Origin of the sequence: Eubacterium ramulus (assembly GCF_045002895.1) — a bacterium.
Taxonomy (GTDB): domain Bacteria; phylum Bacillota; class Clostridia; order Lachnospirales; family Lachnospiraceae; genus Eubacterium_I; species Eubacterium_I ramulus.
The window spans coordinates 1,399,403-1,630,088 of sequence record NZ_CP173382.1 but is presented as its reverse complement, the minus strand read 5'-3'; the positions used below and the strand labels follow the sequence as shown (position 1 = coordinate 1,630,088).

Sequence of the window (230,686 nt, the reverse complement as noted above, 5' to 3'; positions counted from 1 at the left end):
AAATGCGATTCATAAATCATTTTAGGAGGCAGAAACCATGAAAAATATTTTTGACATTATGAAAGAGTTCGGAATCGAAGTGCCGGAGGATCATAAAAAAGACTTCGAGAAAGCTGTTCTGGAGAATTATAAGACCATGGCAGATTATGATAAACAGACAGAGAAGCTGACCAAGGCAAATGATACGATCAAAGCGAGTGATACTGCAATGAAAGATTTGCAGACGAAACTGGATGAGTATAAAGATGTGGATGTATCCGCACTGAATCAGAGAATTACTGATCTGGAGACAGAAAAAGGCAATATTGAATCTGATTATCAGAAAAAGCTGGCAGAGCGTGATTTTAACGATCTGATCAAAGAGGGGATTGCAGCGGCACATGGCAAGAATGTGAAAGCAATCACTGCTTTACTGGATACAGAAACACTGATGCAGTCCAAAAACCAGAAAGAGGACATTGCAGCGGCAATCAAAACTTTGACCGAAGCCGAGGACAGCAAGATGCTTTTTGGAGATGCAATTGAAATTGCCGGAAAAGGAAACCCGATTGGAGATATCGGTGGCGGCAAGCTGACACCGGAAGAAAAAGAAGAAGCAGACTGCAGAGCTGCTATGGGACTTCCGCCGGTAGGAGAAGGAGGAAAATAAGTAAATGCCAAACACATTAGTATTACCAAAAAATTATGTAGCCAACTTAGATGAAGTATACAAATTAGCTTCTGTTACTTCTGATCTGACCTGTGATGCAACCATGGTGAGAGCCGGTGCAAATGTGGGAGAGGTAATTTATCCGCAGATCGATGTAACCGGTCTGGGAGATTATGACCGCAATACCGGATATACCACTGGTGCGGTTGATTTGAAGTGGAAAACTTCCAAATGCAATTATGACCGTGGAACAAAGATCTCTGTTGATGTAATGGACGATCAGGAGTCCGAAAAACTTGCCTTTGCACGTGGTGGCGCGGAGCTGATGCGAACAAAAGTTGCACCGGAATCAGATGCTTTTACTTTTGCAACCATTGCTGCAATGGAAGGAATTTCCAAACTGGAAGGTCAGGATTTTACGGATGCAGTACAGTTCCTGGAAGCACTGATTGATGCAAAAAATAAGATGGATGAGGATGAAGTTCCGGAAGAAGGAAGAATCCTGTATGCGACACCGACGCTGATGAACGGTGTTATGGCGCTGGATACTACAAAATCCAGAGAGATTTTAAATTGCTTTGCAATCAAGAGAAAGGTACCGCAGAGCCGCTTCTACACAGCTATTGATCTGTTAAGTGGTAAAACAGGTGAGGAAGCAGGCCACTATAAGAAAAATGCATCTGCAAAGGATATTAACTTTATGATCATCCATAAGCCAGCTGTTATGAAATATGATAAACATGTTGCACATGATATTATTCCAGCAGCTATGAATGCGGATGCAGATGCGGATATCTTAAAATACCGTAAGTATGGACTGGTGGATGTGTACAAGAACAAATGTGCAGGTATCTTTATGTGTACGAAAGCAAAATAGGAGGACAATCATGAGAACAATCGGTGTAGGTGCTGTAAAACCGGAAGCGGACAGCACGGAGGAACTGAAAAAGGAAAATAAAAACTTGAAGACTTCCAATACGAGATTGAAAAATAAGGTCGAGGAATTGGAGACTGAGAATGATGCGCTGCATGAGGAGAACGAATCTCTTCATGCGGAGATTGCAGCGTTAAAAGGCAAAGCCTAGAAAGGTGGGAGATATAAATGTCACAGATTATCGGTTGGGAGTATTATGTCTCCCATTTTCCTAACATCGTTCCAGAATCAAAATTTGATGCGGTAGAACAACAGGCAGAAATAGAATATCGCAAAGTAGTTGGAGAATACATGGATGTTGATCCGGTAGATGAGAAAAATGCAATATTCCAGATCTGCAATTTCCTCTACACAAATCAGGCAGGTTTATCAGGCAAAGCCGTTTCATCCGTAAACAATAATGGGTATTCCGAAAGCTACGCTTTACAGAATAAGGAACAACTCATGGATTCTATGAGGGAAATGATTTATGACTGCATCGGGACAAGATTGGCAGGTGTATTTTAATGAATGACCAGACTATTACGCTATATAATTATCATGCTGTATCAAAAACATGGCACAGGACGGTAATTCACGGTGTTTCTTACCGGTATGGATCGGAACGGACCGTAGCATCTTCCGGAGCGGTTGTGTTTACGCAGCTTTTGACGATTATCATTCCGGCGGAAGCAGATACTAGCGGTAAAACGTATATCGATGCAGTTTCATATTCTGGAATGCGGAAGGAGGCTCTGGGAGATTTCTGGACCATCAATCCAATGAAAAACCATGATGTGATTGTATGCGGAGATGTGAAAAGCGTGATAAGTGATGCATATACGATTACGGATCTGCAGAAAGATTTTCAGAAATCCGGAACAGTGTGCAGTCTTTCAGATAATACAGACGTCCCACTGTTAAAGCATTACAAGGTGGTGTGTAAATAATGGGAAATCCATTTAATGTACACTGCCCCAGAGATTTTGTTTTAAAGATGACTGCCGAGGGTACAGTTTCCAATGTAAAAGTATCTTTTAATCCCGGAACACAGGAGAAAATTAACAAAAGGCTGTATGAAGTCCAGCAGATGATTGATAGTGAAGTGCTGCGGAGATGTGATCCATTGGTACCGTTTGATACTGGGACCTTAAAACAAAGTGGAAGTGAGCACACAGAGCTTGGTAGTGGAAATGTAATCTACCGAACGGTGTACGCGAGGAAACAGTATTATATTCCGATGCAGCATGAGAACAATCGTACCGAATATTGGTTTGAACACATGAAGAATAATGGTGGTAAGGCAGCAATCTTAAAGGCAGCGCAGGAGGCATTAAACAAGTGACAATATCAGAATGTATCATCGAATGGCTTGGCGAGTATCAGAAAATGGAGTTTGCCGAGTGTGCGGTTGACCAGATTGAAGCGGAGGATGGCACTTATGCCATCTTCAAAACTCCGAATAAGAATGTTACGGAATATATGGACGGCAGTCAGCTGGTCACAGAATATTTCCAACTGGTAGCACGGAAGTCAACACAGTTAAATCCAGAGCGTGTCAATAATCAGCAGATGCTGGCTAATCTGGAAAACTGGGTAGAAGAAAGAAACATGGAGGAAGATTATCCGGATCTGTCAAAGGCAGGAAAGCTAATCTGTATGGATATCGACGTATCTGATTCCAATTCCATTGTTTCACAGGAAGATGCGAGTGCAATTTACCAGTTATCGATTGCCATCCAGTATTTGAAAGAAAGAGGAGGATGTGAAGCGAATGAGTGAAGCAGTAAAACAGCTTGTAAAAAAGCATAAGATTGGATTGTTTCTGGATCCGGGAACCGGATATAAGCGGATTAAAAAGTCAGAAACACTGACCATTTCCATGAATCCGGAAGAAAATGAGTATGATTATATTGCAGATGAGAATCCGACCACAGAGGTAGACCGGTACAAGCCATCGATTGACCAGGATCTGACTATGTACAAAGGGGAAGATGATTATGAGATGGTATGGCCGTATTTTTATGAACGAAAGACAGGGCAGGAAGCACATATAAAATGCATGATTGTGTTTATGCATGAACCGGCAAGTGGCGGTGGATATCTTGCCTGGGAGACAGATTCCGTATTGTCCGTACAGGATCTTGCAGCAGTGGATAAGAAACTGAACTTTAAAGTAATCTTTGCCGGAGATATCACAAATGGTGTTGCAACCATGAGCGCAGGTGCGCCGACTTTTAAAGCAAGCACAGAGGAGGTAGCAAGCAATGCAGTATGAACTGGTGTACAACAATCTGGGGTATTCGCTACCAAAGTATACAGCGAAGATCAGTAAGGAGATGGAGGAAATTGACAAGCAGAATGCATCCATGTCAGTATCACAGGATCGAAAGTATAAGACCATGTATGATTTTGTCCGGAAAACAGTAGGATCGGAAGCAGCCATGGAGATTTTTGAAACAGATAACTTTGATGAAGTTGATCTGAATGCGATCACTATTTCTTATCTTGGAATCCGTGCGGGATATGACAGACCGTTACTGCAGGCGAAACGTGCAGCAAACAGTATTGCAATTGATGAGAATGACAAAACCGTTCAGACGATCATGAAAATTCTTGAAAAACCGGAAGAACTCAACAAATTGATCCAGACCGTTGACAAGATGCCGAAGAACAGTCAGTCCATGATGGGACGTTTCGGGGCATGATCGATCTGACAGAGAAGTCTCTGCCAAATACCATTCAGGTACAAGGCAGGGATTTTTCTATACACACAGACTTTCGGATATGGATGCGTTTCTGCATTGAGTTCCAGCGGTGGAAAAATGCCGGATGCAGAGGGGTGATGGATATCGCTTATTTATTTTCTGTGGAACCGCCTGCTTTTTACTGCGTAGAAGATTATACCGGGATATTTGATTTTGCTTTTCCGTCATGCAAGGTCCCTAATGGATCCGGCGACGGTGATCAGACGCTTTATTACGAATATGATGGTGATTACATTTATGCAGCGTTTATGCAAAATTACAGGATTGATCTGATGGAAACCAGATTGCACTGGCATAAGTTTTTGGCATTGCTGAAAGGGCTTTCCGGAACAATGCTCAATGAGATTATGGGATATCGTGCTTATACCGGTGCGAAACAGGAAAAACCGGAACAGCAGTATCGGAAATTGAAGTACGCATGGACTCCGCTCCCGGAAGAGACGGAGGAAGAAAAAGAAGCAGAGGAAGAATTTAATCAGTATTTTGGAAGTTAAAAGAGCCTGAGCCACAGCGCCTGCGCCATAGATGAAAGAGGTGCAGGACATGGCAGATGGAAGTTTGCTTTTTGATACAAAATTAGATGAGACCGGTATAGAGTCTGGATTGTCATCGTTAAAAAAGACAATTGCTGCGCTTGGTATTGGAAAAATGCTCAAAGACGTATCTCAGCAGGTCTGGGAAGTTGGCAGCAGTTTTGAAACATCATTTTCCAAGGCAAGCACGTTGTTTGGTGACGTCAGTGTTGATACAGATAATTTAAAAAGTAAGATTGTGGATATGTCAAAACAGACGGGCATTTCTGCGGAAGAACTGAATGAAACACTGTATCAGGCAATGTCCGCCGGTATTCCTGTTACGGAAGATATGGGGATGGCACTGGCAGCGGTGCAGACAGCGGCAAAACTATCTGTTGGTGGTTTTACATCATCGTCAACAGCAATGAGTGGCTTGACGACTGCTATCAATGCTTATGGATTGAGCGCGGATGATGCCAGCAGGATTGCCGATGAGTTTATCCTGGTTCAGAACAAAGGTGTTACAACGGTGGATGAACTGGCTTCCAATATGGGACGTGCGATTTCAACCGGTTCTGCTTATGGTGTGAATCTGGAAAATCTGAACGCTGCATACATTTCACTGACCAAGGGTGGTATCAGCACAGCGGAATCAACTACATATTTGTCATCGATGATGAATGAACTAGGTGACAGTGGTTCAGATGTCGGAAAAGTCCTCCAGGAAAAGACAGGCATGTCATTTTCACAGCTGATGGATAATGGATACAGTCTGGCAGATGTACTGGATATTCTGATGGCTTCTGTTGATGGTGATTCTTCCGCATTGATGAATTTGTGGGGAAGTGCTGAAGCCGGAAAAGCAGCCAACGCGATACTGACACAGGGAACAGATAACTTCCGGCAGAGTCTGGATGATCTGGGAAACAGCTCCGGAACGACCGAAGATGCCTACAGCACCATGATGGATACTGCCGATGGCAAAATGAAGCAGGTGAAAGAAACAGCGAATGATCTGTTTATCAAGGTTTTTGAAAAAGCAGAGCCTGTGATTGCTGCGGTTTTGGATGGCTTCCAGTGGTTGATTGAAAATGCACAGATCTTGGTGCCGTTTTTGGTAGCTTTGGGTGTTGCGTTTGGTGTGATGCAGGCACAAGCGTTAATCGCGGCAGCAGCGGAAGCAGAAATGACAGTGGCACAGTATTTGCTGAATAGTGCATTTTTGGCATGCCCGGTATGGTGGATTGCTATGGCAATCGCTGCATTGGTGGCAGCGTTTATCTACCTGTGGAATAACTGCGATGAATTCCGACAGTTCTGGATTAATCTCTGGCAGAATATCAAAGATATTTTCTTTACGGTCTGGGATGCGGTCAAGTCTTTCTTTACAGAAAAGATTCCGGAAATGTTCAATAATCTTCTGCAATGGTTTATTGCACTGCCAGATAATATTGCTTACTGGCTTGGATATGCACTTGGAAAAATCATAGTATGGTGTATTACATTGCCGGAAAAAGCGAGGGAAGCAGGAAAGGCTTTTCTGGAAAATGTAATCAACTTTTTTAAGAATTTACCTTCCAATATTGAAACCTGGTTGTTGAACGCGGTGGCGAAAGTCAGCGAATGGAATTCAAAGCTGCGTGAAAAAGGTGCAGAAGCTGCCAAGGGGCTTTTGACAGCTGTTGTAGACGGTTTGAAAAACCTGCCTAGCAAGATGCTTGAAATAGGCGGCAATATCGTAAAAGGCTTATGGCAGGGTATTCAGAATATGATCGGATGGTTCAAAGATAAGATTCACAATTTCTTTTCTGGGATTGTTGATGGTGTAAAAGATACTCTTGATATCCATTCTCCGTCAAAGAAATTTGCCTGGATTGGAAAGATGTGTATAGAGGGATTCGAGGATCCATTTGATGATTATGATCCGTATACACCGTTTAACGATGCAGTCAAAGCGAATATCGGAACAATGCAGGCCAATATGACAGGCAACAGTGGAGGATTTGATTATGGTTGTTTTGCAGATGCGACAGTAGATGCATTTGAACGTGCTGGATTTACATTCAGAGCCAATAACCGGGAATTGGGAAGATTCGTGAGAGGAGTGAGCATGGCATAATGGAAATTTATTATCAGAACAGTGCAGGTAAGCGGCTGTATCTGGATCGTGGAGCATATAAGATGCTCGCAAAATCCTCTTTATGGGATTACGAGTGGAATTATTCCACAAATAATTATAATGGTCGCCCACAGATGAGTATCAGGCGAAAGTCTACGAAAAGAAACATTAGCGTTGTGGTATCTGCAGGTACTGTAACAGAATGTATGCAGAAGCTCAGTGAGTTATCAGATTTTTTCGATATAGATGTTGTTACAGGAACGGCGGGAAGAATTTATGTTGGATCAGGATATTTGAAGTGTTATGTAATCAAAAGTACAAAATCTGGAAAATACGTTCAAACCAGAAAAACAACGGTCACATTTGATGTGCTACCGGATGGTGAAGACTGGATCTATGAATCAAAGTACATTTTCCAGCCGCAGGAAACATCTGGCAGCGGAAATAACATGGACTATCCACATGATTATCCGTTTGATTATTACAATGGGATGTCGAGCCGGATTCTGTTGAATGAAGCCATCTCGGATGCAGATTTTGAAATGGTAGTTTATGGCCCTTGTGAAAATCCGGAGATTCTGATCGGCAGCCACAAGTACCATGTGAACTGCCAGCTGGAGACCGGGGAATATCTTGTCATTAATTCGCTGAGTAAAAAGATATATAAAGTGAAAAATGACGGTGAGCAGGTCAATCAGTACAACCTGCAGGACAGAGACTGGTATGTGTTTCAGAAGGTTGCTTCCGGAAGTCATTCCGTGTCCTGGAGCGGGCTGTTTGGGTTTGACATCACCATGTATGAGAGGAGGTCTGAGCCAAAATGGACTTGATTCACGAAGATTCCAATCACGCAATGCTTGGGGCGATTGATCGATACGAATTGGATCTGGCATTCGGATCAGATGAAAACGATTTTGAGTGCACCATGGCAATTTCCGATCATTGCTGCAGTATCGGTGATTATCTGGCAATGCAGGATGTGGTGGCCGGTCATGTGAAATATACGGAGTACGGTGGCCGGATCGATGGTGTTTGCGTGGATACTGGAAAAGAGACGGTTACCTATTCCGGAAGGACCTGGCAGGGGATACTGTCCAAGAAGATAGTGTGTCCGGATGACGGGCAGGATTATCTGGTGTTATCCGGAGACGCCAATGAGGTGTTGGGATTTCTGATACAGCGCATTGGAGTTGGAGATCTGTTTGAGACACCCAGCGAGGAAGCAGGCATCACAATCACTTCATATCAGATGGATCGTTATATTGATGCATACACGGGAATCCGGAAGATGGTAAAATGCGCCGGCGCAAAACTGGTCATGTATTATCGTGAAGGAAAGGTGCATTTGTCTGCGGTACCTTTGGTGGATTATAGCCAGGATGAAGAGTGGGATTCTGACCAGATGAATTTTCAGATCAGCAGCAATGAACGGCCGGTAAATCATCTGATCTGCCTGGGAAAAGGAGACCTCAGTGAGCGGATGGTCCGGCATCTGTACATGGATGCGCGGGGAAATATATCAGAAACACAGACGTTTTTCGGCGTGGATGAAGTGACAGAGACTTACGATTATTCCAACGTGGAATCAGAGGAAGAGTTGATTACTGGCGGTACACAGCGACTGCAGGAAACTTGGGCGGCAGCAAATACGTTGGAAACAGATTTTGAAAATAATACAGAGTATGATGTCGGTGATATCGTGGGAGCACGGGAGACAATTACTGGAGTTACGATAAAACGAGACATCGTGAAAAAGATACTGAAAGTCAACAGCAGTGGCATCAATGTAGAATGTCAAATTGGAGAATAGGAGCGTGATGAAATGGCAGTGGAAATTATTACAGGGCACACCGGAAAAGAACATGTGACAGCGGAAGCAGCCGGAGCATTACATGCCGGAGTGATCGGAATAGGGAAATACGTCCTGGCCGGCGGTAATCAGTTTGCAGCGGAGATTGTATCAAATAACCTGATTAAGATTAAATCCGGTGAGCTGGTCAACCAGGGACGGCACATGCGTATCCCGGTGAACAGTTATGAGGAAGTGACAATTCAGAATGGGGCACAGGGAATGCACCGGAGCGATTTGATCGTGATGCGTTATAAAAAAGATACCAGTGCACAGGTGGAATCAGCGGAACTTGTGGTGATCAAAGGGAAAGCCAGTTCATCCATTCAGACGAGTGTTCCGAGTTATGTCAATGGAAACATTCTGTCCGGAGCAACGCAGGATGATTTCCCGTTGTACCGGGTATCACTGAGCGGTCTGACGATTACAAGCGTGACGAAGCTGTTTTCTGTGTCGCCGACAATCGAGATGTTGTCGAAACGGATGGACGATATCGGAAAGGTCAGTACGGCAAAGTTATTAACAGAATTTCAATGTGAAACCAACATGATCACTAAAACGGCGGATGGGATGGTTTCACTGTCTGTGTATATGCACACGGGTGCTATCGGAGGCAATGCAGGAACGTGGTGGACTGCCGGCACGATTCCGGAAGGGTACAGGCCGAACAGCACTGTATATGGGACAGGCATGGTATGCGGAGATGGTTGGCTGAATGCGGTACCTACAGCTTTCATGATTTCTAATGGACTGCTGTATTTGTATGGACAGAATTCAGCAGCAACCATGCTGGTGATCAACATGACGTATGTCGCAATGGGAAGTGTGGTAGCATGAGAATAAAGGCGCTGATCCGATGATTGCGATTGATGAGCCGATAGCGTAGGCAGAGGGGGGTGATGAAAAAAGTGAATGATATACTACTGCAGACATACCTTGTAGCCCTCCCAATCATACTAACAGCATTGATGGGTTACATAGTATGGCTGCTGAAAAAGCAGAAAAGGGACAGGGACGCAAATAGCAAGGGAACCATGCTGCTTCTGCGTGTACAGCTGATTGAATATCATGATAAATATATGCGGCTGGGAGAAATTCCATCTTACGCTTATGGGAATTTCAATGAGATGTATGATGCATATCATAAATTAGGTGGGAACGGAATGGTAACAAAAATGAAACAGGAAATTGAAGAATTGCATTTAAAAAAGAAAGGACAGTAAAAATGACAGATGTAGGATTTTTAGCAGATTTCATGATTCCGGTAATTGTAGGAATCTGCCTTTGTGTAGGCTATGTGATCAAAAAATGGATAAAAGATGTGGATAACAAATACATTCCGACAGTGTGTGCGTTACTGGGAGTGTTATTGGCCATCTGGATCAACGGGTGGACCATTTCGCCAGCTATTATTTTGAGTGGATTATTCAGCGGTCTGGCATCAACCGGATTACATCAGTTATTTAAGCAGTATATCGAAAAGAAAGAAGGTAATGAGTAATGGCAGCAATTAGTATTCATGCCGGACATAACCCGGCAGGAAAGACCGCCTGCGGAGCAGTAGGCTTACTGGATGAGTCGAAAGAGAACCGTCTGATCGTGGAAGAAGTGATCAGTATTCTGAGCAGCTACGGCTGGATCGTCTACAACGACACTGTAGACAACGGAAGCAGCCAGAACGATGTCTTAAATAAGATCGTGGCAAAGACCAACGCGCACAGCGTAGCGTTCTCCATTTCCTTCCACTTAAACTCCGGACGGAACGACTATCCGGGAGACGGTCGCATCGGCGGTTTCGAAGTGTGGGTAAATGCGATGAACAAAGGAAAACCGGAGCTGGCAGAGCGGATCCGCACCAACATGCGAGGTTTGGGCTTTACGGACCGTGGCACAAAGATCAGCAAAAAACTCAAAGTGCTGAACAAAACCAACGCGCCGGCACTCCTGTTGGAGATCTGCTTTGTGGATGACCGGGACGATCACAACCTGTATCAGAAAGTTGGCTACAAAGCAATTGCCAAGGCAGTGGCTTATGCGATCATGAACAAACCGATGCAGGAGGTAGAGATGAACAAAGTGACAGGAAGAGTTGCAGATCAGGCTGCAGCTGACGGTAACTGGTATTATTATGAGAATGGTCAGATCGTAAACAAGACCACCGTGGCACCAAATGAAAACGGCTGGTGGTTTGTCCGGGACGGTAAAGTGGACTTTACCTACACCGGAATCGCCCAGAACGAAAACGGCTGGTGGCGCATCGTAAACGGAAAAGTAGATTTCAACTGCAACAGCGTGGAATCCAATGAGTACGGCTGGTGGAAATTATCCGGCGGCAAGGTAGACTTTGGTTTTACAGGTATTGCTGGAAACCAGTATGGTGCATGGTTCGTCCGCAATGGGAAAGTAGATTTCGATTATTCCGGAAACATTACTGCCAGAGTTGAAAAAGGCAGAGTAATAGTGTAATATAATCATATAAAAGTTTCCAAAACCTTCTTATTATAATGTAGTAGTCACTTCCATCTTCTTTGAGCAAATTCTTCTGTTCCAATATCAGTTAACAATCCTGCAACTTCCCGGTAAGGCATTGCATATCGTTGAGACAGATATCGCATAGAAGCGGAGAGCTCTCCGTCCGGACCTCCAAACTGAGAGATGATCACTTTTGCAATCGCCGGATTAGATTTTGTGATACAAACCGGATACTGTAATCTTTTTTCATAGTTCCACATAAATTAGTAGTACCCCCTTTCCCATGGCCATGGTGATACGGTCCACTGCCAATAATTCTGCCTCTGTTCTCCGGTCTGGGTAAGGGGACCAAATTTTGTTTCATATTCAGCTACAAAATGATTGTATTTGTGTTTCATATGCTGAAAATAATCCAGTGCATCCGGATCCTTTGGATGAGTATCCAAAAAGAGGGTAATATCACTGATGGCGAAGCCACACTGATAGATGGCATTCATCAGACGTTGTTTTTCTACATTACATGCAGTTTTCACGATACATGCCTCCCCTCCCGGTAAATGGTTTATCTAATTCGGCAAAAATGGTACCGACCTGAAGCGCCTGCTCCAGATCATACAGATTTCGGAACTGCTGCCAGGGGACGTAAGCCATGGCGATGGTTCGGTTTTCGCCGTTGGGATGTTTAAAATCTGTCATATACTGACGTTCTGTGTTCATAGAAGTACAATTACAGTTCAATAGATGAAACCCTTTCCTGATTTTTATTTATTTTATCATATGAAAAATAGTGGATAGTGTGCAAATGGTAACTGATTGTTTTTTGTTAAGTACCCTGGGTGTTTTCTATTGACCATGGAGGGGGTTAGGCTTTAAACTAATGACAGGGATAGGAGAGACCATAGGAAAGGGTGATTAGTTTATGAGAGGATTACACACACAGGTTTCAGATTTGAGAAAGGATGTTTTTGTTGAGGTTGCGCGTATTGCGTATGAATCTGATAACATAAACGATGACTTGGAGTCAATTCCATATAAGTTATCTCCGGATGAGAATCCACGTTTCAGAGATAGTGTTTACAGAGAGCGTGCAGTAAGTTCCGAACGTACCAGACTGGCACTTGGATTATCTCTTCGACCACAGAATAAACCGGTTCATATTACCAGCGGTCTGGATGAAGCTACTGTGGATGAGATGTATTATGAACCACCTTTGATGCAGGTGATTCCGTCTGCATGTAACGCATGTGAGGATAATGTATATGAAGTAAGTAACCTTTGTCGTGGATGTCTGGCACATTCCTGCATGGAGGTCTGTCCGCGGGATGCGATCACACATGTGGATGGGCAGGCACATATTGACGAGTCAAAATGTATCAAATGTGGAAAATGTAAAAGTGCTTGTCCGTATGATGCGATCGGGAAAAAGGTACGTCCTTGTTCCGTTGCCTGCGGTGTCAAAGCAATTGAATCGGATGAATATGGCAGAGCTGTCATTAATCAGGACAAATGCCTGTCCTGCGGTATGTGTATGGTAAGCTGTCCGTTTGGTGCTATCGCAGATAAGTCCCAGATTTTCCAACTGATCCGTTGTATGAAAAATGGCGGCGAAGTCGTTGCAGAAATCGCACCGGCTTATGCAGGACAGTTTGGCAAAGAAGCGACACCGGATAAGATATATGCGGCATTACTGAAATTAGGATTTTCACAGGTATATGAGGTAGCACTTGGTGCGGATATCGGAGCAGTGACTGAGGCACATGATTATGTGTACCATGTAAAAACAGGAGAGAAACCGTTCCTGCTTACATCTTGCTGTCCTGCATGGTCCATGTTGGCAAAGAAACAGTTTCCGGAGATTATTGACAGTGTATCCAAGGAGTTGACTCCGATGGTTGCAACTGCACGAAGCATTAAGAAAGAACATCCGAATGCAAAAGTTGTGTTTATCGGACCGTGTGCAGCAAAAAAACTGGAAGCAATGAGAAAAACAGTCCGTAGTGACGTGGATTTTGTTATTACATTTGAGGAACTGGATGCCATGTTTGAGGCACGTGGCATTGATCCGAAGACAATTGAGAGTCAGGGACATCTGCATGATGCAACAGCAGCCGGCCGTGGCTATGCGGTAGCCGGTGGTGTATCTAAGGCTATTGAAAACTGCATCCATGAATACTATCCGGATGTGGAGGTACAGATTGAGCATGTAGAAGGTCTGGATGAGTGTAAAAAAGTTCTGATGCTTGCAAAAGCCGGACGAAAGAACGGATACCTGATTGAAGGTATGGGTTGTCCGGGCGGATGTGTAGCCGGAGCAGGTACATTGATCCCGGTACCGGAGGCAAAGAAGGATGTACAGCAGATTGTTAAGGATTCTACGAAAAAACTGCCTCCAAAACAATTACGGGAGATAGAATTAAAATAATTTATGAAGATTGATACAAGTCAGATCAATGCGATCAGGCATAAAGACGGACCTGAACTTGTACTGGCGGGACCGGGGTCAGGAAAGACCCTGGTCATCACCCGCCGTGTGCAGCATCTGATCGACCAATACCATATACCGCCATCTGCCATTTTGGTGATCACGTTTACAAAAGCGGCAGCTACAGAGATGAGACAGCGGTTTGAAAAATTGATGGGCGGCAGGAGAGTACCGGTTTCTTTTGGTACGTTTCATGCGGTCTATTTTATGATTTTAAAACATGCTTATGGTTATACTGCGGATAATATTGTAAAAGAAGAGCAGCGTCTGCAGTTTATGAAAGAATACATTCGTCGTCTGCGCCTGGAGTATGATGACGAAAATGAATTTATTTCCAGTCTATTCTCAGAAATCAGTCTGATAAAAAACACTTCGGTAAATCTGGCACATTACTATTCTTCCTGCTGTGGGCAGGATGTCTTTCGAAATATATTTGAAGCTTATGAAAATTTCCTGCATCAGAACCGTTTCATAGATTTTGATGACATGCTGGTGTATTGTAAAGAACTGTTGGTACAGCGCCCGGATATTCTGGCGGCGTGGCAGCGGAAATATCAGTATATTCTGATCGATGAGTTTCAGGATATTAATCAGATCCAGTATGATATTATTCGTATGTTGGCAGCACCTCAGGACAATCTGTTTATTGTCGGGGACGATGATCAGTCTATTTACCGATTTCGTGGTGCCAGACCGGAGATTATGCTGAATTTCACAAAAGACTATCCGGATGCAGGGAAAGTAATTCTGGATACGAATTATCGTTCCGGGGCAGAAATTGTCCGTCATGCAGGAAATCTGATCTCTTTTAATCAAAAAAGATTTGAAAAGAAAATTGCACCGGCTGCCAAAACAGGTATCCCGGTTGTAAAAAAGGAATTTCAGACGCAGCGGGAGCAGAATCTGTATGTGATACAGGAAATATTGCGTCTGCACCGGGAAGGTATGGAATATAAAGATATGGCAGTGTTGTTTCGAACAAACATGCAGCCACGATTTTTAATGGAGATGATGCTGGATTACAGTATTTCATTTACAGCAAAAGACCGGATTCCGAATATTTATGACCACTGGATCACACGGGATCTCTTTGCATATATAGATATTGCCAGAGGAGACCGCAGACGCAGCACATTTCTGAAAATCATGAACCGTCCGAAACGATATCTTTCCAGGGAAAGTCTGCCCTATGAGGAAGTGGCTTTTGATGTATGGGAAGAGTATTATGAGGAACAGGGCTGGATGGTACAGCGTTTGGAAAAGCTGCAGATGGATCTGAAGGTGATCGCTGGAATGCGGCCATATTCTGCCATCAATTACATTCGAAAAGGCGTAGCATATGAGGATTATCTGCGAGAGTACGCAGAGGTACGTCGGATTCCGTTCGAAGATTTGGCAGATGTACTGGATGAATTACAGGAAAATGCCAGAGGATTTGAAACCTTTGACAGCTGGTTTGAACATATCAAGCAGCTGCGGGAAGAACTGGAGGAACAGGCAAAAAGCTATAAAGTGGCAGAGGGTGTCAACTTGAGTACACTGCATTCATCGAAAGGATTGGAATATGATACCGTATTTCTGGTGGATGTGAATGAAAATGTCATGCCAAACAAGAAAGCAGTGTTGGATGCAGATCTGGAAGAAGAACGCCGGATGTTTTATGTCGGAATGACACGGGCGAAAAACCGATTATATCTGCTCTGGTCCCATCAGATCCGAAACAAAGATATGGATCCGTCACGCTTCCTGATTGAGTGTGAGTCTGCTCAGACAAAACGGTAGAAGTAAGAGATCGTAAAAGAAGGTAGAGTCAGATTTATCTCAGTGAATGAGACAAATCTGACCCTACCTTTTCATAACTTAAAAATTAATCACAGCTTACATCTGATCAAATTCTTCTTCGTCCAGTAACTCATCGAAGCGGTCGCTGACTGCATCGAATTCATCATCATGATCAATGTTTTCGAGAGATGGATTGCCTTCTTCGTCTTCAAAGTAGCGGTAGAAGATGACTTCATCATCATTATCAACCGGAACCAGTGCGATGTAATTCTGATTATCCACATCAAAGATGGTCAGAATCTGACATTCCAGCTGGGAACCATCATCAAGATCTAGCGTAACAAACATTTCCTGTGGATCGAAGATTTCATCTTCATTGTTTACGTTATTCGGATTACTCATTTTAATTGTCCTCTTTTTTTCTATATATTCTTATATAGGACTTTACCCCATAGAATACTACAAGTATAAAAATTTGCAGTACAAAAGTCAATTCTTTTTCCCATTTTTTTGTTGACAAAAGAAAAGAAATCGCATATACTTTGAATATCAAAATATTTGAGGTAAAAACAATTTGAAAGGAAGAATAAAATTATGTTAGAGAAAATGAAAGAAATGATCGCAGATCAGTTATCAGTAGATGAGGATAAAATTACACTGGAGTCCAACTTTAAAGAGGATCTGGATGCAGATTCTTTAGATTTATTTGAACTGGTTATGGCTCTGGAAGAGGAGTATGGTATCGAAATTCCATCTGAGGAACTTGAGAGCCTTACAACAGTTGGCGCAATTATCGATTACCTGAAAGCACATGGTGTAGAGGAATAGATTTAAATGAAAACAAGAATTACAGAACTTTTTGGAATTGAATATCCGATCATTCAGGGCGGTATGGCCTGGGTAGCAGATTATCATCTGGCGGCAGCAGTTTCCAATGCGGGTGGTCTTGGTTTGATCGGTGCGGCAAGTGCGCCGGGCGATGTGGTTCGGACACAGATTCGCGAAGCAAAGAAATTGACAGATAAGCCGTTTGGTGTAAATATTATGCTGCTTAGCCCGTATGCGGAAGAGGTAGCACATATTGTTGTGGAGGAAGGTGTCAAGGTTGTTACAACCGGTGCCGGTAATCCGGGTAAATACATGGAAATGTGGAAAGCTGCCGGAATCAAAGTTGTTCCGGTTGTTGCAAGTGTGGCTCTTGCAAAAATGATGGAGAAAGCCGGTGCGGATGCGGTTGTTGCTGAGGGAACAGAGTCCGGTGGTCATATCGGATCCGCGACAACTATGACACTGGTTCCGCAGGTCGTTGATGCAGTGGAGATTCCGGTAATCGCAGCTGGTGGTATTGCAGACGGAAGAGGATTTGCAGCAGCGATGATGCTTGGTGCAGAAGCCGTACAGATCGGTACCAGATTCTGTGTGGCTGCCGAGTGCATCTGTCATGAGAATTACAAACAGAAGATCATCAAAGCGAAAGACATTGATTCTGAAGTAACTGGCCGCAGCAACGGACATCCAATCCGTTGTTTGAGGAATCAGATGTCCAGAGAGTATCTGCGTCTGGAAAAAGAAGGAGCCGGATTTGAAGAGCTGGAGCGTTTGACGGTCGGATCTCTTCGAAATGCAGTTATCGACGGTGATGTTAAGAATGGAACTGTTATGGCTGGCCAGATTGCAGGCCTGATCAAGAAAGAGCAGAGCTGTAAGGAAATTGTGGAAGAAATTATGGAGCAGGCAGAGAAATTAATGCACTGCTAACAAAAAAGACAATTAGATTCAGGGAAAAACATAAGGATAACAGAAGTTTACCTGAAAAGAGTTGCAATGATAAGCGAAAAGGAGCAAATAAAATGAAAAAAATAGCGTTTATTTTTCCCGGTCAGGGGTCACAGTACGTTGGCATGGGAAAAGATTTTTATGAGACTTTCCCATGTGCAAAAGAAATGATCGATCTGGCAGAAAAAGTAAGCGGTATCCCTATGAAGGAGCTTCTTTTCGAAGAAAATGAAAATATTAATATCACAAAATACACCCAGATTGCAATGCTTGCAGATGAGCTTGCAATCTGGAGTGTGCTGCGTGAAAAAGGAGTAGAATCTGCAGTAAATGCAGGCTTGAGCCTTGGTGAGTATGCAGCATTGGTTGCATCCGGAGTAATGACACCGGAAGATGCATTCCGTGTGGTGACAAAACGTGGAGAATTTATGCAGGAAGCGGTTCCGACAGGCGGAGCCATGACTGCAGTGCTTGGGGCAGACACGGCAGTTATTGAAAATATCTGTAAAGAGACGGAAGGAATTGTATCCATTGCAAATTATAACTGTCCGGGACAGATTGTAATCACCGGTGAGCAGAAAGCCGTGGACACGGCAGCGGCAGCCTTGAAAGAAGCAGGTGCAAAACGGTGTACACCGCTGAATGTCAGCGGTCCGTTCCACTCAGCGATGTTGTTGCCGGCGGGAGAAAAACTTGCGGCAGAATTAGAGCAGGTAGAAATTCATAAAATTGCAGTTCCTTATATTACAAATGTAACTGCTGATTATGTGACAGATTCGTCACAGGTAAAAGAATTACTGAAAAAACAGATTTCCTCATCCGTCCGCTGGCAGCAGAGCGTAGAACGCATGATCGCAGACGGTGTAGAGGCATTTATTGAAATTGGACCAAAAAAATCCCTTTGTGGATTTATGAAACGTATAGATAAAACCGTTCCAGCTTATCACGTTGATAAGGTGACGGATCTGGAGTCCGTATTAGAAGTGATATAACTTTCATTGAAACAGATTTTGCAGGGCTGGAATGCAGGAGGCAGTATGGAGAAATTATTAACAGATAAAGTAGCCATAGTTACCGGTGCAAGTCGAGGAATCGGCAGACAGATTGCCATGACGCTGGCACAGGAAGGGGCTTATGTTATTGTAAATTATAACGGATCAAAGGAAGCGGCAGAGGCAGTGGTTGAGACTATCAAGGCAGCCGGTGGTCAGGCAGAAATCTGGCAGTGCAGCGTGGCAGATTTTGTGGCAGTAGAAGAGATGATCAAATCTATTCACAAAAAATTTGGTCACATTGATGTTCTGGTAAACAATGCCGGAATTACAAAAGACAATCTTCTGATGAAAATGAAAGAAGAAGAATTCGATGCAGTTATTGATACGAATCTGAAGGGAAGTTTCAATACGATGCGTCATATTGCAAGATATATGTTGAAACAGAAAAGCGGAAGCATTGTTAATATTTCTTCTGTATCCGGAATTCTTGGTAATCCGGGACAGATGAACTATTGCGCTTCCAAAGCAGGCGTCATCGGCATGACAAAATCTATGGCAAGAGAGCTTGCAAGTCGTGGCATCCGTGTGAATGCAGTAGCACCTGGATTTATTGAGACAGAAATGCTTGATCAGATGACAGATGCGGCAAAAGAAGCCGGAAAGGCACAGATCCCATTCGGACGTTATGGAAAAACGGAAGAGATTGCAAATACAGTTGCATTTCTGGCATCCGAAAAAGCGTCCTATATCACCGGTCAGGTAATTTGTGTGGACGGTGGCATGGCAATGTAAACATGCAGTGGCATAATCCTTTCAAATATTATTGAGAGTGCAGGCGTTGTGTACAACAGTACACGTTACATGTTTATCAAAGTGTATAGAAAATGTAAAAAAGGAGACACATAGATGAGACGAGTAGTAGTGACCGGAATGGGAACCGTCAATCCCATCGGTTTAAATGTAGATGAATACTGGGAAGGACTAAAAGCCGGAAAAACAGGTTTCGGCGAGATTACTTATTTTGATACCACAGATTTCAAGGTAAAAGTCGCAGCAGAAGTAAAAGGTTTTGTGGCAGCAGACCGTATGGATAAAAAGGCAGCAAGAAGAATGGAGCCGTTTGCACAGTATGCAGTGGCAGCAGCAAAAGAAGCATTTGAGGATGCCGGTTTGGATATGGAAAAAGAAGATCCGTATCGTGTTGGCTGCGCCATTGGTTCCGGTGTCGGAAGTTTACAGTCTATCGAGCGTGAGCATAAGAAACTTCTGGAGAAAGGACCGTCCAGAATTAATCCGTTACTTGTTCCACTGATGATCACAAATATGGCAACCGGAAACGTAACCATTCAGCTTGGCATAAAAGGAAAAAGTATCAATGTGGTAACAGCCTGCGCAACAGGTACTCATTCCATCGGTGAAGCATTCCGCTCCATTCAATACGGAGAAGCAGACGTGATGCTGGCAGGTGGTACGGAAAATGCGATCACTCCGATCGGCGTCGGCGGATTTACAGCGTTGACTGCACTTTCCACATCCAACAATCCGGAGCGTTGTTCAATTCCGTTTGACAAAGACCGTGATGGATTTGTCATCGGTGACGGTGCGGGAGTTGTTGTGCTGGAAGAGTTAGAGCATGCAAAAGCAAGAGGTGCAAAAATCCTTGCAGAGGTTGTTGGTTATGGCGCAACCAGTGATGCATATCATATTACATCGCCGGCAGAGGATGGAGAAGGAGCAAAAAATGCTATGTTATTTGCGCTGAAAGATGCAAATGTAGCTCCGGAAGAAATTACCTACATCAATGCACACGGAACAAGTACACATCATAATGATTTGTTTGAGACAAGAGCCATTAAGGCAGCCTTCGGTGAGCATGCATATGATATCAAAGTAAACTCTACAAAATCCATGATCGGCCATCTGTTAGGAGCGGCCGGTGCAGTTGAGTTTATTGCCTGTGTGCTTCAGATGAATCATGGTTATGTACATCAGACTGTAGGTTTGGAGCAGCCGGATGAAGAGCTGGATCTGGATTATGTACAGGGACACGGCGTCGATATGGATTTTGAATACGCGCTGACAAACTCTCTGGCATTTGGTGGACATAATGCAAGTTTACTGATTAAAAAGTATACAGAGTAAGAAGTAATTGTCCGGCAGCATGATTTGGTAAAAAGTCATACCTTATATCTGCTGGAAAAAAGAAAGGAAAAAAGATGGAAGTTAGCCAGTTAATCGAATTAATGAACGCTGTTTCCGAAGCAGGTCTGACAGATTTCTGTTATGAAGAAAATGGCGTTTCCGTAAAAATAAAAAAACATCCTGAGAAGAAAATCGTGGCTTCGGCGCCGGTCGAGATGATTGCTCCGGCAGCTGTTGCAGCACCGTTACAGGTATGCGCAGATACTTCTGTATCAGCGGATACTGATGTATCAGAGGAGGTTACAGGAAATATTGTAAAAAGTCCATTAGTCGGAACCTTTTATTCTGCAAGTTCTCCGGATGCTGCACCATATGTACAAGTGGGAGATATGGTAAAAAAAGGTCAGGTACTTGGCATCGTGGAAGCAATGAAACTGATGAATGAGATCGAGTCCGAGTTTGATGGAACCGTAAAAGCAATTCTCGTAAAAAATGGTGATCTGGTAGAATTTGATCAGCCAATGTTTGTGATTGAGTAGGAGGTCTGAAATGTCAGTTTTAACAACAAAAGAAATCATGGAGATCATTCCGCATCGGCAGCCATTTCTGCTGATTGATACAATTGAGGAATTAGAACCGGGGAAACGTGCGGTAGGAAAAAAATGTGTCAGCTATAATGAGCCGTATTTTGCAGGACATTTTCCGGCAGAACCGGTGATGCCGGGTGTACTGATCGTAGAAGCACTTGCACAGGTTGGTGCAGTAGCGATTCTTGGTTGTGATGAATTTAGAGGGAAAACCGCTTACTTTGGAGCTATCAATTCCGCAAAGTTCAAACGCAAAGTTGTACCCGGAGATGTTCTGATGTTGGAAACAACCATGATTAAGCAGAAAGGTCCTGTCGGTGTGGCTTCTGCAAAAGCAACCGTAAACGGGAAAGTAGCTGTTATTGCAGAGCTGACATTCGCCATCGGTTAGGAGAGAGAACATGTTTCAGAAAATATTAATTGCAAACAGAGGTGAAATTGCGGTGCGTATCATCCGTGCCTGCAGAGAACTCGGAATCACTTCTGTGGCAGTCTATTCGACAGCAGATAAAGATGCGTTGCATACACAGCTGGCAGATGAAGCCATTTGTATCGGAAAAGCAGCACCGGCAGATAGTTATCTGAATATGGAACGGATTTTGAGCGCAGCAATTGCTTCTAAGGCAGAAGCAATTCATCCGGGCTTTGGTTTTTTGTCAGAAAATGCAAAATTCGCGCAGATGTGTGAACAATGCCACATTGCTTTCATCGGACCATCCGCAGAAGTCATCCGTCGGATGGGAAACAAACAGGAAGCAAGAAATACCATGATCAATGCAAAAGTTCCGGTTGTTCCTGGTACAAAAGAAGCTGTTTATACAGCTGATTATGGACTGAAACTGGCAGAGCAGATTGGTTTTCCGGTTATGATCAAGGCAGCTAGCGGCGGCGGTGGAAAAGGAATGCGTATTTCTCACAGCCGTGAAGATTTTACGGAAAATTTTGAGGTGGCACAGACAGAGTCCGTAAATGGTTTTGCAGATGATACCATGTATATCGAAAAATATATCGAGGATCCACGTCATATTGAGTTCCAGATTCTGGCAGACAAATACGGAAATGTCATTTCTCTTGGCGAGCGCGACTGTTCCATTCAGCGTCGTCACCAGAAGATGGTAGAAGAGTCACCATCCGCAGCACTGGACGATAAACTCCGTGCCCAGATGGGGGAAGTGGCAGTCCGCGCAGCAAAAGCAGCAAACTATGAGAGCGCCGGAACCATTGAATTTTTATTAGATAAAAACAAAAAGTTCTATTTCATGGAAATGAATACACGAATCCAGGTAGAACATCCGGTAACAGAGATGGTAACAGGTCTGGATCTGATCAAAGAGCAGATTTTTATTGCAGCCGGCGAAAAGCTTCAGTGGAAGCAGAAAGATATTCATATCACCGGTCATGCTATTGAATGTCGTCTGAATGCAGAAAATCCGGCAAAGAATTTTATGCCTTGTCCGGGCAAAATCGATTATCTGCATTTACCGGGAGGGAATGGTGTCCGCATTGATTCTGCGATTTATACCGGTTATACGATTCCGCCGAATTATGATTCTATGATTGCAAAGATCATTGTTTACGGAAAAGACAGACAGACAGCCATCGATAAAATGCGCAGTGCACTGGGTGAAGTCAATATTGACGGAATTACCACAAACCTGGATTACCAGTACGATATCATTACACATCCGGTATTTCAGTCCGGAAACATTACAACTAGTTTTATCGAGAACTATTTTGAATAATTGACGCAGAAGATAGTGTATAGAATTGTATGAAAATATCGTCAATTATTCAAAATGCTCCGCGAGGATTGCAGAGATGGACAGAGGAATATATCAGCTTTGCTGATGTCCATCTTGCAGCAAGATTCGCGAGCGAATCTTGAATTAGGAAAGGTGAAGCATAGTGTTAAAGTTTAAGAAAACAAACTATATTACAGTTCCGCGAAAAGAGCAGGATATCCCGGAGGGCATGTGGATCAAATGCGATGCATGCGGGGAATTACTTTACAAAGAAGATGTGGTACACAATCACTATTCCTGCTATAAATGCGGCAAATATTTCCGTCTTTCCACAAAGCGCAGATTGCGCATGGTTGCAGACAAGCAGTCTTTTGAAGAGTGGGATACCGGTCTTGAGACAGCAAATCCACTGGATTATCCGGGGTATCCGGAAAAATTAGACGGATTAAAGGAAAAACTTCATATTGATGAAGCTGTGACAACCGGTGTATGTACCATCAAAGGAGAGAAAACGGTCATTGCAGTATGTGATGCACGCTTTCTTATGGGAAGTATGGGATATGTGGTGGGCGAAAAAATCACCCGTGCCGTGGAAAAAGCAACAGAAATGAAACTCCCGGTTATTATTTTCTGTTGTTCCGGTGGTGCCCGTATGCAGGAAGGAATGGTTTCCCTGATGCAGATGGCAAAAACGTCTGCAGCATTGAAAAAACATTCCGATGCAGGACTGTTATATGTTTCTGTGCTTACTGATCCGACTACCGGTGGAGTGACGGCAAGTTTCGCCATGCTGGGCGATATTATCCTGGCAGAGCCGGGGGCACTGGTAGGCTTTGCCGGTCCCCGCGTCATTGAGCAGACGATTGGACAGAAGTTGCCAGAAGGTTTTCAGCGGGCAGAGTTCCTGGTGGAACACGGTCTCATTGATGGGATTATCCGCCGTGAGGATATGAAAGATACCTTGGCGCGTCTGTTGCATATGCATACACAGAAAGCTTCCGCGGATACTATTGCGACAGTAGATGTGTCTGATATCATGCATGGACAGAAAAAGAAAAAAGGAAAAATGACCGCCTGGGATCGTGTCATGGCAGCAAGAGCTTCCGAACGACTTACGGCATTGGATTACATTCATGAAATCTTCAGTGATTTTGAAGAATTTCACGGAGACCGTCATGTAGATGATGATGGAGCAACGGTAGGTGGAATCGCATATCTGGATGAATGTCCGATTACGGTGATTGGACAGCAGAAAGGACGGACCACAAAAGAAAATATTACGAGAAACTTTGGTATGCCGTCTCCGGAAGGATATCGCAAAGCATTGCGTCTGATGAAACAGGCGGAGAAATTTCATCGTCCGATCATCAACTTTATCGACACACCGGGAGCATTTCCGGGACTGGAAGCCGAGGAACACGGCCAGGGGGAGGCGATTGCCAGAAACCTGTATGAAATGGCAGCTTTGAAAGTACCGGTATTGAGTATTGTCATCGGCGAAGGCGGCAGTGGTGGTGCGTTGGCACTGGCTGTCGGCAACAAAGTCTGGATGATGGAAAATGCGACTTATACCATTCTTTCCCCGGAAGGATTTGCATCGATCCTTTGGAAAGATGGCAAACGTGCACCTGAGGCAGCAGCATTGATGAAAGTAACTGCAAAAGATCTGCTGGAGATGGGAATCGTGGATGATGTCATTGAGGAGCCGATGCCGGCAAGTGAAGCCAATTTGGTGGAACTCAGTAACGATATGAAGAACCGAATCCGTGGTTTTCTCGCGGAAAATCTTGAAAAAGAACCGGAAGTGCTGGCCGAAGAACGATATGCCCGGTTCCGTCAATTTTAAAATCTTGTTTATCTGTGTAAAGAGACAAACTGAAACGAACTCCAACAAGGACATGAAAAATTTTCTGTGTCCGTTGCATCGCTTATCTCCGACCGCTTCCGCGAACTCGGCTGCAAAAACAGCAGCCTCAGACACACTCACGCGGTCGGGCTAAATGCAACAGCCACGACGAAAATTTTACAACGATCCTTTTGTTGGAGTTCGTTTCAGTTTTGTCTCATTTACGTGATGGCACCTCATGCCACGCATGCACACAAGCTGATAACATAATATTCGTTATGTCGCATGCGCAAATTTATATAGAGCAAAGAATGACACGGAAGCTAAAGTCATCTATTAACTATTTTAGATTCTGAGTCAGAGTGAAAAATCTTGTCGAGCGCGAAGCGGCATACTCTAAAAAAGAACTGCTACACTGTTGTACTTTATAACATACCTAATTGTAGATCTGCACATGCAACACAACAAAGACTATGCTATCAACTTATATGCATGTGTGGCACGCAGTGCGTCGTGTAAATGGCTGATTATTTCACTGTGTAAATACAGAAAACGAAGCATCCTGTCAGGGAAAGCGATTAAGCAAACGATCGAGTTTCACGAGTTTTTGCGCGAGTGGGAACGACCTCTTTTTCAGGCGTGGGAACGAGCGCGATGAAAACGACGTGAAACGAGGGTAGTGAGCGTCTAGCGTCCTGACAGGATGCTTCGTTTTCGTATTAAAAATTAAATTTCAGCCAACAACAAGACAAACAAGAATTTATATGCGGCGAATCAGTTCCCACCAACCCATAGCAACTACCGGCGGCATGATTTTACAGAATAGTCGATGTACAAAACAGACCGGTCCCGGAGTGGATACCCATAGTCCGAGTTTGTTATCAAGCAAGGCAAGACGTACCACAGATTTTGTTTTGGAAGCCAGTGGAAAGTGATGTACCGCGTGAGCCGCTTTCGGATTGTCAGTATGTTTTGCAACACTGATAAATTCGGTATCTTTGATCCAGTAGGGGCAGACTGCTGTCACATAAATTTGTTTCCCAATCAGTTCCCAGCGAAGCGCCTGGCTGTAGCGCAGCAGAAAAGCTTTGGATGCGGCATATACATTAAGTCCCTGCATCGGCTGAAAGCCTGCTGTAGAACAGATTTGTAAAATGTGGGAGCCTTTGGTAAAGTGCGGCATACAAATTGCAGTCATATGCACGGCTGCTTTACAGTTCAGATCGATCATATGGGTTAATTCTTCCGGCTGCAATGTGAATGGTCCGCCAATTTTGGCAAATCCGGCAGCGTTGATCAGATATTTGACGGTTGGCATCTCAATCTCCAGTTTATCCTGAAAATCTTTCATTTGTTCCTTATCTGTAATGTCCATTGGCATGGCAGCACCAACGCAGATTCCAGTGGCAGATATTTCCTGTGCCAGAGTAAGCAATGGTTCTTTTCGTCTTGCGAGCAGCCAGATTTCATCAATTTCAGCAGCATAGTTGTGACAGAGCTGTAAAGCAAATTCACGTCCGAGACCACTGGAAGCACCAGTGATAATTGCAATGTTCATATATATTAAATCCTCCGGATTATTTCCAAAATGTGTTTTTTTACTATCAAAAAAGGTAAACTCCCCATTGTCTAAAGCCAGTGGAATTGCGGTAGCCTTATTTTAAGATAGAAATTCTGATAAAACTTCTTTTATATTATAACAAATGTGGATACGGTGCAAGTTATTGCAGTATAAACATGAGAGAAGATACCATGAAAAATCAGGGTTACATACAGATCAAACTATGATAAGATGATGGGGTGAGAATTACAGAAAGTGAAGAGGACGTATTTATGAATAAAAAATATAAATGTATCAACAGTTTTATACTGAAGATGATTGCCATTATAACAATGGTCATTGATCATGTGGGTGCAGTGCTGTTCCCAATGAATATGATGTTCCGTTATATTGGAAGAATATCATTTCCATTGTTTGTCTTTTTGCTTGTGGAAGGAAGTATTCATACCAGAAAAATTCGAAAATACGAATTGAGGATGTTTTTATTTGCTCTCATTTCAGAAATTCCGTTTGATCTGGCTTTTTCGAACGAAATCGTCAATATTCATTCACAGAATGTATTCTGGACACTGGGTATTGGACTGGTGATGCTGGATCTGATTCAGAATGGGGCATCTTATATAAAACAGCATAGAAGTGATCTGATACAGGAAGCCTGGATAGAAGGTCAGCCAATTCCGATAATCTGGCAGTTCATTGTAGTAGCTGTTTGTAGTTGCGTGGCACAGGTATTGCAGACAGATTACGGTGCTGGTGGTATTCTGCTGATTTATCTTGTCTGGATGACACATGAAAATGTACCTGCACAGGCGGTTTCATTTGCTGTTATCGCTATACTGTTTTTTGGTGTGGTCGAGCTTCCGGGTGTGATTGCCTTTTTGCCGATTCTTTTGTATAATGGGAAGAAAGGACCGTCTGCAAAATATATATTTTATGCATTTTATCCGGTGCATCTGTTTCTTTTGCATCTGATACAGGCGAGTACATTTTTTATAGTGAGATAACTACGGGAGGCATGTTTTTGAAATTCTGGAAACATTTAAAGACAATCAATCATCATAAAATGCTGGTCATGAAAGGCTGCTTTCGGGTAGGTCTGTATAAACAGGGGTTGCTGCATGATCTGTCAAAATATATGCCGTCGGAGTTCCTGGTTGGCTGCAAATATTATCAGGGAGATGTCAGTCCAAACAATGCAGAACGAGAGGACAGGGGCTATTCTTCCGCATGGCTTCATCATAAAGGACGCAACAAACATCATATGGAATACTGGATTGATTATGGAATGCCATCGGAACCGGCGATGGTAGGAATGCGTATGCCGGATAACTATGTGGTAGAAATGTTTATTGATCGTATGTCTGCTTCAAAAAATTATCAGAAGGAAAAATATACGGACCGGAGTGCGCTGGAATACTATCTGCGGGGGAAAAATCGGCATATCATGCATCCGGAAGTACGGGAACTGTTGGAAAAACTGTTGTATATGCTGGCGGATGAGGGGGAGGATGCTACCTTTGATTATATTCGCAGAGAAGTATTGCATAATAAGAAGTAAAAAAGACAAATAATGAGTGACGAATGTTGATCATGAACAAGTAGCGAAAGCGGATTGCGAATGTCCATTTTACCACGATATTATATAAGCAAAATGCTGGAAGGTATGTGTAAGTTTTATCTCAGCCGAAATTTTTACGACTGAGACAGAAGCTGTTGCATATCTTCCGGCAGTTTTGCGTTTATGGTTAATGTTTCTCCGGTGATCGGATGCGTAAAAGTCAGGGATGCGCAGTGCAGTGCCTGACGGCTTATGGAGTGATCTTCCGGATGATACAGAAAATCACCGAGAAGCGGATGCCCGGTATGTTTCATATGCACACGGATCTGATGAGTGCGTCCGGTTTCCGGTTTGACTCGAACCAGAGAAATCTGTCCGTTGGTCCACTCTCGGGTAAAATGTGTCACGGCAGAGTCGCCTTTTTCGAAATCCACGCATCGTTCAATGACAGAGTCTGCGGCACGACAGATTGGCGCATTAATAGTGCCGTGTTCTGGAGTAACACCGTCACAAAGTGCCAGATATTCCTTCTGAATCAGTTTTTGCTGCATTGCTTTGGACAGGACAGAAGCGGAAAGCATGTGTTTTGCCAGAAGTGTGACACCGGTGGTATCCCGGTCCAGCCGTGTAATGCAACGGAAGGTATAGGGATTCTGCTGCGTGGCATAATACCACAGCACGCCATTTGCCAGCGTCTGTTCATAATGATTCATAGAAGGATGAATTGGCATATTTGCCGGTTTGTCAATGACCAGAATGTCCTCATCTTCATACAAAATGGAGAGCGGAATTTCATTTGGCACAATATTGCCGGAGCCTTCGTTTTCTTCTATGTGGATGTGAAGCAGATCTCCGGCGTGGAGAGGCTCGTTCACATAACTCCAGATGCCGTTTTTTAAAATGCTTTCCGGTGTTTTTTTCAAGTGTACAATCAAGTTGGAAGAGTAGCCGTGCTCCTTTAAAAATGAAAGGATACTATCAGCTTCCTGGGTGATTTTATAATCTAAATTTCGAATCATAATACACTATAACACATAATAAGACCGTCCTCTACAACCTGGTTCCATACTTCGGCTGCCTGTGCAGCATTCTGTGTCTGATAAGGTATGATCTGTATATTCATAAAAAGTTCCTCCTGATTCAATTTTGTAGGTTTTGAGTGTATATATTGTAAAAATGATATCAATAATAATCGGAATAAGACATCAGATATGATTATATATTGTTATCGGTAACTTGACAATTTTTTTATGAAATAAAATAATTATGTATCGTATATATTCAGATGAAAAATAGTGGTACAATGACACAAGAATAGGTGAGCACGTGAATGGAAATAATACTATATTTTAGCAAGCATAGAACGGAGAATAAGAATGTATTTTAAATATGGGGAAACAGAACTGGAGTATTTGAAACAAAAGGACAAGAAACTGGCGGAAGTGATGGAAGAGATTGGGATGATTGAACGAGAGGTCGATACGGATCTTTTTTCTTCCGTGGTACATCACATTATCGGACAGCAGATTTCTACGAAAGCGCAGGAGACGATATGGCGGCGAATGAAGGATGATCTTGGTGTTATTGACGCGGAGACGATTCTGGAAGCAGGGATTCCGAAGCTTCAGGCGTATGGAATGACGTTTCGGAAGGCGGAATATCTGACAGATTTTGCAGAAAAAATAAAAAATGGAGCATTTGATCTGGATGCTGTGTGGCAGATGTCAGACCAGGAGGCAATTGAAGCATTATCGTCATTGAATGGAATCGGTGTGTGGACAGCGGAAATGATTTTACTGTTCTGTATGCAGCGGTCGGATGTATTCAGTTATGGTGATCTGGCGATTTTGCGGGGACTTCGCATGGTATATCATCACAGAAAAATTGATAAAAAGATGTTTGAAAAGTATCGCAGACGATTTTCACCGTACTGCAGTGTGGCAAGTCTGTATCTGTGGGCTGTGTCAGGAGGTGCTATTCCGGGTATGAAGGATTATGCACCAAAAACAATAAAGAGTAAGACGGCAGAGAAGAAGAAAGTGAAATAAAAATGCCATTCGGAATTATATTAAAGTAAAAAAGAATAACTGTATTGTAAGAGAAAGATGGAAAAGGGTACGAGGTAGAGACATGGAATACATACATCACTATCATTCACCATTGGGTGGCATCACTGTGGCAAGTGACGGCGAAGTATTGACAGGTTTGTGGTTTGACGGACAGAAATATTTTGCTGTGACTTTGGCAAAGGAGCATGAAGAAAAAATGCTGCCGGTATTTGAAGAGACAGACCGTTGGCTGGACATTTATTTTCAGGGAAAAGAGCCGGATTTTCTTCCACCGGTGTCTTTTGCTAGTGGCTCTGAATTCCGGCAGGAAGTGTGGAAAATTCTTCTGTCGATTCCTTATGGAAAAACCATGACTTACGGAGAAATTGCGGCATGTATCGCAAAACAGCGGGGACTTACCCGGATGTCAGCACAGGCAGTGGGTGGTGCGGTTGGTCATAACCCGATTTCGATTATTGTGCCATGTCACAGAGTGGTGGGAACGGATGGAAGTCTGACCGGTTATGCAGGTGGTATTGATAAAAAAATAAAATTATTAGAATATGAACATATGGATGTGGAGCAGTTTTATGTGCCGAAAAAGGGAACCATTTGCAAAAACAAAACCATTGGGTGAAAAAGTGACACCGCGTGTGTTTGCATAAAGAAGCATTCAAGTCGAACGCACGTGAGACTTGGTGCGTGATTCTGGTCAGCGAAAGCTGACATATTCTTCTCAGAATCACTGCACATCCTCGCGGAGCGTTTATCTCAGTCGGAGATTGAACTCCCACTGAGAAAGATTTGTTATTACTCACCACTTGCAGAAGTGGGAGTCTCAACTCAGACTGAGATGAAATATTAAGTAGAGGCAGATACAGGTAATAATGAGAAAAAGAACTGGAACTGTGACAGAAATTGTCGGTGCCGGTTCTTTTTTTCGTATTTTTTTGATAAAATTTGTAATGAATTGTATTCTGATGCGTCTTATTAGTAAAAATAGATTTAGAGGAGGCATATCAGAATGAAAAATAGTTATGAAAAATGAGAGGCAGGCGTGGAAATGGAAGATATTGATACCATATCCAGATATTATAAAATTGTGTTTGGATATGTGTTTTCACTTTGTGGAAACCGCGAACTTACAGAAGATATCGTGCAGGATACGTTTGTAAAGGCAATCCTGCATGAAAAATGCTTTCGAGGCGACTGTAAAATGGAATCCTGGCTCTGCCAGATTGCAAAAAATATATATTACTCTTATCTGAGAAAGAAAAAAGGGCAGGAACCGGCAGAACGCGAATGTGCGGAACATGATTTTGTACATAAACTGGAGGAAAAAGATACGGCGAAAGCTGTGTTAAAGGTTCTGCATGAACTGCCGGAACCGTACAGAGAGGTGTTCTATTTGCATGTGTTTGGTGAAGTTGCTCTTGTGGAAATTGCGGAACTGTTTGGAAAATCACCAAGCTGGGCGGGGGTTACTTATTACAGGGCAAAACAGAAAATCAGTGATAATTTGAACGCAGAATAAGCATTCCCCCGTTTCAAGTGCGTAGAGCACTAAGCGGTGGGTAAGGGGGATGCTTATGTCAGTGGGAGTTAAAAGCTCCCACTGACAGGTCGCAAAGCGACTGCGTTCATGAGCAAGTAGCGAAAGCGGATTGCGAATGTTCGCTTTATGGAGGATGGTTATGAATAACATTAGTTGTGATGTGATACAGGATTTGATGCCGGTTTATATTGAACATATGTGCAGCACAGAGAGTCGGAAGCTGGTAGAAGCGCACATGGCGGAATGTGAGGGCTGCAGGCATGTTTTCCGTGCTTATACAGACGAAACAATTGTAAGAGAAGTGTCTCGCACAGAAGCGCATGCAGAAGGTAAGGAAAACGAATTTCATCAGATTTTGAAAAATGTGGAAAATAAAGTGATAAAACGTGTTGCAGTGATTGCAGTCATCATTGTCTCTTTTGCAGCAGCTATTGGCATTATAAATTTTGTGCCGGTCTTTCCTGCCAGTTACGAAGATGCAATTGTGCATGTTACTGCTTCAGAAGAAAAAGACAGGATCGATATTGACACTGCACAAGTTCGTCTGCATGAGGATGTGGTTGACGATTCCATTGTTTTGACAGGAAGATACAGTCTGGCAGCCAGACGCAGCTATGAAAAAAGTGGCCAGAGATACCGCTATGAAAAATCTCTGGAAAATAGAAAAATCAGCAGGGTGATTTACAGAGGCACAGATGGCACGGAGACGGTTTTATGGGAAAAATAGAGAACAAAGAATATCCGGTGAAATTTGCCGGGAAAGCTGTTTTCAGATAATTTCAGAGCCAATCTTAAAATATATCAGGATATGCTATATTGATGATGGTTTCCTGTCCGTTTGTAGTAAAATCATAGGATAGATGATTGTAGAAGAGGCGCTTATTTATGGTGTGAATATCGTTCTGGGACCGGAAGTAACTATCAAACGAAATCCGTTGTGGCAGAAATTCTAAATTGGTGTATAATAAAGATAATTTAAAGAAGGGGGTTACCAGAGATGAAGTTTTTTATTGACACTGCAAATGTAGAAGATATTAAAAGGGCGAATGATATGGGGGTAATCTGTGGTGTTACAACAAATCCATCACTGATCGCAAAGGAAGGCCGTGATTTTAAAGAAGTCATCAAAGAAATTACATCCATCGTGGACGGACCGATTTCCGGAGAGGTAAAATCTACAACTGTAGATGCAGAAGGAATGATCAGAGAAGGGCGCGAGATTGCAGCAATCCATCCGAATATGGTCGTAAAAATCCCGATGACCGTCGAAGGTCTGAAAGCCGTCAAAGTACTTTCAGCAGAAGGCATCAAGACGAATGTAACATTGATTTTTACCGCAAACCAGGCACTTTTGGCAGCAGAGGCAGGTGCGACCTATGTATCTCCGTTTCTTGGCAGACTGGATGACATCAATCAACCAGGCATCGAATTGGTACGTACGATCGCAGAGATTTTTGCTGTCTATGGTTATGAGACAGAAATTATTGCGGCATCTGTAAGAAATCCGATCCATGTAACTGACTGTGCACTGGCAGGTGCTGATATAGCGACAGTACCGTACAAGGTCATTGAGCAGATGACAAAACATCCACTGACAGATCAGGGAATCGAAAAGTTCCAGGCGGATTATAAAGCAGTATTTGGGGAATGATTTGGAGAAGAAAAAGAAGTGTCAAAGTTCTGACCATTCAGAAATTAATATCCAGATAAAAAACGGGAATCAGAAAACGGGACGTTTCTGGTTCCTGTTTTTTTGGGAGAAATATGCCAAGACTTTCCTGAATGTTGTAAGTGACGAAAAATCACACAGATTTTCAGACACGGGAAGAGCCTGACGGACATAGAATAATAGAAAGGCCGCACACGGAGGTGCCGATTTGAAATCATTTCAATCGCCGCTGAGTACGTTGGAAGAAAAGCAGTATCTGGAGCAGCTGAAAAACGGAAGCGAGCAGGCAAAATCGGTATTGATCGAGCGGAATTTGCGGCTTGTGGCACACATTGCGCGGAAATATCAGGGCACGCAGGAGGACATGGAGGATCTGATCTCCATCGGAACTGTCGGACTGATCAAGGCAGTTTCTACTTATAATTTGGAAAAAGGCAGCCGTCTTGGAACCTATGCTGCCCGTTGTATCGAAAATGAACTGCTGATGTATTTTCGCAGCAAAAAGAAGACTGCCAGGGATGTGTCGCTCTATGAGCCGATCGGAACAGATAAGGAGGGCAACCAGATCAAATTACTGGATATCGTGGAGAGCGGTGAACCGGAACTGTGGGAACGTGTGGTGGAAAAGAAAAACATTCTGCGATTATATGAATTGGTATCGAAGGTGCTGGATGAACGGGAAAATTGGATCATCCGGCGGCGATACGGTCTATATAATACAAAGCCTGTAACGCAGCGGGAAATAGCCAACAGTCTTGGTATTTCTCGCTCCTATGTCAGCCGGATTGAGAAGAAAGCGCTGGAAAAACTGCGGCAGGCGTTTTTATCATAGACAGATTCCTGTAGATATGTTAGAGTAAACTTGTCTTTTAATCTTACTTTTTACTTTTTTTCGGCAGTCGCCGGATTTTTTCCGTATACGAAAAGAGGAAAAATGAATATATGTATAGTGTAATTAAAACAGCAGTAGTCTGTGGCTTTGAATCACTTCCGGTTCAGGTAGAAACGGATGTCAGTGACGGTATGCCTTCTTTTGATATGGTGGGATTTCTGACATCCGAGGTAAAAGAAGCCAGAGAGCGGGTGCGCACGGCACTGAAAAATGCAGGATTTCGTTTGCCGGCAAAAAAGATCACCATCAATCTGACACCGGCAGATGTGAGAAAATCCGGTACGGGATGTGATCTGCCGATGGCAGCATCTGTTCTGGCAGCATTCGGGTTTCTAGATGAGCACATTTTAAGTAGTTATCTGCTGCTTGGAGAAGTTGGACTAAACGGTAGTATTCTACCGACGAAAGGGGTGCTGTCAACGGCAGTGCTGGCACAGAAAGAAGGCATGCAAGGCATTGTGGTGCCATGGGAGAATGCCAGGGAAGCAGCAATCCTGGATACTGTAAAAGTGATTCCGGTGAAAAATTTAAAAGAGTTTGTGCAGATTTGTCAGCAGGAATTGCCGGAAACCTGCTTTTACCGGGAACAGCAGGATTTTTGGAAGACAGAATATGATGTGGATTTTGCAGAATTGCGAGGACAGCCGATGCTGCGTCGTGCCTGTGAAATTGCAGTGGGCGGGATGCATAATTTGTTGATGATGGGACCACCGGGTTCCGGTAAGACCATGGCAGCAAAGAGGATTCCTACGATTCTTCCGGAACTGAGCCGGGAAGAAAAGCTGGAATTATCTCAGATTTATTCTCTTTGCGGGCTGTTGGATCAGGAACGCATCATCCAAAATGAACGTCCCTTTCGCAGTCCACATCATACGGTGACGGCACAGGCACTGGTGGGCGGTGGAAAGCAGCCCCATCCCGGAGAAATCAGTCTGGCGCATCATGGTATTTTGTTTCTGGATGAACTGGCAGAGTTTAAGCCGGGAATTCTGGATGTATTGAGGGAACCGCTGGAGGAGAAGAAAGTACATATTTCCCGGGTGGGAGGCAGTTTTGTGTATCCGGCAGATTTTATGCTTGTGGCATCGACGAATCCGTGTCCCTGTGGATTTTATCCCAATTTAAATCGTTGCAACTGCAGACCGCAGGCAATCAAAAATTATATTGGGCGTATTTCGCAGGCATTTTTAAACCGTATGGATCTGTGTGTGGAAACAGAAGAAGTCCGGTATACCACGATGAAGGATATGCGGGAGGAGGAAAGCAGTGCAGTGATCCGTGCCCGGGTGAAGCAGGTACATGAAATTCAACGAGAGCGGTTCCGGGGAAGACGCTATCGGTTTAACAGCCAGATGAATATGGAAGATCTGGAAAAATATTGTGTACTGGATGCAGAATCTGCGGAGCGGATGCAGGAGAAGTATGAGGAATACCATTTAAGTGCCCGTACCTATGGAAAAATTCTGAAAACCGCCCGTACCATTGCGGATCTGGCAGGAGCTGAGCATATTCAGTGGGGACATCTGGAAGAGGCTTTTGTATTCCGGAATCCAGACAAGAATTACTGGAGGAGGGACTGAAAATGCATGAATTAATGAATACGACAAAGGAAGTTTTCGGAAAAATAGAAAAGAATGGAGAACAGGGACAGGCAGCAAAGAATCAGGCGCAAGAGAACTTGAAATATGATTTCTGGCTGGCGTCTTTGCTGTATATCGACAGCAGGAAACGTATCCGGGTCAGTGAAATGTGTGGCAGTGCACAGGCCGTCTACGAATTAAAAGAAGAGACTTTGAAAAATATGTACCTTTTTACTGATACAGAGCTTCAATATCTGCTGGAAAGCCGGAAGAAGGATTTGAATCGTATCTGGGAGTGTTTTCTGGCAAAAAATATGCGGCTGATTCCCTATAGCAGCAGGGCGTATCCGGACAAGCTGACACACATCGCACAGCCACCATACGCGATTTTCTGCAAAGGTGCTATGCCGGATGCCCGGAAGAGTGTGGGGATTGTGGGCGCACGTATGTGCTCAGAGTACGGAAGGAGCATTGCAACGAAGCTGGGAAAACTGCTGGCAGATAAAGATGTGCAGGTCATCAGTGGCATGGCACTTGGCATTGACAGTGCTTCCCACGCGGGGGCATTGCAGGGAAAGGGCAGTACCTTTGCGGTGCTTGGGTGTGGTTGTGACGTGTGTTATCCGAAAAATGCCCGGAATTTGTATGAAAATATTCAGAGTTCCGGCGGAGGAATCCTGTCAGAATATCCGCCGGGGACGGAACCGATGCCTTACCGGTTTCCGGAGCGAAACCGGATCATCAGTGCCCTGTCAGACTGTCTGGTAGTCGTGGAGGCGAAGAAAAAGAGCGGTTCCCTGATCACCGCAGATGCAGCATTGGAGCAGGGCAAGGATGTCTATGCGGTGCCGGGGCGGTTCGGAGATGCCCTGAGTGAAGGTTGTAACGCATTGATCGGGCAGGGGGCAGGAATCATTTATGATTTGGACATTTTTCTTGAAAATTTGGGATATTTGCCTGAAAAAGAAGCAGAAACGACAAAAATAAAAAATATTTCTCTTGCGAAAACGGAACAGTTGGTGTATTGTTGTCTTGATTTACATCCAAAACATATCAACTATATTATAGAAGAAACAGGTTTGGACCTGCTTACTGTGCTGCGTGATCTTGGTAACTTGAAGCGGTACAGGTTGGTGCAGGAGACCTTTCAAAACTATTTTAGTAAAAGTATATAATTATTAAGAACATAGAGGTTAAAGAGGGATAAATATGGCGAAGTATTTAGTGATCGTGGAGTCTCCGGCAAAGGTTAAGACAATCAAGAAATTTCTTGGAAAAAATTATGAGGTGGCAGCATCCAACGGACATGTGCGGGATCTGCCGAAAAGTCAGCTTGGATTTGATGTGGAAAATGACTTTGAACCGAAATATATTACCATCCGTGGAAAAGGAGATATTCTGGCAAATCTGCGAAAAGAAGTGAAAAAAGCAGAAAAAGTGTATCTCGCAACTGACCCGGACCGTGAGGGTGAGGCAATTTCCTGGCATCTGGCAAGCGCATTGAAATTGGGGGACAAAGATGCGAAACGTATTACATTTAATGAGATTACAAAGAATGCGGTAAAAGCTTCCCTGAAGAATCCCCGCGAGATCGATATGAATCTGGTGGATGCACAGCAGGCGCGTCGTGTACTGGATCGTATGGTTGGCTACAAGATCAGCCCAGTACTTTGGGCAAAGGTAAAACGAGGCTTAAGCGCGGGACGTGTACAGTCTGTAGCATTGCGTATCATCTGTGACCGTGAGGAAGAGATTAATGCGTTTATTCCGGAAGAATACTGGACGATTGATGCGACATTAAATGTAAAAGGTGAGAAAAAACCGCTGGTTGCAAAATTCTATGGTGATGAAAACGGAAAAATCCAGATCCACAATCAGTCGGAGCTGGATGCAATTTTAAAAGAGATTGAGTCTTGTGAGTACAAAGTACTGGAAGTGAAAAAAGGTGAACGCACCAAAAAGCCGCCGCTTCCGTTCCGGACAAGTACCTTGCAGCAGGAAGCGAGTAAGCATCTGAATTTTTCTACTCAGAAAACGATGCGTCTGGCGCAGCAATTGTACGAGGGTGTGGATATCAAAGGCAGCGGAACTGTGGGACTCATTACTTATCTGCGTACCGATTCCACTCGTGTATCTGAGGAGGCTGAGGCAGCAGCGTCTGAGTACATTAGTGCAAATTATGGTGCCGATTATGTGGGGGGCAGCGTAGATACAAAGAAAAACACTGCAAAAATCCAGGATGCCCATGAAGCAATCCGTCCAACGGATCTGAACCGTTCTCCGGCCATAGTCAAGGATTCTCTGAGCAGAGATCTGTTCCGGCTGTATCAGCTGATCTGGAACCGTTTTGCGGCAAGTTGTATGACACCGGCAGTATATGAGACGACATCTGTTACCATCGGTGCTGGAAAATACCGGTTTCATGTGTCCGCGTCCAAAGTAAAATTTGATGGTTTTATGTCTGTGTATAGTCTGGATGAAGAAAAATCCGACCGCGTATTTTTATCCAAATCACTGGATGAGACCTCAGAGCTGACCGAAGAGGAAATTGAGCCGAAGCAGCATTTTACGCAGCCACCGGCACATTTCACGGAAGCATCTCTTGTAAAGACGCTGGAGGAACTTGGTATCGGCCGTCCGAGTACCTATGCACCGACGATCACGACCATCCTTGGCAGAAGATATATCGTAAAAGAAAATAAGAACCTCTATGTATCTGAACTTGGAGAAGTTGTCAATAATATCATGAAGGAGGCTTTCCCGGAAATTGTGGATGAGCGCTTTACAGCAAATATGGAGTCCCTGCTGGATAAAGTAGAGGAGGGAACCGTAGACTGGAAAATGATCATCCGGAACTTCTACCCGGATCTGGATGCGGCAGTCAAGGCAGCAGAGGCAGAACTGGAGAAAGTTAAAATCGAGGATGAGGTGACAGATGTGGTCTGCGAACAGTGTGGACGTCACATGGTCATTAAATACGGACCACATGGCAGATTCCTTGCCTGCCCAGGATTCCCGGAGTGTCGTAATACAAAACCATATTTTGAGAAGATAGGTGTAGCCTGCCCGAAATGTGGAAAAGATATTGTTCTGAAAAAGACGAAAAAAGGCAGAAAATATTACGGATGCGAGAACAATCCGGATTGCGATTTCATGTCCTGGCAGAAACCGTCCAAAGTTCCATGTCCGCAGTGTGGTGGTTACATGGTAGAAAAGGGAAACAAGCTGGTGTGCGCAGATGAGCAATGTGGCTATGTTATGGAAAAACCAGAGACTTCTGAGGAATAGAACGAAGTATAGATGTGCAGTGATTCTGAGAAGAATATGTCAGCTTACGCTGACCAGAATCACGCACCAAGTCTCACGTGCGTTCGACTTGAAGCTGGTCAGAATCACATGCCTGATTTCACGTCCATTCGACTGAAAGAAAAATAAATGTATAAAGTGCATGAAAAAATTGCTTTTTTTAAAATTTCTTGTATAATTTGAAAAAATCTGACAGATTTAAATAAAATTTGTTGAATTTACAGAAAAATAGTGCTAAGATATGGCTGTTAATTATCTTAGTACTATTTTTTGCTGTAAAATCGGCATAACTGATAAAGAATATATGGAGGAAACTATGAGCAGCGTACAGTTATTAGACAAAACAAGAAAAATCGGAAAACTGCTTCATAATAACAATTCGTCTAAGGTTGTTTTTAATGACATTTGTGATGTTATGACAGATATCCTTGCATCCAACGTACTGGTAATCAGTAAAAAAGGAAAAGTTCTGGGAACAGGTCTTCGTCCGGAAGTAGTAGAGATTACAGAACTTCTGGCAGATCAGGTGGGAAATTATATCGATGCATCTTTAAATGAACGGTTACTTGGTATCCTTTCTACAAAAGAAAATGTAAATCTGGAGACACTTGGATTTACGATGGATAGTGGAAACGGCTATGCGGCAACCATAGCACCGATTGATATTGCAGGAGAGCGTCTCGGTACATTATTTGTATATCGTCAGAATGCACAGTTTGATATTGATGATATTATCCTGTGCGAATATGGCACCACAGTCGTAGGTTTGGAGATGATGCGTTCCGTAAATGAAGAGAATGAGGAAGAGACCAGAAAAAAACAGATTGTAAAATCTGCACTGAGCACACTTTCTTACTCAGAACTGGATGCCATCGAGCATATTTTTGATGAACTGGAAGGTCGTGAGGGTATCCTGGTAGCCAGCAAGATCGCTGACCGTGTAGGTATCACACGTTCCGTTATTGTCAATGCACTGCGGAAGTTTGAAAGTGCCGGTGTTATTGAATCACGTTCTTCCGGAATGAAAGGAACCTACATTAAAGTATTAAATGATGCGGTGTTTGAAGAATTAGACAATCTCAAGACAAAAAATGATTAAAAATATCTTGAAGCGTATCTATAAGTATGTTATACTGAATCGGTCTGAGAAAAGCCACAGGATTTTTTGCGTGCTTTTTTGAGATAAATACTATATTAATCACATATGCGGACTAACCGGGATGGTGCCCACAGGGTGAACCGGCGGGTGAGATGCATATGGAAGAAACAAAACCATGGAGGTAAAAAAATGAGCGTTATTTCAATGAAACAGTTACTGGAAGCAGGTGTACATTTCGGACACCAGACAAGAAGATGGAACCCTAAAATGGCTCCGTACATCTACACAGAGAGAAATGGTATCTACATCATCGACTTACAGAAATCCGTAGGTAAAGTTGACGAAGCTTACAATGCAGTAGCAGATATCGTTGCAGAAGGTGGTACAATCCTTTTTGTTGGTACAAAGAAACAGGCACAGGATGCTATCCAGGCAGAAGCTGAGCGTTGTGGAATGTACTATGTAAACGAGAGATGGTTAGGTGGTATGCTCACAAACTTCAAAACAATCCAGAGCCGTATCGCAAGACTGAAAGCAATCGAGAAAATGTCTGAGGATGGAACATTTGATGTTCTGCCGAAAAAAGAAGTTATCAACCTCAAAAAAGAGTGGGATAAACTTGAGAAAAACCTTGGCGGTATCAAAGAGATGGACAGAATCCCGGATGCTATCTTCGTTGTAGATCCGAAAAAAGAGAGAATCTGTGTTCAGGAAGCTCATACACTGGGAATTCCGCTGATCGGTATCGCAGATACAAACTGTGATCCGGAAGAGTTAGATTATGTAATCCCGGGTAACGATGATGCTATCAGAGCCGTAAAACTGATCGTTTCTAAAATGGCAGATGCTGTTATCGAAGCAAAACAGGGTACAGTAGAAACTGATGAGGAAGTTTTCGAAGAGGCTGAAGGAACAGAGGAGTAATCTGTAGATTTGCGGGAAACCGCATCACTATGAATGAAATCGGAGGAATAAAACCATGGCAATTACAGCATCAATGGTAAAAGAATTAAGAGAGATGACCGGTGCAGGTATGATGGACTGCAAGAAGGCTCTTACAGAGACAAATGGTGATATGGATGCAGCTGTTGAGTTCTTAAGAAAGAACGGACAGGCAAAAGCTGAGAAAAAAGCTGGACGTATCGCAGCAGAAGGTCTTGTACGTGTCGCTATGGATGGTGACAACACAGCAGCAATCGTAGAGGTTAACTCTGAGACAGATTTCGTTGCTAAAAATGATACATTCCAGGAGTATGTAGAAGCTGTTGCAGCTCAGGCTGTTGCATCTGATGCAGCTGATATGGATGCATTTATGGCAGAGGCATGGAATGCAGATTCTTCCAAAACTGTAAAAGATGCTCTTGTAGAGAAAATTGCAGTTATCGGTGAGAACCTGAACATTCGTAGATTCCAGAAAGAGACACAGGAGAACGGATGCATCGTTTCTTATATTCACGGTGGCGGACGTATCGGTGTTCTTGTAAAAGCTGAGACAGCAGTTGTAAACGACGCTGTAAAAGAAGCTCTTACAAACGTAGCAATGCAGGTTGCAGCTCTTGCTCCGAAATATGTTTCTTCTGAGGATGTAAGCGAAGAGTACAAAGAGCATGAGAAAGCTATCCTTCTTGCTCAGGCTAAAAACGAGAACCCGGACAAACCGGAAAATATCATTGAGAAAATGATTATCGGACGTCTGAACAAAGAGCTGAAAGAGGTTTGCTTAATGGAGCAGGCTTACGTTAAAGCAGAGGATGGAAAACAGACTGTTGCTAAATACTTACAGCAGGTTTCCAAAGAAGTTGGAGCTGATATCAAAATCACAGGTTTTGTACGTTTCGAGACAGGTGAAGGTCTTGAGAAGAAAAGCGAAGACTTTGCAGCTGAAGTGGCAGCACAGATGAACGCATAATCTTACAGTTCGCATAAGAATTTGAACCGTATTATTATCATGTAAATCAACGAAAAACCTTGAATTTCCTATGAAAATGGGATGATTCAAGGTTTTTTTGCGTGTTGGGGAATAAATTTTGACTTATCGTAAATTATCGCTATTTATGCATGGAATTGGGTAAAAGTTGGGGAGTGAGTTGGGGAATTTCAATTCCCCAACTGGCGTGTGAAACTTCGCCTCATTCTTCTGAAATAAGTAGGCGGAGATTGCCTGTTTTATTTTGTTGGGGAGTAGTGTAATTACCCAATATTTACCCAACTTTTGATGTATGATAGCGTAAGATTCCCCAACTTTTCATAAGCTATCGTGGAAAATAATAAATTGAAATATTAAAAAAGAGAGATTATAATGAGGACACAGATTTTCGATTATTTGCATAAAGAACCATTTAGTAGTAAAAAGGGGAATAGAATTGATTTTATATCATGTAACATTATTTAATAAGCCAACACAGGAAATACTGATTCCACGAATACCAGAAGATACTTCTATAGGGGAAGAAGTTAAAACAAATAGAATATGTTTGGCACCAAGTATTATTCAATGTTTGCGTGCATTGGAGATATATAAGTATTTTCAAGAAGATACGCTAGATGTTAAAGTTTATAAGATAGTCGTTGATGAAAATGATGAACAGTTAACTTCATGGGAACAGTTATAGTTAAATGGTTTGGTTGATGATGCTGCACTTACACATGAATATTGGTATAAAAGTAAGCTTATTCCAGTAGAATATAATGAATATAGAATTAGTGAATGTATAAAAAAGAGGTATATTATTATTCCCTCAAAAGAGAAAATGCGGATAAAAGAAATCATAGAAACAATGGGAGTATGTTTTGATAGACTGGAGAAATATAATGCATTTCAAATTATGAATGAATGGCTTCCACGACAATCAGAAACATTTCAAGAGCAAGTAAAAAAGAAATTAACACATAAAGTTGAAGAATATACAGAAGGGTCTGCTGAAATTTATAAGAAAATATTTGGAAATATTCCGGAACGTTTTCGTGAAGAAAAAGATTTTCGAGAAATTGAATATCTTGAAAAATGTAAAATAGAATATATTACATAGCCGATTGATTCAAATTGAAAGTCAGTCGGCCTTTTTTTATGCTCATTTTTATACATAGCCAGTCTCGTAAAAAGGATTGGCTATTAAATTTTTCGAGGAAGGAGGAAGCCATATGACTAAGTGTAAAGTAAGCCATTCCATTTACAACCAGATTAAACGTGGAGATCTGGAAGGCGTAAAGATTGGAGCAGGTACACATAAGAGACTTGCAAATGTTCCTTTTAAGATTACCAGTAAAACAACCGGAGAGAGCCATATCGTAGTGACAGATAAAAATGGTCAGTTTTCAACCGCTTCCGATTGGGCGTCTCATAAGAAAAATACAAATGCCGGAACATCCAGTGAGGACGGTATCTGGTTCGGAATTTCTGAGCCGGACGATAGCAAAGGTGCATTACTTTATGACACTTATGAGATTGAGGAGTTAGCTTGTGAATCCAACAAAGGTATGAAGCTGATTTCGGCATTTGAAGTTGTTGTCAGCAGAAATAAAGTAACTATCGACCTTGGAACACTGACTGATGAGTATGAAAAAGAGATTACCATTTATACAACTGCAACAGACAAGAAAACAGGAGAAAAAGTAATTGTTGCAGGAAAGAAAGTAACGATTGTGGATACAGTTACTCTGGACGGTCTGGAAGAAGGCAGAAAGTATCAGTTAAAAGGCTGGCAGATGCTGAAAGAGGAAAATGCAGTACTGCTCATTGATGGAAAGCGTGTGGAGAGTGATTACACTTTTGTTGCTGACAGCGAGAAAATGAAAGTAGAAGTTTCTTATACGTTTGATGCATCAGAACTTGGCGGACAGAATCTGGTTACATTTGAAGAATTATATGACTTGAAGAATCCGGAAGAACCTAAAAAAGTTGCAGAGCATAGATTAAAGTTAAAATATTATTTTGATGTATCTGATACCAGAGAAGGGAAATACAAACGTCTGGTGCGTCCAGTTTCTTTGTGGAGTGTGTCAGAAGAACAACAGGAATCTGTAAAAGAAGCCTTGGTAAATGCATTTGGTGTGGCAGATGGAGACAGAAAAGAGTTTGCGATGGTGATTCTGGAAGCATCTCTGAACATTGCAGAAGATAATATTGGAGATTATCTTCAGGATATCCTGCTTGCGACAAAGGACAGTCCGCTGGAAGAAATGGATGAGTTCAATATCCGGTTAAAAATGAAACAACTGCTTGCAAACAGTATTTCCTATATGCTTCTTTTGCGTTGTGGAATTAAACCAGAAATCTATTTGGAGACAAGGGATTTTCAGAATATCCGGGAGTTTCATACCAAAGAGCTGGTCAATCTCTTTGGCGTGGCAGCAAGTGATATGTCAGAAATGGCATTAGGTGAAGTTGCGGACACCATACGAAAATTGCAGATACAGGAACGGAAGCAACGCACATTTGTTGAACGGAAAACAGCAGATTATAATGTGGATAACAAACAGGAAACCACAACAGAAAGGAGACAGGACAATGGCAGCAATCACATACAGCAGACAGGGAGATTATCTCCTGCCGAATCTTATAATTCCAGAGGAAGAGGAAGTTCACCTTGGGAAGTACGCATATCTCCGAAATCAATATCTGATGAAGAATCGGTACGGAATGTATCTGAACCTTCTGACAGCAGGAACCTTGAATCAGCATCTGCTTCAGACAGAGGAAGAAGCACAGATGAGAATGGAAACAGAATGGAAACACTTATCCAGCAGATGGCAGAGAAAGAGGGAGTGACGGAGGAATTGAAAGCCAGAGATCAGATGGAGTGGATCGGGCAAATGAACAATATCCGGCAGAGAGCACAGGAAATCGTGAGGAACGAAATTCTGGAGAATTAAAATGGCATGACAGGAGCAGTGAAGATCATGAAATCGCATTTTTATCAAATGACGAAATCATCAAATCACTGCTCCTTTTTGCACCACACTTAAAAGCAAGAACGTCTGTATCATTATCTGTATGGACATATCCATTGCTATGAATATATGAAAAAGATTGGAGTGATAAAACATGAAAATCAGTGATTTTGATATTTATCACTTACCGCCTTTAATGGGAATGTTCGTAGATTATATTGAAAATGAATGTGAAAGATTGCTGCAGGAATCGCCGCAATTTACTGAGCTACAGAGAGAAGACCATGAGTTACTGGACGAATACCCATTCTTAAATATGATTACCGACAGTAATGGGGTCACGAAAGCGTTGGATTTGAATTATGCAGAGACAGAAGCCTTAGCGAGATTTTGTTTAGTGGAAGACGATATAAACTGTTGGAAACGATTGCAGATGTATTTATTAGGAATAGCATATGCGATGGAGATTATCGAGTTATTGATCAAAAACATGGAGCTTGTATAGGAGAAGAAACTATGTTAATCTGTTATAAACAAACGGAAGAAAAGGAAGATACGGAAAAAGAAAGAGGCGATATTATGGCAGAGAACAATACAAAAGAATTAGATTTTGACCGGAAGCATGAAGAAGATTTACAGCGTCTCCGTGGACTGAGATTGCTGGATGATGATTTCATGCAAAAAGTATTTGAAGATAAAGCGTGTACGGAATTTTTGCTTCAGATTATTTTAAACCGTACAGATTTGAAAGTATTGCGAGTGAACGGACAGCAGGATATTAAGAATCTTCAGGGACGTTCAGTAAGACTGGATATACTGGCGGTTGATGCAGAAAACAGAGTGTATAATATCGAAATACAGAGAAGTGATAAGGGTGCCGGAGTGAAAAGAGCAAGATACAACAGCAGCCTTATCGATGCAAATGTGACAGAGCCGGGTGAAAAATATGAAAATTTGTGTGAATCCTATGTTATTTTTATTACAGAAAATGATATAATGAAAGTGGGATTACCAATCTATCATATTGACAGAACGGTAAAAGAAACAGGCGAATTGTTTGGTGATGAATCGCATATTATATATGTGAACTCACAAATTAAAGACGAATCTGCATTAGGAAAGCTGATGCATGATTTTTCCTGTACCGATGCCAAGGATATGAAATATAAAATTCTGGCAGATCGAGTTCGATATTTTAAAGAAGATGAGAAAGGAGTTGCGACTATGTGTAGAGCGATGGAAGAAATGAGAAATGAAACTGCACGTGAAACAGAACATGCAAAAGCAATTAAAGTTGCAAAAGGTATGTTGCAGTCTGGTAAATTATCATATGAAGAAATAGCTGAAATAGCAGAATTGTCCATAGATGAAGTCAAAGCTCTGGACGAAAAAGTGATTGCTTAGCATGAAAATGCTACATAACCGGGTGGTTTCCTGAATGGGAAATTGCCTGGTTATTTTTATGCCCGGATATGAAAAATATCAATTTAGGGCAGGAAAGGAGAGGAGCTTATGCCATATATACCACCTGAGGTTGTGCAGGAAGTGAAGAGAATGGACTTGCTGACGTATCTGAAAAATTATGAACCTTATGAGTTGGTTCATTTTTCTGGTAACACTTATACCACCAGAACGCATGACAGTTTGAAGATATCTAATGGTAAATGGATGTGGTGGAGCAGAGGAATTGGTGGCAGGTCAGCACTGGATTATCTGATTAAAGTAAAAGATTACAGCTTTTTGGAGGCGGTTGAATTGCTTGCAGGACAGGCAAATATTCAACCGCCTCTTTCTGTATCTGAGCAGCTTCCAGTGGAAAAACATCTGCTGTTACCAAAAGAAAATCGGTATCACACAAATGTGTTCAGTTATCTTACCGGACGGGGAATTGACAATGATATTGTTCGATTCTGTATAGAAACTGGAAGAATTTATGAGAGTGCGTATCATCATAATGCAGTTTTTGTTGGTATGGATCAACAGGGAAAACCACAATATGCAGCACTTCGTGGAATCAATACAGATTTTATCGGAGAAGCAAATGGAAGTAATCAGAATTATTCTTTTTTAATTCTGGCAGAGAAAATGAGTGATAAAGTGCATGTGTTTGAATCGGCTATTGACCTGTTATCTTAAGGTGGCAAGACGAAGTTACAGTATCGGAAGTAGTAATATTTATGGATATGGTGTTCCGGCATATTAGAGAAAATGTTGTTTAGGATGATTGAGGAGATACTTATAAAAATAAGTATTAAAAAAAAGAACCGGTGAGAGAAGGCTAAACTTTACTCATTGGTTCAATTCATTTCGAATTTTTTGGATAACTCTGTCAGTTCTTTCGCCGTTTCCTGGGTGTGATGCAGCAGGGTATCGCGCATTTCTGGCGGACAGCTGGAATAAAGCATTTTCATCTGATTGACACCCTCATCCTCCAGAGAAACATCTGGATTTATAAGTGTATCTAAAGAGATATGCAGGACCTTGGCCAATGCTCTCAAAATCAAATAAGAAGGATTCATTTTCCCCTTTTCGATATTGGCGATTTGCTTTACAGAAACATGGCTCAGATCAGAAAGCTCCTGCTGCGTCAGATCTTTATTCTTTCGGGCTTCCCGCATTTTCTGCCCTAAAGCAGTTAAATCATCAATCGGCATAATCATTCACCTCAATAATATTGTATCGTTCCGGTTTATATGATGGAATGACCTTATTGTGCCTGAAAAACTGTACGATTATGCCGATTTTATAAAGCTGCGATTGGTGATAAACTTGTATTGTTCGAGACAAAGAACTATAATGTACTCTGTGGAGGTGCAGAATGGATTATATGACACTAAAAGAGGCCGCCGAAAAATGGGGCGTGACACCTCGTAGAGTAAATTACTATTGCGCTGCTGGGCGCATATCTGGAGCTGTAAAGATGGCAACTATCTGGCTAATTCCAAAGGATGCGGAAAAGCCGATTGATGGCCGAACAAAACAAGGAAAGGCAGAAAAGCATGAGTAATATATTACTTCTTGAAGATGATCTAAGCCTGATTAACGGGCTTTCTTTTGCTTTCAAAAAGCAGGGATTTGAATTAAATATCGCCAGAACGCTCAAAGAAGCGGAGGAATTGTGGACAGACGGAAAATATGATTTGTTGGTGTTGGACGTATCTCTGCCAGATGGGTCTGGCTTTGAATTTTGCAAAAGAGTTCGACTTACATCAAAAGTGCCAATTATTTTTCTGACGGCTTCGGATGAGGAAACAAGTATTATTATGGGGCTGGATATTGGAGGTGATGACTATATCACAAAACCGTTCAAACTGGGGGTTCTCGTTTCAAGGATTAACGCCTTACTTCGACGTGCAAATTCTTTTCAAGCAGCAGACACAGAATTGCAGTCGAATGGCATCAAGGTTCTTTTGCTGCAAGGACAGGTTTTCAAAAAGGGGGAGCTGTTGGATTTGACTGCCGCGGAATACAAGCTACTGTGCTTGTTTATGAGAAACCCAAGCATGGTGCTGACAAAGGGACAAATTTTAGATAAGCTATGGGATTGCGACGGGAATTATATCGACAGTAGTACCCTTACGGTCTATATGCGTCGGCTTCGTATGAAGATTGAGGATAATCCAAGCGAACCACAAATGCTCCTGACTGTTCGAGGTATGGGATATAAATGGAATATTATCGGGTGAGGTGCAGAATGAAGATATTGGCAAATAAAGAAATCAAAAATCTATTTCTTTCGCTTTCACTGGTTTTGGTGGGTACAGTTCTCTTAGCCGAGGTTTTTCTATGGCTGTCATATCGTCGGCTTTCTCTGTTATTGCTAATCCTTTTTCTATTGGCTGGCGGTGCTGTATGGGCAGTCTGCTTTGTATATTTTAATCGGCAAAATCAGATCATGGAGCAGGCGATATTACAAATCAATGCGTATCTTGATGGTGATCGCAATGCCCGTATTGAATGTGACAATGAGGGCGAATTGTACCGACTGTTTCATTCCATCAATTCTTTAGCAGCAGTGTTAAATGCCCATGCAGATAACGAGTTGCGAGAGAAGGAGTTTTTGAAAAATACAATCTCCGACATTTCACACCAACTGAAAACACCACTGGCGGCTCTGAACATTTATAACGGACTGCTTCAGGACGAGGATATAGAAGTGTCATCTGTGAAAGAATTTGCTAATCTGTCCGAGCAGGAGTTGGATCGTATTGAAGTGCTGGTGCAAAACCTTCTCAAAATCACAAAGTTGGACGCTGGTTCTATTGCATTTGAAAAGGAAATAGAAAATGTAGCGGATATGATGCAGGATTTGGAGCTACACTTTGCATATCGTGCCAAGCAGGAACAGAAAGAGATCGTATTATCTGGTGCAGATGATATTTCTCTTTTCTGTGACCGTGATTGGTTGGGCGAAGCGATTGGCAATATTGTAAAAAATGCACTTGACCATACAGGAAAGGGCGATACCATTTACATCAAATGGACGGCACTACCCTCCGCTGTTCAAATCACAATAAAGGATAACGGGTGCGGAATTCATCCAGAAGATTTACACCATATCTTCAAAAGGTTTTATCGCAGCCGTTTTTCAAAGGATACACAGGGGATCGGGCTTGGCCTGCCGTTGGCAAAAGCGATTATCGAAGCTCATGGGGGCCTAATAGAAGTGGAAAGTGAATTAGGAATTGGAACGAGTTTTATAATGAACTTTCCAATTCCTACAAAATTGTAGGCTGGTTGTAGGGCTACAGTAATATTAGGGTGCTATTCTTTCCATCGTAGACAGGAACGAAAGTTTACCCGTTTACGACAGCAAAATCATTGAGAAAGAGGTGTTTGCACGATGAACTTATTAGAAGTCAAAAATATTTGTAAAACCTATGGCAGCGGAGAAACCACAGTCAAGGCTTTGAAAGATGTTAGTTTTTCTGTTCCCAAAGGAGAATATGTGGCAATCGTTGGAGAATCCGGTTCTGGTAAAAGTACGTTGCTGAATATGATCGGCGCATTGGACACGCCTACATCGGGTAAGGTATTGATTGACGGCAAGGATATTTTTTCTATGAACGACAAGAAGTTGACCGTCTTCCGTCGCAGAAATATCGGATTTATTTTTCAGGCGTTCAACCTTGTGCCAGAGCTTACGGTAGAGCAAAATATTATTTTTCCTGTACTGCTTGACTATCAGAAGCCGGACAAAAAATATCTGGAAGAACTGCTTACTGTTCTTAATCTGAAAGAACGCCGTAACCATTTGCCGAGCCAGTTATCCGGCGGTCAGCAGCAGAGAGTGGCGATTGGCCGCGCATTGATTACCCGTCCTTCTCTGATTCTGGCAGACGAGCCGACAGGAAATTTGGACTCACAAAACAGCAGTGAGGTCATAGCATTGCTCAAAGAAACATCGAAAAAATACGAGCAGACCATCATTATGATTACCCACAACCGCAGTATTGCGCAAACGGCAGACCGGGTATTACAGGTATCGGATGGTACTTTGACTGATTTTGGGAGGTGCCGTGAATGAAAAGCTATCTTAGTCTTATTTCCATCTCCGCTAAAGTTCACCGCCGACAAAATCGTATGACGCTGCTTTGCATTGTATTTGCTGTGTTTATGGTAACAGCAGTATTCAGTATGGCAGAAATGGATTTTCGGATGGAACAGGCCCGATTGGTTGGTAAGCATGGAAGTTTCTCTATTGGAGACTTGCTCGGCAGTTCCATGGGGCAAACCCTTCTTTCTGTTGCGGTTGTTCTGTTCCTGCTGATTTTGATTGCAGGCGTTTTGATGATTTCCAGCAGTATGAACAGTAGCGTTGCCCAGAGAACTAAATTTTTTGGAATGATGCGTTGCATTGGTATGAGTAAGCAGCAGATTATTCGGTTTGTTCGTCTGGAGGCATTGAACTGGTGCAAAACGGCTGTACCCATCGGTCTTATTTTAGGGGTTGTTACAACATGGGGGCTATGTGCGGTACTACGCTTTGTGGTCAGAGAAGAATTTTCTGATATTCCCCTCTTTGGTATCAGTATTTTTGGCATTGTCTGCGGTATCTTTGTTGGACTGATTACTGTACTGATCGCCGCAAATGCTCCGGCGAAACATGCCGCGAAAGTATCTCCTATCACAGCGGTGTCTGGAAATGCAGACCACGGAAAAACAATGCATCATTGCCAGTATACAGGATTCGGAAAGATTGAAGCGCTTCTCGGTATCGACCATGCGGTCTCCGGGAAGAAAAATTTATTTCTGATGACAGGTTCTTTTGCACTTAGTATCATCTTATTTTTGAGTTTTTCCGTTATGATCGATTTTGTGGATTATTTGATACCTCAGTCAGCTGCCACATCAGATATTGATATTGCAAGTGATGACGGTAATGCGATTCCTCGGGAATTGCTTACATCCATCCGTGCAATGGATGGAGTGAGAGAGGTTTACGGGCGGCGTAGCGCGTTTGATGTTCCTGCCAGATTAAATAGCGATACCGGATTTTCCGGTACAACCGACATGATTTCTTATGATGATTTTGATTTACAATGTCTGAAAAAAGACAGTGCTTTGAAAAGGGGGAGTGATCTGTCCAAAGTTTTTGGGGACAGCAATTTTGTTTTGGCAACATCCGATCAGGACAGCACATGGAAAATCGGTGACACTGTTCAGATTGGGGATGAAACCCTTACCATAGCCGGACTGTTAAAAAACGACCCATTTAGTGAGAATGGATTGACAAATGGAAAACTCACATTGATTACCTCTGATGAAACATTTGTCCGTTTGACAGGAGAGGAAGGTTATTCTCTTGTGCTGATACAAACAACGGGAGATGTTACGGACGAAAATGTTCAGGCAATCCAGAATTCCGTAGATCAAACATATAGCTTTCGAGACAAACGCGACGAGCGCACTACGGGAACTTATATGGCTTTTGTTTTCTGTGTTTATGCGTTTTTGGCAATTATTGCACTGGTAACGGTAATGAACATTGTCAATAGCATTTCTATGAGTGTGTCTGCCAGAATGAAGCAATATGGAGCTATGCGGGCAGTAGGAATGGATGAACGGCAAATGACGAAAATGATTGCTTGTGAAGCATTCACCTATGCTGTTTTGGGGTGCGTTGTTGGTTGTTCTATTGGCTTGCCGCTTAGCAAATCGCTGTATGATTTCCTTATTGCAGGGCATTTTCCATCTGCAGTGTGGCAGTTTCCAATTATCTCTTTGGGCGTTATTCTTCTGTTTGTCTCGATTGCGGCAATCGCAGCTGTATATGCTCCGGCAAAACGAATTCGCAATATGTCGATTACTGCAACCATCAATGAATTATAGTTTCATATGTTAATCTGCCGCGCGACGGCAAAAGAAAAAAAGCCGTCGCAGAGCAGACACATTTTGACGCGCCTATGAAACGGCGGCTTTGATTTTCAGAGCCGCCGTTTCTTTGCGTTTACACAAAACTATGACGACTTGCAGGGACACGGTAGCCGATTGGAGGTTATTTTGCCGTGTCTCGTTTGCTTTTTCAAAGCTCACATGATCTACATCAGTTAAAAAAAGCCTTGCCCCTCCTCCGGGCAAGTATAACATTGCATCGGCATTATCGTTCCATGTAATTCAGTATAATAGTGGCAGCTCTTGGTGCGTCAGTTTCCCATTGCGGAAATCTGGCGTTTTTTGTTTCCAATTTTTAGAAAATACTTGGACAATATGTCGATGTCGTGCCCCGCCTACTGATCTGAATTCAAAAAAATTCAGATCGGAGGAAAGGACATGGAAGGCAGACAGCCAAAAAGAAGAAAAGATAAATACAACCCATATGTTTGATTGTAGAAGTACCATGAACATTTAAACAATCAAAAGAAGAAATTGCATTAACCCAGGAAGAACAGGACAATTTCCTGAGTGAGATGGAGGATAGCTGGTATAAAGAAATGTTCTAGTTCATGTGTCTGACAGGTGTCCGAGTTGGAGAACTTGGTGGAATGAAATGGAGCGATATAGATTTTAAAAAGAAAGTAGTTCACGTCAGACGTTCCTTGAGTTGTAGTTATTATAATGGAGAAAAGAGAATGATGCTTGTAACTCCTAAAACGGTAAATTCAATCAGAGAGATTCCGTTTTTAGGAGAAATGGAAGAAATATTAAAATCTCAGAAGAAAAAACAGAATAAGCTAAAAGAGGAACTGGGCAGTCGCTGGAGAAGTACGGATGATTTAAAAGATTTGGTTTTTACAACAGGTATGGGAAGTCCTTGTGTCAGATATGTTGTAGAAAAAGAAATTAAAAAGGCTTTAAAGAGAATGAGCGAAAAAGAAGGAGTTCTGGCAGTACAGGAAAATAGAGAACCCAGAGAAATCAGGGACTTCCACCCACATAGTTTACGGCATACGTTTGCTACAAGATGCTTTGAAAAGAAAATGGAACCGAAGGTTGTCCAGAGGTGATGGGACATTCGAGTATCAGCATCACATTAAACATTTATACACATGTCTTGGATAATATAATGGAAGAAGAAATTAAGAAATTTGGAGTGGCGAAGACACAGACACCGGAAGAATATTATAATGAAGAAATTCGAAGAGCTAGAATTTCGGCTATGAGCCACTGTTGATTATAAAATTATAAATATGTATAGTTTACTAGAAATAGAAAGAAAATATGGTTATAATAAGAGAAAAAATATATTGGAGAAAAGAGGGCGTTATTTGAAAAAGAAAGAATGTGCCTACTGCAAAAAAGAATTTGATTCAAATCGAAAAAGATCAGCAGAACATATTTTTCCACAGGTTTTGTTAGAGCTTTTTCCAGAACAGGATGTTTCGTTTACCCCGGAGAGAACATTTAAAGATAATTTTGGCTTAACAATTGCAGATGTATGTAGTGAATGTAATAATGGCATTTTGTCTGGGTTAGATCAATATGGTGGAAAATTGATAAAAGAACAATTTTTAGAAGAAATAGATTATAATTTGAAAGACTCAGAGATAGAAAAAGAAATAGATTATAGTATTTTTGTCAAGTGGATAATAAAAATTACATATAACTATATGAGAAGTCGAAAAACGGATTGTTCTTTTATAACGAAATATATTGAATGCATATTGGAAGATAAAGAAATGCCTGATGCTTTTAATGTTTTTATGGGTGTACATGTCAATACAACACCATTACCAGAACGATGTTATGAATATAAACCCTTAGAAATAGTTGAGGAGCCTAGACTTATTGGAACAGCATTAGGTTTGTCTATGCTGCATGATTTGCCGTTAGATTATAATAGAGTCATAATTTCTGGTTCCGAGGCTACATTGTGTCTAAGATTTGGAAATGCTATTATATATATAGTATTTTGGAAAAATAATAGTATAAAGGAAATGAGAACAAAGTACGTTGACTTGTTACAAAAGGAATTTAATTTTAAAATGCTTAAGCCTGGGAAAAATAAATATAAATTAAAAAGAGTAACAGCTTCAAGTAATATATCAATGGGATATTGGCATTTATTATCTAGAAGTGCTTTACGACAGGACGATATGTTGGTTGACAGTCTTATACATGGTAGAGATGTTAAAGCAGTTAGAAAAAGTTTTGAATCTATGAGAAGTGAAGAAGATTGGAGAGCGTCACAGTTATTGGTGGAAAGAGATATGTTTCCTGAAAATAGAAGGGTAAAAAAGGAGTATGAGGATTTCTTTAGAAATAGAGATTGAAAAATGATGCTATGAATTGAAGTTGGGGAACGAAAATATTCCCCAACTTTATAAAAAGGATTCCCCAAATGATAAAAAATGAAATTGAAATCAAGCAACAAATGCTCAAAATTATTCCCCAACTTAAAAATTTGGGGAACACCGGAAATCGTCAATAAGCTAGAAAGAGAAATTCCTTGAAAGTGGTGATAAATACATAGCTGTATTATATATAGGTAGCAATACAGGCAGGAGTGTAATTACAAAGTTCGCAAATCAGGCTGGAATGTAATCCAAAAGTCGCAAATCAGATGAACGCATAATCAAAGATTGTGTTAAATTTCTGAAATGATAATAACCCTTTCGAATGGTGGTGACACTGTTTGTAAGGGTTATTTTTATAGAAACTTAAGGAAAAATGACTGGTGGAGATATTAAGCAGAAAGGAAAACAAATGAGAAAAGCAATTGTATATGTATCTGTACATCATGGAAATACAGAAAAATTAGTAAAGGGCATAGCAGAAGCGTGCCAGGTCGATTTGATAGATGCTGTAAACCAGCCAGATGCAGATCTGAGCAGTTATGATATGATCGGGTTTGCATCAGGAATCTATTTTTCAAAATTTCATCAGTTGATATTGGAGTTTGCAGAGAAAAATCTACCGGATGACAAAAAGATATTTCTGCTCGGTACGTATGGTGGAAGTGCGAATTATAAATCCATAGAGCAGATTTTGGACAAGAAGCGTTCTAAAGTGATAGGAAAATTCGGATGCAAGGGTTATGACACATTTGGTCCATTTAAACTGGTGGGTGGAATTGCAAAAGGGCATCCAGATGAAGATGATATAAAAAATGCAGTTGAGTTTGTAACAAGATTATAAATGGTTACACAAAGAGGAATAGGGTATGAAAAAAAACAGCATTTAATGGAAAAAGAAATTATAAAATATGCGAAGGATTTTTTTGCATAAAATGAGAAAGAATATGTATATAAAAATGCGATTTTTATCTGTTCTTTTTGAAAGTTTTGTATTATAATTGTACGGATAAAAGGCGGGGTTGAGTATGAAGCGAAACTATACGACAAGTATAATACAAAGAGGAATTTGTCTTTTTCTGCTTGTACCACTGATCCTTGGAATTTCAATTAGTGAGATGCGTGCATCCACACAGGCATTGTACCGTGCATGGGATCTGAATGTATACAGTATGGAGAACATGGCATGGGAATATGAAGTGCTGGAGAATAAGGAAGAACGGGAAGAAAAAGATAAATTAGAATATTATGTGAGTGAAGTGCAGAGCTTGAATCATACCTATGGATTTGAAGGCAGTGATGATTTTGTACTTCTGCCACAGAGAGAGAAAAGTATCGAACGTGTGCATATGCTTCGCCAGATGGAGAAAGATCTTGCGTTGCTTGATATGCCGGAAACGGAACTGAACCATGTGATTTGTCTGGATGATGAGAGTATGGATATATCTCTGCCACGGGCAGATGAATATCAGGTATGGTATGCGGAAGCAGATATCGGGCAGACAGAAGTAGTTCCGATTTCGGATACGGAAAATGCCACAATGCTGCACACAGGATATATTATAAATAAAAATATGAAAAAAGGTTATCCACTGAGGGAGAATCTGGAATCTTCCGGCGATCATATAAGCATTAACAATGAGAACCTCTATCTGATGTAAGGGAATTGATTGCGAATGAACGCTTTGCGCTGAGCAGTACAAAAAGCTACTGAACTGAAATCAGATAGATGGGATTGGCTAAACAAATTGTGATTGATTAGATTTTAAGTATAGGACTGGAGGTATCATCAATGGATTTGGGCAATTCAATTTCATTGTTATTTTGCATTCCATTTTTAGGAATGCTGCTTAGTATCGCGGTTTTTCCACTGGTAAAACCAGCCTGGTGGGAAAGAAATCAGAAATATGCAGTTATAGGTTGGTCACTGTTGTTTTTGATTCCGTTTGCTATTCGCTATGGCTTTGGCGTAATGAGTGAGCAATTGCTGGAAGTAATTGTAGGTGACTATTTTACATTTATTGTGTTGTTGTTTGGATTATTTTGTGTATCCGGCAATATTACTATTGAAGGAGAGCTGCGTGGATCACCGAAGGTAAACGTAATCTTGCTTCTGATCGGTACACTGTTATCCAGCTGGATTGGTACGACGGGTGCCAGCATGGTTATGATTCGTCCGCTGATCCGTGCAAATAAATGGCGTTCCAGAAAGACGCAGGTCGTTGTGTTCTTTATTTTTTTGGTATCCAATATCGGAGGATGTCTGACACCGGTAGGAGATCCGCCATTGCTGATGGGATTTATGCGTAATGTTCCATTCTTCTGGAGCCTGCGTCTGATTCCAATTATGGTTTTAAATGTTGTGATCCTGCTTGTGATCTTCTATATTCTGGATTCCAGGGCTTACCGTAAGGATCTGGCGGAAGGTATTGTACCGGAAGTAGCAAAAGGTGAGAAAGAGGCAATCCGTGTCGTAGGTGCACATAATATTATTTTCCTGGCAGCAATTGTAGTAGCTGTTATTTTAAGTGGTATACTTCCATCTACAAAAGTATTTGGAGGAGGAATCCACATATTCGGAGAAGTAAAACTTACCTATGCGGCTATCATAGAGGTTGTGATTATTCTGGCAGCAGCCTTTCTTTCTTTCAAGACAACAAATAAAAGTGTAAGAGAGGACAACCATTTTTCCTGGGGTGCTATTCAGGAAGTGGCAGTGCTGTTTATTGGTATTTTTATTACGATGATCCCGGCACTTCTGATTTTGAAAGCAAAAGGTGCAGAGCTTGGTCTGACCGAACCGTGGCAGATGTTCTGGGTAACCGGTGCCATGTCCAGTTTTCTGGATAATACACCGACATATCTGGTATTTCTTACCACTGCAGGAACGCTGGGTGCAACTGCAGGTCTGCAGACGAGTGTTGGTATCGTACCGCAGATTATGCTGGAGGCAATCTCCTGTGGAGCGGTATTTATGGGAGCCAATACATATATCGGTAACGCGCCGAATTTCATGGTAAAATCTATTGCGGAGGAAAACGGTATCCGCATGCCGTCCTTTTTTGGATATATGACTTGGTCGCTGCGGTTCCTGATACCAGTATTTATTATTGATATGTTAATATTTTTCTTGTAAGGATAAATGCCTTGCATATCACAGATTCTGATGAAATTTGTAAAAGGAATCTGTGATATGCAGGGCATATTTACTTACAGAGTAAAAAAGTAGGAATTGATTTTGAAAAAAATATTGACATCAGCGTGGTAACGTGCTACCATGTCAAAAAACAAATGACAGAGAATAAAATCAAAGAACAAAAGGAGTACCTTTATGGCACTGCTTTACAGAGAGTCGGTGATGGTGAGATTCCGGCAGGTAAGTATAAAGGGAATGGATTTGTGAGATGCAAAGCGAACACAGGTGGCTGTAAGTAGCGGATGCCGTGTCCTCACGTTACAGGGGAAAGATATCGAAGAGATTCCGTATCGGATTGAGGTTGTGCAGAGCACAATGAATAAAGGGTGGCACCACGAAACGTATATTCGTCCCTGGCTGTGAGAATTCACGGCCAGGGTTTTTTTGATTTAAAATCAGAAAAGAGAAAAGGTTCGTAATCATTCCTTTGGATATCCACGGAAAGTGTTACCGGATAGAAAGGACTGGAAAAATGAAGCGTACATTGAGAGTTTACAAAAAAACCGTCAGTATTGTAAATGAAACTGCAATTGGCATGTATCAGAATCTTGTGGGAAATAAAGTTGGATTCCTGTTGGAAAGCTATGATAAAAATTATGACCGTTATACGTTTATGGGAGCGGAACCGGAGGAACTGATTTCTTCCGAGGGACAGTCCCTGGTGATTACCAGAGCGGATGGCAGCAGAGAAGTTCGGAAAGGAAATCCGCTGAATCAGCTGAAAGCATATTACAGTGAATTTGAGATAAAAAATGATCATGCGGAGCTGAATTTCTCCGGTGGAATGGTGGGACAGCTTGGTTATGATTTTATCCGATATACAGAAGTCCTTCCGGACGATAATCCGGATGAAATCGGCATTGAGACCATTCAGATGATGTTGATGACAAAGTTCCTGATGATCGATCGTGTGGCAGAGACTATGACAGCCGTGGTGCTGAGATCCGATGATGAAGATGGAAAACGGCAAGCGCTGGAAGAGGCAGAAAACATGATCCGGGAAGCCAGAAAAAGCAGAGGTCAGGCCAGTGCATTTCGGTTTCAGCGGGACGGCAGGATCATACGCCAGTCAGATACGCTGGAAGAATATAGTGCAAAAGTTGAAAAAATCAAACACTATATCCGGGAAGGGCACATTTTTCAGACAGTATTATCCCAGAGATGGACACTGGAGACAAAGCAGAGCGGATTTGATCTGTACCGGGAACTGCGGGAACTGAATCCATCTCCGTATCTGTACTACTTTAATTTTGGATCCTTTGAAGTCATCGGAAGTTCTCCGGAAATGATCGTGAAGCAGCAGGGAAAACGGGTATATACCTGTCCGATTGCCGGAACAAGACCGAGAGGAAAAACAAAAGATGAAGACAAACGTCTGACGGATGAACTGTTAGCAGATGAAAAAGAAAAAGCGGAACATGTCATGTTGGTGGATCTGGCAAGAAATGATATGGGACGGGTCAGCGAGTTTGGAAGCGTCAAAGTGACAGATTTTATGAAAATTCAGTATTACTCTCATGTGATGCACATTGTATCTTTGGTGGAGGGGCGAAAAAAAGGAACGTATCATCCATTTGATCTTGTGGCATCCTTTCTTCCGGCAGGAACATTAAGCGGAGCCCCGAAGATTCGTGCCATGGAGATCATTGATGAACTGGAGACAGTACGCAGAGGCCTGTACGGTGGAGCTACCGGATATGTGGACTTTTCCGGGGACATGGATTTCTGTATCACGATCCGGACAATGATTAAAAAAGGAGAAAACGTATATCTTCAGGCCGGCGCCGGAATTGTCGCAGATTCCGTTCCGGAAAAGGAATATCAGGAGTGTTGTAACAAAGCCATGGCATTGGCAAAAACACTGGTAGCGGAGGAAGCATTATGATTTTACTGATCGATAATTACGATTCATTTACATACAACTTATATCAATATATGGGAATCTTTCGGGAGGATATTGAGGTGGTTCGAAACGATAAGATCACCATTGAGGAAATCTGCAAGATGGCACCGGAGAAGATTGTACTTTCACCGGGACCGAAAAGCCCGAAGGAAGCCGGTATCTGCCTGGATGTGGTGAAGGAGTTTTATGACAAGATTCCAATCCTTGGCATCTGTCTCGGACACCAGACCATCGGTGAGGCACTGGGGGGAACCGTTACTTATGCAAAACAGCTGTATCATGGAAAGCAGTCCCTGATCCATCACACTGGAACCGGAATTTTTGACGGAATCGAGTCTCCAATCCGGGTAGCCAGATATCATTCTCTGGCGGTGTCTGCAGACAATCTTCCGGATTGTCTGGAAGTGCTGGCCACCACAGAGGATGGAGAAATAATGGCTATGCAGCATAAAAAATATCCGGTGATCGGATTACAATTCCATCCGGAGTCCGTGTATACCGAACACGGAAAACGCATGATGGAAAACTTTTTGTCACAGTTTACCTCAGTCGAGAAGAATGAGAAATGAGCTGATCGCATAGTGACAAATGGTGCGAGTGAGTTGTGAAGGTGTGTAGAGGAGTAAAAAAGATGATATTAGATAAAATTGTGGAAGATAAAAAAGTACGGTTGGTGGAACATAAATCCCGCATTTCAATGGCGGAGATGCGCAAGATGGCGGAAAAGTGTGAGGCACATCCGGCAAGTTTTTATGAGGGTCTTGCAAAACCGGGAATCTCCATTATCGGAGAATTCAAAAAGGCTTCACCAAGTCTCGGGAATATCAACAGTCAGATTGATCTGACAAAACGGATCGACGAATATAATGCATCTGTAGACTGTATATCTTGTCTGACAGAAGAGGACCACTTTCTTGGAACTGTGCATTATCTGAAAGAAATCCGGGAAATTTCACCACTTCCGATATTACGGAAGGATTTTATGATCGATGAATATCAGTTTTATGAGGCAAAAGTGATCGGTGCCAATGCAATTCTTCTGATTACCGGAATTTTGGATGATGTGCAGATGAAAGATTTTTATCAGCTGACCACGGAACTGGGACTAGATGCTCTGTTTGAAGCTCATACGGAAGAACAAATGGATAGGGCATTAAATTGCGGAGCGAAGATTGTCGGTGTCAACAACCGGGATCTCAGAGATTTCACAATTAAACTTGATACTACAAAGCGTCTGAGTAAGATGGTTCCGGATGACCGCGTTTTTGTAGCAGAGAGCGGTATCGTATCAGATGAGGATGTGAAATATCTGAAAGAATGCCGTGTGGATGCATTTTTGATCGGACGTGCATTTATGGAAGCCGCTAATCCGCAGGAATTGGCAAAACACTGGAAAGCACTGTAATAGAGTGAAAAAGCGACTGCATTCATGAGCAAGTAGCGAAAGCGGATTGCAAATGTCCGCTTTACAACAGATTGTAAAACAAAAGTTACAGAAAGTGTGAAGAGATGACGAAAGTAAAAATATGCGGTCTGAGCAGACCGGAGGACATCGAAGCAGTCAATGCATACGGTGCTGATTATGCGGGAATTGTTTTTTTTGAAAAAAGCAAACGAAATGTCAGCTATGAAAAAGCAGAGATGCTAATAAAAGAATTGAAGAAAAATCCGAAGATCCGGTCAGTTGCGGTGTGCGTCAGCCCATCCCAAGACGAAGTAGGAAGATTCAATGATATGGGATTTGATTTGATCCAGATTCACGGGACCATCCCGGCGGATTGTCAGTCAGACGGAGGTCTGGCATTGTGGCAGGCAGTGAATATCGCAGGAAGTACAGCGGAAAATGCAGATGAGCTGTTTGTACAGTCATCCAATATCCGGGGGTATGTGGTAGACGGAGCAGAATACGGATCCGGCAAAACTTTCGGATGGGAAGCAGAAGAACAGACATTTGTGTTTCCTGAAAAACTGAAAATACAAAACCGTCAGTTTATTCTGGCAGGCGGTCTGAATATAGAAAATGTGCAAAACGGAATTCGGATGTTGCATCCGGATGTGGTGGATGTCAGCAGTGGCGTGGAACGAAACGGAGTTAAAGATGCAGATTTGATCCGCAAATTTATTTCCGCTGTGAAGCATTGTTGAGACATTGCTTTAATAAGATTTGGAGAGCAGGTAGTGAAAGCGGATTGCGAATGTCCGCTTTACCAAAAAATGCAACGTAACATTTGAGAAAGACAGAAAGGTTAAAACTATGAACAAGAAAAATACATATTACGGAGAATTTGGAGGACAGTATGTGTCTGAGTCATTAATGAATACTTTAGAGGAACTGGATGAGGCATTTGAGGCAGCCATCAGAGATCCGGAGTTTATCAAGCAGTACAATTATTACCTGAAGCAGTATGTAGGACGTGAGACACCGCTGTATTATGCAGAGCGTCTCAGCAAAAAATACGGCACCAAAATATATTTGAAACGGGAAGACTTAAATCATACCGGTGCGCACAAGATCAACAACGTGATCGGTCAGATCCTGCTGGCAAAACGTATGGGTAAGAAAAAAGTCATTGCAGAGACCGGAGCAGGTCAGCACGGTGTGGCAACCGCAACCGGCGCAGCACTGTTTGACATGGAATGCACCGTTTACATGGGAAAAGAAGACATTGAGCGTCAGGCATTAAACGTAATGCGTATGGAGATGCTTGGGGCAAAAGTAGTCAGCGTAGAGTCAGGAAGCAACACCTTAAAAGATGCGACAAACGAGGCAATCCGCACCTGGGCAAAAACAGCAGAGGATACGTTCTATGTTATTGGTTCTGCCGTAGGTCCGTATCCGTATCCGAAGATGGTTAAAGAGTTCCAGCGTGTCATTAGTAAAGAAGCAAAAACGCAGCATTACAAGGCTGAAGGAAAACTTCCGGATGTGGTTATGGCCTGCGTAGGTGGCGGTTCTAATTCCATCGGTATGTTTGCAGAATTTATCGAGGAAAAAGAGGTACAGCTGATTGGTGTGGAAGCAGCAGGACTTGGTGTAGAGACAGGAAAACATGCGGCAGCTATGGCTCTTGGAGAGCCGGGAACCTTGCATGGCATGCGTTCCTATCTGCTGCAGGATGAAGATGGAAACATTCAGCTGGCACATTCCATTTCGGCAGGACTGGATTATCCGGGTGTGGGACCGGAACATGCATATCTGCGTGACAGTGGCAGAGCACAGTATGTATCGATCACGGATAAAGAGGCAATGGACGCACTGATGGAATTATGCGAACTGGAAGGAATCATTCCGGCCATCGAAAGTGCACATGCCATGGCATATGCCTTTAAAAAGGCAAAAGAAATGAGACCGGAGCAGTCCATGATCGTGTGTCTGTCCGGACGCGGCGACAAAGATGTCAATACGATTGCGAACTATCTGGCAGGGAAAGGTTATTTGAACTAAGGATAAAACACATGCTATTTGTTATTACACTGAAATCAGAAGTGAAAGAATCAAGGAAAATAAATTGGAGTAGAAGATCATGAACCGTATAGAGAAAAAATTACAGACATTACAGGAAAAAAAGGTAAAAGCATTTATTACATATATTACTGCAGGACTTCCGGATATGGAGCATTGCGCAAAGCTGATCCGTGCACAGGAGGAAGCAGGTCTGGATATTCTGGAACTTGGTATTCCGTTTTCTGATCCGGCAGCAGACGGACCGGTCATTCAGGATGCGTCCTATCGTTCTATTTTAAAGGGAACCAACTTAAGGAAATGTTTTGAACTGGTGGATGGAGTCCGAAAAGATGGATGTGAACTGCCAATCGTATTTATGATGTATTACAATACCGTGCTTCATTATGGATTAGAAGCGTTTGCGGAGAAATGTGCTAAGGTCGGTGTGGATGGACTGATCATTCCGGATCTTCCATTGGAAGAACAGCAGCCGTTAAAAGATGCACTGGCAAAACAGAATGCAACAATCCTGATTCAGCTGGTAGCACCGGTATCCGGTAAACGTATTCCGGAAATTCTGAAAGATGCAAAAGGATTTGTGTACTGCGTATCATCCATGGGTGTCACCGGTCAGGGTGCAAGCTTCCATAAAGAAGTTATTTCTTATCTGAAATCAGTAAAAGAGCAGGCTCAGATTCCGATCATGATGGGATTTGGTATTCGTACTGCAGCAGATGTAGCACCAATGAAGGATATTATTGATGGTGCCATCGTTGGTTCTCATTTTATTAACTTGATGGAAGAAAATCAGTATGATCTGGATGTGGCAAAAGCATATATTCAGACTTTTAAGACAGAGTTGAAATAAAAAATGCTTGATTTTCATAAGATTTGAGTATGAAATTCGGGTGAGTCTTATGAACAGTTGGTTGTGAAAAAGGAGTAATTAGTATTATGGATATGAAACAGGCAATTCAGAGAGTAGCAGACAGACAGGATCTGACCGGGGAAGAGGCAGGAGAAGTCATGGAACTTCTTCTGACCGGTGCAGCTACACAGGCTCAGATCGGAGCTTTTCTGACCGGATTGCGGATGAAAGGAGAGACGATTGATGAAATCGCTGGTCTGGCTTCTGTGCTGGCAGATAAAGCAGAGCATATTCATCCGCATTCCGATCATTATATTGATCTGGTTGGAACCGGAGGGGATTGCACGTATTCTTTCAATATTTCTACGACATCTGCCATCGTGACGGCAGCAGCCGGTGTTTCTGTGGCAAAACATGGCAATCGTTCCATTTCCAGCAAGAGCGGTGCCGGTGATGTATTGGAGCAGCTTGGTGTAAATATCATGATGGAACCGGAAAAAGTAGAAGCATGCGTGGATGAAGTCGGCATTGGATTTATGTTTGCACAGACCTTTAACAAATCCATGCGGTTTGTGGGACAGGCGCGAAGCGAGATGGGAATCCGTACCGTATTCAATATCCTTGGTCCTCTGGCAAACCCATCCGGAGCAAAGGGTATGGTAGTCGGTGTCTATGATCCGGCACTGACAGAAATCATTGCATCTGTTATGGGGCAGCTTGGTGTCAAACGTGCTCTGGTAGTCAGTGGCAGAGATCATATGGATGAGATTACATTGAGTACAAAGACTGTTGTATCAGAACTAAAAGATGGAATAGTAGAAACCTATGAGATTGTACCGGAAGACTTTGGATTCAAGACCGTAGATCTGGCAGAACTGCAGGGCGGAACGGCCGCAGAAAATGCAGAGATTACCCGTGCAATCCTCTCCGGGGAAGAGCGGGGAGCAAAACGTGAGATCGTACTGCTGAACGCAGGTGCGGCACTTTATATCGGCGGAAAGGCTGAGAGTATTGCAGATGGAATCATTCTTGCAAAAGAAGCGATTGATTCAGGAAAAGCGGCAGAAGTGCTGGAAAATCTGGCCAATTATACGAAATAATATGTTGTAAAATATTCTGATACTATCTGTTATAACAACAAGCGTGTAAATGTGCAATAGCACACTTGCACGCTTTAGAAAAATACACATAGTTTTTTGTTTTTGATAATAAGATAATTGCAAAAAAAAGAACAATTGGTATGACGGCACCAATTGTTCTTTATTAATTCGTATTTATTCGCACTTGTTACGCAATGCTGTTCACTAATTTTGCTAAACGAGCAATTTTTCTGGAAGCATTGTTTTTGTGATAAACACCTTTAGATTCAGCTTTGCTGATAACGGAAGTAGCGGATACTAATGCTGCAGAAGCTGCTTCTTTATCATTTGCTGCAACAGCTGCCTCTACTTTTTTAATAGCTGTTTTCACTGAAGAACGGATAGATTTATTTCTTTCTGTCTTTGTCTGCGCAACTAAGATTCTTTTCTTTGCTGATTTAATGTTAGCCAATCTGTACACCTCCCATGCTGAGAATTCTTAAATGATTGTTACATTAAAGCCGGACACGGACGAACTAATGTAAACATACTCATATATTATAGGGTCAGAAATTGGAATTGTCAAGAGAAAAACCGAAAAAAATGAAAAAATTGGTATAATTGTTTGTACTTTTTACAATACTATGAAAACTTAGAAGAAATCGGGGTGTTTTTATATGTTTGAAGTCAGAACAGACCTTGCAGTAGAGGAAAATGAACGGATCACCAAAGCACAGGAAGAGACGAAAGGAATTTCAGTCACGGAAGAAGATTATGGGGAAGAACAGATCCGCATTACGACGGTGCGGATCACTACAGAGAATGGTGCAAAACAGATGGGAAAACCGAAAGGAACTTATATTACACTGGAAGCAGCTGAGATGATCGAAGATGATGAGGATTATCACCGGGAGATATCAAAGCGTCTGGCAGAGATTCTGAAAGAACTGATCCCGGTTTGTGATAAACAAAAGAATTATAAAGAAAGTACTGAAAATCAGAAAAAAGTAAGCAGAAAGGGATTCGCACAAGCGAAGCATGAGCTGGAGGGTACGTCTATCCTGGTAGCCGGCCTTGGCAATCGTCTTGTGACACCGGATGCGTTGGGACCGCAGGTGGCAGATAATCTGTATATCACACGGCATATTATAAAAGAATTTGGCAGACGGGCCTATGAAAATGAGCAGGTGCAGCCCGTCAGTGCCATTGTGCCCGGCGTTATGGCCCAGACAGGCATGGAAAGCCAGGAGATTATTACAGGAATTATCCGCGAAGTAAAACCGGATTATCTGATCGTGGTAGATGCGCTGGCTGCCCGCAGTGTCCGCCGTCTGGGCCGGACGATCCAGATTACAGATACAGGAATCTATCCGGGTTCCGGTGTGGGAAATCACCGTTACAGTATTACAAAAGAAACCACAGGGATTCCGGTCATCGCTATCGGTATTCCGACCGTAGTAGAAGCGGCGACGATCGTCTATGATTCTATGTCTGCCCTGATTGATGAACTGGCGCATGCGGAAAGCCTGCAGCCGTTGAAGACTTCGTGGAACAGACTGACAGAGGCGGAACACCGGAATCTGGTCCGGGAACTGCTGTCTCCGCAGTTGAACCATATGTTTGTAACACCAAAGGATATTGATGCGGAGATCAAGCGGATGAGCTATACGATATCCGAAGCCATCAATCTGGCGTTTTGCGGGTAATCGGTTATGCTTGAAATATTATACTGTAAAATGGCAGAAGCGGAAGAAATAAAGAACCATAAAATGTAAGCATAATTCAGACACAATTTCATATATAGTATATATGGGAAAAATGTTAAAAGTTACAAGGAAAAGAAAGCGAAAAGAGAGAAGCGTACGTTGGATAGTGCGGGGAACCGGTTTCCTCGTACTGTTTTTCACTGCGCTTATAGCGGTATTTGCGATCCATAACACCAATCTGTGGAATCGGCTGCAATATCAGATCTGTTATCAGATGCTGAAACAGTATGCACCGCTGCTGGCTTCCGGCAGCGCGGTACAGTCGTTATATATAGAAGAAGACGATACAACTATGTATGATATGCAGTCAGAGAGTCAGTTGTCTTATGAGCAGATTCTGGCCAAGAAAGATCCGCAGGAGACACAGGCGGCGGATGCTTCAGAGGAAAATAAAGACATTTTTGTGGACCAGACAGGTTCCGGGAATACGCAGACAGGTGAAAATGGTAATCCGTCAGTTGAGACGGCATCAGCATCAGCGTCGGCTGGGGAAAATCTCGTATCGCTGGAAAAATTGAATGATTTTGATTATCTGATCCAGCATTATTATACAGTGGACAAATCCACTACCATCAACAGTTCACAGCTGGTGGTGCAAAATCTGCTGAATAAGAATTGCACGATCCAGAAAACTACGGAAGATGTACCACAGATTCTAATCTATCATACCCATGGTTCCGAAGGCTATGCGGATTCTGTGGAGGGAGATCCAAACACATCCGTGATCGCGGTCGGAAACCGTCTGACACAGATTTTACAGGATACATACGGTTATCATGTATTACATGATACGGGAATCTATGATACAGACCGGGATCATGCGTATAATGTAGCAGCTCCGGCTATTCAGAAAATATTGCAGGATCATCCTTCGATAGAAGTGGTGATCGATCTGCATCGTGACGGTGTGGCGGATACGACGCGGCTGGCAACAAACATCAATGGTGTGGATATGGCGCAGGTGATGTTTTTCAATGGGCTGAGCAAGACAACGGCTACCGGAGATATTGATTATCTGCGCAATCCTTATATTGAAGACAATCTGGCGATGTCTCTGAAAATGCAGCTGGCGGCGACGGAACTGTATCCGGGATTTACACGCAAAATTTATTTGAAAAGTTATCGGTACAACATGCATCTTTGCCCGAAATCGCTGCTGATCGAGGTCGGGGCACAGACCAATACGCTGCAGGAGGCAGTGAATGCTATGGATCCGCTGGCACAGGTGTTGGATAAGGTGTTGAGCGGAAAGTAGTAGCGTAGCTACGGAGAAGTCCTGAAAGGACGTTTTGAGAATGGCGCGTGTGAATAGTAACGATTTGTAAGATTTAATCGATCAGTTTTTGTATGGAAAACTTGCTATTTTCCGGCTTCAATGTTAATATTGTCAATATATTGGGCTTTTATGCACTTTTGAGAAAAGAGAGACAATGTACTAGGAGGAATTTTAGTGATAGATCAGAGTAAAATCAGAAATTTTTGTATTATTGCACATATTGATCATGGAAAATCAACCCTGGCAGACCGTATTATCGAAATGACAGGTTTGCTGACCAGCCGTGAAATGCAGTCTCAGGTATTAGATAATATGGATCTGGAGCGGGAGCGTGGTATTACCATCAAAGCGCAGACGGTTCGTATTATTTACAAGGCAAAAGATGGAGAGGAGTATATCTTCAATCTCATCGACACACCGGGGCATGTGGATTTTAACTATGAGGTTTCCCGAAGCCTGGCTGCCTGTGATGGTGCAATCCTTGTCGTAGATGCGGCACAGGGCATTGAGGCGCAGACACTGGCCAATGTATATCTGGCACTGGATCATGATCTGGATGTTATGCCGGTGATCAACAAAATCGATCTGCCTAGTGCGGATCCGGAGCGTGTCATTGAAGAAATCGAGGATGTCATCGGACTGGAAGCGCATGATGCACCACAGATTTCCGCAAAAACAGGTCTGAATGTCGATCAGGTACTGGAGCAGATCGTGGAGAAAATCCCGGCTCCGACGGGAGATCCGAAGGCTCCCCTGCAGGCGTTGATTTTCGACTCTCTGTACGATGCGTACAAAGGAGTTATTGTTTTCTGTCGTATCAAAGAAGGTACGGTTCGTGTCGGTACGCCAATCAAAATGATGGCGACAGGTGCCACAGCAGATGTTGTGGAGGTCGGATATTTTGGCGCAGGTCAGTTTATCCCTTGCGAAGAATTATCTGCCGGCATGGTAGGTTATATCACAGCTAGTATCAAAAATGTACAGGATACCCGTGTGGGTGATACGATCACCAACCGTTCCAATCCGTGTGCAGAACCGTTGCCGGGTTATAAGAAAGTAAATCCAATGGTTTACTGTGGTCTGTATCCGTCTGATGGTGCAAAATATCCGGATCTGCGTGATGCGCTGGAAAAACTGCAGTTAAACGATGCAGCACTTCAGTTTGAACCGGAGACATCTGCGGCACTGGGCTTTGGTTTCCGCTGTGGATTTTTAGGTTTGCTGCATCTGGAAATTATTCAGGAACGTCTGGAGCGCGAATATAATCTGGATCTGGTAACGACAGCCCCTGGCGTTATTTATAAAGTTCACAAAACGGATGGAACCGTGATGGATCTGACAAATCCGTCCAATATGCCGGATCCGTCTGAGATTGATTATATGGAAGAACCGATGGTAAGTGCGGAGATCATGGTAACCAGTGAGTACATTGGTGCGATCATGGATTTGTGTCAGGAGCGTCGAGGCATTTATATCAGTATGGAATATATGGAGGAGACACGTGCGCTGATCAAATATGATCTTCCGTTAAATGAAATCATTTATGATTTTTTTGACGCATTGAAATCCCGTTCCAGGGGATATGCGTCCTTCGATTATGAAATGAAGGGATACACCCGTTCTGATCTGGTAAAACTGGACATCCTTATTAATAAAGAAGAAGTGGATGCACTTTCCTTTATCGTATTCTCAGGCAGTGCATATGAGCGTGGCCGTAAGATGTGTGAGAAGTTAAAAGAAGAGATTCCGCGTCATCTGTTTGAGGTTCCGATTCAGGCGGCAGTCGGTGGAAAAGTCATTGCGCGTGAGACTGTTCGTGCGATGCGCAAAGACGTACTGGCGAAATGTTACGGTGGTGATATTTCCCGAAAGAGAAAACTTCTGGAGAAACAGAAAGAAGGTAAAAAACGTATGCGTCAGGTCGGAAATGTAGAGATCCCGCAGAAAGCGTTTATGAGTGTTCTGAAACTGGATGATAAATAGAAAACGGGTTATGCTGCTAACATACGCATTGGCATATAAATGCGAAAACAATGCAAAGCAGCGTGATTAACAGGGGAAATATATGAAAGAATTAGAATTATATCTTCATATTCCTTTTTGTGAACGAAAATGTGCATATTGTGATTTCTTATCTGCACCGGCTGATCTGCCGGTGCGGATTTCTTATATAAAGAAGTTACAGGAAGAGATTGTATATTGCGGGGCACAATATGGGGAATATCAGGTGAGCAGTATCTTTTTTGGCGGCGGAACACCGACAATCCTGGAAGGATACCAACTCGCAGCTATACTGGAAACGGTAAAAGAGCATTTTAATATAACGACAGATGCAGAAATTACAGTGGAGTGCAATCCAGGCACATTGACAGCAGGGAAAGCGGAAAAACTGGTGCAGGCGGGATTTAACCGGCTCAGTATGGGACTGCAGTCCGCGGATGACAGAGAATTGCATCTTCTGGGACGAATCCACAATTTTGCACAGTTCCTGGAAAGTTATGATCTGGCGAGAAAAGCCGGTTTTCGGAATATCAATGTAGATCTGATGTCAGCATTGCCGGGACAAACGCTGAAAAGCTGGCAGGATACATTGCAGAAAGTGACAGCACTGCGCCCGGAGCATATTTCTGCGTACAGTCTGATCATCGAGGAAGGCACACCATTTTACGAGCGTTTTGCGGAAGATGAACGGATTCGGGAGGAAGGTGGTCATCCGAGACTGCTTCCGGAGGAAGACGTAGAACGGCAGATGTATGAACTGACGGAAACTTTTTTACACACAAAAGGGTATGAGCGGTATGAGATATCCAATTATGCAAAGCCAGGATACGAATGCCGGCATAACTGCGGCTACTGGACCAGGAAAGATTATCTGGGACTGGGACTGGGAGCATCTTCTCTGGTGGAGCATCAGAGGTTTCAGAATACATCGGAACTGAAGACGTATCTTGAGCAGGAGTATTCACCACAATGTGAAGGTCAGCATGAACGTATAGCAGAAACAATCCAGTTACAGGAAGAAACTGGATTAACCCAGACAGGGCATCATATTCACATAGAAACTTTAGACAAAAAATCTGAGATGGAAGAATTTATGTTTCTGGGCCTTCGTCTGATGGCAGGAATTTCCCGACAGCAGTTTGAAAAAAAATTTCAGGTCACACTGAACAGTGTCTATGGCGAGGTACTTCGAAAATTAAAGGGAGAACAGCTAATCGAAGAGGTAGCAGGTTATGTGCGCCTGACGGAGCATGGTATAGATGTCAGCAACTATGTGCTGGCGGAGTTTTTACTGTAATTTTTTATGATCATCAGCAGAATCGTATCGAATAGAAAAAATAAGAAGTAAGATAGAATGTGCACCCGGGGGCTTTCTAAGTGAGTTGTTCTGCTTATAAAACGTAGAAAAAATAAAAATATGAAAAAAATAAAAATAGATGTTGACAAAGAAAAACGATAGTGCTACATTAGGTAATGAAGATATTAGCACTCCAAACAGTCGAGTGCTAACAAAGAAAAAGCATCAATTACAGGAGCATGAAATACATGAGCGAAGGATTGGACGAAAGAAAAACGAAAATTTTACATGCAATCATTCAGACTTATCTGGAAACGGGTGAGCCGGTTGGCTCCAGAACGATCGCAAAAGCGTCTGATCTGAACCTCAGTTCCGCAACGATCCGTAATGAGATGTCAGATCTGGAGGAACTTGGATACATCGTTCAGCCGCATACTTCGGCAGGACGTATTCCATCGGATAAAGGGTACCGCTTTTATGTGGATCATCTGATGGAGGAGAAAGATCATGAGATTTCCGACATGAAGGAATTTGTGATTGAGAAGACAGAACGCATGGAATTTGTTTTAAAACAGATCGCAAAGATGCTGGCAGTAAATACCAATTATGCAACTGTCGTATCCGCACCTCAGACCCACCACGGAAAAGTCAAATTTATTCAGCTTTCCGCGGTAGATGATTCCCAGGTTCTGGCAACAATCATGTTGGATGGCAACATCGTAAAGAACAAGATCATTCATACAAGTGAGACACCGAATCAGGAGACAATGTTGAAGTTAAACATTTTGCTGAACGGAAGTTTAAATGGTCTTGCCCTTGAGGAGATCAACCTTGGAACCATCTCCAGATTGAAGGAGCAGGCAGGTATTCACAGTGCCATGGTAAGCGATGTGCTGGATGCAGTTGCTCAGGCCATTCAGGAAGATGAAGACCTTGAGATTTACACCAGCGGAGCAACAAATATTTTCAAATATCCGGAATTGAGTGATTCGGAACGGGCAAGCGAACTGATCAGTGCTTTTGAAGAAAAGCAGGAATTCAAGGATCTGTTCACTGCTGACAAAGAAAACGGAAATCCGGGAACCGGCATTCAGGTATACATCGGAAATGAAAGCCCGATGCAGGGAATGAAAGACTGCAGTGTGGTGACAGCCACCTACGATCTTGGAAAAGGAATCCGGGGAACCGTCGGAATCGTCGGACCGAAACGTATGGATTACGAAAAAGTGGTTGACAACCTGCGAACCTTAAAGGTTCAGCTGGATGATATATTTAAAAAGACAGATGAGTAGTCATTAAAAATGATGAAAGCGGAAAGGTGGGATTTCGATGGCAGAGAATAAAAACATCAGTCCGGAAGAGATGGAAGAAGAAATCTTAGAAAATGAAGAAATAAATGATACAGCAGAGGAAGAAACCGTAGAAGAAGCCGAGGAGGCTGTAGCAGAAGAACCGGAAACTGAGAAAGAAAAAGGGTCTTTTTTCAAAAAGAAAGAGAAGAAAGACAAAAAAGATGAGAAAATCGAAGAACTTACAGACAGAGTCAGAAGACAGATGGCTGAGTTTGATAACTTCCGGAAACGGACAGAAAAAGAGAAGACACAGATGTTTGAGACCGGTGCAAAAAGTATCGTAGAAAAAATACTTCCGGTTGTTGATAATTTCGAACGTGGTCTTGCAGCTGTCACAGAGGAAGAAAAAGGAACTCCTTTCGTGGAAGGTATGGAAAAAATCTACAAGCAGATGATGACTGTGCTGGAGGAAGCAGGAGTAAAACCGATTGAGGCAGTTGGACAGGAATTTGATCCGAATCTGCACAATGCAGTTATGCATGTCGAGGATGAGGAATTCGGTGAGAACATCATCGCAGAAGAATTCCAGAAAGGCTACACATACCGTGATTCCGTGGTTCGCCACAGCATGGTAAAAGTAGCTAATTGATATTGCCATTAACGATTATTCGTTAAATATAAAAACAAGCTAATTCAGGAAACAATATATAGGAGGACACGATTATGAGCAAGATTATTGGTATTGACTTAGGAACAACAAACAGCTGCGTAGCAGTTATGGAAGGTGGTAAACCGGTAGTTGTAGCAAATACAGAAGGAGCAAGAACAACACCGTCAGTGGTAGCTTTTACAAAAACAGGTGAGAGACTGGTAGGTGAGCCGGCAAAACGTCAGGCTGTTACAAACGCAGAGAAAACAATCTCTTCTATCAAGAGAGAGATGGGTACAGATTACAAGAAAGAGATCGACGGAAAGAAATATTCTCCGCAGGAGATTTCCGCAATGATCCTTCAGAAATTAAAAGCAGATGCTGAGAACTACTTAGGCGAGAAAGTATCTGAAGCTGTTATCACAGTTCCGGCATATTTCAACGATGCTCAGCGTCAGGCGACAAAAGATGCTGGTAAGATTGCAGGACTTGATGTAAAACGTATTATCAATGAGCCGACAGCAGCAGCTTTAGCATATGGTCTGGACAATGAAAAAGAGCAGAAAATCATGGTTTATGACCTTGGTGGTGGTACATTCGATGTATCTATCATTGAGATCGGTGATGGTGTCATTGAAGTATTATCTACATCAGGTGATAACAGACTTGGTGGTGATGACTTCGACCAGAAAATCACAGATTATATGATCGCAGAGTTCAAAAAACAGGAAGGTGTAGATCTTTCTACAGATAAAATGGCTCTTCAGAGATTAAAAGAAGCCGCTGAGAAAGCGAAAAAAGAGCTTTCTTCTGCAACAACAACAAACATCAACCTTCCGTTCATCACAGCTACTGCTGAGGGACCGAAACATTTCGATATGAACCTTACCAGAGCAAAATTTGATGAGTTAACACGTGACCTGGTTGACAGAACAGCAGTTCCAGTACAGAACGCGTTAAAAGATGCAGGTATCACAGCTTCTGAACTTGGTCAGGTACTGTTAGTAGGTGGTTCTACACGTATCCCGGCTGTACAGGATAAAGTAAAACAGCTGACTGGCAAAGAGCCAAGTAAATCACTGAACCCAGATGAGTGCGTAGCAATCGGTGCTTCTATCCAGGGTGGTAAACTTGCAGGCGATGCTGGTGCCGGTGAAGTATTACTGCTTGATGTAACTCCACTTTCCTTATCCATCGAGACAATGGGTGGTGTAGCTACAAGACTGATCGAGAGAAATACAACAATCCCGACAAGAAAGAGCCAGATTTTCTCCACAGCAGCAGATAACCAGACAGCTGTAGATATTAACGTAGTACAGGGTGAACGTCAGTTCGCTAGAGATAATAAATCTCTTGGGCAGTTCCGTCTGGATGGAATCCCGCCAGCACGTCGTGGTGTTCCGCAGATTGAGGTTACGTTCGATATCGATGCAAACGGTATTGTAAATGTATCTGCAAAAGACCTTGGAACAGGCAAAGAGCAGCATATCACAATCACAGCAGGATCCAATATGTCTGATGATGAGATCGATAAAGCTGTAAAAGAAGCTGCAGAGTTTGAGGCTCAGGATAAGAAGAGAAAAGACGCGATCGATACAAGAAACGATGCTGATTCCTTCGTATTCCAGACAGAGAAAGCACTTGAGGAAGTTGGTGCAGGTGTATCTGATGCTGAGAAAGCTCCGGTACAGGCAGATCTGGATGCATTAAAAGCACTCCTTGAGGCTCATCCGGAAGCTGACAAGATGACAGACGCAGAGTTAGATGAGATGAAAGCTGCAAAAGAGAAACTGATGGCAAGTGCGCAGCAGGTATTTGCAAAAATGTATGAGCAGGCACAGGCCGCACAGAGTGCAGCAGGTGCAGGTCCGGACATGAACGCAGGTGCTGGTCAGCAGACAGCAGGCGGTGCGGATGATGATGTGGTAGATGCTGATTATAAAGAAGTTTAATCAGGACTGAAATATACAGATCATCGCAGCAAATGTTATTACTCACCTTGCAGAAGTGGGAGTCTTCTCGACTGAGATAAATAACGCACCAGAGGGCAGAATGCCTTCTGGTGCATTGTTGGATTAATCTCAGCCGATGTTTGACTGTGGATTGAGACAAAAAGATACGAAAAATTAACATAAGGGATGGAGTTCAGATATGGCAGAACAGAAAAGGGATTATTACGAGGTGCTCGGCGTAGATCGCAGCGCGGACGATGCCACAATTAAAAAGGCATATCGTCAGCTGGCCAAAAAATATCATCCGGATGCAAACCCGGGAGACAAAGAGGCAGAGGCAAAATTCAAAGAGGCTTCGGAGGCATATGCAGTACTGAGTGACTCAGAAAAAAGACGACAGTATGATCAGTTTGGTCATGCTGCATTTGATGGTGGAGCCGGCGGTGCAGGTGCAGGCGGATTCGATTTTTCCGGCATGGATTTTGGCGATATGTTTGGTGATATTTTTGGTGACTTCTTCGGCGGCGGTTCCAGAAGAGGTGCGTCTAACGGTCCAATGAAAGGTGCCAACTTGAGAACCAGTGTCCGTATTACTTTTGAGGAAGCAGTGTTTGGCTGTGAAAAAGAAATTGATATGGTGCTGAAGGATGAATGTACTACCTGTGGCGGAACCGGAGCAAAACCTGGAACTTCTCCGGAGACCTGTACAAAATGCGGTGGAAAAGGTAAAGTTGTATTTTCCCAGCAATCTCTGTTCGGCATGGTTCAGAACGTTCAGACCTGTCCGGAATGTAACGGATCCGGCAAAATTATCAAAGATAGATGTACTTCATGCCGCGGAACCGGTTATACTTCCAGCAGAAAGAAGATCAAAGTGTCTATTCCTGCCGGAATCGATAACGGACAGAGTGTCCGCATCCGTGAAAAAGGTGAGCCGGGTGTCAATGGAGGACCGCGTGGCGATCTGCTGGTAGAGGTTATTGTATCTTCACATCCGATCTTCCAGCGTCAGGATATGAATATCTTTTCTACTGCACCGATTTCTTTTGCTCAGGCAGTGTTAGGAGGAGAAACAAGAATCAGCACCGTAGATGGTGATGTGATTTATGAAGTGAAACCAGGTACTCAGACAGATACAAGAATCCGTCTGAAAGGCAAAGGTGTTCCGTCTCTGCGCAACAAAAATATTCGTGGCGATCAGTATGTTACTCTGGTGGTACAGGTTCCGACATCGTTGAGTGCAGAGGCGAAAGAAGCATTGCGTGCATTTGATGCAGTATCCGGTGATTCTCTGCATACAGGTGCGGGAGAAGGCATAAAACAGGAGAAACATCACAAAAAGAGAGGCTTCTTCAAAAAAGAAGATTAATATAGTATAGGATTACGGATGTATAATAAAATAGATTTAAAAAATAAATTAGAATCGATTCATCGAAAAAGTTATCCGGCATATAAGTCACTGAGGGGAAGTTATACCTTCGGTGACTTTGTGCTGTCTATTGACCATGTGCAGGGAGATCCTTTTGCGGCACCATCTTCGCTGCATGTAGAACTTCCATTGAAAAAAGCAGGATTTCCGGAAAAATACCTGGAAAAAAGACATACAAAAACAGCACTGGAAGATTTGATTTTACGTAGTTTTTCGAAAGCACTGGATCAGTACAGTTTTAAGGCAAAAGGATCCGGAAAAAGTGGTTTGATCTCCACGAGCAGACCGGGACCGGAGGTTATGCGCCGAACAGCAGTGGAATTTAACAATATAGCATTGCTTGCACGATTTGAAGTCGGGTTTCCGGCAAACGGACGTACTATTAACGCACAGGAACTGGAGAAGATTTTGCTGGAATTTCTGCCGCAGATTGTGAAAACATGTCTGTTTTACCGGTCCTGGGAAAAATCAAAAATTCAGGCTTGCTATGAACTGGCAGAAAATCAGCAGAGAATCCGTGAAGTATTAGAAGAACGAAAACTGGTGGCTTTCTGCGCAAACGGAAGTATATTGCCGAGAAAGAGCGGTGTGTCAAGTCAACCGCTGAAAGATGCCATAGAATTTCAGTCTCCGGAAAGCATGGAGATTTCGATTGATCTACCCTTTGGCAACAGTATCCGCGGCATGGGAATACCGGAAGGCGTGACCTTGATCATCGGTGGTGGTTATCATGGCAAATCCACATTGCTGCAGGCATTGGAACAGGGGGTATATAATCATGTAAAGGGTGATGGAAGAGAATATGTGATTACCAGAGCAGATGCATTGAAGTTGCGGGCAGAAGACGGCCGTGCAGTGTCACATCTGGATTTGTCCCTGTTTATCCATGATCTTCCGAATGGAAAAGACACGCATTGTTTTTCTACAGAGGATGCCAGTGGAAGTACCTCTCAGGCCGCTGGTGTCCTGGAAGGAATGGAAGCTGAAACAAGCTGCTTCTTGATTGATGAGGATACCTCTGCAACAAATTTCCTTGTGCGGGATGCCTTTATGCAGCGCGTAGTCAGCGGAGATCAGGAGCCGATCACACCGTTTATTGCCAGAGTACGTGATCTGTATGAAAAAGTAGGAATTTCTACAATCCTGGTGGCAGGCAGCAGCGGAGCTTTTTTTCATGTGGCTGATACAATTATTCAGATGGATGCCTATCGGCCGAAGGATGTAAAAATGAGCGTAGAGGCATTATTGCCGGAATACCCACCGGCAGATTTATGCAGCAATGCAGAGCCTTTTACTCTTCCAACTGAAAAACGTATGTTTGTGATGGAACGGAAGATAAAGCGGCATGGTCGTGGAGAGCGGGAGGAACGTATCAAGATAAAAGTGATGGGAACGGACGGTTTTTCCATTGAACATAATATAGTGGATCTGCGCTGTGTGGAGCAGTTGATTGATACGGAACAGACAGCAGCTCTGGCCGCAATTTTAAAACATATCGTAAAAAGAGGCAGTATTTGCATGGAAATGCAGGAGCTGGTTGCTGAAATCAACACGTTGCTTAAAAAGAAGGGGATGGCAGCTTTCGTGGAAGGAACCCTTTCCTGTGGTTATGCCTATCCGAGAAAAGAAGAAATCTATCTGATGCTGAATCGTTTTCGCAGAGGATAAACAAAAAAACTCTTGTCGAATGATAGACTTATAGGTTACAATAAAAATATGTATGCATTGATGAGTCCTGTTGCCATGAGATTTTAAATGAGAATCCCTGGATTTCAGGACTAATCGGCATGTTCGGAACTATTGACAAATTGTATGGAGGAATATGTACGATGAAATGGGATAAATATACAATTGAAACTACCACAGAAGCGGAAGATTATATCAGCTGTACGCTGGCAGATCTTGGCATTGAAGGCATCGAGATCGAGGATAATGTACCGTTATCTGAATCCGATACTTCAAAGATGTTTATTGATATTTTACCGGAGCTTCCGCCGGATCAGGGCATTGGTTATGTCAGCTTTTATCTGGAAGCCGGTGAGGATCACAGCGGAAAATTAAAAGAAGTGGCAGAAGCGCTGGAAGAAATGCGCAGCTATGTAAATATCGGAAGCGGCAAGATCACAAGCAGTGAGACAGAGGATATCGACTGGATGAACAACTGGAAAGAATTTTTTCATTCCTTTACGATTGACGATATTCTGATCAAACCGACATGGGAAGAACTGGATCAGGCAGATCAGGACAAAATTTTGATTGAGATTGATCCTGGTATCTCCTTTGGAACCGGAAAGCATGAGACGACACAGCTTTGCATCCATCAGCTTCGTAAATATATGAAAGATGGCGATGAAGTACTGGATGTCGGATGTGGAAGCGGTATTCTTTCTATCGTGAGCCTGAAGCTTGGTGCAGGTCATCTGACCGGTACGGATATTGACGAGGATTGTATTACTTCTACTTATGAAAATTTTGAGGTAAATCATCTGAGCAGAGAACAGGGTGACTTTTATGTTGGGAACCTGATTGACGATACCGGACTTCAGGAAAAAGTCGGTACAGAGAAATATGATGTGGTTGTTGCTAATATTCTGGCAGATGTTATCATTCCGATGGCACCGGTGATTCCGGCACGACTGAAAAAAGACGGTGTATTCATTACTTCCGGAATCATTGATTTTAAAGAGAACGAAGTAAGAGAAGCGATTGAAAAAGCCGGCATGACAGTTCTGGAAGTGACACATCAGGGTGAATGGGTCAGCATCACGGCGAGGAAATAAACATGTATCAGTTTTTTGTGGATGATTGCCAGATTGGCAAAGAATATGTGACCATCACCGGAAGTGATGTCAATCATATCAAAAATGTGTTGCGGATGCGTCCGGGCGAAAAAATCCGGGTCAGCAGCAGTTCCAGAGACATGTTCTGTGAGATTGCGGAATTGACAGATGATTTTGTGCAGGCGGATATTCTGGATGAGGAAGCACCGGATACGGAGCTTCCGTCACGGATCTATCTGTTTCAGGGGCTGCCTAAAGGTGACCGTATGGAGTATATTATTCAGAAAGCAGTGGAACTTGGCGTGTATGAGATCATTCCGGTAGCGATGAAATACTGTGTGGTTAAACTGGATGCAAAAAAAGCCGGAAATAAGGTGAAACGCTGGCAGGCGATCAGCGAAAGTGCGGCTAAACAGTCCAAGCGCAGCAGAATTCCGGAAGTGCATGCGGTAATGAACTTCAAAGATGCAGTGGAGTATGCAAAACTGCAGGATATGATCCTGGTGCCCTATGAGAATGAGCGTGGTATGGAAGCAACCAGGGAAGCACTGAAAAAAGTAAAACCGGGACAGTCCATCAGCGTGTTTATCGGGCCGGAAGGCGGATTTTCTGAAGAAGAGATTGATGCGTTACGGCAGGATGCAGAGGTACTTTCCCTTGGAAAAAGAATTCTGCGTACAGATACGGCGGCAATCTGTGCCATGTCCATGCTGATGTTGGAACTGGAAGAAAAAACGGAGGGAGAATGCTGACAATGGAAGCATATCTGGATAATTCAGCCACCACAAGGTGTTCGGAGGCTGCAAAAAATAAAATGGTGGAAGCGTTGACGGTGGATTTTGGAAATCCGTCTTCTATGCATATGAAAGGTGTGGAAGCGGAAAAATATGTCAAAGAAGCAGCCACTGCCATCGCAAAGACACTGCGTTGCCAGGAAAAGGAAATTGTGTTTACTTCCGGAGGCACAGAGTCAAATAATCTGGCTATCATCGGAACGGCACTGGCAAACCAGCGTGCAGGCAGACATATTATTACTACCAGTGTAGAACATGCGTCCGTCAAAAACACGATGCGTTTTCTGGAGGAAGAGGGATTTGAAATCACCTATCTCCCGGTGGATGCAAACGGTGAAATCTCTCTGGAAGATTTAAAACAGGAGCTGCGGGAAGATACAATTCTTGTTTCCATGATGATGGTAAACAATGAGATTGGTGCTTTAGAACCGATAGAGAATGCGGGGGAAATCATTAAAAATCATAATCCAGCCACAGTATTTCATGTGGATGCGATCCAGGCATACGGAAAGTTCCAGATCATTCCGAAACGGATGCATATCGATCTGCTTTCTGTCAGCGGACACAAGATTCATGGACCGAAAGGCATTGGATTTTTATACATGAAAGAAAAAACAAAAATTCGTCCGATTTCTTTTGGTGGCGATCAGCAGAGAGGTATGCGTTCCGGAACGATTAATGTACCGGGAATAGCAGGACTTGGCGTGGCTGCCACAGAGGCTTATGCGCATTTGGCAGAAAATGTAGAGCATATGTATGAACTGAAAGCATATTTTGCAGATAAACTGCAGCAGATTGGCGATGTGACCATTAATGGGAAAGCAGGGCATGACAGTGCTCCTCAGATTATCAGTGCAAGTTTTTTAGGTGTTCGTTCGGAAGTATTGCTGCATTCCCTGGAAGACCGCAACATTTATGTGTCAGCGGGAAGTGCATGCTCTTCCAATCATCCATCACAGTCCGGCACATTGCTGAATATTGGATTAGATCATGCGCATCAGGAATCTACGCTGCGTTTCAGCTTCTGCCCGGAAACTACGAGAGAAGAACTGGATTATACTTACGGCGTGCTGGAAGAACTGCTTCCGATGCTGCGTCGTTATACAAGACATTAAAATGATTTGCTGAAAATTATGATGTTTCAGCAGATAAGCAAAAGAACATACTTATAGAATCAAAATAATTTAGAACAAATGAGAGAGGAGAAACAAATTATATGTTGTTTCAGTCATTTTTGATCAAATACGGCGAGATCGGTATCAAAGGAAAGAACCGTTATGTATTTGAAGAAGCATTAATGAAACAGATCGGTCATGCTCTGCAGCCAGTGGAGGGCAGTTTTTCCGTATCCAGAGAGCAGGGAAGAATTTATGTAGATGCTGACGGTGATTACGATTATGATGAGGCTGTGCTTGCCCTGACAAGAGTATTCGGTATCGTAGGCATCTGTCCGTTAGTCAGAGTGGAGGAAAACGGTTTTGACCAGCTGGCAAAAGATGTATTAAAATATCTGGATGATGTATATCCGGATAAAAACAAAACATTTAAAGTGGTTTCCAGAAGAGCCAGAAAAAACTTTCCAAAAAATTCCCAGGAGATCAATGCAGATCTTGGTGAGATTATTCTGGATACCTATCCGGAGATGAAAGTCGATGTACATCACCCGGATATCATGCTGAATGTAGAAATTCGTTCCCAGGTAAATATTTACTCCATGATTATTCCGGGACCGGGTGGTATGCCGGTTGGAACAGCAGGAAAGGCAATGTTGCTTTTGTCCGGTGGTATCGACAGCCCGGTGGCAGGCTATATGATCGCGAAACGTGGTGTTACCATTGAAGCAACTTATTTCCATGCACCGCCTTATACCAGTGAGCGTGCAAAACAGAAAGTAATTGATCTGGCAAGAATCGTGTCCCGTTACAGCGGCCCGATCAAATTAAATATTGTAAATTTTACGGATATTCAGCTTTATATTTATGATAAATGCCCGCATGATCAGCTGACCATTATTATGCGTCGTTATATGATGAAGATCGCTGAGCACTTCGCAAATGAGTCCGGTTGTCTCGGTCTGATCACCGGTGAGAGTATCGGTCAGGTGGCAAGCCAGACAATGCAGTCACTGGCAGCAACCAATGCGGTATGCAATATGCCGGTATATCGTCCACTGATCGGTTTTGATAAGAATGATATCATTGCAATTTCAGAAAAAATTGATACATACGAGACATCTATTCAGCCATTTGAGGACTGCTGCACGATTTTTGTTGCAAAACATCCGGTGACAAAACCAAATCTGAAAATTATCGAGCGCTCAGAACAGCATCTGAATGAGAAAATTGATGAACTGATGCAGACAGCCATCGAGACAACGGAGACGATCACTGTTTGTGAAGAGTAAAAAAAGACCCGGGAAAAATCACAGGATTTTTCCCGGTATCTGGTTTTGAAAATAAGTATGTTTCATTTATTTGTATGAGATTATACAAGATAAGGTTTTAATGCTTCCATGATCTCGCTCATATCTGTGTCACCTGCATGGATTGCAAGATCAATCGGTTTAGAGAGATCAAGACTGAAGATACCCATGATTGATTTTGCATCAATGACATATCTTCCGGAGATCAGATCAAAGTCAAAATTGAACTGTGTGATCGCATTGACAAAGCTTTTTACCTTATCGATGGAATTTAAAGAAATCTGTACTGTTTTCATTTACCAGCCCTCCTGAAATAATATAGTTTATTCTATTCAATAGTAACTTTAAATAATAAAAAAGTCAATACAGTATAGGAGTTGAAACAATGAAAAAAGCAGCATTACACAGCCTTGGATGCAAAGTAAATTCATACGAGACAGAGGCAATGCAGCAGATGCTGGAACAGGCAGGATATGAAATTGTACCGTTCCATGACAGGGCGGATGTGTATATTATCAATACCTGTTCTGTGACGAATATCGCGGATCGCAAATCCCGACAGATGATCCATAAGGCGAAAAAAATGAATCCGGGTGCGATCGTGGTGGCAGCAGGCTGTTATGTCCAGACATCTACGGAGCAGGCAAAAGCGGATGCAGCCATTGATATTATTATCGGAAATAATAAAAAGCAGGATCTTCTTAATATGCTGGCGGCTTATGAAGCTGACCATGGCGCAGAACAGGAAGGTGTGCTGGATATTAATCATACAAAGCAGGAATATGAAGAATTGACGGTCATCCATCCGTCCGAGCATACCCGTGCATTTCTGAAAGTACAGGACGGATGCAACCAGTTCTGTAGTTATTGCATTATTCCATATGCCAGAGGCCGGGTGAGAAGCCGTAAATTGGAAGATGTAGAGCGGGAAGCCTGCAGATTGGCAGAAAATGGTTTTCAGGAACTGGTGCTGACCGGTATCCATTTGAGTTCTTATGGCATTGACTGTGACAGCAGCCTGTTGGAACTGATCCGGACACTGCATGGAATTGACGGTATCGAACGGATTCGTCTGGGTTCCCTGGAGCCGGGAATAATTACGGAAAGCTTTGTACAGGCTCTGGTAAAACTCCCAAAGGTATGTCCGCATTTTCATTTGTCATTGCAGAGCGGAAGTGCTACTGTATTAAGACGGATGAACCGTCGGTATACACCGGAAGAATATCTGGAAAAATGCGAATTGCTGCGTGAGTATTATGAGCATCCGGCTATTACCACGGATGTCATCGTAGGATTCCCCGGAGAGACATCGGAAGAGTTTACAGAGACCTGTGCATTTGTGAAAAAAGTGGATTTTTATGAAGTACATGTGTTTAAGTATTCCAAACGAAACGGAACCGTGGCAGCCTCCATGCCGGATCAGATTCCGGAATCCCTGAAGGCTGAGCGCAGCAGTATTCTGATGGAACTTGCAGAAAGACAGAAAAGGGAATTCATTCAGTATTATGAAGGAAAAGAAGTATCCGTATTGTTTGAAGAACCGGTGGAAGTAGACGGTGTGCGTTATTTTGAGGGTCTGACACCGGAATATGTCAAAGTATGGGTACCAACAGAGGAAAACCTGACGAACCGGATAATGAAGGTTGAATTTTTCCCTTATTTATATTAGAATGAAAGACGAGAGATTTTAACGACAGAGGTACAGTTATGCAGGATTTAAGCAGTACACAATATTTTAAAGTAGAAAAAGCACCGGAATTAAAAATTGGTGATGTTCTGGAAATCGTATACAAAGCGATGGCAGAGAAAGGATACAATCCGATCAATCAGATCGTGGGATACATTATGTCCGGAGATCCGACATATATTACAAGTTATATGAATGCCCGCAGTCTGATCATGAAAGTGGAACGTGATGAACTCGTGGAAGAAGTTATGAAAGATTACGTTTCCAAACATGGATGGGATTAGGAAAAACATATGAGAATCATGGGACTTGATTTTGGTTCAAAAACGGTTGGGGTGGCAATCAGTGACCCTTTGTTTTTGACTGCCCAGGGAATCGAAATCGTGCGGCGTAAGTCACAGGGGAAACTGCGTCAGACGCTGGCACGGATTGAGGAACTGAAAGAGGAATATGAAGTAGGAAAGATCGTGCTCGGATTTCCGAAAAATATGAACAATACAGAGGGAGAACGATGTGAGAAGACGCTGGAGTTCAAGGAAATGCTGGAAAAGCGGACCGGACTCGAGGTAGTGCTCTGGGATGAACGACTGACCACCGTAGAAGCAGACCGTACTATGATGCAGGTCGGAATCCGCAGAGAAAACAGAAAAGAGTATGTGGATGAACTGGCTGCCATTTTTATCTTACAGGGGTATCTGGATTATCAGGGCAGACAGCACACGGAAGGGTAGAAGTGCGATGGAGAAAATTATTTTTACAGATCCGGAAAATCAGGAAGATCTTGAATTGTACCTTTTAGAACAGACATGTATCAATGGAACGACTTATCTGCTTGCGGCTGAGGAAGAAGAGGAGGATTCTGTTGCATATATTTTGAAGGAAGTACAGACGGAAAACGAAGATGTCATCTATGCAATGGTGGAGGACGATGTGGAATTAAATGCCATCTCCAAAGTTTTTGCAGAGATGCTGGACGATGTAGATATTGAAATGTAAAAAGAACGGAAATAAAACAGGAGGTGCGATTTTTGGCAAATACAAAAAAATCAAAATTAAAGATCATTCCCCTTGGCGGTCTGGAAGCCATCGGAATGAACATTACTGCCTTTGAATACGAAGACAGTATTATTGTGGTGGATTGCGGTCTGGCATTCCCGGAAGACGATATGTATGGTATTGATCTGTGCATACCGGATATTACTTATTTAAAAGACAATATTGATCGTGTAAAAGGATTTTTTATCACACACGGTCATGAGGATCATATCGGAGCACTTCCTTATGTGTTGCGTGAGATCAATGTGCCGATTTATGCGACAAAGCTGACCATTGGCATCATTGATCACAAACTTGGCGAGCATAATATGCTAAATAAAGTAAAGCGCAAAGTAGTTAAATACGGACAGCATATCAATCTTGGATGCTTCCGTGTGGAATTTATCAAGACAAATCACAGTATTCAGGACGCTGCCGCACTGGCAATTTACTCTCCGGCTGGAACCGTTGTGCATACCGGTGATTTTAAAGTGGATTATACACCGGTTTACGGAGATGCCATTGATCTGCAGCGTTTTGGTGAGATCGGTAAAAAAGGAGTTCTGGCACTGATGTGCGACAGTACCAATGCGGAACGTCCTGGCTTTACTATGACAGAGCGGAAAGTTGGCAAGACATTTGAGAGTATTTTCAGCGATCATACACATCAGCGAATTATTGTGGCAACCTTTGCTTCTAATGTAGACCGTGTACAGCAGATTATCAATACAGCCTACAAATTTGGCCGTAAAGTAGTGGTAGAAGGCCGCAGCATGGTCAATATTATTTCCATTGCATCGGAACTGGGTTATCTGAATATCCCGGATAATACACTGATTGAAGTGGATCAGTTGAAAAACTATCCGGATGAAAAGACAGTCCTGATCACTACCGGAAGTCAGGGAGAACCACTGGCTGCGTTGTCCCGTATGGCAAATGGCATTCATCGCAAAGTAAAAATCCAGCCAAACGATCTGATTGTATTCAGTTCCAATCCAATTCCGGGAAATGAGAAAGCAGTTTCCAAGATTATCAATGATCTGTATCGTCAGAGCGCAGATGTTATTTTCCAGGATACTCATGTATCCGGACATGCATGTCAGGAAGAAATCAAGCTGATCTACTCTCTGTTGCATCCAAAATATGCAATCCCGGTACATGGAGAGTTTAAACATCGGAAAGCGCAGGCAGGCGTTGCAGCAGAACTTGGTATGGATAAAGAGCATATTCTGATGATTTCCTCCGGCGATGTTCTGGAAATTGATGAGAACGGTGCAGAAGTTGTTGGAAAGGTACCGGCTGGTTCCGTATTTGTCGACGGTCTTGGTGTTGGTGATGTCGGAAATATTGTTATGCGTGACCGTCAGCATCTGGCTGAGGATGGTATCATTATCGTGGTACTGACATTACAGGCAGGTTCCGGACAGCTTCTGGCAGGACCGGATATTGTATCTCGGGGATTTGTTTATGTGCGCGGATCAGAAAGTTTGATGGATGAAGCACAGAAGCTGCTCAACGAGCATGTGACAGGTCTGACAGACCGTGGCATTACAGATTGGGGCAAAATCAAGACAGAAATCAAAGATTCGCTGGGCGAGTTTGTGTGGAAAAAGACAAAGCGCCGCCCGATGATCATTCCGATTATTATGGAAGTGTAAGAGAATGGAACTAAAGACAAGTATTGAGGAACTGAAGCAATCTTTGCTGGAGAGTGAAGCATTTCTGCGGTATCAGAAGGTTCGTGCGGAAGTACACAATTATCCGGAAAAAGAGTACAGACTTCATGAGTTCAGAAGAAAAAATTATTTTCTGCAGAACAGCAGAGAGCAGCTTGATCTGTTTACAGAGGAAGACCGGCTGGAACAGGAGTATGCGGATGTTTACAAGGATCCACTTCTGGGAGAGTATCTGGCAGCGGAAGTGGCAGTCTGCCGCATTATCCAGCAAGTGAATAAGGAATTGATCGGTTGTCTGGATTTTGAAGCAATTCTGTATGAAGAATAGAAACAGATGGTACAGGATGAATTATGATTGTTGATGAAAGATTTGTGACGTATATCAACTCACTGGATACGGAAAATACATCGTTTCTGGAAGAGTTGGAGAAAACAGCAAAAGAAGCTTATGTACCGATTATCCGAAGGGAAATGCAGAGCCTGCTGAAATTACTGCTGGCAATGAAACGCCCGATCCGGATACTGGAGGTGGGCACGGCCGTTGGTTTTTCTGCCCTTTTGATGGCGGAGTATAATCCGGTGGCCTGTGAGATCACCACGATAGAAAATTATGAGAAGCGTATTCCCATTGCGAAAGAGAATTTTGCAAAAGCAGGTCGGGATCAGATGATCACACTGCTGGAGGGGGATGCCGCAGAAGTATTAAAGACACTGCAGGAACCGTATGATTTTATTTTTATGGATGCAGCGAAAGGGCAGTACATTCATTTCTTTGATGATGTCTTGCGTTTACTGGCAGAGGGTGGTATCCTTGTGTCAGATAATGTATTGCAGGATGGTGACATCATAGAGTCCCATTATGCAGTAACCAGAAGAAACCGCACGATTCACAAACGAATGCGGGAGTATCTTTATGAACTGACCCATAATGAGCAGCTGACCACAGCAGTATTGCCAGTGGGAGATGGTGTGACGGTCAGCGTAAAGAAAGAACAATTAGAAAAAGAATAAGGAGCGTTTGATGAAACATCCAGAATTACTGATTCCGGCCAGCAGCCTGGAAGTATTAAAGACAGCGGTTATGTTTGGTGCAGATGCTGTATACATTGGTGGTGAGGCTTTTGGTCTCAGAGCCAAAGCAAAGAATTTTTCCATGGAGGAAATCCGGGAAGGAATCGCATTTGCACATGCTCATGATGTAAAAGTATATATTACAGCAAATATTCTTGCTCACAATGGTGATCTGAGCGGGGTAAGAGCTTATTTTGAAGAATTGAAAGAAATCAGACCGGATGCACTTATTATTTCGGATCCGGGTGTATTTATGATCGCCAGAGAAGTTTGTCCGGAGATTGATATTCACATCAGTACCCAGGCAAATAATACAAATTACGGAACTTACCAGTTCTGGCATCAGCTTGGCGCACGTCGTGTGGTAACTGCCAGAGAACTGTCTATGGCAGAGCTAAAGGAAATCAGGGAGAAAGCACCGGCAGATCTGGAGATGGAGACTTTTATCCATGGCGCAATGTGTATTTCCTATTCCGGTCGTTGCCTGTTATCCAATTATTTCACTGGCCGTGATGCCAATCGTGGGGCATGTACCCATCCATGCAGATGGAAATATGCGATCGTGGAAGAGACCCGTCCGGGTGAATATATGCCGGTTTATGAAAATGAGCGTGGTACTTATATTTTTAACTCCAAGGATCTGTGCATGATCGAGCATATTCCTGAGCTCATTGACAGCGGAATTGACAGTTTCAAGATTGAAGGTCGTATGAAGACCGCTTTATATGTGGCTACCGTAGCCCGTACTTATCGGAAAGCAATTGATGATTATCTGGAGTCTCCGGAACTTTACCGGGAAAATATGGACTGGTATCTGGATCAGATTTCTAATTGCACATACCGTCAGTTTACAACCGGATTTTTCTTCGGAAAACCGGATGAAAGTGCTCAGATTTATGATAATAACACATATGTGAAAGAATACACATATCTGGGCATTATAGGGGAATGCACTGCAGACGGATTATACCGTATCGAACAGCGCAATAAATTTTCTGTAGGGGAACAGATTGAAATCATGAAGCCGGATGGCAGAAACATTCCGGTAGTCGTTCGCAGGATCGTGGACGAAGAAGGGCAGGAGATGCAATCTGCGCCGCATCCGAAGCAGGTTTTATATATTGAACTTGCTGCGGCAGAAAATGGTGCTCTTTCCGGGGCAGATGTTTCGGAGCAGGACAACCATGCAGCAGAACTTTATGACATATTGCGTAGGAAAGAGGAGGAATAGTCATGGCAAAAGATCGTTATGTGGCATATGTCGGTACTTACACACATGGAAGCAGTGTGGGAATTCATATTTTTGATGTGGATGCCGAAAAAGGAAAAATGGTAGAACGTAAGGTGGTTCCAATCAACAATCCATCGGATGTGATCGTATCTACCAGCGGAAAATTTCTTTATTCTATTGCAGATGAAGGTGTACAGTCCTTCCGTATTTTACCGGACGGAGATTTGGAACCGATCAATTCTGTGTGGACAGGCGGCATGCGAGGATGTTACCTGGAAGTAGATGAACAGGATCGTTACCTGTTTGTGGCAGGCTATCATGACGGACGAATCACCATGATGAACTTAAATGAAGATGGTTCCATCGGCGAAATTGCAGATGGCATCTTCCATAAAGGGATCGGTGTAAATATTACGGATCGCAGTTCCATGCCACATGTAACCTGCGTGAAGGTGACACCGGATCAGCAGAGTGTCTGCGCTGTAGACAGTGGATTGGATCAGGTAAAAATTTATCGGATTGACAGAGAACGCAATAAAATGGAATTGGAAGATATTCTGCGTTGTGAACTGGACAGCGGACCTAAGATGCTTCGTTTCGACCGCCAGCACAAATTTGCGTATGTGTTGTGCGAGATGGATAATGTTATTGAAGTATATGAAGTTGGTGCACGGAATGATGATGTTGATCCTTTTAAAATGATTCAGCGTATCAGTACGATTGAACCAGATGAAAAACAGCGTGCGGCTGCTTCCGGTATTGAATTTTCACCGGATGGTAATCATCTGTTTGTGACGAATGCCGGTATTAATACCGTTATCATCTATGATGTAGATAAAGAAACCGGAGTGCTTACGCCATTATTCCATTGTAAGACCAGCGGAGATTATCCGAAGGCTGTGGCAGTTATGCCGGATAATAAGCACTTTATTGTACTTAGTCATGAGACGGATGAGATTTTTATTTACAATATGAACTATGAGGATTGTTACTTCCTGCAGGACAGCAGACCGATTAAGATCGAACAGCCGAACTGTATTTTTATCCATAAACTGTAATTGATCAGAGTCAGGAAAAATCTGAACACAGAGGTACTAATTACAGAAATATTGAATGAATATAAAAATGACTGTCAATGGAACCTGGAACGGGTTTCATATGACAGCCATTTTTTTATTCATAGATTTTCTTTAAATGATCGAGTTTTGCTGTAGTATTGCGGAGCATCAGGTCAAGAATGGTGATAGCTGCCATAGCTTCTACCACAACGACTGCTCTTGGTACAACGACCGGATCGTGGCGCCCACGGATGTTAATGTCTACGGCTTCGCCATCAGCATTTACGGTATGTTGTAACTGCGCAATGGATGGAGTAGGTTTGACAGCGGCACGGAAAACAATAGGGGATCCATCACTGATGCCGCCTAAGATACCGCCGGCATGATTCGTCGCTTTCGTCAGCGGAGCGTTTTCCTGAGGAACAAAGGAATCATTATTTTCAGATCCACGTGCAGTGGCAGCGGCAAATCCATCTCCGATTTCAAAGCCTTTGACAGCACCGATGGAAAAGATTGCTTTCGCCAGACTGGCATCCAGTTTGTCAAAAACCGGATCACCGATGCCGGCAGGAACCCCTGTGATCACACATTCAATAATACCACCGGAGGAATCTTGTTGTGCAATGCAGCAATCCAGAAAAGTCTGAGCCTCTTTTGCAGCATGAGCATCTGGCATAGCAACCGGATTCTGACTGATCTGTGTGGCATCAAAATGGCAGGGATCAATGGTTACCGGTCCGATAGATTTGGTATAAGTAAGGATAGAAATACCCATTTCCTTTAAAAGTTTTGCTGCGATGGCACCTGCAGCGACACGACCAATGGTTTCACGGGCAGAGGAACGTCCACCGCCGCGGTAATCCCGGAAGCCGTATTTGGCATCAAAACAGTAATCTGCATGTCCCGGACGGTAACAGCGGGCAATATCACTGTAGTCTTTGGAATGTTGATTTTCATTTCGTACGATCATGGAAATCGGTGTTCCTGTGGTATGTCCTTCAAAGACACCAGAAAGAATTTCAACCCGGTCTGCTTCGGTCCGTGGGGTTGTATATTTGGACTGCCCTGGTTTTCTGCGGTTTAAGTAAATCTGGATATCCTCTTCAGACAGTGGGAGACCACTGGGGCAGCCGTCCACAACGACACCGACGCCTTTGCCATGGGATTCTCCCCAGGTTGTGATCTGAAAAATAGTTCCTGTATTTGAACCAGCCATAATGTTTCCTCCCTCGATAACTCTATGTAGTACGGTTTGCCCGTTTGATAACCGGGCAGACGTTATGCGTGAACTGTAAAAGTGTTTTTGACACTTATCTTATTATATGATAAAGTTATAAACAGTGCAATGAAAAAGGAAAGGAACATTTTATGTATAAATTATTGAAAAAAGATGGACGCGCGAAGCGTGCCGAAGTGACAACGGTGCATGGAACCATCCAGACACCGGTATTTATGAATGTCGGAACCGCAGCAGCAATCAAAGGTGCGGTATCCACAGATGATCTGCAGCAGATCAAGACACAGGTAGAGTTATCCAATACATACCATCTGCATGTACGTCCGGGTGACAAATTGATCAAAGAACTGGGTGGTTTGCATAAGTTTATGGTATGGGACAAGCCGATCCTGACAGATTCCGGTGGTTTCCAGGTTTTTTCTCTGGCAGGATTACGGAAAATCAAAGAAGAGGGTGTGCAGTTTCATTCTCATGTAGACGGACGTAAAATCTTTATGGGACCGGAAGAAAGTATGCAGATTCAGTCCAATCTCGGTTCTACTATTGCTATGGCATTTGATGAATGTCCGCCTGCCCTGGCTGATAGAAATTATGTGCAGCCATCCGTAGACCGTACGACACGCTGGTTGGAACGCTGCAAGAAAGAAATGCAGCGGTTGAACAGTCTGGAGGATACGATCAATAAGAATCAGATGCTCTTTGGTATTAATCAAGGTGCGATTTTTGATGATATCCGTATCGACCATGCAAAACGTATCAGCGAGATGGATCTGGATGGTTATGCTGTGGGCGGGCTGGCTGTTGGTGAAAGTCATGAGGAAATGTATCACATTCTGGATGTGACCGTTCCACATCTTCCGGAGGACAAACCAACCTATCTGATGGGAGTAGGAACACCGGCGAATATTCTGGAAGCGGTAGACCGGGGTGTGGATTTCTTCGATTGCGTTTATCCAAGCCGGAATGGTCGTCATGGACATGTTTATACCAATTTTGGCAAATTGAATTTGTTCAACCAGAAGTTTGAACGGGATATGCGTCCGATTGAAGTGGGATGTCAGTGTCCGGCCTGCCGTACGTACAGTAGAGCTTACATCCGTCATCTGTTGAAGGCAAAAGAAATGCTCGGTATGCGTCTGTGCGTACTGCACAATCTGTATTTCTATAATACGATGATGGAAGAAATCCGTGATGCCATCGATATGGGCAATTATCAGAATTATAAGGCTGAGAAACTGTATCGCATGGAGCATGGAGAGTAAATAAGTTTCCTCATGCGAGCATGATCATTAACTGAATCTATGTGATGAGTGAACTGAAAAAATAAAAAATATGCAAAATGGCTTGAACAAAAGTTGTATTTTGTGTAAAATACTAAATAGTATCGAAAAATAGGAGGAATTCACATGAACGTATTATCATCCGGAGCAGGAATGGGTATGATGGGAACAATTATCTGGATTGCAGTTTTGCTTGTATTCATATTTGTTTTTATGCTGAGACCACAGAAAAAGGAACAGGCAAGAAGAAATGAAATGATGGCTAAAATGGCAGTTGGCGATACTGTTCTTACTAGCAGCGGTTTCTATGGTACACTGATCGATATCACTGACGATACTGTTATCGTAGAGTTCGGCAACAATAAAAACTGCCGTATTCCAATGCAGCGCGCTGCAATCGCACAGATTGAAAAAGCTGATGACGCAGTAGAAGAGTAAACTGAAAAGAGTAAAGATCAGACAAAGGAGGGCGGGGCATGGATATCAATTGATATCACTGCCCTTCTTTTGTATATTGTTTGTGAGAGGAGAAAGAAAATGAAATACCAGGTTGGAGTTATTGCCGGAGACGGTATTGGACCTGAGGTTGTAGCCGAGGCACAGAAAGTATTAAACTGTGTGGCTGACAAATTCGGACATGAATTTGAGTATGAAAACATTTTAATGGGAGGATGTTCCATTGACGCGACCGGTGAGCCGCTGACTGACCATGCCATTGAGCAGGCATTGCATTCTGATGCGGTTTTAATGGGTTCTATTGGTGGAAACACAAGCACTTCCCCATGGTACAAACTTCCGCCGGAGAAACGTCCGGAAGCAGGCTTACTGAAATTACGTAAGTCATTGAATTTATTTGCAAACTTAAGACCGGCATATCTTTATGAAGAATTAAAAGAGGCATGTCCGTTGCGCGATGATATCATCGGCACAGGTTTTGATATGATGATCATGCGTGAGCTGACCGGAGGACTCTATTTCGGAGCCCGCAAGACCAGTGAGGTAGATGGTGTAGTGACAGCGGTAGATACCCTTACATATACTGAGAATGAGATTCGCAGAATCGCCATCAAAGGTTTTGATATTGCCATGAAACGCCGTAAAAAAGTAACAAGTGTTGACAAGGCAAATGTACTGGATTCTTCCAGACTTTGGAGAAAAATCGTAGAAGAAGTAGCGAAAGATTATCCGGAAGTTACTTATGAACATATGTTAGTAGACAACTGTGCAATGCAGCTGGTAAAAGATCCGAAACAGTTTGATGTTATTCTGACAGAGAACATGTTCGGGGACATCCTTTCCGACGAGGCAAGTATGGTAACCGGTTCTATCGGTATGCTTTCCAGCGCAAGCCTGAATGATACAAAATTCGGTCTGTATGAGCCGAGCGGCGGATCCGCCCCGGATATCGCAGGACAGGGCATTGCAAATCCGATTGCGACTATTTTATCCGCAGCAATGATGCTTCGTTATTCTTTTGATCTGGATAAAGAAGCAGATGCAGTGGAAAATGCGGTAAAACAGGTATTAAAAGACGGATATCGTACGATTGATATCATGCCGCAGGAAGAGGATAAGAAATCTGCCGTAGAACAGGTTGGTACAAGTCAGATGGGCGACTTGATCTGCGAGAGAATATAAAAAGGAGTATGTAAAAAAATGAGAAGTGACAATGTTACAAAAGGGATGCAGCAGGCACCTCACAGATCTTTATTCAATGCACTTGGTTATACCAAGGAAGAGTTAGACAGACCATTAGTAGGTATTGTAAGCTCCTACAATGAGATTGTACCAGGTCATATGAATCTGGATAAAATCGTAGAAGCTGTAAAAATGGGTGTCGCAATGGCGGGTGGTACACCGATTGTCTTCCCGGCTATTGCAGTATGTGATGGTATCGCCATGGGTCATACAGGAATGAAATATTCTCTGGTAACCCGTGATCTGATCGCAGATTCCACAGAGTGTATGGCAATGGCACATCAGTTTGATGCACTGGTTATGGTTCCGAACTGCGATAAAAACGTGCCGGGACTTCTGATGGCAGCAGCCAGACTGAATATCCCAACCGTATTCGTAAGTGGCGGTCCGATGCTGGCCGGTCATATTCATGGTAAAAAAAGAAGTCTTTCTTCCATGTTTGAGGCAGTCGGTTCTTACGCAGCAGGTACTATGACAGAAGACGAAGTAAGAGAGTATGAAGAAAAAGTATGCCCGACCTGTGGTTCTTGTTCCGGTATGTACACAGCAAACTCTATGAACTGCCTGACCGAAGCAATCGGTATGGGACTTCCGGGAAACGGAACTATCCCGGCAGTATATTCTGAGAGAATTAAACTTGCAAAACATGCAGGTATGGCAGTTATGGAACTGTTAAAGAGAAATATCCGTCCGCGTGATATTATGACAAAAGCAGCATTTATGAATGCATTAACTATGGATATGGCACTTGGATGTTCCACGAACTCCATGCTTCATCTCCCGGCAATTGCACATGAGGCCGGTGTAGATATTGATCTTGATATTGCAAATGCACTGAGTGAGAAGACACCAAATCTCTGCCACCTTGCACCGGCAGGTCCAACTTACATGGAGGACTTAAACGAGGCAGGCGGTGTGTCCGCAGTTATGTCTGAGTTAAACAAAATCGGTCTGCTGGATACAAGCTGTATGACAGTCACAGGAAAGACAATCGCTGAAAATATTCAGGGTGTTGTAAATAAGAATCCGGAAGTTATCCGTCCGGTTGAAAATCCGTACAGTAAGACAGGCGGAATTGCTGTACTGAAAGGTAACCTTGCACCGGATTCCGCAGTTGTAAAACGTTCCGCAGTTGTACCGGAAATGATGGTACATGAAGGACCGGCACGCGTATTTGATTGTGAGGAAGATGCAATTGCAGCAATCAAAGGCGGAAAGATCGTGGAAGGCGACGTGGTTGTTATCCGTTATGAGGGACCGAAAGGTGGTCCGGGTATGCGTGAGATGCTGAATCCGACATCTGCGATCGCAGGTATGGGTCTTGGTTCTTCCGTAGCTCTGATCACAGACGGACGTTTCTCCGGAGCATCCAGAGGAGCTTCTATCGGACATGTATCACCGGAAGCAGCAGTCGGCGGTCCGATTGCGTTCGTAGAGGAAGGCGATATTATCAAGATCAACATTCCGGAGAATACGTTGAATGTAGATATTACTGACGAAGAAATGGAAGCAAGAAAAGCAAAATGGCAGCCGCGTGAGCCAAAGATCACAACAGGATATCTGGCACGTTACGCTTCCATGGTTACATCTGGAAATACAGGTGCTATTCTGAAGACAAGTAAATAAGATCAGAAGTTAAGATTAGATAGAAAAGAGGAACAAAAGCATATGCAGTTGACAGGATCACAGGTTGTTATCGAATGCTTAAAAGAGCAGGGCGTGGATACCGTGTTCGGTTATCCGGGCGGAGCAATTTTAAACGTTTACGATGAACTATACAAACATAGCGATGAAATTCACCATGTGCTTACGTCCCATGAACAGGGAGCTTCCCATGCTGCGGATGGATATGCCCGTTCCACCGGTAAAGTCGGTGTGTGTCTGGCTACTTCCGGACCGGGTGCAACAAATCTGGTAACCGGTATCGCAACCGCATACATGGATTCTGTTCCAATGGTGGCTATTACCTGTAATGTAGGTGTGCCATTGCTTGGAAAGGACAGTTTTCAGGAGATTGATATCGCAGGTATCACGACACCGATCACAAAGCATAATTTTATTGTAAAAGATATTAACAAACTTGCTGATGTGATCCGCCGTGCATTTCGGATTGCCCAGACCGGGCGTCCGGGACCTGTGCTGGTAGATATTCCTAAGGATGTTACTGCAGCCACAACGGAATTTGAATTTCAGCAGATTCCACCGGTTGCACGCAAGATTGATAAAATGACTGAAGCTGATCTGGAGCAGGCAGCAGCCATGATCCGTGATGCGAAAAAACCGTATATCTTTGTAGGAGGCGGTACAGTTATATCCGGAGCAAGTGAAGAACTTGCAAAATTTGCAGAGAGAGTGGATGCACCGGTATGTGATTCCCTGATGGGAAAAGGTGCATTTGACGGAACCAATGACCGATACAGTGGAATGCTCGGAATGCATGGTACAAAAGCTTCCAACTATGGCGTGAGCGAATGCGATCTGCTGATCGCCGTTGGTGTCCGTTTCAGTGACCGTGTCATTGGTGATGCAAAACGATTTGCGAGCAATGCGAAGATTCTGCAGTTTGATGTGGATCCGGCGGAGATCAACAAAAATATCCAGACGGATGCCAGTGTGATCGGAGATATCAAGGAAATCCTGAAACGTGTGAACCATCTGTTAGAACAGCAGGAGCACACAGAATGGATGCAGCAGATTAGTGAATTTAAGGAAAAATATCCGTTAACCTACAAAAAAGAAGGATTATCCGGACCGTTTGTTATGGAGGAAATTTATCGCCAGACAAAGGGTGATGCTATCATTGTTACAGAAGTGGGACAGCACCAGATGTGGGCGGCGCAGTATTATAAGTATTCAAAACCGCGTACATTACTGACCTCCGGCGGCCTTGGTACCATGGGATATGGTCTTGGTGCAGCAATCGGCGCACAGGTTGCAAATCCGGAAAAGCAGGTCATCAATATTGCCGGAGACGGATGTTTTCGTATGAATATGAATGAGATTGCGACAGCAGTCCGTCAGCAGCTGCCACTGATCCAGATCGTGATCAATAATCAGGTGCTTGGCATGGTACATCAGTGGCAGGGATTATTTTATGAGAAACGTTATTCCAATACGATCTTAAATGATGGTGTGGATTTCGTAAAACTTGCTGAGGCTATGGGAGCCACAGGCATGCGTGCAACGTCACAGGAAGCGTTTGCTGAAGAACTGGCAAAAGCACTGGAAATGAAGACACCGGTACTTATCGATTGTATCATTGACAGTGATGATAATGTCTGGCCAATGGTAGCACCCGGTGCACCGATCAGCGAAGCATTTGATGAGTCTGATCTGAGGAACAGATAATCATCTCAGTCTGAGTTGAGACTCCCACTTCTGCAAGTGGTGAGTAATAACAAATCTTTCTCAGTGGGAGTTCAATCTCCGACTGAGATAAACGCTCCGCGAGGATGTGCAGTGATTCTGAGAAGAATATGTCAGCTTTCGCTGACCAGAATCACGCACCAAGTCTCACGTGCGTTCGACTTGAACTGGTTTAACAGTTCAGAATCATTGTGCGTTAAAAAGTGCATTTGTCTCAGCCGGAGATGTGTAATTTTCTCTGACTGAGATGATAAGACGCATCCGGGTGGCACTGTACAGGGAGAGTAATCTCTTTGCCACCTGGTATGTGTATAAAAAATCCTGCTGAGGCAGGAAAAATCCAGGAGGTTTTAAAATGAGCAGAGTTTACAATTTCTCAGCTGGACCGGCAGTATTACCGGTAGAAGTGCTGAAAGAGGCACAGGAGGAGATGCTTGATTACCGTGGATGCGGTATGTCTGTTATGGAAATGAGTCATCGTTCCTCCATGTTTCAGGAAATCATTGATGAAGCTGAAGCAGATTTAAGGGATTTATTACATATCCCGGATAACTACAAAGTATTATTTTTGCAGGGTGGTGGCGCATTACAGTTTTCCGCAGTTCCGATGAACCTGATGAAAAACGGTGTAGCTGATTATATCGTGACAGGTCAGTGGGCAAAGAAAGCGTATGAAGAAGGAAAGAAATACGGAAAAGCGGTAAAGATTGCTTCTTCCGAAGATGAGACATTTACTTATATTCCGGATTGCTCCGATCTTCCGATTGATGATGATGCAGATTATGTATACATTTGCCAGAATAATACGATTTATGGAACAGTATATCATGAATTGCCAAATACCAAAGGAAAAATCCTGGTAGCAGATGTATCTTCCTGCTTCCTGTCTGAGCCGATGGACGTAGAAAAATATGGTGTGATCTGGGGCGGCGTACAGAAAAATATCGGACCTGCCGGTGTACAGATCGTTATCATCCGCGAAGATCTGATCCGCGATGATCTGCCGGAGTATGTCCCGACTCTGATGAAATACAAAACACAGGCTGACAAGGGTTCCATGTACAATACACCGCCATGCTATGGCATCTACATCTGTGGTAAAGTATTCAAATGGATCAAAAATCTTGGTGGTCTGGAAGCAATGAAGAAACGCAACGAGGAGAAAGCAGCAATTTTGTATGATTTCCTTGATAACAGTAAACTGTTCAAAGGTACCGTTCGCAAAGAAGATCGTTCTCTGATGAATGTTCCGTTTGTAACAGGTGACAAAGAACTGGATGCAAAATTTGTTGCAGAAGCAAAAGCGGCAGGCCTGGAGAACTTAAAAGGACACAGAACGGTTGGCGGTATGCGTGCTTCCATCTACAATGCTATGCCAAAAGAGGGCGTTATTGCATTGGTTGAGTTTATGAAGAAATTCGAAGCTGAGAACACAAAGTAAAAAAAGTGTGTAGCCGAAAGGCAATAGCTGACTGGGAAGGCGAGATGTCTCAGTCAAAAAAATGAGTTGAAAAAGTTGAAGAAAAGAGGAAACAAAAATGGTTCAGTTTCATTGTTTAAATCCGATCGCAGCCTGCGGTCTGGAATTATTCCCGGATACTTATAAGAAAACAGATGATTTCAATGCGGCAGAAGTTGCATTGGTGCGCAGTGCAGCTATGCATGATATGGAACTTCCCAAATCACTGCTGGCCGTAGCCCGTGCAGGTGCAGGTGTCAACAATATCCCGCTGGATAAATGCGCAGAGCAGGGAATCGTCGTATTCAATACACCAGGTGCAAACGCAAACGGTGTAAAAGAGCTGGTGATTGCCGGTATGCTTCTTGCAAGCCGTGATATCACAGGCGGTATCGACTGGGTAAAAGAGAACAAAGAAGATGCAGGAATTGCAAAAGCTGCTGAGAAAGCAAAAAAAGCATTTGCAGGAACTGAAATCAAAGGGAAAAAACTTGGTGTCATCGGACTTGGAGCCATCGGTGTGCAGGTTGCCAATGCGGCGGTAGCACTGGGCATGGATGTGCTTGGTTATGATCCGTATTTGTCTGTCAATGCAGCATGGAATGTTTCTACAAAAGTAAAACATGTGCTGGCAGTAGAAGATATTTATAAAGAGTGTGATTTCATCACGATTCATGTACCACTTCTGGATTCTACAAAAGGAATGATCAGTAAAGAAGCAATCGCAATGATGAAAGAGAATGTAATTGTTCTGAATTTCGCGCGTGATACGTTAGTAGATGAAGCTGCTATGGTGGAGGCTTTAAAAGCCGGAAAAGTACGCAAATATGTCGTAGATTTCCCGAATCCGACTACAGCAGGCATGGAGAATTGCATTGTAATCCCACATCTTGGCGCATCTACTGCAGAATCTGAGGACAACTGTGCAGTAATGGCTGTACAGGAAGTGATTGATTATATTGAGAATGGAAATATTACACATTCTGTAAATTATCCGGATTGTAACATGGGTGTATGCACAGGTGCTGCGAGAATAGCAATTCTGCATAAAAACATCAAGAATATGATTGGTCAGTATTCATCTGTATTAGGTGAAGCAGGTGTCAATATTGCTGACATGACAAACAAGAGCCGCAATGACTATGCTTATTCACTTCTGGATCTGGATGCTCCGGCAACTGCAGATGTTGTTGAAAAACTGGCTGCAATTGACGGTGTATTAAAAGTAAGAGTGATCAAATAAAAGGATCATTGAGTCAGCGTGGGAACAGGGAGTACAGCTCTGTTTCCACGCTATTGTTATTTCAAAGGAGACATTAAAAATGGCAGAGATCAGACCATTTGCATGTGTGCGCCCATGCAGAGAGAAAGCAGCAAAAATTGCTGCATTACCATATGATGTATATAATCGCAAAGAAGCAAAAGAGGAAGTATTGCGTGAGCCGGAATCTTTTCTGAAAATCGACCGTGCTGAGACACAGTTTGATGATTCTGTGGATATTTATGCACCGGAGGTCTATCAGAAAGCCCACGATATGTTATGGGATATGATAGCAAAGGGGGATTTTATCAGAGATAAAAAATCTTGTTACTATATCTATGAGCTGACCATGAACGGGCGGACTCAGACTGGTATTACCGCATGCGCATCCATTGATGATTATGAGAATAATGTGATCAAAAAGCATGAGAATACCCGTGCAGAAAAGGAGCTGGATCGTATTCGTCACGTGGATATCTGTGATGCACAGACCGGCCCTATCTTTCTTGCATACCGTGATAATGCAGCAATCACAGCCATTGTAAATAAAATAAAAACACAGGATGTGGAATATGATTTTACTTCTCCGGATGGCATTCGTCACAGAGTATGGGTAATCGGGGAAGCAGGGGATATTGCAGCAATCCGAAAGGCATTTGCGGATATTGACCAGCTTTATATCGCAGATGGTCATCATCGGGCTGCTTCTGCCGTAAAAGTAGGAGAAAAAAGAAGAAATGAGCATCCGGGGTATACCGGGGAAGAAGAATTCAATTTCTTCCTGTCTGTATTATTCCCGGAGAGTGAATTAAAGATCCTTGATTACAATCGTGTAGTGAAAGACTTAAACGGCATGACAGAGGACGCATTTTTACAGAAAATAAAGGAGATTTTTGAAGTTTCCGAGTTGATTGCAAAAGACAAGCATCCACAAGAGAAAGGAACATTTTCCATGTATTTGAAGGAGCGGTGGTATACCTGTAAAGTCCGCCCGGAAGATCAGAGTGAAGATCCGGTGAAGGGGCTGGACGTTTCTTTATTACAGAATCTGATGTTGACACCGGTACTTGGTATTACAGATCCTAAGACAGATCCGCGGATTGATTTTGTCGGTGGTATCCGTGGAACAAAAGAGCTGGAAAAACGCTGCCATGAAGATGCAAAAGCAGCATTTGCCATGTATCCGACCTCCATTGGGGAACTGTTTGCAGTGGCAGATGCAGGACTTTTGATGCCGCCAAAATCAACCTGGTTTGAACCAAAATTAAGAAGCGGATTATTTATCCATCTTCTGAATGAGTAAAATATAGAAAGAACTGGAGCAAATGTATGCTTAGATTTATATTAGCACAGAATCTGACGGATGAAGTAACGGATGTGGTAACGGACAATGTGACCTTCTGGTCCTGGGACACGATTGTGAAGTACTTTGAGGATTCCTTTCCGACAGTGCTGGACTTTCTGGTGAAACTGGTCATCGCGATTATCGTTCTGTTAGTGGGACGAAAAGTAATTAAACTGGTACGGAAATTTATCCGCAAATTTTTAAATAAAACCAACTGGGATGAAGGGGTCAAACAGTTTCTGGATAATATGTGTAATGTGGGATTGCATTTTGTACTGATCATGCTGGTACTTGGTAAATTCGGTATAACTGCAAGTTCAGTGATCGCAGTCATTGGTTCTGTCGGATTGTCTGTCGGCCTGGCGTTGCAGGGAACTCTTTCCAATTTTGCCGGTGGTGTTCTGATCCTGATTTTAAAACCGTTTAAAGTGGGGGATTATATCTGTGAGGATACTCACGGAAACGAAGGAACTGTTTCGGAAATTCAGCTATGTTATACAAAGCTGCTTACGGTTGATAACAAGACGGTTGTCCTGCCAAATGGCAGTCTGTCCAATTCCAGTCTGACAAACCTGACACAGCAGAATAAACGACGTATCGATATTACCGTCGGCATTTCTTACGATGCGGATATCCGACTTGCAAAACAAGTGATTTCGGATGTGTTGGAGCAGGAAAAAAACTGTATGACAAACGAAGAACCATATCATGTTTTTGTAGACAGTCTCGGTGACAGCGCTGTTGTTATCGGGATCCGCGTCTGGGTAAAGACAGAGGATTACTGGGAAACCAGATGGCGTATCACGGAAAACGTAAAATATGCCCTGGATGAACATCAGATTGAAATTCCATTTCCGCAGGTTTCGGTTTCTGTAAAATCATAAAAGAAGCGGTTATTTCAATATAAAATGAATAAACTTCAAGATAAAATGGAAGAAAATTGTTGTGGAAAATGTGGTTGAAATATGGTATTGTTAATGACAATGTGTTTATCAATGACATAATAAAAACTTTCGTTATTGGTAAGTGGAGATATCTTTTGACAAAGTAAAATTGTATAGAGGATATTTCAAAAAATACGTATCTGAAAGGGAAAGTGGGAGATGAATAAACAAAAGAAAAAACTGCCATTGGCAATGCAGATTTTTATTGCATTGATCCTGGCAATCGTTGTAGGTTTGCTAATGCAAAGTCAGGCAGCCTTTACGGAAAATTATATCAAACCATTTGGTACGATTTTCCTGAATTTATTGAAATTTATTGTAGTTCCGATTGTATTATTTTCTATTATGTGTGGAATCATATCTATGAAGGATATTAAAAAAGTAGGTACGATTGGATTAAAAACAGTGCTCTACTACATGTGCACCACAGCATTTGCAATTACGATCGGTTTGATTGGTGGAAATGTTTTTCAGCGTTTCTTTCCGGTGATCGCAACCACAGATCTGGCTTATGAGATGCCGGAAAAAACATCTGTCATGGATACGATTGTAAATATTTTTCCATCTAACTTTATCAGTCCGATGGTGGAATCTAATATGTTGCAGGTTATTGTCATTGCCCTGTTGCTTGGATTTTCCATTATTAAACTTGGTGAGAAAAATATTGGGATTGTTAAAGCATGCAATAACATCAATGAAATTTTCATGAAATGTATGGAGATGATTCTGAAATTGTCTCCAATCGGTGTATTCTGTCTGCTTTGTCCGGTAGTTGCAAGTAATGGTGCAGCAATCATTGGTTCTTTGGCTATGGTATTGCTTGCAGCGTACATTTGTTATATCTTACATGCAGTTGTAGTATACTCTGTTGCAGTGAAAACTATGGGAGGCATAAGTCCGGCAAAATTCTTCAAAGAAATGCTTCCGGCGATCATGTTCGCTTTTTCTAGTGCATCTTCGGTAGGAACACTCCCAATCAACATGGAGTGTGTGGAGAAACTTGGTGCAAAAAAAGAAGTATCTTCCTTTGTACTTCCATTGGGAGCTACCATTAATATGGATGGAACTGCAATCTATCAGGGCGTATGTGCAATTTTCATTGCATCCTGTTACGGTATTCATCTGACATTACCGCAGATGATGACCATTATTCTGACGGCAACATTGGCATCCATTGGTACCGCAGGCGTTCCGGGTTCCGGGATGGTCATGTTGGCAATGGTGCTGACTTCCGTAGGACTTCCGGTAGACGGCATTGCACTGGTAGCTGGTGTGGATCGTATTTTTGATATGGGGCGTACTACTGTCAATATTACCGGAGATGCAAGCTGCTGTATTATTGTTTCCAATCAGGAATCTAAGAAAGAACAGCGCAGAGCAAAAAAAGTACAGCCATAAGTTCAAGTCGAACGCACGTGAGACTTGGTGCGTGATTCTGGTCAGCGAAAGCTGACATATTCTTTTCAGAATCACTGCACATCCACGCGGAGCGTTTATCTCAGTCGGAGATTGTACTCCCACTGAGAAAGACTTGTTTTTACTCACCACTTGCAGAAGTGGGAGTCTTCTCGACTGAGATAAAACTGAAGAAAACAGGGTTATTTTGCAGAAATTTAGAAAGAAATATTCAACATTACAGAAAAAGAGCATATGATTCGTTTATTGTGAATAAATAAATGACAGATTTTTCGTATTTTCTTGACAAAAATATTGAAGTGTGATACGTTTAAGTTGTCAATTTTGCACAGATTGTGCGCATGTTTTAGGAGGAAGTATTTTATGCAACAGGGAACTGTAAAATGGTTTAATGCAAAAAAGGGTTATGGATTTATTTCAGATGCAGAAGGAAATGATATTTTCGTTCATTTCTCCGCACTGAACATGGATGGATTCAAAGAGCTGAAAGATGGGGAAGCTGTTGAATTTGAAGTGATCGAAGGTGATAAAGGGCCACAGGCTGCAAACGTTACACGCCTTGGTTAATTTATTTAGATAAATGAATATGACCCCAAGGGGCTGTCCATTAGGACAGCCCTTTTTGAATGAGAAGACAGCAGACAAAATGTGATATGTCTGCTGTCTCTTTACTTTTGGAGGAAAGTGTGTAAGAATAAGAGATACTGGAAAAACTACAGCAAAGTATATTATAGAAAAGACAGTCTGTCAGAAGACAGAAGAAAATGGAGGAAACGATATTTGAAACCAGAATTGAGTCAGTTAAACGCTTATGAAATCAGAGAGGAGAAAAGACTGGATGACATTCATTCAGACGGCATATTGCTGGTGCACAAAAAGAGTGGTGCACGTATCTGTGTTATGTCGAATGAAGATGTCAATAAAGTATTTTATATCGCATTCCGCACACCGCCAAAGGACAGCACCGGTGTACCGCATATCATTGAGCATACCGTATTATGCGGCAGTAAAAAATTCCCGGTGAAGGATCCTTTTATTGAGTTGGTAAAAGGCTCTCTCAATACATTTTTAAATGCAATGACTTATCCGGATAAAACCATTTATCCGGTGGCAAGCTGCAATGACAAAGATTTTCAGAATCTGATGGATGTTTATCTGGACAGTGTATTTTCACCGAACATTTATAAGGAACAGAACATCTTCCGTCAGGAGGGCTGGCATTATGAATTGAACAGTCCGGAAGACGAGCTGACGCTGAACGGTGTTGTATACAATGAGATGAAAGGCGCCTTTTCTTCTGCAGATGGTGTGCTGGATCGTGAGATTTTACGCTCCTTATTCCCGGATACTCCATACAGCAATGAGTCCGGCGGAGATCCGCAGGTGATTCCGGAGCTGACTTACGAGGCGTATCTGGATTTCCATCGTCAGTATTATCATCCATCCAATTCCTGGATCTATCTGTATGGTGATATGGATGTGGTGGAAAAACTGAAGTGGCTGGATCAGGAATATTTAAGCAATTATGACAGAATCAATGTGGATTCTGCGATTCCGGAGCAGGCACCTTTTACAGAACCGGTGGAACATGAGATTCCATATTCTATCTCCAGTACAGACAGTACAGAAAACAATACGTATCTGTCCTGCAACTGGGCGGTTGGAAACAATCTGAACAGAGAGCAGTATATTGCGTTTGATATTCTGGATTATGCTCTGCTCAGTACCCAGGGGGCACCGATCAAACAGGCTCTGCTGGATGCGGGGATCGGTACGGATATCTATGGTGGTTATGACAGCAGCAGCTATCAGCCGGTTTTTTCGATTGTTGCAAAACATGCCAATGCTTCCGATCAGAAGCGTTTCGTCCAGATCATCCGTAAGGTGCTGCAGGAGCAGGTGGAAAACGGAATTAACAAAAAGACATTGCTGGCTGCTATTAACGGTTCGGAGTTTAAGTTCCGTGAGGCAGATTTTGGACGTTTTCCAAAAGGACTGATGTTTGGCCTGCAGATCATGGACAGCTGGCTGTATGATGAGAATGCACCATTCCTTCATATAGAAGAACTGGGTGTTTACGATTATCTGCGAAAACAACTGGAAACGGATTATTTTGAACAGTTGATCCAGAAATATTTTCTGGATAATACACATAATGCACTTGTCCGTGTTGTTCCGGAGATTGGTCTGACCGGTAAACGGGAACAGGCATTAAAAGAAAAACTGCAGGCATATAAAGCGTCTCTGAGCAAAGAGGAGATTGACAAACTTGTAGAAGAGACGAAGGCACTGGAAATATATGAGGAAGAGCCATCTACCAAGGAACAGCTGGAGACCATTCCGCTGCTTTCACGTGAGGACATGAAGCAGACAAGTGAACCTTATAAGAATGCGGAAGAAACGATCAATGGTATTCCGTATCTGTGGCATGAGTATCAGACGAATGGTATTGTATATCTGGATCTGCTGTTTGATGCACATCATATTTCTGAGGAACTGATTCCGTATCTTGGCATTTTGAAAATACTGATGGGTAAATTAAATACATCGGATTACAGCTATACAGATTTTACGGATGAAGTCAATCTGTATACCGGAGGTATTTCCAATGAAGTAAATGTCACAGGAGATGTGCAGCGGGCAGACTGCTATCAGGTAAAATATGAAGTCCGTCTGAAGACACTGAAATCCAATCTCAGCCGTGGCGTGGAATTGATCCGAAGTATGATGCTTTCTACACAGTTCACAGATGAAAAACGTATTTATGAGGTGCTGGCACAGGTTAAATCCAGACTTCGCAATGAACTCAGTGACAGCGGTAATGTGGTTTCTGCGACAAGGGCATTATCTTATTATTCAAAGCGGGCAAAATATGCAGACAGCATTCAGGGTATCGGATTTTATGAAAGCCTTGACCGGATTGTGACAGACTATGAGACAGAAAAACAGAAACTGATGGAAAAAATGCAGGAAGTATGCAGTCTGATCTTTCAACCACAAAATCTTCTGGTCAGTGTCACCAGTGATGCAGCCGGATACGCAGCACTCAGGGAGTTGTCTGTACAGCTTACCGAAGGATTGTATGCGGATACAGCAAAGGAACATGTGGAAATCTCCCTGCCGGAACAGAAGAATGAAGGATTTCTGGACGCTTCCCAGATTCAGTATGTGTCTCTGGCGGGTAATTTTGCAAAGGGAGGAGCTTCCTACAACGGTTCTATGCGTGTGTTTAGAGTGATCATGAATTATGAGTATCTGTGGCAGAATATCCGTGTCAAGGGCGGTGCTTATGGATGCAGCACAAATATAGGCAGAAACGGGGACGTATGCTTTTTGTCTTACCGTGATCCGAATCTGGGACGTACTTTGGATGTGTATCGTGGTGTGCCGGAGTATTTGAAAAATTTTGAGATAGATGAGCGTGGTATGACCCGCCTTGTCATTGGTGCTTTCAGTGAACTGGACGCTCCGCTGACACCGTTAAGCCAGGGCAGAAGATCGCTGCTTTCTTATCTGACCGGTGTAACTTACGAGATGATCCAGGAAGAGCGGCAGCAGGCATTGCACACACGTCCGCAGGATATCAAAGATCTTGCAGATGTTATGCAGACAGCATTGGATCACAGCTATATCTGTGCCATCGGAAATGAAGGAAAATTGCAGGAAGAATCAGACCTGTTTGATGTATTAGAAACGTTGTAAAAGGAGATAACATATGAATGCAAATTTTAAATCAGGTTTTGTGACACTGATTGGCAGACCGAATGTAGGTAAATCCACATTGATGAATCAGCTGATCGGTCAGAAAATCGCCATTACATCTAAAAAACCACAGACCACAAGAAATCGGATCCAGACTGTGTATACAGACACAGACCGGGGGCAGATCGTATTTCTGGATACACCGGGTATTCACAAAGCAAAAAACAAACTGGGTGAATATATGGTGACTGTTGCGGAGCGTACGTTACAGGATGTGGATGTGATTGTATGGCTGGTAGAACCGAGCACTTTTATTGGCGCCGGTGAGCAGCATATTGCAGAGCAGCTGCGCAAATCCAATCTGCCTGTGATCCTGGTCATCAACAAGACGGATACAGTAAAAAAAGAAGAAGTATTGCTGTTTATCGATGCATACCGCAAACTTCTGGATTTTGCTGAGATTATTCCGGCATCTGCGCTGCATGGGGATAATACAGATACGATCATTGATATGATTTTTAAATATCTGCCGTATGGTCCGATGTTTTACGATGAAGATACTGTGACTGATCAGCCGGAGCGTCAGATCGTGGCAGAGATCATCCGTGAGAAAGCGTTGCATGCACTGGACGAGGAAATCCCACACGGTATTGCGGTAACGATCGAGTCCATGAAACAGAGAAAGAACGGAATTACGGATATTGAGGCTACCATTATCTGTGAGCGGGATTCTCATAAGGGAATCATCATCGGAAAAGGTGGAGCGATGCTGAAAAAGATTGGAAGTAATGCCCGTTTTGAAATTGAAAAACTGCTGGAAGGCAAAGTCAACCTGCGTCTCTGGGTAAAAGTGCGCAAAGGCTGGCGTGACAGCGATATCCAGATGAAAAATTTTGGATATAACATCAACGAATAATCCGTAACAGACTGCATACTCTAACAGTATCTGGAGAAGAGATAAGGGGGAGTATGCAATGGAAGATAAAAAATGGCTGAGTTTTGAAAAAAGCGGACGGGTTTCTGATTATCTGACTTACTGTCGCAGCAGTATTGGAAAATATGCAGACTATGAGACCGACAGCCAGGGAAGAAGTGGAATGATTTATGGGGCAGACTTGCATTCTGACAGGAATGATCCTGAATACGATGCCGGTGGGAGAATATGATAAGAGAATTACAATATTAACCCGGGAACGCGGAAAAATCACTGCTTTTGCCCGGGGAGCCAGAAGACCGAAAAGTTCCTTGCAGGCGGCAACGAACCTGTTTTGCTTTGGTACGTTTGAGGCTTATGAGGGACGCAGTTCCTATACGGTGGTGAAGGCGGAGATCAGTAATTACTTCCGGGAACTTGCCATGGATCTGGATAAGACGTATTATGGTTGTTACTTTCTGGAACTGGCAGACTATTTCTGCCAGGAAAACAACGACTGTATCAATCAGCTGAAACTGGTATATCAGACATTGCGGGCACTCAATGTACCGTCTTTGTCACCGAAACTGGTGCGGGTGATCTATGAACTGAAGACACTGGTGTATTTTGGTGTCTATCCGAATGTGTTTGCATGTACTTCCTGTGGCAGCCGGGAACAGCTTTGGTGCTTTGATGAAAAAAGTAACGGTGTCATGTGCAGGGAATGTCAGCCGGGTCCCGTGAAATATCCGCTGGATGAAGCAGCGTTATATACGATGCAGTACATAGTGACAGCACCGGTGGAAAAGCTGTACACCTTTACTGTTACGGAGGAAGTTCTTGGACAGGTAACAAAGCTGATTCAGTATTATATGAGACAGTATGTGGAAAAAGAATTGAAGACCCCTGTTTTTTTATCTTAGGAATACTTGCAATCAGAGGCGTAAACCGTTATAATTTAGAAATTGATGTAAAGTAGTATGAATCTGCAGTGATTCTTGAACTGTGGACAGAATGAATGTTCTGCTTTACAGAGAGTACAGAATAGCATAGAAACAGGGCATTCTTGAACCTGAAGCTGGAGGATAAGAGATGAAAAAAAGAATGGCGGCGCTTGGCTGTTGCATCGGTATGAGTGTGCTGCTTGGAGCATGCGGAGCTAAACTGGATGTGCAGGAGAATACGATCGCATTACAGAAAAGCGGCAAAGTTCTGGAAGCAGCCGTAGAATCTTTTGATCAGTCCTATTATGACGAGGAAGAGCTCAATACTTACGTGCAGAAAGCTGTGGAGGCATATACACAGGAACATGGAAAGAAATCTGTTTCTGTGACAGATTCAAAAGTAGAAGAGAAAAAGGCATATCTTACTCTGCAATATGAAGATGCAGAGACATTCAGTGATTTTTCAGGTATTGAGTGCTTTTCCGGAAGTATTGTGGAAGCACAGGCTGCCGGCTATGATTTTGATCTGGATTTTTATCCGGTGACAGAAGGCAAGGCAGACAAGAAATCCGTGAAAGGATCCACGTTGCTGAAAGAGGATGATCTGAAGGTGCTGATCGTAAAAGCAAATTCAGATCTGATCGTTCCGGGAAAAATTGTATATGTATCCGCAGATGGAACTGAAGTGACATCAGAGAAACAGGTAAATGTCACACAGAAGAAGCAGGATACAGACGAAGCGGTACTGGTTTATGTACTATATCAATAGGAATTGAAGGATACTTCAAAATAAATGGAAGAAAGAGGACATATAATGGAAAAGACAATGGAGAAAATTGTGGCACTGGCAAAATCCAGAGGATTTGTATATCCGGGATCTGAGATTTACGGTGGACTTGCAAATACATGGGATTATGGTAATCTTGGTGTAGAACTGAAGAACAATGTAAAAAAAGCATGGTGGCAGAAATTTATCCAGGAGAGTCCGTACAACGTAGGTGTTGATTGTGCAATCCTGATGAATCCGCAGACATGGGTGGCATCCGGACATCTTGGCGGGTTTTCTGATCCGCTGATGGATTGTAAAGAGTGCCATGAGCGTTTTCGTGCAGATAAGATCATTGAGGATTTTGCTGAGGAAAACCACATTGAATTAAAGGGTTCCGTAGATGGATGGACACAGGAAGAGATGAAAAACTTTATCACAGATAACAATGTACCGTGTCCGACCTGTGGCAAACATAATTTTACAGATATCCGTCAGTTCAACCTGATGTTCAAGACATTTCAGGGTGTCACAGAGGATGCAAAAAATACCGTATATCTTCGTCCGGAGACAGCACAGGGCATTTTCGTAAACTTCAAAAACGTACAGCGTACATCCAGAAAGAAAATCCCGTTTGGTATCGGACAAATCGGTAAATCTTTCCGTAATGAGATCACACCGGGTAACTTTACATTCCGTACCAGAGAGTTCGAACAGATGGAACTTGAGTTCTTCTGCGAGCCGGATACCGATCTGGAGTGGTTTGATTATTGGAGAAACTTCTGTATCAACTGGCTGAAATCTCTTGGAATGAAAGAAGAAGAGATGCGTGTCCGCGATCATGATCAGGAGGAGTTATCCTTCTACAGTAAAGCAACTAGTGATATTGAGTTTTTATTCCCGTTTGGATGGGGTGAGCTCTGGGGTATTGCAGACCGTACCGATTATGATCTAACTCAGCATCAAAATACATCCGGTCAGGATCTGACGTACTTTGATGACCAGAAAAATACAAAATATATCCCATACGTTATTGAACCGTCTCTCGGTGCAGACCGCGTGGTGCTTGCATTCCTGTGTGGTGCATATGATGAAGAAAACATCGGAACAGAGGAGAAACCGGATGTAAGAACCGTTCTTCATTTTCATCCGGCACTGGCTCCGGTTAAGATTGGTGTCCTTCCGTTATCCAAGAAATTAAATGACGGCGCTGAGAAAGTATTTGAGCAGCTTTGCAAAAAATACAACTGTGAGTTTGATGACAGAGGAAACATTGGTAAACGTTACCGTCGCCAGGATGAGATCGGTACACCGTTCTGTGTTACATACGATTTTGATTCCGAAGAAGATCATGCAGTTACTGTTCGTGACCGTGATACGATGGAACAGGTTCGCATTCCGATTGCTGAACTGGATGCTTATTTCGCAGACAAGTTTACATTCTAACGTGCGTTCATGAGCAAGTAGCGAAAGCGGATTGCGAATGTCCGCTTTACTATGATATTGCAGCCCTTATGAATGGTGGTCAACCGTTCCTAAGGGCTGTTCCTATTAAAAAAGAAATATGTGCTATTGATAGTTTTAAACGCGTAAGGCTGTGATAGCATACTTACTTGAGAAATTGTGCAGAGTGTCAGAAAAAAGTTTTAAAGTGTAAAGAAAAAATACTTGACAGGAAAAAATAAGTGTGATAATCTAGCAAAGGTGATTGACATGGAGAAAATTGGACGTCAGGTCTTTTTGTATGATTTTTATGGAGAATTGCTCACAGAGCATCAGAAACGTGTATATGAAGATGTTGTACTCAATGATATGTCATTGAGTGAGATTGCTGAGGAACTCGGGATCAGCCGTCAGGGTGTACATGATCTGGTAAAGCGATGTGATAAGATCCTTGCCGGATATGAAGAAAAACTTCATCTGGTAGAACGCTTCTGGAAGACAAAAGAAGATGTTTCAAAGATTCGTGATCTGTCACTTCATTATAACAAGGACTGTATTGCACAGACAATGGAGGAAATCAATCAGATTTCCGGACGGATTTTGGAGGAATTATAAGTATGGCATTTGACAGCTTATCCGAAAAACTGCAAAATGTATTTAAAAACCTGCGCAGCAAGGGCCGGCTGACAGAGGCAGATGTGAAAGCTGCCCTGAAAGAAGTTAAGATGGCGTTGCTGGAAGCAGATGTAAACTTTAAAGTAGTGAAGCAGTTTGTAAAATCTGTACAGGAACGTGCGATTGGTGCAGACGTAATGAATGGTCTGAATCCGGGACAGATGGTCATTAAGATCGTAAACGAAGAGATGATCAAAATGATGGGTTCCGAGACAACAGAGTTAAAACTTCGTCCGGGACAGGCAACGACGATCATTATGATGGTTGGTCTGCAGGGTGCCGGTAAAACGACAACAACTGCAAAACTTGCAGGGAAATTCAAACTCAAAGGAAAGAAACCACTTCTGGTTGCCTGCGACGTTTATCGTCCGGCTGCGATCCAGCAGTTACAGGTTAACGGTGAAAAACAGGGTGTGGAAGTATTTACCATGGGCGATGGGCATAAACCGGTCAATATTGCAAAAGCAGCGGTAGAGCATGCAGCAAAAAACGGTAATAATGTTGTCATTCTCGATACGGCTGGTCGTCTTCATGTAGATGAAGATATGATGGATGAGCTGATTGAGATTAAAGAAAATGTGGATGTAGCGCAGACGGTTCTGGTAGTAGATGCCATGACTGGTCAGGATGCAGTCAATGTAGCAAGCACCTTTGATGAGAAAATCGGAATTGATGGAGTGATCCTCACGAAATTAGATGGTGATACCAGAGGTGGTGCCGCACTTTCTATCCGTGCGGTAACCGGAAAACCGATTCTGTATGCTGGTATGGGAGAAAAGCTTTCTGACCTGGAGCAGTTTTATCCGGAGCGAATGGCTTCCCGAATCCTTGGAATGGGTGATGTACTTACTCTGATCGAAAAGGCGCAGGCAGAGATGGATGATGAGAAAGCTGCAGAGATGGAAAAACGTTTCCGAAAAGCAGAGTTCACATTCAATGACTATCTGGATTCTATGAGTCAGATGAAGAAGATGGGCGGTTTTGCGAATGTCCTGAGTATGATGCCGGGAATTGGCGGCGCACAGATGAAGCAGATTGAAGATGCGATGGATGAGAAGAAGATGGCGCGTATTGAAGCAATCATCTGTTCCATGACTCCGGCGGAGCGTGGGGATCCAAATCTGATCAATCCAAGCAGAAAACGTCGAATTGCGGCAGGTGCCGGTGTGGATATCAGCGAAGTAAACCGTCTGGTAAAGCAATTTGAGCAGGCTCGCAAGATGATGAAACAGATGCCCGGTATGATGGGCAAAGGTAAACGTGGCGGTAAATTTGGAAATTTCAAGTTTCCTTTTTAACCATATAGCGCGTATGCGCAGTGAAGTAGAAAATTGAGGAGGTGAAATGACATGGCAGTTAAAATCAGATTAAGAAGAATGGGACAGAAAAAAGCTCCTTTTTATAGAATCGTAGTAGCAGATTCCAGAAGCCCGAGAGATGGTAGATTCATCGATGAGATTGGATATTATGATCCGACAAAAGAGCCGTCTGAGATCCGCGTAGACGAAGAAGCAGCTAAAAAATGGTTAGCAAACGGAGCACAGCCTACACAGACAGTTGAGAAAATTTTAAAAACAGCTGGTATCGAGAAATAATAGATTAGTGAGGGAAACGTGATGAAAGAATTAGTAGAAGTAATTGCAAAATCACTAGTCGACAATCCTGAAGAAGTTACTGTGACAGAGACAGAGAAAGACCGGGCAACCGTTCTGGAGCTGCATGTTGCACAGGCCGACATGGGAAAAGTGATCGGTAAGCAGGGCAGAATTGCGAAAGCAATCCGTTCTGTTGTGAAAGCTGCTGCATCTCGCGAGGACAAAAAAGTTATCGTAGAGATCGTACAGTAAAAGGCGATAAGGGACATGGTGTTAAACTATGTCCCTTTTTTGAAAGGGAGAATATGGAAGAATTTTTACAGGTAGGTGTGATTTCAAGCACACATGGAATTGCCGGGGAGGTCAAAGTATTTCCTACCACGGATGATGTGAAGCGTTTTAAGAAATTAAAAGAGGTTATTTTAGATACCGGTAAAGAACGAATGACACTTCATATCTGCCAGGTGAAATTTTTTAAACAGATGGTGATTCTGAAGTTCAAAGAGTTTCAGAATATTAATGAAGTGGAACGGTTTCGTGGGAAAAGCTTGTATGTGACACGGGAAAATGCTGTGAAACTGCAGAAAGATGAATATTTTATCGCAGATATGATCGGTATGCGTGTGGTTTCCACGGAAGGAGAAGAACTGGGAACATTGACCGATGTGCTTCAGACCGGAGCCAATGATGTCTATGTAGTAGAGCAGAATGGTGCATCACAGCTTCTGCTTCCTGCAATCAAGGATTGCATTCGGGATATTAACATGGAACAGATGGTGATGACAGTATATCTGATGCCTGGATTGAGGGATTAGTCGATGAGATTTCATATTTTAACATTGTTTCCTGAGATGGTGATGCAGGGACTGAATACGAGTATTATCGGAAATGCTGTAGAGCAGAATCTGATTGAAATAAATGTGATCAATATCCGGGATTTTACCAAGGATCGTCATAAAAAGGTTGACGATTATCCTTATGGCGGAGGAGCTGGAATGGTTATGCAGGCACAGCCCATTTACGATGCATGGAAGAGTATCGTGGCGGAGGTGGGCTATGAACCGCGCTGTGTGTATCTGACGCCGCAGGGACAGGTGTTTGCACAGGAGATGGCAAAGGAATATGCAAGAGAAGAAGATCTGATCTTTTTGTGCGGGCATTATGAAGGCGTGGATGAACGTGTGTTGGAGGAAATCGTGACAGATTATGTGTCCATTGGTGATTATGTGCTGACCGGCGGGGAACTTCCTGCCATGGTTATGGTGGACGCAATTTCCAGAATGGTTCCGGGTGTGCTGACCAATGAGGAATCCGGATCTACGGAATCATTAGAAGGCGGTCTGTTGGAATATCCGCAGTATAGCCGTCCGGCGAACTGGAACGGAAAGGAAGTGCCGCAGGTACTGCTTTCCGGAGATCATAAAAAGATTGAAAGCTGGCGACATGAGCAGTCTGTGCAGCGGACGCTGCGCAACCGACCGGAATTGCTGGAGGAAGCAGAACTCTCGCGGGCAGATGTAAAGCAGATTCTAAAGCAACTGAAAAAATAGAGTGTGTACATCCGCTTTACTTACTTTTTTTACTATCCACGAATGAATTGTCAAAAATACAATGTAAAAGCAGTATTTTATGTTGATTTTTATAAATAAGTATGGTAAACTATCATACGTTGTGAATTAAAAAAGAGATGGTCCTCTGCTACATTATGTATTAAGAACATCCAAATAACAGGAGGTCACAAAAATGAACGCAAATGAAATTATCAAAAGCATCGAAGCTGAGCAGCTGAAAGCTGAAGTACCGGAGTTTTCCGTAGGAGATACTGTTCGTGTATCTGCAAAAATCAAAGAGGGTAACCGCGAAAGAATTCAGGTTTTCGAGGGTACTGTATTAAAGAAACAGGGCGGAAGCAACCGTGAGACATTTACAGTTCGTAAATTCTCCAACGGTGTAGGCGTAGAGAAGACATGGCCATTACACTCTCCGAACGTAGAGAAAGTTGAAATCGTTCGTTACGGTAAAGTAAGACGTGCAAAACTTTACTACCTGAGAGACCGTGTAGGTAAGAAAGCTAAAGTTAAAGAGTTAGTAAAATAATTCGCTTTTGAATGCTGAATGATGATAATCCCCTGAGTTGATGTGTATGCATCTTCAGGGGATTTTTTCGTTTGATAGGAAATTATGTTGAATTTTCTATCAAACAAATCTCTTTTCTGGTACAATAGGGATGCATGTTATGAAAGGGAGGAAAATGATGATGTTATTTCGAACCAGCGGTCTGAATTTCCGGAGAAAGCGCAGAAAAATGAAGTTGTCTACGGCGAAGAGTGCAGCTGCATGGGCAGTGGAGATTCTGATCGTGTTACTGGTGGCATTTGTGCTGGTGTATTGTGCGGGAATGAGAGTGACTATGGTGGGAAATTCTATGGAGTCTACCGTATCAGATGGCAGTCAGATACTGGTAAACCGGTTTATTTATAATGTTAAGAGTCCAAAGTCCGGCGATGTGATCGTTTTTTTGCCAAATGGCAATGAAAAGAGTCACTATTATGTAAAACGTGTGATCGGTGTTCCGGGAGATAAGGTGCAGATTAAAAGTGGTCTGCTGTATGTCAATGGGGAACTATATGATACGGAAGATACAGATACCATCAAAAATGCAGGTGTGGCAGAAGAAGAGATCACAGTTGGTGAGGATGAATATTTTGTCCTGGGTGACAACCGAAACAGCAGTGAAGATAGCCGTTATGCAAATATAGGAAATATTAAAAAAGAATATATCAAGGGAAAAGCATGGTTTGTGGTTCGTCCGTTTAAGAAAATGGGAAGGATCCGGTAAGAGAAAGAAGGAAAAAGATATGAATTTTCAATGGTACCCGGGGCATATGACAAAAGCAAAACGTCAGATGCAGGAAGATATAAAACTGATCGATCTGGTCATTGAGCTGGTAGATGCGAGAATCCCTCTCAGTAGTCGGAATCCGGATATTGATGAGCTTGGGAAAAATAAAGCACGACTGATTCTGCTGAATAAATCAGATTTGTCTGATGAGCGGAAAAACGAGACCTGGGCTTCTTATTTTAAAGAAAAAGGATTTTATGTGGTAAAGCTGGATGCTCGCCGACGAAATAGTATGAAAGAAATACAGAATGTGATTCTGGAAGCATGTAAAGAAAAAATCGAGCGTGACCGTCGCAGAGGTATTAAAAACCGTCCGGTGCGCGCTATGGTTGTGGGAATTCCGAACGTAGGAAAGTCTACTTTTATCAATACTTTTGCTGGAAAAGCATGCGCGAAAACTGGAAATAAACCGGGTGTGACAAAAGGAAAACAGTGGATCCGCCTCAATAAGGATGTGGAACTGTTGGATACACCGGGTATCCTCTGGCCGAAGTTTGACGATCAGATGGTAGGGCTTCGTCTGGCTCTGATCGGCTCCATCAAAGATGAAATCCTGAATATTGATGAACTTTCACTGGAATTGATTTCTTATCTGAAAGAAAACTATGCTGGGACACTGGCGGCTCGTTATGAAGTGGAGGAAACTGTGGAACGTCCGGTGGAACTTCTGGAGGCAATTGCACAGAAACGCGGCTGTGTGCAACGTGGAAATGAGATTGATTACAGCAAAGCTGCTGCGCTTGTTGTTGATGATTTTCGCTCCGGACGTCTCGGTCGGATCACCCTGGAATTACCGGAGGCAGAATAATGGAAGTGCGGAAAATCGGTGAAATCAAAGAAGAATTAAAAGCAACGGCGGATACAGAATTGTCGGAATTTATCCGAAGATATGCCGCAGATGAGCGTGCCGGAGTCAGAACGATGCTGGCCCAGGCACAGAAGCGGCAGGAAAAGTATGAAAAAGAAATATTGCGTATAGAAGCATTGAAGGTTTATGAGCGCAAATACGCAGATTATGCATTAATCTGTGGAATCGATGAGGTAGGACGAGGACCTCTGGCTGGCCCAGTGGTGGCCGGTGCGGTAATCCTGCCAAAAGACTGCAATATTTTATATATCAACGATTCTAAAAAACTCAGTGAGAAAAAGAGAGAAGAACTGTACGATGTAATCATGGAACGGGCAGTTGCCACTGGTATTGGAATGGCATCTCCGGCCCGGATCGATGAGATCAATATTCTGCAGGCAACTTATGAAGCAATGCGGGAAGCTATCAGCAAACTGGATCCGCAGCCGGATCTGCTATTAAATGATGCTGTAACAATTCCACAGGTGGAGATCCATCAGGTGCCGATCATCAAAGGGGATGCTAAGAGTATTTCCATCGGTGCTGCCAGCATCATTGCGAAGGTGACCAGAGACCGGCTGATGGTGGAATATGATAAAGTGATGCCGGAATATGGTTTTGCATCTAATAAGGGATATGGCTCTGCGGCTCATATTGATGCACTGAAAAAATACGGTGCGACACCGATTCACAGGCGGAGTTTTATACATAATTTTATTACAGTATAGATCAGAGGGATGTGAAAAAGATTTGCATCCTATGCGATTTAGTACACAAACAAATAAAATCTTGTTATTTGCCGGAGAGAGTAGAAAGACAAAAATGAATACAAGAAAAATCGGAACAGTACAGGAACAGCGGGTGGCTGGATGGCTGAAACAGCATGGATATGATATTGTGGAACATAATTTTAGTTGCCGCTTTGGAGAAATTGATCTGATTGCCAGAAAAGATGGTTATCTGATTTTTGTAGAAGTAAAATACCGCAGCAACCTGGGGTATGGCTCTCCCTGTGAGGCAGTAGATCATCGGAAACAGAAACGAATATCCAATGCGGCAGCATTTTATCTGAGACGCTACGGGTATCCGATGGATCATCCCTGTCGTTTTGATGTGGCGCAGGTTTCGGCGGATGCTGTAGAACTGATGGAAAATGCATTTGCCTATTGCGGGAATTTTTCGATGTGACAAATGCTGCCTTTATAAGTAAGCAGCGAAAGTGGATTGCGAATGTCCGCTTTGTGAAAAAACTGTGCCTATGTGATATGGAAACGAAAGAAGGTGAACAGATGGAACATACAATAACAGAACGGACAGCCGATAATAAGAATGAAAAACAAAACGATGATGAATGCTGCATTATATCTGCAATCAAGCGAAAAAAAGAAGGGGCACAGTCCCTTCGACTAGAGATGCATCCGCTGAACAATGGGGCACAGGTACCGTTGTTTCATTTTCCGTTGCTGGATCAGACCGGAGTAGTTCGTCATTGCTTTACTACGCGGTATGGTGGTGTCAGCGAAGGAATTTTTTCGTCATTGAATCTCAGCTTCAGCCGTGGGGATGTAACAGAATCTGTGAAAGAAAATTATCGCAGGGTGGCAGAAACACTGGGGACGGACAACGGTCATCTTGTGTGTTCAGATCAGACTCATACAACAAATGTGCGGCTGGTGACCAAAGAAGATGCGGGCAAGGGCGTGATCTGTCCAAGGGATTATACGGATGTAGACGGCCTGATCACAAATGTTTCAGGGCTGACACTTGTTACTTTCTATGCAGACTGTGTACCATTATATTTTGTGGATCCGGTACACCATGCCATTGGACTGAGTCATTCCGGCTGGCGTGGTACAGTTGCACGTATGGGAAAATGTACACTGGAAGCTATGCATAATGCATTTGGCACAGAGGCATCCGATGTGTATTGCGCCATTGGACCATCAATCTGCCAGGATTGTTATGAGATCAGCGAGGACGTGGCTGTGCAGTTTATGCAGGCGTTTCCCGGGCATACGTCAGAAATTCTGATTGATAAAGGAAATGGAAAGTATCAGCTGGATTTGTGGAAAGCGAATGAAATTGTGCTGCTGGATGCTGGTGTGAAGAAAGATCATCTGGAAGTGACGGATGTGTGCACCTGCTGTAATCCGGAATTGTTGTTTTCTCACAGAGCCAGTCATGGAAAACGGGGGAATCTGGGGGCATTTCTGTGCCTGAACCCATAAAAAAAAGAGAGAGGGATAATATGATGCAGTTAAAAGACAGAATAGCAAATGGAATGCTTTTTTATGAGCACGGACATAAGGATCCGGTAGATATTGAACAGGAACAGGAGTTGGACGCACTGCGCAGACATTGTAAAGAAGTAATGTTTGATTACAACCATACCCGTCCGGAAGACCGGAAGAAACGGCAGGAACTGTTGAAAGGATTGCTGGGAAAATGTGGGGACAGTGTGTTTATTGAAGATGGTGTCCATATGTCTTATGGCTGCCATCTCTACCTGGAAGGCGGTTTTTATGCAAATTTCAATCTGAGTGTGATAGATGACGGAGATATTTTCATCGGAGATAAAACCATGATCGGACCGAATGTAACACTTTGTACTACCGGACATCCGGTGGAACCGGAGTATCGTGGAATGGGGGCACATTATTCTCTGCCAATTCACATTGGTAGAAATGTCTGGATCGGAAGTAATGCGGTGATTCTTCCGGGAGTTACCATTGGAGATAATAGTGTCATTGGTGCCGGCAGTATCGTGACGAAAGATATTCCGGCAAATGTGGTTGCAGTAGGTAATCCATGTCGTGTGTCCAGAGAGATTGGGGAGAGAGACCGGGAATACTATTTCCGTGATCTGAAAATTGATTTTCCATATACCTCAGACAGAATCACATCGGAAGAGTAGTATATTGATACAACACAAGAATAGGACAGGGTTGTAAAATTTTATAAAACGAATGGAAAAATCCAAGTTATGCAACCAATAGAATAGCCATCGGTTTTATATCGGTGGCTGTTCTATTGATGAAATTGATATTTTTGAAAAAAGAACGATTCTGAGAGTTCATATTACAAATAGGGAGATTAGATCAATGGAGAGGACAGAAAAGAAATGTTTTTTTAGAAAGTTCATCGGAGATAAAAAGTTTTATCTGATGGTTCTTTCGATTGCAATTCCAATTATGATCCAGAATGGCATCACAAATTTTGTAAGTCTGTTGGATAATATTATGATCGGACGAATCGGTACAGAACCGATGTCTGGCGCTGCGATTGTGAATCAGCTGATTTTTGTATACAATCTGTGTATTTTCGGTGGTGTATCCGGAGCCGGGATTTTCACAGCACAATATTTTGGAAAAGGAGATCAGGAGGGCGTACGCAACACGATGCGGTATAAGCTGTGGATGGTGATCATTATCACCGCAGCAACGATTGTGCTGCTCCTGACACAGGGAGATGCGTTGATTCACATGTATCTGAAAGGAGAAGGCACTGTAGCACAGGTGGCAGATACGTTGCGTTATGGACGGGAATATCTGGACATTATTGTGTGGGGACTTCCGGCCTTTATGATGGTACAGGTATATGCCAGTACACTGAGGGAGTGTGGAGAGACTATGCTGCCGATGAAAGCAGGTGTTGCTGCAGTAGTTGTAAATCTGTTTTTCAACTTTATGCTTATTTACGGAATGCTGTTTTTCCCGAAAATGGGTGTAAGAGGTGCAGCGCTTGCTACGGTGATCTCACGATATGTGGAAGTTCTGATCGTCATGGGATGGACACACAGACATCATGCGAAACATGTCTTTGCGGAAGGACTGTACCGCACCATGAGGGTTCCGGCTGCTATGACAAGGAGAATCCTGATCCAGGGTACGCCGCTGCTTTTGAATGAGACTTTCTGGGCCGCAGGCATGGCAATGCTGACCCAGTGTTATTCTATACGTGGATTGAATGTAGTAGCAGGTCTGAATATTTCAAATACGGTAAACAATGTATTTAATATTGTATTCATTGCTCTGGGAGATTCGGTGGCCATTGTAGTTGGACAGCTGCTTGGTGCCGGTAAGATGAAAGAAGCGAGAGATACAGATAATAAGATGATTGCATTTTCTGTGTTCTGCTGTACGATTGTGGCTTTGGCGATGCTCGTGCTGGCACCGTTATTCCCAAACCTGTACAATACGAATGCGGAGGCCAGAGAACTGGCAAAATATTTTATTATAATCACAGCTATTTTTATGCCACAGAATGCATTTTTGCATGCCTCGTATTTTACACTGCGTTCCGGTGGCAGAACGATCATTACATTTTTGTTTGACAGTGTATTTATTTGGGTAGTGAGTGTATCTGTGGCGTTTACGCTCAGTCGTTTTACCGCACTTCCGGTACTTGCAATCTATGCACTTGTGCAGGCAGCAGATTTTATCAAATGCATTATTGGATTTATACTTGTTAAAAAAGGTGTATGGCTGCGCAATATTGTAACTTCGTAGGTTACGGCACATGTATTTGCTCATGCAGACATTCCAGTCGGTGTGATCGGAATCCCGCTACTGTGGGAAGACAGGAAGGCAGCACCAAAAAATAACGGAAGGCAGAATGTCGGTCCTGTTACTGTATAATAGGTAAGATATATAATGCAGGATGATCGAATATAAGCGGAAAATGAGCGGATAGTCACAAACTTGTGGGGTGGTGAAAAAAAGGTAATTATTTTGTTACAAATTTCACAAAAAAGGTTGAAATCTATAAAAAATGTGGTAAAATATAGACGAAGTTTCGGAGAAAACAAGGAACTTCATGTGAAAAATTGCTAAAATAACAGATGACGCAATATCTGTTTGCAAAACACAATGTATATTTTAGGAGGAATTAGAAATGGCAAAATGGGTGTACTTATTTAGCGAAGGTAATGCCAGCATGCGCGAGCTTCTTGGAGGTAAAGGTGCAAACCTTGCTGAGATGACAGGTCTTGGACTTCCAGTACCACAGGGCTTCACTATTACAACAGAGGCTTGTACACAGTACTATGAGGATGGCCGTGAGATTAATGATGAGATTCAGGGACAGATCAACGAGTACATTGGTAAAATGGAAGAGATTACTGGTAAAAAATTCGGTGACAAGGAGAATCCATTGCTCGTATCAGTTCGTTCTGGTGCAAGAGCTTCTATGCCAGGTATGATGGATACAATCTTAAATCTTGGTCTGAATGAGACCGTAGTAGAGGTATTAGCTGAGAAATCCAATAACCCACGTTGGGCATGGGATTGCTATCGTAGATTTATCCAGATGTATTCCGACGTAGTTATGGAAGTTGGTAAAAAATATTTCGAGCAGCTCATTGATGCGATGAAAGAGAAAAAAGGCGTTACTTTTGATGTAGATCTTACTGCAGAAGATTTAAAAGAACTTGCCGGACAGTTCAAAGCTGAGTATAAAGCAAAAATCGGACAGGACTTCCCGGATGATCCGAAAGAGCAGTTAATGGGAGCTGTAAAAGCAGTATTCCGTTCCTGGGATAACCCACGTGCAAACGTATACCGTCGTGACAACGATATTCCGTACAGCTGGGGTACAGCCGTAAACGTACAGGCTATGGCTTTCGGTAACATGGGTGATGATTGCGGTACAGGTGTTGCATTTACACGTGATCCGGCTACCGGCGAGAAGAAACTGATGGGTGAGTTCCTGATCAATGCTCAGGGTGAGGACGTAGTTGCTGGTGTTCGTACACCGATGCCGATCGCTAAGATGGAAGAGGAATTCCCGGAGGCATATGCTCAGTTCGTACAGGTTTGCAAAACTCTGGAAGATCATTATAGAGATATGCAGGATATGGAGTTTACGGTTGAAAATAGAAAACTTTACATGTTACAGACACGTAATGGTAAGAGAACAGCTCAGGCTGCATTAAAGATTGCTTGTGATCTGGTAGATGAGGGAATGAGAACAGAGAAAGAAGCGGTAGCTATGATCGAGCCGCGTAATCTTGACGCTCTGCTTCACCCGACATTCGATACAGCTGCATTAAAAGCTGCTACACCGATTGCAAAAGCTCTTGGTGCTGCTCCGGGTGCTGCTTGCGGTAAAATCGTATTCACAGCTGACGATGCTGTTGAATGGGCTGCAAGAGGAGAGAAAGTTGTTCTGGTTCGTCTTGAGACCTCACCGGAAGATATCACAGGTATGAAAGCTTCCCAGGGTATCCTGACAGTTCGTGGTGGTATGACATCTCATGCAGCAGTAGTTGCCCGTGGTATGGGTGCTTGCTGTGTATCCGGATGCGGCGACATCATTATGGATGAAGAAAATAAGAAATTTACACTTGCAGGAAAAGAGTATCATGAAGGTGATGTAATCTCCTTTGATGGTTCTACTGGCTGCATTTACGACGGAGCAATCCCGACAGTAGAAGCTACCATCGCTGGTGAGTTTGGAAGAATCATGGCATGGGCTGACAAATACAGAACATTAAAAGTTCGTACAAATGCTGATACACCGGCAGATGCTAAGAAAGCGCGTGAACTTGGTGCAGAAGGTATCGGACTTTGCCGTACAGAGCATATGTTCTTTGAAGGTGACAGAATTGATGCATTCCGTGAGATGATCTGTGCAGATACAGTAGAAGAGAGAGAAGCTGCTCTTGAGAAAATCTTACCGTATCAGCAGGGTGACTTCGAACAGTTATACGAGGCAATGGAAGGTGAAGCAGTTACGATCCGTTTCCTTGATCCGCCACTTCATGAGTTCGTTCCGACAGAAGAAGAGGACATCAAGAAACTGGCTGATGCTCAGGGTAAATCTGTAGATCAGATCAAAGCTATCATCGAAGGTCTGAAAGAGTTCAACCCGATGATGGGACATCGTGGATGCCGTCTTGCTGTAACATATCCGGAAATCGCTAAAATGCAGACAAAAGCAGTGATCCGTGCAGCAATCAATGTATCCAAAGCTCATCCGGAATGGAATATGGTACCGGAAATCATGATTCCGTTAGTAGGCGATATCAAAGAGTTAAAATATGTTAAGAAATTTGTTGTAGAGACAGCTGACGCTGAGATTGCAGCAGCAGGTGCTGATCTGAAGTATGAAGTTGGAACTATGATCGAGATTCCGCGTGCAGCATTAACAGCTGATGAGATTGCAACAGAGGCTGAGTTCTTCTGCTTCGGTACAAACGACTTAACACAGATGACATTTGGTTTCTCCCGTGATGATGCAGGTAAATTCCTTGATGCTTACTATGACGCTAAGATCTTTGAAAATGACCCATTTGCAAAATTGGATCAGGATGGCGTTGGTAAACTGATGGAGATGGCATTGAAACTTGGTAAACCGGTTCGCCCGACATTACATTGTGGTATCTGTGGAGAGCACGGTGGAGATCCTTCTTCCGTAGAGTTCTGCCATAAGATCGGACTTGATTATGTATCCTGTTCACCATTCCGTGTGCCGATCGCTCGTCTTGCAGCAGCACAGGCAGCTATCAGCTCAGAACAGTGATTGAAAACCCCATTTTTCTAGGGTCTTACAACGTATCAAAGAGTTATATGAGGCAAGTTATTGGATTTTACAGACCAGATTTTAGGTTTGAGGCTGCGAATGACATTACTCTTGTGCTAAAATTAGCGTAGGGAATAGATTTTTCTATTCCCTACCTTTTTTTATTTGATAGGAAAGTTCGATTTTTGCCGATCTCTTGAACGAAAATAGCCCGCACTGAGGTGGGCATGCAGATAAAACGACACAGATTTAGAAAGATTGTCAATGGTAAGTGTCTCTATAGTGTAGCTCCCATCTTCATAGTATTGTATATGTTGCTTTGAATCTTGAGCAAATGCTGGTATACATGTCGTCACTATTAACAAACATGCAGTAAAAATGCATAGAAATCGTTTTTTATCTTTTTTCATCAGTAAAAACCCTCGTTTACGATTAGATTAAGGTACCTCTGTAGGAGGTGTTTCAATACTGTAGCCATCGATAGAATGGTCTTTGACATACATAATAAACAATGATATTATTAATTCATCAAATAAAAGGAGGGGAGTCCAATGGTGACTGAAGAAGAGGTGACAGAAAAAACATAATATTTAAACAAATGGGAGGAATTTACAATGAGATTTAAAAAATTGAAGATGAGTATGGCAATGGCAGCTATGTCAATGATGATGTTACTTCCGGCAGCTCCGGTATTTGCTTCAACATCTGATACCTGGTCAGTTAACTATTATAAAGGAGCGCCAACAACTACTGCTAATCCGATAGATTATGCATATGTGGAGTATTATTACAAATATAAAGCGATGGCATATGACCTGACAGGTTCATCGGATAGGACGGTGACCATTTCAAATGCAAATATGACGACACAGTATATTAAACCATCGGCAACAACAAGAACATGGACCATAAAGAAGGGATCATCTACTGTAGTGACGTTTAAAGTCGTAGCAAGTGGTAGCGAATCTTGCTATTCAACCGGAATGATTAAACAGGATAAGTAAGTAATCTTTGGGTGATGCACTCTATCAGTGAGTGCATCATTCAAATTGGAGGTAAAATGCCATGAAAAAGAAAATAACAATCTTCAATTTTATAATAAGTGCAATTTTGGTTTTTACAGTAACAGCATGTGGACAGAAATCAGAAGAAAATAAAAATACATCAGTAAGTACAAATGGCAGTGATATGCTTTTTTCTACAGATGCATATGAAAAAAAACTTTTGCCTGATAGAAGTTCAATCAAGGAGTGTGCCGACACATATGAGCAGGACATTAATGAAATTCTGGCACAGGACAAAGGAAAGTTTGATTTTTCAAATTGTGATTTTGCAGATTTCCCGGATGTAACTTCTTTAAAAGTCATGCTTGAGGAAAAGCATGGAATTACGGTTGAAGAGGCAGAAAAGACTCTTTCTGATTGGGTAACAAGTATTGGAAAACAAACTGTGGTCGATATGAAATCAGATGTTTATTATATACCGGATAATATAAACGAAACAGGTGAATTGTCATTATTCTATGAAGACAAAAAAAAGTTAGAAAATGGCGAGGGATGTCTTATTGATATTCCTGAATGTTATATCAATCTTTTGGGAGACGGAATATATTCTGCCAGTGATGGGAAAATCAGAGAATATATGGGGTATGAGGATGCAGCCTCATATGATGCATTTGGAGATCATGCGGAAGATACGGTAGAAAGTGGAAAAGTTTCTGAATTAGCACAGAAGGAGTATACGTTAATATCCGGAAATCTGTCTGTTGAACAGGGCGCTGAGTTAGTAAAGGATTATTTTTCGGCTGGAACACCATTCCCTTGTGAAAATGGAGTCACCGTAGATGTTCCGGAAGTCAGAATTTTCCGCTTGGGAGATGTTTATGGGTATGATTACACTGTTCGGCGCAAATACGAAAACGTGCCTTTTGCATATATGGATACAGGACATTATCGCTTTTATGCAGATTATCTTTCAGATGCAGACATTAAACATGCATATGTTGTGGATGATACGGGGATTACGGCTTTTTGCGGATATAATGAGGCCAGAAAGCTGACGGAACTTATCTCTGATGACAGCATGATCAGTTTTAAACAAATGCTTGAATTTTTACGGAGTGGTCTTGCATCACGTTTGAATATTAATGTTGAACGTGCAGGGTTAGTTTATTTTCCGGTTAAGTTACAGGGATCGGCAGAAAAAGAGGAAGTGATCGTGTTACCTTGTTGGGAAGTATTCGGTGTGAACGAGATCAAAAATGAAAAGATTTGGATTTATGTGGATGTATTTACTGGAGAGATTTATTACTATACAACAGAAATAAATGAAAGTTCTGATGAAAATTAAATGGGTTTTATCAAGAAGTTGTTAAGATATAAGTTGCAAAAGGATTTTGGGGGAATATATGTGCCAGATGTTAAAAGCAGAATTAAAAAAATTAAGCTTTATACCATATCTGATATTGAGCATCAGTGGAATAGTGTTACTTTGTCTCAGCGCAACTGGAGAGACAGATATGAGTGGAAAACAGATATCGATTTTTTCTTTGATATTTCAGGCACAACAGGCTAATACAGATATATCAAAATCTGCATTAGCACTCTGGCAGGCAGGGATCGGAGGCTGGCTGGTTGTGTTTGCACCGATGCTGCTTTCCATGGGATATATTTTACTACTCTCTGAAGAACGTCGAAACGGACAGATTCGTTTTCATATCTTACGTTCAGGAAATTGGAAGTACTGCATTTCCAAGGTGTGTAGTGGGGCATTGGCTGGTGGAATTGTATTTCTGATCGGATATGCATTGTTTGGATTACTTTTGGTGATGAGATTTCCGTCTGTTCGGACATTTCCTATAGAAGAACAGGAAATATTTTTGCTGGGAAGCAGTATCGGGATTGTCATTATGAAAAAGCTGATCGGAGCTTTTTTGTATGGCATGTTCGGAAGCGTGTTTGGAGTTGGTGTGGCGATTGTGTTCCGGGACAAGTACATGTTAGTCTGTCTGCCTTTTATGATCAATTATATTTATAAGCAGATTTTATCAAAACTGGCAACAGATGCGATGGCTGCGGAGGCCTGGACAAGACTGAACCGGATTGATGCATTCCGCCCGGAGAGTATTATGAATCTTTCACTGGGATGGAACTGGTTCCTGTCAGTCATTTTGATGTCAGCAATCTATGTGGTGTTAGCAGTTATTTTTTACCACAGTGTGAAAAGGGGGGATTGGGGTGCCTGAAAGAAATATGAAAACCGTCCTTCATATTGCCGGAACAGAATTCAAGCGATGGCTTAGAAGCAGCCGTATTATCATACTCGGTGTCATGCTGATCTTCGTGCATATGCAGATTATCGTAACCCTGCAGGACTGTGCTTCGCGGACAGGACTTCCGGTATCAGTGCCGGAAGCTTTTGTTGCACTGGGAAATTCCGGAAGCATTGTCCTGATCCTGCCGGCATTGTTTCTGGTTTTGATGTCGGATTTCCCGCAAAAAAGCGGCATTGATTTTTTGTATCAGATCAGATGTTCAAAAAGAGTATGGATCATGGGACAGATCATGTTTGCGCTGGAAGCGGTCGTATTCCTTGTGGTGTTTCTCATTTTGGCGTCCTGTTTGATGATGAGTGGAAGCGGCGTGTGGAAGATGGAATTCAGTAACGCGGTGACACATTATTCCAGCATCTTTCCGGAACGGACAGGCGATTATATTTTACAGTTGCTTCCGGAAAATCTGTATCAGCAGATGACGTTTCGGACAGCATTTGTGCACACGGTGGTTCTGTTGTCACTGTACTTTTTCTTACTGTCCATGATTTTATTGTTTACATCATTGTGTAATCGAAAATTTACTGGTGTATTACTGGATGGCGTACTGATCGTGCTTGGAACCGTCACATGTTCCGCAGACTCATGGTTGATGTGGCTGTTTCCTATGGCACATGCGATTCCATGGGTACATTACGAGAAATACCTGAGTCAGCAGATATTTCCAATCTGGGGCTCTTATGTGTGCCTGATTGGAAGCTGTGTCGGATTGATGATTTTATGTATGGCTTTGAGCAGAAACTATCAGGCAGGAAGGGGATAAGTATGATTGAGATAAAGGATGTATCATTAAATTTGAATAAACGGCAGATTTTGGATCATGTTTCCCTGAAATTGCAGGAGGGGAAAATCTATGGTCTGGTGGGAAACAATGGAAGTGGAAAGACCATGCTGATGAAATGTGTCTGTGGATTTATTCACCCGACATCAGGAATAGTATTGGCAGACGGAAAAGTAATTGGAAAAGATGTAGATTATCTCCCGGACGCAGGGGTTATTATAGAAACACCGGGATTCATCTCTTATTACAGTGGATTACAAAATTTGAAAGTACTGGCCGGGATTAAAAACAAAATCGGAAATTTACAGATACGGGATGCTATGAAGCGTGTGGGATTAGACCCGGATCTCAAACTTTCCGTTAAAAAGTACAGTCTTGGAATGCGGCAGCGTCTTGGACTGGCACAGGCAATGATGGAATCTCCGTCTGTGCTGATCCTGGATGAACCAATGAACGGTCTGGATAAAAACGGGGTAGAAGAAATCAGGCAGTTATTACTGTCCATGAAAAATGATCATAAAACTATCGTGATTGCAAGCCATAATGCAGAAGACATTCAGGTTTTGTGTGACGAAGTATATGAAATGGAGAATGGAAAGCTTTGTAATATGAATACTGTATAATTTATAGGAATTCCTGGTTAAAAACAAAAAATAACATAATCAGATGAAAACACACAAAGCTACATTTTATTTGTCGTAACATTTTAAGGAGTTTGTGAGCGCATAAGTTAAAGCTAAAGTGAAGATATTTCTTTTCAAAAATAAAGAGTTATATTCATAATAAGATATAGAAAGTAGAGAGGCGGTAGATGAAGTAATGAAAAAGAAAATTATGAGAATATTTTGTTGTATAATGGCAACATTATTTTTAAGTATACCAGGTATGGCGTATGCAACGGAAGCAGGGAATACTCCCATTGATGTTGTACAAAACTATGATGTTCAGATTTTATCGACAGATGTGAAACATAATCGTAGTTTGGCAAAAGTGACAACGCATACTGCGAATGGAGAGATTATCAATAATGGAGTACGATTAAGAAAATCACCAAGTACATCTGCGACAATTCTTGAACTCATGTATGATGGAGAATTAATCTGGATTGACTGGTCGGCATATGGAAGTGCTGGATTAAATTGGCATCGTGTACAGCGAATAAAAACAGGAACCTATGGATGGGTGAGCAAATCTTATGTATATCATTGGGATTAAGAAAAACGATTATATATTGCAGAGGGTTGTGCTCTCTGCATTTTTTAAATAAAAAAGATGCAGATAACATGCATATTCGACTTAATGTGAATTTCAGAAAACCATTTGCAGATTTCAACTGTCTTATATATGTAACTGAAAAATGATAGGGAATTGGTGGAAAAACTTATATGAGTGTAATGAACAAGGAAGAATTATCAGAACTGATCTTGCAAAATCAAAAAGAGATGTATGTACTGGCTTATTCGATACTGCAAAATCAGTCGGATGCTCAGGACGCAGTCAGCGAATGTATCGTGCGGGCATTTGAAAATCGGACAAGTCTCAGAAAACGTGCAAGTGCAAGATCCTGGCTGATAAAGATTCTGATCAATGTATCCCGTTCAGCAATCACAAAACGACAGAAAGTTGTGCTTTTTGCTGATCCGGAACAATACGAGCAGGCTTCAGAAGAACCGGAAGATTATTTATGGTCAGCAATTCTGGAACTGCAGGAAAATGTGCGGGTTGTCATGGTTCTCTATTATTATGACGGTTTTTCGGTAAGGGAGATCAGAGCAATGTTGGATATTCCAGAAGGAACGACAAAGACCAGGCTCTCAGCGGGGAGAAAACAACTGACGAAATGGTTAGAGAACGGAAAGGAGCGGTGACATGTTATCAGATGAGCAAATGGATCGAGAAATCCGGGAACATGTAGAGAAGCATCCAGTGATTCTGCCGGAAGATTACCAGACAATGGTACAGAATCAGATTAAAAAATGTTGTGAAGGTGAAATGTCTATGAGTCAGAACAAACAGCGAAAAAAGAAAATGATTGCAGCAGCCTGCATGATATTATGTATTGGGGTCTGCGGTGCCGGTGGCGTGCGTGCTGGAATGAACTATGCAAAACAGCGTGTGGAGAAGACTTCTGAGAAGGAGCAGGAAGCCCTGTGGATGGATGCCGCCAAAGCAGATGCAGATACATTTTCCAGAGAATTATCCAAAAAGGAACAGCAGAGAATGAATGAACTGGCAGAAAGGTATCAGACAGAAGGATTATTCCCGGATGGAAGTATTTTGCAGATTTCGGATCAATCAGAGATTGTACCTGATCAAATCTGTTTCCTGGCTCAGGCCAGTACTTTTTATCTGCCGGAGAAAGCATTGAGCGATGAGCAGATGCTGGAACTGATTGATTTTTATGCAAAGCGTGATTATAGTGTAACAGCACAGGGACAAAAAGAAGCTGATATAACTGATTCAGCAGATGATGTGACAGAAATCTCTCAGGAGGAAGTAGTAGAAAAAGCATCTGCCTTGTTAGAACGGTTATATGGAGTTAATGCGGATACATTGACAATCAAGACAGAGCATGACCAGGCATCAGATGGAAACGGCGAGACATTTACAACGGATCATATCATTTATCGGGATGAGGCTGCAGGAATTTCTTATCTGGTATCAGTAAATCTGCAGAATGGAGAAATAAGAACCGTTTCAGTGCAAAAAGATACGGGATCAAATTATTCCAAAGAGATAGCAGAAAATGCAACTCAGTATCAGGAACTTTTTCCGGAAGCAGAAAAGATGGCGTATGCCTATATGGAAGAAAATGCTGTGTGGGTTGAAAAACAGATCGAATATATGCGAGATGAAAAACAGATGCTTGGAACAGGAATCGTAAACTATATTTTTGTAACAGATACGGATGCGTGTGTTATCAGCTATAGCTGTGCACAGCAATATTTTTATCAGGTACGGGAATTTTCAAAGGATGAATTGGACAGCTACCTGTCAGACGAAAAAGAGCAGGGAGCAATGAGAAACCTGGAACAGGTAATAACAGAAGTAAAGTAATGAAAAATACGACCAAAAATGGCAGAAGTTCAAAATACTTCTGCCATTTTTGGTATGTCGAATAAGAAATAAGAATGAGACACAGTCTGTGGTGAAAAATCCGGATATGAAAAATCAGGAAGGCGATGCCGTGGAGAATCATAGAGAGCAAACGGGCAATCCACAACGTGTCGCGGTACCGATGGCCGTTTTGCTGGCCTGTGTGGGGATAGTACTGTTCGTTAGAAAACGAAGTTTCCGATGAATGGAAAATGGCGTATATCTATAGACGTAATCGCAGGTTTACTGGCGCTGGCACCAATTTCTTCTACTGTTTATGCAGCAACTTCGGCAGTCACTACAAATAGATGTTAAAATTGCGGATCAATCCGATTATTGTGCAGGATTTGAAAAGTGACTGCTGCACAGGCAGCGATCGCTGATGAGAAATAGGATGTATAGTTGATTCATTTAATGAATTGAATTATAATAGGCATATCACTTTGTGTGGTATGCCTATTTTCATGAAAGGAATAAAAAATACAGTGGCAAAGAATCAGAAAACCTATGGAATAGTTGTAGACTATTTTAAGAAAAAAATTTTAACAGGAGATTTGAAACCCGGAGAGAAACTACCGCCGGAGCGGGAGATTGCGGAGGAGCTGGGTGTCAGCCGAAACTCTGTCCGGGAAGCTATCCGCTTTATGGATATGACAGGTGTGATTTCCTCACAGCAGGGATCCGGTAATTATATTACCTGTGATTTTCAGAGTAGTCTGGAAGAAACAATGGGGATGATGTTTGCCATGGATCAGATTGATTATATACAGATCAGCCAGATTCGTTATTCACTGGAGCGACTGGCATTTACGCTGGCACTGGATCATGCATCGGAAGAAGAAATTAAATTGATGGAGGATTGTGTGAATAAACTGGATAAAAGCACAGATGCCAGTGTAAATAATGAGTTGGATAAGAAAATTCATTATACACTGGCGAGAGCGTCAGGAAATATTCTGATTCTGGACATTCTGGAAGCCTGCTCCGGTGTGATTGATGAGTTTGTCAAAGATCTGCGTCGGGAGATCATTCAAGAAGAATCCAGTAAAGAAGCGTTAAATGACTGTCATCATCGAATTGTCAGGGCTTTACGGGCGCATGACAGGGAAGCAGGAATTTTGGCACTGAAAGAGCATTTTTCCATGATTGACAAGATTTTGCTTGATTGGAAAAATAAATAATTGCGACTGCATTCATCAGCAAGTAGCGCAAGAGGATTGCGAATGTCCGCTTTACAACGAGAGAGAACGGTATGATAATGTATGATGATACATTGTATACTGTTCTCTTTTGTATTAAAATCTGTACAGTAGAAAAAAAGTGTGCTATACTTTATAAGTCTGTCCTGACACAGGCAGAATACAAATGAGTTGAGAGGTTGAAAGAATGTTAGAAATTATTAAATCAGTGAACGCTGTGGTGAATAACTTCATCTGGGGCGTTCCTGCTATGATCTGCATTATCGGGGTCGGTCTGCTTCTGAGTGTACGGACAAAATTCCTGCAGATTCGTAAATTCCCATATGCAATGAAGTCGACCATTGGAAAAATTTTTGATAAGAAAGATGCTTCAGATGGGGCTATGACACCGTTTCAGGCGGTCTGTACGGCATTAGCCGGCACAGTTGGAACCGGAAATATTGCCGGTGTAGCCGGAGCAATTGCCATAGGTGGTCCCGGTGCGGTATTCTGGATGTGGATTTCTGCGCTGCTTGGTATGTGTACGAAGTTTTCTGAGGTAACCCTTGCGGTGCATTTTCGTGAGAAAAATGCCGTGGGAGATTGGGTTGGTGGACCGATGTATTATATTCAGAACGGTCTGAAAAAACACTGGCACTGGCTGGCTGTCCTTTTTGCACTGTTTGGAGTACTGACCGTATTTGGAACCGGAAATGCCACACAGGTAAATACCATTACCACTGCCATTAATTCTGCATTACTCAATTTTAATATCATTCCGGAATCTGCTACGAAAATTACAAATCTGATCATTGGTATTATTGTTGCTGTGATGGTTGCAATGATTCTGTTAGGCGGTGTCAAACGTATTGGTCGTGTCACCGAGCGCCTGATTCCATTCATGGCATTATTATACATTGTACTTGCGTTCGGTGTTATTATCTTAAATATCGATCGTGTACCGGGTGTGTTTTATTCTATTGTTGATGGGGCGTTCCACCCGGCTTCTGTGACCGGCGGTATTGTAGGAAGCTTTTTCCTGAGTATGAAAAAAGGTGTAGCACGTGGTATTTTCTCAAATGAGGCTGGTCTTGGTACCGGTTCCATTGCGCATGCATGTGCGGATACCGGAGAACCGGTAAAACAGGGTATGTTTGGTATTTTTGAGGTATTTACAGATACGATTCTGATCTGTACCCTGACGGCTATGGTTATCCTGTGCAGCGGTGTTTCCGTCGGATATGGCGCAGATGCAGGTGCGGAACTGACAATTTCCGGATTCACGGCAACATATGGCAATTGGATATCTGTTTTTACAGCAATTGCACTTTGTTGTTTTGCGTTTTCCACAATTATCGGATGGGGATTGTATGGCGCTCGTTGTATGGAGTATCTGTCCTCTGAAAAATGGGTGAAACCGTTCATGGTGGTTTATGCACTGGTAGCGATCGTAGGTGCAACCATGGATCTTGGCATGCTTTGGAGCATCGCAGAGACATTCAACGGTCTGATGGCAATCCCGAACCTCATCGCGTTGTTCCTGTTGTCAGGTACGGTGGTGAAACTTGTGAAAGATTATTTTGCAAGACATCACAAATAAATGTGTCATATTTTGCTGTATGATAAGATTTGTCTATCATTTTATCAGTAAAAGTTTTAAATTGTCTGAAAAATAGGCAAATATAAAGAAAAAAGCTTGAAATTCCATCGTTGTTTTGTTACACTGTATCTCAGTGACGATGTATTGAAAAAAAATACAATCCAAACATTTGAGAGTGACAGGAAAGGAGAAACAGTGATGGGATTTTTAACAGGAAAAACTGCAATTATTACCGGAGGAGGACGTGCAGTATTAAGTGATGGAAGCTGCGGTTCCATCGGATATGGTATCGCAACAGCGTATGCAAAAGAAGGGGCAAATCTGGTACTGACCGGACGTAATGTCAAGAAACTGGAAGATGCAAAAGAAGAACTCGAGCGTTTGTACGGGATCAAGGTACTTCCGGTTCAGGCAGATGTATCTGCCGGTGCTGACAATGAAGCCATCGTTCAGAACGTTGTAAAGCAGGCCATTGATACGTTTGGAAGAATTGATGTGTTGATCAACAATGCACAGGCTTCAGCATCCGGAGTTCCGTTGGAAGAGCATACCACCGATCAGTTTAATCTGGCACTTTACTCTGGATTATACGCAGTATTCTATTATATGAAAGCATGCTATCCATATCTGAAAGAGACAAAAGGATCTGTCGTTAACTTTGCATCCGGTGCAGGATTATTCGGAAATTATGGTCAGTGTGCTTATGCAGCGGCAAAAGAAGGAATCCGTGGCCTTTCCAGAGTGGCAGCAACAGAGTGGGGCAAAGACGGTATCAATGTCAATATCGTATGCCCGCTGGCATGGACAGCACAGCTGGAGAATTTTGAGAAAGCTTATCCGGAAGCGTTCAAAGCAAATGTAAAAATGCCGCCGGCAGGACATTATGGTGATGTAGAGAAAGAAATCGGACGTGTCTGCGTACAGCTTGCTTCTCCGGACTTTAAGTACATGAACGGTGAAACACTGACACTGGAAGGTGGCATGGGTCAGAGACCTTAAGGAACAAAGTACGATGTGGAGAGTTCCTTATATATAGAAATCTGGGTGATGAAATAGTTAGAAGTTGACGGTTACTCTCATCCTGCTATTCGTATATTGCAGATCTGTTATTTTCTTGACAGAGTATACTTACCGTGCTATATTTTAGAACGGCAAAGGTGCCAGAGTATTTTGGTTTAAGATACTCTTGGCACCTTTTTTGTGAGAAAAATAGAGAAAAAGAGCAGGAGGGTGTTATGGAAAACAACCAGACAAATGAAAAACGGCAGGACTTCGAACTTCAGGCTGTACCTGACAGCGCGAGAAAAGGGTTTTTACCAATGTTTATGATCATGATGGGATTTACCTTTTTTTCTGCCAGCATGAGTGCGGGCGGTCAGCTTGGTGTCGGACTGAACATGACAAAATTTATATGTGCATTGCTTATCGGTAATGCAATTCTTGGCGTATATACCGGAATTCTTGGATATATTGGATGCAAGACGGGACTTACCCTGGATCTGATGGCGAGACATGCTTTCGGAAAGAAAGGATCCTGGCTTTGTTCTGCAATTATTACTTTTACACAGATGGGATGGTTTGGTGTAGGTATTGCAATGTTTTCTATTCCGGTAGCTGAGTTGACAGGTGTTCCGGTGGTGGTTCTTGTTATTCTGGCTGGTGGTCTTATGACAGCCTCTGCTTATTTTGGTATTAAGTCGCTGGAAATTATAAGCTGGATCGCAGTTCCGGCAGTCGGTATCCTGGGCTGCATTTCCGTAGGACTTGGAGTATCTTCAATGGGTGGAATTGATAGTTTGTTTGCTGCTGAACCACAGAATCCGATCACACTGGCAACAGCCATTACACTGGTTGTAGGTTCATTCATCAGTGGAGGTACAACAACTCCGAATTATACACGTTTTGCAAAAACTAAGAAAATTGCTGTTATCGCAACTGTGATTGCATTTTTTGTAGGAAACTCTCTGATGTTCGTTTTTGGAGCAGTGGGTGGTTCTGTAACCGGACAGGCAGATATCTTTTATATTATGATCGCACAGGGATTAGCACTTCCGGCGATTATCGTACTTGGATTAAATATCTGGACCACAGCAGATAACGGATTATATTCCTGCGGGCTTGGGCTTTCCAATATCACAGGATACTCCAAAAAGAAAATGGTACTTGTCAGCGGCATGATTGGAATCGTAGCTTCTGTCTGGTTATATTATAACTTTACTTCCTGGCTGACGTTCATGGGATATGCGATTCCGCCAGTCGGTGGTGTGGTGATCACAGATTATTTCATGCATCAGAATCGTTATCAGGATAATGATACAACAAATATGAAAACTGCAAAATGGTATGCAGTTCTTGCAGTTGTTGCAGGTGCCGTGATCGGCCTGAAAGTGCCGGTTGGTATTGGTTCTGTCAATTCTATTATTGCGGCATGTGTGATTTACTTTATCGGAGATAAGATCTGTGATAAAGGCGATAGAAGGATATAATTATGAACAGGGGAAATGTATTTGGAATTAATGGGAAAATTGAGACGGAATGCCTGACCGTAGTTGGTGCACAGTATGCACCTATTGGCGCTATGGGTATGGAAGAAGTAGATCGAAATACTGATGTACTGCTTTCCTTTATGGATCGGGCATCCGGCGGTTTCCCGGGATTTGATCTGTTTGTGGCACCGGAGGCGTGCGTTCAGGGATTTCCGCAGTTTGGATGGGAAAAAGCTCTGCTTACTATGGACAGCCCGCAGATTAAAAAGTTTCAGGAAAAATGTGCGGAACTGGAAGTGTACGGTGTGTTTGATTTTCTGCTTCGCGTGGATGAACAGAACAATTTTACCAATACGGCTATTGTGATCAATGACAAAGGTGAGATCATTCACCGTTATGATAAGATGAATCCGTGGATTCCTTTCGAGGGTTCTATACCGGGACGCAGCTGTACGGTATGCGACGGACCGAAAGGTGCAAAACTTGGTATCATCATCTGTGCAGATGGCGATTATCCGGAAATGTGGCGCGAAGCAGCGGTGCAGGGGGCAAATGTAATTATCCGTCCGACTCACTATATGGATCCGTGGCAGAATGCCTGGGAGATCACCAATAAATCCGGAGCGTATTTTAATCAGGTATATGTAGTTGCTGTCAACTGCTCCGGAACAGCAGAAAATGAGAATTTTTCCTGTTTTGGCCGCAGTATGATTCTGGGACCGGACGGAAATGTGATCTGCGAGGGTGCAAATGGAGCACCATCCATGATCAAAGCAGATTTGTATCCGGGGATTATCGATGCCATGCGCAGTCAGGCAGTTCATTCTGCACCGATGTATTCTTATGTACATCGTGGTGCTTCCAGCCATCCATATGCGGGCAGAGGACTGGATACTTCGGATTATACAGCTTATAAGCGAGGTGGCGATGATGGCACAGTTTAAAGGAATGTTACATTTACTGCACAAACGGATGGCGAATGTCGCTTATCCTATTAGTAAACAGGAGATATTGGAACAGATTGGTGATGAAATTGTCAAAGTGGATATGGAGCACTATTTAAGTGTACGGGAGATCATCGCACCGATCCGGCAGGAAACGTTTTCCTGTGCGGCAGAATTTTACTGCGCGCTGCTTGGCGCGTAGCAATTAGGGCGGAAGGGGGTGTGCCCCCATCCTTTTATGCAGACGAAAGAATGAGAGACTCTTTGAAAACGGTCAGAAACAAGTATCGGTTTCAAAGAGTCTCTTTTTGGTATGCTATGATTACTTACAATAAGTGCTAGATAAAAATAATTATTGACACCTAACGAATGTTGCTTTATACTAAAGTAGGATAGAGAAAGGGAATCTAGTATGCAGGCAACAGAGTTGGAAAAGACAGAAAACTATTATCGGACACAGATGCAGAAAGACAGAATCGTGGAGCGATTAAAAGAAAACGGATGTCGTATCACAAAGCAGAGAATGGTTTTAATGGATGTTATTCTGAGTGGCAATTGCAGCAGCTGCAAAGAAATTTATTATAAAGCATCAAAAATTGATCCTAAAATCGGAACAGCTACCGTGTATCGAATGGTGAATCTGTTGGAAGAAATTGGTGCAATCAGCCGTGTGAATTTATATGAAGTAACATATGTGACGGAAAAACGTCCGGAAGAACATGTGATTGAACTGGATGACAGTTCAGTACGTGTGTTGTCAGAAACGGAGTGGACCAGAGTCATTGAGCGGGGCCTGCGGGCATGTGGATATATTGACCGGCAGAACGTGAGAACTGTAAAACCGGGAATTGCGTAAAAAAAACTTGCATCTTTGAGAAGAGTGTGCTATCTTTATATAAGAATATGTTGTAAGTAGTAAGAGTGGGCGTGAGTCCACTCTTCGTTGTTGTTATGGTGAAACCTGAGAAAGAAGGTGACAAAATGTCAAAAAGAGAAGAATATGAAGCACGCACAGAAGCATTATTACTTCCTATTATGGAAGAAATGCATTTTGAACTGGTGGATGTGGAGTATGTAAAGGAAGGCAGTACCTGGTACCTGCGTGCTTATATTGATAAAGAAGGCGGTATTACCGTTAATGATTGTGAAGCAGTTGCCCGCAGAATGAACGATCTGCTGGATGAGGAAGACTTTATTTCAGATTCTTATGTGTTTGAAGTGAGCTCGCCGGGACTGGGCAGACCACTGAAAAAAGAAAAAGATTATGTCCGTAGTATGGGAAAGGAACTGGAGATTCGTACCTACCGTGCAATTAATCGTCAGAAAGAGTTTTACGGAGTTCTGACTGGATATACAGACGATACCGTTACAATTTGTACGGAAGAAGATGAAGAACTGACATTTCAGAAAAATGAAATTGCACTGATCAGACTGGCATTTGATTTTTAGGCATTCGAAGAACAGGAGGAAAAGAAAAAATGGCTAAAACCAGCAAAAACAGCAAAAACTCTGACAGCAGAGAATTACTGGAAGCATTAACAATTTTAGAGAAAGAAAAAAATATCAGCAAAGAGACACTTCTGGAGGCAATCGAGAATTCGTTACTGACCGCATGTAAAAATCATTTCGGAAAAGCAGACAATATCAAAGTTACGATTGATCCTGAGACCTGCGAATATCATGTATGGGCAGAGAAAACTGTAGTACAGGAAGTAACAGATCCGCTGACAGAGATCAGCTTTGCTGAAGCAATGATGATGAACGGTACACACGGACTTGGCGATGTGATCCATGAGGAAATCCATTCCAAAGATTTTGGACGTATTGCTACGCAGAATGCTAAGAATGTTATTTTACAGAAAATCCGTGAAGAAGAGCGGAAAGTGATCTATGATCAGTATTACGGAAAATCAAAAGATATCGTAACAGGTATCGTTCAGCGTTATATCGGCAATAATGTAAGCATTAACCTTGGCAAAGTGGATGCTGTTTTAAGTGAAAACGAGATGATCCCGGGAGAGACATTTGAGCCGACAGATCGTATTAAAGTATATGTCATGGATGTGAAATCAACTTCCAAAGGACCGAAAGTACTTGTGTCCAGAACACATCCGGAACTGGTGAAACGTCTGTTTGAGGCAGAAGTTGCAGAAGTTCGTGACGGAATTGTGGAGATCAAGAGCATTGCTCGTGAGGCTGGAAGTCGTACCAAGATGGCGGTATGGTCCAATGATCCGGATGTAGATCCGGTAGGAGCATGTGTCGGCATGAACGGTGCGCGTGTCAACGCAATCGTAGAAGAGTTAAATGGTGAAAAAATCGATATCATCAACTGGAACGAAAATCCGGCTATGCTGATCGAGAACGCTTTAAGTCCGGCAAAAGTAATTTCTGTTATCGCAGATGCTGAAGAAAATAAAGCAAAAGTTGTTGTTCCGGATTATCAGCTTTCCCTGGCTATCGGTAAAGAGGGACAGAATGCGCGCCTTGCGGCCCGTCTGACCGGATTCAAAATCGACATTAAGAGCGAGACACAGGCAAGAGAAGCCGGTGACTTCATGGATTATGAAGAAGATTATGAGGATGATGCGCTTACAGAAGATGAACTGAATCTGGATGAGGATTTTGAGGATACAGCTTATGACGAACCTGCAGAAGATGAATCTTATGAATATGAAGAAGATGAATTTGCAGGAGAAGAGGATAGTGAGAATGACTAAAAAAAATCCGATGCGCATGTGTGTGGGGTGTCATGAAATGCGGGAAAAAGAGATCTGATCCGTGTTTTAAAAATGCAGGATAATACATTCTGTATCGATCCGGCTGGCCGGAAAAACGGCCGCGGTGCATATTTGTGCAAAAATCCGGACTGTCTGGAACTGGCAGTGAAAAATCACGGATTGGAACGATCATTCAAAATGAGTATACCAAAAGAAATAGTCGCAGAATTGGCAGAGGAGATGAAAACGATTGCAGAATAACAGAATTTTATCCAGTCTGGGCCTTGCGCAGAAAGCCGGCTGTATTGCCAGCGGTGAGTATGCGGTAGAGAAAGCAGTAAAAGGGGGGCTGGCGAGCCTGGTGATCGTGGCAGAGGATGCTTCTGATAATACAAAGAAAAAAATGAAAAATATGACAGCTTTTTATGAGACACCTCTGTATGTTTACGGAAGCAAAGATGATCTCGGTCATTGTATTGGCAAGGAATACCGTTCTATGGTAGCAGTTCTGCAGCCGGGATTTGCAAAGTCTGTCATGAAGCAGCTTGACAATAGACCAACAACTGAATAGGGAGGATCTGGAATGGCAAAAATTAGAGTTCACGAAATTGCAAAAGAATATGATGTGACTGCGAAGGAGGTTATTAATTTCCTTCATGGACATAATATAGAAGTAACAAATTTAAGTTCACTGGAAGACAATGCAGTGTCACTGATCAGAGGAAAATACGGTAAACAGGACAGCACGGATGATAAGAAAGAGCGCCCGAAAAAGAAAGCAAGTATTTCAGCTGTATACAATCCGCAGAACAGCAAGATGGGTAATCGCCGTCCCAATAATGGAAACCGTAATGAACGCAACGGTGATCGTCCACAGCGAAATAATGGCGACAGACCACGTAATAATAATGGTGATCGTCCACAGCGAAATAACGGAGACAGACCACGTTACGACGGAGACCGTCCGCAGAGAAATAATGGCGACAGATCGCGTTACGATGGTGATCGTCCACAGCGAAACAACGGAGACAGATCACGTTACGACGGAGACCGCCAGCAGAGAAATAATGGCGACAGACCGCAGAGAAGATTTGGCGACAGACCGCAGAGACAGGAAAATGGTGATAGAAATGGCCGTTATGAAAGAAAAGACAACAATAATCAAAAAGGTTTCCAGGGTAATCGCGGCGGCGGTAATAGTTTTGGAGGTAATCGAAACAATCGACAGGACGGTCAGAATCGTTCAAGAGAGACGAGAGGACGCTTAGATCAGGAAATTTCACGTATGAACCGTGACAGCGCAAAGGCTCCGATCGAGGAGTTGCGCGGAAAAGAAAATACACACGCAAATAAAAAGAAGAATAAACAGGATTATGAAAGAAAGAATAGGAAGCAGGAGCAGTATGTAAATCTGGAGAAAAAAACCGGACATAAAAAGCGGAATGCACAGCCGCAGCCGCAGGCAGAGAAAAAGGCCGATGAGGTTCGCAGCATTGCACTTCCGGAAGTGATGACGGTACGTGAACTGGCAGAACGTATCGATGTGCCGGCTTCCAAAGTTGTAGAAAAATTATTTATGCAGGGCATTCTTGCAACCGTAAATCAGGAGATTGATTACGAAAAAGCAGAAGAAATCGCACTGGAGTTCAACTGTATCGCTGAGAAGGAGGAGAAAGTGGACGTCATCGCAGAACTTCTGAAAGAGGAAGAAGAGGATGAAAACACACTGATTTCCAGACCGCCGGTTGTATGTGTAATGGGACACGTTGACCATGGTAAAACTTCTCTGCTGGATGCTATCCGCGAGACACATGTAACGGATCGTGAGGCTGGTGGTATTACACAGCACATCGGTGCATCTGTTGTAAAAATCAACGGACAGAAGATTACATTTCTGGACACGCCGGGTCATGAAGCATTTACTGCTATGCGTATGCGTGGTGCAAATGCTACAGATATCGCAATTTTGGTAGTTGCGGCAGATGACGGTATCATGCCTCAGACGGTAGAAGCCATCAGCCATGCAAAAGCAGCCGGTATCGAGATTATCGTAGCGATCAACAAGATCGATAAAGAGAGTGCAAATATTGATTATGTAAAACAGGGTCTTGCTGAGCAGGGACTGATTCCGGAAGACTGGGGCGGAAGCACGATCTGTGTACCGGTATCTGCACGTACTGGTGAAGGAATCACAGAGCTTCTTGAAATGGTATTACTGACAGCAGATATCCTGGAACTGAAAGCAAATCCGAAGAGAAATGCGCGTGGTTTGGTGATCGAGGCACAGCTGGACAAAGGACGTGGTGTTGTTGCAACCGTCCTTGTTCAGAAAGGTACTCTGAAAGTCGGCGAGCCGATTGCAGCAGGAAGCAGCTATGGTAAAGTCCGTGCGATGATCGATGATAAGGGAAGAAGAGTCAAAGAGGCTGGTCCTTCCACTCCGGTTGAAATTCTTGGTCTGAATAATGTTCCGAATGCAGGTGAAGTATTCGTGGCATGTGATTCCGAGAAAGATGCAAGAAGTTTTGCAGAGACTTTTGTATCTCAGAACAGAGAGAAAATGCTGGAAGAAACCAGATCCAGAATGTCACTGGACGATCTGTTTTCACAGATCCAGACTGGTAATTTAAAAGAACTTGAACTGATTGTAAAAGCAGATGTTCAGGGTTCTGTAGAAGCTGTAAAACAGAGTCTGACAAAACTTTCCAACGAGGAAGTTGTTGTAAAAGTAATCCATGGAGGTGTTGGTGCAATCAATGAGTCCGATGTTTCCCTGGCTTCGGCATCTAATGCGATCATCATTGGATTTAATGTAAAACCGGATATGACCGCAAAAGCGACTGCAGAGCAGGAAAAAGTAGATATCCGTCTGTACTCTGTAATTTACAAAGCTATCGAAGATATTGAGGCTGCCATGAAAGGTATGCTGGATCCAATCTTTGAAGAAAAAGTCATCGGTCACGCAGAAGTACGTCAGATCTTCAAAGCTTCCGGTGTCGGCAACATCGCAGGTTCCTATGTACTGGATGGTGTATTTGAGCGTAATTGCAAGGTTCGTATTACAAGAGAAGGAAAACAGATCTTTGAGGGCGATCTTGCATCCCTGAAACGTTTCAAAGATGATGTCAAAGAAGTAAAAGCTGGTTACGAGTGCGGCCTGGTATTTGATGGATTTAATGATATTGCAGAGTTTGATATCGTAGAAGCATATAAGATGGTAGAAGTACCGAGATAGGCTGGAGATGATAAAATATGAGAAAAAACAGTATTAAAAATACCCGGTTAAACGAAGAAGTGATGCGTGAATTATCAACCATTATCCGCAATGAGATCAAAGACCCGCGGATTCATCCGCTGACCACTGTGTCAGCGGTGCAGGTTGCACCGGATCTCAAAACCTGTAAAGTATACATTAGTGTTCTTGGTGACAAAAAGGAAAAAGAAGATACGATTGCAGGATTGAAAAATGCGGCCGGCTATGCACGCCGTTGCCTGGCACAGTCTCTGAATCTGAGAAATACTCCGGAATTGAGATTCATTCTGGATGAATCCATTGAGTATGGAATTGAAATGTCCAAAAAGATTGATGCACTGACAGGCGGTAAAGAGGAAGAATAAGAGGATGACCATGATTTCATTAGATTCATATCTGGATGGGATTACTACCGTTGCCATATCCGGTCATATCCGGCCGGATGGTGACTGTGTAGGATCCTGTCTGGCTGTATACAATTATATTTGTGATAATTATCCGACTATTATGGCTGATCTGTATCTGGAACCGATTCCGGAAAAATTTCTGTTTTTGAAAAATGCAGACAAAATTCGTCACATGAAGTCGACGGATGGAAAAAAAGAGTATGATCTGTTCATTGCACTGGACTGTGGTGATGTAGACCGCCTTGGTTTGTCCGGGCAGTATTTTGAAGTGGCAAAAAGTACGTTTTGTGTGGATCATCATATCAGTAACCAGTCATTTGCTGATTTTAATTACATTTTTCCAAATGCAAGTTCTACCTCAGAACTGGTATATCAGCTGATGGATGAGAGCAGGATCACAAAGGAAATCGCTGAGTGTATTTATCTTGGCATCGTACATGATACCGGAGTGTTTCAGTATTCCTGCACTTCTTCCAAAACAATGGAGATTGCGGGTCAATTGATGGACAAAGGAATCGATTATTCCAGAATCGTAGATGATACATTTTATATTCGCACTTTTGCGCAGCAGCAGATTCTTGGAAAAGCGCTGATGGATGCAGAACTTCATTTTAATGGAACCTGTATTTCCAGTGTGGTCAAACGGAAACAGTTAGAGAAATTCCATGTAGAACCAAAGGATCTTGATGGAATTGTCAGCACTCTTCGTTCTACGGCAGGCGTAGAAGCGGCGGTGTTTGTATATCCGAATGAAAACGATACATATAAGGTAAGTCTGCGTTCTGCTTCTTATATGGATGTGGCACAGATTGCAATGGAGTTTGGCGGTGGCGGTCACAGTCGGGCTGCCGGGGTATCCATGGAAGGAAAACCGGATGAAATACTCAAAAAAGTGCTGGCAAAGATGAAAAAGCAGCTGAAAGATAAAGATACAGAGGAAGATGGATGTATAACGGAATCATAAATGTATACAAAGAAAAGGGATATACATCTTTTGATGTGGTGGCACGGATGCGGGGCATCTGTGGACAAAAGAAGATCGGACATACCGGAACACTGGACCCGGATGCGGAAGGTGTTTTGCCGGTATGTCTTGGAAAAGCCACAAAAGTATGTGATATGCTGACTGATTCGGATAAGGTCTATCGGGCGGTGATGCAACTTGGCATAGAAACTGATACCCAGGATCTGACAGGAACCGTTCTGTCAGCCTGTGAAGTCCCTGTGCTGACAGAGACCGAAATCCGGGATGTGATTCGGACTTTTCAGGGCGAAATCATGCAGGTGCCGCCGATGTATTCTGCATTGAAAGTAAATGGAAAGAAACTGTGTGATCTGGCCAGAGCAGGTGTGACAGTGGAACGAAAAGCACGTCCGGTAACTATTTATGAGATTCGTATTGAACGTGTGGAATTGCCGGAGATTGAACTGACAGTATCCTGTTCGAAAGGAACTTATATCCGTACACTGTGTCATGATATCGGACAGAAGTTTGGCTGCGGTGCGGCAATGAAAAGTCTGCTCCGTTTACAGGCTGCAGGGTTTGTATTGGATGAGGCACATACGTTGGATGAAATTCAGTCATACAAGGCTGCTGGTTCCCTGGCAGAAGTGATTACGCCGGTAGAACAGGTGTTTTTCGTATATCCAGTGCTGACAGCAAAGCCGGCGTTTGATGTGATGTTGAAAAACGGAAATAAAATGGCACCGGAGCAGTTTGCTGAGTATATTGTACCGCAGAACGGCATGCTTGTGCGTGTCCGTATGTCGGACGGAAGATTTGCAGCAGTGTATGAATATCAGGAAACACTTGGTCTGTACCGTCCTTCAAAAATGTTTTTAGAGGATTGACAATCAGTGATGAAATATATAAAAGATACTTTGGATTTTAAAATAGAAGAACCTTCAGTGATTACCCTCGGAAAATTTGATGGTCTGCATACAGGACACCGTTATCTGATGGATGCCATGCAGAAGGGAAAAGAACAGGGGCTCAAATGTGTGATTTTTACATTTGATATTCCGCCGAAAGCAATTCACAAAGACGCATATAGTGTATTGTCTACCAATGAGGAAAAAGCACATATTTTTGCGGAAGCTGGAGTGGATTATCTGGTTGAGTGTCCGTTTACGGACGAGTTCCGACAGCTTTCACCATATGCATTTTTGCAGATGCTGAAAGAGAAAATCAATGTAAAGATGATTGTTGCCGGAACGGATTTCCATTTTGGTTATCAGCGCTCCGGTACTTACCGGGAATTACAGCAATATGCGGATGACCTGGGATATGAGGCAGTGATCGTCAAAAAGAAGCAGTATAAGGGGGAGGATATCAGCAGTACCCGTATCCGTGCCAGAATCGCAGAGGGTGATATGGAGGAGGCAAACTATCTGCTAGGGTATTCCTATTTCCTCACAGGTCCGGTCCTGCATGGCAACGAGATTGGACGGACCATCGGGATCCCAACTGCCAACCAGCGGCCGGAAACATTTAAACTGCTTCCGCCAAAAGGGGTATATGCAGTGAAAGTGCTGGCAGAAGGAAAGCAGTATGACGGTATCAGTAACGTAGGTTGTAAACCGACCATTGAAGGAATAAATCCTATGGGGGTTGAAACGTTTTTATTTGATTATTCCGGAGATTTATATGGCAAGGATATCCGCGTATCCTTTCTGAAATTTATTCGTCCGGAGCAGAAGTTTGGTTCACTTGCAGAACTGAAAGCACAGATGGATCGGGATATTTTGGTTTGTAAGAAATATTTGAACGCAGAATAAGCATTCCCCAGCTTCAAGTGCGTAGAGCGTTAAGCGTTGGGTAAGGGGGGATGCTTAATCAGTGGGAGTTAAAAGCTCCCACTGACGGAGCGCAAAGCGACTGCGTTCATGAGCAAGTAGCGAAAGCGGATTGCGAATGTCTGTTTTACCGCAGACGCAGAAAATGTTTTTCAGAAAATGGTTTACAAGTCAGATTGAATATGATATATTGATTAGGCGTGAGTAAACAGCCCGTACTCAGTACCCGGACACTCCGACCGGTACTTGGTAGACACGCATTACTGGGCGATTATAAAAAATGAAGGAGGAAATCAAGATGATTTCAAAAGAAAAAAAAGCAGCGATTATGGCAGAGTATGGTAGAACACCAAACGATACAGGATCACCGGAAGTACAGATCGCAATCTTAACAGCAAGAATCCAGGAGCTCACAGAGCATCTGAAAGAGAACCCGAAGGATCATCATTCCAGAAGAGGTCTTCTGAAAATGGTTGGTCAGAGACGTGGTATGCTTGCTTACCTTCAGAAAAAAGATCTGGAAGGTTATCGTGCACTGATCGCAAAATTAGGCATCAGAAAATAATAACAGGATAGCTGTCAGAATAGAGCGGTATTTCCGCTCTATTTTGGATTGGCGGGAGGGTTTATCCGAGACCGCTGATGTGTACAAAAGGAGATTTTTACAGTTCACACGCGCATTTCAAAATCATTCGCAAAACGTCCTTTCTTGGCTTCTTCGTAGCCTTGTTACTGTTTTTGCTCATGAAATAGCTCTCTTTGTACAGATCAGTAGTTTCGGGTCTCCTGCCACAGTGAAGAAGGAGAGAAGATAATGAAGAAAACCTATTCAATGGAACTGGCCGGAAGAACATTAAGTGTTGATGTCGGCCGTGTGGCTGCACAGGCAAATGGAGCAGCACTTATGCATTATGGTGATACAGTTGTATTATCTACAGCAACTGCATCTGAGAAACCACGTGAGGGAATTGATTTCTTCCCGTTGAGCGTAGAGTTCGAAGAGAAAATGTACTCCGTAGGAAAAATCCCGGGAGGATTCAATAAACGTGAGGGAAAAGCATCTGAAAATGCTGTTCTGACAGCACGAGTAATCGATCGTCCGATGCGTCCGTTATTCCCGAAAGACTATAGAAATGATGTTACTTTAAATAACATGGTAATGAGTGTTGATCCGGAGTGCCGTCCGGAGCTGCTTGCTATGTTAGGTTCAGCTATTGCAACCAGTATTTCTGATATTCCGTTCTGCGGACCATGTGCAACCACGCAGATTGGTATGGTAAACGGCGAATTCGTTGTTAATCCGTCTCAGGCAGACTGGGATAACGGCGACCTTCAGCTGACAGTTGCTTCTACCTCTGAGAAAGTAATCATGATCGAGGCTGGCGCAAACGAGATCAAAGAAGAAAAAATGATTGAAGCAATTTATAAGGCACATGAGATTAATCAGACAATCATTGCGTTCATCAATAATATGGTTGCTGAGATCGGAAAAGAGAAACATGCATATACAAGCTGTGCTGTTCCGGAAGAAATGTTCGCGGCAATGCGCGAGATTGTCACACCGGCAGAGATGGAAGAGGCTGTATTTACAGATGTAAAACAGGTTCGAGAGGAAAATATCCGTGCCATTACAGAAAAACTGGAAGAGGCATTTGCAGAGAATGAAGAGTGGCTTGCGGTTCTCGGTGAAGCTGTATATCAGTATCAGAAAAAAACTGTTCGTAAGATGATCTTAAAAGATCAAAAACGTCCGGATGGTCGTGCAATCACACAGATTCGTCCTCTGGCAGCAGAAGTAGACCTGATTCCGAGAGTTCATGGTTCTGCAATGTTTACCCGTGGTCAGACACAGATCTGTACCATCACCACTCTGGCTCCGTTATCTGAAGTTCAGAAAGTAGACGGACTGGATGAGAATATTACAAGCAAACGTTATATGCATCATTATAATTTCCCATCTTACTCTGTTGGTGAAACAAAACCGTCCAGAGGACCGGGACGTCGTGAGATCGGACATGGAGCACTGGCTGAGAAAGCATTGGTACCGGTACTTCCGAGTGAAGAAGAGTTCCCGTATGCGATCCGTACAGTATCTGAGACTTTTGAATCCAATGGATCTACTTCTCAGGCAAGTATTTGTGCATCTACAATGTCTCTGATGGCAGCAGGTGTACCGATCAAGAAACCGGTTGCAGGAATTTCCTGTGGTCTGGTAACAGGTGAGACAGATGATGATTACATTGTTCTGACAGATATTCAGGGTCTGGAAGACTTTTTTGGCGATATGGACTTTAAGGTAGCCGGAACACATGATGGCATCACAGCAATCCAGATGGATATCAAGATCCACGGACTGACAAGACCGATTGTAGAGGAAGCTATCGCAAGAACACGTGAAGCAAGACTTTACATTCTGGATGAAGTTATGTTACCTGCTATTGCTGAGCCGAGAGCACAGGTTGGCAAATATGCACCGAAGATCATCTCTATGCAGATTGATCCGCAGAAGATTGGTGATGTCGTTGGTCAGAGAGGAAAGACCATTAATGCCATCATTGAGCAGACAGGTGTTAAGATTGATATTACAGATGAGGGTTCTGTATCTATCTGCGGTACCGATGCAGATATGATGGATCGTGCTGCAGAACTGATCCGCATCATTGTGACAGATTTCGAGGCAGGACAGATTCTTTCCGGTAAAGTCGTAAGCATCAAAGAGTTTGGTGCATTTATCGAGTTTGCTCCGGGTAAAGAGGGAATGGTTCATATTTCCAAGATTTCAAAAGAGCGTATCAATCGTGTAGAAGATGTTCTGACACTTGGTGACAAGGTAACCGTTGTATGCCTTGGAAAAGACAAGATGGGCAGAATGAGCTTCAGTATGAAAGATGTAAAATAAATTATAGTGAAAAGAAAACCGATGGGCAATCTGCTCATCGGTTTTCTGATTGATACGATCACGATGAATTTCCTATCAAACAAAAGCACTTCGTACAACCGATGCACACTCGCACGAGAAGGGATTCTTGTTAATAAAACGAACGCAATGCATGTTGATGGAATATATTACTATATGGAAAAAATATTAGCATACATTCATGCTTCGGCAGCATATCGGCAGGGCATTTTCGGACAGGGAATCCTGGTGGCTGTGCTGGATACAGGTATTTATCCACATTCGGATCTGCAAGGGAGAATTCTGGGATTCCGGGATTATATCAGGCAGAGGCAGCAACCTTATGACGATAATGGTCATGGAACACATATCAGCGGAATTATAGGAGCGGGTGGAAAAGGAGCCGTTCACGGTGTGGCCCCGGGCTGTTATCTGCAGGGATATAAAGTACTGGATAAGAATGGGAATGGAAAAATTCTGGATATTTGTCAGGCGGTTGAAGATATTATGAAATACAATCAGAACCATGCACAGAAGATCCGGGTTATCAATATATCTGTCGGTATGCGGGAACGGGTGCGGCCAGAATTGCAGCAACGTCTTTTACGAAGTGTGGAGCAGGCGTGGGATCAGGGGATTGTTGTTCTGGCAGCAGCCGGAAATAATGGTCCCGGAGAGAATACTGTGACCAGCCCCGGGGTATCAAAAAAAATTATTACAGTTGGCAGTCTGGATACTATAAATGAGAGAAAGCGGGAACCAAGTCTTTATTCCGGACGCGGTCCTACGGAATCCTGTGTAGTGAAACCGGAGATTCTGATGCCCGGAACTGATATTATCAGCTGTGGTACGAGACCGGGCACCTATATCAGAAAAAGTGGTACTTCTATGGCGGTACCTGTGGTATCAGGGATGATTGCACTGTTGCTGTGTAAATATCCGGCCATGATGCCAAATGAAGTGAAACTGCAGTTGTATCGCAGTGCAGATCACTCCGGTATTGACGAAAGCTTCAAGTGTTGGGGAACGGTGGATTTACAGAGGCTGTTATCAGTATATCAGATGTGAGATGACTCTCACCTCTGCAGGTGGTGAGCATCAAGAATGCCAGGGACATTTTTAAATGAAATTCAGTCTGGTTCTGACAGGAAAAAGCGGTGCAGAAGCTGCTGGCAGGTATCCTTCAGCGTGATCAGTGGAATGGACTCGGATGCCAGCAGATTCACAGAACCAACCGTGTTGTCATTTAATGTATACACGGCTTTGCCAATGATATCACCTTTTTTGATCGGGGCTTCCACGGAATCCGGAAGCTCTATTTTTTTTGCCAGTTCTCCTGCGGCATTTGTAGTATCCAGATGATAGAAAGCGGATTCATATTTCAGAGACAGCTGAGAATGTCGGCCTCTGGAAACGGGGAGCTTTGGCAAAGAATCCAGGTTTTCATCAGTATATACCTGACAGTTTGCAAATCCCCATTCAAACAGCGTTTCTATGTCAGCCATCCGTTCTTTGCTGCTGGGGGCGTTCAGCACGACTGCGATGAAATCCATCCCGTCTTTGCTGGCGGTAGCGGACAGGCAGAAACCGGCTGTCGAGGTAAAACCGGTTTTCAGACCGGTTGCATAAGGGTATTGTTTGATCAGATGATTTGTATTATTGAGGGTAAATGATGTGTCTCCCCGGGCGGTGTGGTGCGTGATGTCTTCCATCCAGATGGATGTATAGTCAAAAATTTCGGGATAATTTACCGTTAGTTCCCGGGACATCAATGCAATATCATAAGCCGTGGAGTAGTGCCCTTCCGTGTCCAGTCCACAGCAGTTGGCAAAGTGTGTATGCAGCATGCCAAGTGAAGCTGCTGTTTCGTTCATTTGCTGGACAAAGGCTTCTTCGCTTCCGGCAAGCTGCTCAGCCATGGCGACACAGGCATCGTTGGCACTGGCAACAACGATACATTTGATCAGTGTTTCTACTGTCTGTGTTTCCCCTTCTTCGAGGTAAACCTGAGAACCGCCCATACTGGCAGCGTGTGCAGAAACCGGAATGAGGTCTTCAAGTTGAATGGTCTGATTATGCAGTGCCTGAAAAATCAGCAGAAGTGTCATGATTTTTGTAACACTGGCAATCGGGCGTTCTTTTGCAGCATTTTGTTCAAATAAAACCGTTCCGGTAGCGGCATCCATCAACAGTGCACTCGAGGCAGTCAGTGTGAGAACCGGTGCAGCTGTATGTTCCGTAGTGATGTCAGAAGCGGTTTCGGCATCTGCATCAGAGGTTGTATTCATAAAAATGTTGTTTTCAGAGTGTGCGTTCACAGTGTATACAAGAGTTGAAAAACAAAGAGACAGGGATAATAATAATCCAAGAAAGAATCTCATAAGCAACCTGCTGGAATGATTTATTTTAAGTGTATGAGGGGAAAGTGAAATCTATGCACATTTTGTACGGACTGATAATATCTGTAATAGAATTGCAATAACAGGAAGAAGAGACAGAAAAGAATGATAGAAAATGTGAACAAAACCTTGAAATTTTATGCGGATTCAGTACAATAGTGTAAGATTGGAGAAAATTTGGCCTATGGAATTAAAGGTAAAACTGGAAGTATTCGAAGGTCCCCTGGATCTTCTGCTTCATTTGTTGGATAAAAATAAAGTAAGTATTTATGATATTCCGATTGTCGAGATTACAAATCAGTATCTTGAATATATTCGGGAGATGCAGCGACAGGATCTGAATATCATGAGCGAATTTTTGGTAATGGCGGCGACACTGCTGGAAATCAAATCAAAATGGCTTCTTCCGAAAGAGGAAACAGAAGACGAGGATGAAGTGGATCCACGTGCGGAACTGATGGAACAACTGCTGCAGTACAAGCTGTTCAAATACATGTCTCAGGAACTGAAAGACAGGCAGATTGATGCGGGACGGCGGTTGTATAAAAATCAATCTATTCCGGAGGAAGTGCGTTCTTATGAAGAACCGTTGGATCTGGAAGAACTGACCCGCGGTTGGGATCTGAAAAAACTGCATGCTATTTTTGAATCAGTAATGCGAAAACAAGTAGATAAGATGGATCCGATCCGATCCCGTTTTGGGAAAATTGAACGGGAAGAGGTTTCTTTAGATGAGAAGATGATTTATCTGGAAACATACTGTCAGGAGCATCCGCATTTTTCTTTCCGGGAACTATTGGAAAGACAGGGCAGTAAGGTGGAGATCATTGTGACGTTTCTGGCGATGCTGGAGTTTATGAAAACCGGAAGGATCCGGATCGTGCAGGAGCAGTTGTTTGATGAAATATATATTACTGTCTGCGGGCAGGCAATATCAGATGTGGGACGATTGCCGTCTGAACCGGCCGGCAGCATGCTTAAAGAAAAGATACGGGAGTAATTAAAAAATGAAAATAGAAGAATATGAAGCTGCCGCAGAGGCCATTCTGTTTGCGATGGGTGACTCTGTGGAAATAAAAAAACTGGCATTTGCACTCCAGGTAAATGAGCGGGAGGCAGAGATGATCCTGCGTAATCTGGCAGACCGGTATCAGGCAGACAACTGTGGTCTGCAGATCCTGGAACTGGACGGTGCTTATCAGATTTGTACAAAGCCGTCTCAGTATGAATATCTGATCCGGATTGCAAAACAGCCGAGAAAGCAGGTACTGACCGATGTATTGCTGGAAACATTGTCCATTGTGGCATACAAGCAGCCGGTAACCAGGGTGGAAATTGAAAAGATCAGAGGTGTGTCCTGTGAGCATGCCATCAATAAATTACTGGAATATGGGCTGATCCAGGAAGCTGGCCGTCTGGATGCACCGGGACGGCCGATTCTGTTCGGAACCACAGAAGAGTTTCTTCGTTGCTTTGACGTGCAGTCCGTAGAAGAACTACCGGATATGAACCCGGAAAAAGTGGAGGAGTTAAAGCAGGAAGCAGAAGAAGAAGTACAGCTCCAACTGAAACTGTGACAATATAAAATGCGAAAAAAAGTTCACAAAAATATACGATGATTTTGCATGAACTCGTTGAAGAATCTTGTTAATGAATTAACTACTGTCAAGAATAACCAATTATAAAAACAAAAAAATGTGAATTATGCACAATAAATAAAAAGAGTGAACGGGTTGAACTGACTAACAGGAAACCCGGTCACTCTTTTGTCAGTATTGAAAAAAATACAATAATATATTAATATCTGACACATAAGTATCGCAAAACATACGCAGATATGTGAAAAGTATACAAATACTTGCTTTACAGTGGTAAAGGATTTAGGAGGACAGGATATGAGCAGATTATCAGTAGCATCAGCTGACAAGGTAAATTCTACGACAGAACAGCTTATGAAAGAATTTACACAGCGAATTGTGGCAAATCCACCGGGAGTCTGTCCGGTTGATATGCAGCTGGCATTCTTAAAAGTGTGTCATGCACAGACATGTGGAAAATGTGTTCCATGCCGCGTTGGTCTGGGACAATTAGAGAGACTTCTTGAGAAGGTTCTGGACAATGAAGCGACAATGGAAACACTTGAACTGATTGAAGAGACCGCAGAAAATATCAAAAATTCTGCTGACTGTGCGATCGGGTTTGAATCCGCACGCATGGTGCTGGCAGGTCTGGAAGGTTTCAGAGAAGACTATATTTCACATATTACAGACCACAGATGTCTTGGATCATTCGAACAGCCGATCCCGTGTGTCACACTTTGTCCGGCGCATGTGGATATTCCGGGATATATTGCACTGGCAGGTGAGGGACGCTGTGAGGATGCAGTTCGCCTGATCCGTAAAGACAATCCGTTCCCGACGGCATGTGCCCTGATCTGTGAGCATCCATGTGAGGCGCGTTGCCGCAGAAATATTATTGATGACTCCATCAATATCCGCGGTATGAAGCGTTATATTGTAGATAACGCACCATCTGATAAAGTACCGGTTCCGGCATGTGCACCATCCACAGGCAAGAAGGTTGCAATCATCGGTGGTGGACCAAGTGGTCTGACAAGTGCATACTTCCTGCAGCTGATGGGACATCAGTGTACAGTATTTGAGGAGAAGAAGCAGCTTGGTGGAATGCTGCGTTATGGTATTCCGAATTATCGTTTCCCGCGGGAGCGTTTGCAGGAGGATATCAATGCGATTCTTTCTACCGGTGTGGATGTGAAATTAAATACAACGATCGGAACAGAAGAATTGAAACAGATTCAGCAGGAGTACGATGCAATCTACGTGGCTATCGGTGCACATACAGATAAAAAGCTCGGACTTGAAGGGGAAGACAGCAAAAACGTGATTTCTGCTGTTGATATGTTGCGTGAGATTGGTGACGGAGCATACCCGGATTACACCGGAAAACGTGTCGTTGTCGTAGGTGGCGGAAACGTAGCTATGGATTGCGCGAGAACAGCTATGCGTGCAAACGCGGAGACAGTAAGCATCGTTTACCGCAGACGTCAGGAAGATATGACAGCACTTCCGGCAGAAGTGGAAGGTGCGATCGCAGAGGGAATCGAACTTGTTACTTTGAAAGCTCCGCTTCGTGTAGAGGCAGATGCAGAGGGAAATGCATGTGCACTTTGGGTACAGCCTCAGATTATCGGACCGGTAAAAGGTGGCAGACCTTCCCCGCGTAAGGCCAATAAACCGGAAGAGCGTATGGAATGCGATATTGTGCTGGTTGCTATCGGACAAGATATTGTATCTGGGCCGTTTGCTGATTTTGGAATGGCTGTCAATCGTGGACGTATTGCGGCAGATAAAGGTGGAGCTGCAAATATGGTAGGAGTTTATGCCGGTGGTGATTGTGTATCCGGACCGGCGACCGTGATCAAGGCGATCGCAGCAGGAAAAGCAGCTGCAGCAAATATCGACGAGTATCTTGGTTATCATCATCCGATCAGCTGTGATGTAGAGATTCCGGAGCCGATGTTGAATGATAAAGTACCGTGCGGACGTGTAAACCTTCAGGAAGTGGAAGCATGGGCGAGAAAGACAAATTTTGAAGGAATAGAACTTCCGATGAGCTGTGAAGAAGCAGTACAGGAAGCAAGCCGCTGCTTACGATGTGATCGTCATGGCTGTGGTACACTGAGAGGAGGCAGAGAGTTCGAATGGTAAATTTAACGATCAATAATAAAAAAATTCAGGTACCGGAAGGTACTACGATTCTGGCAGCTGCCGCTCAGGCCGGAATCAAGATTCCGACATTGTGTTATTTGAAAGAAATCAATGAGATCGGAGCATGCCGTGTCTGCGTAGTAGAAGTTGAAGGAAAGGAGACACTTGTGGCTTCCTGCAACACAGCAGTAGAGGAAGGCATGGTTGTATATACTAACAGCTACAAAGCGCAGCATGCCCGCCGTATGAATGTACAGTTGATTCTGTCTGAGCATGATGCACACTGTGCTTCCTGTCTCAGAAGTGGAAACTGTACGTTACAGAGTGTGGCAAATGATCTGAATATCGGCGATGTTCCTTTTGGTGAAAAATATGAGCAGAATGAATGGCCGCAGGATTTTCCGCTTATTCGCGATGCAAGCAAATGTATCAAGTGCATGCGCTGTGTACAAATCTGTGACAAGGTACAGGAGCTGAAGATCTGGGATGTGATCAATACAGGAAAACGTACCAGTGTAGGTGTATCCGGAAGAAAACAGATCACAGAGTCTGACTGTGCAGTCTGCGGTCAGTGTATCACACATTGCCCGGTGGGAGCTTTGCATGAGCGTGACGATATTGACAAATTAATGGATGCCGTACATGATCCGGAAAAGATCGTAGTTGTTCAGATTGCGCCTGCAGTTCGTTCAGCCTGGGGGGAAGGAATTGGACTTTCGCGTGAGATGGCCACAGAAAAGAGAATGGCAGCAGCGGTACGTGCCCTTGGCGTTGACTATGTATTTGATACCAATTTCTCGGCAGATCTGACTATTATGGAAGAGGGAAATGAATTCCTGGAGCGTATGACGCATGCGGATGAGTATTCCTGGCCGATGTTTACTTCCTGCTGTCCGGGATGGGTGCGTTTTGTGAAATCCCAGTATCCGGATATGGTGAAAAATTTGTCAACGGCAAAATCTCCGCAGCAGATGTTCGGTGCAGTGGCAAAATCCTACTACGCACAGATATTGGATGTGGATCCTTCCAGAATTTTCAGCGTTTCCATTATGCCTTGTGTGGCAAAGAAACATGAGTGCGCAATTCCGGTTATGAACGATGCAGGAGCCGGACAGGATGTAGATATTTCTCTGACAACCAGAGAATTGGATCGTGTATTAAAAGCAGAACTGATTTCACCGGCTTTCCTGGAAGAAGAAGAATTTGACCAGCCGCTGGGTGTTGGTTCCGGCGCCGGTGTGATCTTCGGTACAACCGGTGGTGTCATGGAGGCAGCGTTAAGAACCGCTTACTATGTATTAAATGGCAAGAATCCGGATCCGGATCTGTTCAAAGTAGTACGTGGTATGGAGGGAATCAAAGAAGCAGAGGTTGAAATCGCAGGCATTAAGATCAAAGCGGCGATTGTCAGTGGACTTGGCAATACAAGAAAACTGATGGAGCGCATCCAATCCGGTGAAGCCGAATATCATTTTGTGGAAGTGATGGTATGTCCGGGCGGATGTGTCGGCGGTGGTGGACAGCCAATCACGGATGGCGTGGAACTGGCCGATGTACGTGGAAGAAATCTGTACAAGCTGGATAAGAAGAATCCGCTTCGTTTCTCCCATGAAAATCCATCCGTAATAAAAGCTTACGAAGATTTCTTTGAGAAACCGTTGTCCCACAAATCCCATGAACTGTTACATACTGATCATGAAGCATGGAAAATGCCGAATCAGAGATAATATAATTTTTCTGCCAGCAGCTATAACAGGCTGCTGGCAGTTTTTATTCATGAGCGGGTATCCGAAACATACAATAGAAGTAATAAAAAATGGATAAATGTTTATGAAGCGATATTTGAAACTATGTTTTTGCGTCGCATATTTACTTGCCGGCTTCTGCCAAAATGTGTTTGGACAGCAGCCGCTTGATGCTGCCTATATGAGCGGATCGGAAGTAACGTGTGTGCCGGAAACGCAGATGCAGATGGATACCGTGGATCAATTTTCAGATTTTCATTGTGAGGAACTGGATCTGTATGCCAAAAGTGCTGTTTTGACAGATGCAGATACTGGTCGGATCCTGTATGGAAAAGAGGCAAATTCTCCTATGGCAAATGCCAGCACTACAAAGATCATGACCTGTCTGCTGGCAATAGAAAGCGGAAAAACAGGAGATTCGGTGACTTTTTCAGAATATGCCTGCAGTATGCCGAAGGTACGGCTTGGCTGTTCTGTGGGAACACAGTTTCTGTTGGAAGATCTGCTCTATTCTCTGATGTTAGAATCTCATAACGATACTGCCGTGGCTATTGCTGAATATGTGGCAGGAAGCGTGCAGCATTTTGCAGTGCAGATGAATGAGCGTGCAGCAGAATTAAGCTGTCTGGATACACACTTTGTGACACCGAACGGGTTGGATAAATCAGACGAGGGCGGTGCGCATCAGACAACGGCCTATGATCTCAGCCGGATCATGGCAGCCTGCATTCAGAATGATAAGTTTTTGAAAATTACGCAGACTGTTTCAAAAACAATCAGCAGTATTGATGGTACCTTCCAGGCAACATTAAATAATCACAATGCGCTACTTTCTATGATGGAAGGTGTGATATCCGGAAAAACCGGTTTTACAGCGAAGGCAGGATATTGCTATGTGGGAGCATATCGAAAAGAGGATCGTACATATACCTTTGCACTGCTGGCCTGTGGCTGGCCGAACAACAAAGGCTATAAGTGGGAGGATGCAAGAAAATTGATTGCATATGGGAATGAACACTATGTACGGCAGTTGTACAGTGCGGACGGCGAGAAAAGGCAGATTCCGATCCGGAACGGGGTGAAAATAGAAGAGGAAGATACAGGAAGAAAGAAATATAAATATACATATCCGGAGCATTTTGTGGTGGAAACAGAAACTGTGCGACAGGAACTGTTATTGTCAGATACCGATGTCATTACGGAAACATGGAATCTGCCCAAAATCGTGGAAGCTCCGGTGAAAGCTGGAAATGTGATCGGAGAACATCGTATTTTACTGAATGGCTGTCAGATTGTGATACAGCCAGTGTATGTAGTGGAAACGGTGGAGAAATTTACTTATCGTTGGTGTCTGAAACATATTTTCTTTCTGTTGTTTCTTGGGAAAATATAAGGTATACTATACACGGTATTGCCCGTGCGGATTTATTCATAACCAGACGGGAAATCATATCTGTTATGATGTTGTGTGTAACAGATAAAAAATGGAGAAGAAACATGAATAATTCAAATGAACTGATTAACAGGATCAATGAAAAGTATAGCAGTATGAGTAAGGGACAGAAGCTGTTGTCCACGTATATTACCGATAATTATGGCAAGGCGGTTTTCCTGACAGCAGAAAAGCTGGGAAAAGTCGTAGGAGTCAGTGAATCCACGGTTGTGCGGTTTGCGACACATCTCGGGTATCGTGGATATCCTGAATTTCAGAAAGCATTGGAAGAACTGGTGCGTAATAAACTGAATTCTATCCAGCGAATGGAAGTGACCTATGGGCGGATCAGCCAGTCAAAGATTTTGGATACAGTGCTGCAGTCTGATGCAGAAAAAATCAAGAGTACGCTGGAACAGATTGACCAGAATGCCTTTGAATCAGCGCTGGATATTATTTTAAATGCAAAACATATTTACATTGTGGGAATCCGAAGCTGTGCCCCACTGGCAAGTTTTATGTCGTTCTATTTCAATCTGATGTTTGATAATGTACATCTGCTTCATACCAGCAGTTCCAGTGAACTGTTTGAACAGATGGTGCGCATCAGTGAGGAGGATGTGATTATCGGGATCAGTTTTCCGCGGTATTCGATGCGTACGTTAAAAGCCATGGAATTTGCCAATAACCGGAGCGCAAAAGTGATCACACTGACCGATAGTGTGCATTCCCCGATGAACCTGTATTCTTCCTGCAATCTGATCGCAAAAAGCGATATGGCATCTATTGTGGATTCCCTGGTGGCTCCGCTGAGTGTGATCAACGCACTGATCGTCGCCCTGTGCATGAGAAAGCAGAGTGAGGTGGCTGAGACACTGGAAGCGTTGGAAGATATCTGGAATGAATATCAGGTATATGAGAGTGATGAAATCAATTATATCGATGATCATATGAAAATGCGGTATGGAAAAGTAGATAACGTAGACCGGGAAGATTCCGGAATAGAGAAATAAAAACGATAGAATATCAGAATGATATTGTGTGATGTAAGAAAACTAACGAGTAGAAGCGGAGAAAATGGATGAGCAAAGTGGCAGTAATCGGCGGCGGTGCCGGAGGAATGATGGCAGCGTGTATCGCAGCAGGAAACGGGCATCGTGTAACGTTGTTTGAACAGAATGAAAAACTGGGTAAAAAGATTTATATTACCGGTAAAGGACGGTGTAACCTGACCAATGCCTGTGATACCGAAGATCTGTTTGCAGCGATCATGAAAAATGCAAAATTCCTTTACAGTGCAATTTATACTTTTGATAATCATGCACTGATGGACTATTTTGCAGGACTTGGACTGAAGATGAAAATTGAACGTGGAAATCGTGTGTTTCCACAGTCGGATCATGCTTCCGACGTAATCCGTGTACTGACGGATGAACTGCACAGAAAAAAAGTGCGTATCTGTCTGAATACCAAAGTGCAGGAAATCGTAAGTGACGGTACAAAAGTGACCGGTGTGCGATGGGATTGTCACGATACACATCAAAAAAATCAGATCGAAGCATTTGATGCGGTGGTGGCTGCCTGTGGAGGTGTGTCTTATCCGACGACAGGGTCTGATGGAAGTGGATTTGAACTGTGTAAAAAACTTGGACATACGGTGACGGAGCTGCGGCCTTCCCTGATCGGAATGACCACAGCAGAGGAATATATTCCACAGCTGCAGGGATTGTCTTTAAAAAATGTAACTTTTTATGTAAAGTCCGGAAAAAAGACATTGTATTCTGAATTCGGTGAAATGCTCTTTACCCATCAGGGTGTCAGCGGTCCTCTGATACTGACAGCCAGCAGTTGTATTCCGGATAAATATATGAAACAGGAATTGCATTTTGAGATCGATCTCAAACCGGCATTAGAGGAAGAACAGTTGGACAAGCGTCTGCAGCGTGATTTTGCAGAAAATGTGAACCGACAATTTAAAAATGCCCTGCACGGGCTGGTTCCAGCAAAATTGATACCGGTGCTGATCGAACTGTCCGGCATTGATCCGGAGAAAAAAGTACATTCCGTTACCAGGGAGGAACGGCATCGGCTTCTGATGCTGCTCAAACATTTTCCCGGAACGATCACGGGACTTGGCAGGATAGAAGAAGCCATTGTTACCAGAGGCGGCATTAAAGTCAAAGAAGTAAATCCGTCCACAATGGAGTCAAAACTGGTACAGGGGCTGTATCTGTGCGGTGAAATGCTTGATGTGGATGCGGTGACCGGTGGGTTTAATCTGCAGATTGCCTGGTCTACCGGATATCTGGCAGGTATGAGTATTGAGTAGTATGAGAAAGATTTGTTATCTCAGTCGAGAAGACTGAGAGGAATCTTTAAAGAATATTCATAGATAAATGGAAAATTAATAAATGATAGATGAGAGAGGTTGGAAACAGATGAGTTTTAATATTGCAATTGATGGACCGGCAGGTGCCGGAAAAAGCACGATAGCAAAAAAACTGGCAAAAAAAATATCCTTTGTTTATGTGGATACCGGTGCTATGTATCGTGCCATGGGATACTACTTTTTGCAGCATGGTATTCGGGCGGAGGAAGAAAAAAAAATCAGGGAAGCCTGTGAAAATATTTCTGTTACATTGGCTTATGAAGGCGGCGTGCAGAAAGTGCTGTTAAACGGAGAAGATATCTCAGATCAGATCCGTCAGGAAGAAGTGGGGAATATGGCATCTGCTACAAGTGGTTATGGATTTGTCCGTGCAAAACTTTTAAGTCTTCAGCAGGATATGGCAGCACAGTACGATGTTATTATGGATGGACGTGATATTGGAACCTGTGTGCTTCCGAATGCACAGCTGAAGATCTTTCTAACAGCCAGTGTACAGGTGCGGGCAAAACGCAGGTATGATGAATTAGTGGAAAAAGGTGAGTGCTGTGATCTGGCGGAAATCGAAAAAGATATCAGCGAACGTGATTACCGGGATATGCATCGGGAGATCGCACCGTTAAAAGCGGCAGAAGATGCTGTAATGCTGGATTCCTCTGAGCTGAATATTGATGAAGTGGTGGAGGCTATTTATGAGTATGCGAAAAAGGCAGGGCTTGAGGCATGAAAGTAGAACTTGCAAAAATGGCGGGATTCTGTTTCGGGGTAAATCGTGCGGTGGATACGGTATATCAGGAAGCAGTAGAACATTCGCCTGTGTATACATATGGCCCGATCATTCATAATGAAGAAGTGATCGCGGATCTGAAACGGAAGGGAGTTCAGGTCATTCATTCGCTGGAGGAAGCAAAAGAGCAGGCGGAAGGCACTGTGATCATACGTTCCCATGGTGTGACAAAAGCGGAACAGGAAACATTGGTCGCAGACGGACTGCGTGTGATAGATGCTACCTGCCCATTTGTAAAAAAAATCCACCGGCTGGTGCAGGAATATTCGGATAAAGGTTACCTGGTCATTATTATCGGAAGCGTTGATCATCCGGAGGTGCAGGGCATAGTTGGCTGGTCGCATGCAGATCGTACAGTTGTCATTAATTGTGAATCAGATGTGGAAAAGCTGGATCTGAACGCATGGAAAAAGGTCTGTATTGTCGCACAAACAACATTTAATTACAATAAATTTCAAGAACTTGTTGAAATTATTCAAAAAAAAGGGTATTATAGTGTGAGTACGGTGGACAAGGACAGTGAAATCATCGTACATAATACCATATGTAGTGCCACAAAAGAACGTCAGGAAGCTGCAAAAGAGCTTTCTGCGAAAGTGGATGCCATGTTGGTGATCGGTGGGTTAAGCAGTTCCAATACACGGAAACTGTATGAGATCTGCTCTGAAAATTGTAGAAATACTTACTTTATACAAACGAAAGAAGATCTAGAGAATTCTGACTTTTCGCGTTTCGACTACGTAGGTATTACAGCTGGGGCTTCTACCCCAAATAATATTATTGAGGAGGTTCAAAAATATGTCAGAAATGAGTTTTGAACAAATGTTGGAAGAATCTTTAAAAACAATCAGAAATGGAGAGGTAGTCGAAGGCACTGTTATAGATGTGAAACCGGATGAAATTATCCTGAATATTGGCTATAAATCAGACGGAATTATTACCAGAAATGAATACACAAACGACTCTAATGTAGACCTTACTACTGTAGTTTCTGTTGGTGACACAATGGAAGCAAAAGTTCTGAAAGTTAACGATGGTGAGGGACAGGTTCTCCTTACATATAAACGTCTTGCAGCAGAAAAAGGCAGCGAGCGTCTGAAAGAGGCATTTGAGAACGAAGAAGTATTAACAGGTACTGTAAGCCAGGTGTTAGACGGTGGTTTAAGTGTTGTTCTGGATGAAACAAGAATCTTTATTCCTGCAAGCCTTGTATCTGATACTTATGAGAGAGACCTTAGCAAATACAAAGATCAGGAAATCCAGTTTGTATTAACTGAGTTCAATCCGAGAAGAAGACGTATCATCGGCGATAGAAAACAGCTTCTGGTTGCTGAAAAAGAGCGTAAACAGAAAGAGTTATTAGAGAAAATCAACGTAGGTGATGTAATTGTAGGAACTGTTAAGAATATCACAGACTTCGGTGCTTTCATCGATCTTGGCGGTGCTGACGGATTACTTCATATTTCTGAGATGTCCTGGGGTCGTGTTGACAATCCTAAGAAAATCTATAAAGTTGGCGATACTGTAAAAGTATTCATCAAAGATATCAAAGATACTAAAATTGCACTCAGCGTTAAATTCCCAGAGGAGAATCCTTGGAACAACGCAGCTGAGAAATATGCGGTTGGTACAGTTGTAACTGGTAAAGTTGCTCGTATGACTGACTTTGGTGCATTTGTTGAGCTTGCGCCGGGTGTTGATGCATTACTTCACGTTTCCCAGATCTCCAGAGATCATGTTGAGAAACCTGCTGATGTATTAAGCATCGGACAGGAAATCGAAGCTAAAATCGTTGATTTTGATGAAGCAGACAGAAAAATCAGCCTGAGCATCAAAGCACTCGCACAAGATACAGAGGCAGAGACTGCTGAGGAAGAGTAGGATTCTAACCAAATTAAGAATGTTATAAAAAAGGAGAATGCAAAAGCATTCTCCTTTTCTGCTTGATTAGTAAATTACAATGAATTTCCTGTCAAGCAAAAGAGCTTTATGCAAGTAGATACTCAGTGCAGGAGATGTTTCAGATAAGATGAGAGAAAGGATTGCAGCTGCTTTAATTGTGTATCCGGAAAATGTAACGATTCGTTCGGAACGGCTGTTACTTTTGAAAACTCAAAATAAGTGGCAGTATCAGAATAATCTTTGCGCAGATAGCTACATTTATCGGGAACAGAATGTGTGAGATAATGACAGGTTTTTTCCAGATAACAGTTTTGCTTTGTCGCTTTTTCCCGATGATCGGGATCTACACAGGAACCAAGACTTTTATGGATGATGGTCTGTTCTTCCGGTAGGTAATAGTAGTTTTTGTAGTCTGCAAAATAGTGCCGCAGGCTTCCATGATGAACCGGAAAGGAGATCAATGCCTCCTTGCCCTGGAGCATAAGGGATGCTTCAGGCAGAACAACAGTGACTTTCTGAGGAAACACATAAGATACGGACAGCGTGATGTCACAGTAGTATATTTGATCTGTGGATGAGAGGACTACAGTTTCAATCTGGAAATTTCCGCTCAGAAAATCAGAGTAGCAAAGCATCGTGAGCAGATCATACATTCCACGGACATCTTCGCCATTGTGCAGAAGGAGATTGTGGAGCAATTCTTCTGTAGGATTTTCATTATATAGAAGATACTGGGTGATCAGTTCCTTGCCGGTATAAGAATCTTCCCGAAAACAACCGAGAAAGGTTTCAATGGATTTCTGTTTGTAATCCGGTAATTGGATCAGGTTCTTCAGATGACAGGCTTCCCGGTACAGATCCACCGACTGAGTATCGGAAAATGGTTGCTTGATATGATTTATTTCGTACCGTTTTTTGAGAAAAGGAAGGTCAAAGGAATTGCCATTGAAGGTAATGATCCTTTTGTGAGTTTGCAAGAGTGTTGTCAGTGCAGCCAGAAGTTCTGCTTCCTGTTCCGGTTTTTCAGCAAAAAAAAGCTGAACCGTGATGCTGTCACTCTTGTCCGGAGACAGATAAGAACAGCCAATACAGTAAATAAAATGCCGCGCAGCGGACAGACCGGTAGTTTCAATATCCAGTAGAAGCGTGTCTGCGGTCAGAAAAGTCCGGATGGAATCAGCAAGCTCTGCGCATGAAAAAATTGTCTGTTTTGTAATCATATTATCATCGTTCTCCTGTAGTTTTGTATTTATTCCAATTCATTATAGCTTGTCTGGTATTTTTTTCAATACAAAAGAAAAATTGCATGGATTTTAATACTTTTTTTTGGAAGTGTGTTATAATACTTTTCGATATTATGCAGAATTAATAATTTTTCTGTGGAAACTATTTTAGAGAAAGTGGGGCACAGGTTATGGGCTTATGTACTTTTAAGGGCGGTGTCCATCCATATGATGGAAAGGACTTGTCGAAAGATAAACCGATTCAGGAATATTTACCCAAAGGTGATCTGGTTTATCCGTTATCACAGCACATTGGTGCACCGGCAAAGCCAGTGGTTGCAGTAGGTGATGCTGTATTGAAGGGACAGATGATCGCTGAAGCAGGCGGTTTCGTATCTGCACCGATTTATGCAACAGTTTCCGGCACGGTTAAGGCAATCGAGCCACGTCGTGTTGCAGTCGGGGACATGGTGAACTCTATCGTGGTTGAAAATGACGGGGAGTTTAAATCTCTGGAGTTTACACCGGTAGACGATGTAGCGTCTCTGAGCAAAGAAGAGATCATCAAGAAGATTCAGAATGCCGGTATCGTAGGTATGGGTGGTGCGGGATTCCCGACACATGTAAAACTCTCACCGAAGGAACCGGAAAAAATCGACTACATTATTGCAAACTGTGCAGAGTGTGAACCGTATCTGACATCTGATTATAGAAGAATGGTCGAGGAGCCGGAGAAATTAATCGAGGGAATGAGAATCATTCTTTCACTGTTTGACAATGCAAAGGGTATTTTCGGTATCGAGGATAACAAACCGGATTGTATTGCAAAACTGACAGAGTTGACAAAAAATGAACCGAGAATGGAAGTGAAAGCATTAAAGACAAAATATCCGCAGGGTTCTGAACGTCAGCTGATTTTCGCAACAACAGGCAGAGCGATTAACTCTACCATGCTTCCGGCTGATGCTGGCTGTATCGTAGATAATGTTGATACCATTGTTGCTATTTATCATGCAGTTAAGCTTGGCAGACCGCTAATGCATCGTATTGTTACTATTACAGGTGATGCGATCACTGATCCTAAGAACTTCTATGTCTGTATTGGAACAAATTATGCAGAATTAGTAGAAGCAGCAGGCGGATTTAAGACTCAGCCGAAGAAAGTAATCTCCGGCGGTCCTATGATGGGATTTGCAATGTTCGGACTTGATGTTCCGACAACCAAGACAACATCAGCACTGTTATGTCTGACAGATGATGCGGTTGAGGATGCAAGCCAGAATGCAACAGCATGCATTAACTGTGGTCGTTGTGTAGAAGCATGTCCATCCAGAATTGTTCCTTCCAGACTTGCTGATTATGCAGAAAAACATCTGGAAGAGCCATTTGAACAGTGGCACGGCATGGAGTGTGTGGAATGTGGAAGCTGCAGCTTTACATGTCCTGCAAAGAGAAATCTTGCACAGTCGATTAAATCCATGAGAAAAACAATTCTTGCAAACAGACGGAAAAAATAAAAAACGTTAGAAAGAGGTGGATTATTGTGAGTGAGTTATACAATGTTACATCATCACCACATATAAGAGCCAAAGACAGTACACAGAGAATCATGCTTTATGTAATCATTGCATTACTTCCGGCTACTGTATTTGGTATTATCAATTTCGGACCGCGTGCATTGGCAGTTGTTGTTGTTTCTATCGCAAGCTGCCTGGTATCCGAATACTTATATAACAAAATTGCACATAAGAAACAGACCATAGGTGATTTAAGCTGTGTCGTTACCGGTTTACTTCTCGGTCTGAACCTGTCCCACACCGTTCCGTTCTTCATTCCGATCATCGGTGGTGCATTTGCCATTGTTGTTGTAAAAATGATTTTTGGCGGACTTGGACAGAACTTCATGAACCCGGCACTTGGTGCTCGATGCTTCCTGCTTCTTGCATTTACAGGTCCTATGACAAGCTTCACATTTGATGGTGTGTCCGGAGCTACTCCGCTGGCAGTGATCAAAGACGGAGCACTTTATAGCGATACAATGGCTATGTTTACCGGCCGTATCGCAGGTACTATCGGTGAGACATCCGTAATTGCGCTTCTGATCGGTGCAATTTTCCTGATCCTGCTGGGTGTGATCGATCTGAGAATTCCTGGTACATACATTATCACTTTCGTGATCTTTATTGTACTGTTTGGCGGACATCTCGGAAGTGGTGATCTTGGACAGTTCGTAGTTCAGGAAGTATGCGGCGGTGGACTGATCCTCGGTGCATTCTTTATGGCAACAGATTATGTTACTTCTCCGATCACTCCGAAAGGAAAAATTATTTATGGTATTATCTGCGGATGCCTCCTTGGTATTTTCCGTATGTTCGGTGCATCAGCAGAGGGATGTTCTTACTCCATTATCTTTGCAAACATGTTGGTACCGTTAATCGAGAGATTTACAATCCCGAAACCATTTGGTAAAGGAGGGGAAAAATAATGAATGGAAAAATCATTAAAGATGCCCTGATCCTTTTTCTGATCACAGTTATCGCGGGTCTTGGCCTGGGTGCTGTATATGGCATTACAAAAGCCCCAATTGAAAAAGCAAATTATAACATTCAGCAGAATGCATACCGTACGGTATTCCCGGATGCAGATGCATTCAACGATATGGACGGATTTGATTCTGAAAAAGCAACAGAAGCAGCTGTAGCTGCAGGATACGCAGATGACACGATTGAAAACTGTGTTGTCGCTGTAGATGCAAGTGGTGCAGAACTTGGTTATGTTATTTCCGTAACAGACCCGAATAGTTATGGTGGAGATGTTACCTTATCCATCGGTGTTACAAACGATGGCACATTAAACGGATATTCCATCACAACAATCAATGATACTGCCGGACTTGGTATGAAAGCAAAAGAAGATTCTTTCTCTTCTCAGTTTGCAGGCAAACAGGTAGAATCATTTGAAGTTACAAAGACAGGTGCAACATCTGATAACCAGATCGATGCAATCAGTGGTGCTACAATCACATCAAGCGCTGTTACAAGTGCTGTAAATGCTGGACTGGCTTATTACAGATCACTTGCACAATAACAGGAGGGGAACTTTTAAATGAATAAGTGTATAGAACGTATTGTAAACGGTATCGTGAAAGAGAACCCTACCTTCGTTATGTTGATCGGTATGTGCCCGACCCTGGCTGTTACAACATCAGCTATTAACGGTATAGGTATGGGACTTTCCACGACACTCGTACTTGTATTTTCAAACCTTTTAATTTCACTGCTCCGTAAGATTATTCCGGACAGTGCACGTGTACCGGCATTCATCGTTGTCGTTGCATCTCTGGTAACTATTGTTCAGTTTTTACTGCAGGGTTATGTACCATCCCTGTATGCATCACTGGGTATCTATATCCCTCTGATCGTAGTAAACTGTATCATTCTTGGTCGTGCCGAGAGTTATGCTTCAAAGAACCCGGTTCTTCCGTCTATCTTTGATGGTATCGGTATGGGACTTGGATTTACTGTTGGTCTGACATGTATCGGTGCAGTTCGTGAGATCCTTGGATCCGGACAGATTTTTGGTTTCCAGCTTCTTCCGTTAGCTGATGCAGCTGCAGGCAAAGCAGGATTTACACCAATCACAATTTTTGTACTTGCTCCTGGTGCATTCTTTGTATTAGCTATGCTGATCGCAATCCAGAATGCATTCCGTGAAGCAAAACGTAAAAAAGGTATTGCAGTGAAAGAAAGAACCGGATGCTTCGATGGTGACTGTGCAGCTTGTGCAAGCAGTTGCTGTGAAGGAAAGGTATTCACTGCAGGAACAGATGAGAAAGAATAAGGAGGAAAGGTTCAGATGAAAGAGGTATTACTTATCGCAATCGGCTCTGCCATTGTAAATAACGTTGTCCTGAGCCAGTTCCTTGGCTTATGTCCGTTTTTCGGTGTATCCAAAAAGGTAAATACTGCAGCCGGAATGGGTGCCGCAGTTATTTTCGTTATTACAATTGCATCCTTTATCACAAGTGTGCTGGATAAATTTATCCTGCAGCAGTTTGATATTACCTATTTAAGAACAATTGTATTTATTTTAGTTATTGCTGCATTGGTTCAGTTCGTAGAGATGTTTATGAAGAAATCAATGCCGCCATTGTACAACGCACTTGGTATTTTCTTACCACTGATCACAACAAACTGTGCCGTTCTTGGTGTTGCCCTGAACAATGTACAGTATGGTTATGGTATTGGCGTAAGTACAATCAATGGTTTCGCAACAGCAGTTGGATTTACCATTTCAATTGTCATTATGGCAGGTATTCGTGAGAAGATCGAGTACAATGATATCCCGACACCTTTCAAGGGTTCCGCAATCGTGCTGGTAACAGCAGGTCTGATGTCAATTGCATTTATGGGATTTTCCGGCGTCATTTAGGAGGGTATACAGATGAGCGTTTCAGCAATTATTATTGCCGCTGTTGTAGTCGGCGGTACAGGTATTGTCATTGGTATTATCCTTGGGATTGCCGGTGAGAAATTCAAAGTAGAAGTAGACCCGAAAGAGGAAGAAGTATTAGCAGCTCTTCCGGGAAATAACTGTGGTGGTTGTGGTTTTGCCGGATGTTCCGGTCTTGCTGCAGCGATTGCAAAAGGCGAAGCAGAAGTTGGTTCCTGTCCAGTTGGTGGTGCTGCAGTAGCAGCAAAAATCGGTGCGATCATGGGTCAGGAAGTTGGTGAATCTGTTCGTGAAGTTGCATTTGTAAAATGTGCAGGAACATGTGAGAATGCAAATGCAGATTATGAATACTATGGAGTAGAGGATTGCTCCATGATGGCTTTCGTACCGAATGGCGGACCGAAAAAATGTAATTTTGGATGTCTTGGATTTGGTGAGTGTGTGAAAGCTTGTCCGTTTGATGCAATTCATATCAAAAATGGCGTTGCAGTTGTTGATAAAGAGCAATGTAAAGCCTGCGGTAAATGTATCAAAGCCTGCCCGAAGAACCTGATCGAACTTGTGCCGTATGATGCAAAACATATCGTACAGTGTAGTTCCCAGGATAAGGGTAAACAGGTTATGACTGCTTGTAAAGTTGGTTGTATCGGATGTAAAATGTGTGAGAGAGTCTGTGAGTCAGGCGCTGTTACGGTAGAGAATAATATCGCACACATTGATCAGTCAAAATGTACCGGATGTGGCGCATGTGCTGAGAAATGTCCGAAGAAGATTATTACAGGCAAAAAGGTTACTGCTTAAGAATTTGTTCAAGTCGAACGCACGTGAGACTTGGTGCGTGATTCTGGCCAGCGAAAGCTGACATATTGTTCTCAGAATCACTGCACATCTACACTACAAATGCTGCCCTGAGTATTCAGGGCAGCATTTTTTGAGTGCGCTATATGAGTATTGACAGAAATTACATTACCGATGTATCATAGAACATAAGAGTGTCAACGATGGAAAAGCATTCTATAAAGGAAATTTGTATTACATATGAATGGCACAGTGCGTGAGAAATTACATCATCATAAGAGGAGCAGATACAAATGAATGTAAATGATTATTTTAAATATAAAAAGCGAGTCGTAGTCAAAATCGGTTCTTCGTCCTTACAGCATCCACAGACTGGAAGTATGAACCTGATGAAAATTGAAAAGCTGGTGCGGGAACTTTGTGATCTGAGAAATCAGGGGATGGATGTCTGCCTGGTAAGTTCCGGTGCTATCGCAGTGGGGCGTCAGGCCATCGGACTACAGAACCGCCCGGAAGATATTTCTACAAAACAGGCGTGTGCAGCTGTTGGACAGGCCCGGCTAATGATGACATATCAGCGGATGTTTGCGGAGTACAATCAGACAGCCGGACAGATTCTTATGACAAAGGATACAATGTTAGAGGAAGAATCCTGTCAGAATGCGCAAAATACGTTTGAAGAAATGTTTCGACTGGGGATTATTCCGGTTGTCAATGAAAATGATACCGTATCCACTTATGAGATGCATTTTGGTGACAATGATACACTCTCTGCTATCGTAGCATCTCTTACAGGCGCAGACTTACTGATTTTGCTATCTGATATTGACGGTCTTTATACGGATGACCCACGAAAGAATCCGGAGGCAACATTGGTAGAGTGTGTGGAAAAAATGGATGCACATTATGATGCTATGGCAAAGCAGTCCACAGGAAGTGATGTGGGAACCGGTGGGATGGCGACAAAACTGTCAGCTGCCCGCATTGCAACCGCATCCGGCACAGACATGATCATTGCAAATGGCAAAGATGTGGGAATTATCCATCAGATTATCAGTGGTACGTTTCGTGGAACCTTATTCCGTGCACAGAACGATGAGACATTTGATATTCATGCATATCTGCAGAATCGGTAGAGTTTCGAGTACAGAGTAAGCATAAATATCCTGAAAGTGATAGAAATGATACGATTAAGAAGGAGGAATAACAGATGAGTATGACAGATGAAAAAGTAAAACGAATCAATGAATTATATCATAAAGCAAAAGCAGAAGGTCTGACAGAGACAGAGAAAAAAGAACAGGCATTATTGCGAGAAGAATATATCGCTTCTTTTCGCAAAAATCTGCGCAGCCAGCTCAATCAGATTGATATTCAGAACACAGATGGTTCTGTAGAAAATCTGGGTGAGAAATATGGAAAAAAAGTAATTATTGAGTAACGTATCCGAAATGAAGTGTAGATGCGCAGTGATTCAGAGACGAATATGTCAGCTTACGCTGACCGGAATCACGCGTCAAATCTTACATGCGTTCATGAGTAAGTAGCGAAAGCGGATTGTGAATGTCCGCTTTCGCAATAAGGAAAGCTGTAAAAGAGAAATGGTGAGATGATATCACCGGTCTGTTTTACAGCTTTTCTTGTTTAAAACTTCCTGCCTTTTGTTTTTTATCAATGCTTTTTGCAATGCCGGAATGCAGACCGTCAGCAGTCAGATCCGGGTTTGAATTGCTGCCAGAAGATCCTCCGGAGTGGTACCGGTGGTCTGCAGGGTATAAATCGGCTCATGGATTGCGTTCAGATCATGGGCATCGGAGCTGCACAGGTGATTGCAATGCTGCAGATAGGGGAATTGTTGCTGAAGCAATGGCCAGTCCGCATCATTTTTTATTTCTGCACAGGAAAAGCGACTGTCTTCCGGAATAAAACCAAGATTTCCGAGAAGACTGGTACTTGGTTTGTTAATGTGAGCAGGAACCATAATGCCGTCAAACTGCTGTACCAGATCATATACGGAAGAGAAAGGAATATCCGTGGCTGAGATTAGCAGACGATTTTCCTGCCCCAGTATCTGATCTTCTTCATCGCAGATGCGTTGTTCGCCAAACAAAGCCGGTTTGTTTGGAATGTGTGGCAGATGTGATGATACATAGGAATCAAAATTCATGGCTGCATTCAGCTGTGGAAAATAGCACAGTACATGAACTTCTTCTGCAGTGGTCAGTTCCATTCCAGGCAGAAAAAGAATTCCGTACGCATTCGCTGCTTTCTGGATTGCAGGACAGTTTTTGCATGAATTGTGATCTGTCAGTGCAATCAGATCCAGACCAATGATTTTTGCCATGCCTGCAATGGTGGCAGGAGTCATTTCATTGTCTCCGCAGGGGGACAGACAGGAGTGGAGATGCAGATCATAAGTCAGGGTTTTCATGCAGTTTTTTATAAACCTCCAGGGCAGTAGTGAAGATTGGTTTTGCTGTTCGGAGTACATTCATATTTTCGCTGACCGCTTTCAGCTTCATGTTTTCATCAATGGAAACATTGTGACAGAGAATTACGCAGGCACATTCCGTTAGAGAGGCCACTGCCAGGGTGTTCATGTTGCTCATAACAGTGCACCAGGCAGAAGTAGCCGGTGCATTTCCCATGGCAATACTGAGCAGATCGCAACAATACGGTTCAGAGATTACAGCCTCCGGATCACCAAGATGTACGATTTCATAATTGTCCGTAAGGGTCAGTTCTTTTACAGTCATAATTCTTTTTCCTCCTTTTTCCCGGTGTGCTTTTTCCATTGTTCCCGCATCAAATAGATACAGTCTTCCTTGCGGGCGGAATCTACGCCTTTTACAATATCTTCGGCCAGGGCTTTGCAGGTCGGAGAACCGCAGGAACCACAATCCAGTCCGGGAAGTTCCTTTAGGATTTCCTGGCTTTCCAGAATTTTTTCCATACTTTCAAAAATATTTGCTCCCAGAGTGTACACAGGTTCATAAGCTACCGGTTCGGTCCAGCCAAAAATTTCAGGTGGTTCTTCCTGAAAATCCGCACAGTGCATCCGAAGTACCGGTTCGTATTTGGAAGATTGTTTTACTTTTGCTTTGGCAATATAGGGATTTTCTACGGTCAGAACGCCACCAACACAACCGGCGCTGCAGGCATTCAGCTCTACAAATTGCAGTCCCGGTAAGATTTTTTCATCTTCCAGATCTTCCAGTACACGGATTACATTTTCGATGCCATCGGCAGCCAGGTAATGATCGGAGATAATGCCATAGGCTTCGCCGCCACTGATGGCCCAGCCTTTTCCAATACGGCCGGAGAGTGTATAGGAAACCTTATTGTCCAACTGTTTCTGTGCTTCTTTCATATGAGAGAGCAGCAGCGGATAGATATCTTTAATGGCTAGTACCGCATCGACATTACTTTCGCGCATGCCCAGTGGATCATGGATAAATGTGATTTTGGAAGGGCAGGGAGACAAAAAAATGATGCCAATGTCGGATGAATCCAGACCGGTTTTGGCTGCGGCTCGTTTCCGGGCAATAATAGCTGCAGCTTCCATCGGTGGCAGAATTGGCAGCAAATGTGGAATTAATCCCGGAAAACGTACACGGATCAGACGTTCGACTGTCGGGCAGGCAGTGCTGATCAATGGGTAAAGTTCCGGATGTTCGCTGATATACTTTCGGGAAAGTTCGGAGATGATCTCTGCACCGGCACTTACTTCAAACACATCATCAAAGCCGGCCAGAACCAGTGCTGTCAGGATGATATTTGTGTCCTTGACATTATTGAACTGGCTGTACAGGGAAGGTGCCGGAAGTGCCACCGTATATTTATAATCTTTTAAAACCGGAATAAAATCCCGTTTTGTATGCTTGGCGTGATGTGGACAATGCCGGATACATTCGCCGCAGTCAATGCAAAATTCATTGATGATATGTGCTTTTCCGTCTCTGACGCGGATGGCCTGTGTAGGACATCGTTTCAGGCAAGTGATACATCCGGTACATTTGTCACTGTCCAGATAAACTGAGTGAAAAAATTTATTCATGATCAGATCGTCCTTATATAGATAGTCATGGTGACGGTAGTCCCGACACCAATGGAAGTGTCGATATGCATTTCATCGGAAGAACGCTTCATGTTTGGAAGTCCCATACCGGCTCCGAAACCAAGATTCAGGACCTCTTCACCGGCGGTGGAATATCCCTCCTGCATAGCAAGCGGCACATCAGGGATTCCGGGACCGTGATCCGTCAGCACCATGACAACTTTATCCGGAAAGATATCTACGTCGATGATACCACCGTTTGCATGGATTACCATATTGATTTCTCCTTCATACATGGCAATGGCACAGCGGCGGATGATATCTGCATCCAGGTTCATTAGTTTTAGTGTCTGCTTTAAAGCACTGCTTGCTTCACCGGCCAGGGTGAAATCATCACCATCCACGGTGTATTGATAATGTATACTAGGCATCGTTTCGGCTTCCTCCCCGTAGTCCTGCATGATATAAAATGCCGCAGGCATCAAACATAGTGTGTTCCGTGGTCAGAACAGTTATGCCGAGATTTTCAGCCATCTGCAGCATCTCCGGCTGAGGTTGTTTGCCCCGTACAAAGACCAGACAGACAATATCAAGCATCTCAGCGGTGCGGATGACCTGCAGGTTATTCAGACCGGTCAGTAATAATGCATCTTTTTTGATAAATGCCAGAACATCACTCATCATGTCAGATCCACAGACACTTTCAATGGTGTGCTCAAGGTCCGGCGTGTCAGACAGAGAAGTGGCTTCCAGCAGCGAAATGATTTGTGCGATCGTCATAGCAGCCTCCAAAATTTCTGATTTTGTACTTTTTTAAATGCACAATATTTTTGAATTAGTATAGCATGTAATTTGTTATATTTCAACAAAAAAGACTTGTTATTTTTATAACATACTTGCACATGTATTGCAGTTTGAACAATTATGTGATAAAAAGTATATAAATTATACAAACCTAACCAGAAAAAATTGTTGATTATTGTGAAAACAGATGGTAGTATAAAAGACAGATGTATTAAAAAAAGTACATTGGATATTAGGAGGGATAATTTTGGAAAAAACAAAATCTGTTCCGTTTAACGGAACACAGGAACAGGAAGCGATGCTGCATGCAGTCATCGACGAACTGCGCGAAGATAAAGGCTGTTTGATGCCGATCATGCAGAAGGCGCAGGAAATCTACGGCTATCTTCCATATGAAGTTCAGAAAATGATCTCAGATGAACTGGATGTGCCAATGGAAAAAATCTACGGAGTAGCAACCTTTTACTCCCAGTTCAATTTATATCCGAAAGGACAGTACAAAATTTCTGTATGTCTCGGAACAGCCTGCTATGTAAAGGGCTCAGGTGATATCTATAACAAGCTTATGGACATTCTCGGAATTGCCGGTGGTCAGTGTACTGCTGATGGAAAATTCTCTCTGGATGCCTGTCGTTGTATCGGTGCCTGTGGTCTTGCGCCGGTTATGATGATCAATGATGATGTGTATGGTCGTCTGACTCCGGATGAGCTGGATGGTATTCTGGCAAAATACATGTAATGTTACCGGAAATATCATTAAATATTCTGGATATCTCACAAAATTCCATATCCGCAAAAGCGACACAAATTAAAATCATGGTTTGGGTAAATACGTTTAAACAGCAGATAAAGGTTCAGATCAAGGACAACGGAACAGGAATGGATGCAGAGACAGTGAAGCGGGTGACAGATCCTTTTTATACTACAAGGACTACCCGGAAAGTCGGACTCGGAATTCCGTTTTTTAAACAGGAAGCAGAATGTACCGGCGGCTCATTTTCCATATCATCCGTGTTGGGTCAAGGGACGGATATTCAGGCGATATTTTGTACCGATCATATTGACTGTATGCCGCTTGGAAATCTTAATGAGACCGTTTATTCACTGATCGTGATGCATCCGGATATTGAATTTTATTATGGCTACCAGGTGAATGAGGCAGAGTTTCATCTGGATACGAAGGAAATGCGGGAAATGCTTGGGGATATCCCTTTGGATACACCGGAAATTTCTTCCTTCATCAGAGATTATCTGGAAGAAAATGAATCGGATATTAATAGAATGCAGAATTACCCCGGGTAATTCGAAGGAGGGATCATATGAAATCATTAGAAGAATTGAAAGCCATTCGGGATAAAATGAAAGGGCAGATCGGAATGCGTTCTGAACATGCAGATAATACACGTGTTGTTGTCGGCATGGCTACCTGTGGAATCGCAAGCGGTGCGCGTCCGGTTTTAAATCTGCTCGTAAAAGAAGTAGAAGATAGAAAATTGGAGCATGTGACAGTCACCCAGACCGGTTGTATCGGATTATGTCAGTATGAGCCGATCGTAGAAGTATATGAACCGGGCAAAGAAAAAGTAACGTATGTGAAAGTAAACGAAGAAAAAGCAAAAGAAATTTTGGAACAGCATCTTGTAAGAGGTCAGGTGTTGGATAAATATTTACTTCACGTAGATGAGAATATGTAATGGGGGTGTGACTAAATGTATCGTTCACATGTATTAGTCTGTGGAGGAACCGGATGTACTTCTTCCGGAAGTCAGCAGATTATTCAGACTTTAAAAGAGGAATTAAAGAAAAATAGATTACAAAATGAAGTAGCGGTTGTTAAAACAGGATGCCATGGTCTGTGTGCAGAAGGACCGGTTATGATTGTTTATCCGGAGGCAGTGTTTTATTCCAAAGTACGTCCGGAGGATGTTGAGGAGATTGTTTCCGAGCATTTATTAAAAGGTCGTATCGTGGAACGTCTCGTATACCATGAGGCTCAGGCGCCGGAAGGAATCAAATCCTTAAATGAGACAACTTTCTATAAAAAACAGCACAGAATCGCATTGAGAAACTGTGGTGTCATCAATCCGGAAAGCATTGATGAATATATTGGAACCGGCGGCTATGAAGCACTTGGAAAAGTTCTGACAGAGATGACTCCGGATGAAGTTATCCAGACAATTTTAGACAGTGGTTTAAGAGGACGTGGTGGTGCAGGATTCCCGACTGGTCTGAAATGGAGATTTGCTTCCGGAAACCGTGGAAATGTGCAGAAATATGTCTGTTGTAATGCCGATGAGGGAGATCCGGGTGCATTTATGGATCGTTCTGTTCTGGAAGGTGATCCACATGTTGTACTTGAGGCTATGGCTATTGCGGGCTATGCTATCGGTGCAGATCAGGGTTACATTTATGTGCGTGCAGAGTATCCGATCGCGGTAGAACGTCTGCAGATTGCGATTAACCAGGCAAGAGAATACGGACTGCTTGGCAAAAATATTTTTGAGAGTGGATTTGATTTTGACATCGAACTTCGTCTCGGTGCGGGTGCGTTTGTCTGTGGCGAGGAGACCGCACTGATGACATCCATCGAAGGAAACCGTGGCGAGCCGCGTCCGAGACCGCCATTTCCGGCTGTTAAAGGATTGTTTGCGAGTCCGACCATTTTAAATAACGTTGAGACATGGGCTAATATCCCGCAGATTATCATCAACGGACCAAAGTGGTTTGCTTCCATGGGTACAGAAAAATCCAAAGGAACAAAAGTATTTGCACTTGGTGGAAAAATCAATAATACCGGACTGGTAGAAATCCCGATGGGAACGACATTGCGTACTGTTATTGAAGATATCGGCGGTGGTATTCCAAATGGCAAGAAATTTAAAGCAGCTCAGACCGGTGGACCATCCGGCGGATGTATCCCTGCAGAGCATTTTGATATTCCAATCGACTACGATAACCTGATCAGCATTGGTTCAATGATGGGATCCGGCGGTCTGATCGTTATGGATGAAGATACCTGTATGGTAGATATTGCAAAATTCTTCCTGCAGTTTACCGTAGATGAATCATGTGGTAAATGTACGCCATGTCGTGTCGGAACGAAACGTCTGCTGGAGTTATTAGAGAAGATTACAGACGGACGAGGAACCTTAGAGGACATCGATAAGATGGAAGAGCTGTGCTACTACATCAAAGACAATGCACTCTGTGGTCTGGGACAGACTGCACCGAACCCGGTTCTCTCTACCCTTCGTTACTTCCGTGACGAATATATTGAGCATGTCGTAAACAAGAGATGTCCGGCTGGTGTATGTAAGAAACTCATTACATATAAGATTGATCCTGTGAAATGTAAAGGTTGTACATTATGTGCACGTAACTGTCCGGTAGATGCTATCGAAGGTCAGGTAAAAGTGGCACACAGCATTGACACAAGTAAATGTGTGAAATGTGGAACCTGTATCGATAAGTGTCGTTTTGGCGCTATTTATAAAGAGTAACGGAGGAATCAATCATGGAAAATATTACAATTAAAATAAACGGAAGAGAGGTATCCGCACCGCAGGGTTCCACGATTCTTGAGGCGGCTCGCCTTGCACAGATTGAAATCCCGACGTTATGTTACCTCAAAGAAATCAATGAGATCGGCGCCTGCCGTATGTGTGTGGTGGAAGTAAAAGGGGCTCGCAGTCTGGTGACAGCCTGTGTATATCCAATCAACGAAGGAATGGAAGTTTGGACAAATACACCGAAGGTTATTGCGTCCAGAAGAAAGACATTACAGCTTCTTTTATCCAATCACGATCGTAAGTGTCTGTCCTGTGTCCGCAGTGGTAACTGTGAACTTCAGACATTATGCCGTGAGTACAAAGTAGATGATGAGGCTTACTATGATGGTGAGCGTAATAAATATGAATTGGATACCAGTGCAGCCCATATGGTGAGAGATAATAACAAATGTATTTTGTGCAGACGGTGCAGTGCAGTTTGCGAAAAAGTACAGGGTGTGGGTGTCATCGGCGCAAATGAGCGTGGATTCAAGACTTATATCGGAACTGCATTCGATATGGATCTTGGTGATACAAGCTGCGTATCCTGTGGACAATGCATCGCAGTATGTCCGACAGGTGCACTATATGAGAAAGATAATACGGAAGAAGTATTTGCAGCCATTGCTGATCCGGAGAAATATGTGATAGTTCAGTGCGCACCGGCAGTCCGCGCAGGACTCGGGGAAGCATTTGGCATGCCGATCGGTACTGATGTAGAAGGTAAACTGGCAGCAGCACTGCGCAGACTTGGCTTTGATAAAGTATTTGATACCACATTCTCTGCCGATCTTACCATTATGGAAGAAGCGCATGAATTCCTGGATCGTGTACAGAATGGTGGCGTATTACCGCTGATCACTTCCTGTTCTCCGGGTTGGATCAAATACTGTGAGCACTATTTCCCGGAAATGACAGAGAATTTATCTTCCTGTAAATCTCCGCAGCAGATGTTTGGTGCCATTGCCAAATCCTATTATGCAGAGAAAATGGGAATCCCGAAAGAAAAAATGGTGGTTGTCAGCGTTATGCCTTGTACTGCAAAGAAATTTGAAATCGGTAGAGAGGATGAGAACGGTGCAGGTGTTCCGGATGTAGATATCGCTATCACAACAAGAGAGCTTGGCCGCATGATCGAACGTGCAAGTATCCGTTTTACAGATCTTCCGGACGAAGAATTCGATATGCCGTTGGGTCTTGGAAGCGGAGCAGCAGTCATTTTTGGCGCAACCGGTGGTGTTATGGAAGCAGCTCTTCGTACTGCAGTAGAAAAACTGACCGGCGAAGAACTTGCAAAACTTGATTTTACGGATGTACGTGGTATCGAGGGAATCAAAGAGGCTGTTTACAATGTAGCAGGTATGGATGTGAAAGTTGCGGTTGTTTCCGGATTGAAAAATGCAAAAGAATTGTTGAAGAAAGTAAAATCCGGTGAGGCAGAGTATCATTTTATTGAAATTATGGGCTGTCCTGGCGGATGTGTCAATGGTGGCGGTCAGCCGCAGCAGCCGGGATATGTACGCAATACCGTGGATATTCGTGCAAAGCGTGCGGAAGTACTTTATAACCTGGATAAAAAGAACAAAATCCGTAAATCACATGAGAATCCGGCAATCATTGAATTATATGATACGTATCTGGGTGAACCGGGCAGCCATAAAGCACATGAGCTGTTACATACCACTTATGTAAAACGTACCGTAAATAAATAGATTTAATAATGATTTATATCTCTTTTATGAGAGGATACGAATGTTTATAAAAGGAGTCGTTGCATTTGCAGCGGCTCTTTTTTTACTATGAAAAAAGAAATGACAGAAGTACATTGAGAAAGGATACAATAATTATAAGAAAAAATTAAAAGATAAAATGTCATATTTGTGCTAAAATGATTCGAGAAGTATTGAAGGAGAGTTTTTTATGAATTTATTTTCAGCTGCATTTATTATATTTATAATTGCTTTGTTAGTACTGTATTATACTATATTTCGAAAGAAACAGTGGGTCTGCCTGCTTCTGTTCAGCATTGCATTTTATGCTTATTCGGGTATTTCCAATTTGATTTTTATGGCAGTTACCGGAGTGAGTGTTTTTATGGGTGGCATATGGCTGATGCGATTTTCTGACCAGTATCATAAAATCCGAAAAGACAAAAGCATTGACAGAGCCAGAAGAAAGGAAATAAAAGCTGCATTTGATAAGAAACGGAGAATGATTCTCTGGACAATCATTGTTATTAATTTTGGAATGTTGGCAGTATTGAAATATCTGCATCCTTTTTTTGAAGGTTTTCTAATACCGTTGGGCATTTCTTTTTATATGTTTATTTCCATAGGATATCTGGTAGACATTTATTTTGAAAAATATGAAGCGGAAAAGAATCCTTTTCGTTTTTTGCTGTTTGTTTCATTTTTTCCGCAACTGATTCAGGGACCGATCAATCGGTATGATCAGATGAAAGAGCAGTTGTATGGCAGACACACGCTGGATTGGTATCGTTGCAAAAGAGCGTTGATCTTAATTCTGTTTGGATTATTAAAAAAATATACAATTGCAAATCTGCTGGTTCATGAAATTGCAAATATTTTGGATGCACCTACGGAAAAAACACCGGGTTCTGCAATCGTGTTTGCAATCTTATTGTATTCTGCACAGCAATATGCGGATTTTTCCGGTGGCATCGATATCGTTATGGGTGTTGCTGAATTGTTTGGAATTAAAATGATGCCAAACTTCAGGCAGCCGTATTTTTCCGTTTCATTGGGAGATTTCTGGCGGAGATGGCATATTTCTCTCGGTGCATGGATGAGAGATTATGTATTCTATCCGTTTGCACTTACGTCACCTATGCAAAAATTTGGAAAATGGGCGAAAAAGCATCTGAATGTTCATTTTGGGCGTGTACTTCCGGCATCTATTGCAAATATTCTGGTATTTTTCCTTGTTGGTATCTGGCATGGTTCCCAATGGCATTTTATTTTCTGGGGACTTTATAATGGTATAGTAATTGCTGTTTCGGATATCTGTGCACCGTTGTTTGCAAAAATAACAGAAAGATTGCACATTAATGTGAAAAGTAAGGCGTTTTATCTGTTCCGGATAATCCGTACTTTTATAATTGTAAATATTGGATGGTACTTTGACCGGATTTATGACATCAGAGACTGTTTTCTGTGTATGAAAAACACAATTTTCAATTTTCAGATGAGCCAATTGGATGAATTTCTGGGACCGATACTGAAAATAATGCCAACGAAAGCGTATGTCATCGTGACTGTGGCATTGTGTATTGTCTTTGCTGACAGTGTTATAAAAGAAAGAGGAAAGGATGCCATCACGTTATTGGATAATCGACCGTTGGTATTGCGCTGGCTGCTTTATTTTGGAATGATTTTCATGATTTTAGAATCGTTTAATTTTGCAGTTGACGCAGGAGGTTTTATGTATGCGAATTATTAAGGGTATAAAAGTGATATTATTTGTCATTCTGTTCATATTGATGAATTTGTTGCTGAGTTATTTTCTTGTGAAAGCAAATGGCCCAAGTGAAGTTATGTGGAAGGATTTCCGTAAAACAGAAAAAATAGATACGGTATATTTAGGTTCTTCGTTTTCACAGATGACATTTAATCCATATATTATAGATGAAAATACCGGATGGAATTCTTTTAATATGGGAACGCCGGGGCAGCCATTGGATCAGACCAAAGAAGCATTAACGGCAGCCATTCAGGAAAAACATATAAAAAGAGCGGTACTGATCTTCGGAATCCCATCTCTGGAGCTGACGCAGAATGCAAATGCAAGAGCTACTTTCGCAAGAGCAAGAAACTATGGGTGCTCATTGTTGGAAAAACTGAGACTGGATTGGAATTATGTAACAAACAGTGAAAATTTCAATACAGAAGCTTCATTGACATATTTTTTCCCGTGGGTCTATAATGGAGTTGATTTTGAACCGAAAAAGATTGCAGAAAATCTGAAAATCAGGAAAGAAAGCAAAGATGCGAATGCCAGTTCAAAAAAAGTGGCTGGATATATGGAATATATCGGAAAGGGATATGCGTATTCCAGTGGTGTTTTAGATTACAATACTGCTGCTGAAAATAATACGAAAAAGGCTTATTCAGGAAAAATTTCTGATAAGGCTTATAAGGAATTAGAGGCTATGTGCAAACTCTGTCAGGAAAATGGAGTAGATCTTATGGTTGTGAATACGCCAAAAGCACCGTATGATATTGCGGCATATGGCGCAGACGATTATTTTGCGATCAACCATAAAATCACTGGTATATGCAGTAAGTACGGTGCTGATTATTATGATTTTAATCTGGTAAAACCGGATCTGTTTTCCATTTGTCCGGAGTATCTGTCAAATTTTGAACATTTAAATAAAACCGGTTCTGAGGTTTTTTGTAATGCTTTTTCAAAATTTGTATTAAGCCGTGAGGCGGGAGAGGATATGTCTCAATATTTTTACAGTGAGGATGCTTATATGGAATCTGTCAAAGATATTGTAGCATCCTATCTTCCGGGATATGATAATAGATAGAAAAAAGAGGAAACAAAATGACGAATGTATTAGAATGGCTGGAACATATGGAAGGACAGGCTGGAGAAAAAATTGCAGTTGCAGATCCGAAAGAAAAATATTCCTTTACGCAGTTAAAAACGTATGCACAAAAAAGTGGAACATATCTGCGAAAATGGATGACAGGAACATTTCCGGTAGCAATCTATATGGAAAAAAGCTGTGCCACATTAAGTATTATGCTTGGAGCGGTATATGCAGGATGTCCGTACTGTCTGTTAGATCTGCGTCAGCCGGATGTGAGACTGCGGCAGATTCTGAAGGTGCTGCAGCCGGAAGTGATTGTTACAAAGGAAGAAAATCTGGAAAAAATCAGAAATTGCGTAGATGAAATGGGCGGTGATGTCCGGAACACAACAATTTTGTTAGCAGAAAATTGTCTGAATGAAATGGAAATTGATCAGAAACTTTTGAAACAGATAAGAAAAAAGCATACGGATCGGAATCCTTTGTATATTAATTTTACAAGCGGAAGTACAGGTTTACCAAAGGGAGTCGCGGTCAGTCACAGAGCGGTGATTGATTTTATCCGGATTTATGCGGATACGTTTGATATTACCAAGGAAGATATTATAGGAAATCAGGCACCGTTTGATTTTGATGTTTCTGTAAAGGATATTTATACCGGTCTTTTGACCGGTGCCAAAGTACAGATCATTCCGAGAGAATATTTCAGTGATCCTACTACGTTGATGGATTATATGGCTGACAGTAAGATGACAGTACTTACCTGGGCGGTCAGCGCGATGTGTTTTGTATCTGTTATGAATGGATTTGATTATCGGACACCGGACACTGTCCGAAAGGTTCTTTTCAGTGGAGAAGTGCTTCCGGTAAAACATTACAGAGTATGGAAAAAGTATTTGCCGCAGGCGATGTTTGTAAATCTGTACGGACCAACTGAAGTTACATGCAACTGCACGTATTATGTGCTGGATCCGGCAGATAAATATGAACTTACAGATGTGATACCTATTGGAAAATCTTTTCCGAATGAACGGGTCTTTCTTTTGGATGAGGCAGATCAGGAAGTAACGGAAGCAGGAATGAACGGGGAAATCTGTGTCAGCAGTTCAGAACTGGCTTTGGGGTATTATAATGCACCGGATAAAACGGCGCAGGTATTTGTACAGAACCCATTGAATCACCTGTATGATGAACGGATTTACAGAACCGGTGATCTGGCAAAATATGATGCAGAGGGAAATCTTGTATACATTTCCAGAAAAGATTTTCAAATCAAACATCTGGGGCACAGAATCGAACTTGGTGAAATTGAAGTGGCAGCCAATGCAGTAAATGGGATCAGCAGATCCTGCTGCATTTATGAAGCTGAAAAAGAGCGCTTGTTGCTTTTTTATACTGGAGAATGCGAAAAACGGCAGCTCATAAAACTATTACGTGGTGCATTGCCGCCTTATATGATTCCCAATATGGCTTTGCGGCTTGCGGAAATGCCAATGACCAAGAATGGAAAGATTGACAGAAATAAATTAATGAAGTTGTACGAGGAGAGTTTACATGCAAGACATTTTAAAAAGTAATACGCCGGCATTTGTGTTTGATACGGCAGCTCTGAAGAAGCGGGTTGCACAAATCAAAGAGATTGTCGGGGAAACAGTATCACTTTGTTATTCGATGAAAGCAAATCCGTTTTTTGTACCGGCCATGATAACGTGTGTGGATAAATTAGAGGTCTGCAGCCCGGGAGAACTTACAATCTGTAAAAAGCTTGGGGTAGATGCATCCAGAATTATTTATTCCGGTGTCAACAAAGAAATCCCAGACATCAAAGAAGCCTATGAATATGGAGTTGGTACATTCACAGCGGAATCTGTCCGTCAGGCAGATCTGATCCAACAGGTCGTTGAAACAGCAGCTGCTGGTGAGAAGGCAGAAGTAATTCTTCGACTGAATTCCGGTTCCCAGTTCGGAATGTCCAAAGAGGATTTGCTTACGATTCTGCAGTGCAGAGAAAGCAAATACACAAGTTTGAATTTTACAGGAATACATTATTTTGTCGGTACACAACGAAAACGGGCCAAAAGAAAGATAAAAGAACTTCAGATGCTGCTGGAATTATTTGAAGAGATTCAAAATAAATATGGTCTGAAATTAAAAAAACTGGAATATGGACCGGGTTTTGCGGTTCCGTATTTTGAGGATGATGATTTTGAAGATACTTTGTATCCTGTGAAAGAGTTGAAAGATACCTTAAAACAGGTGGCACAACAAGTAGATCTGACGATTGAGATGGGGCGGTTTTTCACAGCCGAATGTGGAACATATTATACAAATGTTGCAGATTTGAAAACCGTGGGAAATGCACATTATTGCATTCTGGATGGTGGAATGAACCATCTGACTTATTTAGGGCAGATGATGGGGATGAAGACTCCAATCATAAAACATCATAAGAACACACCAAAACAGGATGAAAGGCCGGAAAAGAAAACATGGTGTCTTTGCGGAAGTCTGTGTACAACATCAGATATTCTCTGCAGAGAGGTGGAATTGAATCATTTGGAAATCGGTGATACACTAATTTTTGAAAATGTAGGTGCATATTCAGTGACAGAAGGAATTTATCTGTTTTTAAGCCGGACATTGCCTAGGGTTTATCTGAAAGATGAAAATGGGTACCTTACGCTGGTGAGAGATGCAATGGAAACAAGTGATATAAATATCTAGGATGTACTCCCGAAATCTTTCTAAATAAAGTATTAAAAAGATTCTGAGAATAAATGAAGTAGAAAAAGGAGATTTTGCAACATGGAAGAATTATTGGAACTGTTAAATGACATTAAAGAAGATGTGGATTTTGAAAATGAGAAGGCACTGGTAGATGATCACATTTTAGATTCGTTTGATATTCTGCAAATTATCAGTGATATCAGTGATGAGTTTGATATCGTGATTCCGGCAGCTTATGTAAAACCGGAAAATTTCAACAGTGCTGAGGCACTCTGGAAAATGATTCAGGAATTGCAGGATTAATACTTTGCGAAACGGCTGGAAATAGTGAAAAAGGAATGTGCGATCAAAGATGGTACGTTCCTTTTTTCTTATAAAAAATAGCTTTTCTGAGACTTCATTTCACTGGTGATTAATGGTAAAATAAATCCATGGAGGGGGAATCAGAATATGAATGTAATTAATTTTCAGGATGCAAACTGTGCGCATTGTTATAAATGTCTGAGAAATTGTGATGTCAAAGCAATCCGTATCAAACAAGGACAGGCGCAGATTGTTACAGATATGTGTATTTACTGTGGACACTGTATGGAAATCTGTCCTCAGGAGGCGAAGACCTTTGACAGCGACCTGGCGTATGTGAAAAGCCTGTTGTATAAAAAAGAGCGTGTGGTAGTTTCGCTGGATCCATCTTACCGTGGGCTTCTGGATTACGAAGACTCCGGTCAGATCGTGGATGCACTGTTGAAGCTCGGATTTTCCCAGGTGCGTGAGACGGCAGAGGGGGCTGCGATTATTACACGGGAATATGTGCGTCTTATGAAGGAAGGAAAGATGGACAATATCATTGTCACAAGCTGTCCGGCGATTGTCTATCTGGTAGAGAAGCATTATCCAATGTTGATTCCTTATCTGGCACCGGTGGTTTCACCAATGATCGCTCACGGGCGCTGGATCAAAGACCGTATGGGACAGCATACGAAGGTGGTATTTATTGGTCCATGCGTGGCAAAAAAAATGGAGGCCGAGGCAGATAGCAGAACCCGTGGCTGTGTGGATGCAGTAATTGAGTTTAATGAATTGCAAAAATGGCTGGAGGAAGAAGGGATTGACTTAAAACATTGTGAGTCCCGTCCTTTTGCAAATCAGGATCCTATGGTAAACCAGCTTTATCCTATTACAAACGGTATTATCCGGGCAGTGGATGTCTGTGGTGCACCGGGAACATATAAAAAACTGACGGTCAGCAGTATTAAGAGCTGTCGAGAATTTCTGCACAGTATGAAACGAGGTTATATCGATCACTGTTTTGTAGAACTGAACCTGTGCGCCGGTGGGTGTGTCAACGGCCCGGGCGTGGATAAACGCCGTGGTTTTCGTTTTAAAGCAACTATGAGTATTGAAAACAATGCCCTGCTTGCGGCACCACCTGCCTATATTACACTGCCAAAAGAGGAATTGGAGCGTACTTATGTGCCGCGCCAGGTAGTAGATAAAATGCCGACAGAAGCGGAGATCAAAGAAATATTGAAGACGATCGGAAAGAGTAACAGTACCACGGAATTTAACTGTGGAGCCTGTGGCTATATGACCTGCCGGGAAAAAGCGATTGCAATCTATCAGGGAAAAGCAGAAGCAGCCATGTGTCTGATCCGTTCCTATGAAAACGCACGTTCCCAGGCAAACGTTGTTATGGAAACCACACCGAATCTGATCTTTATCTTTGACAAGGAGATGCGGATCAGAGAATTTAACCGTCGGGCGGAAGACGTATTTCATACATCCCGTCAGGATGCGTTGAGAATGTATCTGTTTGAACTGATCGATACAAAAGATTTCGAGGAAGTATACCATACTCATGAAAATAAACTGCGGGTAAAACAAAAATGGGAACAATACAATATGACAGTGCTGGAGACCATCGTATATATTCCGAGTTCTGACCGGGTACTGGCCATTATCGAGGATGTGTCTGCAGAGGAAAAACAGGCGGAACGCATGCTGGAACAGAAACTGAATACCGTAAAACTGGCGCAGGCTGTGGTAGAAAAGCAGATGACAACAGCACAGGAAATCGCAGGCTTGTTGGGCGAGACTACGGCAGAGACGAAGGCGATTCTGACGAAGCTGAGGGATACATTGCTGGAAAGCTAAAGGGGGCGTGGAAACATATGAAACAGTTCGCAATTGACATGGCATATAAAAGCCTGAACCACTGCGGAGAAGAGCTGTGTGGGGATAAAGTTGAAATCGTGGACAAGGAAGATTCCCGGATCCTGATTCTGGCAGACGGCATGGGAAGCGGGATCCGTGCAAATATCCTGGCGACACTGACGTCCAAGATTATTGCTACCATGATGTACAACGATATGACCATTGACGAGGTTGTAGCTACCATTGCCAAGACGCTGCCGCTGTCTTCCATAAATGGAGTGGCGTATTCAACCTTCAGTATTATTCAGGTTTATCACACCGGAGAAATTTATGTAGCGGAATATGATAATCCGGAATGCATTCTGATTCGTCAGGGAAAATTGAAAGCGCTGCCTTTTTCTTATCGCAAAATTGAAGGAAAAAAGATCCGGGAATGTCGCTTTCAGACGGTCCCGGGGGATGCTCTGGCAATTATGAGTGACGGCTGTCTGTATTGCGGTACCGGAGATATCATGAACTATCGCTGGGACTGGAATGCACTGGCAAACTGCTGTGAAACCTGTGCGGATAAGACTCGTACAGCAGCTCAGATGGCAGATATGATGAACAAGGCCTGCGCGGATCTGTATGGCGGCATGTGCAGTGATGATACGACGATTGCTGTAGCACGGATCATGGAAGAAGAAATCGTGAACATTCTGACCGGTCCGCCACAGAACAAAGCAGACGATGCCCGGATGGTGCAGGACTTTATGAAACAGGAAGGTATTAAGATTGTTTCCGGTGGCATTACCAGCCAGATCGTGGCACGGGAGCTTGGCACCCGTCTCATTACATCTGTCGGCGTGTTGGATCCGGAGATTCCGCCCACGGCAAAGATTGAGGGTATTGACCTGGTGACAGAAGGTGTCCTTACATTAAATAAAGCGATTGATCTGCTGGAACAGTATCAGCAGGATGAGGTATCAGAAGAATTTTTTGAGGAACTGAGTCGTGATAATGGTGCCACCCGACTGGCCTGCTATCTGATGGAAAACTGTACCACAGTAAACTTATTCATTGGAAAAGCAATCAATAAGGATTATACAACGAAAGAACTGCCCTTTGAAATCTCTGTGCGGCAAAACCTGATGAAACGGATGCAGGCAGTGCTGACAGCTATGCATCGGACCGTACATGTGTATTACTATTGAAAAAAGAAAGTAAGATGTGGTATACTTATTCAGTTCACGACTACGGAACAAATGTTCCTGGTTGAATAATAAAAAATAGATAAGGATAAACATATGCAGATAGAACATTTTATTAATCAGATTGATCTGACACTGGATCCACCGGCAGAGGAACCACTGCGTCAGTATTATTTTATAGCAAAAGCTCGGACTTTGGTGGCTCAAATGGAGAAAGAAGCAGGCAGAAAGATGACGTTCTGCGTGAATACCTTTGGTTGTCAGATGAACGCCCGTGATTCTGAAAAATTATGTGGTATTTTAAATGCCATCGGGTATCAGGAATCTGAATCTGAGGATGCGGATTTTGTTATTTATAATACCTGTACTGTTCGTGAGAATGCGAACAATAAAGTATACGGACGGCTTGGTTATCTGCATGGATATAAGAAAAAAAATCCACACATGATGATCGCACTGTGTGGCTGTATGATGCAGGAGGAGAAAGTTGTTGCAAAAATCAAACAGAGTTATCGTTTCGTAGATTTGATCTTTGGTACACACAATATTTTCAAGTTTGCGGAATTGCTGGTACAGTCCATTGAAAATAATAAGATGGTTGTGGATGTGTGGAAAAATACCGATCAGATTGTAGAACAGCTGCCAAATGAGCGTAAATTTCGTTTTAAGAGTGGTGTCAACATCATGTTTGGCTGCAACAATTTCTGCAGCTACTGCATCGTGCCGTATGTAAGAGGCCGGGAGCGAAGCAGAGAGCCGCGGGAGATCATCCGTGAAATTGAGAACTTTGTGGCGGATGGTGTTGTGGAAGTTATGCTGCTTGGACAGAATGTCAATTCTTATGGAAAGAATCTGGATCAACCAATTACTTTTGCACAGCTTTTGGAGCAGATTGAACAGATTGAGGGACTGGAACGGATCCGGTTTATGACTTCGCATCCGAAAGATCTCTCGGATGAACTGATCGCTGTTATGGCAAAATCAAAGAAAATCTGCAGACATCTGCACTTGCCGTTACAGTCCGGCAGCAGCCGTCTGTTAAAAATCATGAATCGTCATTATGATAAGGAACAGTATCTGACGCTGGTGGAGAAAATCCGTGCTGCAATGCCGGATATTGCGCTGACCACAGATATCATTGTGGGATTCCCGGGTGAGACAGAAGAAGATTTTGAGGAAACCATGGATGTAGTACGAAAAGTACGTTACGATAGTGCATTTACTTTTATTTACTCCAAACGTACCGGTACTCCGGCGGCAAAAATGGAAGATCAGGTGCCGGAAGATGTGGTAAAAGTAAGGTTTGACCGTCTGTTAAAAGAAGTACAGGAGATTGCGGCAGAAAAATCTGCGGTATTGACCGGTCAGATACAGGATGTACTGGTGGAGAGCGTCAACCACCAGGATGACAGTCTGTTAACCGGACGTCTCGGCAACAACAGTGTCGTTCATTTTCCTGGAAGCAGGGAGCTGATCGGCCAGATTATTCCGGTCCGTCTGGATGAATGTAAAGGTTTCTATTATATTGGAAGCAGGGCATAACCATGGACAAAAAAGTCGGTAAAAAAGAAATTTTATTATTGCTTATTATCTTTGCAGCAGCAGTGATTGGGTACTTTGTGTTTCAGAAACTGCAGAGTACACCCGGCGCACAGGTAAAAGTGACGGTGGATGGAACGGTGTATGGTACTTATGACCTGTATACGACAGGGGAGAAAGCAAAGAAGATTCAAATTAAAAATGCGGAAGGTACTGTGACAAATACACTTGTAATTGAAAACGGAAAAGCAGATATGATTTCGGCAGATTGTCCGGATAAGTTATGCGTAAATCAGCATGCGATTTCATCGAATGGGGAAACTATTGTATGCCTGCCAAACAAAGTGGTAGTGGAAGTGGAAGACGGGGAAGAAGCCCAGTTTGACACCCAGACAAAATAACAGAACGAATAAAATTAATATAGAGGCATTTCAGCAATCTGTGTAATCAAGATTTGGGTGTTTTGACACCCTGATCAGAAATAAAAAGACAGATTAAAAAAGAAAGCGCCTCTAAGATGGAGTTTTTTGATGTATTCATATATAAAAGGAACTTTGGAAGAAATCAGCGAAGACCAGATCGTTGTGGAAAATCATGGAATCGGGTATAATATCCGGATTTCAGCCAGAATGTTGGACGTACTTCCAACCAGAGGGGAAGAGATTAAAATCTATACTTATCTGTATGTAAAGGAAGATGCCTTTTCTCTGTTCGGATTTCCAAGCAGAGATGAACTGGAGATGTTTAAATTGCTGATCAATGTCAGCGGCATTGGCCCTAAGGGCGGTCTTGCAGTGCTGTCAGTGCTGTCAGCTAATGACTTGAGATATGCGATTGTAGCAGAGGATGTTAAGACGATATCTAAAGCACCTGGTGTTGGAAGCAAGACGGCAAAACGGCTAATCATCGAGCTGAAGGATAAGATTGATCTGGAGGAAGTTATTGAAAATGGATTTGAACAAGTGGAAGCATCCAATCCTGTATCCGGCAGCAATAACCGTATCCGAAAAGAAGCCGCAGATGCATTGGTTGCCCTGGGATACAGTGCTACAGAAGCCTCAAAAGTGCTTTCCGGCATTGAAATTACAGAAGACAGTGATGTGGAACGTGTGCTGAAGGCAGCACTGAAAAATATGGCATTTTTATAGATCGTATTTCAGTTTGATATGAAAAACGTATTTCTGCCTGAAGCAGGGATTCTGTTAAAAACGACTAGAGTGATTGAAACGAGGAAATTCATGGAAAAACGAGTGATTTCGACGCAGGTTCAGGAAGAAGATATGCAGACAGAATTCAGTCTGCGCCCAATGTCTCTGGAAGAATACGTCGGACAGGAAAAAATAAAAAGCACGTTGCGTGTATATATAGAGGCGGCATGTCAACGACAGGAACCGTTGGATCATGTGCTGTTTTACGGTCCGCCGGGACTTGGTAAAACAACGCTTTCCGGGATTATTGCCAATGAGATGGGTGTACATATGAAAATCACCTCAGGACCGGCGATCGCAAAGCCCGGAGAGATGGCTTCTATTTTAAGTAACCTGCAGGAAAATGATATATTATTTGTGGATGAGATCCACCGGTTAAACCGCCAGGTAGAAGAGGTATTGTACCCGGCGATGGAAGATTATGCCATTGATATTATGATCGGAAAGGGGGCTTCTGCCCGTTCCATCCGGTTGGATCTTCCAAAATTCACGCTGGTGGGAGCAACTACCAGGGCAGGACTTTTATCTGCACCGTTGCGGGATCGCTTTGGAGTGATCCAGCATCTGGAATTTTATACTCCGGAGGAATTGCAGACCATTATTGTACAGTCTGCAAAAAAACTTGAGGTGGAGATAGAGCCGGAAGGTGCTGCGGAACTGGCAAAACGATCCCGTGGTACCCCACGTCTGGCAAACCGTCTGCTGAAACGCGTCCGTGATTTTGCACAGGTAAAATATGATGGTGTGATTACGAAGGAAGTAGCTTCTTTTGCATTAGATCTTCTGGAAGTGGATCGCTGTGGATTGGATAAAAATGACCGGCTCATTCTGATGACGATCATTCAGAAGTTTGGGGGCGGTCCTGTGGGACTGGAGACGTTGGCAGCAGCTGTAGGCGAAGATTCCGGAACGATTGAGGATGTGTACGAACCGTATCTGGTGAAAAATGGATTTTTGAACCGGACACCGAAGGGGAGGGTGGCGACCGCTCTTGCCATCGAACACTTTAAACAGTAAAATGCGGAATCGAAGCAAAAAGAAGGGAATGGAAATGACAAAGAAATCAATGGTGCAGGTTGTGATTGGCGGAAAAGTGCTGACTATGGGAGGATATGACGATGAAACCCATATTCAGCGAATTGCATCCTGTGTGAACCGGGTAATGCGGCAGATGGAAGATGCGGACGAATATCGTTGCCTTCCGGCTGATCTGAAACCAATCTTTATTCATATCAATATTGCAGATGAGTTGGTGACGGCACAGGAACTGATTGACCAGCTGGAACAGGAGCTGCAGGAAAAGGAAAAAGAACTGGCGGAGCTGAAACAGGAACTGGCAGAGACAGAAGTAAGACTTGAAAAACTGGAAGGACATAAAAAGTGATGAAACATGAATTGTTATCACCGGCGGGTTCTCTGGATATCTGCAAGGCGGTTATAAATGCAGGGGCAGATGCAGTGTATCTCGGAGGCGATAAGTTTGGTGCACGGGCATTTGCAAAGAATTTTACACAGAGTGATATCCGGGAGGCTTTGGATTTTGCACATTTACGTGGAAAAAAAATCTTTCTTACCGTAAATACATTGTTAAAAAACAAAGAAATTGAGACGGAACTATTTACTTATCTGAAACCGTTGTACGAATATGGTCTGGATGCTGTGATCGTGCAGGATTATGGTGTATTTCAGTTTATTTACAGAAATTTTCCCGGTCTGGCATTACATGCAAGTACCCAGATGTCTGTGGCAAATGTAGCCGGCGCGAAATTCTTGATGGATCATGGCGCAGAGCGGATCGTTACAGCCAGAGAACTTTCCAGTGCGGAAATCCGGCGTATTTATGATGAAACGGGTGTGGAGATTGAAAGCTTTATTCACGGGGCATTGTGCTATTGTTATTCCGGACAGTGTCTGATGAGCAGTATGCTGGGTGGACGCAGCGGTAATCGTGGACGATGTGCACAACCCTGTCGTCTTGCGTATCAGGTGACGGATGACAGAGGAAATGTACTTCATAAAAAAGAAAAATATCCGTTGAGCCCAAAAGACCTGTGTACGATTGAACTGTTACCGGAGCTGTGTGAATCCGGTATTTATTCTTTCAAAATTGAAGGAAGAATGAAAAAACTGGAGTACGCAGCCGGAGTGACTTCTATTTATCGAAAATATCTGGATTTGTATGAAGAATCACCGGAGGATTATAAAGTAGAAGCAGCTGATATGGAGCGTCTGCTCTGTCTTGGAAACCGGAATGGATTTACAAAAGGTTATTATGAAATGCGAAACGGACGTTCCATGATGACATTGACGGATTCTTCTCACAGCAGCAATGATGCAAAAACAGCTTATGAAGCGGCAGAGGAACGAAAACTGCCGATTGTTATGCGTGCTGTCGTGCATGCGGAAAAACCAATGGAATTGTCTGCTGCTGTCTGTGAGCAGGAGACAATGCAGGGGAACGGAGCACCGGTGAAAACAGAAAGCCTGATGTGGGGCATGGCGACTGGCGCCTGCCCGGGACAGGCACAGAATCGTCCGTTATCCAGAGAAGAACTGGAAAAGCGCCTACGCAAGACCGGAGATACACCATTTGTGGTGACAGACATAGATATTGATCTGGAAGACGGGCTGTTTGTTCCGGTGGGACAGTTAAATGAGCTGCGTCGCAGCGCATTGGAACAACTGCAGGAGCAGATGTTGTCTGTAAGTCGCAGACCGTCTGTAGGTGAACAGAAGCAAAATCCATATCAAACAGAAGAACCAGCTTCTTTGAAAAAAAGTCGTCAGCCATTTTTGAATGTATGGATTTCAACAGAAAAACAGCTTCCAATGTTGCTGAAGCATCCGTATGTGGCAATGGTCACGTTAGATGGATGTGGAAATGTTGCAAAACTTGCAGAACAGATTCATCAGGCGGGAAAGCAGACAGCCTATGCATTACCTCATGTGCTGCGGGAAACTTCTGAACAGCTTCTGGAAAAAGGCATGGATTGGAAACAGTTTGACCGGATCTGGGTGCGTAGCTATGATGGCATTGGATTTGCAAAAGATACACTGGGTATTCCGGTGGAAAAATTGGCATTGGATGCCGGACTGTATGTTTTTTCCAGGGAAGCGTCAGCAGATTTTCTGGCAGAAGGATTCGTCGGATATACGGCTTCCATGGAATTAAACCACAAGGAACTGACACATATGGAGAACAGCCAGGCAGAGCTGATGCTGTATGGTTATGCACCGCTGATGGTTTCTGCCCAGTGTGTTTATAAAAATTATGCATCCTGTATAAAAGAAAGGAAGAATGGCAGTAAATCGCAGCCGGAGCATCTGTATCTGAACGATCGTTATCAGAAACAATTCGAAGTGTCAAGAAACTGTACACATTGCTACAATGTGATCTATAACAGCCAACCGACCAGCCTGCTCCACCAGGCGCGGGAAATTCGCGGTTTAGTTTTCGGCTCTTACCGGATTGTGTTCCGGAATGAAACTGAGCAGGAGCTACAATATATATTACAGCAATATACGGATGCGTTCGTAAACGGAAAAGAAATTCTTCCGCCAAAGGAAGGAACTTTTACAAACGGACACTTCCGTCGTGGTGTTGATTAGAAAAAAAGGAGAAGATATGATACATTTGATCACAGAATTATCCAAATATGTGATGATCATTCTTTTTGCAATCTATACCTGGTACAGTTATGTGGTATTGGCAGTCAGAAATGAGGAACGGCAGAAACGGATGTACAAGACGCAGACGACCTGTATGTTTCTCATTCATCTGGATGCTTTTATGGTATTGTTTGCGGTGACGAAGGAACTGAAAGTATTGATTTTTTATGGCGCGCAGGTGCTGTTTGTGCTGTTTTTGTTCCTAATCTACCGGATTGTCTATAAAAAAGCGGCACGGCTTGTTATAAATCACATGTGCATGCTGATGCTGATCGGATTTATTATTCTGACAAGACTGAATTTTGACAATGCGGTGCGGCAGTTTGAAATTGCCGTTGCAGCAGCAGTGGTATCGGCATTTGTTCCGATGCTGGTGCGGAAATTAAAGTTTTTGCGCAAATTTACGTGGTTTTACTGCGCCGTAGGTGTTGTAGCTTTAGGGATTGTGCTTGTGATGGGAAAAATGAGCGGCGGTGCACATCTGTCTTTTACTGTGGCAGGTGTGACATTGCAGCCGTCGGAATTTGTAAAGATTATTTTTGTATTCTTTGTGGCCTGCATGCTGTATGAGGCGACGGATTTTCGCCAGGTATGCATCACGACCATTGCAGCAGCAGTTCATGTGGGAATCCTTGTATTGTCCACAGATCTTGGTGCGGCATTGATTTTTTTCCTGACTTATGTGGTCATGTTGTATGTGGCAACGAGGAAGCCATCGTATTTTTTCGGCGGTCTTGGTGTGGGATGTCTGGCGGCACTGGTCGGTTCGAAACTGTTTTCTCATGTGCGGGTTCGTATTGAAGCATGGAAAGACCCATTTGCGTCGATTCATGGTGGCGGATGGCAGGTAGCACAGGCGCTGTTTGCCATTGGAACGGGTGGATGGTTCGGCCTTGGGCTGTATCAGGGGATGCCGGATAAGATTCCGCTTGGGGCATCTGATTTTGTGTTTGCATCCATTTCCGAGGAGATGGGTGGCGCTTTTGCCGTGTGCATTGTGCTGGTATGTTTCAGTTGTTTCCTCATGTTTTTAAATATCGCCATGCAGATCAAAGATCAGTTTTATAAGCTGATCGCACTGGGGCTTGGCTGCGTGTATGGTGTGCAGGTCTTTCTGAATGTGGGTGGTGTTATCAAATTTATTCCGTCCACAGGACTAACACTTCCGTTGGTCAGCTACGGCGGAAGTTCCATTTTGTGTACTATTGTCATGTTTGCCATTATTCAGGGACTGTATATTATGCGGCAGGACGAAGAAGGAGAATTGAATGAGCAGAAAAATCGAGGACGAAAACAGAAAAAGAACGACTGGACGAAGAAAAATAGCAGCCGGAAGCCGAAGAACAAATCAGGTCAGACAGGGTATAGAGGTCATGAATCTGGATCAGAAAGAAACGGAACGCCCTCGCAGTTCAATGAGGAGATCGAAGAAATCTGGTAGAAATCTGGAATTTTTGATCATTACCTATTTATTTTTGGCAATTTTTATCGGAATGATCAGCTATTTTATTTATTTTCAAATGGTGAAAAGCGAAAGTGTGATCAATAGTTCCTATAATTCCCGTCTGGATCTGTATGCGGAGCATGTAATCCGTGGAGATATTACTACTGCGGATGGAACAGTACTTGCAAAGACAACGGTCAATGATGATGGAAGCGAGACCCGGGAATATCCTTACGGCAGGATGTTTGCCCATGTGGTGGGATATACAAACAACGGAAAAGGAGGACTGGAGTCCCAGTATAATTTTAATCTGCTGCGTTCTCATTCTTTTTTCCTGACACAGATTATCAATGATCTGAAAAACAAGAAGAATATCGGAGATACGCTGGTCACAACGCTGGATTATGATGTCCAGGAGACTGCGTACAAGGCATTGGGAGACCGGGACGGAGCGGTGGTTGTCATGGAAGTAAAGACAGGCAAGATTCTGGCACTGGTGTCAAAACCGGACTTTGATCCGAATACGCTGGCGGAACGGTGGGATGATATTGTGTCAGATGAAAACAGCAGTGTGCTGTTAAACCGTGTAACATCCGGATTATATCCGCCGGGATCAACCTTTAAGATTTTTACTACACTGGAATATGTGCATGAAAATTCAAACTATCAGGATTATAGTTTTGACTGTGAAGGTGAACTGAATGTGGATGGCAATGAGATCCATTGTTATCATAAAGCGGTTCATGGAAAGGAAACGCTGAAGGATTCCTTCGCGAATTCCTGTAATACTTCTTTTTCAAATATCGGTTTGTCGTTGGATATTTCCGGTTTTCGTAATCTCTGTGAGGATATGCTGTTTAATAAGAAACTGCCGGGCAGTCTGGCTGGCAGCAAGAGCAGCTTTACACTGACAGCAGATGCGGACAAAGGCAAGATCATGCAGACTGCGATCGGTCAGGGTGATACGTTGGTGTCTCCGCTTCATATGGTCTTTGTGGCAGGAGCTATCGCCAATCAGGGTATTGCCATGGAACCGTATGTGGTGGATCATGTGGAAAATGACGGTGGTGTACATGTCAAGAATTATAAAGGGAAAGAATACGGGGAACTTCTGTCTGCTTCCGATGCGGCACTGTTGCAGGATTATATGCGCGGCGTGGTGGAAAACGGAACCGGAAAAAAATTGAACGGTCAGAGTTATACTGCTTATGGAAAAACCGGTTCGGCCGAGTATAACAGTGCTGGAGATAGTCACGGATGGTTCGTCGGATATGGAAGCAAGGAAGGGTACAAAGACATTGCGATCGCAGTGGTTGTAGAAGATGGCGGTTCCGGAAGCCAGTCAGCCGTGCCTGTGACAAAACAGATATTTGACGTATATTTTAACAAATAAAGCAATGGGAAGGTATTGCAAGTTAACCTCAAATAGCGTATACTTAAAAACAGATTTGAGACCGCATCGGGAGGGCTTGCAATGATAGAAGCAACCAGTTGTGGCGGTGTGGTTATATTCCGTGGAAAGATTCTGTTATTGTATAAGAATTATCGTAACAAATATGAAGGATGGGTTTTGCCGAAAGGAACGGTAGAAGCCGGCGAGGAGTATAAGGATACTGCTGCAAGAGAAGTCAGAGAGGAGACTGGCGTAGATGCCTCCATTATCAAATATGTGGGAAAGAGCCAGTATACATTTACTGTTCCTGAGGATACAGTGGAAAAACAGGTGCATTGGTATCTGATGATGGCAGACAGTTATTATAGTAAACCGCAGCGCGAAGAATATTTTGTGGATTCCGGATACTATAAATATCATGAAGCTTATCATCTGCTGAAATTTGCAAATGAGAAACAGATTCTGGAAAAAGCTTATAATGAGTACCTTGATTTGAAACGGAGCAATCTGTGGGGAACAAAAAAGTATTTTTAGAATCCGGGAAAAACAGAATTAGCAAAACAATCTTTTCCAGATGGTTTTGTTAATTCTGTTTGCATATAAGCAAAAATATCAGTCTAAAATAACATTGAGGAAACATTTGGATGTATTGGTATAACTATTTGTATGCAGATAAGAAAGTGCATCATATCAGTCGCTTGAAATATAAGATTGAAAAAGGGATGCCGCATAAAGGTGTGTATCTCATTCATTTACCGGAATGCGGGAGCACGCTGCTGGAAGTGATTCCAAGTGTCCTGCTGCAGCAGAGTCACTATCCTAAGGAGTCGCTGTGTATTGTGGGAATCGGCAGCAGCAGGGGAGCCGCATTGGAACTGATCCGGAAGATCATTGATGAAGTTTACCGGGAACAGGGAAATTTTGACATTCCATCGTATCTGCAGATTGGTCGAGGATCTATGCCGGAGAGCGGGGTGACGCAACCATGATGATTTTTATGTTAATATTAAAGATAATCGGCATCGTGCTCTGCGTTATAATCGGAATCCTGGCTATCATCCTGTTTGTGCCGGTTTGTTATAAGGTAGATGCGGATATTGATGAGATGGATTATACGGTCCGTGCCCGTTGGTTAGGCTGGCTGATCCGGTTTGAATTCCGCTGGAAAGAAAAAGCACATGCTGTGCTGAAAATCTTGTGGTTTGTGATTGATTTGACCGATCCTGAGGCGGTGGCTGTCAGAAAAGCAAATAAGGAAGTAAAAGCCCGGAAAAAGCAGGAAAAGAAGCAAAAGAAGGAAATGCGCAAAAGCAGGAAAGAGCAGCGTAAGAAGCGGAAAAAAGAAGTACAGCAGGTATCAGAACAGGAAAAACGTGCAAAGCAGCGGGAAGAGTTTCGAAGACAGCAGGAAGCAGAAGAGCTTTCTGATGCAATAGAAAATGCACAGGATTCAAAAGGGAAAACAGCGGAAGCAGAACCTGAGATGGCGGGAACAGATGTAAATGCTGAAAAATATACATCTGAAGTGAATGAAAAAAATGCTTCAGAAGAACCAGATATTCTTAAATCAAAGTCAAAAGCCGGGAATGGTGCAGAAGAAAAAAAGTCTGTATTGAACAAATTGAAATCTGTTCAGGAAAAGACCGGTTCCGCGAAAGAAAAAATAAATAATGGCATAGCAGTTTTTCGCTTTTTGCGGGAACAGGAACTGATTCCGGCTGTCTGGACAAAGTTAAAAACATTTTTGCTGCATATCCGGCCCAGAGTATTGCAGGGGCATCTTCAGTTTGGCTTATCTGATCCGGCAAATACCGGACAGGTACTGGGTGGAATTGCGATGATACCGTTTTTGTATCAGACAGAGCTGCAGATCAAACCGGATTTTGAAGCAGACGAAAATTATATAAAAGGACAGTTATACACACGAGGGCATATATGCTGTATTCATCTGGTGGTATTGCTTATCAGATTGTTACTGGACAAGAAGCTCCGTGGTGTGATCCACATGATAAGAGAGAACAAATAACAGGAGGTATTGGAAAATGGCAGAGAATAAAAATACATTTCAGACAACCGTAGAATCTCTGATGAAAGGAATGGACAGCTTTGTTTCTTCCAAAACAGTCGTCGGTGAGCCGATCCAGGTCGGAGAAACCATCATTCTTCCGTTGGTGGATGTGTCTTTTGGTATGGGTGCCGGTGCATTCTGCGGAGAAAAAAAGAAAAACAGCGGTGGTGGTATCGGGGGCAAGATGTCTCCGAGCTCCGTTCTGGTGATCCAGAATGGAAGTACCCGTCTGGTCAGTGTGAAAAATCAGGATGGTATTTCAAAGCTTCTGGATATGATTCCGGATTTTGTAGATAAATTTATGAAAAAAATGGATGAAAAGAAGAATCCGGAAGAGGCCGCTGCCAGAAAAGAGGCAAAAAAGGAAGCTGCAGAAGAAATGAAAGATATGCTGGATATGGAGGAAGACTAAATCCGGACAGAATTTTTGAAGAGATATAAGTAATCTGGAAGAAAATAATTTGTTGAATCATAAAATCCCCCGCAGTATCGTAGGATAGAGCAGGGGATTTTTTATGTGTAACAGAACATCAAAACAACTGGCTGGATTTATCCTGTTTTGGATTGGTATCGGTATGATTGTGATGCTGTTTATGCCAAATGATTTTGTTGGGATATTGATTTCCGGCGGATTCCTGTTGCTGGGATACACGTTGTATCAGATGTAAGATACATCTCACAGCAGGGACATTTTCTATCAAACAAGAAAGTGTGCTATCATACACTCTCGCAGACAAAATCATCAACAGCACATCTTTCTTGTCCGCGCCGAGGACGCTTGCGAAGCAATCATTTCTTCTCGTGCGAGTGCGCATTGTTTGCACGAAGTGCTTTTATTTGATAGGAAATTCAACGTAATTTCCTATCAAATAAAAATAGCTGGCAGATATCTGCCAGCCATCTCAATGTTTTTCTTATGCTCTTTCAACTTTGTTGGATCTCAGACAAGAAGCACAAACGTATAATGATTTTGGAGTACCATTAACATTACATTTAACTTTCTTGATGTTTGATTTCCACATTCTATTAGATCTTCTATGAGAATGACTCACATTGTTTCCGAAATGAGCGCCTTTTCCACAAACACTGCACTTTGCCATGATTGCACCTCCTTGTGTTTACTAAGCTCGTATGTTCTGCGAACTCACAACAAATGTATTCTATCAGATGAATCAAAATAATGCAACAATTATTTTGAAAAAAATCAAAAAAATTCCGAAAACTTGATATATTTTTGATTTCACTATTCCTTTTTTGTGAAAAAATGGGTATAATAAGTCATATATGAAAATATGGGCAGGAATGCGTGTATGAAAGAAGGAGTATCGCCTTTATATACAGTATGAAGCATATGCCTGAAAATAAAAAGTGTGGAGGAGCAAGTATGAGAGGTCAGTTTGAAAATTCTCTTGGAACGGTTAGTATAGATTCGGAAGTGGTCGCAACCTATGCCGGTTCTGTGGCCGTAGAATGTTTTGGTATCGTAGGAATGGCAGCTGTCAATATGAAAGATGGTCTTGTAAAATTATTAAAAAAGGATTATCTTCATCATGGTATCTCAGTAAAAATCGAAGAGAATAACCGGATCACATTAGATTTCCATGTGATCGTATCATACGGTGTAAGTATTTCCACCGTATCAGATAATCTGATTTCCACTGTAAAATATAAAGTGGAAGAATTCACCGGCATGAAGATTGAGAAGATCAATATCTTTGTAGAAGGTGTCAGAGTCATTGATTAAGGAGGAATTGAGTGTGGATATACAGACAATAGATGCAGCACTTCTGTCAAAAATGTTTTTAGCGGGAGCGAAGAATCTGGAAGCAAAGAAAGAGTGGATCAACGAGCTGAACGTGTTTCCGGTTCCGGATGGTGATACTGGTACAAACATGAGTATGACAATTATTTCTGCAGCAAAAGAAGTTGCTGCTGTGGAGAAACCGGTGATGAAAGATCTTGCAAAAGCAATTTCTTCCGGATCACTGCGCGGGGCAAGAGGAAACTCAGGTGTTATTCTTTCCCAGCTGCTCCGTGGGTTTACAAAGACGATCAAGCATTATGATCAGATTGATAAGATTGTTCTTTGTGAGTCTTTCCAAAAAGCATGTGAAACTGCATACAAGGCAGTTATGAAACCAAAGGAAGGAACAATTCTTACGGTTGCCAAAGGCGCTGCTGAGAAGGCACTGGAACTTTCCTGTGACGACAGCTATAACATGGAGCAGTATATTGCTGCTATCATTGCTGAAGCAGAGCGTGTACTCGCATTGACGCCGGAGATGCTTCCGGTATTAAAACAGGCCGGTGTAGTGGATTCTGGTGGACAGGGACTGGTAGAAGTTCTGAAAGGTGCGCAGGATGCATTCCTTGGAAAAGAGATTGATTATACAATTGAAGCTGCTCCTGCATCTTCCGGTGTTGTAAAAATTTCTGCACAGACAGAGGCTGAGATTAAATTCGGTTACTGCACGGAATTTATCATTGTATTAAATAAAACGCTGACAGAAGCGCAAGAGGACGAGTACCGTGCGTTCTTGCAGTCTATGGGTGATTCTATCGTACTGGTAGCTGATGAGGAAATTGTCAAAACTCATGTACATACCAACGATCCGGGACTGGTATTACAGAAAGCACTGACTTTTGGATCTTTAAGCCGCATTAAGATTGACAATATGCGTGAAGAGCATCAGGAAAAACTGATCAAAGACGCAGAGAAACTCGCAAAAGAACAGGAAAAAGAAGCGGAAGGAAAAGCAAAAGCAGCTGTAGGTCCGAAGAAGGATATGGGATTTATTGCTGTTTCCATCGGAGAAGGAGTCAACGAAGTATTTAACGGACTTGGTGTGGATTATCTGATCGAAGGTGGACAGACTATGAATCCGAGTACCGAGGATATGTTAAATGCGATCGAACATGTCAATGCAGATCATATCTTTATTTTCCCGAATAATAAAAATATTATTCTGGCAGCAAATCAGGCAGCAATGCTGTTGGAGGACAAAGATATCATTGTTATTCCGACCAAAACGATTCCTCAGGGTATTTCTGCCATGATCAACTTTATTCCAGAGCAATCTCCTGAGGAGAACCGGGAAAATATGCTGGAAGCGATTGCAGCAGTAAAAACCGGACAGGTTACTTATGCAGTGCGTGATACTGTGATTGACGACAAGGAAATCAAAGAGGGCGACTACATGGGAATCGGTGATTCCTCTATTCTTTCTGTAGGTGCAGATCGTGAAGATGTTACAAAAGATATGGTAGCGCAGATGATTGATGAGGAATCTTCCTTTATCTGTATTTATTATGGAGAAGAAGTGCTTCCGGAAGCAGTCAATGCATTACAGAAATATTTTGAAGAAACCTATCCGGAATGTGAAGTAGAAGTACAGTTTGGCGGTCAGCCGATTTATTACTATGTCATTTCTGTAGAGTAAGGAGACAGTATGAACTTAAACTCCCCTATTCGTGAAATAAAAGGGATCGGGGTAAAAACAGAACAGTTATTTCAACAGTTAGGAGTATACACCGTCGGTGATATACTCCTATATTTTCCCCGTGATTATGAAAAATATCCAGCCTTGTGTGAAGTAGAACAGTTATTAGAAGACAGAAAAAATGCCCTTTATATCTGCGTGAAAAAGTCTCCCACCGTAAATACCCATTCCCGCCAGCAGGTGGCACTGCTGGATGTAAAAGGAGAAACGAAGGCACTGCGTCTGATCTGGTTTCGCAGTCCTTATATCCGTTCCCTGATCCGCCCCGGAGGCTGGTATGTTTTTTATGGAAAAGTAAGCCGGAAAGAGGGGCGGCTTGTAATGGAACAACCACAGATCTTTAGCCTGGGGCAATATGAGGCATTACAAAAGACGTTGCAGCCTCATTACAGTCTGACAAAGGGTATTACTAATAATCTGATCGTAAAGACAATGCATGCAGCCATGGCGGAGATTCCGTTGGAGATGGAGTATCTGCCTGAGGACATCCGTGTCCGTAATCATTTGAGTGAATATAATTTTGCTTTAAAAAATATGCATTTTCCGGAAAGTGAGGAGAACTGTATCATTGCAAGAAACCGTTTTGTGTTTGATGAGTTTTTCTTTTTCCTGCTCAGCATGCAGTTGTCAAAGGAGAATACACAGAAACTAAAAAATGAATTTACTTTTGCAGAAGATTCTTTTGTGGAAGATTTGATGAATCATCTTCCTTATGAACTGACAAGTGCACAGAAGCGGGCAGTGGCACAGATTCGTTCTGATCTGCGGGAAGCCTGCATTATGCAGCGGCTGGTACAGGGAGATGTTGGGTCTGGTAAGACAATTGTGGCTTTCCTGGCAATGCTGGAAGTGGCACATAATGGTTATCAGGCGGCACTCATGGCACCTACGGAGGTGCTGGCGCAGCAGCATTATGAAAAACTGACACATTTTTTGGAAACCAATGGCATCGAAATCCCGGTAGTTTTGCTGACCGGATCCATGGGAGTAAAAAAACGTCGGGCAGCCTATGCAATACTGGAATCGGATCAGCCGGCTCTGGTAGTGGGAACTCATGCACTTATTCAGGAAAAGGTACAATATCGTAATCTGGCGCTGGTCATTACCGATGAACAGCATCGTTTTGGCGTAAAGCAGCGGGAAACCTTTTCGTTGAAAGGTTCGCATCCGCATATCCTGGTTATGAGTGCAACACCAATTCCGAGAACATTGGCTATCATATTATACGGAGATCTGGATATTTCAGTAATTGATGAAGTGCCGGCGAAGCGTCTGCCCATCAAAAATTGTGTGGTAAATACAACGTACCGTAAGACGGCGTACAAATTTATGGAAAAAGAAATCCGTGCAGGACATCAGGTGTACATCATCTGTCCACTGGTGGAAGAAAGTGAACTGGCAGAAGGTGAAAATGTTCTGGATTATGCACTTCAGCTTCAGCAGATTTTTCCGTCGGATATTCAGGTTGGTATACTTCATGGAAAAATGAAACCGGATGAGAAAAATGCTGTGATGCAGGCATTTCAGACTGATCAGATCCAGATTCTTGTATCAACGACAGTCGTGGAAGTCGGTGTAGATGTACCGAATGCCACAGTTATGATGATTGAAAACGCCGAACGTTTCGGACTTGCACAGCTGCATCAGCTGCGTGGCCGTGTTGGTCGTGGCGATGCACAGTCTTATTGCATTCTGATGCAGGGAAAAGAAGAACAGACAAAGAACAAACGTCTGGAGATTTTAAATAAGTCTAATGACGGATTTTATATAGCAGGAGAAGATCTGAAACTGCGCGGCCCCGGAGATTTTTTCGGAATCCGTCAGAGTGGGGATTATCAATTCCGGCTTGCAGATGTCTTTCAGGATGCGGATGTGCTGAGTAAGGCGTCCTATGAAGTATCTGTTTTGATGAAAGAAGATCCACATCTGGAGAAGGAAGAACATAAACGGTTGCTCATTCGTCTGCGACAGTATGCCGGGGAGCAGTTCTCCTTGCTGAATTTGTAAACAGCCAAAGTTCAAGAATGCCTGGGTATTCCTGCTGCTAGATACGAGTCATTAATGTGTCTTCCGGTTGATATATTCTGTTTTGTATTTGGAATAGATGATCTTCTGACTGCTGTACAGTCCGTAATATCCGGAAAGCATATAGCTTAAGGCAATGGCAATAAGAAAATACGGCATTCCATCAAAACCAAACAGTTCGAAACAGATCATGAGAGAGGTGATCGGACTGTTAGTGACTCCGCAGAACACGGCTCCCATGCCGACGGCAGCACACAGTGGGATAGAACATCCGAAAGCGGAGGCAAAAAAAGTTCCGAATGTGGAGCCGATGAAAAGGGTTGGTACGATTTCACCGCCTTTATATCCGGCTCCCAGGGTTGCCGCAGTAAAAACCATTTTTAACAGGAAAGCCAGTGGAAAGACAGTTTTTCCTTCCATACATCCGGTGATGATATTCATGCCGGTTCCATTATATGTCTGATTCCCCACCAGCATGGTCAGACCAATTACAATGAGACCACCTGCCAGTGCACGTACATACGGATTTTTAAAAAAGCGTTTGTACAAGCGTTCCGCATTGTGAAGTGTCGTGCAGAACAGGATGCTGACCAAGGCACACAATACAGCAAAAATCCCGATGATCAAGGCGTTTTTTGCTGTGAAAGCCGGGATGGATGCGATTGGGAAGATTTCCGGTGTAATACCGCAGGCAGATGCGATGCCATGAGCCGTCAGGGATGCGATCACACAGGGAACCAGTGCGGAATAGTGCATGATACCGACACTGACTACTTCCATAGAAAAAACCGCCGCTGCCAGTGGTGTGCCAAACAGTGCGGAGAATGCAGCACTCATCCCACACATGATCATGATATGTTGGTCTTTTTCGTCAAAATGAAATAGTTTTCCAAGTGAATTTCCAATGCTGCCTCCTAGCTGCAGGGCAGCGCCTTCGCGTCCGGCAGAACCACCGAAGAGATGGGTCAGCAGAGTGGCGATGAAAATTAGTGGTGCCATGCGCAGGGGGATGTTTTCATTGGAATGAATGGCTGATAATACCAGATTCGTTCCGGTATCTTTTTCATCGTGCAGCAGATGGTAGAGCCAGACAATCAGAACACCGGCCAGCGGCAGAAAAAGGATCAGCCACGGATGATCCAGCCGCATGGCAGTGACGGTCTGCATACCATAGTAAAAGGCTGTACCTACAAATCCCAGTACAATCCCAGTTAAAACGGCAAAAATGATTGCCCGCAGTGATGTCACCAGATGGGAACCACCTCTTTTTAGTACATTTTTATATGATTCAAACATATCTTTTTCTCCCCGTAATAGAAAAAACTCCTGTCGTACAGCGGACTGCGAACGTCCACTTAACTACTTAACTATAGAAAGCATATTTTCTTATTTTCCTGACATTGCAAGAAAATTCAAAATGATTTATACTTTACTATTATAGAGAAAACGGGAAAAAAAGCAAACAAAAAAACAAAATCCCGGGAAGCAGGTTATATAAATGAAGAGAAAATTGCAGGAAATCATACAGGAAAAATTTAATTATGAAGAAACATGTCTGCTGCTGCCAGATATGGATCTGAGATTTTCAGCGGTTGAAAACGAAGTGTTTGAGGGAACGTTTCTGTTTCACAGCAGCAGTGCACAGGAAGTGCGCGGAATAGTAACCTGCGAAAATCCCCATGTGATATGTGAGACAAGGGAATTTCACGGAACCGAAATCCAGATTCGGTTTCAGTATCATGCGGATGCTATGTTTGAGGGGATGTCTGATCAGGGAGTTTTTGTGATCACAAGTAATGTGGGGGAGTATTTGCTGCCATTCAGGGCCGATATCACCAGACATTATCTGTCATCTTCTATCGGAACAATTAAGACGTTAAATGATTTTACAAATCTGTGCAAGCTGAACTGGGAGGAGGCACTGCTTGTTTTCAAGTCCCCTTATTTTGTGAATGTATTGCAGCATGACAATGGTTATCTGCAACTGCTGTATCGTGGACTGACTCAGCACGGCAGAGGAACTCATGAGATGGAAGAGTTTCTGGTAGGATGCGGCAAAAAGAAACGAAACAGTATCCGTATTGCACGACCGGAGCGGATTTATAAGGCAAGTCATAAGATACAGACCGATTTTCTGGATATTGAGAAACAGGAGTGGGGAGCCATTAATCTGGAAGCTTCCTGTGATGCATCATTTATCCGATTAGAAAAACATCAGATCGGAATGTATGATTTTATCGGAAAACATGCGGAACTTGCTTATCAGATTATTCCCGGTAAGCTCCATGCAGGAAAAAACTATGGCCAGATCACACTGAAAACGGCCTTTCAGACAGAGGCGGTGCATATTGAGGTTACTTTGCCTGTACAGCATCCGGAAAAATCTGCTGAGTGGAAAAGTACAAGACTACGTGCGCAGATGGAACAGAATTATCTGGAGTTCTGCCGGGAAAAATTAACGGCAGCAGAATGGAAAACGGAGATGGAACTGTTATTTACAGAAGCTGAACACATTCATCCGGATAATGAGTGGACGTTGCTGTATCGAATCTATGTCCGCTTACTTTGTGGGGAAAAGGAAGAAGCAGACCGGCTTTCTCGCAATATGGCAAGAACGATCACGAGCCAGCGTACGCCGCTGAGTGCATTTTATCTGTATCTGACAACCATAGGGGAGACGCCATCCTATATCCGGAATGTGACGAAGCGGATCCGTGAGATTTATCTGAAATATCCCAATCATCCGGTGCTAATATGGATTTTACTTCGGACAGATGAAGCATTGGTGCGTAATCCGGAGCGGAAATATCAGTGGTTGCGTAAATATATGATTTCCGGAAGCAGCAGTCCGGTATTTTATGAAGAGACAGCAAAGCTTCTGTGTAATCACCCGGAACTGCTGCGGCAGTTTGATATTTTTGAACGTCGTGTACTTGTATGGATGATGAAACAGGGGCGGCTTACAAGTGGACTTGTACAGCGCATTTTTGCAATGGCACCCGGTCAGAAGCAGTTTGAACCGCTTTTTTTCCAGCTTTTATGCCGGGGATATCGGATGGCTCCGGAAGAGCAAGCGGTAAGAACCATCTGCGGATATTTGATTAAATGCAACCAGTATGGAGATGTGTATTTTTCATGGTTTCAGAAAGGAATTGCACAACATCTGAAAATTGCCGGATTGTATGAGGCATACATTCTTTCCTGGAACAAGGCAAACGGTATGCTGCCCAATGAGGTTTTACATTATTTTTCCAGAAACAGCTCCCTTCCGGTAAAACGGAAAGCCATGCTGTATGCACACATGGTGAAAAACAGGAATCGGCTTGGAAAAAGCTGGGATGCTTATCTGGTTTTGATCCGTAATTTTGCAAAACAGGAACTGATGGCAGGAGAAATGAACGAAGATCTGGCAGTGATCTATGAAGAAGTGCGGCGTCACTGCACAAAAGCGGAATGGGACAGCTGGAAGAAACAAGCGGAGTGTTGCTATCGTATCCGTGTCATGAACGATGCGATGCCAAATCTTCATGTTTTGCAGGCAGGAAAGAAAGATATCCAGCGGGTGCCTGTGTTTGATCAGGGGACTTATATTTACCTGGAGAAAAAGCCTTTTGTAGTTCTGTATGAGAGTGTCGGCGGAAGGTTATATACGGCGCGTGATCAGTTCCATTTGAAAAAAATGCTGTCCGGCACACACATTTATCAGAAAGATGAGGAACCGGAGCAGAAATTATCTTCAGAACCGGTAACAGACAGTCAATCCTTAAAAGAACAGCTGGAGCTGTTTGCCGCACCGTTGTCTGTGATGGCAAAGCGGATTCGGAAGGCCAGAGATCTTGGAATGGACGTGCAGCCTTATGAAGAAAAACTTATGTTGTATATGCTGTTTACCGGAACTTTTCTTCCGGAGCATGAAACAGTTTATCAGAATCTGGCAGAATGTGAGACGGAAGAACTGCTTTTACGTGCATATGAGACATGGTTTTCCTGGCAGTATATGATAGGAAAAGAACCGCTGCCGCAGGCAGTCAGTGTACATCTGTGTCAGATATTTACAAAAGAACCGGTTCGGCAGAAATTTTGCAGAGCAGCGTTTTTGAAATTTTGTGTATGCAGTGGTCAGAATCAGACAAAGGAAGCGTGGGAGATTGCAGAAAGGATTCTGAAAGGTTTTGTATTGGAACAGAAATCTTTTGCATTCTATGCAATGCTGCCGGAAAAACTGCAGCGGAAGTATCTGCTCTTTGGATGTGATACGGTGACCTGTGTGGCGGTTCCCGGAAAATATCTGCGTATTTACAGAAAGAAACAGGGACAGTCGGATAAAACCGGGGATATGAAAGAAGTACTCCCGGGAATTTACAGCTATACCTGTCGGGAAATCCGTTCCTGTCCGGAGCAGTATGTGATCCGGGCAAAAGATGGCAGCTGTGTAGTACAGGGAACACTTGCAGCATCAGAGACGGAACGCTGGAGAGATACCAGGTACGGAAAACTGGTACATCTGTCGGCAGCAGGGAATACACAGGATGCTTATCAATATGCAGAATTAACAGATTTGACAGATGTACTGTTTCAGGCAATAGAGGAGTAAATGACTGGTGGAACAGAAGAAAATATTATATATGGGAATTGATCTTACCGATGAACAGGCTATGGTAAGCCTGTTTGGCAGGGGAATGGAAGAACCGGAAACCATAATGACCGGAGCTTCAAAAGAGCGGTATGGCATTCCGGTGGCCATGTATCTGGCAGATTCCGGACATATTTTTTATGGGGAAGAAGCATTGCGGCGAAAGGAGAATCCTCAGGGTGATTTTTTTGATCATCTGTATCAGCGGGCACTGGATGAAACAGAGAGTGAATCGAAGTTTTATCAGGGACTGCTTCGTCAGTTTGTCCAGCGGCTCATTCAATTAAAAGACAGGTATCGTTTTGACGCACAGGAGTTGTGTGTATGTATTACAGTTCCGGAGATTACAAAACAGGTGGTGACAGTTTTTCAGTGGATGTGCAAGGAGCTGGGACTTTTCGGAGAACAGTTTTTTCTGATGGATCATGGAGAAAGTTTTTTTGGACACACCTATCATCAGGAAGCACTTTTATGGCAGCATGATGTGGCATTGTTTGACTTTTCATCAGAGCACGTTACCTTTTATCTGCTGCACCGGAGGCATGGCGCGAAGATTCAGATAGTGACCGCAGAGAAAAAAATGTGGAATGTTCCGGCATATGTGCATCAGGATGCAAGTGTGAAAGATGAATTTTTCGCTAACATCATCCGGGAGGCATTTGCCAGTCATATGATTTCTGCGGTGTATTTCGTGGGAGATGGATTTGACGGGGATTGGCTGAAAGAATCCTTGCGGGTGCTTGGCGGCAACAAACGAGTATTTTTAGGCAAAAATCTCTTTACAAAAGGGGCTTGTTATGCAGGGTACCGATATACAGATGCTTCTTTCTGGGGATTTTTCTATAACTGCGATTACAAAATGCAGGGAGAGATTCGAATGCAGGTGCAGTGCGGAGAAGAAAATATAGAAATCCGCCTGGTGGAAGCCGGGAAAAACTGGTTTGCGTCGATGCCGGAATATGTGTTGCTGTATGATGGAACACCGGAACTGTCTGTGACAATCGGTGAAATCGGACAGATCCATGCACAGACCCGTGTATTTCCGTTAACGGATCTGCCGGACCGGCCGGAAAAAACATTGCGTTTTCGAATCCGGGCACTGGCTGAAAATGGACGCAAGGTTGTATTACACCTGGAGGATGACGGATTTGGTGAACTGTTTGAAAGCTCCGGAAAAGTCTGGGAGTTTCCAGTCACATTTGAGCCGGAGGAAAAACGATCCTTGTACGACCGAAAATACAGAAAAAATAGTTGAGACAGGAAGGGTAGACAATGGGTGCATTGAAGTTATGTACATATAAGAAAGCAGAATATCCGCTGTATCTGGAGATGTTATCTTTACATGTATACACGATGGAAGAATTGTGTTATGCCATGGAATCCAGTCTTTTCCTGCTGGATGAAAGTTGGATGGGAACAGAATTTTTTCAGTGGATTGCAGAGGGAGTTGGGAATGCAGAACTGGCGGGACAGTTGAGACGACTGTATCAGCGGCATCGGGATGTGTATGAATGTGCCGCATTTCTGTTTTCAGCATCTGGGTTCTATTCCCGGCAGGAACAAAAAGAACTGGAACGGATCATTGAAAAAATGAAGGGAAAGAACTCCATGGAACGCAGAAAGATGAAAGCGGATTACTATCTCGCAAAAAAGAGATACCGCTATGCCGCTTGTGGGTATCTGGAACTACTTCAGCCGGAGTTCCTGCAACAGATGACAGAAGAACTGCAGGGGCATATTATGCATAATCTCGGTGTGGTTTATGCCAGATTGTTTTTGTTCCCGGAGGCCGCCAGGATGTTTTCGATGGCATATCAGAAATCGCACACGGAATCTTCACGACTGTGTTATCTGTATGCCATGAATTATATTACAGAGGATGATTCTGCGGACACAAGAGTGCCGGAACTTCAGTTCAAAACGATGAAAGAAGCATATGCCCATTTTTCCGATGTATCGGATCAGGAGGAATATTATACTGAGCGAAAAAAAGTGGCAACGGCTTCCCATGCTTTTAACTGGAAGGGACGGGAAGCGGAAATTCGTCATCGATGGATTTCGGAATATGAGCAGATGTATTCCTGATGAATTATTTATCTCAGTCTGAGTTGAGACTCCCACTTCTGCAAGTGGTGAGTAATAACAAGTGTTGTGAATGTTATGAAAAAACGTCAAAAAGGTGGTTTAAAAATTCCTTTACGAAAACCACTTGCAGTGGTATAATGTCGAGCGGATGGTATTCCGAAAGGAAACGATACCTTGTATTTATTATTTTGAAACGGAGCTTGTATTGCCGGATGCAAACGAGACTCACTGTCCCGCCATGAAGAATGGAGGGATGCTTATGAATATTGGATTTATTGGCGCAGGAAAAGTCGGATTTTCCTTGGGAAAATATCTAACCGAGCGCAACGTCAGGGTGACCGGATATTATAGTCGTAATCCGGATTCATCCAGAGAAGCAGCAGATTTTACGAATACCAGACAGTATATGAATTTGCGACATCTGGTAGAGGACAGTGATGTCCTTTTTGTGGCAATCCCGGATTCGGCGATTGCTCCAATGTGGGAACAGTTAAAAATGCTTCCGATTCAGAATAAGATTATAAGTCATTTCAGCGGCTCCTTAAGTTCCGCTGTCTTTTCGGATATTGAGCGTTATCACGCTTATGGATATTCTATCCATCCGCTTTTCGCCATTAATGATAAGTATGAATCTTACAAAGTGATCTCCCAGGCTTTTTTTACCATTGAGGGTGATCCGAAATATCTGAACTGGTTTCAGAAACTTTTTGAAGGTTTTGGAAATCCGGTGGAGATTATTTCTGGGCAAGACAAAGTGCGATATCATGCGGCGGCAGCCATGGTCAGCAATCTGTATGTGGGATTGGCAAATTTGTGCGAGGAAATGTTGCGGAATTGCGGATTTTCCGCTGCAAATGCGCATCGTGCATTGTCACCGCTGATGATGGGAAATACGGAAAACATTGTTCAATACAGACCGGTTGGAGCCTTGACAGGCCCAATTGAGCGAAATGACCTGTCAACGGTTATGGATCATCTGGACAGTTTATCCGGCGAGGCACGGAAAATCTATCAGGATCTTTCTGTGGAAGTGCTGAAAGTTGCCAGAGAGAAACATCCGGAGCGGGATTATTCTGAGATGGAAAGGATTATTAGATCATGAAAACGACAGTTTCTACCTTGAAAAAACAAAAAGAGAATAAAGAAAAAATTACAATGCTTACCTGTTATGATTATTCCATGGCAAAACTCATGGATGAAGCAGGGATTGAGATATTGCTGATTGGTGATTCCCTTGGAAATACTATGCTTGGGTATGACACTACTTTACCGGTTACCATGGAAGATATGATTGCTCATACAGCAGCAGTCAGCAGAGGTGCAAAAAATGCTTTTGTGCTGGCAGATATGCCATTTATGTCCTATCAGACTTCTGTCTATGATGCAGTTGTAAATGCGGGACGCCTGATGAAAGAGGGTCATGCACATGGCGTAAAACTGGAAGGTGGAGCCAGAGTGTGTCCACAGATTGAAGCAATTGTGGCAGCAGACATCCCGGTGTGTGCACATATCGGACTGACCCCTCAGTCCATCAATGCCTTTGGCGGATTCAAGGTACAGGGCAAGAGCGAGGAAGCAGCCCGTCAGCTGGTGGAGGATGCCAAAAAAGTTGAGGCAGCAGGTGCCTCTATGCTTGTTATGGAGTGTGTTCCGGCCAAGCTTGCGGAGATTATTACAAACACGATTTCGATTCCGACAATCGGAATCGGAGCAGGTGCAGGCTGTGATGGACAGGTACTGGTAAACCAGGATATGCTTGGTATGTTTCATGATTTTACTCCGAAATTTGTAAAACAATTTGCAAATGTAGGTGAGATCATGATGCAGGCATTTAAAGATTATTCCGCGGAAGTAAAAGCCGGTACATTTCCGGCACAGGAACATACCTATGCGATTTCAGACGAAGTCATTGATAAATTATATTAAAAATGATTGCTGATCGTGTCAGTTAACTTTACAAGTTATTATTAAGATTAAAAATATGAACGGGGTGCAAAGCGACTGCGTTCATGAGCAAGTAGCGAAAGCGGATTGCGAATGTCCGCTTTACATTTAAAACAGGTAACAGAGGAGAATAAAACATGCAGGTTGTATCAACAGTAAAAGAAGTAAGAGATATTGTGGCAGAATGGCGAAAAGAAGGAAAAACCGTCGGATTTGTTCCGACTATGGGTTACCTTCATGAGGGACACGGCAGTCTGATCAGCAAAGCCGTAGAACAGAATGACAAAGCAGTTGTCAGTATTTTTGTCAATCCAATGCAGTTCGGACCGACAGAGGATCTGGAGAGCTATCCGAGAGATCTGGAAAAAGACAGCAAATTCTGTGAGAGCCTCGGCGCAGATCTGATCTTCCATCCGGAACCGGAAGAGATGTATCATGAAGGATTCAGTTCCTTTGTGGATATGACAGTTCTGACGGAGGAACTCTGCGGACTGAGCCGTCCGGTTCATTTTCGTGGTGTTTGTACCGTAGTCAGCAAATTATTCAACATCGTTCAGCCGGATCGTGCATATTTTGGTCAGAAAGATGCACAGCAGCTGGCAGTCATCAAACATATGGTGGATGATTTGAATATGAACGTGGAAGTTATTGGATGCCCGATCATTCGTGAAGAAGACGGACTGGCAAAGAGCTCCAGAAACACATATCTGTCCGCAGAGGAGAGAAAAGCAGCTCTGATTCTGAGCAAAACCATTTTTATGGGACAGAAAATGGTTGAAGAAGGCGAGACAGATGCAGTAAAATTAGTAGAAGCAATGAAAAAGAACATTGAGACAGAACCGCTGGCAAAAATTGACTATATCAAAGCGGTAGATGGTCTGACCATGCAGCAGGTAACAGAACTGAAGAGTCCGGTACTGGTAGCAATGGCAGTGTATATTGGAAAAACACGTCTGATTGATAACTTTGTATGTTAATGAGCAGTGCAAAAATTCATAGGATTTCAATTTGGCTGTTGTACAGACAAGATTGAAAGACTGAATTTTTATTCGGCGAATGCCGATCAATGAGAAAAATCAGAGATTTTTCGAATGTGCACTGCGAAAAAAAGTAAAAGAGAGAGGAAAAAGTTTTATGACCCTTCAGATGTTAAAAGGAAAAATTCATCGTGCAACTGTGATACAGGCGGCACTTGATTATGTAGGAAGTATCACCATTGACGAAGATCTTCTGGATGCTGCCGGCATTCTCGAATATGAGAAAGTTCAGATTGTAGATGTCAATAATGGCGCACGTTTTGAGACATACACCATTGCCGGAGAGCGTGGAAGCGGAATGATCTGTCTGAACGGAGCAGCAGCCCGCTGTGCCTCCGTCAAAGATAAAGTCATCATTATGTCTTATGCGGATATGACGCCGGAAGAAGCAAAGGTACACAGACCATCGGTTGTCTTTGTAGATGAAATCAATCGGATTGACCGTGTGACCAATTATGAAAAACATGGTCAGTTATTTGATAAAGCAAGACTGGATGAGGAGTAGAAAGATATCATGTTAAAAGGAAAAACCGTTGTACTTGGTGTGACAGGAAGTATTGCAGCTTATAAAATTGCATCACTGGCAAGTATGTTGATTAAACAGCATGCAGATGTGCATGTGATCATGACGCAGAATGCGACAAATTTTATTCATCCGACAGCATTTGAGACATTGACAAGACATAAATGCCTGGTGGATACGTTTGACCGGGATTTTCAGTTTAATGTAAAGCATGTAAGTCTGGCACAGCAGGCGGATGTGATGATGATTGCACCGGCTTCTGCAAATGTGATCGGAAAGCTGGCACATGGTATCGCGGATGATATGCTGACGACCACAGCGATGGCATGTAAGGCACCGATGCTGATCGTTCCGACGATGAATACAAACATGTATGAAAATCCGATTCTGCAGGATAATTTAAAGGTGCTGGCTTCTTATGGTAAGAAAATTATTGAACCAGCCAGCGGTATGCTTGCATGCAGAGATGTGGGAAAAGGAAAAATGCCGGAACCGGAAGTGCTGTTTCAACATATTCTGCGCGTGATCGCCTTTGAAAAAGATCTGGCGGGCAAAAAAGTGCTGGTGACTGCCGGACCGACGCAGGAAGCGATTGATCCGGTGCGTTATATCACCAATCATTCTACCGGGAAAATGGGTTATGCCATTGCAGAAAATGCCATGCTGCGTGGTGCGGATGTGACTTTGGTAACAGGTCCGTGTGCCGTGGAGCCGCCGATGTTTGTTAAGGTAAAACCAGTGATTTCCGCACAGGATATGTATGAGGCAGTGACAGAGGAATATGATCAAACGGATATTGTAATTATGACTGCTGCAGTGGCGGATTACCGTCCGGCACAGGTCAGCACGGAAAAAGTCAAGAAACAGGATAGTGATCTTTCTATTCCGCTGGTACGGACAAAAGATATACTGGCAACGCTTGGTGCATCCAAGACACATCAGTTTTTGTGTGGTTTTTCCATGGAGACACAGAATATGCTGGAAAACTCCAGAGCAAAGATTGCAAAGAAAAATCTGGATATGATCGTGGCCAACAATTTGAAGGTAGCAGGTGCCGGATTTGGCACGGATACCAATGTGATAACACTCATTGCAAAGGATTTTGAGAAAGAACTTCCGTTGATGAGCAAGAAAGAGGCTGCAGGCTGTATTCTGAATGCGATTCTGGAAAGAATGTAGGTGTTAAGAACGCGACCGGAAAATACATTTTTGATATTTTTTATCATTGATGTATTTTCCGGATTTTTATGCTTGACATATACCCTTAGGGGGTATAGTATGGGCAGGAACAAAGGCATATCGATTATTTGAAAGGAAGTGGATTGATTTTATGGAGCAAATGAAAAGTACTCCGGAGCAGGAAGCGGTTTGCTGCTGTCATAAGAAAAAAGAGCGGGATGAGAAAGAGTATAAAGACCTTATGAATCGGCTCAGCCGGATTGAAGGACAGGTACGCGGCGTGAAAGGAATGCTTGAGCGGGATGCATACTGTGTGGACATCCTGACGCAGGTTGCAGCTATTAATGCCGCACTGAATAGTTTTAACAAAGTACTTCTGGCAAATCACATCAAAAGCTGTGTGGTGGAGAATGTGCGAAACGGAGATGACAGTATCATTGACGAGCTTGTTGTAACGATACAGAAGCTGATGCGATAATGTATGCGGATAAATCAGTAGCGATTAAATTATTAGAAGCGCAGACAGGAAAAAGCATATAACCAGAAGGGATGATGAGGTGGATTTTTATGAATAAATTTTCAGTAACAGGCATGAGTTGTGCAGCCTGCAGCGCTCATGTGGAGAAGGCAGTGTTGGAGGTGCCGGGTGTGACATCTGTTGCGGTAAGTCTGCTGACAAATTCTATGAATGTGGAAGGAACAGCAGCACCGTCAGATGTGATTCAGGCTGTTATCACGGCAGGATATGGCGCATCTTTACAGGGGGGTGAACGGAATAATGTTACACCGGGATTTGATGAGGAAGGACTGAAAGATCATGAGACACCGAAATTGAGAAAACGTCTGATTGCATCTGTTGTGATCCTGATCCCGCTGATGTATGTATCTATGGGACATATGATGTGGAACTGGCCATTGCCGTCCTTTCTGGCAGGCAATCATGTGGCAATGGGATTATATCAGATGCTTCTGACTATTCTGGTCATGGTCATCAATCAAAAATTTTTTATCAGTGGCTTTACAAGTTTGCTGCATAAAGCTCCGAATATGGATACGCTGGTAGCACTGGGATCCGGCGCATCTTTTGCGTACAGTACGTATGCATTGTTTGCTATGACCGGTGCTCAGGTGCGTATGGACATGGATGCTGTGATGCACTACATGGATGAGTTCTATTTCGAGTCTGCGGCCATGATCCTGACTTTAATCACAGTGGGAAAAATGCTGGAAGCATATTCTAAGGGAAAAACGACCAATGCACTAAAGAGCCTGATGGAACTGGCTCCGAAAAAGGCAACCATTTTCCGGGATGGCGAAGAGGTATTGGTTCCGGTGGAGCAGGTACAGATCGGCGATATCTTTGTAGTACGCCCGGGTGAGGGGGTTCCGGTGGATGGTGTGATTCTGGAAGGAAACAGTGCTTTAAACGAATCCACCCTGACCGGTGAGAGTATTCCGGTGGACAAGGCAGAGGGAGACAGTGTATCTGCGGGTACGTTAAATCAATCCGGATTTTTAAAATGCCGGGCAACCAGAATCGGAAATGACACAACATTATCCCAGATTATTCAGATGGTCAGCGATGCGGCAGCCACCAAGGCACCGATTGCAAAAGTGGCAGATAAAGTATCCGGTGTGTTTGTACCTGCAGTGATTACCATTGCAGCAGTGACCATTATTGCATGGCTTCTGGCAGGAGCAGACTTTGGTTTTGCTTTGGCGCGCGGTATTTCCGTACTGGTTATCAGCTGTCCGTGTGCATTAGGTCTTGCCACACCGGTTGCTATCATGGTTGGTAATGGTGTCGGGGCGAAAAACGGTGTATTGTTCAAGACAGCAGTATCGCTGGAAGAAACAGGAAAAGTAGATATTGTGGTTCTGGATAAGACAGGAACTATTACCCGTGGTGAGCCAAAGGTGACAGATATAATACCAGGTGAGGGTATTGCGAAAGATGCTCTGGTGCGGACTGCATTGGCGCTTGAGTTAAAGAGCGAACATCCGCTGGCGAAAGCCATTGTAGTTTATGGAGAGGAACAGAAGATTGCAATGACAGCTGCAGATGAATTTCAGGTGATGCCGGGAAATGGTCTGTCAGGACTCGTATCCGGCGTGCGCGTATTTGGAGGGAGTCTGAACTTTATTTCTGAAAAGTCGACTGTATCCAAGAATATGCAACATCAGGCAGAAGAACTTGCAAAACAGGGAAAAACACCGCTGTTTTTTGCGACAGAACAGAAATTGCTTGGCATCATTGCGGTAGCGGATGTGATCAGGGAAGACAGTCCGCAGGCGATTTCACAGCTTCAGAATATGGGAATTCAAGTCGTTATGCTGACCGGAGATAATGAATGTACGGCACAGACCATCGGTGCACAGGCAGGAGTAGATCAGGTCATCGCGGGTGTTCTTCCAGAAGGAAAGGATCGTGTGATCCGTGAACTACAGCAGCGTGGAAAAGTTGCTATGGTTGGTGACGGAATCAACGATGCTCCGGCACTGACCCGTGCAGACATGGGAATTGCGATAGGTGCAGGTGCGGATGTGGCACTGGATGCGGCAGATGTGGTTCTGGTAAAGAGCAGCCTGTCTGATGTACCTGCAGCAATCCGATTAAGTCGTGCAGTACTTCGAAATATTCACGAAAATCTGTTCTGGGCATTTATTTATAACGTAATAGGTATTCCGATTGCCGCCGGAGTGTGGTATCATTGGTTTGGGTTGAAATTAAATCCGATGTTCGGTGCGGCAGCCATGAGCCTGTCCAGTTTCTGCGTAGTGACAAATGCACTGCGTCTGAACTTTGTAAAAGTATACAGTACCAGAAGAGACAGCAAGAAAAATAAGAAAAAAAATCAGCAAGAGTCAGAATTACAGATTGTCGTAAATACAGATGTAATGTCTGAAAAACAGAAGGAGAATAGCATGGAAAAAATAATCGAAATTAAAGGTATGATGTGTGGACATTGTGAGGCACATGTAAAGAAAGCATTAGAGGCACTTGATGGTGTGACATCCGCAGAGGCAAGCCATGAAAAAGGAATTGCGGTGGTACAATTATCTGCATCAGTAGATGATACTGTACTGAAAAAAACGGTAGAAGAAGAAGGATATGAGGTAACCGGTATCCGTTAAGGCAGGAAAATTATGGCAAAGATAAAGCATTTGATATTTGATATGGGAAACGTACTGATGCGTTACGACCCGGAAATTCCACTGAAGAAATTTGTAAAGACAGAGAAGGCACGGAATTTGATCCGAAGAGAATTGTTTGAGGGACCGGAGTGGGTAGAAGCAGACCGCGGGATGATCTCGGAAGAAGAAATGTATGAGAGCGTAGCAAGACGGATTCCGGAAAAATATCATGAAGAACTGAAAAAATGTGTGTATGAGTGGATAATTTGCATGAAGCCGTTGGAGAAATCTGTAAAACTGTGTGAAGATGCCAGAAAATGGGGCTATCAGACGTATGTACTTTCCAATGCCGCACAGAGTTTTTATGAGTATTTCCCGAAATTTTACAGGATGGAAGATTTTGATGGTGTGGTGGTATCCTCAGATGTACACCTGATCAAACCGGATGTGCGGATTTATGCTTATTTGCTGGAAAAGTACCACCTGAATCCGGAAGAATGTCTGTTTCTGGATGATCGGGAAGATAATGTGGAAGCGGCCCGGAAAGCGGGAATGCAGAGCATGCTGTTCACGGAAGATTATGAGAGTTTGCGGGCATTTCTGAAGCAGAATGCAGGAATTGAAGCGTATCAGCAGAAAAAAACTATTCGAAAAACGGTAGCGAAGACATTGCGGACGCTCCTGCTTCCGCTTTTTGTGGCTGCTGCCGTCCTGACTTCTGCCTGCACAATAGCACCGGAGCCGCGGACAACGCAGGCACAGGAATCCGGGCAGGCGGTTGTTGGTACGGATGCAACGCAAAGCAGCAGTGCGTCATTGGACAGTGTTCCGGCGTATTCCGGACAGCCGTATGTGACATTGAATAACAATGTGCCGGATTTTACAGATGCAGACATGCAGACAACTTCTTACGAAGAGTATTCTGATTTGGACAATCTGGGCAGATGTGGTGCGGCAAATGCCATCGTTGGCATTGATCTGATGCCGACAGAACCACGCGGAGCCATTGGTCAGGTGCGTCCAAGTGGCTGGCATACAGTAAAGTATGAAGGAATCGACGGAAATTATCTGTATAACCGCTGCCATTTGATTGGATATCAGCTCAGCGGGGAGAATGCGAATGAGAAAAATCTGATTACTGGAACACGCTATTTGAATGTGACCGGTATGCTGCCTTTTGAAGATGAGGTGGCAGATTATGTAAAGCAGAACAATGCACATGTGCGTTATCGTGTGACGCCGATTTATGAGGGTGATAATCTCGTGGCTTCCGGTGTGCAGATGGAAGCAAAATCTGTGGAAGATGATGGTGCCGGAATCTGCTATAATGTGTATGTCTATAATATACAGCCGGGAATTACCATTGATTATGCAACTGGAGACAGTCAGAAATCCGCAGATATGCAGACTGCGTTATCTTCTGATACAGACAGCCGGCAGTCACAGGAGAAAACCTATGTACTGAATACAAATACTATGAAGTATCATACACCGGACTGTTCCAGTGTGTCTGACATGAAGATAAATAACCGGAAGGATTACATCGGAACTGCGGCTGAACTGCAGCAGCAGGGGTATGAGCCATGTGGCAGATGTCATCCGGAATAGATTCAAGTCGAACGCATGTGAGACTTGGTGCGTGATTCTGCTCAGCGAAAACTGACATATTTTTCTCAGAGTCATTGCACTCTATACTTTGTGAAATGAGAACAGGAAGGGAGAAATCGTCCCTTCCTGCTTTGTTTTTCAACGAGTGTTACGATACTCTCTGGGGGTACATCCCACAATGGATTTAAACGTTTTTGTGAAATAACTGGGGCTGGAAAAACCGCAGCTGTTGCTAATATCAATGATACTTTGTTCCCCGGAATCCAGCATATGACAGGCTTTTTCAATCCGGTAATGGATCAGGTATTGAATGGGAGACTGTTGGATGATGTTGTGGAAGGAACGCTGTACTTCCCGTTCACAGATATTGGCAGTCTCAGACAGTTGTTTTAAGGAGATGGATTCCATATAGTTGTTCTGGATATAACGGATCATTTTTTTCAGGTGCTGCATCTCCTGGGAGCTATCCTGCCGATTGTCAGATTCCAGTTCCGTACGGTTTTTGGCGAGAACCAGGAACAGTCGGGACAGTTTTTCACGGATTTCATATTCATAACCAAAGGGTTTTTCACGGGCAATGGTGGTGGCATCTGCAATCAGTTCCAAAAGTTCTTTTTCCCATGGGATGGATGTACGCAGGTGAATGTAAGGCAGAGAATGTCCGGAAGTAGCGATAGGAGCCATGTATTTCTGCCAGAATACTGTGTACTTAGAACCATAGATCAGACGTCCGTGAAAAACGAGATCTTCTTTATAAAAATCACTGGTGGCCTTGGTGGTTTCCTGGGAATGCAGCGTTCCGGTGTTGATAAATATACCATCTCCTGCATGAAGTACCAGATGATCCGTTCCAACAGACAGCGGACAAGAGCCGCTTCGTACAATGGAAACTTCATATTCTTCGTGCCAGTGCCAGCGGATATCGTGAGTTTTTGCATCGGTGAAGTAAGCAGCGCACGGAAATGCTGTGTCACCGTGGGCACGATTTTCCAAAAAATCGTCTTGAACCGAGATTGTTATAGTATTTTTCATAATTAACTCCATAAAAATATTAAAATGTCGTGTTTGTTATATTATATGTCCGTTCTGTTATGGATGCAAGGTTTGTTTTGATATAGTATATAGCTTGCTTTTGAAAATGTTGATTTGAGGGAGGAGTATAAGATGACAAAAGACATGACTTCAGGTTCTACCCTGCGGCATATTATAAATTTTGCAGTTCCGCTGTGTATGGGAATGCTGTTTCAGCAGCTGTATAGTATGGTCGATACGATGATTGTAGGAAAAGTGCTGGGTGTGCAGCCTCTGGCCGGAGTCGGAGCGACCGGTTCGTTAAATTTTATGATCATCTGGTTTTGCATCGGCATCTGTAATGGATTCTCCATTCCGATCGCACAGGCGTTTGGTGCAAATAAGGAAGTGGAACTGAGGCGTTATGTGGCAAACAGTACCTGGCTGTGTATTTTTTTCAGCATTGTGATTACTTTTTTTGTAGCCATTTTTACACGAAATATGCTGGTATTACTGAAAACACCGGAGGATATTTTTGAGTATGCTTATATTTACATACTGATTATTTTCCTTGGAATTCCGTGTACGTTCCTGTACAATTTTCTGGCGGGGGTTGCACGGGCACTGGGAGATTCCAAAACACCGCTGTTTTTTTTGCTCTTGTCTTCCGTGATAAATATTATATTGGATTTTGTTTTGATGATCCCGATTCCGCTTGGGGTAGCAGGTGCTGCGATTGCGACAGTGATTTCACAGGGCGTTTCCGGTTTGATCTGCCTGTTTTACATGAAAAACAAGTTTGCAATTTTACATGGATCGCGTGATGAATGGAGAATCCGTGGAAGTTATATGAAACAACTTTGCAGTATCGGCGTTCCAATGGGATTACAATATTCTATTACAGCCATTGGTTCTCTGGTTATTACAGCAGCTGTAAATGCACTGGGGTCCACAGCAGTTGCAGGGGTGACTGCAGCGCAGAAGATTAGTAATCTGATCACCTGCCCGATTGAATCTCTCGGACAGACTATGGCACCGTATGTGGGACAGAATATTGGTGCAGGTAAGAAAGAGCGCGTTAGTGATGGGTTGAAAAAGGCATCTGTCTGTGGATTTATATGGTCTGTGATCTGTATTCCAATCGTGCTGTTCTTTGGAAAGCCGATGACTCTTCTGTTTTTAAGTGAACCAAATGCGAAAGTAGTAGAATATTCATTTTTATTCTTATTGGTAAGTACGTTAGGTTTTTGTTTACTGACACTTGTTAATACCGTGCGTTTTTCTATTCAGGGTATGGGATTTTCCAGTTTTGCCATGACAGCAGGTGTGCTGGAGATGGCGGCCAGAACCATTGCAGGTATTGTGCTGGCGCCGATGTTTGGATATATCGGAATTTGTCTGTCAAACGTACTGGCATGGATCTTTGCAGATGCTTTTCTGCTGCCGGCGTTCCGACATTGTATAAAGAAATAGTGGTACATTTGAAATAAGGCTACCGCAATCCCACTGGCTTTAGACAGTGGGTTAAGGTAGCTAAAAATCAGAAATTATTATATACTCATGGCATGGGAAGATGGAAATCTAAAAACAGACACAAATACCTATTACAATATCACATTATTTTTGTCTGTAAATATAGGAAGAAATTACTGGTTTTGAGACAGATATCAGATGATATAAAGCAGTATTCATATGAGATATGTCAAAGGCACAGCGTTATTATCAGATATATGGAAACGGATAAAGACCATATTCATTACATGATAGAGACAGGACCAACAATGTCTATTAGTAAGATTGTAAACCTGATGAAGAGCTATACAACATACCATATATGGAAAAGATATCCCCAATATTTACGAAAACAATTTTGGAAAGCACATACCTTTTGGACAGATGGATATCTTGCATGTAGTGTAGGAAATGTATCGGAAGAAATGCTGAAAAGATATATAGAAAATCAAGGTTGAGAAAGAGAGTGGCAGTGGATGTTAAAGGCATATAAATACAGAATATATCCTAATAATGAGCAGAAAATACAGATCGCAAAAACACTTGGCTGTTGCCGTTTTGTATATAATCAGACACTGGCATACCGGAAAGAAGTATATGAGAAAGAGAAAAAATCAGTTAGTAAAATTGACTGTAACAATTACTGCAACAGACAATTAAAGAAAGAATATGAATGGCTGAAAGAAGTGGATAAATTTGCTCTGACAAATGCGATTTACAACATGGATGCTGCATATCAGAAATTTTTTAAGGAACATGCAGGTTATCCGAAGTTTAAGAGTAAACACGATAATCATAAGTCATATACAACAAATAATCGGAAAGGGAAATGGGTTATACAAAAACGTTCGGATAAGTAGGAATACTATCCGACGAGAAGCAATTATGGGGAAAAGCGAAACTATGAAAAAACAGATCAAAGATATTCTGGGTATGGTATGGAAATATAACCGAATCTTGGGAGGCATAAAATTGCTAAATGCCGTTCTGTTAGCTGTGCTTGTGTCAATCAATACGATTCTATTTCAGAAGATCATAGATGATATATTGATTTTGTTGCGACATAAACGGATTACAACTGGAATATATGTGGATTTTGGTCTGTTTGTTGCTGCATTGTTTTTTGGTGTGCTTTTGACAAGTTTTGATAATTACATAGAAATTCGGTTTGATATGAGGATGACAGATGGTCTGGAACGGGATATCATACAGAAATATAAAAATCTGGACTATAGTTGTTATGAAAAAAGTGCAACTTACGATATCATTTCAAGGATTTCAAAAAATCCGGGAGAAAAGATAAAGATAATTTATTGGAAGACAGTTGAAATCGTAAAAATAGTAGTTTCATTAGCTGGTTTACTATTAGTTTTCCGGCAGGCATCGAATCTGCTGATTGTTATATTTGTAGTGTTTTTGATTCCAATGCTATATGAAAATTATAAAGCAGGAAGTTTATGGTTTGAACTGTACGAACGTCAGACAATGGATGAACGAAAAGTTGCTTATTATGAGCGACTCCTTACAAGCAAAATAAGTCTCATAGAATTAATTATTTATCAGGCAACTGATTATATTAAATCTCTATGGGAAAAACAAAGTAATAAAATGTTGAAAGAAAAAGATGCAACATTAAAGAAGGTTGAAAAAGCTTTGTTAAAAAAGAGCCTGTTTGCTGCTTTGTGGTATATAGGTTGCACAGGAATATTGATTCACAGTGTAATGACAGGGCATATTTCTGTAGGATTGTTTATTGCATTGTTCAATACAACATTAAGCATTGTTGATACCATCACCAATCTGCTGGAAACATTTGGTGATTTTTCAAAAGAGATCAAAGAGGTATCTTACATAAGTTCCTTTTTTGAATTAAAAAATACGGAACCAAGAATGGGACATATTGAAGTTCCGATTCATTTTATTCGGTTTGAAGATGTCTGCTTTTCCTATCCAAATTCAGAGAAAGAAGTTTTGCATGATGCGAATTTTGAAATTGATCTGTCGCAAAGTACCGCAATCGTAGGTGAAAACGGTTCTGGAAAAACAACGATTATTAAATTGTTATGTGGATTTTATCGACCGACAAAAGGACGTATCATGATAGACGATCATGATTTAAACGAATTGAGCAGTCAGGAAATTGGCAAATTAATAAAAGTTGTATTTCAAGATTTTTATCAGTATGAATTGACAATTCGGGAGAATATAGCATTTGGAAATTTATGTGAACTGAAACATGATGATAAATTAGAGGAAGCGCTGGAATTGGTGAATCTAAAGGCTGTTAAAAATATAGGTTTGGACAAGCCTTTGGGTAAACTGGAAAAAGGCGGTATTGATCTGTCAAAAGGTCAGTGGCAAAGATTAGCAGTCAGCAGACTTTTTCTGACAGATACAACATATACGATTCTGGATGAGCCAACTGCTTCTATGGATCCTGTTTCAGAATATAAAATGTATCAGTTGTTCTATTCGCTCATGAAGTCCAGAGGAAGTTTGATGATTTCGCATCGTCTGATCAGTGCTAAGATGGCAGATCATATTCTGGTATTGAAACATGGAAATATTATAGAACAGGGAAATCATGATGATCTGATGAAAAGTCAGGGAGAATATTATACATTATTTTGTAAACAGGCAGAGTGGTATACAGCATAATGTAGAGTAGATGATTCTGAGAAAAACATAGCAAATTACGATGAACAAAACCACGTGTCAGATTTCATGTGTGTTCAATTTGAAAGTGCGCATATATTGGGGATAGAAAAATGATAAAATTGTTATTTCGCTCATTAAAAGATATACGCAGGATTGCACCGCAGTTACTCATTATGCAGGTTGTCTGTATGATGCTTCAGTCGGTTCTGGTAGCCGTCAATACATGGCTGGTAGCCGTATTTTTAAATCATGTGTATTCGAAAGATTTAAAAATAAGCGTGATATATTTAGGTATCATATGGGGCATATTTGTTGTGTCAGAGGTGGCAAACAGTGTATTTTATGCCTGTATGGTAAAAATTGATTCCAAGGTTGGAATGAAACTTGCTATAGAACTGGGGGAAAAAGGTGGACGTTTATCCTTGATTCAGTATGAGGATGTAGAAATTAATAATCGACTGAAACGGGCGCAGAACTGCATTGAACATGGGAGATTTTCCGATTTAAGCTTGTCAATATTCAATATTCTGGCAGAGATTTTGAAAGTAGGAAGTACGTTATTTATATTAGTCAGATTCAGTCCACTTCTGGCGTTGGTATCATTGCTGAGTGTGATTCCGTACTTTATCGTTCGATTGATTCGCGGAAAGGAATTTTATGAATTAAAAAAGTATCAGTCAGCAGGTGAACGAAGACGAAACTATCTGTATCATTTATTTGGAGATAAAAGAGTGGTAAAGGAACTTCGTATCTTTGGAATTGAATCTTATATTGAAGAAAAATTATACCAAACCAGAGATGAAATGAATCAGGAATTATGGGATTTTAAGAAACGGGATATTTGCAGCTTTTCATTATGTGAGATTTTATGCAAATGCGGTTATATGCTCAGTATCATCATTGCAATTTTGCTTTTGTTGAATCATAAGTTAGATTTCGGTATGCTGGCTGCTTCTCTTATGGCATTCTCATCTTTTCAGTTGGCAGCAAAGTATTTTCTGATCAGTCTTGGGCGGCTTCCGGAATGTGCGGCATTTGTAAGAGATTATTATGACTTTATTGATATTGATGAAGATGTGCGTGGAAGAGAAAAATTTGATTCCAATTTTGATAAGATAAATGTTAAAAATATAAGTTTTTCTTATCCGAACACAGATTACCTGGCAATTTCCAATATCTCACTTGATATAAAAAAGAATGAATCTATTGCTATAGTAGGAAATAATGGAAGCGGTAAAACGACGCTGGTAAAACTACTGACTGGTTTATATAAAACACAAAAGGGCGAGATATTATATGGCGTACAAAATATCAACAATTTTGAATCGGTAGGATTTTATCGAAATGTCTCTATTGTAAGTCAGGATTTTGTGAAATATGAAATGAC

Annotated in this window: 229 protein-coding genes, 2 pseudogenes and 1 other annotated feature (1 of these 232 only partly in view); of the genes and pseudogenes, 211 read left to right on the top strand and 20 right to left on the bottom strand. The window is 42.9% G+C overall.

Annotated elements, in window-relative coordinates; translation table 11 throughout:
• Positions 1-37 precede the first annotated feature (37 nt).
• The 17 genes from ACIRUQ_RS07760 to ACIRUQ_RS07680 all read left to right on the top strand — a co-directional run bounded on the left by ACIRUQ_RS07760 (position 38) and on the right by ACIRUQ_RS07680 (position 11,279).
• On the top strand, positions 38-649 hold the full coding sequence (locus ACIRUQ_RS07760) for a phage scaffolding protein (protein WP_055289210.1): 612 nt from the start codon (positions 38-40) through the stop codon (positions 647-649).
• A gap of 4 nt (positions 650-653) precedes the next feature.
• Complete coding sequence (locus tag ACIRUQ_RS07755; RefSeq protein ID WP_055289208.1) at positions 654-1,526, top strand: hypothetical protein; 873 nt, start codon at positions 654-656, stop codon at positions 1,524-1,526.
• Positions 1,527-1,536: 10 nt separating this feature from the next.
• The gene (locus tag ACIRUQ_RS07750; protein ID WP_055289206.1) at positions 1,537-1,734 is read left to right on the top strand and encodes a hypothetical protein; all 198 of its coding nucleotides are present in this window, start codon (positions 1,537-1,539) and stop codon (positions 1,732-1,734) included.
• Positions 1,735-1,751: 17 nt separating this feature from the next.
• Entirely contained in the window at positions 1,752-2,090 is a 339-nt protein-coding gene (locus ACIRUQ_RS07745; RefSeq protein ID WP_055289204.1) for a hypothetical protein, read from the top strand.
• Entirely contained in the window at positions 2,090-2,512 is a 423-nt protein-coding gene (locus tag ACIRUQ_RS07740) for a hypothetical protein (RefSeq protein ID WP_055289202.1), read from the top strand. Before ACIRUQ_RS07745 ends, ACIRUQ_RS07740 begins: the two co-directional genes overlap by 1 nt.
• A complete protein-coding gene (locus tag ACIRUQ_RS07735; protein WP_055289200.1) occupies positions 2,512-2,907 on the top strand; it encodes a minor capsid protein in 396 nt (131 codons plus the stop codon). The genes ACIRUQ_RS07740 and ACIRUQ_RS07735 overlap by 1 nt, the downstream gene beginning before the upstream one ends.
• Positions 2,904-3,344 (top strand): hypothetical protein, encoded by a 441-nt coding sequence (locus ACIRUQ_RS07730; protein ID WP_055289198.1) that lies wholly within the window; start codon positions 2,904-2,906, stop codon positions 3,342-3,344. Before ACIRUQ_RS07735 ends, ACIRUQ_RS07730 begins: the two co-directional genes overlap by 4 nt.
• Positions 3,337-3,840: a hypothetical protein gene (locus tag ACIRUQ_RS07725; protein ID WP_055289196.1), complete on the top strand. Its 504-nt coding sequence runs from the start codon at positions 3,337-3,339 to the stop codon at positions 3,838-3,840. Before ACIRUQ_RS07730 ends, ACIRUQ_RS07725 begins: the two co-directional genes overlap by 8 nt.
• Positions 3,830-4,270 (top strand): hypothetical protein, encoded by a 441-nt coding sequence (locus ACIRUQ_RS07720; protein WP_055289193.1) that lies wholly within the window; start codon positions 3,830-3,832, stop codon positions 4,268-4,270. Before ACIRUQ_RS07725 ends, ACIRUQ_RS07720 begins: the two co-directional genes overlap by 11 nt.
• Entirely contained in the window at positions 4,267-4,824 is a 558-nt protein-coding gene (locus ACIRUQ_RS07715; RefSeq protein ID WP_055289191.1) for a Gp15 family bacteriophage protein, read from the top strand. Before ACIRUQ_RS07720 ends, ACIRUQ_RS07715 begins: the two co-directional genes overlap by 4 nt.
• Positions 4,825-4,873: 49 nt before the next feature.
• Positions 4,874-6,964 (top strand): phage tail tape measure protein, encoded by a 2,091-nt coding sequence (locus ACIRUQ_RS07710; RefSeq protein ID WP_055289189.1) that lies wholly within the window; start codon positions 4,874-4,876, stop codon positions 6,962-6,964.
• Positions 6,964-7,794, top strand: a complete 831-nt coding sequence (locus ACIRUQ_RS07705) for a hypothetical protein (protein WP_055289187.1) — start codon at positions 6,964-6,966, stop codon at positions 7,792-7,794. Before ACIRUQ_RS07710 ends, ACIRUQ_RS07705 begins: the two co-directional genes overlap by 1 nt.
• A complete protein-coding gene (locus ACIRUQ_RS07700; protein WP_055289185.1) occupies positions 7,785-8,774 on the top strand; it encodes a Gp37-like protein in 990 nt (329 codons plus the stop codon). The genes ACIRUQ_RS07705 and ACIRUQ_RS07700 overlap by 10 nt, the downstream gene beginning before the upstream one ends.
• A 12-nt stretch (positions 8,775-8,786) precedes the next feature.
• A complete protein-coding gene (locus tag ACIRUQ_RS07695) occupies positions 8,787-9,650 on the top strand; it encodes a hypothetical protein (protein WP_022035360.1) in 864 nt (287 codons plus the stop codon).
• 62 nt (positions 9,651-9,712) lie between these two features.
• On the top strand, positions 9,713-10,036 hold the full coding sequence (locus ACIRUQ_RS07690) for a hypothetical protein (RefSeq protein WP_022035361.1): 324 nt from the start codon (positions 9,713-9,715) through the stop codon (positions 10,034-10,036).
• A 2-nt stretch (positions 10,037-10,038) separates the two neighbouring features.
• The gene (locus tag ACIRUQ_RS07685; protein ID WP_022035362.1) at positions 10,039-10,314 is read left to right on the top strand and encodes a phage holin family protein; all 276 of its coding nucleotides are present in this window, start codon (positions 10,039-10,041) and stop codon (positions 10,312-10,314) included.
• Positions 10,314-11,279, top strand: coding sequence for an N-acetylmuramoyl-L-alanine amidase (locus tag ACIRUQ_RS07680; protein WP_055289183.1), 966 nt, complete (start codon positions 10,314-10,316; stop codon positions 11,277-11,279). The genes ACIRUQ_RS07685 and ACIRUQ_RS07680 overlap by 1 nt, the downstream gene beginning before the upstream one ends.
• A 65-nt stretch (positions 11,280-11,344) precedes the next feature.
• Here ACIRUQ_RS07680 and ACIRUQ_RS07675 read toward each other — a convergent pair.
• The 3 genes and pseudogenes from ACIRUQ_RS07675 to ACIRUQ_RS07665 all read right to left on the bottom strand — a co-directional run.
• Positions 11,345-11,545, bottom strand: a pseudogene (locus tag ACIRUQ_RS07675) (manganese catalase family protein); the annotation flags it as partial.
• A 3-nt stretch (positions 11,546-11,548) separates the two neighbouring features.
• Positions 11,549-11,818 carry a spore coat protein CotJB gene (locus ACIRUQ_RS07670; protein WP_022035364.1) on the bottom strand — a complete coding sequence of 90 codons (270 nt, stop codon included), beginning with the start codon at positions 11,816-11,818 and terminating at the stop codon, positions 11,549-11,551.
• Complete coding sequence (locus ACIRUQ_RS07665; RefSeq protein ID WP_082432661.1) at positions 11,802-12,002, bottom strand: spore coat associated protein CotJA; 201 nt, start codon at positions 12,000-12,002, stop codon at positions 11,802-11,804. Before ACIRUQ_RS07665 ends, ACIRUQ_RS07670 begins: the two co-directional genes overlap by 17 nt.
• A 202-nt stretch (positions 12,003-12,204) precedes the next feature.
• Here ACIRUQ_RS07665 and ACIRUQ_RS07660 point away from each other — a divergent pair, with 202 nt between their 5' ends.
• Positions 12,205-13,707 carry a 4Fe-4S dicluster domain-containing protein gene (locus tag ACIRUQ_RS07660; RefSeq protein WP_055289181.1) on the top strand — a complete coding sequence of 501 codons (1,503 nt, stop codon included), beginning with the start codon at positions 12,205-12,207 and terminating at the stop codon, positions 13,705-13,707.
• Between the two features lie 3 nt (positions 13,708-13,710).
• On the top strand, positions 13,711-15,549 hold the full coding sequence (locus ACIRUQ_RS07655; protein ID WP_055289179.1) for an ATP-dependent helicase: 1,839 nt from the start codon (positions 13,711-13,713) through the stop codon (positions 15,547-15,549).
• Between the two features lie 96 nt (positions 15,550-15,645).
• Here ACIRUQ_RS07655 and ACIRUQ_RS07650 read toward each other — a convergent pair whose 3' ends face one another.
• Positions 15,646-15,951: a DUF1292 domain-containing protein gene (locus ACIRUQ_RS07650; RefSeq protein ID WP_021740198.1), complete on the bottom strand. Its 306-nt coding sequence runs from the start codon at positions 15,949-15,951 to the stop codon at positions 15,646-15,648.
• A gap of 192 nt (positions 15,952-16,143) precedes the next feature.
• Between ACIRUQ_RS07650 and acpP the strand changes: the two genes are divergently transcribed.
• From acpP to ACIRUQ_RS07605, 9 genes are all read left to right on the top strand, one after another.
• Positions 16,144-16,377, top strand: a complete 234-nt coding sequence (gene acpP / locus ACIRUQ_RS07645) for an acyl carrier protein (protein WP_055289177.1) — start codon at positions 16,144-16,146, stop codon at positions 16,375-16,377.
• 6 nt (positions 16,378-16,383) lie between these two features.
• The gene (gene fabK, locus ACIRUQ_RS07640) at positions 16,384-17,307 is read left to right on the top strand and encodes an enoyl-[acyl-carrier-protein] reductase FabK (protein ID WP_021740195.1); all 924 of its coding nucleotides are present in this window, start codon (positions 16,384-16,386) and stop codon (positions 17,305-17,307) included.
• Between the two features lie 92 nt (positions 17,308-17,399).
• A complete protein-coding gene (gene fabD, locus ACIRUQ_RS07635; protein ID WP_055289173.1) occupies positions 17,400-18,317 on the top strand; it encodes an ACP S-malonyltransferase in 918 nt (305 codons plus the stop codon).
• A 45-nt stretch (positions 18,318-18,362) separates the two neighbouring features.
• The gene (gene fabG, locus ACIRUQ_RS07630) at positions 18,363-19,112 is read left to right on the top strand and encodes a 3-oxoacyl-[acyl-carrier-protein] reductase (RefSeq protein WP_055289170.1); all 750 of its coding nucleotides are present in this window, start codon (positions 18,363-18,365) and stop codon (positions 19,110-19,112) included.
• Between the two features lie 114 nt (positions 19,113-19,226).
• Positions 19,227-20,462 (top strand): beta-ketoacyl-ACP synthase II, encoded by a 1,236-nt coding sequence (fabF, locus tag ACIRUQ_RS07625; RefSeq protein WP_022035369.1) that lies wholly within the window; start codon positions 19,227-19,229, stop codon positions 20,460-20,462.
• Positions 20,463-20,536: 74 nt separating this feature from the next.
• Positions 20,537-21,001 (top strand): acetyl-CoA carboxylase biotin carboxyl carrier protein, encoded by a 465-nt coding sequence (gene accB, locus ACIRUQ_RS07620; protein WP_022035370.1) that lies wholly within the window; start codon positions 20,537-20,539, stop codon positions 20,999-21,001.
• Between the two features lie 10 nt (positions 21,002-21,011).
• Positions 21,012-21,440 (top strand): 3-hydroxyacyl-ACP dehydratase FabZ, encoded by a 429-nt coding sequence (fabZ, locus tag ACIRUQ_RS07615; RefSeq protein ID WP_021740190.1) that lies wholly within the window; start codon positions 21,012-21,014, stop codon positions 21,438-21,440.
• Between the two features lie 10 nt (positions 21,441-21,450).
• Positions 21,451-22,791: an acetyl-CoA carboxylase biotin carboxylase subunit gene (locus tag ACIRUQ_RS07610; protein WP_021740189.1), complete on the top strand. Its 1,341-nt coding sequence runs from the start codon at positions 21,451-21,453 to the stop codon at positions 22,789-22,791.
• A 229-nt stretch (positions 22,792-23,020) separates the two neighbouring features.
• On the top strand, positions 23,021-24,637 hold the full coding sequence (locus ACIRUQ_RS07605; RefSeq protein WP_404856552.1) for an acetyl-CoA carboxylase carboxyltransferase subunit alpha: 1,617 nt from the start codon (positions 23,021-23,023) through the stop codon (positions 24,635-24,637).
• 760 nt (positions 24,638-25,397) lie between these two features.
• On the opposite strand, the gene ACIRUQ_RS07600 is transcribed toward ACIRUQ_RS07605, so the two are convergent.
• Complete coding sequence (locus ACIRUQ_RS07600; RefSeq protein ID WP_055289165.1) at positions 25,398-26,195, bottom strand: SDR family oxidoreductase; 798 nt, start codon at positions 26,193-26,195, stop codon at positions 25,398-25,400.
• 275 nt (positions 26,196-26,470) lie between these two features.
• Here ACIRUQ_RS07600 and ACIRUQ_RS07595 point away from each other — a divergent pair, with 275 nt between their 5' ends.
• Positions 26,471-27,202, top strand: a complete 732-nt coding sequence (locus ACIRUQ_RS07595; protein WP_022035431.1) for a TraX family protein — start codon at positions 26,471-26,473, stop codon at positions 27,200-27,202.
• Positions 27,203-27,219: 17 nt separating this feature from the next.
• Positions 27,220-27,756 carry a DUF5662 family protein gene (locus ACIRUQ_RS07590; RefSeq protein ID WP_022035430.1) on the top strand — a complete coding sequence of 179 codons (537 nt, stop codon included), beginning with the start codon at positions 27,220-27,222 and terminating at the stop codon, positions 27,754-27,756.
• A 134-nt stretch (positions 27,757-27,890) separates the two neighbouring features.
• On the opposite strand, the gene ACIRUQ_RS07585 is transcribed toward ACIRUQ_RS07590, so the two are convergent.
• A complete protein-coding gene (locus tag ACIRUQ_RS07585) occupies positions 27,891-28,775 on the bottom strand; it encodes an RluA family pseudouridine synthase (RefSeq protein ID WP_022035429.1) in 885 nt (294 codons plus the stop codon).
• A gap of 357 nt (positions 28,776-29,132) precedes the next feature.
• Between ACIRUQ_RS07585 and ACIRUQ_RS07580 the strand changes: the two genes are divergently transcribed.
• The 20 genes and pseudogenes from ACIRUQ_RS07580 to ACIRUQ_RS07485 all read left to right on the top strand — a co-directional run bounded on the left by ACIRUQ_RS07580 (position 29,133) and on the right by ACIRUQ_RS07485 (position 46,931).
• Positions 29,133-29,804 carry a DNA-3-methyladenine glycosylase gene (locus ACIRUQ_RS07580; protein WP_022035427.1) on the top strand — a complete coding sequence of 224 codons (672 nt, stop codon included), beginning with the start codon at positions 29,133-29,135 and terminating at the stop codon, positions 29,802-29,804.
• A gap of 82 nt (positions 29,805-29,886) precedes the next feature.
• The gene (locus tag ACIRUQ_RS07575) at positions 29,887-30,441 is read left to right on the top strand and encodes a methylated-DNA--[protein]-cysteine S-methyltransferase (RefSeq protein WP_022035426.1); all 555 of its coding nucleotides are present in this window, start codon (positions 29,887-29,889) and stop codon (positions 30,439-30,441) included.
• A gap of 426 nt (positions 30,442-30,867) precedes the next feature.
• Positions 30,868-31,338, top strand: coding sequence for an RNA polymerase sigma factor (locus tag ACIRUQ_RS07570; RefSeq protein WP_021740078.1), 471 nt, complete (start codon positions 30,868-30,870; stop codon positions 31,336-31,338).
• A 160-nt stretch (positions 31,339-31,498) separates the two neighbouring features.
• On the top strand, positions 31,499-32,086 hold the full coding sequence (locus ACIRUQ_RS07565; protein WP_404856545.1) for a zf-HC2 domain-containing protein: 588 nt from the start codon (positions 31,499-31,501) through the stop codon (positions 32,084-32,086).
• Positions 32,087-32,356: 270 nt separating this feature from the next.
• A complete protein-coding gene (gene fsa / locus ACIRUQ_RS07560) occupies positions 32,357-33,010 on the top strand; it encodes a fructose-6-phosphate aldolase (RefSeq protein ID WP_055289160.1) in 654 nt (217 codons plus the stop codon).
• A gap of 226 nt (positions 33,011-33,236) precedes the next feature.
• Positions 33,237-33,860: an RNA polymerase sporulation sigma factor SigK gene (gene sigK, locus ACIRUQ_RS07555; RefSeq protein WP_022035405.1), complete on the top strand. Its 624-nt coding sequence runs from the start codon at positions 33,237-33,239 to the stop codon at positions 33,858-33,860.
• Positions 33,861-33,970: 110 nt separating this feature from the next.
• A complete protein-coding gene (locus ACIRUQ_RS07550; RefSeq protein WP_055289156.1) occupies positions 33,971-35,500 on the top strand; it encodes a YifB family Mg chelatase-like AAA ATPase in 1,530 nt (509 codons plus the stop codon).
• Between the two features lie 2 nt (positions 35,501-35,502).
• Entirely contained in the window at positions 35,503-36,675 is a 1,173-nt protein-coding gene (gene dprA, locus ACIRUQ_RS07545) for a DNA-processing protein DprA (protein ID WP_082432660.1), read from the top strand.
• Positions 36,676-36,709: 34 nt separating this feature from the next.
• Positions 36,710-38,788 (top strand): type I DNA topoisomerase, encoded by a 2,079-nt coding sequence (gene topA, locus ACIRUQ_RS07540; protein ID WP_055289153.1) that lies wholly within the window; start codon positions 36,710-36,712, stop codon positions 38,786-38,788.
• 334 nt (positions 38,789-39,122) lie between these two features.
• Entirely contained in the window at positions 39,123-39,905 is a 783-nt protein-coding gene (gene codY / locus ACIRUQ_RS07535; protein WP_044964334.1) for a GTP-sensing pleiotropic transcriptional regulator CodY, read from the top strand.
• Positions 39,906-40,094: 189 nt separating this feature from the next.
• The gene (rpsB, locus tag ACIRUQ_RS07530; RefSeq protein WP_022035400.1) at positions 40,095-40,829 is read left to right on the top strand and encodes a 30S ribosomal protein S2; all 735 of its coding nucleotides are present in this window, start codon (positions 40,095-40,097) and stop codon (positions 40,827-40,829) included.
• A gap of 55 nt (positions 40,830-40,884) precedes the next feature.
• Positions 40,885-41,814: a translation elongation factor Ts gene (tsf, locus tag ACIRUQ_RS07525; protein ID WP_021740088.1), complete on the top strand. Its 930-nt coding sequence runs from the start codon at positions 40,885-40,887 to the stop codon at positions 41,812-41,814.
• A 454-nt stretch (positions 41,815-42,268) separates the two neighbouring features.
• On the top strand, positions 42,269-42,517 hold the full coding sequence (locus ACIRUQ_RS07520) for a hypothetical protein (protein ID WP_055289150.1): 249 nt from the start codon (positions 42,269-42,271) through the stop codon (positions 42,515-42,517).
• A 9-nt stretch (positions 42,518-42,526) separates the two neighbouring features.
• Entirely contained in the window at positions 42,527-42,934 is a 408-nt protein-coding gene (locus ACIRUQ_RS07515; RefSeq protein WP_154314574.1) for a hypothetical protein, read from the top strand.
• Between the two features lie 130 nt (positions 42,935-43,064).
• Positions 43,065-43,817, top strand: a pseudogene (locus tag ACIRUQ_RS07510) (VaFE repeat-containing surface-anchored protein); the annotation flags it as partial.
• Positions 43,818-44,367: 550 nt separating this feature from the next.
• Positions 44,368-44,673 carry a TnpV protein gene (locus tag ACIRUQ_RS07505; protein WP_341437170.1) on the top strand — a complete coding sequence of 102 codons (306 nt, stop codon included), beginning with the start codon at positions 44,368-44,370 and terminating at the stop codon, positions 44,671-44,673.
• Positions 44,631-44,777, top strand: coding sequence for a TnpV protein (locus tag ACIRUQ_RS07500; protein ID WP_336302443.1), 147 nt, complete (start codon positions 44,631-44,633; stop codon positions 44,775-44,777). Before ACIRUQ_RS07505 ends, ACIRUQ_RS07500 begins: the two co-directional genes overlap by 43 nt.
• Positions 44,778-44,949: 172 nt before the next feature.
• Complete coding sequence (locus tag ACIRUQ_RS07495; RefSeq protein ID WP_055289144.1) at positions 44,950-45,300, top strand: hypothetical protein; 351 nt, start codon at positions 44,950-44,952, stop codon at positions 45,298-45,300.
• A gap of 74 nt (positions 45,301-45,374) precedes the next feature.
• Entirely contained in the window at positions 45,375-46,199 is an 825-nt protein-coding gene (locus ACIRUQ_RS07490) for a PD-(D/E)XK nuclease family transposase (protein ID WP_055289241.1), read from the top strand.
• A gap of 108 nt (positions 46,200-46,307) precedes the next feature.
• On the top strand, positions 46,308-46,931 hold the full coding sequence (locus ACIRUQ_RS07485) for a DUF3991 domain-containing protein (protein ID WP_082432659.1): 624 nt from the start codon (positions 46,308-46,310) through the stop codon (positions 46,929-46,931).
• 161 nt (positions 46,932-47,092) lie between these two features.
• On the opposite strand, the gene ACIRUQ_RS07480 is transcribed toward ACIRUQ_RS07485, so the two are convergent.
• Positions 47,093-47,449, bottom strand: coding sequence for a helix-turn-helix domain-containing protein (locus ACIRUQ_RS07480; protein ID WP_055289142.1), 357 nt, complete (start codon positions 47,447-47,449; stop codon positions 47,093-47,095).
• A 164-nt stretch (positions 47,450-47,613) separates the two neighbouring features.
• On the opposite strand from ACIRUQ_RS07480, the gene ACIRUQ_RS07475 reads away from it, so the two are divergent.
• The 17 genes from ACIRUQ_RS07475 to trpD all read left to right on the top strand — a co-directional run bounded on the left by ACIRUQ_RS07475 (position 47,614) and on the right by trpD (position 65,041).
• Positions 47,614-47,802, top strand: coding sequence for a helix-turn-helix domain-containing protein (locus ACIRUQ_RS07475; RefSeq protein WP_055289139.1), 189 nt, complete (start codon positions 47,614-47,616; stop codon positions 47,800-47,802).
• Positions 47,795-48,481, top strand: coding sequence for a response regulator transcription factor (locus tag ACIRUQ_RS07470; protein WP_055289137.1), 687 nt, complete (start codon positions 47,795-47,797; stop codon positions 48,479-48,481). Before ACIRUQ_RS07475 ends, ACIRUQ_RS07470 begins: the two co-directional genes overlap by 8 nt.
• Before the next feature lie 8 nt (positions 48,482-48,489).
• On the top strand, positions 48,490-49,527 hold the full coding sequence (locus tag ACIRUQ_RS07465) for a sensor histidine kinase KdpD (protein ID WP_055289135.1): 1,038 nt from the start codon (positions 48,490-48,492) through the stop codon (positions 49,525-49,527).
• 111 nt (positions 49,528-49,638) lie between these two features.
• Positions 49,639-50,322 carry an ABC transporter ATP-binding protein gene (locus tag ACIRUQ_RS07460; RefSeq protein ID WP_014080200.1) on the top strand — a complete coding sequence of 228 codons (684 nt, stop codon included), beginning with the start codon at positions 49,639-49,641 and terminating at the stop codon, positions 50,320-50,322.
• Positions 50,319-52,127, top strand: a complete 1,809-nt coding sequence (locus tag ACIRUQ_RS07455) for an ABC transporter permease (RefSeq protein WP_055289133.1) — start codon at positions 50,319-50,321, stop codon at positions 52,125-52,127. The genes ACIRUQ_RS07460 and ACIRUQ_RS07455 overlap by 4 nt, the downstream gene beginning before the upstream one ends.
• Before the next feature lie 653 nt (positions 52,128-52,780).
• Positions 52,781-53,242: a tyrosine-type recombinase/integrase gene (locus ACIRUQ_RS07450; RefSeq protein ID WP_172679869.1), complete on the top strand. Its 462-nt coding sequence runs from the start codon at positions 52,781-52,783 to the stop codon at positions 53,240-53,242.
• A 261-nt stretch (positions 53,243-53,503) separates the two neighbouring features.
• On the top strand, positions 53,504-54,508 hold the full coding sequence (locus tag ACIRUQ_RS07445; protein WP_055289129.1) for a hypothetical protein: 1,005 nt from the start codon (positions 53,504-53,506) through the stop codon (positions 54,506-54,508).
• Between the two features lie 433 nt (positions 54,509-54,941).
• Positions 54,942-55,373 carry a flavodoxin family protein gene (locus ACIRUQ_RS07440; RefSeq protein ID WP_055289239.1) on the top strand — a complete coding sequence of 144 codons (432 nt, stop codon included), beginning with the start codon at positions 54,942-54,944 and terminating at the stop codon, positions 55,371-55,373.
• A 184-nt stretch (positions 55,374-55,557) separates the two neighbouring features.
• Positions 55,558-56,190, top strand: coding sequence for a hypothetical protein (locus ACIRUQ_RS07435; RefSeq protein ID WP_055289127.1), 633 nt, complete (start codon positions 55,558-55,560; stop codon positions 56,188-56,190).
• 131 nt (positions 56,191-56,321) lie between these two features.
• Complete coding sequence (locus ACIRUQ_RS07430) at positions 56,322-57,665, top strand: sodium:proton antiporter (protein WP_172679868.1); 1,344 nt, start codon at positions 56,322-56,324, stop codon at positions 57,663-57,665.
• Positions 57,666-57,830: 165 nt separating this feature from the next.
• Positions 57,831-58,083 (top strand) — a binding site (T-box leader).
• A 114-nt stretch (positions 58,084-58,197) separates the two neighbouring features.
• A complete protein-coding gene (gene trpE / locus ACIRUQ_RS07425) occupies positions 58,198-59,610 on the top strand; it encodes an anthranilate synthase component I (protein ID WP_055289125.1) in 1,413 nt (470 codons plus the stop codon).
• Positions 59,607-60,197 (top strand): aminodeoxychorismate/anthranilate synthase component II, encoded by a 591-nt coding sequence (locus tag ACIRUQ_RS07420; RefSeq protein WP_021740095.1) that lies wholly within the window; start codon positions 59,607-59,609, stop codon positions 60,195-60,197. The genes trpE and ACIRUQ_RS07420 overlap by 4 nt, the downstream gene beginning before the upstream one ends.
• A 62-nt stretch (positions 60,198-60,259) precedes the next feature.
• Positions 60,260-61,033 (top strand): indole-3-glycerol phosphate synthase TrpC, encoded by a 774-nt coding sequence (gene trpC, locus ACIRUQ_RS07415; RefSeq protein WP_055289122.1) that lies wholly within the window; start codon positions 60,260-60,262, stop codon positions 61,031-61,033.
• A 104-nt stretch (positions 61,034-61,137) separates the two neighbouring features.
• Positions 61,138-61,773, top strand: a complete 636-nt coding sequence (locus tag ACIRUQ_RS07410) for a phosphoribosylanthranilate isomerase (RefSeq protein ID WP_055289119.1) — start codon at positions 61,138-61,140, stop codon at positions 61,771-61,773.
• 109 nt (positions 61,774-61,882) lie between these two features.
• Positions 61,883-63,073 (top strand): tryptophan synthase subunit beta, encoded by a 1,191-nt coding sequence (gene trpB / locus ACIRUQ_RS07405; RefSeq protein WP_055289117.1) that lies wholly within the window; start codon positions 61,883-61,885, stop codon positions 63,071-63,073.
• Positions 63,074-63,152: 79 nt separating this feature from the next.
• Positions 63,153-63,941, top strand: coding sequence for a tryptophan synthase subunit alpha (gene trpA, locus ACIRUQ_RS07400; RefSeq protein ID WP_055289115.1), 789 nt, complete (start codon positions 63,153-63,155; stop codon positions 63,939-63,941).
• 92 nt (positions 63,942-64,033) lie between these two features.
• Complete coding sequence (trpD, locus tag ACIRUQ_RS07395) at positions 64,034-65,041, top strand: anthranilate phosphoribosyltransferase (RefSeq protein WP_055289235.1); 1,008 nt, start codon at positions 64,034-64,036, stop codon at positions 65,039-65,041.
• A 187-nt stretch (positions 65,042-65,228) separates the two neighbouring features.
• Here the strand turns inward: trpD and rpsT are convergent, their stop codons facing one another.
• The gene (gene rpsT, locus ACIRUQ_RS07390; RefSeq protein WP_022036345.1) at positions 65,229-65,492 is read right to left on the bottom strand and encodes a 30S ribosomal protein S20; all 264 of its coding nucleotides are present in this window, start codon (positions 65,490-65,492) and stop codon (positions 65,229-65,231) included.
• A 205-nt stretch (positions 65,493-65,697) separates the two neighbouring features.
• Between rpsT and gpr the strand changes: the two genes are divergently transcribed.
• The 13 genes from gpr (at position 65,698) to thiI (ending at position 82,660) form a co-directional block, all read left to right on the top strand.
• Positions 65,698-66,726: a GPR endopeptidase gene (gene gpr, locus ACIRUQ_RS07385; protein ID WP_055289114.1), complete on the top strand. Its 1,029-nt coding sequence runs from the start codon at positions 65,698-65,700 to the stop codon at positions 66,724-66,726.
• 103 nt (positions 66,727-66,829) lie between these two features.
• Complete coding sequence (gene spoIIP, locus ACIRUQ_RS07380; protein WP_070103933.1) at positions 66,830-68,041, top strand: stage II sporulation protein P; 1,212 nt, start codon at positions 66,830-66,832, stop codon at positions 68,039-68,041.
• A 195-nt stretch (positions 68,042-68,236) separates the two neighbouring features.
• Positions 68,237-70,045, top strand: coding sequence for a translation elongation factor 4 (gene lepA, locus ACIRUQ_RS07375; protein WP_021740104.1), 1,809 nt, complete (start codon positions 68,237-68,239; stop codon positions 70,043-70,045).
• A gap of 82 nt (positions 70,046-70,127) precedes the next feature.
• Positions 70,128-71,360, top strand: coding sequence for a radical SAM family heme chaperone HemW (hemW, locus tag ACIRUQ_RS07370; RefSeq protein WP_055289110.1), 1,233 nt, complete (start codon positions 70,128-70,130; stop codon positions 71,358-71,360).
• Between the two features lie 248 nt (positions 71,361-71,608).
• Positions 71,609-72,652, top strand: a complete 1,044-nt coding sequence (gene hrcA, locus ACIRUQ_RS07365; protein WP_022036341.1) for a heat-inducible transcriptional repressor HrcA — start codon at positions 71,609-71,611, stop codon at positions 72,650-72,652.
• A gap of 37 nt (positions 72,653-72,689) precedes the next feature.
• Positions 72,690-73,301: a nucleotide exchange factor GrpE gene (grpE, locus tag ACIRUQ_RS07360; RefSeq protein ID WP_021740107.1), complete on the top strand. Its 612-nt coding sequence runs from the start codon at positions 72,690-72,692 to the stop codon at positions 73,299-73,301.
• A gap of 74 nt (positions 73,302-73,375) precedes the next feature.
• The gene (dnaK, locus tag ACIRUQ_RS07355; protein WP_055289108.1) at positions 73,376-75,253 is read left to right on the top strand and encodes a molecular chaperone DnaK; all 1,878 of its coding nucleotides are present in this window, start codon (positions 73,376-73,378) and stop codon (positions 75,251-75,253) included.
• 199 nt (positions 75,254-75,452) lie between these two features.
• Positions 75,453-76,622 (top strand): molecular chaperone DnaJ, encoded by a 1,170-nt coding sequence (dnaJ, locus tag ACIRUQ_RS07350; protein ID WP_021740109.1) that lies wholly within the window; start codon positions 75,453-75,455, stop codon positions 76,620-76,622.
• Positions 76,623-76,640: 18 nt separating this feature from the next.
• Positions 76,641-78,350 (top strand): ABC-ATPase domain-containing protein, encoded by a 1,710-nt coding sequence (locus ACIRUQ_RS07345; protein ID WP_055289106.1) that lies wholly within the window; start codon positions 76,641-76,643, stop codon positions 78,348-78,350.
• A gap of 161 nt (positions 78,351-78,511) precedes the next feature.
• Complete coding sequence (gene prmA, locus ACIRUQ_RS07340; RefSeq protein ID WP_055289105.1) at positions 78,512-79,462, top strand: 50S ribosomal protein L11 methyltransferase; 951 nt, start codon at positions 78,512-78,514, stop codon at positions 79,460-79,462.
• Between the two features lie 2 nt (positions 79,463-79,464).
• Positions 79,465-80,214, top strand: coding sequence for a 16S rRNA (uracil(1498)-N(3))-methyltransferase (locus tag ACIRUQ_RS07335; protein ID WP_055289103.1), 750 nt, complete (start codon positions 79,465-79,467; stop codon positions 80,212-80,214).
• Positions 80,208-81,371 carry a cysteine desulfurase family protein gene (locus ACIRUQ_RS07330; protein WP_404856544.1) on the top strand — a complete coding sequence of 388 codons (1,164 nt, stop codon included), beginning with the start codon at positions 80,208-80,210 and terminating at the stop codon, positions 81,369-81,371. The genes ACIRUQ_RS07335 and ACIRUQ_RS07330 overlap by 7 nt, the downstream gene beginning before the upstream one ends.
• 101 nt (positions 81,372-81,472) lie before the next feature.
• The gene (thiI, locus tag ACIRUQ_RS07325) at positions 81,473-82,660 is read left to right on the top strand and encodes a tRNA uracil 4-sulfurtransferase ThiI (protein ID WP_021740114.1); all 1,188 of its coding nucleotides are present in this window, start codon (positions 81,473-81,475) and stop codon (positions 82,658-82,660) included.
• Positions 82,661-82,740: 80 nt separating this feature from the next.
• Here thiI and ACIRUQ_RS07320 read toward each other — a convergent pair whose 3' ends face one another.
• Positions 82,741-82,974, bottom strand: coding sequence for an HPr family phosphocarrier protein (locus ACIRUQ_RS07320; protein ID WP_021740115.1), 234 nt, complete (start codon positions 82,972-82,974; stop codon positions 82,741-82,743).
• A gap of 89 nt (positions 82,975-83,063) precedes the next feature.
• Here ACIRUQ_RS07320 and mtaB point away from each other — a divergent pair, with 89 nt between their 5' ends.
• The 9 genes from mtaB (at position 83,064) to ACIRUQ_RS07275 (ending at position 90,436) form a co-directional block, all read left to right on the top strand.
• Positions 83,064-84,347, top strand: coding sequence for a tRNA (N(6)-L-threonylcarbamoyladenosine(37)-C(2))-methylthiotransferase MtaB (gene mtaB, locus ACIRUQ_RS07315; RefSeq protein ID WP_055289101.1), 1,284 nt, complete (start codon positions 83,064-83,066; stop codon positions 84,345-84,347).
• A 38-nt stretch (positions 84,348-84,385) separates the two neighbouring features.
• On the top strand, positions 84,386-84,649 hold the full coding sequence (locus ACIRUQ_RS07310; protein WP_021740117.1) for an IreB family regulatory phosphoprotein: 264 nt from the start codon (positions 84,386-84,388) through the stop codon (positions 84,647-84,649).
• Between the two features lie 9 nt (positions 84,650-84,658).
• Positions 84,659-85,096 (top strand): Holliday junction resolvase RuvX, encoded by a 438-nt coding sequence (gene ruvX, locus ACIRUQ_RS07305; protein ID WP_021740118.1) that lies wholly within the window; start codon positions 84,659-84,661, stop codon positions 85,094-85,096.
• A 7-nt stretch (positions 85,097-85,103) separates the two neighbouring features.
• Complete coding sequence (locus ACIRUQ_RS07300; RefSeq protein WP_055289099.1) at positions 85,104-85,361, top strand: DUF1292 domain-containing protein; 258 nt, start codon at positions 85,104-85,106, stop codon at positions 85,359-85,361.
• Between the two features lie 95 nt (positions 85,362-85,456).
• On the top strand, positions 85,457-87,058 hold the full coding sequence (locus ACIRUQ_RS07295; protein ID WP_129899184.1) for a ribonuclease J: 1,602 nt from the start codon (positions 85,457-85,459) through the stop codon (positions 87,056-87,058).
• A 4-nt stretch (positions 87,059-87,062) separates the two neighbouring features.
• Positions 87,063-87,404, top strand: a complete 342-nt coding sequence (locus ACIRUQ_RS07290) for a YlbF family regulator (RefSeq protein ID WP_055289097.1) — start codon at positions 87,063-87,065, stop codon at positions 87,402-87,404.
• A 23-nt stretch (positions 87,405-87,427) separates the two neighbouring features.
• Positions 87,428-88,087: an O-methyltransferase gene (locus ACIRUQ_RS07285; protein WP_021740121.1), complete on the top strand. Its 660-nt coding sequence runs from the start codon at positions 87,428-87,430 to the stop codon at positions 88,085-88,087.
• Between the two features lie 10 nt (positions 88,088-88,097).
• Entirely contained in the window at positions 88,098-89,378 is a 1,281-nt protein-coding gene (locus ACIRUQ_RS07280) for a U32 family peptidase (RefSeq protein ID WP_021740122.1), read from the top strand.
• Positions 89,379-89,380: 2 nt separating this feature from the next.
• On the top strand, positions 89,381-90,436 hold the full coding sequence (locus ACIRUQ_RS07275) for a beta-propeller fold lactonase family protein (protein ID WP_022036333.1): 1,056 nt from the start codon (positions 89,381-89,383) through the stop codon (positions 90,434-90,436).
• A gap of 115 nt (positions 90,437-90,551) precedes the next feature.
• Here the strand turns inward: ACIRUQ_RS07275 and aroC are convergent, their stop codons facing one another.
• Complete coding sequence (aroC, locus tag ACIRUQ_RS07270; RefSeq protein WP_021740124.1) at positions 90,552-91,652, bottom strand: chorismate synthase; 1,101 nt, start codon at positions 91,650-91,652, stop codon at positions 90,552-90,554.
• A gap of 152 nt (positions 91,653-91,804) precedes the next feature.
• Here aroC and tgt point away from each other — a divergent pair, with 152 nt between their 5' ends.
• The 60 genes from tgt (at position 91,805) to ACIRUQ_RS06970 (ending at position 152,306) form a co-directional block, all read left to right on the top strand.
• On the top strand, positions 91,805-92,935 hold the full coding sequence (tgt, locus tag ACIRUQ_RS07265; protein WP_022036332.1) for a tRNA guanosine(34) transglycosylase Tgt: 1,131 nt from the start codon (positions 91,805-91,807) through the stop codon (positions 92,933-92,935).
• A 144-nt stretch (positions 92,936-93,079) separates the two neighbouring features.
• On the top strand, positions 93,080-93,391 hold the full coding sequence (gene yajC, locus ACIRUQ_RS07260) for a preprotein translocase subunit YajC (protein WP_021740126.1): 312 nt from the start codon (positions 93,080-93,082) through the stop codon (positions 93,389-93,391).
• A gap of 99 nt (positions 93,392-93,490) precedes the next feature.
• A complete protein-coding gene (gene leuB / locus ACIRUQ_RS07255) occupies positions 93,491-94,591 on the top strand; it encodes a 3-isopropylmalate dehydrogenase (protein ID WP_055289095.1) in 1,101 nt (366 codons plus the stop codon).
• 18 nt (positions 94,592-94,609) lie between these two features.
• Positions 94,610-96,277 carry a dihydroxy-acid dehydratase gene (gene ilvD, locus ACIRUQ_RS07250; protein ID WP_055289093.1) on the top strand — a complete coding sequence of 556 codons (1,668 nt, stop codon included), beginning with the start codon at positions 94,610-94,612 and terminating at the stop codon, positions 96,275-96,277.
• Positions 96,278-96,319: 42 nt separating this feature from the next.
• A complete protein-coding gene (ilvB, locus tag ACIRUQ_RS07245; RefSeq protein WP_055289091.1) occupies positions 96,320-97,999 on the top strand; it encodes a biosynthetic-type acetolactate synthase large subunit in 1,680 nt (559 codons plus the stop codon).
• A gap of 373 nt (positions 98,000-98,372) precedes the next feature.
• Entirely contained in the window at positions 98,373-99,458 is a 1,086-nt protein-coding gene (gene serC / locus ACIRUQ_RS07240) for a 3-phosphoserine/phosphohydroxythreonine transaminase (RefSeq protein WP_021740130.1), read from the top strand.
• 97 nt (positions 99,459-99,555) lie between these two features.
• Positions 99,556-100,719: a phosphoglycerate dehydrogenase gene (locus ACIRUQ_RS07235; RefSeq protein WP_055289090.1), complete on the top strand. Its 1,164-nt coding sequence runs from the start codon at positions 99,556-99,558 to the stop codon at positions 100,717-100,719.
• A 79-nt stretch (positions 100,720-100,798) separates the two neighbouring features.
• Positions 100,799-102,040 carry a DUF1015 domain-containing protein gene (locus tag ACIRUQ_RS07230; protein ID WP_021740132.1) on the top strand — a complete coding sequence of 414 codons (1,242 nt, stop codon included), beginning with the start codon at positions 100,799-100,801 and terminating at the stop codon, positions 102,038-102,040.
• A 26-nt stretch (positions 102,041-102,066) separates the two neighbouring features.
• The gene (locus ACIRUQ_RS07225) at positions 102,067-102,966 is read left to right on the top strand and encodes a mechanosensitive ion channel family protein (RefSeq protein ID WP_021740133.1); all 900 of its coding nucleotides are present in this window, start codon (positions 102,067-102,069) and stop codon (positions 102,964-102,966) included.
• Between the two features lie 219 nt (positions 102,967-103,185).
• Positions 103,186-104,424 carry a dicarboxylate/amino acid:cation symporter gene (locus ACIRUQ_RS07220; RefSeq protein WP_055289088.1) on the top strand — a complete coding sequence of 413 codons (1,239 nt, stop codon included), beginning with the start codon at positions 103,186-103,188 and terminating at the stop codon, positions 104,422-104,424.
• A 381-nt stretch (positions 104,425-104,805) separates the two neighbouring features.
• On the top strand, positions 104,806-105,009 hold the full coding sequence (locus ACIRUQ_RS07215; protein WP_021740136.1) for a cold shock domain-containing protein: 204 nt from the start codon (positions 104,806-104,808) through the stop codon (positions 105,007-105,009).
• A 213-nt stretch (positions 105,010-105,222) separates the two neighbouring features.
• Positions 105,223-108,144, top strand: coding sequence for an insulinase family protein (locus tag ACIRUQ_RS07210; protein ID WP_055289086.1), 2,922 nt, complete (start codon positions 105,223-105,225; stop codon positions 108,142-108,144).
• Positions 108,145-108,157: 13 nt separating this feature from the next.
• A complete protein-coding gene (gene era, locus ACIRUQ_RS07205) occupies positions 108,158-109,060 on the top strand; it encodes a GTPase Era (RefSeq protein WP_021740138.1) in 903 nt (300 codons plus the stop codon).
• Positions 109,061-109,118: 58 nt separating this feature from the next.
• Positions 109,119-109,310 (top strand): hypothetical protein, encoded by a 192-nt coding sequence (locus ACIRUQ_RS07200; protein ID WP_022036329.1) that lies wholly within the window; start codon positions 109,119-109,121, stop codon positions 109,308-109,310.
• Positions 109,249-109,980 (top strand): DNA repair protein RecO, encoded by a 732-nt coding sequence (recO, locus tag ACIRUQ_RS07195; RefSeq protein ID WP_021740139.1) that lies wholly within the window; start codon positions 109,249-109,251, stop codon positions 109,978-109,980. The genes ACIRUQ_RS07200 and recO overlap by 62 nt, the downstream gene beginning before the upstream one ends.
• 169 nt (positions 109,981-110,149) lie before the next feature.
• The gene (locus ACIRUQ_RS07190) at positions 110,150-110,770 is read left to right on the top strand and encodes a hypothetical protein (RefSeq protein WP_055289084.1); all 621 of its coding nucleotides are present in this window, start codon (positions 110,150-110,152) and stop codon (positions 110,768-110,770) included.
• A 45-nt stretch (positions 110,771-110,815) separates the two neighbouring features.
• Entirely contained in the window at positions 110,816-112,213 is a 1,398-nt protein-coding gene (locus tag ACIRUQ_RS07185) for a glycine--tRNA ligase (RefSeq protein ID WP_022036326.1), read from the top strand.
• 267 nt (positions 112,214-112,480) lie between these two features.
• Positions 112,481-112,825, top strand: coding sequence for a YlxM family DNA-binding protein (gene ylxM, locus ACIRUQ_RS07180; protein ID WP_022036325.1), 345 nt, complete (start codon positions 112,481-112,483; stop codon positions 112,823-112,825).
• A 2-nt stretch (positions 112,826-112,827) separates the two neighbouring features.
• Positions 112,828-114,183 (top strand): signal recognition particle protein, encoded by a 1,356-nt coding sequence (gene ffh / locus ACIRUQ_RS07175; protein ID WP_055289082.1) that lies wholly within the window; start codon positions 112,828-112,830, stop codon positions 114,181-114,183.
• A gap of 51 nt (positions 114,184-114,234) precedes the next feature.
• Positions 114,235-114,480: a 30S ribosomal protein S16 gene (rpsP, locus tag ACIRUQ_RS07170; RefSeq protein ID WP_021740144.1), complete on the top strand. Its 246-nt coding sequence runs from the start codon at positions 114,235-114,237 to the stop codon at positions 114,478-114,480.
• A gap of 21 nt (positions 114,481-114,501) precedes the next feature.
• Positions 114,502-114,732, top strand: coding sequence for a KH domain-containing protein (locus ACIRUQ_RS07165; protein ID WP_021740145.1), 231 nt, complete (start codon positions 114,502-114,504; stop codon positions 114,730-114,732).
• 53 nt (positions 114,733-114,785) lie between these two features.
• Positions 114,786-115,295: a ribosome maturation factor RimM gene (gene rimM / locus ACIRUQ_RS07160; protein ID WP_055289080.1), complete on the top strand. Its 510-nt coding sequence runs from the start codon at positions 114,786-114,788 to the stop codon at positions 115,293-115,295.
• 3 nt (positions 115,296-115,298) lie between these two features.
• Complete coding sequence (trmD, locus tag ACIRUQ_RS07155) at positions 115,299-116,030, top strand: tRNA (guanosine(37)-N1)-methyltransferase TrmD (RefSeq protein ID WP_055289077.1); 732 nt, start codon at positions 115,299-115,301, stop codon at positions 116,028-116,030.
• Positions 116,031-116,223: 193 nt separating this feature from the next.
• A complete protein-coding gene (gene rplS, locus ACIRUQ_RS07150) occupies positions 116,224-116,577 on the top strand; it encodes a 50S ribosomal protein L19 (protein WP_021740148.1) in 354 nt (117 codons plus the stop codon).
• Between the two features lie 154 nt (positions 116,578-116,731).
• Positions 116,732-117,319 (top strand): signal peptidase I, encoded by a 588-nt coding sequence (gene lepB, locus ACIRUQ_RS07145; RefSeq protein WP_404856543.1) that lies wholly within the window; start codon positions 116,732-116,734, stop codon positions 117,317-117,319.
• Positions 117,320-117,338: 19 nt separating this feature from the next.
• Entirely contained in the window at positions 117,339-118,190 is an 852-nt protein-coding gene (gene ylqF, locus ACIRUQ_RS07140) for a ribosome biogenesis GTPase YlqF (RefSeq protein WP_021740150.1), read from the top strand.
• A complete protein-coding gene (locus tag ACIRUQ_RS07135) occupies positions 118,190-118,957 on the top strand; it encodes a ribonuclease HII (RefSeq protein ID WP_022036322.1) in 768 nt (255 codons plus the stop codon). The genes ylqF and ACIRUQ_RS07135 overlap by 1 nt, the downstream gene beginning before the upstream one ends.
• 94 nt (positions 118,958-119,051) lie before the next feature.
• On the top strand, positions 119,052-119,417 hold the full coding sequence (locus ACIRUQ_RS07130) for a YraN family protein (protein WP_055289074.1): 366 nt from the start codon (positions 119,052-119,054) through the stop codon (positions 119,415-119,417).
• Between the two features lie 101 nt (positions 119,418-119,518).
• The gene (gene pgeF / locus ACIRUQ_RS07125) at positions 119,519-120,457 is read left to right on the top strand and encodes a peptidoglycan editing factor PgeF (RefSeq protein ID WP_022036320.1); all 939 of its coding nucleotides are present in this window, start codon (positions 119,519-119,521) and stop codon (positions 120,455-120,457) included.
• 23 nt (positions 120,458-120,480) lie between these two features.
• Positions 120,481-121,143 carry a sugar O-acetyltransferase gene (locus ACIRUQ_RS07120; RefSeq protein ID WP_044963871.1) on the top strand — a complete coding sequence of 221 codons (663 nt, stop codon included), beginning with the start codon at positions 120,481-120,483 and terminating at the stop codon, positions 121,141-121,143.
• A gap of 187 nt (positions 121,144-121,330) precedes the next feature.
• Positions 121,331-122,737 carry an MATE family efflux transporter gene (locus tag ACIRUQ_RS07115; RefSeq protein WP_022036319.1) on the top strand — a complete coding sequence of 469 codons (1,407 nt, stop codon included), beginning with the start codon at positions 121,331-121,333 and terminating at the stop codon, positions 122,735-122,737.
• A 385-nt stretch (positions 122,738-123,122) separates the two neighbouring features.
• Positions 123,123-125,750: a pyruvate, phosphate dikinase gene (ppdK, locus tag ACIRUQ_RS07110; RefSeq protein ID WP_055289072.1), complete on the top strand. Its 2,628-nt coding sequence runs from the start codon at positions 123,123-123,125 to the stop codon at positions 125,748-125,750.
• A gap of 614 nt (positions 125,751-126,364) precedes the next feature.
• A complete protein-coding gene (locus ACIRUQ_RS07105; RefSeq protein ID WP_021740016.1) occupies positions 126,365-126,754 on the top strand; it encodes a hypothetical protein in 390 nt (129 codons plus the stop codon).
• A gap of 61 nt (positions 126,755-126,815) precedes the next feature.
• On the top strand, positions 126,816-128,099 hold the full coding sequence (locus ACIRUQ_RS07100) for a hypothetical protein (protein WP_021740015.1): 1,284 nt from the start codon (positions 126,816-126,818) through the stop codon (positions 128,097-128,099).
• Positions 128,100-128,324 (top strand): hypothetical protein, encoded by a 225-nt coding sequence (locus ACIRUQ_RS07095; RefSeq protein ID WP_167618692.1) that lies wholly within the window; start codon positions 128,100-128,102, stop codon positions 128,322-128,324.
• Positions 128,269-128,994 (top strand): hypothetical protein, encoded by a 726-nt coding sequence (locus ACIRUQ_RS07090; protein WP_147597894.1) that lies wholly within the window; start codon positions 128,269-128,271, stop codon positions 128,992-128,994. Before ACIRUQ_RS07095 ends, ACIRUQ_RS07090 begins: the two co-directional genes overlap by 56 nt.
• Positions 128,987-129,844, top strand: coding sequence for a hypothetical protein (locus ACIRUQ_RS07085; RefSeq protein ID WP_022036771.1), 858 nt, complete (start codon positions 128,987-128,989; stop codon positions 129,842-129,844). Before ACIRUQ_RS07090 ends, ACIRUQ_RS07085 begins: the two co-directional genes overlap by 8 nt.
• Positions 129,845-129,846: 2 nt before the next feature.
• Positions 129,847-130,485, top strand: a complete 639-nt coding sequence (locus ACIRUQ_RS07080) for an ATP-binding cassette domain-containing protein (RefSeq protein ID WP_021740012.1) — start codon at positions 129,847-129,849, stop codon at positions 130,483-130,485.
• 196 nt (positions 130,486-130,681) lie between these two features.
• A complete protein-coding gene (locus tag ACIRUQ_RS07075) occupies positions 130,682-131,077 on the top strand; it encodes an SH3 domain-containing protein (RefSeq protein WP_021740011.1) in 396 nt (131 codons plus the stop codon).
• A 170-nt stretch (positions 131,078-131,247) separates the two neighbouring features.
• On the top strand, positions 131,248-131,730 hold the full coding sequence (locus ACIRUQ_RS07070) for an RNA polymerase sigma factor (protein WP_022036770.1): 483 nt from the start codon (positions 131,248-131,250) through the stop codon (positions 131,728-131,730).
• A gap of 19 nt (positions 131,731-131,749) precedes the next feature.
• Complete coding sequence (locus ACIRUQ_RS07065; RefSeq protein WP_207642762.1) at positions 131,750-132,919, top strand: hypothetical protein; 1,170 nt, start codon at positions 131,750-131,752, stop codon at positions 132,917-132,919.
• 524 nt (positions 132,920-133,443) lie between these two features.
• Positions 133,444-134,139, top strand: a complete 696-nt coding sequence (locus ACIRUQ_RS07060) for a FadR/GntR family transcriptional regulator (RefSeq protein ID WP_055289226.1) — start codon at positions 133,444-133,446, stop codon at positions 134,137-134,139.
• Positions 134,140-134,344: 205 nt separating this feature from the next.
• On the top strand, positions 134,345-135,736 hold the full coding sequence (locus tag ACIRUQ_RS07055) for a sodium:alanine symporter family protein (RefSeq protein ID WP_021740005.1): 1,392 nt from the start codon (positions 134,345-134,347) through the stop codon (positions 135,734-135,736).
• Between the two features lie 198 nt (positions 135,737-135,934).
• Entirely contained in the window at positions 135,935-136,735 is an 801-nt protein-coding gene (locus ACIRUQ_RS07050; RefSeq protein ID WP_021740004.1) for an SDR family NAD(P)-dependent oxidoreductase, read from the top strand.
• A 236-nt stretch (positions 136,736-136,971) separates the two neighbouring features.
• Complete coding sequence (gene codB, locus ACIRUQ_RS07045; protein ID WP_055289070.1) at positions 136,972-138,222, top strand: cytosine permease; 1,251 nt, start codon at positions 136,972-136,974, stop codon at positions 138,220-138,222.
• A 2-nt stretch (positions 138,223-138,224) separates the two neighbouring features.
• A complete protein-coding gene (locus ACIRUQ_RS07040; protein ID WP_055289068.1) occupies positions 138,225-139,166 on the top strand; it encodes a nitrilase-related carbon-nitrogen hydrolase in 942 nt (313 codons plus the stop codon).
• Positions 139,167-139,170: 4 nt separating this feature from the next.
• Complete coding sequence (locus ACIRUQ_RS07035) at positions 139,171-139,368, top strand: hypothetical protein (RefSeq protein ID WP_404856542.1); 198 nt, start codon at positions 139,171-139,173, stop codon at positions 139,366-139,368.
• 210 nt (positions 139,369-139,578) lie between these two features.
• Positions 139,579-140,022: a Fur family transcriptional regulator gene (locus tag ACIRUQ_RS07030; protein WP_022036762.1), complete on the top strand. Its 444-nt coding sequence runs from the start codon at positions 139,579-139,581 to the stop codon at positions 140,020-140,022.
• Between the two features lie 125 nt (positions 140,023-140,147).
• Positions 140,148-140,615 carry a ribosome maturation factor RimP gene (gene rimP / locus ACIRUQ_RS07025; protein ID WP_055289066.1) on the top strand — a complete coding sequence of 156 codons (468 nt, stop codon included), beginning with the start codon at positions 140,148-140,150 and terminating at the stop codon, positions 140,613-140,615.
• Between the two features lie 29 nt (positions 140,616-140,644).
• Positions 140,645-141,886, top strand: a complete 1,242-nt coding sequence (gene nusA, locus ACIRUQ_RS07020) for a transcription termination factor NusA (protein WP_021739998.1) — start codon at positions 140,645-140,647, stop codon at positions 141,884-141,886.
• 72 nt (positions 141,887-141,958) lie between these two features.
• On the top strand, positions 141,959-142,147 hold the full coding sequence (locus tag ACIRUQ_RS07015) for a YlxR family protein (protein ID WP_336302459.1): 189 nt from the start codon (positions 141,959-141,961) through the stop codon (positions 142,145-142,147).
• Positions 142,137-142,457 (top strand): ribosomal L7Ae/L30e/S12e/Gadd45 family protein, encoded by a 321-nt coding sequence (locus tag ACIRUQ_RS07010; protein ID WP_021739996.1) that lies wholly within the window; start codon positions 142,137-142,139, stop codon positions 142,455-142,457. Before ACIRUQ_RS07015 ends, ACIRUQ_RS07010 begins: the two co-directional genes overlap by 11 nt.
• Before the next feature lie 12 nt (positions 142,458-142,469).
• Positions 142,470-145,121 carry a translation initiation factor IF-2 gene (infB, locus tag ACIRUQ_RS07005; RefSeq protein ID WP_021739995.1) on the top strand — a complete coding sequence of 884 codons (2,652 nt, stop codon included), beginning with the start codon at positions 142,470-142,472 and terminating at the stop codon, positions 145,119-145,121.
• A gap of 17 nt (positions 145,122-145,138) precedes the next feature.
• Positions 145,139-145,504 carry a 30S ribosome-binding factor RbfA gene (rbfA, locus tag ACIRUQ_RS07000; protein WP_021739994.1) on the top strand — a complete coding sequence of 122 codons (366 nt, stop codon included), beginning with the start codon at positions 145,139-145,141 and terminating at the stop codon, positions 145,502-145,504.
• A 10-nt stretch (positions 145,505-145,514) separates the two neighbouring features.
• Positions 145,515-146,510 (top strand): bifunctional oligoribonuclease/PAP phosphatase NrnA, encoded by a 996-nt coding sequence (locus ACIRUQ_RS06995; protein WP_022036757.1) that lies wholly within the window; start codon positions 145,515-145,517, stop codon positions 146,508-146,510.
• On the top strand, positions 146,492-147,397 hold the full coding sequence (gene truB, locus ACIRUQ_RS06990; protein WP_055289064.1) for a tRNA pseudouridine(55) synthase TruB: 906 nt from the start codon (positions 146,492-146,494) through the stop codon (positions 147,395-147,397). Before ACIRUQ_RS06995 ends, truB begins: the two co-directional genes overlap by 19 nt.
• A gap of 9 nt (positions 147,398-147,406) precedes the next feature.
• Complete coding sequence (locus ACIRUQ_RS06985) at positions 147,407-148,324, top strand: bifunctional riboflavin kinase/FAD synthetase (protein ID WP_021739991.1); 918 nt, start codon at positions 147,407-147,409, stop codon at positions 148,322-148,324.
• Positions 148,325-148,640: 316 nt separating this feature from the next.
• Complete coding sequence (gene rpsO, locus ACIRUQ_RS06980; RefSeq protein ID WP_022036754.1) at positions 148,641-148,907, top strand: 30S ribosomal protein S15; 267 nt, start codon at positions 148,641-148,643, stop codon at positions 148,905-148,907.
• 249 nt (positions 148,908-149,156) lie between these two features.
• Positions 149,157-151,241: a polyribonucleotide nucleotidyltransferase gene (locus ACIRUQ_RS06975; protein WP_055289062.1), complete on the top strand. Its 2,085-nt coding sequence runs from the start codon at positions 149,157-149,159 to the stop codon at positions 151,239-151,241.
• Between the two features lie 174 nt (positions 151,242-151,415).
• Positions 151,416-152,306, top strand: coding sequence for a S8 family peptidase (locus ACIRUQ_RS06970; RefSeq protein WP_055289223.1), 891 nt, complete (start codon positions 151,416-151,418; stop codon positions 152,304-152,306).
• 62 nt (positions 152,307-152,368) lie between these two features.
• Here the strand turns inward: ACIRUQ_RS06970 and ACIRUQ_RS06965 are convergent, their stop codons facing one another.
• Positions 152,369-153,526, bottom strand: coding sequence for a D-alanyl-D-alanine carboxypeptidase family protein (locus tag ACIRUQ_RS06965; protein WP_242853563.1), 1,158 nt, complete (start codon positions 153,524-153,526; stop codon positions 152,369-152,371).
• 295 nt (positions 153,527-153,821) lie between these two features.
• Here ACIRUQ_RS06965 and ACIRUQ_RS06960 point away from each other — a divergent pair, with 295 nt between their 5' ends.
• The 10 genes from ACIRUQ_RS06960 to rpsA all read left to right on the top strand — a co-directional run bounded on the left by ACIRUQ_RS06960 (position 153,822) and on the right by rpsA (position 165,596).
• On the top strand, positions 153,822-154,637 hold the full coding sequence (locus ACIRUQ_RS06960; protein WP_022036750.1) for a ScpA family protein: 816 nt from the start codon (positions 153,822-153,824) through the stop codon (positions 154,635-154,637).
• A gap of 7 nt (positions 154,638-154,644) precedes the next feature.
• On the top strand, positions 154,645-155,214 hold the full coding sequence (gene scpB, locus ACIRUQ_RS06955) for an SMC-Scp complex subunit ScpB (RefSeq protein WP_021739985.1): 570 nt from the start codon (positions 154,645-154,647) through the stop codon (positions 155,212-155,214).
• 318 nt (positions 155,215-155,532) lie between these two features.
• The gene (locus ACIRUQ_RS06950) at positions 155,533-157,365 is read left to right on the top strand and encodes an NAD(P)-binding protein (protein ID WP_044964240.1); all 1,833 of its coding nucleotides are present in this window, start codon (positions 155,533-155,535) and stop codon (positions 157,363-157,365) included.
• A complete protein-coding gene (locus tag ACIRUQ_RS06945; protein WP_055289060.1) occupies positions 157,359-159,092 on the top strand; it encodes an NADH-dependent [FeFe] hydrogenase, group A6 in 1,734 nt (577 codons plus the stop codon). The genes ACIRUQ_RS06950 and ACIRUQ_RS06945 overlap by 7 nt, the downstream gene beginning before the upstream one ends.
• Before the next feature lie 103 nt (positions 159,093-159,195).
• Complete coding sequence (locus ACIRUQ_RS06940; RefSeq protein WP_242853562.1) at positions 159,196-160,503, top strand: D-alanyl-D-alanine carboxypeptidase family protein; 1,308 nt, start codon at positions 159,196-159,198, stop codon at positions 160,501-160,503.
• A 104-nt stretch (positions 160,504-160,607) separates the two neighbouring features.
• Positions 160,608-161,555, top strand: coding sequence for a MurR/RpiR family transcriptional regulator (locus tag ACIRUQ_RS06935; protein ID WP_055289055.1), 948 nt, complete (start codon positions 160,608-160,610; stop codon positions 161,553-161,555).
• A gap of 68 nt (positions 161,556-161,623) precedes the next feature.
• Positions 161,624-162,871, top strand: coding sequence for an NAD(P)/FAD-dependent oxidoreductase (locus tag ACIRUQ_RS06930; RefSeq protein ID WP_021739980.1), 1,248 nt, complete (start codon positions 161,624-161,626; stop codon positions 162,869-162,871).
• A 109-nt stretch (positions 162,872-162,980) separates the two neighbouring features.
• Positions 162,981-163,655, top strand: coding sequence for a (d)CMP kinase (gene cmk / locus ACIRUQ_RS06925; protein ID WP_044964251.1), 675 nt, complete (start codon positions 162,981-162,983; stop codon positions 163,653-163,655).
• The gene (ispH, locus tag ACIRUQ_RS06920) at positions 163,652-164,533 is read left to right on the top strand and encodes a 4-hydroxy-3-methylbut-2-enyl diphosphate reductase (RefSeq protein WP_021739978.1); all 882 of its coding nucleotides are present in this window, start codon (positions 163,652-163,654) and stop codon (positions 164,531-164,533) included. Before cmk ends, ispH begins: the two co-directional genes overlap by 4 nt.
• Complete coding sequence (rpsA, locus tag ACIRUQ_RS06915) at positions 164,514-165,596, top strand: 30S ribosomal protein S1 (RefSeq protein ID WP_022036742.1); 1,083 nt, start codon at positions 164,514-164,516, stop codon at positions 165,594-165,596. The genes ispH and rpsA overlap by 20 nt, the downstream gene beginning before the upstream one ends.
• Before the next feature lie 122 nt (positions 165,597-165,718).
• Here rpsA and ACIRUQ_RS06910 read toward each other — a convergent pair whose 3' ends face one another.
• Positions 165,719-166,837: a ribonuclease H-like domain-containing protein gene (locus ACIRUQ_RS06910; RefSeq protein WP_055289053.1), complete on the bottom strand. Its 1,119-nt coding sequence runs from the start codon at positions 166,835-166,837 to the stop codon at positions 165,719-165,721.
• 194 nt (positions 166,838-167,031) lie between these two features.
• Here ACIRUQ_RS06910 and rsxC point away from each other — a divergent pair, with 194 nt between their 5' ends.
• From rsxC to ACIRUQ_RS06870, 8 genes are all read left to right on the top strand, one after another.
• On the top strand, positions 167,032-168,357 hold the full coding sequence (gene rsxC, locus ACIRUQ_RS06905; protein WP_022036740.1) for an electron transport complex subunit RsxC: 1,326 nt from the start codon (positions 167,032-167,034) through the stop codon (positions 168,355-168,357).
• 26 nt (positions 168,358-168,383) lie between these two features.
• A complete protein-coding gene (locus tag ACIRUQ_RS06900) occupies positions 168,384-169,325 on the top strand; it encodes an RnfABCDGE type electron transport complex subunit D (protein ID WP_022036739.1) in 942 nt (313 codons plus the stop codon).
• The gene (locus ACIRUQ_RS06895) at positions 169,325-169,927 is read left to right on the top strand and encodes an RnfABCDGE type electron transport complex subunit G (protein ID WP_022036738.1); all 603 of its coding nucleotides are present in this window, start codon (positions 169,325-169,327) and stop codon (positions 169,925-169,927) included. Before ACIRUQ_RS06900 ends, ACIRUQ_RS06895 begins: the two co-directional genes overlap by 1 nt.
• 18 nt (positions 169,928-169,945) lie before the next feature.
• Positions 169,946-170,680 carry an electron transport complex subunit RsxE gene (gene rsxE / locus ACIRUQ_RS06890; RefSeq protein WP_021739972.1) on the top strand — a complete coding sequence of 245 codons (735 nt, stop codon included), beginning with the start codon at positions 169,946-169,948 and terminating at the stop codon, positions 170,678-170,680.
• 15 nt (positions 170,681-170,695) lie between these two features.
• Complete coding sequence (gene rsxA, locus ACIRUQ_RS06885) at positions 170,696-171,271, top strand: electron transport complex subunit RsxA (protein ID WP_021739971.1); 576 nt, start codon at positions 170,696-170,698, stop codon at positions 171,269-171,271.
• A 12-nt stretch (positions 171,272-171,283) separates the two neighbouring features.
• On the top strand, positions 171,284-172,093 hold the full coding sequence (gene rnfB, locus ACIRUQ_RS06880; protein WP_021739970.1) for an RnfABCDGE type electron transport complex subunit B: 810 nt from the start codon (positions 171,284-171,286) through the stop codon (positions 172,091-172,093).
• Between the two features lie 290 nt (positions 172,094-172,383).
• Entirely contained in the window at positions 172,384-173,226 is an 843-nt protein-coding gene (proB, locus tag ACIRUQ_RS06875; protein ID WP_021739969.1) for a glutamate 5-kinase, read from the top strand.
• A 74-nt stretch (positions 173,227-173,300) separates the two neighbouring features.
• On the top strand, positions 173,301-173,531 hold the full coding sequence (locus ACIRUQ_RS06870; protein WP_022036737.1) for a DUF896 domain-containing protein: 231 nt from the start codon (positions 173,301-173,303) through the stop codon (positions 173,529-173,531).
• A 270-nt stretch (positions 173,532-173,801) separates the two neighbouring features.
• Here the strand turns inward: ACIRUQ_RS06870 and ACIRUQ_RS06865 are convergent, their stop codons facing one another.
• From ACIRUQ_RS06865 to ACIRUQ_RS06845, 5 genes are read right to left on the bottom strand one after another with little or no spacing between them, the layout of a single operon-like run.
• A complete protein-coding gene (locus ACIRUQ_RS06865) occupies positions 173,802-174,458 on the bottom strand; it encodes a PHP domain-containing protein (protein ID WP_022036736.1) in 657 nt (218 codons plus the stop codon).
• A 43-nt stretch (positions 174,459-174,501) separates the two neighbouring features.
• Positions 174,502-174,846 carry a hypothetical protein gene (locus ACIRUQ_RS06860; RefSeq protein ID WP_022036735.1) on the bottom strand — a complete coding sequence of 115 codons (345 nt, stop codon included), beginning with the start codon at positions 174,844-174,846 and terminating at the stop codon, positions 174,502-174,504.
• Positions 174,843-176,147 carry a [Fe-Fe] hydrogenase large subunit C-terminal domain-containing protein gene (locus tag ACIRUQ_RS06855; protein ID WP_055289048.1) on the bottom strand — a complete coding sequence of 435 codons (1,305 nt, stop codon included), beginning with the start codon at positions 176,145-176,147 and terminating at the stop codon, positions 174,843-174,845. The genes ACIRUQ_RS06860 and ACIRUQ_RS06855 overlap by 4 nt, the downstream gene beginning before the upstream one ends.
• A 2-nt stretch (positions 176,148-176,149) precedes the next feature.
• Positions 176,150-176,578 carry an anti-sigma regulatory factor gene (locus ACIRUQ_RS06850; RefSeq protein ID WP_021739961.1) on the bottom strand — a complete coding sequence of 143 codons (429 nt, stop codon included), beginning with the start codon at positions 176,576-176,578 and terminating at the stop codon, positions 176,150-176,152.
• Entirely contained in the window at positions 176,571-176,927 is a 357-nt protein-coding gene (locus ACIRUQ_RS06845; RefSeq protein ID WP_021739960.1) for a DRTGG domain-containing protein, read from the bottom strand. The genes ACIRUQ_RS06850 and ACIRUQ_RS06845 overlap by 8 nt, the downstream gene beginning before the upstream one ends.
• 322 nt (positions 176,928-177,249) lie before the next feature.
• Between ACIRUQ_RS06845 and ACIRUQ_RS06840 the strand changes: the two genes are divergently transcribed.
• From ACIRUQ_RS06840 to ACIRUQ_RS06720, 25 genes are all read left to right on the top strand, one after another.
• Positions 177,250-177,690 carry an NAD(P)H-dependent oxidoreductase subunit E gene (locus ACIRUQ_RS06840; RefSeq protein WP_154301415.1) on the top strand — a complete coding sequence of 147 codons (441 nt, stop codon included), beginning with the start codon at positions 177,250-177,252 and terminating at the stop codon, positions 177,688-177,690.
• Positions 177,690-178,253: an ATP-binding protein gene (locus tag ACIRUQ_RS06835; RefSeq protein ID WP_022036733.1), complete on the top strand. Its 564-nt coding sequence runs from the start codon at positions 177,690-177,692 to the stop codon at positions 178,251-178,253. The genes ACIRUQ_RS06840 and ACIRUQ_RS06835 overlap by 1 nt, the downstream gene beginning before the upstream one ends.
• A gap of 17 nt (positions 178,254-178,270) precedes the next feature.
• Positions 178,271-178,645 carry a ferredoxin gene (locus tag ACIRUQ_RS06830; protein ID WP_022036732.1) on the top strand — a complete coding sequence of 125 codons (375 nt, stop codon included), beginning with the start codon at positions 178,271-178,273 and terminating at the stop codon, positions 178,643-178,645.
• Positions 178,646-178,660: 15 nt separating this feature from the next.
• Positions 178,661-180,451: an NADH-quinone oxidoreductase subunit NuoF gene (nuoF, locus tag ACIRUQ_RS06825; RefSeq protein ID WP_055289046.1), complete on the top strand. Its 1,791-nt coding sequence runs from the start codon at positions 178,661-178,663 to the stop codon at positions 180,449-180,451.
• A 14-nt stretch (positions 180,452-180,465) separates the two neighbouring features.
• Positions 180,466-182,211 carry an NADH-dependent [FeFe] hydrogenase, group A6 gene (locus tag ACIRUQ_RS06820; RefSeq protein WP_022036730.1) on the top strand — a complete coding sequence of 582 codons (1,746 nt, stop codon included), beginning with the start codon at positions 180,466-180,468 and terminating at the stop codon, positions 182,209-182,211.
• Positions 182,212-182,419: 208 nt separating this feature from the next.
• Positions 182,420-183,958, top strand: coding sequence for an MBOAT family protein (locus ACIRUQ_RS06815; protein ID WP_021739952.1), 1,539 nt, complete (start codon positions 182,420-182,422; stop codon positions 183,956-183,958).
• Complete coding sequence (locus tag ACIRUQ_RS06810; protein WP_022036729.1) at positions 183,945-185,051, top strand: hypothetical protein; 1,107 nt, start codon at positions 183,945-183,947, stop codon at positions 185,049-185,051. The genes ACIRUQ_RS06815 and ACIRUQ_RS06810 overlap by 14 nt, the downstream gene beginning before the upstream one ends.
• Before the next feature lie 17 nt (positions 185,052-185,068).
• Positions 185,069-186,634 (top strand): amino acid adenylation domain-containing protein, encoded by a 1,566-nt coding sequence (locus tag ACIRUQ_RS06805; RefSeq protein WP_021739950.1) that lies wholly within the window; start codon positions 185,069-185,071, stop codon positions 186,632-186,634.
• A complete protein-coding gene (locus ACIRUQ_RS06800) occupies positions 186,612-187,781 on the top strand; it encodes an alanine racemase (RefSeq protein ID WP_022036728.1) in 1,170 nt (389 codons plus the stop codon). Before ACIRUQ_RS06805 ends, ACIRUQ_RS06800 begins: the two co-directional genes overlap by 23 nt.
• An 81-nt stretch (positions 187,782-187,862) precedes the next feature.
• Positions 187,863-188,087, top strand: coding sequence for an acyl carrier protein (locus ACIRUQ_RS06795; RefSeq protein ID WP_021739948.1), 225 nt, complete (start codon positions 187,863-187,865; stop codon positions 188,085-188,087).
• 147 nt (positions 188,088-188,234) lie between these two features.
• Entirely contained in the window at positions 188,235-189,938 is a 1,704-nt protein-coding gene (locus ACIRUQ_RS06790) for a [Fe-Fe] hydrogenase large subunit C-terminal domain-containing protein (protein WP_021739947.1), read from the top strand.
• A gap of 17 nt (positions 189,939-189,955) precedes the next feature.
• Positions 189,956-191,131 (top strand): SpoIIE family protein phosphatase, encoded by a 1,176-nt coding sequence (locus ACIRUQ_RS06785; RefSeq protein ID WP_022036727.1) that lies wholly within the window; start codon positions 189,956-189,958, stop codon positions 191,129-191,131.
• 93 nt (positions 191,132-191,224) lie between these two features.
• Positions 191,225-192,670: a tRNA (N6-isopentenyl adenosine(37)-C2)-methylthiotransferase MiaB gene (gene miaB / locus ACIRUQ_RS06780; RefSeq protein ID WP_022036726.1), complete on the top strand. Its 1,446-nt coding sequence runs from the start codon at positions 191,225-191,227 to the stop codon at positions 192,668-192,670.
• 2 nt (positions 192,671-192,672) lie between these two features.
• Positions 192,673-193,068, top strand: a complete 396-nt coding sequence (locus ACIRUQ_RS06775) for a NusG domain II-containing protein (protein ID WP_022036725.1) — start codon at positions 192,673-192,675, stop codon at positions 193,066-193,068.
• 129 nt (positions 193,069-193,197) lie between these two features.
• Positions 193,198-193,815, top strand: coding sequence for a Holliday junction branch migration protein RuvA (ruvA, locus tag ACIRUQ_RS06770; RefSeq protein WP_021739943.1), 618 nt, complete (start codon positions 193,198-193,200; stop codon positions 193,813-193,815).
• Positions 193,816-193,905: 90 nt separating this feature from the next.
• Positions 193,906-194,892 carry a Holliday junction branch migration DNA helicase RuvB gene (ruvB, locus tag ACIRUQ_RS06765; protein ID WP_022036724.1) on the top strand — a complete coding sequence of 329 codons (987 nt, stop codon included), beginning with the start codon at positions 193,906-193,908 and terminating at the stop codon, positions 194,890-194,892.
• Between the two features lie 34 nt (positions 194,893-194,926).
• Positions 194,927-195,259 (top strand): cell division protein ZapA, encoded by a 333-nt coding sequence (locus tag ACIRUQ_RS06760; RefSeq protein WP_022036723.1) that lies wholly within the window; start codon positions 194,927-194,929, stop codon positions 195,257-195,259.
• A complete protein-coding gene (locus tag ACIRUQ_RS06755; protein WP_055289044.1) occupies positions 195,259-197,484 on the top strand; it encodes a U32 family peptidase in 2,226 nt (741 codons plus the stop codon). The genes ACIRUQ_RS06760 and ACIRUQ_RS06755 overlap by 1 nt, the downstream gene beginning before the upstream one ends.
• 16 nt (positions 197,485-197,500) lie before the next feature.
• Positions 197,501-198,985 (top strand): FtsW/RodA/SpoVE family cell cycle protein, encoded by a 1,485-nt coding sequence (locus ACIRUQ_RS06750; RefSeq protein ID WP_055289042.1) that lies wholly within the window; start codon positions 197,501-197,503, stop codon positions 198,983-198,985.
• Complete coding sequence (locus ACIRUQ_RS06745) at positions 198,918-200,381, top strand: penicillin-binding protein 2 (protein ID WP_082432656.1); 1,464 nt, start codon at positions 198,918-198,920, stop codon at positions 200,379-200,381. Before ACIRUQ_RS06750 ends, ACIRUQ_RS06745 begins: the two co-directional genes overlap by 68 nt.
• An 81-nt stretch (positions 200,382-200,462) precedes the next feature.
• Positions 200,463-200,915 (top strand): NUDIX hydrolase, encoded by a 453-nt coding sequence (locus ACIRUQ_RS06740; protein ID WP_021739937.1) that lies wholly within the window; start codon positions 200,463-200,465, stop codon positions 200,913-200,915.
• 110 nt (positions 200,916-201,025) lie between these two features.
• Positions 201,026-201,370: a hypothetical protein gene (locus tag ACIRUQ_RS06735; protein ID WP_021739936.1), complete on the top strand. Its 345-nt coding sequence runs from the start codon at positions 201,026-201,028 to the stop codon at positions 201,368-201,370.
• Complete coding sequence (locus ACIRUQ_RS06730) at positions 201,367-202,407, top strand: DUF2953 domain-containing protein (protein WP_021739935.1); 1,041 nt, start codon at positions 201,367-201,369, stop codon at positions 202,405-202,407. Before ACIRUQ_RS06735 ends, ACIRUQ_RS06730 begins: the two co-directional genes overlap by 4 nt.
• A gap of 16 nt (positions 202,408-202,423) precedes the next feature.
• Positions 202,424-202,861 carry a GerW family sporulation protein gene (locus tag ACIRUQ_RS06725; RefSeq protein ID WP_021739934.1) on the top strand — a complete coding sequence of 146 codons (438 nt, stop codon included), beginning with the start codon at positions 202,424-202,426 and terminating at the stop codon, positions 202,859-202,861.
• Between the two features lie 103 nt (positions 202,862-202,964).
• The gene (locus ACIRUQ_RS06720; RefSeq protein ID WP_022036715.1) at positions 202,965-203,117 is read left to right on the top strand and encodes a hypothetical protein; all 153 of its coding nucleotides are present in this window, start codon (positions 202,965-202,967) and stop codon (positions 203,115-203,117) included.
• A 246-nt stretch (positions 203,118-203,363) separates the two neighbouring features.
• Here ACIRUQ_RS06720 and rpmB read toward each other — a convergent pair whose 3' ends face one another.
• Positions 203,364-203,549, bottom strand: a complete 186-nt coding sequence (gene rpmB, locus ACIRUQ_RS06715) for a 50S ribosomal protein L28 (RefSeq protein WP_021739932.1) — start codon at positions 203,547-203,549, stop codon at positions 203,364-203,366.
• A gap of 284 nt (positions 203,550-203,833) precedes the next feature.
• Here rpmB and ACIRUQ_RS06710 point away from each other — a divergent pair, with 284 nt between their 5' ends.
• Genes ACIRUQ_RS06710 through recG form a run of 3 tightly spaced genes read left to right on the top strand, consistent with a single transcriptional unit; the run spans position 203,834 to position 207,956 of the window.
• A complete protein-coding gene (locus ACIRUQ_RS06710; protein WP_022036706.1) occupies positions 203,834-204,193 on the top strand; it encodes an Asp23/Gls24 family envelope stress response protein in 360 nt (119 codons plus the stop codon).
• Between the two features lie 13 nt (positions 204,194-204,206).
• Positions 204,207-205,889, top strand: coding sequence for a DAK2 domain-containing protein (locus ACIRUQ_RS06705; RefSeq protein ID WP_022036705.1), 1,683 nt, complete (start codon positions 204,207-204,209; stop codon positions 205,887-205,889).
• A gap of 9 nt (positions 205,890-205,898) precedes the next feature.
• Positions 205,899-207,956: an ATP-dependent DNA helicase RecG gene (gene recG, locus ACIRUQ_RS06700; protein WP_021739929.1), complete on the top strand. Its 2,058-nt coding sequence runs from the start codon at positions 205,899-205,901 to the stop codon at positions 207,954-207,956.
• Between the two features lie 51 nt (positions 207,957-208,007).
• On the opposite strand, the gene ACIRUQ_RS06695 is transcribed toward recG, so the two are convergent.
• Positions 208,008-209,270, bottom strand: a complete 1,263-nt coding sequence (locus ACIRUQ_RS06695) for a chloride channel protein (RefSeq protein WP_021739928.1) — start codon at positions 209,268-209,270, stop codon at positions 208,008-208,010.
• 202 nt (positions 209,271-209,472) lie between these two features.
• On the opposite strand from ACIRUQ_RS06695, the gene ACIRUQ_RS06690 reads away from it, so the two are divergent.
• From ACIRUQ_RS06690 to ACIRUQ_RS06640, 11 genes are all read left to right on the top strand, one after another.
• Positions 209,473-212,568 (top strand): DUF5717 family protein, encoded by a 3,096-nt coding sequence (locus ACIRUQ_RS06690; RefSeq protein WP_055289040.1) that lies wholly within the window; start codon positions 209,473-209,475, stop codon positions 212,566-212,568.
• Positions 212,569-212,575: 7 nt separating this feature from the next.
• Entirely contained in the window at positions 212,576-213,862 is a 1,287-nt protein-coding gene (locus ACIRUQ_RS06685; RefSeq protein WP_022036702.1) for a DUF5716 family protein, read from the top strand.
• 17 nt (positions 213,863-213,879) lie between these two features.
• Entirely contained in the window at positions 213,880-214,692 is an 813-nt protein-coding gene (locus ACIRUQ_RS06680) for a hypothetical protein (protein WP_055289038.1), read from the top strand.
• A gap of 259 nt (positions 214,693-214,951) precedes the next feature.
• A complete protein-coding gene (locus ACIRUQ_RS06675) occupies positions 214,952-215,794 on the top strand; it encodes a Rossmann-like and DUF2520 domain-containing protein (RefSeq protein ID WP_022036700.1) in 843 nt (280 codons plus the stop codon).
• Positions 215,791-216,618, top strand: coding sequence for a 3-methyl-2-oxobutanoate hydroxymethyltransferase (panB, locus tag ACIRUQ_RS06670; protein ID WP_021739923.1), 828 nt, complete (start codon positions 215,791-215,793; stop codon positions 216,616-216,618). Before ACIRUQ_RS06675 ends, panB begins: the two co-directional genes overlap by 4 nt.
• A 155-nt stretch (positions 216,619-216,773) precedes the next feature.
• Positions 216,774-217,613 (top strand): pantoate--beta-alanine ligase, encoded by an 840-nt coding sequence (panC, locus tag ACIRUQ_RS06665; protein WP_022036699.1) that lies wholly within the window; start codon positions 216,774-216,776, stop codon positions 217,611-217,613.
• Positions 217,614-217,770: 157 nt separating this feature from the next.
• Positions 217,771-218,178 carry an aspartate 1-decarboxylase gene (panD, locus tag ACIRUQ_RS06660; protein ID WP_022036698.1) on the top strand — a complete coding sequence of 136 codons (408 nt, stop codon included), beginning with the start codon at positions 217,771-217,773 and terminating at the stop codon, positions 218,176-218,178.
• A 9-nt stretch (positions 218,179-218,187) separates the two neighbouring features.
• Complete coding sequence (coaBC, locus tag ACIRUQ_RS06655; RefSeq protein WP_022036697.1) at positions 218,188-219,375, top strand: bifunctional phosphopantothenoylcysteine decarboxylase/phosphopantothenate--cysteine ligase CoaBC; 1,188 nt, start codon at positions 218,188-218,190, stop codon at positions 219,373-219,375.
• Between the two features lie 151 nt (positions 219,376-219,526).
• On the top strand, positions 219,527-219,853 hold the full coding sequence (locus ACIRUQ_RS06650; RefSeq protein WP_021739918.1) for a metal-sensing transcriptional repressor: 327 nt from the start codon (positions 219,527-219,529) through the stop codon (positions 219,851-219,853).
• An 89-nt stretch (positions 219,854-219,942) separates the two neighbouring features.
• A complete protein-coding gene (locus tag ACIRUQ_RS06645) occupies positions 219,943-222,510 on the top strand; it encodes a heavy metal translocating P-type ATPase (RefSeq protein ID WP_055289036.1) in 2,568 nt (855 codons plus the stop codon).
• A 12-nt stretch (positions 222,511-222,522) separates the two neighbouring features.
• Positions 222,523-224,118, top strand: a complete 1,596-nt coding sequence (locus tag ACIRUQ_RS06640) for an HAD-IA family hydrolase (protein ID WP_154314456.1) — start codon at positions 222,523-222,525, stop codon at positions 224,116-224,118.
• Positions 224,119-224,256: 138 nt separating this feature from the next.
• Here ACIRUQ_RS06640 and ACIRUQ_RS06635 read toward each other — a convergent pair whose 3' ends face one another.
• The gene (locus ACIRUQ_RS06635) at positions 224,257-225,150 is read right to left on the bottom strand and encodes an AraC family transcriptional regulator (RefSeq protein ID WP_055289034.1); all 894 of its coding nucleotides are present in this window, start codon (positions 225,148-225,150) and stop codon (positions 224,257-224,259) included.
• Positions 225,151-225,282: 132 nt separating this feature from the next.
• Between ACIRUQ_RS06635 and ACIRUQ_RS06630 the strand changes: the two genes are divergently transcribed.
• The 5 genes from ACIRUQ_RS06630 to ACIRUQ_RS06610 all read left to right on the top strand — a co-directional run.
• Entirely contained in the window at positions 225,283-226,602 is a 1,320-nt protein-coding gene (locus ACIRUQ_RS06630; RefSeq protein ID WP_055289032.1) for an MATE family efflux transporter, read from the top strand.
• A 92-nt stretch (positions 226,603-226,694) separates the two neighbouring features.
• Entirely contained in the window at positions 226,695-227,099 is a 405-nt protein-coding gene (gene tnpA, locus ACIRUQ_RS06625) for an IS200/IS605 family transposase (RefSeq protein WP_055289030.1), read from the top strand.
• Between the two features lie 18 nt (positions 227,100-227,117).
• A complete protein-coding gene (locus ACIRUQ_RS06620) occupies positions 227,118-227,501 on the top strand; it encodes a helix-turn-helix domain-containing protein (RefSeq protein ID WP_055289027.1) in 384 nt (127 codons plus the stop codon).
• 25 nt (positions 227,502-227,526) lie between these two features.
• Positions 227,527-229,299: an ABC transporter ATP-binding protein gene (locus ACIRUQ_RS06615; protein ID WP_172679867.1), complete on the top strand. Its 1,773-nt coding sequence runs from the start codon at positions 227,527-227,529 to the stop codon at positions 229,297-229,299.
• Positions 229,300-229,409: 110 nt separating this feature from the next.
• A protein-coding gene (locus tag ACIRUQ_RS06610; RefSeq protein WP_082432653.1) for an ABC transporter ATP-binding protein crosses the window boundary here: on the top strand, positions 229,410-230,686 show its 5' portion. 466 nt of this gene lie beyond the right edge of the window; only the first 1,277 of its 1,743 coding nucleotides appear in the window; the start codon lies at positions 229,410-229,412; its stop codon lies beyond the right edge, outside the window.

Bases quoted from the DNA above. Each gene is read 5' to 3' on its own strand.
- ACIRUQ_RS07690 (WP_022035361.1), top strand. From the start codon at position 9,713: ATGAAAAAAGTGAATGATATACTACTGCAGACATACCTTGTAGCCCTC.
- ACIRUQ_RS07420 (WP_021740095.1), top strand. From the start codon at position 59,607: ATGATTTTACTGATCGATAATTACGATTCATTTACATACAACTTATAT.
- ACIRUQ_RS07230 (WP_021740132.1), top strand. From the start codon at position 100,799: ATGGCAGAGATCAGACCATTTGCATGTGTGCGCCCATGCAGAGAGAAA.
- ACIRUQ_RS07280 (WP_021740122.1), top strand. From the start codon at position 88,098: ATGAAACATCCAGAATTACTGATTCCGGCCAGCAGCCTGGAAGTATTA.
- dnaJ (WP_021740109.1), top strand. From the start codon at position 75,453: ATGGCAGAACAGAAAAGGGATTATTACGAGGTGCTCGGCGTAGATCGC.
- ACIRUQ_RS06995 (WP_022036757.1), top strand. From the start codon at position 145,515: ATGATTTCATTAGATTCATATCTGGATGGGATTACTACCGTTGCCATA.
- ilvD (WP_055289093.1), top strand. From the start codon at position 94,610: ATGAGAAGTGACAATGTTACAAAAGGGATGCAGCAGGCACCTCACAGA.
- ACIRUQ_RS07680 (WP_055289183.1), top strand. From the start codon at position 10,314: ATGGCAGCAATTAGTATTCATGCCGGACATAACCCGGCAGGAAAGACC.
- ACIRUQ_RS06620 (WP_055289027.1), top strand. From the start codon at position 227,118: ATGTTAAAGGCATATAAATACAGAATATATCCTAATAATGAGCAGAAA.
- yajC (WP_021740126.1), top strand. From the start codon at position 93,080: ATGAACGTATTATCATCCGGAGCAGGAATGGGTATGATGGGAACAATT.
- hrcA (WP_022036341.1), top strand. From the start codon at position 71,609: ATGAGCGAAGGATTGGACGAAAGAAAAACGAAAATTTTACATGCAATC.
- ACIRUQ_RS07410 (WP_055289119.1), top strand. From the start codon at position 61,138: ATGACGAAAGTAAAAATATGCGGTCTGAGCAGACCGGAGGACATCGAA.
- rbfA (WP_021739994.1), top strand. From the start codon at position 145,139: ATGAGAAAAAACAGTATTAAAAATACCCGGTTAAACGAAGAAGTGATG.
- ACIRUQ_RS07485 (WP_082432659.1), top strand. From the start codon at position 46,308: ATGCCATATATACCACCTGAGGTTGTGCAGGAAGTGAAGAGAATGGAC.
- ACIRUQ_RS07290 (WP_055289097.1), top strand. From the start codon at position 87,063: ATGGAACTAAAGACAAGTATTGAGGAACTGAAGCAATCTTTGCTGGAG.
- ACIRUQ_RS06645 (WP_055289036.1), top strand. From the start codon at position 219,943: ATGAATAAATTTTCAGTAACAGGCATGAGTTGTGCAGCCTGCAGCGCT.
- ACIRUQ_RS07335 (WP_055289103.1), top strand. From the start codon at position 79,465: ATGTATCAGTTTTTTGTGGATGATTGCCAGATTGGCAAAGAATATGTG.
- ACIRUQ_RS06945 (WP_055289060.1), top strand. From the start codon at position 157,359: ATGGTAAATTTAACGATCAATAATAAAAAAATTCAGGTACCGGAAGGT.
- ACIRUQ_RS06935 (WP_055289055.1), top strand. From the start codon at position 160,608: ATGAATAATTCAAATGAACTGATTAACAGGATCAATGAAAAGTATAGC.
- ACIRUQ_RS07040 (WP_055289068.1), top strand. From the start codon at position 138,225: ATGAACAGGGGAAATGTATTTGGAATTAATGGGAAAATTGAGACGGAA.
- ACIRUQ_RS06775 (WP_022036725.1), top strand. From the start codon at position 192,673: ATGGACAAAAAAGTCGGTAAAAAAGAAATTTTATTATTGCTTATTATC.
- ACIRUQ_RS07030 (WP_022036762.1), top strand. From the start codon at position 139,579: ATGCAGGCAACAGAGTTGGAAAAGACAGAAAACTATTATCGGACACAG.
- panC (WP_022036699.1), top strand. From the start codon at position 216,774: ATGCAGGTTGTATCAACAGTAAAAGAAGTAAGAGATATTGTGGCAGAA.
- ACIRUQ_RS07185 (WP_022036326.1), top strand. From the start codon at position 110,816: ATGGAAAAGACAATGGAGAAAATTGTGGCACTGGCAAAATCCAGAGGA.
- topA (WP_055289153.1), top strand. From the start codon at position 36,710: ATGGCGAAGTATTTAGTGATCGTGGAGTCTCCGGCAAAGGTTAAGACA.
- fabD (WP_055289173.1), top strand. From the start codon at position 17,400: ATGAAAAAAATAGCGTTTATTTTTCCCGGTCAGGGGTCACAGTACGTT.
- trpD (WP_055289235.1), top strand. From the start codon at position 64,034: ATGAAACAGGCAATTCAGAGAGTAGCAGACAGACAGGATCTGACCGGG.
- ACIRUQ_RS06940 (WP_242853562.1), top strand. From the start codon at position 159,196: ATGAAGCGATATTTGAAACTATGTTTTTGCGTCGCATATTTACTTGCC.
- ACIRUQ_RS06895 (WP_022036738.1), top strand. From the start codon at position 169,325: ATGAATGGAAAAATCATTAAAGATGCCCTGATCCTTTTTCTGATCACA.
- ACIRUQ_RS06755 (WP_055289044.1), top strand. From the start codon at position 195,259: ATGAAACATGAATTGTTATCACCGGCGGGTTCTCTGGATATCTGCAAG.
- ACIRUQ_RS07450 (WP_172679869.1), top strand. From the start codon at position 52,781: ATGAAATGGAGCGATATAGATTTTAAAAAGAAAGTAGTTCACGTCAGA.
- ACIRUQ_RS06675 (WP_022036700.1), top strand. From the start codon at position 214,952: ATGAATATTGGATTTATTGGCGCAGGAAAAGTCGGATTTTCCTTGGGA.
- ACIRUQ_RS07295 (WP_129899184.1), top strand. From the start codon at position 85,457: ATGAACATTACTGCCTTTGAATACGAAGACAGTATTATTGTGGTGGAT.
- fabG (WP_055289170.1), top strand. From the start codon at position 18,363: ATGGAGAAATTATTAACAGATAAAGTAGCCATAGTTACCGGTGCAAGT.
- ACIRUQ_RS07595 (WP_022035431.1), top strand. From the start codon at position 26,471: ATGAATAAAAAATATAAATGTATCAACAGTTTTATACTGAAGATGATT.
- ACIRUQ_RS07735 (WP_055289200.1), top strand. From the start codon at position 2,512: ATGGGAAATCCATTTAATGTACACTGCCCCAGAGATTTTGTTTTAAAG.
- ACIRUQ_RS07310 (WP_021740117.1), top strand. From the start codon at position 84,386: ATGCAGGATTTAAGCAGTACACAATATTTTAAAGTAGAAAAAGCACCG.
- ACIRUQ_RS07480 (WP_055289142.1), bottom strand. From the start codon at position 47,449: ATGCCGATTGATGATTTAACTGCTTTAGGGCAGAAAATGCGGGAAGCC.
- rpsA (WP_022036742.1), top strand. From the start codon at position 164,514: ATGTCAGAAATGAGTTTTGAACAAATGTTGGAAGAATCTTTAAAAACA.
- ACIRUQ_RS07190 (WP_055289084.1), top strand. From the start codon at position 110,150: ATGAAAAAAAGAATGGCGGCGCTTGGCTGTTGCATCGGTATGAGTGTG.
- rsxA (WP_021739971.1), top strand. From the start codon at position 170,696: ATGAAAGAGGTATTACTTATCGCAATCGGCTCTGCCATTGTAAATAAC.
- ACIRUQ_RS07460 (WP_014080200.1), top strand. From the start codon at position 49,639: ATGAACTTATTAGAAGTCAAAAATATTTGTAAAACCTATGGCAGCGGA.
- ACIRUQ_RS07490 (WP_055289241.1), top strand. From the start codon at position 45,375: ATGGCAGAGAACAATACAAAAGAATTAGATTTTGACCGGAAGCATGAA.
- ACIRUQ_RS06815 (WP_021739952.1), top strand. From the start codon at position 182,420: ATGAATTTATTTTCAGCTGCATTTATTATATTTATAATTGCTTTGTTA.
- ACIRUQ_RS06795 (WP_021739948.1), top strand. From the start codon at position 187,863: ATGGAAGAATTATTGGAACTGTTAAATGACATTAAAGAAGATGTGGAT.
- ACIRUQ_RS06860 (WP_022036735.1), bottom strand. From the start codon at position 174,846: ATGACTGTAAAAGAACTGACCCTTACGGACAATTATGAAATCGTACAT.
- trpC (WP_055289122.1), top strand. From the start codon at position 60,260: ATGATATTAGATAAAATTGTGGAAGATAAAAAAGTACGGTTGGTGGAA.
- ACIRUQ_RS07330 (WP_404856544.1), top strand. From the start codon at position 80,208: ATGCTGACAATGGAAGCATATCTGGATAATTCAGCCACCACAAGGTGT.
- codB (WP_055289070.1), top strand. From the start codon at position 136,972: ATGGAAAACAACCAGACAAATGAAAAACGGCAGGACTTCGAACTTCAG.
- fabK (WP_021740195.1), top strand. From the start codon at position 16,384: ATGAAAACAAGAATTACAGAACTTTTTGGAATTGAATATCCGATCATT.
- nuoF (WP_055289046.1), top strand. From the start codon at position 178,661: ATGTATCGTTCACATGTATTAGTCTGTGGAGGAACCGGATGTACTTCT.
- ACIRUQ_RS07750 (WP_055289206.1), top strand. From the start codon at position 1,537: ATGAGAACAATCGGTGTAGGTGCTGTAAAACCGGAAGCGGACAGCACG.
- rsxC (WP_022036740.1), top strand. From the start codon at position 167,032: ATGGGCTTATGTACTTTTAAGGGCGGTGTCCATCCATATGATGGAAAG.
- ACIRUQ_RS06845 (WP_021739960.1), bottom strand. From the start codon at position 176,927: ATGACGATCGCACAAATCATTTCGCTGCTGGAAGCCACTTCTCTGTCT.
- infB (WP_021739995.1), top strand. From the start codon at position 142,470: ATGGCAAAAATTAGAGTTCACGAAATTGCAAAAGAATATGATGTGACT.
- ACIRUQ_RS06750 (WP_055289042.1), top strand. From the start codon at position 197,501: ATGATACATTTGATCACAGAATTATCCAAATATGTGATGATCATTCTT.
- rimP (WP_055289066.1), top strand. From the start codon at position 140,148: ATGTCAAAAAGAGAAGAATATGAAGCACGCACAGAAGCATTATTACTT.
- ACIRUQ_RS07115 (WP_022036319.1), top strand. From the start codon at position 121,331: ATGGAGAGGACAGAAAAGAAATGTTTTTTTAGAAAGTTCATCGGAGAT.
- ACIRUQ_RS07070 (WP_022036770.1), top strand. From the start codon at position 131,248: ATGAGTGTAATGAACAAGGAAGAATTATCAGAACTGATCTTGCAAAAT.
- rpmB (WP_021739932.1), bottom strand. From the start codon at position 203,549: ATGGCAAAGTGCAGTGTTTGTGGAAAAGGCGCTCATTTCGGAAACAAT.
- ACIRUQ_RS06950 (WP_044964240.1), top strand. From the start codon at position 155,533: ATGAGCAGATTATCAGTAGCATCAGCTGACAAGGTAAATTCTACGACA.
- ACIRUQ_RS06840 (WP_154301415.1), top strand. From the start codon at position 177,250: ATGCTGCATGCAGTCATCGACGAACTGCGCGAAGATAAAGGCTGTTTG.
- ylqF (WP_021740150.1), top strand. From the start codon at position 117,339: ATGAATTTTCAATGGTACCCGGGGCATATGACAAAAGCAAAACGTCAG.
- ACIRUQ_RS07440 (WP_055289239.1), top strand. From the start codon at position 54,942: ATGAGAAAAGCAATTGTATATGTATCTGTACATCATGGAAATACAGAA.
- ispH (WP_021739978.1), top strand. From the start codon at position 163,652: ATGAAAGTAGAACTTGCAAAAATGGCGGGATTCTGTTTCGGGGTAAAT.
- cmk (WP_044964251.1), top strand. From the start codon at position 162,981: ATGAGTTTTAATATTGCAATTGATGGACCGGCAGGTGCCGGAAAAAGC.
- ACIRUQ_RS07015 (WP_336302459.1), top strand. From the start codon at position 141,959: ATGCAGGATAATACATTCTGTATCGATCCGGCTGGCCGGAAAAACGGC.
- rsxE (WP_021739972.1), top strand. From the start codon at position 169,946: ATGAATAAGTGTATAGAACGTATTGTAAACGGTATCGTGAAAGAGAAC.
- era (WP_021740138.1), top strand. From the start codon at position 108,158: ATGAATGCAAATTTTAAATCAGGTTTTGTGACACTGATTGGCAGACCG.
- ffh (WP_055289082.1), top strand. From the start codon at position 112,828: ATGGCATTTGACAGCTTATCCGAAAAACTGCAAAATGTATTTAAAAAC.
- ACIRUQ_RS07275 (WP_022036333.1), top strand. From the start codon at position 89,381: ATGGCAAAAGATCGTTATGTGGCATATGTCGGTACTTACACACATGGA.
- ACIRUQ_RS06640 (WP_154314456.1), top strand. From the start codon at position 222,523: ATGGCAAAGATAAAGCATTTGATATTTGATATGGGAAACGTACTGATG.
- ACIRUQ_RS06690 (WP_055289040.1), top strand. From the start codon at position 209,473: ATGAAGAGAAAATTGCAGGAAATCATACAGGAAAAATTTAATTATGAA.
- rimM (WP_055289080.1), top strand. From the start codon at position 114,786: ATGGAAGAATTTTTACAGGTAGGTGTGATTTCAAGCACACATGGAATT.
- panD (WP_022036698.1), top strand. From the start codon at position 217,771: ATGACCCTTCAGATGTTAAAAGGAAAAATTCATCGTGCAACTGTGATA.
- ACIRUQ_RS06800 (WP_022036728.1), top strand. From the start codon at position 186,612: ATGCAAGACATTTTAAAAAGTAATACGCCGGCATTTGTGTTTGATACG.
- truB (WP_055289064.1), top strand. From the start codon at position 146,492: ATGTATAACGGAATCATAAATGTATACAAAGAAAAGGGATATACATCT.
- coaBC (WP_022036697.1), top strand. From the start codon at position 218,188: ATGTTAAAAGGAAAAACCGTTGTACTTGGTGTGACAGGAAGTATTGCA.
- ACIRUQ_RS06970 (WP_055289223.1), top strand. From the start codon at position 151,416: ATGGAAAAAATATTAGCATACATTCATGCTTCGGCAGCATATCGGCAG.
- serC (WP_021740130.1), top strand. From the start codon at position 98,373: ATGAGCAGAGTTTACAATTTCTCAGCTGGACCGGCAGTATTACCGGTA.
- gpr (WP_055289114.1), top strand. From the start codon at position 65,698: ATGTTTGAAGTCAGAACAGACCTTGCAGTAGAGGAAAATGAACGGATC.
- ACIRUQ_RS07740 (WP_055289202.1), top strand. From the start codon at position 2,090: ATGAATGACCAGACTATTACGCTATATAATTATCATGCTGTATCAAAA.
- ilvB (WP_055289091.1), top strand. From the start codon at position 96,320: ATGCAGTTGACAGGATCACAGGTTGTTATCGAATGCTTAAAAGAGCAG.
- rplS (WP_021740148.1), top strand. From the start codon at position 116,224: ATGAACGCAAATGAAATTATCAAAAGCATCGAAGCTGAGCAGCTGAAA.
- aroC (WP_021740124.1), bottom strand. From the start codon at position 91,652: ATGGCTGGTTCAAATACAGGAACTATTTTTCAGATCACAACCTGGGGA.
- nusA (WP_021739998.1), top strand. From the start codon at position 140,645: ATGGCTAAAACCAGCAAAAACAGCAAAAACTCTGACAGCAGAGAATTA.
- ACIRUQ_RS06855 (WP_055289048.1), bottom strand. From the start codon at position 176,147: ATGAATAAATTTTTTCACTCAGTTTATCTGGACAGTGACAAATGTACC.
- ACIRUQ_RS07550 (WP_055289156.1), top strand. From the start codon at position 33,971: ATGTATAGTGTAATTAAAACAGCAGTAGTCTGTGGCTTTGAATCACTT.
- ACIRUQ_RS06965 (WP_242853563.1), bottom strand. From the start codon at position 153,526: ATGAATACAACCTCTGATGCAGATGCCGAAACCGCTTCTGACATCACT.
- ACIRUQ_RS07100 (WP_021740015.1), top strand. From the start codon at position 126,816: ATGAAAAAGAAAATAACAATCTTCAATTTTATAATAAGTGCAATTTTG.
- ACIRUQ_RS06630 (WP_055289032.1), top strand. From the start codon at position 225,283: ATGACAAAAGACATGACTTCAGGTTCTACCCTGCGGCATATTATAAAT.
- miaB (WP_022036726.1), top strand. From the start codon at position 191,225: ATGCAGATAGAACATTTTATTAATCAGATTGATCTGACACTGGATCCA.
- ACIRUQ_RS06760 (WP_022036723.1), top strand. From the start codon at position 194,927: ATGACAAAGAAATCAATGGTGCAGGTTGTGATTGGCGGAAAAGTGCTG.
- ACIRUQ_RS06930 (WP_021739980.1), top strand. From the start codon at position 161,624: ATGAGCAAAGTGGCAGTAATCGGCGGCGGTGCCGGAGGAATGATGGCA.
- ACIRUQ_RS06810 (WP_022036729.1), top strand. From the start codon at position 183,945: ATGCGAATTATTAAGGGTATAAAAGTGATATTATTTGTCATTCTGTTC.
- mtaB (WP_055289101.1), top strand. From the start codon at position 83,064: ATGAAAAAAGCAGCATTACACAGCCTTGGATGCAAAGTAAATTCATAC.
- ACIRUQ_RS07090 (WP_147597894.1), top strand. From the start codon at position 128,269: ATGAGTGGAAAACAGATATCGATTTTTTCTTTGATATTTCAGGCACAA.
- ruvX (WP_021740118.1), top strand. From the start codon at position 84,659: ATGAGAATCATGGGACTTGATTTTGGTTCAAAAACGGTTGGGGTGGCA.
- ACIRUQ_RS07600 (WP_055289165.1), bottom strand. From the start codon at position 26,195: ATGAACATTGCAATTATCACTGGTGCTTCCAGTGGTCTCGGACGTGAA.
- ppdK (WP_055289072.1), top strand. From the start codon at position 123,123: ATGGCAAAATGGGTGTACTTATTTAGCGAAGGTAATGCCAGCATGCGC.
- fabZ (WP_021740190.1), top strand. From the start codon at position 21,012: ATGTCAGTTTTAACAACAAAAGAAATCATGGAGATCATTCCGCATCGG.
- ACIRUQ_RS07610 (WP_021740189.1), top strand. From the start codon at position 21,451: ATGTTTCAGAAAATATTAATTGCAAACAGAGGTGAAATTGCGGTGCGT.
- ACIRUQ_RS07225 (WP_021740133.1), top strand. From the start codon at position 102,067: ATGCTTAGATTTATATTAGCACAGAATCTGACGGATGAAGTAACGGAT.
- acpP (WP_055289177.1), top strand. From the start codon at position 16,144: ATGTTAGAGAAAATGAAAGAAATGATCGCAGATCAGTTATCAGTAGAT.
- ACIRUQ_RS06975 (WP_055289062.1), top strand. From the start codon at position 149,157: ATGAAGAAAACCTATTCAATGGAACTGGCCGGAAGAACATTAAGTGTT.
- ACIRUQ_RS07105 (WP_021740016.1), top strand. From the start codon at position 126,365: ATGAGATTTAAAAAATTGAAGATGAGTATGGCAATGGCAGCTATGTCA.
- ACIRUQ_RS07710 (WP_055289189.1), top strand. From the start codon at position 4,874: ATGGCAGATGGAAGTTTGCTTTTTGATACAAAATTAGATGAGACCGGT.
- ACIRUQ_RS07725 (WP_055289196.1), top strand. From the start codon at position 3,337: ATGAGTGAAGCAGTAAAACAGCTTGTAAAAAAGCATAAGATTGGATTG.
- ACIRUQ_RS07320 (WP_021740115.1), bottom strand. From the start codon at position 82,974: ATGAAAACAGTACAGATTTCTTTAAATTCCATCGATAAGGTAAAAAGC.
- trpA (WP_055289115.1), top strand. From the start codon at position 63,153: ATGAACCGTATAGAGAAAAAATTACAGACATTACAGGAAAAAAAGGTA.
- ACIRUQ_RS07235 (WP_055289090.1), top strand. From the start codon at position 99,556: ATGGTTCAGTTTCATTGTTTAAATCCGATCGCAGCCTGCGGTCTGGAA.
- fabF (WP_022035369.1), top strand. From the start codon at position 19,227: ATGAGACGAGTAGTAGTGACCGGAATGGGAACCGTCAATCCCATCGGT.
- tnpA (WP_055289030.1), top strand. From the start codon at position 226,695: ATGGGAAGATGGAAATCTAAAAACAGACACAAATACCTATTACAATAT.
- ACIRUQ_RS06850 (WP_021739961.1), bottom strand. From the start codon at position 176,578: ATGCCTAGTATACATTATCAATACACCGTGGATGGTGATGATTTCACC.
- rpsP (WP_021740144.1), top strand. From the start codon at position 114,235: ATGGCAGTTAAAATCAGATTAAGAAGAATGGGACAGAAAAAAGCTCCT.
- ACIRUQ_RS06985 (WP_021739991.1), top strand. From the start codon at position 147,407: ATGAAATATATAAAAGATACTTTGGATTTTAAAATAGAAGAACCTTCA.
- ACIRUQ_RS06745 (WP_082432656.1), top strand. From the start codon at position 198,918: ATGAATCTGGATCAGAAAGAAACGGAACGCCCTCGCAGTTCAATGAGG.
- ACIRUQ_RS07130 (WP_055289074.1), top strand. From the start codon at position 119,052: ATGAATACAAGAAAAATCGGAACAGTACAGGAACAGCGGGTGGCTGGA.
- ylxM (WP_022036325.1), top strand. From the start codon at position 112,481: ATGGAGAAAATTGGACGTCAGGTCTTTTTGTATGATTTTTATGGAGAA.
- ACIRUQ_RS07055 (WP_021740005.1), top strand. From the start codon at position 134,345: ATGTTAGAAATTATTAAATCAGTGAACGCTGTGGTGAATAACTTCATC.
- rpsO (WP_022036754.1), top strand. From the start codon at position 148,641: ATGATTTCAAAAGAAAAAAAAGCAGCGATTATGGCAGAGTATGGTAGA.
- trpE (WP_055289125.1), top strand. From the start codon at position 58,198: ATGAAGCGTACATTGAGAGTTTACAAAAAAACCGTCAGTATTGTAAAT.
- ACIRUQ_RS07570 (WP_021740078.1), top strand. From the start codon at position 30,868: ATGGAAGATATTGATACCATATCCAGATATTATAAAATTGTGTTTGGA.
- ruvA (WP_021739943.1), top strand. From the start codon at position 193,198: ATGTATTCATATATAAAAGGAACTTTGGAAGAAATCAGCGAAGACCAG.
- ACIRUQ_RS06680 (WP_055289038.1), top strand. From the start codon at position 213,880: ATGGGTGCATTGAAGTTATGTACATATAAGAAAGCAGAATATCCGCTG.
- dnaK (WP_055289108.1), top strand. From the start codon at position 73,376: ATGAGCAAGATTATTGGTATTGACTTAGGAACAACAAACAGCTGCGTA.
- ACIRUQ_RS06725 (WP_021739934.1), top strand. From the start codon at position 202,424: ATGGCAGAGAATAAAAATACATTTCAGACAACCGTAGAATCTCTGATG.
- ACIRUQ_RS06830 (WP_022036732.1), top strand. From the start codon at position 178,271: ATGAAATCATTAGAAGAATTGAAAGCCATTCGGGATAAAATGAAAGGG.
- proB (WP_021739969.1), top strand. From the start codon at position 172,384: ATGAATGTAAATGATTATTTTAAATATAAAAAGCGAGTCGTAGTCAAA.
- ACIRUQ_RS07665 (WP_082432661.1), bottom strand. From the start codon at position 12,002: ATGAACACAGAACGTCAGTATATGACAGATTTTAAACATCCCAACGGC.
- pgeF (WP_022036320.1), top strand. From the start codon at position 119,519: ATGGAACATACAATAACAGAACGGACAGCCGATAATAAGAATGAAAAA.
- ACIRUQ_RS07650 (WP_021740198.1), bottom strand. From the start codon at position 15,951: ATGAGTAATCCGAATAACGTAAACAATGAAGATGAAATCTTCGATCCA.
- ACIRUQ_RS07700 (WP_055289185.1), top strand. From the start codon at position 7,785: ATGGACTTGATTCACGAAGATTCCAATCACGCAATGCTTGGGGCGATT.
- ACIRUQ_RS07455 (WP_055289133.1), top strand. From the start codon at position 50,319: ATGAAAAGCTATCTTAGTCTTATTTCCATCTCCGCTAAAGTTCACCGC.
- ACIRUQ_RS07715 (WP_055289191.1), top strand. From the start codon at position 4,267: ATGATCGATCTGACAGAGAAGTCTCTGCCAAATACCATTCAGGTACAA.
- ACIRUQ_RS06740 (WP_021739937.1), top strand. From the start codon at position 200,463: ATGATAGAAGCAACCAGTTGTGGCGGTGTGGTTATATTCCGTGGAAAG.
- ACIRUQ_RS07285 (WP_021740121.1), top strand. From the start codon at position 87,428: ATGATTGTTGATGAAAGATTTGTGACGTATATCAACTCACTGGATACG.
- ACIRUQ_RS07720 (WP_055289193.1), top strand. From the start codon at position 3,830: ATGCAGTATGAACTGGTGTACAACAATCTGGGGTATTCGCTACCAAAG.
- ACIRUQ_RS06695 (WP_021739928.1), bottom strand. From the start codon at position 209,270: ATGTTTGAATCATATAAAAATGTACTAAAAAGAGGTGGTTCCCATCTG.
- recG (WP_021739929.1), top strand. From the start codon at position 205,899: ATGAACTTAAACTCCCCTATTCGTGAAATAAAAGGGATCGGGGTAAAA.
- ACIRUQ_RS07095 (WP_167618692.1), top strand. From the start codon at position 128,100: ATGGGTTTTATCAAGAAGTTGTTAAGATATAAGTTGCAAAAGGATTTT.
- prmA (WP_055289105.1), top strand. From the start codon at position 78,512: ATGAAATGGGATAAATATACAATTGAAACTACCACAGAAGCGGAAGAT.
- ruvB (WP_022036724.1), top strand. From the start codon at position 193,906: ATGGAAAAACGAGTGATTTCGACGCAGGTTCAGGAAGAAGATATGCAG.
- ACIRUQ_RS07430 (WP_172679868.1), top strand. From the start codon at position 56,322: ATGGATTTGGGCAATTCAATTTCATTGTTATTTTGCATTCCATTTTTA.
- ACIRUQ_RS06865 (WP_022036736.1), bottom strand. From the start codon at position 174,458: ATGACTCCTGCCACCATTGCAGGCATGGCAAAAATCATTGGTCTGGAT.
- ACIRUQ_RS07565 (WP_404856545.1), top strand. From the start codon at position 31,499: ATGAATAACATTAGTTGTGATGTGATACAGGATTTGATGCCGGTTTAT.
- ACIRUQ_RS07685 (WP_022035362.1), top strand. From the start codon at position 10,039: ATGACAGATGTAGGATTTTTAGCAGATTTCATGATTCCGGTAATTGTA.
- fsa (WP_055289160.1), top strand. From the start codon at position 32,357: ATGAAGTTTTTTATTGACACTGCAAATGTAGAAGATATTAAAAGGGCG.
- ACIRUQ_RS06805 (WP_021739950.1), top strand. From the start codon at position 185,069: ATGACGAATGTATTAGAATGGCTGGAACATATGGAAGGACAGGCTGGA.
- ACIRUQ_RS07345 (WP_055289106.1), top strand. From the start codon at position 76,641: ATGTATAATAAAATAGATTTAAAAAATAAATTAGAATCGATTCATCGA.
- ACIRUQ_RS06710 (WP_022036706.1), top strand. From the start codon at position 203,834: ATGAGAGGTCAGTTTGAAAATTCTCTTGGAACGGTTAGTATAGATTCG.
- ACIRUQ_RS07080 (WP_021740012.1), top strand. From the start codon at position 129,847: ATGATTGAGATAAAGGATGTATCATTAAATTTGAATAAACGGCAGATT.
- panB (WP_021739923.1), top strand. From the start codon at position 215,791: ATGAAAACGACAGTTTCTACCTTGAAAAAACAAAAAGAGAATAAAGAA.
- ACIRUQ_RS07300 (WP_055289099.1), top strand. From the start codon at position 85,104: ATGGAGAAAATTATTTTTACAGATCCGGAAAATCAGGAAGATCTTGAA.
- trmD (WP_055289077.1), top strand. From the start codon at position 115,299: ATGAGATTTCATATTTTAACATTGTTTCCTGAGATGGTGATGCAGGGA.
- tsf (WP_021740088.1), top strand. From the start codon at position 40,885: ATGGCAATTACAGCATCAATGGTAAAAGAATTAAGAGAGATGACCGGT.
- accB (WP_022035370.1), top strand. From the start codon at position 20,537: ATGGAAGTTAGCCAGTTAATCGAATTAATGAACGCTGTTTCCGAAGCA.
- ACIRUQ_RS06635 (WP_055289034.1), bottom strand. From the start codon at position 225,150: ATGAAAAATACTATAACAATCTCGGTTCAAGACGATTTTTTGGAAAAT.
- lepB (WP_404856543.1), top strand. From the start codon at position 116,732: ATGATGATGTTATTTCGAACCAGCGGTCTGAATTTCCGGAGAAAGCGC.
- ACIRUQ_RS07220 (WP_055289088.1), top strand. From the start codon at position 103,186: ATGAATAAACAAAAGAAAAAACTGCCATTGGCAATGCAGATTTTTATT.
- ACIRUQ_RS07035 (WP_404856542.1), top strand. From the start codon at position 139,171: ATGTTACATTTACTGCACAAACGGATGGCGAATGTCGCTTATCCTATT.
- ACIRUQ_RS07135 (WP_022036322.1), top strand. From the start codon at position 118,190: ATGGAAGTGCGGAAAATCGGTGAAATCAAAGAAGAATTAAAAGCAACG.
- ACIRUQ_RS07580 (WP_022035427.1), top strand. From the start codon at position 29,133: ATGTATTTTAAATATGGGGAAACAGAACTGGAGTATTTGAAACAAAAG.
- ACIRUQ_RS07660 (WP_055289181.1), top strand. From the start codon at position 12,205: ATGAGAGGATTACACACACAGGTTTCAGATTTGAGAAAGGATGTTTTT.
- ACIRUQ_RS07465 (WP_055289135.1), top strand. From the start codon at position 48,490: ATGAAGATATTGGCAAATAAAGAAATCAAAAATCTATTTCTTTCGCTT.
- ACIRUQ_RS07470 (WP_055289137.1), top strand. From the start codon at position 47,795: ATGAGTAATATATTACTTCTTGAAGATGATCTAAGCCTGATTAACGGG.
- ACIRUQ_RS07575 (WP_022035426.1), top strand. From the start codon at position 29,887: ATGGAATACATACATCACTATCATTCACCATTGGGTGGCATCACTGTG.
- rpsB (WP_022035400.1), top strand. From the start codon at position 40,095: ATGAGCGTTATTTCAATGAAACAGTTACTGGAAGCAGGTGTACATTTC.
- ACIRUQ_RS06730 (WP_021739935.1), top strand. From the start codon at position 201,367: ATGATGATTTTTATGTTAATATTAAAGATAATCGGCATCGTGCTCTGC.
- ACIRUQ_RS07695 (WP_022035360.1), top strand. From the start codon at position 8,787: ATGGCAGTGGAAATTATTACAGGGCACACCGGAAAAGAACATGTGACA.
- ACIRUQ_RS07120 (WP_044963871.1), top strand. From the start codon at position 120,481: ATGCAGTTAAAAGACAGAATAGCAAATGGAATGCTTTTTTATGAGCAC.
- ACIRUQ_RS07200 (WP_022036329.1), top strand. From the start codon at position 109,119: ATGGAAGATAAAAAATGGCTGAGTTTTGAAAAAAGCGGACGGGTTTCT.
- ACIRUQ_RS07585 (WP_022035429.1), bottom strand. From the start codon at position 28,775: ATGATTCGAAATTTAGATTATAAAATCACCCAGGAAGCTGATAGTATC.
- dprA (WP_082432660.1), top strand. From the start codon at position 35,503: ATGCATGAATTAATGAATACGACAAAGGAAGTTTTCGGAAAAATAGAA.
- ACIRUQ_RS06735 (WP_021739936.1), top strand. From the start codon at position 201,026: ATGTATTGGTATAACTATTTGTATGCAGATAAGAAAGTGCATCATATC.
- ACIRUQ_RS07705 (WP_055289187.1), top strand. From the start codon at position 6,964: ATGGAAATTTATTATCAGAACAGTGCAGGTAAGCGGCTGTATCTGGAT.
- ACIRUQ_RS06910 (WP_055289053.1), bottom strand. From the start codon at position 166,837: ATGATTACAAAACAGACAATTTTTTCATGCGCAGAGCTTGCTGATTCC.
- tgt (WP_022036332.1), top strand. From the start codon at position 91,805: ATGTATAAATTATTGAAAAAAGATGGACGCGCGAAGCGTGCCGAAGTG.
- recO (WP_021740139.1), top strand. From the start codon at position 109,249: ATGGGGCAGACTTGCATTCTGACAGGAATGATCCTGAATACGATGCCG.
- trpB (WP_055289117.1), top strand. From the start codon at position 61,883: ATGAACAAGAAAAATACATATTACGGAGAATTTGGAGGACAGTATGTG.
- ACIRUQ_RS07745 (WP_055289204.1), top strand. From the start codon at position 1,752: ATGTCACAGATTATCGGTTGGGAGTATTATGTCTCCCATTTTCCTAAC.
- ACIRUQ_RS07505 (WP_341437170.1), top strand. From the start codon at position 44,368: ATGTGGATAACAAACAGGAAACCACAACAGAAAGGAGACAGGACAATG.
- ACIRUQ_RS07495 (WP_055289144.1), top strand. From the start codon at position 44,950: ATGAAAATCAGTGATTTTGATATTTATCACTTACCGCCTTTAATGGGA.
- ACIRUQ_RS07655 (WP_055289179.1), top strand. From the start codon at position 13,711: ATGAAGATTGATACAAGTCAGATCAATGCGATCAGGCATAAAGACGGA.
- spoIIP (WP_070103933.1), top strand. From the start codon at position 66,830: ATGGGAAAAATGTTAAAAGTTACAAGGAAAAGAAAGCGAAAAGAGAGA.
- ACIRUQ_RS07165 (WP_021740145.1), top strand. From the start codon at position 114,502: ATGAAAGAATTAGTAGAAGTAATTGCAAAATCACTAGTCGACAATCCT.
- ACIRUQ_RS06820 (WP_022036730.1), top strand. From the start codon at position 180,466: ATGGAAAATATTACAATTAAAATAAACGGAAGAGAGGTATCCGCACCG.
- ACIRUQ_RS06720 (WP_022036715.1), top strand. From the start codon at position 202,965: ATGTGTAACAGAACATCAAAACAACTGGCTGGATTTATCCTGTTTTGG.
- thiI (WP_021740114.1), top strand. From the start codon at position 81,473: ATGTTGTTTCAGTCATTTTTGATCAAATACGGCGAGATCGGTATCAAA.
- ACIRUQ_RS06785 (WP_022036727.1), top strand. From the start codon at position 189,956: ATGAAACAGTTCGCAATTGACATGGCATATAAAAGCCTGAACCACTGC.
- ACIRUQ_RS07760 (WP_055289210.1), top strand. From the start codon at position 38: ATGAAAAATATTTTTGACATTATGAAAGAGTTCGGAATCGAAGTGCCG.
- ACIRUQ_RS07755 (WP_055289208.1), top strand. From the start codon at position 654: ATGCCAAACACATTAGTATTACCAAAAAATTATGTAGCCAACTTAGAT.
- ACIRUQ_RS06650 (WP_021739918.1), top strand. From the start codon at position 219,527: ATGGAGCAAATGAAAAGTACTCCGGAGCAGGAAGCGGTTTGCTGCTGT.
- ACIRUQ_RS07075 (WP_021740011.1), top strand. From the start codon at position 130,682: ATGAAAAAGAAAATTATGAGAATATTTTGTTGTATAATGGCAACATTA.
- ACIRUQ_RS07050 (WP_021740004.1), top strand. From the start codon at position 135,935: ATGGGATTTTTAACAGGAAAAACTGCAATTATTACCGGAGGAGGACGT.
- ACIRUQ_RS07475 (WP_055289139.1), top strand. From the start codon at position 47,614: ATGGATTATATGACACTAAAAGAGGCCGCCGAAAAATGGGGCGTGACA.
- ACIRUQ_RS06615 (WP_172679867.1), top strand. From the start codon at position 227,527: ATGGGGAAAAGCGAAACTATGAAAAAACAGATCAAAGATATTCTGGGT.
- ACIRUQ_RS07065 (WP_207642762.1), top strand. From the start codon at position 131,750: ATGGATCGAGAAATCCGGGAACATGTAGAGAAGCATCCAGTGATTCTG.
- rnfB (WP_021739970.1), top strand. From the start codon at position 171,284: ATGAGCGTTTCAGCAATTATTATTGCCGCTGTTGTAGTCGGCGGTACA.
- scpB (WP_021739985.1), top strand. From the start codon at position 154,645: ATGAAAATAGAAGAATATGAAGCTGCCGCAGAGGCCATTCTGTTTGCG.
- ACIRUQ_RS06870 (WP_022036737.1), top strand. From the start codon at position 173,301: ATGAGTATGACAGATGAAAAAGTAAAACGAATCAATGAATTATATCAT.
- ACIRUQ_RS06835 (WP_022036733.1), top strand. From the start codon at position 177,690: ATGTTACCGGAAATATCATTAAATATTCTGGATATCTCACAAAATTCC.
- hemW (WP_055289110.1), top strand. From the start codon at position 70,128: ATGAAAGAATTAGAATTATATCTTCATATTCCTTTTTGTGAACGAAAA.
- ACIRUQ_RS07605 (WP_404856552.1), top strand. From the start codon at position 23,021: ATGTGGATCAAATGCGATGCATGCGGGGAATTACTTTACAAAGAAGAT.
- grpE (WP_021740107.1), top strand. From the start codon at position 72,690: ATGGCAGAGAATAAAAACATCAGTCCGGAAGAGATGGAAGAAGAAATC.
- ACIRUQ_RS06790 (WP_021739947.1), top strand. From the start codon at position 188,235: ATGAATGTAATTAATTTTCAGGATGCAAACTGTGCGCATTGTTATAAA.
- leuB (WP_055289095.1), top strand. From the start codon at position 93,491: ATGAAATACCAGGTTGGAGTTATTGCCGGAGACGGTATTGGACCTGAG.
- ACIRUQ_RS07435 (WP_055289127.1), top strand. From the start codon at position 55,558: ATGAAGCGAAACTATACGACAAGTATAATACAAAGAGGAATTTGTCTT.
- ACIRUQ_RS07215 (WP_021740136.1), top strand. From the start codon at position 104,806: ATGCAACAGGGAACTGTAAAATGGTTTAATGCAAAAAAGGGTTATGGA.
- ACIRUQ_RS07500 (WP_336302443.1), top strand. From the start codon at position 44,631: ATGGAAACACTTATCCAGCAGATGGCAGAGAAAGAGGGAGTGACGGAG.
- codY (WP_044964334.1), top strand. From the start codon at position 39,123: ATGAGCAGCGTACAGTTATTAGACAAAACAAGAAAAATCGGAAAACTG.
- ACIRUQ_RS06960 (WP_022036750.1), top strand. From the start codon at position 153,822: ATGGAATTAAAGGTAAAACTGGAAGTATTCGAAGGTCCCCTGGATCTT.